Genomic DNA, 224,589 nt, shown 5'->3' on the forward strand with positions numbered 1-224,589 from the left:
ATTCGACGACGCGCCGATGCCGCACTCGATCTTCTTCACCAAGATCGGGCACGCCATCCACGGCACCGACTCGGTCGGACGATTGGGTACGCCCGCCTCACATGGCTGCGTGCGGCTGTCGCGCCAGAACGCTTCGACGCTCTACGCGCTGGTGCAGGAGCAGGGCGTGCTCAACACCACGGTGACGCTGACCGGGTCGGCGCAGGTGGCGCTGGCCCGCAACCCGCGCGGTCGCGCCAACAATGCGGTGGCCCGCGCCCAGCAGCCAGCTGAGGAGCAGTACGCGACCTCGGGCGATCCCGTGAATTTGACGCCGCCGATGCAGCCGGTCCGCCGCTACATGCCGCAGGACGACAACTACATCTATCCCGCCGACGGCAGCGACACCGGCGCGCGCTATCCGGCGCCGCGCCCGGTCACCCGCCCCTATGGCACGCAGGCCTACCAGCAGCTGCCGCAACCGCAGCCGACGTACGACCAGGGCTATGGCCAGCAGGGCTACTACTATCAGCAGCAGCAACAGCCCCGGCAGTATTATCAGCCGCGCGGCTATTACCAGCAGAACTGAATCTATCGTTTGAGATCGCCCCCGGGGTGGCGAGCGCGGCTTTGAGCTTGTCGACGGGCTCGCCGCTTCTGAGCAGCCGCCAGCCCCTCGGTCCAGCGCCCTCCTTGCGTCGCTGCGTTCATTTGCGCAAGTAGCGAATCAAAATCGTCGCCGCGCTGGGCGACGGCTGGCTTGGATATGGCCAGAGCGGCGAACAAGCGGGGGCGGCTCAATCGCGTCGCAGGCGTCAAACTGCAACTTTCGGAGCATACGGCGGCCGTTGCCCCTGTTGACCGCAGGAAATCGCGCCAACCTGGGCACGAAATGAGCAGCCGTGCGGCGCAGGAAAGCAACAGTCCCCAACCTTCAACGCCGCGGCGTTTGGGCCAAATTGACAACCTTGAGGTCGCCCGTATTGTCGTTCCGACTGTTTCTGGGAAATGACATGACACGCGAGCAGATTTCGGATTTCTGCGTTACGGCGCTAGCCAATATCCTGCGAATTTCGAAGGACCGCGTCGACACCGGCACGAAATTCAGCCGCCTCGGCCTCGATTCGGCGATGCTCGTCTATCTCATGATGGAGCTCGAGGAGAAGCTCGACCTCGAACTGTCGACGGATGACTTCTACGACCACCCTACGGTTGAGGCGCTGTCGCGATTTCTCGCCGACAAGCGCGCGCTCCGCTCCGCCGCCTGAGGGCGGCTGAAGCCGGCGCAATCCAGATGGACAATCTCCGCTCACTCGTCGCGCTGCTGGCGCGGCGCGCGGCGGAGCAGGCTGACGATCGCGCCTATGTCTTCGTCTCCGATCGCGCGACGGAGGAAGCAGTCCTCACCTTCCGTCAACTCCATGAGACCGCAACCGCCCTCGCCGCGCGCCTGAGCGCGTCCGCACGGCCCGGCGACCGCGCGATCCTGGTGTTTCCGCCAGGCATCGAATTCATGGTGGCGTTCTTCGGCTGCCTGATGGCGGGGATCATCGCCGTGCCGATGATGATGCCGCGGCGAAACAGCGCCCGCGATTCCAGCGCAGCGATTCTCGCCAATTGCACGCCGGAGCTCGCGCTGACGACCACCGCATTTGCAATGCGCGGTGACCTGGAGGCGCGCTTTGCGCAGGAGAATATCCGGTGGATCGAAGTCGACCTCACTGAAGCGGCCGGTGCGACGATCGATCTGCCGGAGCCAGCGCCCGACGACATCGCGTTCCTGCAATACACCTCCGGTTCGACCTCCGAGCCGAAGGGCGTCATGGTGAGCCACGCCAATCTGCTCGCCAATCTCGAGATGATCCGGATCGCGCTCGGCAACACCGGGCAATCGACCTATGTCAACTGGGTGCCGCTCTATCACGACATGGGGCTGATCCTGAACGCGCTGCAGGCCCTCTATGTCGGATCGACCTGCGTATTTATGGCGCCGAACGCGTTCATGCAGCGGCCGCTCGGCTGGCTGCGCGCGATCTCGCATTATCGTGCGGAGGTCGCCTGCGGGCCCAATTTCGGCTTTGACCTCTGCGTCAGCCGCTATCGCGCCGATCAGATGGAGGGCGTGGACCTGTCCTCGCTCCGGATCGCGCTCAATGGCGCCGAGCCGGTGCGCGCCGATACCATCGCGGGCTTCATCGAAACGTTTGCGCCGCACGGATTCGATCCCCGCGTGATGTATCCCGCCTATGGCATGGCAGAAGCGACGCTCCTGATCTCCGGCGGGACGCGCGGTGGCGGCCACGTCACACGCAGCGTCAGCCGCGCCGCGCTTCAAGCCCATGCGGCCGAGGCGCCGGCGGATCCCGGCGACGCGCAGCTCGTCGTCGGTTGCGGCCGCGCGCTTGTCGGCGAGCGGATCGCCATTGTCGACCCCGAGCAGCGCGGACGGCTTCCGGCCGACCGCGTCGGCGAAATCTGGGTGAGCGGCGCCAATGTCGCACGCGCCTACTGGTGCAGCGACGCGGCGACGCGCGAAGAGCTCAATGCGGAGATCGCGGATGAGGAAGGCCGGTGGCTGCGCACCGGCGACCTCGGCTTCCTCGATCATACCGGCGAATTGTTCGTCACCGGCCGGATCAAGGATCTCATCATCATCCGTGGCATCAACCATTATCCGCAGGACATCGAGCGCACCGTGCAGTCGCTGGACAACGCATTGCGCGAGAACTGCGGCGCCGCCTTTTCCGTGCCGGACGAACATGGCGAGGAAAGTCTCGTCATCGTCCAGGAGGTCGAACGCACTGCGCGCCATACGATCGACACGACCGAGATCAAGGGCCAGATCCGCGAGGCCATCGCCGACAGCCACGAGCTCTCCGCCCGACATGTCGCGCTGATCCGTCCCGGCGCGCTGCCAAAAACCACCAGCGGCAAGATCCAGCGCAAGCTTGCGCGCAGGCTCTGGCTCGACGGTGGATTCGAGGAGATCGGCTGAGCCAGCTCAGAAATCGATCGTCGCGCTCTCGCCATCGCGCAGGCTGGCGATAATGCCTCGCTCGATCCGGCGCGCGAGTTTCGGGCGATAGTGGATGAAGTCGGCAAAGTTGTCGCGATCGCGGGTCAGCGCGTTGTCGACGCGATAGCTGATGAAATTGCTGTGCGGGCGCCCCGCGATGACGGCTTTCAGCGCGGCATCACAGGCGACGCGCTCCAGCGCCACATCCGTGCCGGGCTTCGGCACGGTGGCCGCGAAAGTCGGCGGCACGATGATGACGATCGGCACGTCGGCCGGCAGCTTCCTGACGATCTCTACCAGCGCAGCGATCTCCGGGAATGTCGCCCGCGTCCCGGCGGATGCAGCCGGCGCCGGATCCCTGGGCCAGCCGACCTCCTTGAATTGGCCAGGCGGCCAGATGTCCTCATAGCTGACAAAGCCGTCCGGATTCATCCGCTGCCGCCAGCCGAGTCCAATGCTGAGCCGCTGAAAGGCCTGCTCGATCGCCTGCCAGGAGATCAGCCGCACCGCGTAGGTGACGACACTTCTGTCGTAGAGCCAATAGGGAAACGGAGCGCCCTCCTCCTTCGGCCGCGCATGGACGCACCAGCCGGGATCGGCCGCGAGCACCAGCGCGCCGACCTGCTTGTGATTGCGCAGGAAGAAATCGAGCACCGCGAGCTGCTCGCGCGGAGCCGAGCCGGTGGTGTAGAGCTGCACGAAGCGCAGGCCCGTCGCGCCGGACAATTCCGCCGGCGCGATCAGCTGCGCCGTCGAGTTGCCGAGGATGGCCGCGTTGAAATTCGGATCTCTGGCGCGGCTCGCGGCCGTGATCTGGGTGAGACGATTGTCGACGCCATTGATGCCGAGCAGGCCGAGCTTGCCGCTGTCATAGGGATCGACGACCACCATCAGCGCCAGCACCAGCACGGCCGCGCCGATCAGCGTACCCATGCAGGCTATGATGCCCCTCCCCCAGCCGGGATCGGTCTCAGAACTTGAAGTAGACGAATTCATGGAGATCCCGACCACCCATATGGAGCAGCAAAGCGAAAAGGCAGGTCCCGAGCACGCCCGCAAGCCAGGGACTCGGGCGGCGCGTGAAGAATGCGACGATGTCCTGACTGGCCGGCAACAGGAAGGCGAACAACGGCGCCACGATCAGCGGCCAAAGGTGCTGCCCGCGCGCGAGCGGCAGCGGCTGGGCGAGCCCGGCGAAAACATGCCAGGCGGCCTCGACCGAGCCGGCGCGAAAGATCACGCCGGTTGCCAGCACGAACAGCACGGTGAGAGCCCAGCCGAACCATGACGGGAAGTGCGGGCCATAGCGCCGCCACAACGAGCAGACCACCTGCGCAAGACCGTGCAGCACGCCCCAAAGGACAAAAGCCCAACTCGCGCCATGCCACAAGCCGCACAGCGCCATGGTGATCAGCATTGCGCCGAAGAACTGCACCGGCAGAAAGCGCCGCGGCAGGATGCGCAGATTGACCAGAGGGTAGAAGACATAGTCGCGCAGGAACAGCATCAGCGTGATATGCCAGCGCTGCCAGAAATCCTGGATGTTGGTCGAGCGCAGCGGCGCATTGAAATTGTAGGGCAGCTGCACCCCGAACAGCAGCCCAAGGCCGATCGCGATGTCGGAATAGCCGGAGAAGTCGAACAGGATCTGGAACGAGAAGCAGAAGGCGAGCCAGCCGTCGCCGCTCGCAAGCGGCCCAGCCGTCGCCTGCATGTAGATGGGATCAAGCAGGTGCGCGATGCTGTCGGCGATCACGATCTTCTGGAACAGGCCGAGCGCGATGAAGCAGATCGCGATGCAGAATTGACGCTGCCAGCCCGGCACATAGACCTGCCTGCCGAACTGATGCATCACCTCCGACCAGCGCGCCAGCGGCCCCGCGATCGCCTGCGGAAAGAAGGCGATGTAGAGCGCGTAGCGATCGATCGCGTAGAGCGGCGCCTTGCCGCGCCGGAGATCGACCAGATACATGATGTGATGGAAGGTGAAGAAGGAGATGCCGAGCGGCAACCCGATGTCGAGCGTCGGCAACGTGGCACCCAGCACATGCCCGAGATTGGCGAGGATGAAGTTGGCGTATTTGAACAGCGCGAGCACGCCGATATCAAGCAAGATGACGAGCGTCAGTAACGCCTTCCACTTCACCCGCGCATAGGCGACCGAGGCGAACCAGTTGATGAGGATCGACGCAATCAAGAGCGCGATGAAGGACGGACTGCCCCAGGCGTAGAAGGCCAGCGACAGCGCCACCTGCACGACGATGCGCAAGCGCGGATAGGGATCGAACAGGCGGTAGATCAGCAGTGCCGCCGGCAGGAACACCAGGAGGAAGGGATAGTCGTTGAACAGCATCGGTTCAGCGCTGCGCCGTCATCGCCGGATGCCGATCCTCAGCCCGTTTCCAGATCGGGCGCGGCATCGCCCGGCTGCTGCAGCATGCGCCGGGCGATCTTCTCCTCGCTCGGCACCTTGACATCCCAGGCGAGTCCGAGCGCCTCCAGCGCGCGGATGAAGATGAAGCCGGGATCGAACTCGAACCAGCGCAGGCCGAAGGCCGCCGAATACGGGAACGCGTGGTGGTTGTTGTGCCAGCCCTCGCCCCAGGCGAGCCAGGCCATCACGCCGAGATTGCGGCTGTTATCGTCACGGGTGACGAAGGGCTGCGCGCCAAACGTGTGCATGATGGAGTTGATGGCGGACATGGTCTGCTCGACCACGAACATGCGCACCACGCCGCCCCAGAGCAGGCCCGTCAACACGCCCCACAGGCTCATGGTGGCGAGGCCGCCGATCGCCGCCGGCAGCACCAGGCCGAGCGCGACCCAGCTGTAATAGTAGCTGTTGACGGCAACCAGGGTGCGGTTGGCCATCAGATCCGGCACGTAGTGGGCGACGTTGGGATAGTCGTGCGCGATCATCCAGGTCAAATGCGCGTGCAGGAAGCCGCGCAGGCGGCCCAGCACGCCGCCGCCATGCAGACGCGGCGAATGCAGATCGCCGTCGTGGTCGGACAATTCGTGGTGCCGCCGGTGCATCGCCGCCCAGGACAGCATCGGGCCGCGCCCGGCCATCGATCCCATCACGATCAGGATCGCGCTCACCGCGGTCGAGGTGGCGAAGGCGCGATGGGTGAACAGGCGGTGATAGCCGACGGTCAGCCCAAGCCCGGTGATCAGCCAGAAGCCGAACAACAGGCTGAGCTCAACGATGCCGATCGGACGATAGAAGAGGAGGCTCAGCGCAATCAGCGTACCGACAAAGGGCAAAACGTCGAAAATGATGAAATGCCGCCGCTGCATCTTGTGAAAATGCCGACTGCGAATGATGCGGTGATCGCGTTTCTGATGCACGGTCGGGATTCCAAGGCGAGGTCTATGAGTACATACCGGCAGAGCGGACGCAACCGCAAGCTGCGGCCCCAGGTTTCAACAGGCGCAAAAGGCTGTAAAACAGGCCGGACGCGCTCAGCCGCGTTCAAGCATTGTTGTTTCACTTGCCACCGGAACTGTGATGACGTCACGTACTACGACAATATTGACTTTGCTGTCACTTCTCATTTCGGGAAAGGCCATGGCTTTCGATCTCGAGGCGCATCGCGGCGGGCGGGCGCTGCTGCCGGAGAACACCCTGCCGGCCTTTGCCAATGCCCTCGCGATGGGCGTGGACACGCTGGAACTGGACGTCGGCGTCACCGCCGACGGCGAGGTCGTCGTGTCGCATGAGCGCGGGCTCAATCCCGATCTCGCGCGGGATGCGAATGGCGCCTATGTCACGGCGCCCGGCACGCCTTTCGTGAAACTGCGGTTCGCCGATGCCAGGGCCTACGACGTCGGCCAAATCCGGCCGGACAGCGCCTATGCGAAGCAATTTCCCGACCAGCGCGCCGTGCCGGGGACCCGCATTCCCACGCTGAAGGAGCTGTTCGCGCTGGTGCGCAAATCCGGCAACGAACGCGTGCGCTTCAATATCGAGACCAAGATCGATCCGGATCATCCGGATGAATCGCTTGGCCCACAGGCCTTCGTCGCAAAGCTGCTCGGGGTGATCGCAGACGAGAAATTTTCCGACCGCGTCATGATCCAGTCATTCGACTGGCGGACCCTGCTGCTGGTCCAGCAGCAGGCCCCGACAATTCCGACCGTGTACCTGACGCTCCAGCGCGGCTCGGCACCGACCGTCGTCCTCGACAAGGCCACCAGCTGGACGGCGGGTTACAGCCCGGCCGATCACGGCGGCTCGCTGCCGCGCACGATCAAGGCCGCGGGCGGCGCGGTGTGGTCGCCCTATTTCGGCGACGTGACCGCGGCGCTTGTCACTGAAGCCCAGACTCAGGGATTGCGCGTGGTGGTCTGGACCGTCAACAAGCCCGACGACATGGCGCGTATGATCGAGATCGGCGTCGACGGCATCATCTCCGACCGGCCCGACCTGTTGCGGCAGGTCGCCGGCGAGAAGGGAATTGCGCTGCCTGCGGGAACGCCGGTCGAGCCGTAAGTCCGAGCGTTACTGCTCGCCGTAGCGCAAGCGTCGATACAGCGCGCCCAGGATGTTGGAATAGTCGTCGGTCCAGACCCGCACCTTCTCGTCCGCGTCGGTCTCCTCCCATTGCTTGGAGGACGCCAGCTTGCCGACGTCATCAGCTTCGCGCGCGGAGATGACGACGTCGGTGGAGAAGATGTAGTCGGCGTCACGGCCCGAATCCTCGTCGTAGACCCAGCTCTTCAGATCGTTGGCATCGGCGATCCCGACCACGACGGGCTCGAGATCGAGGTGCCGGTTGGAGACGTGCATCACCACGGCGCCGTGCGGGGCGAGCTTGTCCTTGTAGATCTTCATCGCCTCCTCGGTCGCGAGATGGATCGGGATCGCATCCGACGAATAGGCATCGACGATGATGAGGTCGTAGACACCGTCGGGCTCCCTGGCGAAGGTGAGACGCGCATCCCCAATCACCGGCTTCAGGTTCGGCAGGCAGCTCGAGATGTAGCGGAAATTTTTGGGGTCACGCGCGGCATCGACCATGGACTGGTCGATCTCGAAAAATTTCCAGTCCTCGCCGGGCTCCGCGGCGCAGGCGAGCGTGCCCGATCCGACACCGATCGCCGCGACCTTCAACGGCGCGCCCTTGCGCTCGCGCATCGCGGTGACGGCCTGACCGATGCCGCCATCCTTATGATAATAGGTGATCGGCTCGGGCCGGCCGGTGACGGGCGTGCCGTCATTGTTGCGGAAGCGCTCGGCGCCGTGAATCGTGGTGCCGTGCATCAGCACGTGGAAATAGCCGCCCGGCGTCACCACGATCTTGTGCACGCCGAAGAAGCTGCGCACCGTGGTGACGCGGCCCTCGTCGGCCGGATAGATCCGCATCAGGGCCAGCGCCAGCGCGACTGTTGCAAAGATCTTCCAGCGATCCGCATTGAGCGCCAGCGCCAGAAGCGCTGCGAGCACGCCGACGGCGCCGGCGACCCAGACGCGGTGATCCTCGAACCAGGTCGAAAGATCCCCTGTCATGTACGTCGGTGCAACCAGCGCCGCCGCGAGAACGGCAAGCGCCAGCCAGTACCATCTCACGACGCCCGCAAGACGCTCGCTCGCCGACGGCCGGCAGAGCGCGGCGAGCGCGACCAGGATCGGATACTCGGCGATCCATGAGAAGGTGAATGGCGCAACGAGGCCTGCAAAGAGACCGCCGACCATGCCGCCGAACGACAGAGCGACATAGAATCCGGTGAGATATTTGGCTGCGGGCCGGGTCCGCGCCAGTTCGCCGTGGCAGGCCATGGCGATGACGAAGAAGCACAATTGATGGCCGCCGAGCGTGAGCAGCAAATTCTGCTCGCCGCCGAAGGCGAGCAAAAAGATGACGCCCGCGATCGCGACCGGCTGGAGCATCAGCATCCATTTGTGCGGCAACAGCGGCCGCGACTGGAACACTAGCACCCAGGTCAGCAGATATAGCGACAGTGGCAGCACCCACAGCAGCGGCGCCGCCGCGACGTCGGTCGAGATATGCGCGGTGACTGCGATGAGCAGCCCTGACGGCACCGCGGCGAGGAAGATCCAGCGCAGCCGCGTCGCCAGCGTCGGCGCCGGCGCGTTTGCGTCCTCGGTGCGCGCGTCGGCCACCGTGAGCTTCGGCGAGCGCAGCAACAGCACGCCACAGGCCGCAATCAGAAGAATTAAGACGCCATAGCCGCCGGTCCAGAGCCCGTTCTGCGTGTGGAGCGTGTACATCGGCTCCAGCAGGAACGGATAGGACAACAGCGCGAGGAAGCTGCCGATGTTGGAGGAGGCATAGAGGAAATAGGGATCGCGGCCATCAGGATGGCCGGTGCGGACGAACCAGGCCTGCAGCAGCGGGTTGTTGGCGGCAAGCGCGAAGAACGGCAGGCCGATCGACATCACGAACAGTCCGAGCAGCCAGAATGCGTAACCGGACGCTGGTGGCTCGCCATAAGCAGTGGCAATCCCGAGCGGCAGCGTGACGAAGGCCGCGATCAGCAGCACGAGATGCACAACCACCGGAACCACGCGATTCCTGATCTGCATGAGGAGATGCGCATAGGCGTAGCCCGCCAGCAGCAGCGACTGGAAGAACACCATCGCCACCGACCACACCGCCGGCGAGCCGCCGAGCCGCGGCAGCACCATTTTCGTGAACAGCGGCTGCACCGAGAACAGCAGCAGCGCGCTGACGAAGATCGCGGCGGTATAGACCGTCAGCAGCAGCCGGTTGCGCGACGTGGACGGCTGCTCCGTGGCGGCGGGTTGCACGATCGAATCCATGGAAGCTCCGGCTTACCCCCGGCGGCCGCCGGGCGCGCGCAATGGAGCACACCGCGCCTGAACGGGCAATAAATGGTCTCGTGATGTTGCATCAGGAAATGCCTGATATACAGCTGTTATTCCGGGCGCGGTCCTCTGGACCATCTGGAATGACCGTGGAACATTCTGAAATCAATCATGAGCGAAACCGACGTCGTCATCATCGGCGCTGGCCATAACGGCCTCACCTGCGCAGCCTATCTCGCGATGGCGGGCTTGCGCGTGCATGTGGTCGAACGCCGCAAGGTGGTCGGTGGGGCGGCGGTCACGGAGGAGTTTCATCCGGGCTTCCGCAATTCGGTCGCGGCCTACACCGTGAGCCTGCTCAACCCGAAGGTCGTCCGCGATCTGGGCCTTACCGAGCAGGGCCTGCGCGTCGTCGAACGGCGCGCCCAGAATTTTCTGCCCGCGCCTGACGGCAACTATCTCCTCACCGGCGAGGGGCGGACGAAGGCCTCCGTCGCGCGGCTCAGTGCGCGCGATGCCGATGCGCTCGACGGGTTTTCGCGCGAGCTCGAGGACATCGCCGACGTGCTGCGGCAGTTCGTGCTGCGGGCGCCGCCGAACCTGCTCGGCAGCTTTGGCATTGGCGCGATCCGCGAGGCCGCGAACGCGTTGAGTACGGCCAACATCCTGCGCGGCCTGACGCTGGAGCAAAGCCGCAGCCTGCTCGATCTCTTCACCCGTTCCGCCGGCGAGATGCTGGACGAGCGGTTCGAGCACGATCTGGTCAAGGCGCTGTTCGGCTTCGACGCCATCGTCGGCAATTATGCGAGCCCCTACGCCGCCGGCTCGGCCTATGTGATGCTGCATCATGCCTTTGGCGAGGTGAACGGCAAGAAGGGCGTCTGGGGCCACGCCATCGGCGGCATGGGCGCGATCACGCAGGCGATGGCGCGCGCTGCGCGCGGGCGCGGCGTCACGATCGACACCGATGCCGGCGTGCGCGAGGTGATCGTCGAGCGCGACCGCGCCGTCGGCGTGGTGCTGGAGAATGGAACGACGATCCGCGCCAGATATGTCGCGGCCAACGTCAATCCAAAGCTGCTCTATACCCGGCTGGTCGCGGCCGATGCCCTTCCGTCCGATTTCCTCGCCCGCATCCGTCACTGGAAGAACGGCTCCGGCACCTTCCGCATGAACGTGGCACTGGATCGCCTGCCCTCTTTCACCGCGTTGCGTGGCGATGGCGATCATCTCACCTCCGGCATCATCCTGGCGCCTGATCTCGGCTATATGGACCGCGCGTATCTCGATGCACGGGCGCAGGGCTGGAGCCGGCAGCCGATCGTCGAGATGCTGATCCCCTCGACGCTCGACGACACGCTCGCGCCCGCGGGACAACACGTCGCGAGCTTGTTCTGCCAGCACGTCGCGCCGGAGCTGCCGGACGGCAAGTCCTGGGACGACCACCGCGAGGAGGTCGCCGATCTCATGATCGCGACGGTGGACAGCTACGCGCCGGGCTTTGGAACAAGCGTGCTCGGGCGCCAGATCCTCTCCCCGCTCGATCTCGAACGGCAGTTCGGGCTCCTCGGCGGCGACATCTTCCACGGAGCACTGACCTTGAACCAGCTGTTCTCGGCGCGGCCGATGCTGGGCCATGCCGATTATCGCGGACCCCTGAAGGGCCTCTATCACTGCGGCTCCGGCGCCCATCCCGGCGGCGGCGTCACCGGCGCGCCAGGCCACAACGCGGCGCAGGCGATCTTGCGGGATCACCGCGGCCTGTTCGCAAACCGTGGATAAGTCTGTGGACGGGCTGTGGACAGGCCTGTTGGCAGAGCTGTGGTGAAGCCGCGGAAACCTGGCCGGGCGGCTTGGTACGGGCCGGGATCAAGCTGTGGAGAAGGGGTTGATAAGCCGCGTATAAGCCGGCGGGTCGCGACCTGATCCATGAGCGGACAACCTGTGGAGCTCCTACCGAAACGAGCTCAAAAACGACTTCACCCGCCAGGAGCAATTCCCCCCAGCGGGCGGTCGTCGAAAAAGCCATCTATGAAGAAAGCGGCCCCGCTGGGAAATCGGAGGCAGAAATTACTTCAAGGAGCTGCTAATCGAACCGAACTTGTCGTTCATGGTGGTGCCCAGGCTGTTAACCACGGTGATGATCGCCAGTGCGATACCGGCTGCGATCAGGCCGTATTCGATCGCAGTCGCACCGGATTCATCGGACCAGAACTTCGAAACCATGCGCTTCAAGATTCGCCTCCATTTCCATCTCAAGGTGTGTTGGTTGGGTCTAACATCCGGGAAAGTACGGTCCACAACCTACGGCGGGGTTAATCTGGGAACTGCAAGTTACGCGGAAAATTGTGACTAAAAGTTCCAAAAATTGAAGCGGACGGACCCCTAGAATGCAGCCTTCCCCTACCCATCGCGCCAATTTTTCGCTTCCCAACGAGGCTGCCGCCAGGCGTGTCGTCGACGTGCTCACGGAGGTCTTTTTCGAGGGCGATGCGGCGGTCGCCGCCTTCGAGCGGCCCGACGGACAATGGGACGTCACGCTGCATTTTGCCGAGGCGCCGGATCAGGAATTGCTCCGCGAACTCGTTGCAACTTCAGCAGGAAATGATATCGCCGCCACGCTTGTCTTCGACACGATCGAGGCCAAGGACTGGGTCAAGGCGAGCCTGGAGGATCTCGTCCCGGTGCCGGCCGGACGATTCGTCGTCCATGGCAGCCACGACCGCGACCGCGTGGCGCCAAACAAGCTCGCCATCGAGATCGAGGCGGCGCTCGCGTTCGGAACCGGCCATCACGGCACCACGCGTGGCTGTTTACTTCTGCTTGACCATGTCCTGAAACACGCACGGCCGAAGCGCGTACTCGACCTCGGCACCGGCACTGGCGTGTTGGGGATCGCGGCAGCCAAAGCGCTGCATCGCGCGGTGCTGGCCTCCGACATCGACCCGCCTTCCGTGCGGGTCGCGGCCGAGAACGCGGCCCTGAACGAAGCTGGTCAATACGTGCGGGTGATCCGGGCCACCGGCTTCGCTGCGCCGGACTTTGCCAAAAGCGGCCCGTTCGACCTGGTGCTGGCCAACATCCTTGCCAATCCGTTACGCCAACTGGCAGGTCCGATGGTCCGACATCTTGCGCCCCGCGCCCGTGTCATTCTCTCCGGCCTGCTGACCCACCAAGCCCCCGCCGTGATCGCCGCCTATCGCGCGCGCGGCCTCGTGCCGTTGCGGCATCTGCGGATCGAGGGGTGGAGCAGCTTGTTGCTGCGGAAGATGGGGTAAGCTGCGTCCGCGGAAGGAAGGCCGCTTTACTCCGCCGGCTTGTCGTCCCGGCGCATCGCGCGCTCATCCTGCAACACCCGCTTGGCGCGCCGCTCGGCGACGCGATCCATCATCTGGCTGATGAGGCCGCGCGGCTTCGGCGGTGTCGTTGCTGCGGGTGCGCGGCGCACCGGCGGCGAAATCTTCTCAAACGTGAACGCTGGCATCGTGTGTCCCCTCGCCGTTGAGATGAACCACTTGCTCGAATTTCCCTGTTATTCGGACGAAGCGCAACTGCTGCATCCTTTACTCCACTCAATTCGAATGGAACTATTTCAAGCACGGTCCATGCCAGATGCGACCTCAAATGCGTCTACATTGCGGACTGATCCTCATGATCCTAAACTGAGCCATGTTCGAAGCACACTTTCAGACGTTCGAGGAGCCCGAAGCCGGCGTCGCACTGGCGGCGCGGCTCGCCGCACTCCGTGAAGAGCTCGCCCGCCGCAAGCTGACCGGCTTCGTCATTCCGCGCGCCGATCAGCAGCAGAATGAGTATGTGGCCCCCTCCGAAGAGCGGCTCGCCTGGGTAACCGGCTTTACCGGCTCGGCCGGGCTCGCCGTGGTGCTGAGCCAGGAAGCTGCATTGTTCGTCGATGGCCGTTACACGATCCAGGCGGCCAAGCAGATCGACGCCAAGGCGTGGGCGGTGGAGTCGCTGATCGATCCGCCGCCGGAGAGCTGGGTCGCGGCGCATCTCAAATCCGGCGATCGCCTGGGATTTGATCCGTGGCTGCACACTTTTGCGGCAACCGAGCGTCTCTCGGCCGCCTGTGCGAAGGCCGGTGCCGAACTGGTGGCGGTCGACAGCAATCCGGTCGACGCGGTCTGGCAGGATCGGCCGCAGCCGCCCGTCGCGCCGGTCGCGATCCACGGCCTGCAATATGCCGGTGTCGCCGAGGCCGAGAAGCTGGCCCAGATCAAGAGCGAGATCGAGAAATTGGGGGCCGACGCGCTGGTGCTGTCGGATAGCCACGCGGTCGCCTGGACCTTCAACATCCGCGGCGCCGACGTCGCGCATACGCCGCTGCCGCTGTCCTACGCGCTGGTGCCCAAGGTCGGCCGGCCAACCGTCTTCATCGACCACCGCAAGCTCTCCAACCTCTCGCGCGACCATCTCGAGCAGTCGGCCGATGTGCGCGAGCCCGATGCGCTGACGCCGACGCTGATGGCGCTCGCCAAGAGCGGCGCTGCGATTGCGCTCGACAACGCCACCGCGGCCGACGCGCTGAGCCGGTTGATCTCGGGCGGCGGCGGCAAGCCGGTGCGCGGCAGCGATCCGATTGCGCTGCTGAAGGCCGTGAAGAACGCGACCGAGATCAAGGGGACGCAGACGGCGCACCGGCGCGACGCAATTGCACTGGCGCGTTTCCTCGCCTTCATCGATCGCGAGGCAGGAAGCGGCAAGCTCACCGAGATCGATGCGGTCGAGGCGCTGGAGACGTTCCGCCGCGACACCGGTGCGCTGAAGGACGTATCGTTCCCGACCATATCCGGCACCGGTCCGAACGGCGCCATCGTGCACTACCGCGTCACCCGCAAGAGCAACCGGCGGATCGCCCGCGGCGACCTGCTGCTGATCGATTCCGGCGCGCAGTATGAAGACGGCACCACCGACGTCACCCGCACCATGGCGGTGGGGGAGCCCACCGAGGAGATGCGCGACCGCTTCACCCGCGTGCTCCGCGGCCATATCGCGATCGCGCGTGCGGTGTTTCCCGACGGCACCACCGGCGCGCAGCTCGACACGCTGGCGCGGCAATATCTCTGGGCCGCCGGCGTCGATTTCGAGCACGGCACCGGCCACGGCGTCGGCAGCTATCTCAGTGTGCACGAAGGCCCGGCGCGGATCTCGAAGCTCGGCACCACGCCGCTGAAACGCGGCATGATCCTCTCCAACGAGCCCGGCTATTACAAGACCGACGGTTTTGGCATCCGCATCGAGAACCTTGAGCTGGTGGTCGCCGCCGACATCGAGGGTGCTGAGAAATCGATGAATGCGTTCGAGACGCTGACGCTGGCGCCGATCGACCGCCGGCTCATCGACGCGGCGATGCTGAGCAAGGAAGAGCTCGCCTGGCTCAATGCCTACCACGCGCGCGTCCGCGCCGAGGTGGGGCCGGCGCTGGACGAGGTGACGAAGGCGTGGCTCGATCAGGCCACGGTCGAGCTGACGTAGCGCCGCGCATAGCGCTACGCGATTTGCGCAACTCTCATCCTACGAGAAGTGTCATGCCCCGCGCAGGCGGGGCATCCAGTATTCCAGAGGCAGTAAACGCCTGCGGAAAAGCCGCGGGGTACTGGATTCCCCGCCTTCGCGGGGAATGACAGCGGAGGCCGGGGCGGTCATTCGCACCGTCGGCATAACCGTCCCGGAATCCGTATAGCGGCATTCCGAAACGCCGATATCCGTCTTGTGCAAGCACGCTACAGTCCGATTCGAAATTCGAAAGACGGACGCACATGCACGGCATGATCAGCAGACCGCCGGAGGCGGCGACGAAGAACATCGCGACGTCGCGCGTGGTGTTGCTGCTGCTGGTCGTCATGACCGGGATCGCGCCGATCTCGCTCTACATCCTGGTGCCGGCGCTGCCCGTGCTGGCGACGAATTTCGGCCGCGACATCTCGATCGCGCAGATGACGGTGTCGCTCTACATGGTCGGCATCGCGCTGTCGCAGCTGATCATGGGGCCGCTGTCGGATAGGTTCGGCCGCCGTCCGGTACTGCTTGGCGGCCTCGCGTTGATGGTCGCGGCCAGCGTCGCCTGCATCTTTGCCGAAACCCTGCCGCAGCTGATCGCAGCACGCTTCTTCCAGGCGCTCGGCGGCGCCTCGGGCATGGTGGTCAGCCGGGCCATCATCCGCGACATCTACGAGCGCGACCGTGTCGCCTCCATGATCAGCCTCGTGATCGCCGCCCTGATGATCGGCCAGATGGTCTCACCGCTCACCGGCGGCCTGATCGAGACCGCGTTTGGCTGGCGGGCGATCTTCTACGCCGTCACGATCGGCGCGCTTGCAGTCGCCGTCGGCATCGCCATCGCGTTGCCTGAGACGCGCCGCGACCGCGCGATCGGCAGTGGCGGCTTTCGCAGCGACGTCGGCACCCTGATCAAGAGCCGGGCCTTCATCGGCTATGTGATGTGCCAGGTGCTGGCGTCGCAGATCATCTTCACCTTCGCCGGCGGGGGCCCCTACATCGTCGTGACGCAGATGGGCCGGACCAGTGCCGAATACGGCGCGTGGTTCGCCACAACGGGATTTGCGTATCTGGTCGGCAACCTGCTTTGCGTGCGCTTTGCGCCGCGGCACTCGCTGGAGAAGCTGATCTGGTTCGGGCTCGGCCTGCAACTCTGCGGCAGCCTGTTGAACCTGCTCTGGAGCTTTACCGGCTGGAACGAGGCGCCGGCCTGGCTGTTCGGCACGCAGATGATCGTGATGGTCGGCAACGCCTTCGTGATGGCGAACTCCGCCGCCGGTGCGATCAGCATCCGTCCCGAAGCCGCCGGTACCGCGTCAGGCGCGATGGGCTTTCTCCAGCAAGGGATCGGCGCGCTGATGTCGCAATTCGGCGCCTATCTCGGCGGCCACTCCGCAACGACGCTGCCGCTGACCTCGGCCGTGCTCGCCGTCTCGCTGCTCTGCGCCTGCATGATGATCTTCGTCGTCCCCCGCCGCGAACTGATGGTGAGCGAGGAATTGATCGAGCAGGCGGAGGGGGAAGAGAGCGTGATGATGTGAGGCGCGGTACGCCCTCTCCTCGTCATTGCGAGCGAAGCGAAGCAATCCAGACTGTCACAGCAGATGCAGTCTGGATTGCTTCGTCGCAAGGGCTCCTCGCAATGACGAGGAGAGACCTCACTCTCCGATCAGCTTGAGCCACTCGTCCTCGGTCAGTACCTTGACGCCGTGCTTGTTAGCCTCTGCGAGCTTCGAGCCCGCGCCGGGGCCGGCGACGACGAGATCGGTCTTCTTCGACACCGAGCCCGAGACCTTGGCGCCCAATCGCTCCGCGGTCGCCTTGGCTTCGTCGCGCGTCATCTTCTCCAGGGAGCCGGTGAACACCACGGTCTTGCCGGCGACCGCGGAGTTGCTCTTCGGCCTCTCCGCGTCGACGATCTCGACCTCCTTGGTCAGCCGCTCGACAATGCCGCGATTGTGACTCTCGCCGAAATAATCGGCGATGCTCTTGATCACGGTGTGGCCGATCTGGTCGAGCGCATCCATCTCCGCCATCGCCTCCTCGTCGCCCTTGGCGACCTTGAGGCAGGCATCGTGAAAGGCCTCCCAGGAGCCGTAGCCGCGCGCGAGCGCCAAGGCGGTTGTCTCACCGACATGGCGCATGCCGAGCGCATAGACGAAGCGCTCCAGCGCGATCTTGCGCCGGCTCTCGATGGCACCGAACAGATTGCGGACCGAGGTCACGCCGTAGCCCTCGATCTCCTCGAGCTTGAGCTTCGCATTGCGCTTCTCCAGCGTGAAGATGTCGGAGGGCTCCTTCACCCATCCTTCATCGAAGAAATGCTGCAGCTGCTTCTCGCCGAGACCGTCGATGTCGAAGGCGCGCCGCGACACGAACAGCTTGAGATGCTCGATCTTCTGATAGGGGCAGGCAAACTCGCCGGTGCAGCGGGCGCGGGATTCCTCTTCGCCGGCGGCCGTCTCCCCGCGCACGACGTCGGTATGCAGCGGACACGGGCACTTCTTCGGGAAGTGGTATTCCCTGGCGCTCTTCGGGCGCTTGTCGAGGACGACGTCGACGATCTGCGGGATCACGTCGCCGGCGCGCTGGACTACGACGGTATCACCGATCCGGATGTCGCGCCCCTCGCGCAGCACCTCGCCCTTGTTGCCGATGCCCCTGATGTAGTCCTCGTTGTGCAGCGTGACGTTCTGCACGATCACGCCGCCGACGCCGACCGGCTCGAGCTTGCCGACCGGCGTGAACGAGCCGGTACGGCCGACTTGGATCTCGATGTCGCGCAGCACCGTCACGGCTCGTTCGGCCGGGAATTTGTGCGCGATGCCCCAACGCGGCGTGCGCGAGACGAAACCGAGCCGCTCCTGCCAATCGATGCGATCGACCTTGTAGACGACGCCGTCGATATCGTAGTCGAGCTCGGCGCGTTCTTCCTCGATGCTCTGATGGAACGCGATCAGTTCCTCGACCGAGTGGCATAGCTTGGTCAGCGGATTGGTCTTGAAGCCGCAGCGCTCGAACCAGTGGATCATGCCGCTCTGCGTGTCCTCGGGCATCGCGCTCATCTCGCCCCAGGCATAGGCGAAGAAGCCGAGCGGGCGCGATGCGGTGATGGTCGGATCCTTCTGCCGCAGGGAGCCCGCGGCCGAATTACGCGGGTTGGCGAAGATGGTATCGCCAGCCGCCTTCTGCCGCTCGTTGAGCGCGAGAAAGGCCTTCTTGGTCATGTAGACCTCGCCGCGGACCTCGCAGATATCGGGAATGTTGCGGCCCTTCAGCTTCTGCGGCACGTCTTCGAGCGTGCGGATGTTGGCCGTGACATCCTCGCCGATTGCGCCGTCGCCGCGCGTCGCCGCGGTGACGAGCTCGCCGCCCTCGTAGCGCAGCGACATCGACAGGCCGTCGATCTTCGGCTCGGCCGAGAAATTGACCTTGTCGTCGTCGAGCTTGAGGAAGCGCACGATGCGGCCGACGAAGTCGCGGACGTCCTCCTCGGCAAAGGCGTTGTCGAGCGAAAGCATGGGAACGGAATGCCGGACTTTCCTGAAGCGCCCGGATGGCGCCGCGCCGACCTTCTGTGAGGGCGAATCGCCACTGACGAATTCCGGAAAGCGTTTTTCGATCGCATCGAGGCGCTGGCGCAGGGCGTCATACTCTGCGTCGGTCACGGTCGGCGCGTCGTCCTGGTAGTAGCGCTCGTTGTGTCCCTCGATCTCGAGCGACAGCCGCATGTGCTCGACCTTGGCCTGCGCCTTGGTGAGGTCGGCGACGTCACGAAGCGTCTTGGATTTTGCTGCTCTTGCCATGGTGCTTGGATACGACGGAGCGGGCGGGAGGGTAAAGGCGGGCGGAGGTCTTGTTCCCCGGACGCAATGCAGCGCTTCTTCAGCGGTGCATTGCAGAGCCGGGGCCCACGGGGGCGGCATTCCGGGTCCCGGCTCGCGCTTCGCGCGTCCGGGACAAAAAAATCAGGCCGTCGCTGCCTTGAGCAGCCGGTCCGCGGCAGCCCTCGCCTCGGCCGTGATTTCGGCGCCGGCGAGCATGCGGGCGATTTCCTCGCGGCGGTGGTCGGCGGCGAGTGCGTTGACGCGGGTGGCGACGCGCTTGCCCTTGTCCAACGCATCCTTGGAAATCAGCAGATGCTGGTCGGCGCGCGCCGCAACCTGCGGGGCATGGGTCACGGCCATCACCTGAACCTTGCCGGCAAGCCGCGCCAGCCGTCCGCCGATGGCATCCGCGACCGCGCCGCCAACGCCGGTGTCGATCTCGTCGAACACCAGGGTCGGCGCCGAGCCGCGATCGGACAGCACGACCTTGAGCGCCAAGAGGAAGCGCGAGAGCTCGCCGCCGGAGGCGACCTTCATCATCGGCCCCGGCCTGGTGCCCGGATTGGTCTGCACCCAGAACTCGACCCGATCGAAGCCTTGCGGCCCCGGCGCGGCCTCGTCGGTGGCGACTTGCGTCATGAATTTCGCGCGTTCGAGCTTGAGCGGCGCGAGCTCGGCATTGACGGCCTTGTTGAGCTTCTCGGCCGATTTCTGCCGCGCTGCCGAGAGCTTTTTCGCAGCCGCCGCATAGCGTGCATCGGCCTCGATCGCGGCCTGCTCCAGCTTCTTCAAGCGCGAGGCGCCGGCATCGATCAGCACGACGTCGGCGGCGTATTTGGCGGCAAGTGCCGCCAGGCCATCGACCGGCGTCGAATATTTGCGCGAGGCGGCGCGCAGAGCGAACAACCGCTCCTCGATGCGTTCGAGCTCGGCCGGATCGAAGTCGGTCGCGGCAAGTGCGGCCTGGAGATGCTGGTCGGCCTCCTCCAGCGCGTTGATCGCGATGTCGATTGCCTTCACCGCGGGCTCGACCAGAGCCGGCGAATTGACACCGCGGCGTTCCAGCCGGCGCACGGCGGTCGAAAGGGCGGCAACCGGCGAATGATGGCCGCCGACGACCTCCTGCGCCTCGCGCAAATCGGAGGCGATTTTCTCGCCCTGCATCATGGTGGTGCGGCGCGAGGCGAGCGAGGTCTCCTCGCCGTCCTTCGGCGCGAGCCGCTTCAGCTCGTCGGAGGCGTGGCGCAGATAGTCGGCCTCGCGCGCGGCGCGCTCCATGCCGGCGCGGTGCTCTTCCAGCTCGGTGTTGGCGGTGCGGCGCGCGTCCCAGAGGGCTTCGACGGCCGCGACATCCTTTTCGAGGCCGGCAAAGGCATCAAGCAGGCGGCGATGGGTGGCGGCATCGACCAGCGCGCGCTCGTCATGCTGGCCGTGGATCTCGACCAGCGCGGCGCCGACCGCCTTCAGGGTCTGCACGCTGATCGCCTGATCGTTGATGAAAGCGCGGGTGCGGCCGTCGGCGAGCTGCACGCGGCGGAGAATCATCTCGCCGGTATCGTCGAGCCCGTTCTCGGCGAGGATTTTCGTCGAGGGATGATTCTTCGGGATATCGAAGACGGCCGTAACCTGCCCCTGCTCCGCGCCATGGCGCACGAGGCCGGCGTCGCCGCGGCCGCCGAGCGCCAGCGCAAAGGCATCGAGCAGGATGGATTTGCCCGCACCGGTCTCGCCGGTCAAAACCGCAAGTCCGGTGGCGAATTCGATATCGAGCCGTTCGATCAGGACGATGTCACGGATCGACAGACGCGCCAGCATGGAACCAGATTTCCTAGCCGAGACCTAGAGGCCTATCCCCTTGAAGGTCCGGCTGATCCAGGACCCCTGATTCTCGCTCGGCTCGAGACCGCCGGATTTTACAAGATTATAGGCGTCCTTGTACCATCGGCTGTCGGGAAAATTATGCCCGAGCACGGCGGCGGCGGTCTGGGCCTCGCCGACGATGCCGATCGACATGTATGCCTCGGTGAGGCGGTAGAGTGCCTCCTCGACGTGGCGCGTGGTCTGGTACTGCGTCACCACGGCCTTGTAGCGGTTGATCGCCGCCGTGTAGTCGCGCTTCTGCATGTAGTAGCGGCCGACATTCATTTCCTTGCCGGCGAGCTGATCGCGCGCGCCCTCGATCTTGGCCTTGGCGGAGGTCGCATATTCCGACGTCGGATATTTGCGCACCACCTCTTCCAGCGAGGCGATCGCCTTCTCGGTGCGGGCCTGGTCGCGGCTGATGTCCGGGATCTGATCGTAATGCGAGGCGGCAATCAGATACTGCGCATAAGCGGCGTCCGGGCTGCCGGGATGCAGGGTGACGTAGCGGGTGGCAGCGCCGATGCAGCTGTCATAGTCGCCGCCCTGGTAGGACGCGTAAGCCGACATCAGCAGCGATTTGCGCGCCCAGTCGGAATAGGGATGCTGGCGGTCGACCTCTTCGAACTTCTTGTTCGCCGCCTTCATGTCCTTCTTTTCGTTCATGAGGTACAAGCCCTCATTGTAGATCTTGTCGGCAGGCTCCTCGACGAAGGTATCGTCCTTGGCGGTGAACTTGTCCCAGAGCGAGCCGGTGCCGCAGCCGGCCAGCGGCAAGGCGAGCAGAAAGAGGGTCGCGGCCTGAAGCAGCCGACGAATCCCGGTCGGAGCTTTTGGAGAGGCCAAGAGATATCCGCGCGTCATACGCTGTGCCGACATGAATTTAAGACCTGACGCCCTGTGATGCGGTGCCCGCCAGCCCATGATCCCCGTCACGGGCGCGAAATGTGACCGTGGTGCCTGCCATGCGACCACGTCGGTGTAACCGAAAAACGATTGTTAACCTATCGGATAGGCAGGCATTCCGCCCGGATTAAGGCGAAAACGCCGCAATGCTAGCCGATCATGGTTACCAGGAGTTTCCCAGATAAAACGCCAGTCGCAGCAGGCTTCAGGACACGTCCGGCCCATAGGCCGCAGCGATCCGGCCGCCAACAATACCGCTGCCGACTTCAACCACAGGACGCGTGGTGCGGCGGGCCGCTTCGCCCTCGACCACCCGCCAGGCGGTACGGTCGGCGAGCAATGCGGTCAGGACGGCGTGGTTGAGCTTGTGACCGCCACGCACCGAGCGATAGGCGCCAAGCAGCGGCAGGCCGGCCAGCGCGAGATCGCCGATCACGTCCAGCACCTTGTGGCGGGCGCATTCGTCGGCGTAGCGCAGGCCCTCGGTGTTGAGCAGCCGCTCGTCGTCGAACACGACGGTATTTTCAAAGGAGGCGCCGAGCGCATAGCCCGCGCTCCAGAGCCGGGCAACATCACCCATCAGACCGAAGGTCCGGGCACGGCCGACTTCGCGGCGGAAGCGCTCGGGGCTCACGTCGAAGCCACAGCTCTGCCGGCCGATGACGGGATTGGTGAAGTCGATCTCCACCTCGGCGCGGAAGCCGTTGGCGTAGGGCCGAATCTCGCCGAAGGCGTCGCCGATCTTGACCGAGACCGGCTTCAAAACCTGGATGAACCGGCGCTGCGCCGGCTGGTTGACGATACCGGCCTGATCGATCGCCGCGATGAACGCAGCGGCGCTGCCGTCCATGATCGGCACCTCGGGACCGTCGACCTCTATGGTGGCGTTGTCGACACCCATGCCCCGCAGCGCAGCCAGCACGTGCTCCGCGGTAGAAACCAGCGGACCGCTGCGATCGCCGAGGACGGTCGCGAAGTCGGTCGCGATCACCTGCTCGGCGGTCGCCTGGATCTCGCGGTCACGTCCGTCGAGTCCGGTGCGGACAAAAATAAAGCCTGCATCGACAGGTGCAGGTCCGAGCGTAAGGGTGACTGGAAGACCGGAATGAACGCCGACGCCGGCCACACTGGCTTGTGCGCGAAGCGTTGTTTGCCGGCTAAATTTCATCAGGAACCGCCCCACTACGACCCATTGCGACTTATACTAAACCCGACTGATCGATCGAGATCGACCGTCCGAATCTCCGTATCCCCAAGTCACGCCGAACCATAGTCACTGCCTTAAACAGCGCCAACTCACGCTTTTTTACCGATTGTTACCCCAAACCAGCCGTATTCGCGCCAAGGCTTAACCAAATTGCGCCGGGGTTTGGGGCCGTTATCGGCAGCTTTACTGAAGCACCGAACCTGTAATTAATGATTTAAAATCAGTTGCTTGAACGCCCAATCCGGATATGCACGGGACCAAAGGAAAGGCCCCGGCAAGCTTCCCGCCGGGGCCTTTCTGCGTCTGCCTTATTGTAACAATCCTCAGGTCGCCTGCCGCCGCAGGAAGGCCGGGATATCAAGATGGTCGTCTCCCTGTGGCGCCGGCGCAACAGGCGCGGGGCGACCATGGGCGTCGAGACCCTGCGGCGCGGGCCGGCGGGCATATTCCGACACCGGTTCGCTGGCGGCGATCTGCTGCTGCACCGTTCGCTGCGCCTTGCGCTCGGGCAGCGCCGGCATGGCGGGACCGGCGGTGCGGGCGGCGATCGGGGCCTCGGTCTCCTCGTCGCGACGACCGAGGCCGACATTGGCAAGGCGCTGGAGCAGCGACAGGCGGGTCTTTTGCGGCGTCTCTTCCTCAACCTCGCCACGGGCCTGACGCAGCTCGGCCTGGGCCGGCATCGGCAGCTCGTCGAGGCGCGGCATCCGCGGCGCGCGCGCCGGGGCACGCTCGGCCTGCGGTGGGATGAAGGTTTCCGGCGTCATTGGCTCATGCATGGCCATCGGCGCCTGCTCGGGCTCCGGAAACAGCGTGGGCTTCTGCGCGATCGGGCGCACGGTGACGTCGCCATAGGTCTGCATCGGCGCGGGCGCCTGCGGGACTTCGGAAACGGCAGCCGCGATGGCCGCAAGCGCCGCACGTTCGACATTGGAACGCGGCGCGATCGGAGCAGCAGCGACCGGCGCGGTACCCGGGATCTGCGATTCCAGCTTCTGAGCGCGCTCGGCCATGCGCTGGTTGTCGGCGCGGAGACGCGCGGTCAGGTCGGCGAGACGGCTCTCGGCAGCGGCCGCCGGAGCCGCGGGAGCCTGCTGGACCTGAGGTGCCGCGTTCGCAACCGGAGCGCTGGTGCCCTGGGTGTTGCGGGCGATCGCAGCCTGCTCGATCCCGGTGGCGACGACCGAGACGCGGATCAGGCCGTCGAGCGCTTCGTCGAAGGTCGCGCCGACGATGATGTTGGCGTCCTGGTCGACTTCCTCGCGGATGCGGGTCGCGGCTTCGTCGACCTCGAACAGGGTGAGATCCTTGCCGCCGGTGATGGAGATGAGGAGGCCCTTGGCACCCTTCATCGAGCTGTCGTCGATCAGCGGGTTGGCGATCGCGGCCTCGGCGGCGGTCAGCGCGCGCTTGTCGCCGGAGGCTTCGCCGGTGCCCATCATCGCCTTGCCCATCTCACGCATGACGGCGCGGACGTCGGCGAAGTCGAGGTTGATCAGGCCTTCCTTGACCATCAAATCTGTGATGCAGGCCACGCCCGAGTAGAGCACCTGGTCGGCCATCGCGAAGGCGTCGGCAAACGTGGTCTTCTCGTTGGCAACCCGGAACAGGTTCTGGTTCGGAATGATCAGGAGCGTGTCGACAACCTTGTGAAGCTCGTTGATGCCGGCTTCAGCGGTGCGCATGCGGCGGCCGCCTTCGAAGTGGAATGGCTTGGTCACGACGCCGACCGTGAGGATGCCCATGTCGCGGGCGGTCTTGGCGATGACGGGAGCTGCGCCGGTGCCGGTGCCGCCGCCCATACCGGCGGTGACGAACACCATGTTGGCGCCCGAGAGATGGTCGCGCAGCTCGTCGATGACTTCTTCCGCGGCAGCAGCGCCGACGTTCGGCTGCGAGCCGGCGCCGAGGCCCTGCGTCACCGCGGTGCCCATCTGCACGATGCGCTGCGCCTTCGACATCGTCAGCGCCTGCGCGTCGGTATTGGCGACCACGAAGTCGACGCCCTGGAGGCCGGCCGTGATCATGTTGTTGACGGCGTTGCCACCGGCGCCGCCGACGCCGAACACGGTGATGCGGGGCTTCAGTTCGTGAATATCAGGAGCATTGATGCTGATGGTCATGTTTGCCTCTCGATCACGCGCGCGTGGGTTCGCCCCGGCCTGCGGCCGCGGGAGTTGGTGAAAATCGACAATTGAGGAAAGCGGTCATCAGAAGCCCTCGCGTAGCCATCGTCCGACCTTTCCGAAATAACCGCCTGTTCCTGTCCTGACCTGCTGCCGCGTTTGCCGCGGTTCGACATGTTCGTGGTGAACATATTGCGGGTAGACGAGAAGTCCGGCCGGCACCGCGAACGCGGCGTTCTTCGCCTCGTTGGGCAGCCGGCCAAAACCGAGCGGACGTCCGACCCGCACGGGCCGGCCGAGAATCTGGGTTCCGAGCTCGACGAGGCCGGTGAGCTGCGAGGCGCCGCCGGAGAGCACGACACGGCCCTTAGGCTCTGCCGCGAAGGGCGAATCCTTCAGCTTGTCCCGAACCATTTCGAAGACTTCCTCGGCACGATGCTTGACGATGGTGGCGATGGTGGCGCGCGAAACGATCTGCGGCAGATCCTGGTCGTCACCGGCTGTCGGTACAGACATCAGCTCACGCGAGTCCGATCCGCCGGTGATGACGGTGCCGTATAACGTCTTGATTCGCTCGGCATCGGCAATGGTCGCCGAGAGTCCGCGCGCGAGATCCATCGTGATGTGTTGCCCGCCGACCGCAAATCCGGCCGCGTGCACGAAACGTCCGCCGGAATAGACCGCGATGGTGGTGGTGCCCGCACCCATCTCGACCACGGCAGCGCCGAGATCGGCCTCGTCGTCGGTTAGCACCGACAGGCCGGCCACATAGGGGCTCGCCGCCATGGCTTCGACGTTGAGATGGCAGCGTTCCACCGCCAGCATCAGGTTCCTCGCCACGGTGGCGTCGCAAGTGACGACATTCATGTCGACGCCGAATTGATGCGCAACCATGCCGCGGGGATCGCGGATGCCTTTGACGCCATCGAGCGTGTAGCCGACCGGCAGCGCATGCAGCACGGTACGGCCCTCGCCGGTGGCGTGGCGCATGCCGGTGGAGGTGACGCGGCTGACATCGGCCGGCGTCACCGCGCCGCCGCGGATATCGGCTGCCGCCTCGACCAGCTGGCCCGCGAGACGACCGCCGGAGACTGACAGCAAAACGGACTCGACCCGGACCTTGGCCATTTTCTCCGCAAGCCCGACGGCCTGACGCACCGCCTGCTCGCATTCGGCGAGATCGACCACCGCGCCGGCCTTCATGCCGCGCGACTGGATCTGGCTGTAACCGATCAGTTCGACCGCGTGGGTCCGGCCGCCCAAGGCCTCGCTCGGCGCCGACGGCTTCAGCCGCGCGATCATGCAGGCGATCTTGCTGGTGCCAATGTCGAGGCAGGCGACGAGACCGCCGCGCTTGTGCGGCATCGGGCGCGTCTTCGGCGTCTGGGTGCGATCAAGACCGGTCATGCGGCGTCCCCGGCCTTCTTTTTCTTCTTGTCCTTGAACAGATCCTCGCGCGACTTTGCGGCGTCATCGGACAGCTGCACCACCAGACGGTCGGGCAGGCGCATGTCGATCGCGACGATATCCTTCGAGAACAGCCTGTCGTCCTTATCGAGCTTGGAGAGCGCAGCCAGTGCGTTGCCGACATCCTGCTCCGGAAGGCGAATGTCGAGGCCGTCCTTCAGCCTCAGGTTCCAGCGCCGCTCACCGACATAGATCGCGGCTTTCGTCACCGAGTTCACCTGCGGATAGCGGGCGAGCAGCGCGAGGAAGTCGCGGGCCTGCGTGTCGGCGCCCTTGCCGACCACGAGCGGCAGCGACAGGAACCGGCGCGAGACATAGGGTTCGAGTAGCGCGCCGTCATCGGCGATGACGGAAAGCCGGCCGGCATCCTGCCACAGCGCGAACGCCTTGCGCTCGGTGATCTCGATCATGAGCCGGCCCGGATAGAGCTTCAGCACGGTCGCGTCCGCAATCCAGGGATTGGCCTTGAGCTTATCGCGGACGTCATCGGCAGCGAGGAACAGCAGCGAAGAGCGGCCGCTGACGCCGCCGATCGCGAGGATCTCGTCCTGGCTGAGCTGCTTGCGGCCGTTGATCACGACCGAGGTGATGCGGAAGCCGGCTGAATTGGCCATGGCGTTGCGCGCGTCGCTGACCGCCGTGATGAAATCCTGGAGATGGCCGCCCTTGACGGTGCCGAGGCCGCAGCTGCCGATCAGCAGCAGCACGGTCAAGCTGATCCCGACCCGGCGCGGCAGATAGCGCTCGACCAGCGCGACCAGGCGCGGTGGCGGCTCGCGCTCGACGACAGCCTTGGCCTTGATCCTTTGCTTTGCAGCAGCGCGCGTCTGCTCAAGTCTTTCCTGGCGCTTGTCCTGGACCCACTCGCGCAGAAGCACGACCGCTCCGATAGCGGCCGCCTTCAGGTCAGCTTGGGGCCTCAGCGATCTCAAAAACGACCGGGTGAGGCTTCCTGCACCATCCATTGCACGAGCTCGTCAACAGTTTGCCCACGACACCGCGCGGGTCCTGGCGAATGTGACGTCTCGGTCTGCCGGGCCGGGTGAGGGTCTTCGGCAGAAGAAACCGCTCCCCTTCAAAGCGTTCGCCGGTCGGGGACAATCCGAAACAGCTCACGCACCGGCAGCCAAAACGCCATATGCGCCGCCAGCGTTAACCTTCGGACTTCCTGGTAAACAAAAGGTAAAGTTCGTTAACGGAGAATGCTTTTTGCCCAGCTCTGTGAGGCAGTTATGCCACGATATCCGGCATTTTACCGGTTTTAGGCACCAAACCGGCCGTTTTCGCCCTCTCAGCCGTTAACCAATCCTAACTATTTCCGCACCCGCCGCACCGCCAGCTCGATCAGGTCGCGGAGGAAGTCGACAAACGCGATGCCCTCGGCTTTCAGCGCCTTGGGGTAGAGCGAGGACTTGGTCAGCCCGGGCAGCGTGTTGGTTTCGAGATAGACCAGCCCCTTCTCCGAGACGATGAAGTCCGAGCGGGAATAGCCGGCGCAGGACATCGCACGATGCGCCAGCATCGCCTGGGTCTTGAGCGCGGCGGTGACCTCGGGGGTGAAGCGGCCCGGGCAGATTTCCTGGGTCGACTTCAAAAGATATTTTGCGGCGTAGTCGAAACTGCCCTCGCCCGGAATGATCTCGATCGGCGGCAGCGAGATGATCGAGCCATCGGTGCGCTCCAGCACGCCGCAGGTCGCCTCGACGCCGGCGATGTACGGCTCGATCACATATTCCTCGTGTTTCGCGGCATTGCGGACGGCGACGAGATCCTGCTTGGCGTTGACGAAGATGAGGCCATAGCTGGAGCCATCGCGCGCCGGCTTTGCAATCAGCCTTCCGTACTCGGCGAAGGCATCATCGATCTTCTCGAGTGCGATATTCTCGGGCGGCGTCACGCCACCGAGCGCGGCAAAGCGCTTGGCCGCGATCTTGTCGAAGGCGAGATGCGAGGAGGCCGAGCCGGAGCCTGTGAACGGCACGCCACGCGCCTCGCACATCACCTGCAATTCGCCGTTCTCGGCGCTGCCGCCATGGAGGCTGAGCACGAGGACGCGGTCTTCAGTCCTGGCCCTGTCGAGCGCCTGCGCCAGCGGAATGCCGCGCGTGCCAGGCTTGAACTCGTCCTCGAAGGGCCGGGAATGTTCGAGCAGCTGCTTGGTCTGCACGACGTGCACCTTGTCCTCGACGTCCCACCACCAGAGATCGGCCTCGGGCAGTGCCTGATGCAGCGCCTGGGCTGAAGCGACGGAAACCAGACGCTCGCGATTGGAGCCGCCAAAGAGGATCGTGGTGCGCATGTTCTCTTGTCGCCTGTTTGCCTCGTCGTTCAAGCGGAAACCCCGATCCGCTTGATTTCCCAGTGCAGCTCAATTCCGGAATTCGCCTTCACGCGTTCGCGCACCGTCTCGCCCAGCGTCTCGATGTCGTGCGCGGTGGCATCGCCCGTGTTGATCAGGAAATTGCAGTGCATCTCGGAGACCTGCGCGCCGCCGACGCGCAGGCCGCGGCAGCCTGCGGCATCGACCAGCTTCCAGGCGGAATGGCCGGGCGGATTCTTGAAGGTCGACCCGCCGGTCTTTTCGCGGATCGGCTGCGCCGTCTCGCGGTGGTTCTGCACCTCCGCCATTCGCGCGCGGATCGCATCGGTGTCCCTGATCTCGCCGCGAAAGCGGGCGGAGGTGAAGATGATGGAGGGGTCGACGCCGCTATTGCGGTAGACGAATTTCATGCCGGCGTTGGAGAATACTTGCTTCGTGCCGTCGCGCCCGACGCCGCGCGCCTCGATCAGCACGTCCCTGGTCTCGCCGCCATTGGCGCCCGCGTTCATGCGCAGCGCGCCGCCGATCGTGCCGGGAATGCCGGAATAGAATTCGAGCCCGCCGATATTGGCAGAAGCCGCGACCTCCGCGACGCGCTTGTCGAGCGCAGCCGCACCTGCGGTGACGACGTCACCGTTCGCAGTGGCCTCACCAAAAGCGCGCGGCGCCAGCCGGATCACCACGCCGGCAATGCCGCCATCGCGCACGATGAGGTTGGAGCCGACACCGACGACATAGACCGGCATATCCTTGGCGAGATGCGCGAGGAAATAACCGAGATCATCCTCGTCCGCCGGCGTGAACAGCACCTGCGCCGGTCCGCCGACGCGAAACCAGGTCAGCTCGGCTAGCGACTGGTTGGCCAGCAACCGCCCGCGAAGATCCGGCACCGCGGCTTTGAGATCGGGCGTGATGTCGGGGAAGCTCATGCAGCTTCCTCGAGTGAGTCGGGCAGGCTCTCTCCGTTCCCTCCCCCCTTGTGGGGGAGGATCAGGGAGAGGGGTAGCCCCAAGCGTCGGAGTGTGTGGCTACCCCTCTCCCCCGCCCTCCCCCACAAGGGGGGAGGGAGCGCAGTGTGCTCTGTAGTGAATAGCGAGATCAAAATCACCGCCCTATCCCAGCGCCTTCAGTTGATCGGGAAGTGCGTACGCCCATTGCGTGATGTTGCCGGCACCGAGACAGACGACGAGATCACCCGACTTCGCCACGCCTTTGACGATGTCCGCAAGCTCGGAGGCTGCCGGCAACGGGATCACCTCGCGGTGGCCATGCGCACGCAGGCTAGCTACGAAATGATCTCGGTCGATGCCGTCGATCGGCGTCTCGCCGGCGGCATAGACGTCGGCGACAACGACCGCATCGGCATCGTTGAAGCAGGTACAAAATTCCTCGAACAGCGATTGCAGGCGGGTGTAGCGATGCGGCTGCACCACGGCGATGATCTTGCCGTTGGTGGATTCCCGCGCCGCCTTCAGCACCGCGGCGATCTCGACCGGGTGATGGCCATAATCGTCGATCACGGTGATGCCGCTCCACTCGCCGGTCTTGGTGAAGCGGCGCTTGACGCCGCCGAATCCGGCAATCGCCTTGCGGATCGCGTCATCTGAAACGCCGAGCTCGCGCGCGACCGCGATCGCGGCCGTCGCGTTGGAGGCATTGTGACGGCCCGGCATCGGCAGCATGAGATCGGCGATCTCGTGCACAGCCCCAGTTTTGCGATCACGGAACGCGACCTTGAATTTTGATCCGCCCCCCATCGGCGTGAGATCGACAAACTGCACATCGGCCTGCGGATTCGCGCCGTAAGTGATGATGCGTCGGTCCTCGATCTTGCCGACGAGGGTCTGCACGACGGGATGATCGATGCACATCACGGCAAAGCCGTAGAACGGCAGGTTCTCGACGAAATGCCGGAAGGCATCCTGCACGGCCTCGAAGGTCTTGAAGTGATCGAGATGCTCAGGATCGACATTGGTGACAATGGCAACATCGGTCGGCAGCTTCAGGAACGTGCCGTCGCTCTCGTCGGCCTCTACCACCATCCAGTCGCCGGCGCCGAGACGCGCGTTGGAGCCATAGGCGTTGATGATGCCGCCGTTGATCACGGTCGGATCGAGCCCGCCGGCATCGAGCAGCGTTGCGACCATCGTGGTCGTGGTGGTCTTGCCGTGCGTGCCGGCAATCGCGACGCAGCTCTTCAGCCGCATCAGCTCGGCCAGCATCTCGGCGCGGCGCACCACGGGAATGCGCCGCTCACGCGCCGCCATCAGTTCCGGATTGTCGCGCTTGATCGCGGTGGAGACCACGACGACCTCGGCCCCGTCGACATTCTCGGCCTTATGGCCGACCGAAACTTTCGCGCCCTTCTTGCGCAAACGGTCGAGATTGTAATTGTCGGAGGCGTCAGAGCCCTGCACGGCATAGCCGAGATTGACCAGCACCTCGGCGATGCCGCTCATGCCGATCCCGCCGATCCCGACGAAGTGGATGGGTCCGATCTCGCGCGGCAGTCTCATGCTCTATCCCATGGTTCCGTCGTCATGCCCGGGCTTGTCCCGGGCGTCCACGAATCCCAAGCTACTTCATGCAAGACGTGGATGGCCGGGACAAGCCCGGCCATGACGGCAAAAATACGAAAATCGGTCCGTTTAGGCTCAGATTCCCGCGACTTTGACCACCAGATCGGCCAGCCGCTCGGTGGCGTCGAGCCGGCCCGCCCCCTTCGCCGCGGCCGCCATGGCGGCAAGGCGCGCCGGCTCGGCCGCGAAACCGGATATCTCGGCGGCGAGACGATCCGAGGTGAACTCGGTCTGCGGGATGCGAATGGCGCCGTCGACATTGGCCAGCACGCCGGCATTGGCGAACTGATCCTGGTCGATCGCGCCCGGCAGCGGCACCAGGATCGAGGGTCGGCCGATCGCGGCGAGCTCGGCGACCGTGCCGGCGCCGGAGCGCGACACCACCAGGTCGTTCGAGGCGAGCCGCGCCGGCAGATCCGTGAAGAACGGCGCGAGCTCGGCATTGATCTTGAGCTTGTCGTAGACCGCGCGCACGCGCGCCATGTCCTCGTCGCGGACCTGCTGGGTGAGGACGAGCCGGCCCCACAACGCGGGCTCGAGCCGCTCGATCGCGCCCGGCACGATGTCAGCCATGATCCGGGCGCCCTGGCTGCCGCCGACGACGAGCAGGCGCAGCGAGCCATTCACTTCCGGTGCGACATATGGCTCGGCCGCAGCGGCGAGAACCGTCGGCCGCATCGGCGTGCCAACCGTCGTGGTCTTGGCTGCCAGCGCTGGATCGCGATCGAGCACGCCCGGCAACGACGTCGCGATGGCGCGGACGCGGCTCGACAAGAAACGGTTGGCGCGGCCGAGCACCGCATTGGCCTCGTGGATGATGCCGGGCACGCCGGCGAATTTTGCCGCGATCAATGGCGGCAATGTCGGATAGCCACCGAAGCCGATGACGGCAGCGGGCTTCAATCGCTTGATCAGGCGGTAAGCGGACAGCGTGCCGGTGGCGAGCGTGATGCCGGCATAAGCCAGCTGGAGCGGATTGCGACTGCGCGCCGTCTCGCTCGCGACGACGTCGATCATGTCCTTGCTGAACAGCCCACTATAGCGCAGCGCGCGCTCATCCGTAACCAGGCGCACGCGAAAGCCGCGCCGGATCAGTTCGACGCCGAGCGCTTCGGCCGGAAACAGATGGCCGCCGGTGCCGCCCGCGGCGAGAAGAATCAAGGGGGAATTGTGCATGAATGCCCTTTTACAAGGCCTCCGCCGTCATTGCGAGCGAAGCGAAGCAATCCAGACTGTGCCCGTGGAGGGATTCTGGATTGCTTCGCTGCGCTCGCAAAGACGAAAAACTACGCGTAGCTGCGCATCGCCTCGGCATGGCCGCTGGCCTCGACCTCGGTGCGTGGGCGCAGCCGCGTCAGCGCCAGCATCATGCCGACGCCATAGGACAGCGATATGATCGAGGAGCCGCCATAGGAGATGAAGGGCAGCGTCATGCCCTTGGCAGGGATGAGCTGGAGGTTGACCGACATGTTGATCGCCGCCTGCACGCCGAACAGGATTGCAAGGCCGGAAGCCGCAAAGCGCGAGAACATGTCCTCATTGGCGTAGGCGCGCGACAGCGTACGAATGACGACGAAGGCGAACAGCGTCAGCATCGCCAGGCACAGGATGATGCCAAACTCTTCGGCGGCAACCGCGAACACGAAGTCGGTATGGCTGTCCGGCAGGCTGCGTTTTGCGATGCCCTCGCCCGGTCCGAGGCCAAACCAGCCACCGTTGTAGAAGGCCTCCATCGCAGTATCGACCTGGAAAGTGTCGCCGGAGGCCGGGTTCATGAAGCGCTTGATGCGGCCGGCAACGTGGGGAACAAAAAGGTATGCGCTGAACAGGCCGGCCGCGGCCGCGCCGGCAAGGCCGAACACCCAGATCATGCGCATGCCCGCGATGAAGAACAGCGAGCCCCACACCATCAGGATCAGCATGGTCTGGCCGAAGTCGGGCTCCATCACCAGCAGCGACACCAGCATCAGCAGCAGCACCAGCGCCATCGAGGTCGCCGGCATCTCCGGCCGCTTGGTCGATTCCGCGAACAGCCAGGCGGCGATGACGACGAACGACGGCTTTGCGATTTCGGAGGCCTGAATGTTGACGCCGAGCAGCGTGATCCAGCGCCGCGAGCCCTTGACCTCGGGGCCGATCGCGAGCGTCACCACGATCAGGATAATGCTGATCGTGAAGATGATCAGCGCGCTTCGCCGGATCGAGCGCGGCGACAGGAAGGAGACGCCGACCAGCACCATGAAGGACGGCGCCAGGAACATCACGTGGCGGCTGAAGAAGTGGAAGGGATCGAGCCCGATGCGGGTCGCGACCGGCGGGCTCGCCGCCAGCGACAGGATGACGCCGGTCAGCATCAGCACCAGGATCGCGCCGAGCAGCGGCTTGTCGACGGTCCACCACCACTCGGTAAAGGGGGTGCGTTCTTCACGGGAGAGCATGGGCGGCCGCTTTCGGACAGAGGTCGGCCCATTGGTCGCCGAGGTTGGTTACCGGGGGGTTAAGGGAATAGCTATCTTTCGAGATAGCATACGTCGGCCACCACAAATGCCCGTCATACCCCGCGAAGGCGGGGTATCCAGTAGGCCGTGGCGTCGCGGCCCAAGCACCGCCTCTGGGATACTGGGTCACCCGCCTTCGCGGGTGACGACAGCAGAGATTGTGCAGCAAGCGCGCCCTACACCACCGGCTTCACACCCGGCAGCGCCTGCACCAGCTCGCGGAACCTGGTGCCCCGGATTTCGAAATTGCGGTACTGGTCGAAGGAGGCGCAGGCCGGCGACAGCAGCACGACCGCGTCGGACAGGCCCGACGCTTCCGCATCGCGCGTGGCGTGCTCGACGGCAACGTCGAGTGTCTGGCTGATCTCGTGCGCGACCGAGCCGAGAGTGCCGGAAAACTCCTTCGCGGCCTCGCCGATCAGATAGGCCTTGCGGATGCGCGGGAAGAAGCCGGCGAGGCCGGTGATGCCGCCCGCCTTCGGCTTGCCGCCCGCGATCCAGAAGATGTCGGCAAAGGACGACAGCGCATGCGCGGTGGCGTCGGCGTTGGTGCCCTTGGAGTCGTTGACGAACAGCACATTGCCGCGGCGGCCGACCTGCTCCATGCGGTGCGCCAGGCCCGGAAAGCTGCGCAGGCCGTCCTGCAACACGTCCAGGCTGATGCCCATCGCAAGCGCGGCAGCCGCCGCGCAAGCCGCGTTCTGCGCATTGTGCAGGCCGCGCAGCGAACCGATGCCGCCGAGCTTTGCGATTTCGCTGCGCGCGCCGCCCGAGGTGCGCACGATGGTGCCATGCTCGACATGAATGCCGCTCGCCAGCGGATTCCTGATGGAGATGCGCACCACGTTCTTGCCGGCGCGGTCGAGCCGGTCGGCGATGTCGCGGCAATAGCCGTCATCGACGCCGATAATCGACGTGCCACCTGCCTGCACGCCGACGACGAGACGCTCCTTCACCGCGGCGTAATGCGCGATAGTGCCATGACGATCGATATGGTCCTCGCTGACATTGAGCAAAATGCCGACGGAGGGATCGAGCGAGGGCGTGAGGTCGATCTGGTAGGACGACATCTCGATGACGTGGACGCGACCCATGCGCGGCGGCTCCAGCGACAGGATCGCGGTGCCGATATTGCCGCCCATCTGGGTGTCGTAGCCGGCGACCTTGGTCAGATGCGCGATCAGCGCCGTCGTGGTCGACTTGCCGTTGGTGCCGGTGATGGCAACGAACGGCGCGTTCGGCGCGTGGCGGCGGCGCTCGCGGCAGAACAGCTCGATGTCGCCGATCACCTCGACGCCCGCCTCGCGCGCCTTCAGCACGCTCCAGTGCGGTACTGGGTGGGTCAGCGGCACGCCCGGCGCGAGCACGAGCGCTGCGAAATTGCCCCAGGAAACGTTGCGCAAATCTGCGGTGATGAACCCGGCCTGCGCCGCCTTGGCGACGTTCTCGGCGCTATCGTCGGCGGCGATCACCTCGGCGCCACCGGCCTTCAGCGCGTGGCAGGAGGCAAGCCCCGAGCCGCCAAGGCCGAACACCGCGACCGTCTTGCCGGCGAAGGATGTGACCGGGATCATCGTGGTACCGTCAGCGCAGCTTCAGCGTGGAGAGGCCGGCGAGCGCCAGCATCACCGAGATGATCCAGAAGCGGATCACGATCTGCGGCTCGGTCCAGCCGAGCTGCTCGAAATGGTGGTGGATCGGCGCCATCCGGAAGATGCGCTTGCCCGTGAGCTTGAACGACACCACCTGCACGATGACGGAGACCGCCTCCAGCACGAACAGGCCGCCGATCACCGCGAGCACGATTTCGTGCTTCACCGCGACCGCGATCGCCCCAAGCATGCCGCCGAGCGCGAGCGAGCCGGTGTCGCCCATGAAGATGGAGGCCGGCGGCGCGTTGAACCAGAGGAAGCCGAGGCCGGCGCCCAATAGCGCGCCGCAGAGCACCGCGAGCTCGCCGGTGCCCGCGACATATTTGATCTGGAGATAATCGGCGAACACCGCGTTGCCGGCGAGATAGGCGATCATCGCAAAGCTCGCGGTCGCGATCATCACGGGCACGATGGCGAGGCCGTCGAGACCGTCGGTGAGGTTCACCGCATTGCCGGCACCGACGATGACGAAGGCGCCGAACACGACGAAGAACCAGCCGAAATGCAGCACCGTGTCTTTCAGGAAGGGTATAGTCAGCGCGGTCGAGGCGGGATCGCGGTTCAGCCGCACCAGCGCATAGCAGGCGACCAGCGCGATCACCGCCTCGATCAGCAGGCGCAACTTGCCGCCGAATCCGCTCGTGGTCTGCTTGGTGACCTTGAGGTAGTCGTCATAGAAGCCGACGAAGCCGAAGCCGAGCGTCACCGCCAGCACGATCCAGACATAGGGATTGAGTGGGTTGGCCCACAGCACCGTGCCGACCGTGAGGCCGGACAGGATCATCAGCCCGCCCATGGTGGGCGTGCCCTTCTTGGCCAGATGCGATTGCGGACCGTCGGTGCGGATCGGCTGGCCCTTGCCCTGGCGGATGCGCAGATGATCGATGATCCAGGGCCCGAACAGGAACACGAACAGCGCGCCGGTGACCACGGCGCCGCCGGTGCGGAAGGTGATGTAGCGGAAGACGTTCAGAACGGTGCGCACTGCACCGAAGCCCGGAAATGTGTTGGAGAGCTCGATCAGCCAGTAAAACATTCAGACGGTCCTATGGCGCCTTTCGCACGCAGGCTTTTTCAGACGCAGATTTCGCCTCACGCGCATTCGCCGGTCTTCATTATCGGTCGGGCGACCTTTAAGAAACCTGCCGGCAAGAAACCTGCAGGCTCGGCGCCGCAAAACGGTGGGATTCGGGAACAGCGCCTTCCAAGCAGTTTACGCCTTTGCCTGCAAGGCGGCCACTAGGCCCGGCACAAACTTGTTGACCCAGAACATCTTCTTGCTGCCCTTGACAACCACGACATCGCCTGCCTTCAGCAGGCCCGCGACCTCGCCCGGCTTCAGCGTTGCGGGATCGTCGTACCAGCCGAGCCCCTTGCCGGCGGGAAGTGCGTCATAGAGGTGCCGCATCAGCGGCCCGACGCAATAGATGCCGTCAATGCCGTCGAGATGCGTGGCCAGCGCGGTGTGGTAGCTCGGTGCGTCGTCGCCCAGTTCCAGCATGTCGCCGAGCACCGCAATGCGGCGGCCGCCGGTGACGTTGCGCGCCTGCAGGCTTTGCAGCGCGGCGGCAATGCTCGCCGGATTGCCGTTAAAGCTGTCGTCGATCACGGTGACACCGCCGACTGCCTGCTCGACGCCGCGGCCGGTCATGATGCCGACGCGATCGAGCTTGATCGCGAGCGTCGCCACATCGAGATGCGCGGCATGAACCGAGGCGAGCGCGGCGAGCGCATTCTGCACGCGGTGCGGTGCACCCGGCGTGAGGCTGAAGGCGATCTCCTTCTTGCCGATCGCGGCCACGACCTGCCAGCTCTCGCCATGCGGGGCGTGTGCGACCTCGTGCACCTCGGCCTTGTCGCCGAAGCGCACCAGCCTGCCCTTCCAGTCGGGCGCCTTGATCCCGGCCGGCAGCACCAGCACGCCATGCTCCGGCAGGCCGAGCGCGATCGACAACTTCTCGCGGCGGATCGCGTCGAGCGAGCCGAGCTTTTCCAGATGCACCGGCTGGACGTTGACGACGAGCGCTACGGTCGGCCGCGTCAATTCGCTGAGTCGCGCGATCTCACCGGTCTGGTTCATGCCCATCTCGACGACCCAGAGGCTGGCATCGGGCCGGGCGTTGCACAGCGTCAGCGGCACGCCCCAGAAATTGTTGAAGCTCGAAGGGCTCGCATAGGCATTGGGATAGGCCGCGAGATACTCCTTGGTGCTGGTCTTGCCGGCGCTGCCGGTGAGCCCGATCACCGGCCGGTTGAAGCGCGCGCGCGCGGCGCGCGCGAGGCCCCAGAGGCCGTCGATCAGCGTGTCCTTCACGACGATCTGCGGAATACCAACACCCGCGATTTCATGCGGTACGATCATCGCGACCGCGCCCGACGCTTCCGCCTTGTCCGCGAACTCCCAGCCGTCGCGCGCGCTGGCGAAGGCCGAGATGAAGCCGCCGCTCGGCGTGCCGCTCAACGCCACGAACAAGCTGCCCGGCTTCACCAGGCGGCTGTCCTGGGTGACGAAGTCGATCGGCGTGTCCGGGAATGAGCCGGCCGCCCCAAGCGCACGCGCCACCTCGGCAAGCGTCCATAATGGCGCGCTCATGCCACCCTCGATGCTAGTGCGGCGGCAACCGCCTCGTGATCGCTGAACGGCAGGACCTCGCCGCCGACGATCTGCCCGGTCTCGTGGCCCTTGCCGGCGACCAGCAGTGCATCGCCATCTTCCAGTTCCTCGATCGCAGCGCGGATCGCGGCCGCGCGGTCGCCGATTTCGCGCGCGCCCTTTGCGGTGGCGAGGATCGCGGCGCGAATGGCTTCCGGTTTCTCGCTGCGCGGATTGTCGTCGGTGATGATGACGCGATCGGCATTCTCGGCCGCGATCTCGCCCATGATCGGACGCTTGCCGGCGTCGCGATCGCCGCCGGCGCCGAACACGACGATCAGCCTGCGCCTGGCGTAGGGACGCAGCGCCTGCAACGCCTTCGCCAGCGCATCGGGCTTGTGCGCGTAGTCGACGAAGATCGGCGCGCCGTTGCGTTCGCCGACGCGTTCGAGCCGGCCCTTGGCGCCTTCGAGATGTTCGAGGCTCGCAAAGACACCGGCCACATCGCTGCCTGTGCCGATGGCCAGACCGGCCGAGACCAGCGCGTTCTCGATCTGGAATTCGCCGACCAGCGGCAGCCGGACGGCATAGGCCCTGTCGCGATGTACGAGCGAAAGCTCTTGCGAGAAGCCTGAGACCTCGGCATTGACGAGGCGAATGCCCTCACCTGCCCCGTCGCCGTTGCGGCCCACCGCCATCACGCGCAGACCGCGCGTCCTCGCGGCGTCGATCGCTTCCGCCGAGCATTCATGATCGGCCGAGATCACCGCGGCGCCACCGGGCGGCACGAGCTCGCGAAACAGCCGGAGTTTTGCTGCGAGATAATGCGCCACGGTCGGATGATAATCCATGTGGTCGCGCGAGAGATTGGTGAAGCCTGCGGCGGAGACGCGCACGCCGTCGAGGCGATATTGATCGAGCCCGTGTGACGATGCTTCGAAGGCGAGATGCGTCACGCCCTCGCGCGCGATCTGATCGAGCTGCCGATGCAACGCGATCGGATCGGGCGTCGTCAGCGAACCGTAAACCGTGCGTTTGGGCGAGACGAGGCCGATGGTGCCGATGCTGGCCGAGGCATGGCCCAGCCGCTCCCAGATCTGGCGCGTGAACGCGGCAACCGAGGTCTTGCCGCTGGTTCCCGTCACCGCCGCGATGGTCGCAGGCTGCGTGGGGAAGAATTTTGCCGCGGCCAGCGCCAGCGCGCGGCGCGGATTGGCGGTTGCGATGAACGGCACCTTGCAGCCATCAGGCGCATGATCGCCGACCACGGCCACGGCGCCGGCCGCAATCGCAGCATCGATGAAGCGCGCGCCGTCGGTCTTGCTGCCGGCGAGCGCGAAGAAGAGATCGCCGGGCTTGACCACGCGGCTGTCGAGCGCAACGCCGCTCACATCAAGCGCCGCGACAGCGGGCTCGATCGCGGCATCGTTGCCCAAGACATCCTGACCCAAGAGTTCGCGCAGCTTCATGGTCATCCAGTCGACATGCCGTGCCGGAAAGCCGAATCTTCGGGAAAATCCCGACTCAGCAGCGGCAGTGGCCCACCCCGTTGATTACTGGGTTGCCCTGGATGCCGCAAGAATAAGGCGGTCGGACGGCGGCAAATCGAACCGAGGTTCGACCCCCAGGAGCGGCGCGATCCGCTCGATCACCTTGCCGCCCGTGGGCACCGCGTTAAAGCCCGAGGTGATGAAACCATGCGTTTCAGGCAACGCCTGCGGCTCGTCCAGCATGACGAGAATCTGATATTTCGGATCGTCGGACGGCATGATCGCGGTGAAGGAGTTGAGCACCCGCTTCTTGGCGTAGCGGCCATTGATGACCTTCTCGGAAGTGCCGGTCTTGCCGCCGACGTAATAGCCCTTCACGTCGGCGGACCTGGCGGTACCGATTTCGGCATTGAGCCGCATCAGATACCGCATCTTGTCGCTGGTCTCCTGCTTGATCACGCGCTTGGCCATCGCCCGCGCTTCGTCTTCGCTGCGTTTCATGAATGTCGGCGGAATCAAATAGCCGCCGTTCATCAGGGCGTTGATGCCCATCACCGCTTGGAGCGGCGCTACCGACAGGCCCTGACCGAACGCGATGGTGACAGTGTTCAGCTCACCCCAGTGGCGCGGCACCAGCGGAGCCGCGCTCTCCGGCAACTCGGTGCGCAGCCGCGTCAATTGTCCCATCTTGGCCAGAAACGCCTTGTGCGCCTCGACACCCTGGTTGAGCGCGATCCGCGCGGCGCCGATATTGGACGAGTAGGTGAACACTTCCTTCGTATTGATGAAACGTCCCAGGTTGTGACTGTCATGGATGGTGAACTTGCCGTAGTGCAGGTTTCCACGTGCGTCCCACGACGAGTTCAGGTTGATCTTGCCGGAGTCGAGCGCCATCGCCAGCGTGAAGGCCTTGAAGGTCGAGCCCATTTCGTAGACGCCGGTGGTCAGGCGATTGATGCGATCGGGATCGTGGGCTTCCTTCGGATTGTTGGGATCGAAGTCCGGCAGCGAGACCATTGCCACGATCTCGCCGGTCTTGACGTTGGAGATGATGCCGGAGGCCGCCTTGGCGTGGAACTTCTCCTTGGCCTTCGAAAGCTCGTCGCGCAGCGCGTGCTCGACGCGCAAATCGACCGACAGCTCGATCGGCTTTTGCAGCCGGTCGGTGGCAAAGCCCGCGCGGTGGAGATCGGCGAGCCCTTGATTGTCGAGCCACTTCTCCATGCCCGCGATGCCCTGGTTGTCGATGTTGACCAGACCAATGACGTGGGCGACCTCGTTGCCGGTCGGATAGACGCGCTTGTTCTCGCGCAGGAAGCCGATGCCGGGAAGGCCGAGCTTGTGGATGTCCTGCTGCTGCTTCGGCGTGATCTCGCGCTTGAGCCAGACGAAGCCTTTCCGCGACGACAGGCGCTCGCGCACTTCGGCCTCATCTAGGTCGGGCACCGTCGCGGTCAGAAGCTCGATCGCCTCGTCCTTGTCGATGATGCGGCGCGGCTCGCCGAACAGGCTGGCCGCCTTGACGTCGGTCGCCAGGATCGCGCCGTTGCGGTCGACGATGTCGGGCCGCGCGGTCGCAACCACTTCCTGCGAGGCGGCACGACGCGCACTGTGAGCGTCGGCACCGATCGCGAACATCACGAGCCGGCTGCCGATCAGGGCATAGACCAGGGCAAAGGCGAGCATTGCGAGGCCGACGCGCGCGCGCGCCTTCGCGGCGCGATCGACATTGCGCCCGTAGAGCAGGCTGCGGATCAGACGCTGCCGCCACGGCTCAGCTGGCCGCTCGGTGGATTTGGCCGGAACAGCGCTCATTGCTTGTCCTCGGGGTGAGGCACGGAGCCCGTCACCGTATCGGGATCGCTCGCAGCTTCGATGGTATTGAGCATGGCTCCGATCGGATCAGGCTCGCCCGGCCTGAACATCCGCGCTGGACGGTCCGGCAGGTTCTTCAGCGCATCATATTGCGTGCCGTTGACGGGCTTGAGCGGCAGATGCCGCTCGGAGAGGCCCTGCAGGCGCAGCGGAGCATCGAGCCTGGCCCATTCGGAGCGCAGTTGCGCGATCGCGTCGCGCTGCTCGCGGATCTCCGCGTGCAGCCGCAGCACCTTCTCGGTGCGGGCGGTGGAATCCATCTTGATCCGGTAGACATAGGCCGCCGCGAAGATCAGCGCGCCGATGACGAGAACGTGGATGAAGCGCATGTGCTAGCCGCCCCTCATCACGTCGGAGAGTTTGGGCCAGGACGATGGCTCGGTGTCGTCATGCGCCGGCGCCGATGTGCGCTCGGCGGCGCGCAGCTTGGCGGAGCGGGCGCGCGGATTATGCGCAACTTCCGCCTCGCCGGCGACCACGGGCCGCCGCGTCAGCAACTGGAAGCTCGGCGCGCCTTGCGCCACTTCCGGCAGATGGCGCGAGCCGCCGCCGGTCTTGGAGCGCAGGCTAAGGAAATTCTTGACGATGCGGTCTTCCAGCGAATGGAACGAGACCACGACCAGACGGCCGCCGGGCTTGAGCACGCGCTCGGCCGCCGCGAGCGCGGTCTGGAGCTCCTCGAGCTCTTCATTGACGAAGATGCGCAGCGCCTGGAATGTCCGCGTTGCCGGGTGAATGTCACCGGGCTTCGAGCGCACCACCCGGCCGACGAGATCGGCGAGCGCGCGCGTCGTGGTGAACGGCGTCTCCTGCCGATCAGCCACGATGGCGCGGGCGACACGGCGCGAATGCCGCTCCTCGCCGAAGAGATAGATGATGTCGGCGAGATCGCTTTCCGAGGCGCGCGCGACGACGTCGGCCGCCGTTGGTCCGACCTGCCCCATCCGCATGTCGAGCGGACCGTCGAGGCGGAACGAGAAGCCGCGACCGGCCTGGTCGAGCTGCATCGAGGACACCCCGACATCCATCACGACGCCGTCGACCGCATCGACGTCCTGCGCCGCGCACACCTCGGTGAGATTCGAGAAGCGGTCCTCGACCAGCGTCAGCCGGCCCGCGGCGCGCTCAACCAGCTCCGCGCCGCCGGCGATTGCCGTTTGGTCGCGGTCGATCGCGATGACGCGAGTTCCCGCAACATCCAGGATGGCGCGGCTGTAGCCACCGGCCCCGAAGGTGGCATCGACATAGATGCCGCCCTCGCGCGGCGCGAGATGCTCGATCGCCTCGCGGCCAAGCACGGGAATGTGCGGCGCGGCGCTCATGCGGCGCGCCTGCCGGGTGCGCAGGCGAACGGCCAAATGAACGGCCAACTGAAATCGGGGGCGAAGCAGCCCATCACGCCTCGAATAACTCCGCGTCGCGGCGGTTCCACGACCCAAACCCTCTCCAGCATGCTTGCCGGCATGCGCGCCGAGCCCGGTCGTCCCAGGCGGCAGACCCGGTGTTCCCAGCGGATTATGTCGGGCAGCCATGGGATTTCGAGCCAAAAACGCTTTTGGCCGCCTCCGGACGCGGGTCGGCTCTTCACCCCTCAGTAACGGCCCTTAGCGTTAAGAAAGCGTTGATCGGCTGGTTACAAGTCGAAAAGGTGGCTGAGCGGTGATGCCCTATCCACACACCCACCCGAAATGCAGCCGTTAACCGCACCGCGCGATTGCGCGGACCGGACAGTAAAGAAATAGTAAAGAGAAGGGCTTGGCCCACTCTCCTATCCGACTTGAGCTGTCTATGTCGTCCGGTCCGTCAACGCCGTCTGGAACTGATTCGAAGCGTCAGCGCGTTCTTCCGGTTCCCAAGGCCGCGGCGAACATGCGGACGTTCGAGCCGGATTCGTCGATCGTTTCCGACATCATCCCTTCGCCCAATCATGGCGAGCGCACCAAGGGGCGGCAGCCCGACATGATCGTGCTGCACTACACCGGCATGCCCGACGTCGAGGGCGCGCTGGCGCGGCTGTGCACGGCCGGCACCGAGGTGTCGGCCCATTACGTCGTGCTCGAAGACGGTCGCATTGTGCAATGCGTACCCGAAGCGCGGCGCGCCTGGCACGCCGGCGTCTCGTCCTGGGCGGGCGAGGACGACATCAACTCGTGCTCGATCGGGATCGAGATCATCAATCGCGGCCATGATTGGGGCTATCCGGAATATCCGCTGCGCCAGATCGCCGCCGTGATCGCGCTGTGCCGCGGAATCATGCTCCGCCGCAAGGTCGCGCCGCAACGGGTGCTCGGCCATTCCGACGTCGCGCCCGCGCGCAAGAAGGATCCCGGCGAAAAATTTCCCTGGCATTCGCTGGCCAATTCCGGCGTCGGTCACTGGGTGACGCCGGCGCCGATCGTGCGCGGCGAAACCCTGATGCTCGGCACCATCAGCGACGAGGTGCTGAGCCTGCAGCAGGCGCTGGCGCGCTACGGCTATGGCGTGCCGCTGACCGGCAAATACGACGCATCGACGATGGAAGTCATCACAGCATTCCAGCGCCACTTCCGCCCGGCGCGGCTGGATGGCGTTGCCGATCATTCGACCCTGTCGACGTTGCAGGCGCTGCTGGCGAGCCTGCCGGCGGATGGGGCGACAGTCGCGTCGAAATAGCAGACGTCTTCGAGAACGTGACCCCTTGCTCCGTCATGCCCGGGCTTGTCCCGGGCATCCACGTCTTTGTCTCCGCGCGCGAAGAACGTGGATGGCCGGGACAAGCCCGGCCATGACGGAAACTCAATCCATCTCCCGCACCCGCCGCGCATACAGCCGCCGCAACGGATCGAGCTGCGTCGCCTCCGCCGCGGCCGCGTAGGCCTCGCGCGCTTGGTCGTTGCGGCCGAGCCGCCGCAACAGATCGGCACGCACCGCCGGCAACATCTCATAGCCGTCCAGCCCGCCGCGCGCGGTGATCGCGTCGACGAGATCGAGCGCGCGCGCCGGACCGTCGACCATCGAGACCGCGGCAGCATGGTTGAGCTCGATCACCGGAGACGGGCTGATGCGCAGCAGCACCTCATAGAGGCCGGCGATCTGCGGCCAATCGGTCTCCTCAAAGCTCGGTGCGCGGGCATGCAGCGCGGCGATCGCCGCCTGCACCGCGTAAGGCTGCGGCCGGCCCGGCACGCGCAGCGCGTCATCGACGAGACGCAGGCCTTCCTCGATCTGCGCGCGATCCCAGAGCGAGCGGTCCTGCTCTTCCAGGAGAACGATATCTCCGGCCGCGGTCTCGCGACCGGCACGGCGCGCATCGTGGAGCAGCATCAGCGCCAGCAGTCCCTTGATCCCGGCGCGGTCCGGCATGAGCCGGTCGAGCAAGCGGCCGAGCCTGATCGCCTCGACCGCAAGGTCAGGCCGCATCAGATCCGCGCCGGAGGTCGCGACATAGCCTTCGGTGAAGACGAGATAGATCACGGCGAGCACGCCATTGAGCCGCGGCGTCAGCGCGGCGTGCTCCGGCACTTCGTAGGGAATGCCGGCGAGCCTGATCTTCTGCTTGGCGCGAACGAGGCGCTGCGCCATCGCCTCCTCGCTGATGAGGAAGGCACGAGCGACCTGGGCCATCGAAAGCCCGCAGACGGTGCGCAGCGTCAGCGCCACCTGAACTTCGGCGGCGAACGCCGGATGGCAGCAGGTGAAGATCAGCCGCAGCATGTCGTCGTCGAGCATCGCTGGCGGTTCGGCTGGCGTGTCTGCGTTGAGTTCGAGCTCGTGCACGAGTGCCTGCTGCTTGCCGCGAAAGACGGCCTGCCGCCGGACGCGGTCGATCGCCTTGTTGCGGCCGACATTGACCAGCCAGGCGCGCGGATTGTCAGGGGCCTCGCCCGCGGCCCAGCGCTCAAGGGCAACCGCAAAGGCGTCCTGGAGCGCGTCCTCAGCCAGATCGAAATCGCCGACGAGGCGGATCAGGGTAGCCAGCGCCCGCCCCGCCTCGTCGCGGAAGATCCTGTCGATGTCGGTGGACGAGATCACTTGTTGTAGATCATGACCGGCCTGACCTCGATCGATCCTTCCCTGGCTTCGGGAATCCGCGCGGCCAGCGCAATGGCGGTGTCGAGATCCTTGGCCTCGACCAGATAGTAGCCGCCGAGCTGCTCGCGGGTCTCTGCGAACGGACCGTCAGTCGTCAGGGTCTTGCCCTCGCGCACGCGCACGGTCGTCGCCGTCGTGCTCGGCTGGAGCCCGTCGCCGGCCTTGAAATGGCCGCTCTGGATGATGGACTGGGTGTAGGCGCCGTACTCCGCCGACACTTTCTGACGCTCGGTCGCGTCCATATTGATCAGTTTCTGTTCGTTCCGGTAGATCAGCAGCAGGTACTGCATGGCTTACTCCTGTTGTTCGGCTTGATCGCCGACATCCAGTCGAACGGGGCCAACTTCAAACGACATCCTCGGGATAATTATTCGATGCCGGCGGACGAGATCATTTGTAGATCATGACGGGCCTGACCTCGATCGACCCGTCCCTGGCTCCGGGAATCCGCGCAGCCATTGCAATCGCGGCGTCGAGATCCCTGGCCTCGACCAGATAATAGCCGCCGAGCTGCTCGCGCGTCTCGGCAAAGGGACCATCGGTCGCCAGGATCTTGCCCTCACGAACGCGAACGGTGGTCGCAGTCGAGGTCGGCTGGAGCCCGTCGCCAGCCTTGAAGTTGCCGCTCTGAACGATGGACTGGGTGTAGGCGGAATACTCCGCCAGCAGTTTCTGGTAGTCAGCGGGGCCCATCTTGCTCTGTTGAGCTTCGTTTCGGTAGATCAGCAGCAAATACTGCATCGCCTAACTCCTGTTGCTCGGCTGGAATGCCGACATCCAGTCGAACCGGGCGTACACCCCACGACATCTTCAGGATAAATTATTTACGCTGCGGCGTGCGCGGCGATCTCCGCTTGACGGAACCGTCACAAATGGCCCATGCGTACCCCGTCAGTCGGCCGGACGGCCGCTCCGGCAAGTGCCGAAAGGCCGCCGGGGAGGAAAGTCCGGGCTCCCTTGACATACGGTGCCGGATAACGTCCGGCGGGGGCAACCCTAGGGAAAGTGCCACAGAGAACGAACCGCCCGCCGACGCAGCGCAAGCTGCGCAGGCGGGTAAGGGTGAAAAGGTGCGGTAAGAGCGCACCGCGGGTCCGGCAACGGAGCCGGCATGGTAAACCCCACCGGGAGCAAAACCGAATAGGGACGGCGTAGCGGGCTGTTCGCGCAAGCGATAACGCCGCGGGGCGATGTCAGGCCCGCCGTCCGGGTAGGTTGCTCGAGGCCATGTGCAAACATGGTCCCAGAGGAATGGCCGTCACGTATCGTTTGCGCAAGCGGACGGTGCCCTACAGAACCCGGCTTACAGGCCGGCTGATATCTTGCGACGAGGGGTTCGATGTTAGCGCATCGGACCCCTCACCAATTTTCAATGGTCGTCATTCCGGGGCGTGCGCAGCACGAACCCGGAATCCATCAAGCGGCAGAGACGGTGGATGAATGGATTCCGGGCTCTCGCTTCGCGAGCCCCGGAATGACGGCGAGAGCTACGCCACAATCTCCCGCAACACACCCATCAGCGCCTCCGGCAATGTGACATTCGGTGCATGACTCGCATCGAGCTCGAAATAGCGCCAGCCCTCCTCGCTCTTCGTGCGTCTTGCGAATTGCCCGAACACATCGCCCGGCGGAATGCGCTTGCAGTAGATATAGCTGCGCGGCATCGCTGGCTCGCCGTGTTGAAGCTTCAGCTTGGTCTCGAAACATTTAAGCGGCATGTTGACGCGGCGCGCGTTGAGCCAGTCGAGATCGGTCTGCGGCGTGTCCGGCGGCGGCGGGTTTGGCGGGATGCGGTAGCCGTCGCCGGCGGCAGCAGCCTTGCGCATCGGTTCGCGCCCGGCCTCGTTGAGATCGAACAGCGACTGGCCATCGCGCGGCACGAAGGCGTCCAGATAGATCAATTGCTTCACGCGCTCTCTTGCGCGGTCGGCAACGCCCGTTGCAACCATGCCACCATAGCTGTGGCCAAGCAGCACGATATCGCCGAGATCCTCGAACGTGATGACGTTGAGGATGTCCTGGATATGCGTCTCAAGATCGATCGCGGGATTGGCGAGATGCGAACGCTCGCCGAGCCCGGTGTAGGTCGGCGCGATCAGACGATGGCCGGCCTGCGCCATCAGCGGATGCATCTTCGTCCAGGCCCACCCGCCGGACCACGCGCCATGACAGAGCAGGAAAGTCTTCGCGCGTTCAGTCATCGGCGTTTCCATCGTTCTTGTTGGATACGATGGAGTGTAACGGGCAGCCGCCCGATGTAAACGCCGCCGGGCGTCAAGCCGCGCGCGGCGCCTTGACGAGCACGGTCGCGAGCTGACCGGCTTCGCGCCGCAGCTTGCCCGCCTCAAAGCCGTGCATGCCGATCTGCCATTGCAAGCCCACGATGGCGCCCTTGGTCGGCTGCAGCAAAGCGAGCGAAGCAAACAGCGTCACCGGTAGCCACACCGCGAGTTGGAGCCAGACCGGTGGGGCATAAGCGGTCTCGACCGCGAGGATCGCCGGCACCACGAGATGACCGACCACGACCATCACCAGATAGGCCGGAAAGTCATCGGCGCGCTGGTGAAGCAGCTCCTCGCCGCAATGGTCGCACCTGTCCGCCACTTTCAGGAAGCGGCCGAACATATGCCCATCGCCGCAGTTCGGGCACTTGCCGCGAAAACCGCGCCACATCGCCTTTGCCAGAGAGACTGAACCGGTCGCCATGACGACACCTCTTCCATTTTGCTGATCCATACAATAATCTCTTGCATCCATACATTCAAAGGATACGAGCCTAAATTGCATGGATTGGACCCCTACAATCTCGGAGCTGAGCGGGCCGCGCTATCAGCGTATCGTCGACGCCATGGAGGCCGACATCGCCGCCGGCCGGCTGGTGCGCGGACAGCAACTGCCGACGCAGCGTGCGCTCGCAAAGGCGCTCGGGATCGACCTGACCACGGTGACACGCGCCTACACCGAGGCGCGGCGCCGCGGCATCATTGAGGCGCGCGTCGGCCAGGGATCGTTCGTGTCGGAGACCAGCGCACGCCGCGCGGTCGACCTGCCGCATCCGGTGGCGATCGACCTCTCGATGAACGTGCCGCCGCACCCCCTCGAAGCGCAGCTCGACGAGCGCATCATCGCTGGCCTCGAAGCCATTCGCGCGCAATCGGGGCTCACCGCATTCCTGAACTACCAGCCGCCCGGCGGCAGCGCGCATGAGCGCGAGGTCGCCGCGCGCTGGATGCGTACGCGCGTTCCGCATGCGCACGCCGACAAGCTCATGATCTTTCCCGGCGCGCAGACCATCCTGTTCAACCTGCTCGCCCATCTCGCGCGGCCGGGCGACGTCATCCTGACTGAGGCCCTCACCTTCCCCGGCATCAAGGCCGCAGCAGCACAGCTCGGCGTCAAGCTCGTCGGCGTCGCCATGGATGACGGCGGCGTGCTGCCCGATGCGCTGGCGAAGGCCTGCCGCACGCAGAGGCCGAAGGCCGTCTATCTCATTCCGACGCTGCACAATCCGACCACGGCGACGCTCTCTGCCGAGCGGCGCAGCGCGATCGCCAAGATCATCCGCGACGCCGATACGATGTTGATCGAGGACGACGCCTACGGGCTCCTCGATCGTTCGGCATCGCCGATCGCCAATCTCATTCCGGAGCGGACATATCTCGCGACCACACTGTCAAAATGCATCGCGCCGGCGCTACGCGTCGCTTATCTGCTCACGCCCGACAGCGGCGCGCAGCGTCAGATGCGCGGCCATCTCCAGGCGACCGTGCAGATGCCGGCACCGCTGATGGTCGCGCTGGCGACGCATTGGCTCGAAACCGGCGTCGCCGACCGCATCATCGCAGCGATCCGCAACGAGGCCGTCGGACGCCAGCAATTGGCACAGCGCGCGTTGAAGGGTTTTCAGTTCCAGGCGAAGCCCGCCGCACATCATTTGTGGCTGCACTTGCCGGAGGGGCGACCGGACGTCGCCGCGCATCTGCTGCGCAACGGGCTCGCGATCGTTGCCGGCGACGCCTTCACCGTCGGCGGCACGTCGCCGCATGCGGCGCGCGTTTCACTCGGCGCAGCGCGCAACAGATCGGAATTGTCCGAGGCGCTGCGCATCCTGGTCGGCGTGCTGCAGAAGCCCGCCGACATCAGGCAGATCGTCTAGCAAACCAGGGAATCACGTTTACGTAGGGTTCTGAAATTGACCTCCCGCGCCGCATCTGTGCTATGCGCCATGCGACCACGGCTTTGGGATCGCCGGTAGCGACAGGGATTCATTGGTGGAAACGCTCACTTACGCGCTGCTCCTGTTCGGCGCGCTAGCCGGCGGCTTCGTGTCGGGACTGGCCGGCTTCGGCACGGCGCTGATGGCGCTCGGCATCTGGCTCTACGTGCTGCCGCCCTCGCTCGCGGTGCCCCTGGTGCTGATCTGTTCGGTGATCGCGCAGACCTCGACGCTGCCCTCGATGTGGAAGAGCTTTGACCTGTCGCTGGTGTGGCCGTTCCTGATCGGCGGATTGATCGGCGTACCGCTCGGGACCATGCTGGTCGCCTCCGCCGATCCAAAAGTGTTCAAGCTCAGCGTCGGCGTGCTGCTGCTGATCTTCTCGAGCGCGCTGTACCTGAACAAGAAGCAATTCGCCATCGCCTTCGGCGGCCGCATCGCCGACGGCGCGATCGGATTTGCCGGCGGCATTTTGGGCGGGCTCGCCGGACTGTCCGGGCCGCTGCCGATCCTGTGGGCCAACATCCGCGGCTGGAACAAGCACGAGCGGCGCGGCATCTTCCAGCTCTTCAATTTCACGGTGCTTGCGACCGCGCTAGTGTTACAAACGGCTTCAGGCCTGGTCGCGTTCAAGGTGGTCTGGCTCGCGATGGTCGCATTCCCGGGCACGCTGATCGGCGCATGGGCCGGCGCGCGCGTCTATCACGCGCTGAGCGACAAGCATTTCGGCGATGTGGTGCTCGGCCTGCTGTTTCTGTCGGGCGCCACCCTCGTCTGGAACAGCATCAGCACGCTTTAGCTGCCTGGCAGCTCGGCAAATAAGCCGGAGCTGCAGGGATGAAGCATGCTGTCGTTACGCGGGCTCGCGTGCAAGCGGCACGACGGGCTCAGGGCTCGCCAGTTCTGCGGCTTTCTCCTTCGAAGGCACCAGCCGCTTCCTGAACTCGCGGCGCAACAACCAAAGGCTCTGGACCGCCTGCAGTGTTGTCGCCGCGTTCGACAGATACCAGACGTACTCGATCCGAAAGCCCGGCCGCGTCGACAGAAAGATCGCCGGCAGGGAATAGGTGAGGACGCGCGTCGCCGAGCTCCACAACACCGGCGTGGTGTTGCCGAGGCCCTGGAACATGCTGGAGCAGGTAAAGATCAAGCCCTGCGCCACCATATTCAGCGAGATCATCTTCAGAAACAGCAGCGCGACGCTCATCGTCTCCGGATCATTCGAGAAGCCGGCGAGCAGCAGTCCGGGCTTGAGCTGTACGAGGATCGTAAGCGTGATCATCACGACGGTCGCGATCAGCGCCGCCTTGACGAAGGTCTCCCGCACCCGCTCGTAATTGCCCGCGCCGAAATTCTGGCCGACAATGGGCCCTGCCGCGAGGGAGACGGCAAGGGCCGGCATCTGGATCAAGCCGACGACGCGCGTCCCGATGCCAAAGCCCGCCTGGGCCGCCGGACCGAGATCGCGTAGCACGTAATAGATTGCGGCCATGAAGATGAAGATCATCACGAACTCGCCGCCCGCAGGCAGGCCGACATTGAGGATCCTTCTCCATTGCCGCAACTGCGGACGCCATTGCGCGGCATGGAAGGCGACGTAGCGCTCCAGCCTGCGAAAATAGTAGAGCAGCATCAGCGCGCCGATGAAGACCGCGATCGTGCTTGCCAGGCCCGCTCCGGCGACACCGAGCGCGTATCCGGTGCCCCAGCCCGAGATCAGGACCGGCGCCAGCGCGATATTGATGATGACGGCAAGCACCTGCACCAGCATGCTCGGCCGCACGATGCCGGTGGCCCGCAGCGCGGCCGCCATCACCTGCGTGACGAATTGCAGCGCCAGCGCCGGCATGAACCAGAGAAAATAGGTGGTGCCGGCGTTGATGGTGGCGTCGTCGGCGGCAATCGCGCGCATATAGGGACGCGCCAGCGCAAAGCCGGCGAGCAGCGTCAACAGCCAGAACAGCACGGACAGGAAGACCGCCTGGTTGAACACGAGATTGGCGTCGTCGCGATCCTTGCGGCCCACGGCATGCGCGACCAGCGCAACCGTGCCGACGCCGAGCATCTGCATCAGCGCGTTGACGAGGAAGCCGGCGTTGCCAGCCGCGGCGACGCCGGCCACGGCCGCATCGCCGAGCCCGGAGACGAAGTACAGGTCGACCAGCTGGCAGATCATGATCGTGATCATGCCGACCACGATCGGCGGCGCCATGCTCACGATGTGGCTCACGATCGAGCCGCGCGTCAGGTCCTTCATCTCATTCCATCCTCGACGACGTGACGGCGGGGCCTTGGCCCTGCCGCCGCGCGTCATTCCGCTGCTGCGATGTGCCCGAGCTCCACCACCTGGCGCTCGAACAGGCTGCGATAGATTCCGCCAGGCTTGCCCGCGAGCATGGCATGCGTGCCCTGCTCGACGATCTCGCCGCGGTCGAACACCAGGATGCGATCGAGGCTGCGAACCGTCGACAGCCGGTGTGCGATCACGATCGAGGTGCGGCCTTTCATCAGCCGCTCCATCGCCTGCTGGATCAGCGCCTCCGATTCCGAATCGAGGCTCGACGTGGCCTCGTCCAGGATCAGCACCGGCGCATCGGCCAGGAAGGCGCGCGCCAGCGCCACGCGCTGCCGCTCGCCGCCCGACAGTTTCACGCCGCGCTCGCCGACCAGCGTGCCGTAGCCCTTCGGCAGGCGCAGGATGAAGTCGTGCGCATTCGCCAGCCGCGCCGCCTGCTCGATCGCCTCGAGGCTGGCACCGGGCCGGCCATAGGCGATGTTCTCGGCGAGCGAGCGGTGAAACAGGATCGGATCCTGCTGCACGATCGCGATCTGGCTGCGCAGCGATTGCTGCGTGGCCAGTGCGATGTCCTGCCCGTCGATCAGCACGCGACCGCCGGTGACGTCGTAGAGCCGCTGCACCAGCTTGACGAACGTCGTCTTGCCGGAGCCGGAGCGGCCGACGAGACCGACGCGCTCGCCGGCGCGGATCCTGACCGACAGCCCGTCATACAGCGGCGCGCGATGGCCGCCATAGTGGAACGTGACGTCGTCGAACACGATCTCGCCGCCTTCGATCGCGATCCGCCGCGCGTCGGCGGCATCGGCGATGCCGATCGGCTCGTCATGGATCGCCACCAGCTCCTCCATGTCGTTGACCGAGCGCTGGAGGTTGTTGATGTGCATGCCGACGTCACGCAGATAGGCGTGGATGACGTAATAGCTCGTCAGCACATAGGTGACGTCGCCGGGCGAGGCATGCCCGTACATCCACAGCAGCACCGCGCCGCCGATCACCGACCCCCGCAGGCATAGCAGCAGGGAGAGCTGCGCCATGGCGGTGTAGTTGTAGCGGAACCAGGTCCGCCGCACCCGCGCACGCCAGCGCTTGACGACGCGCCCAAGCCGCGCATCCTCGCGCGCCTCCGCGCCGAACGATTTCACCACCGCATTGCATGTCAGCGCATCCGCCAGCGTGCCGCCGACCTTGGTGTCCCAGGCATTGGATACACGCGCAGCCGGCGCGATGTAACGCGTCGAGAACAGCACCGTCATCGTGACATAGATGGCCGCACCAAGCGCGATCACCGCGCCGAGCGAGGCCCAGTGCACGCCGAGCAGGATCATCGATCCGATCAGCACCGCCAGCGACGGTAGCAGTGCCAGCAGGATCGTGTCGTTCAGCAAATCGAGCGCCCACATGCCGCGCGTGATCTTGCGCACGGTCGAGCCCGCGAAGGAGTTGGCGTGCCAGTCGGTCGAGAAGCGCTGCACGCGCAGAAATGCGTCCTGCGCCACGTCGGACATGATCTTCAGCGTGAACGGCACGATCACTTGCAGCCCGGTCAGGCGCAACACCATCGACACCGCGCCCAGCACCACGATGCCGCCCAGCGCCACCAGCGCGGCGTGGCGGGCGGCAGGATCCGACGGGCCACGCGTCAGCGCGTCGACCAGCTGTCCTGAAAACACCGGCATGAACAGGTCGGCGACGGTCGCCCCTAACAGACCGACGGCAATGGCAAGCGTGCGCCCCGGCTGATTCAGCCAGTGCCGGAACACGAAGGGCAGGACCACGCGGATAGCCGCGGGCTTTTTTGACAAAGCGGTCATGGCGTCATCCGGCCGCATTGCCGCGGGCCGGCTCCATCGATGGACGCAGGCCAGCCGCGAGGGCCGGGACGGCGTCACTTAAAGCTGAACTTGACTTGGGAAGCGGAGCGATCGGGGCGTCTGGTCGAAACCCTGGCCCAATCGAAGCTGGCGGAAGCGGCCTCTAGCAGGCCGAGAACGTACCGAGCCAGATCATCATCGAGCGCGGAAACGCGATCTGCGAATGCGACGAAATCATGCAAATCTCTCCCCGGTTCGAATGAATGAGGTGCGCTTTATAGATGCACGATTCGCAATTTGCAACGGGCCCTGCGCGAGATCACGCACGAGTGTTGCATTTTGGTGCGCAGCCGCTGCCGCCTCAATCTCCACTGTCATGCCCCGACTTGACCGGGGCTTCCATTACGCCGCGGCTTGTCGGCTCACTCACAGCTCTCTCGGAGTACTGGATCGCCCGGTCAAGCCGGGCGATGACAGCGAGGGCGTGGCGCGGCTAATGCGAGTCGCCGCCGGCACCGAACGGCGAGGCCGGCCTGTTCAACAGCGTGACCAGGACGCTGAGGCTCAGATAGAACAAGGTCAGAATCAGAAACGCATCGCCATAGCTCATCACCACGGCCTGGCGGTGCACGATCTGGCTGAGCTGCTTCATCGCCATCAGCGTCGAGTCCCCAAGCCCCTGAAACTTCTGCTGGAGCATGGTCAGGGTTTCGGTCGCGGTTGCGTTGCCCCAGGTCACGCGCTCCTGCAGACGCGTGATGTGCAGGTCGGCGCGATCGTTGAGCACGGTGTTGATGACGGCAAGCCCGACAGCACCGCCGAGATTGCGCATCAAGTTGAACAGGCCGCTCGCATTCTTCACCTTGTCGGGCGGCAGCGTGCCGAGCGCGATGTTGTTGGTCGGCACCATCGCGAACATCATGCCGATGCCGCGCAGGATCTGCGGGATCAAGAGCTCGTAGAAATCGTAGTCGCGCGTGATCCAGGTCATCTGGTAGGAGCCGATCGCGAACACGATCAGGCCGAACGCGATCATGTAGCGCATGTCGAGGCTCGCCATCAGCCGGCCGACCAGCGGCGCGACCAGGAACATGGTGATGCCCGAGACGAACATGGTCTCGCCGATCATCAGCGCGCTGTAGCCGCGCACCTCGGCGAGATAGCGCGGATAGATGTAGGTCAGGCCGTAGAGGCCGATGCCGATGCAGAATTGCAGCGTGGAGCCGACGGCGAAATTGCGGTTGGTGAAAGCACGCAGATTGACGATCGGCTCGGCCGCCGTGAAGACGCGCACGAAGAAGGCGATCGCCGAGACCGCGCCGATCCAGGCGCAGATCGCCACCGAGGTGTCCTGCAGCCATTCATATTGCGGGCCCTCTTCCAGCACGTATTCCAGCGTGCCGAGGAATCCGGCCATGAAGATCAGGCCCCACCAGTCGAAACGGTCGAGCAATTCGAAGTGCGGCTCGTCGAAATCGACCAGCGCCAGCACGCCGAGGGTGATGCCGATGCCGGGGACGACGTTGATGAAGAACAGCCAGTTCCACGACATCAGATCGGTGATGTAGCCGCCGACCGTCGGTCCGATCGTGGGAGCCAGGGTCGCAACAAGCCCGATGATGGGGCCGACGATGTGGAATTTCGACCGCGGGAACACGGTGTAGGCCGAGGCGAACACCGTCGGGATCATCCCGGCGCCGAGAAAGCCCTGCAGCGTGCGCCAGAGGATCATCTCCTCGATGGTCGTGGCAAAGCCGCAGAGCAGGCTCGAAATCGTGAAGCCGGCCGCCGAGATCGCAAACAGCAGCCGAGTGCCGAAAGCGCGCGACAGGAATCCCGACAGCGGGATCGCGATCACTTCGGCGATCAGATAGGCGGTCTGAACCCAGGAGACCTCGCTCGAGCTCGCCGACAGGCCGGCCTGGATTTCGCTCAAGGACGCCGAGACGATCTGGATGTCCAAGATCGACATGAACATCCCGAACACCATGATGATGAAGGCGATCATCCGCTTCGGCGCAATCCGCTCCGAATCGGCGGCCGCCATCATGGCAGGTGAAGCAGTGGTGGCGTTCGCCATGGTCTGACCTCGCAGCGCCGGGCCGCGCGCTTACTGCGGATGGACCATGGTTGGATCGTCGAGATCGATCTCGCTGTCGGCGTCGGCGGCACCCTTGTTGGTGTCGACCGTCGCGTAGACCGACATGCCGGCGCGGAGCAGGTTCTGCTTGGCAACCGCCTTCGGCACGCGGATGCGGACCGGCACGCGCTGCACGATCTTGGTGAAGTTGCCTGTGGCGTTGTCAGGCGGCAGCAGCGTGAACACCGAGCCGGAGCCCGCCGCGATGCTGTCGACGACGCCGGAGAACTTGCGCATGCCGTAGGCATCGACCTTGATCGTCACCGGCTGTCCGGGACGGATGCGCTTGAGCTGGGTTTCCTTGAAATTGGCGTCGATATAGACGTCGTCGAGCGGCACGACATTGCCGAGGCGCTGGCCGACGGCAACGAAGTCGCCGGCGCTGACGAGGCGGTTGGAGAAGATGCCGTCCACCGGCGCGCGCACCGCGGTGAAGGCGAGATCGCGCTCGGCCTTGGCGAGCGTGGTCTTGAGCTCGGCGAGCTGCGCCTGGGCTTCGGCCTGCTGCGCCTTGGCGACATCGACATTGCTCACCGCAACGTCGTAGGCGGCCTGAGCGGCCTTGACCGCGGCGGCGCCCTGGTCGCGACCGGCCTCCGAGGTTTCGAAGGTCGCGCGCGAGGCAAAGCCCTTGTTGCTCAGCGCCTGCTGGCGCTCATAGTCGAGATCGGCGCGCTTGAGGCCCGCCTCGGCAGAGACGAGCTGCGCCTTGGCCTGCGCGACCTGGCTGTCGAGCGCCGCGACCTGGCGGCCGATGCGGTCGATGGTGGCCTGCTGGGTCGCGATCCGGGTCGCAGCCGCGTCGACCGCGATCTTGTAGTCGCCGTCGTCGATGCGCAGCACGGTATCGCCGGCATGCACCAGCGTGTTGTCTCGGGCCAGGATCGAGGAGATATGGCCGGCCACGCGCGCGCCCAGCATGGTGTTGTTGGCGCGAACATAAGCGTCGTCGGTGGAAACGAAGAAGCGGCCGACCAGCGTGTAGTAGCCGGCATAGCTTGCCGCCGCGAGCGCCAGCACGAGGCCGATGCCCATCATGACGAATTTGCGCTTGCCGGATTTCGGCGCGGCAGCGGCGGGTGCGGTCGGAGCCGGCTTGTCGGTCACGGGCTTCTCCGGCGCCTCGCCGGTGCGGCGCTTGGTTTCTTCAGCCCCATGAGAGCGCAGCTGCTCGGCGAGCACTGCGGACGGCCCGGTCGCAGCTTCACCGTCCGCTGTCGTCGTCTCCACCGCTTCCTGGCGAAGGACGCGCGCAGCCTGGTCTCTCGATGTGGCCATAAAGGCCTCCCCAATAAAAACGCGGCCCGGGGCAGCCGTCGCACGGCCGCTGTCCCGCTCGCCCATCCCGAATATCATTGACCGAACGGTTCGGTCAATATACTTAATGTTCCCGAGCTGACCCTACTGGCCGAATCCTCTATTTGGATTTCATGGACCGAGCACCGACCCAAAACCTTTCGAGACGCTAAACCAATGGTTGCAGCAAACCGCGAACAATTGCACGCCCTCCCGGACGAGGACAGCTCCAAGCGGCGCCAGATCCTTGCCGGCGCCCGCAAGGTGTTCATGGATCTGGGCTTCGACGGGGCCAGCATGGGCGAGATCGCGCGCGCGGCCGGGGTCTCCAAGGGCACGCTCTACGTCTACTTCGCCGACAAGAGTGCGCTGTTCGAAGCGATCCTCGAGGAGGAAGCGCTCCAGCACGGCCAGGTCGTGTTCAATTTCGACCCCGCGCGCGACGCCGAGACCACGCTGAGGGATTTCGGCGCGGCCTATCTTCATCTGCTCTGCCGGCCCGGCGGCGGATCGGCGATCCGCACCGTGATGGCGATTGCCGAACGCATGCCCGACGTCGGCCGACGCTATTATTTCCGGGTGCTGGACAAGACCATCGGCCGGCTATCCGAATATCTCAAAGCCCATGTCGCCCCCGGCGATCTCGCGATCGATGATTGCGACCTTGCCGCCTCGCAGTTCATGGAACTGTGCAAGGCCTCACTCTTTCTGCCTTTCGTCTTCCAGGCCGCGCCGCCGCCGTCGGAACAGCGCATGATGGAAGTGATCGACAGCGCGACGCGGATGTTCCTGGCCGCGTACAAGGCGAAGTAGCGGCGGCAGGCCACGCGTTGCGCATGCGGTTCGCGCTGCATTATATTGAACGCCATGTCCCGTGATCTTCGCCCGCCGGTCGATATCCTCCATTATGAGATCGTCCAGGAACAGGCCTCAGCGCTTGGACGAATGGGCCGCACGCTCGAACAGGCCCTCGCGGAATTGCGCGCATTCGATGCCACGCACGCGCGCCCGGAGATACCGGCCTCGCTGCAGCCGGCCCGGCGCAAGCTGGTGATGGCCGCCGGCCAGGCGCTCTGGATGTTCGTGGTGCAACGTGAAGCGACCGGCCTGCGCGACAGCCGCCACATCATGCGGACCTACAACGTCCCGGCCGAGGTGCAGCTATGCATGGGGTTGGCGCCGTCGACGGATGTCGGAAAACGCAGGTCATGATCACCGCCGGTCGCCACCGCGCACTTGTGCAAGATGCCTGGAGCGAGCTGGCCGTCCGCACCGCGATTGCAGATATCGTTGCCGATGCCATCGCTGATTTCGATCCCGAGACGTTTTGGCCCGGTCACCCCGGCGACGACGGGGTGGGAGACGGCAACCCCAGCTTCTACTTTGGCGCGGCCGGGGTCATCTGGGCGCTCGATTATTTGCATCGTGTCGGCGCCAGCCCTGCCGCAAAGGACTTTCGTGCGGTCCTGCCAAAACTCCTCGAACGGACAACCGCAGGGTTTGAGAGGGTTTCGCCGGCCGGCTATGCCAAGCACGGCTCGCTGCTATTTGGCGACATGGGAGCCGCACTTCTCGCCATGCGCCTTGATCCCACGCCAGGCTTGGCCGATCTCGTCCATGCGCGCGCCGAAGCCAATACCGAACTCCCGATCCGTGAACTGATGTGGGGCATGCCCGGATCCATGCTGGCTGCGATCCACATGGCCGAGATGACACGGGAGCCGCGATGGCGTGGCCTGTTCGAAACGCAAGCGGCCCGGCTGTTGGATGATCTGGAGGAAACGCCGCAAGGGCGGCTCTGGACCCAGGATCTGTACGGCGCCAAGGACCGCTGGCTCGGGCCTGTGCATGGCTTCGCCGGCAACATCATCCCGTTGCTGCGTGGATGGGACTGGTTGACGCCGGCACAGCAGGCGCAATTGGCCGATGTTGTGCCGCAGACCTTGGCCGCGAATGCTTGGTCGTCCGAGCTCGGAACCAATTGGGGCGCGAGAAGCAAGCGCGAGACGCCACCGACTTTGTGTCAGCACTGCCACGGCGCCCCCGGCATGGTGACGACATTTGCCGACGCGCCGTTCGCGACGCCGGACTTTGACGTACTTCTGCTGGATGCCGGCCGGTTGGCCTGGACCGCCGGACCGCTGACCAAGGGTTCGAACCTGTGCCACGGCACCGGCGGGAACGGCTACGCATTCCTCAAGCTTTACCGCCGCACGAACGATCCGGTCTGGCTCGACCGTGCACGCCAATTCGCCATGACGGCCATTGTGCAATATCGCGGCGCCAAGACCGTCGTTGACCGCGGACGCTATTCGCTTTGGACCGGCGACGTCGGCCTGGCGATCTACCTCTGGGACTGTATCACCGCGGAGCCGCGCTTCCCGACAGTCGACGTGTTCTGACCCGAAGTGTGGTCGCTCGCGGTGCAGGGCTACGCCCCGGCGGGATCGATTGCACCTGCGGATGCGTGAGATAGCCGACGATGTCGGCGGGCATTCTGGAATGTGTCCGTCTAATCGTCCGAGAACTCGTCTTCCTCGTTGATCTTCTCGTGCTTGCTCTTGCGCGCACCGAGCGCGCCGGTCACGGAGGGATCGCGATTGCTCGCATACGGATTGCGCCGCTGCGCCCGCGCGGCGACCTCTTCGCCGGAGACTGCGGCCGGCTGGCAGATCAGGCGGCGGCTGGCGCGGCGCATCAGGTCGACGTGGATGTGATCGTAGTGATAGACGTTCGAGCCCGGCGCGAGCACGGTGGTGAAATGCGCGCACGCGCCGGATTGTACGTCGCGCAAGAATCCCTGCTCTTCCGGCATGCCGCGCCAGCCGTCCTTCACGCTGATGCGGCGGCCATCGGCGAGCACGAAGGCGGCGACGTCGAGCGCATTGCCGAAGGCGTGCTCGGAGATATGGGCGCTCGGGTTACCGTTCATGCCGCGGCAGGAATAGGCGGAGATCTGCTTGATCTCGACCACGCGGGCGCCGAACCAGCGCATCGCCGAAGGCTGCACGCTGTCGGCAAACCAGCGGTCGAGCTCGGAGACGATCGGACAGGCCAGCGTCGCCGGCGGCTTCACCGCGACCGGACCGACCGCGGTGACGGGATTGCCCTGCGCCGGACCGAGACGCGGCAGCGGCTGCTGTGCGGGGGCCTGCGAATAAGGCGCCGGACCGGGCTGCCGCGCCGGATAGCTCGGCGCATTCATGTAGCGCGCGGCACCCGCGGCGTCGGTGCCCTCGGGCGGCAGGTCGATCTCGTCTTCCTGCGGCGCCACGCCGGGCGCGCTGAGCGACACCGGGCCGGAGGACGCGCCATAGCCGGAGGGCTGGCGCACCGCGTTCTCGGGATAGTTCGACCGCTGCGGATAGCCAGCCGCCGGATAATTCGATTGCGGCTGCGTCACCGGCCAGCGCGGCTGGTTGCCGACATTGCCGGGCGGGCGCAGCTCCTCATCGGCGAAACCGTAGCTGCTCGCCCCCTCGCCGATGGCGGCGACCTTCAGCGGAAACTCGGCGCCGCACATGCCGGGGCCGGAGATCGGCTCGATCCGGACGATGTCGGCGCTCTCTTTCACGGCGCCCGATTTCAGGCACGCCGCTTCTGCCTCGGCCCGCCACGGTTCGCGTTCGGCCTGGAACAAGCCGCGTCCGCAACCCGCGAGCGAAACAAGGACGATGGAGCCGACGAGATACAAACGAACTCCGCGCGTCATGCGCGCACGTTCGGTGAATTTACTTAAAGACTCTTCAACGTGTCGATTTCAGCTTTCCTTTACCATGACGCGTCCGCGGCCGCAGGCGAACGACAACGAGGCTGACTTTTTTCGGCGGTGAGTTTTTGTTAACCATAATGATTGCGCGCGAGGCGGCGCGCAGAGGGAGCGAGCCCAAGCGGGATCTCAGGAGCAACGTCATGACGTTCGTCGGGAGACTGAGCGTTGTCACCGCGTACCTTGCCATGGCCTTTGTCGGCGCCATCGTGCTCGGCATGATCTAGCAGCGTCCACCGACCGCATCACGGGCCTGCCCGGCTGAAGCCAGATTGTCTGGCCGCCGGGCGTTTTGCGTTGCTCAGAAATTCGAACGGTTCGATCCGGTGATGCCACCAGTCTTGAAATCGCGCTGCAGATCAGCAGCGTTGCGCTGTCTCACCCAGGCAGCCGTTGTGAGGTCCATCACAGATGGGCGGAGGCATTGGGCATAGGGTCGAACCACATCCGGTCCACGACAGACTTCAGTCCATATCGGGACCACGCCATTTCGGAGGTTGTCATGAACAAGCTCACCATCGCCGCCACCGCCGTCTTCCTCGCATCAACTGCCGTCGCACATGCCGGCAATTCGCTCTCGTTCCAGATCGAAGGCCAGCGCATCCGCATCGAGACGCCGCGCAACTGCGCCTCGCTCGATTGCGTCACCATCGTGGCGCCGGGCCTGTCGAACAAGCCGATCAAGCTGAATGACATCAACCTCAACGGCTTTGGCGGCTCCAAGGACGATGACGACACCACGCCGTCGACGACGACCGCGCAGCCCGCGCCGGCTCCGGTGCAGCAGCAGCCCGTGGCGCCCGCGCCGATGCAGGCCACCGCGCCAGTCGCACCCGCTGCCGCTGCCCCCGCCACGACCGTTGCCACCGCGCCATCTGTCGACACGACCACGCAGCCTGCGCCGGGTGCCGCTCCTGCTCCGGTCGCCGCTGCTCCCGCTTATGCGCCGGCTCCGGCACCTGCTCCGGCTCCCGTCGCGCCCGTGCAGGCCGCGAACACGCCGCTCGGCGTGTGGGCGACCGAAGAGAACAAGGGCAACGTCCGCGTCGAGCAGTGCGGCACCAACCTCTGCGGCTATGCCGAGAAGAGCAATGAGCGGATCCTGATCAACATGAAGCCCGACGGCGCCAAGTGGAGCGGCCGCATCCACGATCCCGACTCCGGCCGCAACTACGACTCGACGATCGCGATGAAGGGTCCCAACGCGATGCGTGTGCAGGGCTGCGCCTTCGGCGGCATGTTCTGCGGCGGCCAGACCTGGAAGCGGGTGGGCTGACGCCGACGGCCTCGCCGCCGGCAAACGTTCTTGTTCCCAAGATGGCGCCACGTCCCTGACACCGGGACGTGGCGTTTGAACGTTCGCCCGTCCCGTGCAACAGACGTTCATCCGCCATTCAGCCAGTTCCGGCTGATATCGGCCGATCTCGCCTCTTGTTCTCACCGGGACCTCATTCGTGACTTTGATGGTGGCTTGGCGCCGCGTCGTGCTTGCTTTGCCGCTGCTGGCGCTGCCGCTGGCCGGCGCCGACAGGGCGTGCGCATCCGACGCAATCGAGCTCGCGCAAGCCCAGGCACAAGCGCAGCCGCAGGCACAACCGGCGCCTGCCCCCTCCCCCACGCCATCGGCCTCGCCTGCGCCGGCCGGCGATGCGCAGCCCGCCACTGTGGAGCCGATCGGCAACGTCGCGACGGTGACGGGGATCGCGACCGTGATCCGCGACAAGAACTCCTATCCGCTGAAGGTGCGCGACGACATTTATCTCAACGACGTCGTGCAGACGTCCTCGAACTCCTCGCTCGGCATCACCTTCAACGACGCAACCACGTTCAATCTCTCCGCCGGCTCAAAGATCACCATCGACAATTACGTCTATGAGGACGGCGGCAAGCAGAACTCGGCGATCTACGACATCGGCAAGGGCACGGTCGCCTTCGTCGCGGCGGCGGTGGCGAAGACCGGCGACATGAAGATCGCAACGCCGACTGCAACGCTCGGCATTCGCGGCACCACCGGCGTGGTCGACGTGCCTGAGAACGCGACCGCGAACACTGCGAATAACGTCAACATCAAACTCTATCCCGACGCCGACGGCCGGGTCGGCCATATCGATGTCAACGACCGCACCAGCGGCACGCGGCTCGGCGCGCTGACGCAAGCCGCGAGCGGCTTTGCGATCCGGCCGGGTGCGGCCGGCCGGGGCGGCATGCGCTTTGCCGCGGTGCCGATCACGATCCCACCGCAGCAGATCGCGCGCGACCGCGGCTTCGTCAGCCAGGTGCACGCGGCGCAGACCACCGGCCGCCAGATCGTCACCGAGCAGCGCGACTTCCGCCGCGCCAATCCGGCCGCGATCAGCCGCATTCCGCGACCGGCGCAGCCGCCGCAGCAACAGCAATTGCGTCCGAACACGGCGCCGAACCAGCAGCCGCAGCGGCCGAACGGCCAGCCCGGTCAGAACAACCGTCCGGGCACGCAACAGCCGCAGCGTCCGGGACAAGGCGGCGCGACCCAGCCGCGTCCCGGACAAGGCACGCAGCCCGGCGGCGCGCCGCAGACGCAGCCACAGCGCAGCGGACAATCTCCGCGAGCGCCCGGCGCGATCGCGCCCCGGCCGGGCACGACGCCACAGCCGCAAACGCCGCGCACCGGATTGCAGCCCGGCATGCAGCCGCAACAAGGCGCGGCACCGCGCCAGCCCGGCCTGCAGCAGCACCTGCCCGCCGCGCAACGCCCCGCAGCGCCGCGCAAGCCTGCGCAGGCACCGAAGGAAAAGAGGAAGCGGTGACCTTTCTTCCTTCTCCCCTTGTGGGAGAAGGTGGCGCGCAGCGCCGGATGAGGGGTTCTATCCGCGCACACGACTGGCAGAGACGCACGCGGAGAGAGACCCCTCACCCGGCTTTGCTTCGCAAAGCCACCCTCTCCCACAAGGGGCGAGGGTGCACCGTCAACGCCGGGCGAGCTGAAGAGAAGCGCTCACGCCTCGCCGCGCAGCCAGGCCCGCACCTTTTGCAGCAGGCCCTGACGCAGCTCATCGACGGAGGCAGCCTCGGCGGGCGTCAGGGTCTGCAAGGCCCCGTCGATATCGTCGGCCGCGAGCGTCGGCTCCGGCGCGGGTGACGATGCGAGGCCGGCCGCGGCGATCGCGATCGGGCCAACCTGGGTGAGGAAGGCGCGCTCGTATTCGCGCGACAGGCGCGCGAGCGCGTCGTCCAGCGTCAGCCAGTCGACGGCCTTGATGTCGTTCATGAGCTTGCGGACGGGACCGGCCCCGGCCTCCATCCGCCAGAAATGCACGATCTTGATGGGGCCGCCGGACTGGTAGGCGATCGTGCCCAGAAACTCTTGCACGACCACGTCGTGGCCGGTCTCCTCCAACACCTCGCGATGCGCGGCTTGCTTCGGCGTCTCGCCATCGTCGAGCTTGCCCTTGGGCAAAACCCATTCATTGCGCTTGCGTTGGCGCACAACCGCAATCAGCGGCGTGTCGCCACGCCGCAGCACAATACCACCCGCCGCCATCACCGGCGCCCGCGCCATCACAAGATCCGTGTCGATCGAATTGTCCCAGCGGACGATATAGGCGGCCGAGACGGCGGATTGAAGGCTAGTTTTTCCTTAGCAGCGCTTGACCGGCGCGGATGCGCGTCCCCTCAGTGATACCGTCGCAGAACGAAAAATCACCGGGCGCCAGGATGATGATGGTCGACCCGTGCTCGAACCAGCCGAGCTCCTCGCCCTTGGTCACACTGACGTCGCAGGGGAAGTTGACGGGACCGCGTGTCTGCGCATTCAGCACCATGTCGAGGAAATGCAAGCGGATGCTGGCGACCAGGATCGCGGCGACCGGCACCAGCGTCACGGCCTCGCCGGTCGACAAATGCGTGCGGATCACCGCGCGCTCGTTCTTGCAAAACAGCCGCTCGACCCGCTTCAGCGCGATCGGGTTGACGTTCCAGACGTCGCCATGGATCAGCGTGACGCGCTCGATATGCGCATCGAACGGTGCGTGGAAGCGGTGATACATGCTCGAGGTCAGCCGCAGCGTCACGAAGCTTCCGTTGCGGTGCTGCTCGACCAGCGCGGGATCGCCAAGCAGGTCGAGCAGCGAATAGGGCGCGCCCTTGACCTGGAACAGCTCGGTGTCGGCGATACGGCCATGGGCGCCGACAATGCCGTCCGAGGGACTGGCGACCACCGACGGATCCGGATCAAACGGCCGTAGGCCCGGCTTGAGCTCACGGGTGAAGCAGTCGTGCAGACTGCTGAAACGGTCTTTCTTCGCCTCCGACAGATCGAGGTCGGAGAACAGCTTCCACAGCGCGATGGAGCCGTCCCGCACCAGCGGGTTCTCGATCTTGGAGAACCACCCCATGAAGCGGGTCAAGCCTGCGCGGGGGATGCGGTTGGTCAACAGGAAGTTGAGGTCTTCCTGCTGGGTGAAAGAGGCGATGAGGGCTTTGACTGTCATGAATCTGTCAGCTCGCAGTATTAGCGCTTGTTGTCATGGAAACGACACTCCCGATTCTCTCATTTTCCGTGGCCGCCGCAGCGTCCGCTGCCGCCGCCTTCCCGAAGCTGAAGGCGCGGATCGAACTGTCCCGCGCCAAGCACCGCTCGCTCGCCGGGCACTCCAAGATGTCGCGCCGGGTGGCAAAGCTGCTGCCGTTCTACGAGTTCGAGGGTGACAAGTATTTCGGCTGCGACGGCGCGCCTGACAATGTGGTGATGCAGCGCAAGGAGGCCTTCTTCCGCCTCGCAGCTCTCTACGCCGATCGCTACCCCAAGGGCCGCGCGATGACGAAGGAAGCGGCCGAGACGATCTCCGACCTGCATTTCACTGAAACCTACCGCGTGCCGTTCCAGTTCTCGCGTCTCGTCCGCGAGCATCTCGGCACCTCGACCTTCATGGAATCGTCGAGCGGCGTTACCGTCACGGATGTCGACGGCAACACCTCCTACGACCTCACCGGGTCCTATGGCGTCAACATCTTCGGCAACGACTTCTACAAGGAATGCATCGAGGGCTCCGAGAAGCGGGCGCACGCGCTCGGCCCGGTGCTCGGCCCCTATCATCCCGTCATCCTCGAGAACGTGCAGCGGCTCTGCCGGATCTCGGGCCTCGACGAAGTCTCGTTCCACATGTCCGGCACCGAAGCGGTGATGCAGGCGGTGCGGCTCGCGCGCTACCATACCAGGCGCACGCATCTGGTTCGCTTCGCCGGCGCCTATCACGGCTGGTGGGGCGACGTGCAGCCCGGCGTCGGCAATCCGATCAATGCGCACGAGACCTACACCCTCGCCGAAATGTCGGAGAAGACGCTGCATGTGCTGCGCACGCGCAAGGACATCGCCTGCGTGCTGGTCAATCCGCTGCAGGGGCTGCATCCAAACGGCAACGCGCCCGGCGATTCCTCGCTGGTCGACAGTTCCCGCGGCGGCAATTTCGACCGCGCGGCCTACACCGAATGGCTGAAGCAGCTGCGCGAGGTCTGCACCGAGCGCGGCATCGTGCTGATCTTCGACGAGGTCTTCGTCGGCTTCCGTCTTGCCGCCGGCGGCGCCCAGGAATATTTTGGCGTCAAGGCCGACATGGTGACCTACGGCAAGAGCCTCGCCGGCGGCCTTCCGGTCGGCGTGGTCTGCGGCAGACGCGAGCTGATGCGCCGCTTCCGCGACGACCGTCCCGCCGACATCTGCTTCGCCCGCGGCACCTTCAACTCGCATCCCTATGTCATGACGGCGATGGACGAGTTTCTGAGCCGGCTCGCCAGCCCGAACTTCCGCGCCATCTATGACGGGCTGGACGCGACCTGGAACGGCCGCGCGCAAAAACTCAACCAGATGATGACCGACGCCAAGCTGCCGGTGCAGTTCGCAAACTTCTCGTCGATCTGGACGGTGAAATACACCACCCCGTCCCGCTACAACTGGATGCTGCAATATTACCTTCGCGCCGAAGGCCTGTCGCTGAGCTGGGTCGGTACCGGCCGGCTGATCTTCAGCCTGAACTACACCGATGCCGACTTCACTGAGGTCGCCGACCGCTTCGTCCGCGCCGCCGGGAAGATGAAGGCCGACGGCTTCTGGTGGCACGATGGCGCGCTCACCAACAAGAACATCAAGCGGCAGATCCTGAAAGAGATGCTGGCCAAGCGCTTCGGGCGCTGAGGCTAGTTCCTCCAACGCCGTCATGGCCGGGCTTGTCCCGGCCATCCACGCCCTTCTGCACGAAACTTCCAAGACGTGGATGCCCGGGACGAGCCCGGGCATGACGTAACCATCAGACATCGGAGTGGTGGTCAGTGTGCGCAGCGCGTTCAGGCGTGCTGCTCTTCGAGCGTGGGCTCGGAGATGAGGCCCAGCGTGTGCTCGGGGTTGAGGTGCAGGCCGGGGTCCATCAGTTCGCCGCGCATCAAGGCGAGCGGGGCGCTGCGATAGAGCATCAAATCGTGGAAGGGGTCGGTCAGGATCTTGGTCATCCAGACCAGGCCGGTCTCGACGTCGCGGATGAAGAACAGGTGCACGGTGCGGAACAGGAGACCGCCGCCGCCGATCACGAGCCAGATCTTGGCGACCTGCCGCATGAAATCGGTCGCGCTCGCCCAGGGGGTAAACAGGCCGAACAGCGTGGGGTCGACGAACAGCACTAGCGGGGATGCCGCCCAGATCGCCATCAGCACCACCTTGCGCTGAAGGTTGTAGCCGACCTTAATGTCTTCCTTGTACTCATGCGTCGCCTGGTTGATGTGGTCGTAATCATGCGGCTCGAAGAAGAAGTGACCGGCCTGGCGCGAGGTCATCGAGACCAGCCAGCCGACCAGCGCCGAGATCATGGGATCGACGAACAGCCAGAGATAGGCAAAGAGAAAGCTCAGCGCGCTGACGAAGTGCAGGCTCTGATTGATGCGGCTGTGGTGATAGTAGCGATGGTCGTCCCAGCGCTGGATCCGCAGCTGCTCGATATAATTCTTGATCATGCTCTCCCCCAAAATGCTTTCGGGTTCAGGATTTAAAGGGATTCGATGTAGGCCGTGTGACATCATGATTTTGTCATGTGACGATGCAGCGACGCGATGACGCACGCGAACGCGTGAGCGGCGGATCGCGCCGCCGCCCTGACGCAGCCTTGCTCAGGCTGCCTTGGCGACGTCGACCTTGCGGAAGCGCACCAGCGAGAAATGACCGAGCGGCGGAATCAGGCGGCGCTCGGCAAGCTCGATGCCCTTGGCGCCGGCAAGCCACTTGGCATAACGCGACCAGGCGAACTCGGCGGTGCGGAAGCCGAGCGGACGCACCACCGGCTGGAGCTTCTGCTCGATGAATCGGCGCATGCCGGTATCGGCGCTGACGCGGGTGAGGATGATCAGCTCGCCGCCCGGACGCAGCACGCGGGCGAATTCATCGAGCGCGACTTCCGGATTCGGCACTGCGGTGACGACATACTGCGCCATCACGACGTCGAAGGAATTGTCGGGGAATTCGAGCTTCTCGGCGTCCATCACCGCGAGGCCTTCGACGTTCTTCAGGTTGCCCTCGGTGACGCGCTGGCGTGCCTTGTCGAGCATCGCTTCCGAAATGTCGGTGCCGAAGATGCGCAAGTTCGGGGCATAAAGCGGCAGCGAAATGCCGGTGCCGACGCCGACCTCGAGCACGCGGCCGCCGATCTTGTTGGTGGCTGCGATCGCGGCCTGACGGCCCTTGGCGAACACGCCGCCGAACACGAGATCGTAGACCGGCGCCCAGCGATCATAGGCCTGCTCGACCGTGCCGCGGGTGAGGTCGAGCTGCTGGGTGCCGTCAAGGTTCATGATCTTAGCCATCGATGAGGTTCTCGCTGTGGGTCAAAATATGGATCAGCCGCGCACCGGCCGCCGCGCCATGCGAGGCGAGGCGCGCAGGATGCGGCTGGGCTGGAGTGAGGTGAGATTGCCGACGAACTGGCGCGCGCTGTTCTCCCAGGAACGCTCCAGCGCGAAGTTGCGGCAGGTCTCGCGCGACATGGTGAGTGCGCGCAAGCAGGCGGCGCGCAGATCGTTGTCGATCGCGCCGATCGGATGATCGGCGATGACGTCCTTCGGTCCCGTCACCGGAAACGCCGCAACCGGCGTGCCGCAGGCGAGCGCTTCGAGCTGCACCACGCCGAACGTGTCGGTGAGACTCGGGAACACGAAGACGTCGGCGGCGGCGAGATGCGCGGTCAGATCCGCGCCCTTCTTCTCACCGAGGAAGACGACATCAGGATATTTCTTCTCGAGCGCCGCCTTCTGCGGGCCGTCGCCGACGACGACCTTGGTGCCGGGCAGATCGAGCGCGAGGAACGCCTCGAGATTCTTCTCCACCGCAACGCGGCCCATGGTCATGAAGATCCGGCCCGGCAGGTCGAGCCTGGCCGGAGCGTCCGGATGAAACAGCTCGGTGTTGACGCCGCGCCCCCAGAAGCCGAGCCGCTTGAAGCCGCGCCCCGACAGCTCCTGCCGCAGCGACGGCGTCGCCACCATGGTCATGGCGGCGGCATCGTGGAAGTGGCGCAGCACGGCATAGCCGACGGCGTCCGGGATGCCGGTCCGCACCGAGACGTATTCCGGAAAACGCGTCGTGTAGGACGTGGTGAAGGCGAGACCGTTGCGGCGGCAATAGGCGCGCGCCGCCCAGCCGATCGGGCCTTCGGTTGCGATATGCAGCGCTTCGGGCGCGGCCTTCTCGATTCGCCGCGCGATCTCCTTGCCCGTCGGTAGCGCGATGCGCAGGCCCGGATAGGTCGGCAGCGGCCACGACCGGAAGCCGTCCGGCGTCAGGAAGTCGATCTCGACGTCGAGGGCCTTGGCGGCGGCCGCCAGCGAGGTCAGCGTCCGGACCACACCGTTGACCTGCGGATGCCAGGCGTCAGTCGCGATTAATACCCGCATGGGGAAATCCCGAGAGTTTGATGATTCTCGGCTTAGGACCATCAACCACGGATATTTCAGGCGTGTGACGTCACATAAGTGTCGGCGCGCTGTTTTGTTCGTTAACAGCCCGGCCGGGCCACGAAACTGTCATGAAACAATCCTTGCCGCGACGAAACCGTTTTCGGTTTTCCGTGCAAACGTCCCGAAACTTCTTGTCGTTAGTGATTGACGCAACGGAGCACCGAAACGGTGCCGGGGTGACCAAGAAACACCACGCAGACAGGGGCGACCAATGTTCAATCTGGACACGTTCAAGACGTTTTCGCGCGCCGTTGCCGTCAGTGCAGTGGCTGTGACCGCAATCGCATTTGCCGGCCCCGCCAAAGCCGCGCCCGTGCAGCTCTTCCCGTTCTTCCAGCCGCTGCCGACGATGACTGCGCCGCAGCCGCTTCAGCCGTACCAGCCCTATCAGGCGCCGACCTATCAGACCGCACCGTCCGAGGATCAGGACGCGGTCGAGACGCCGGCCCGCTTCCGCCGCCAGACCGTCAGCTACGCAACACGTGAAGCCCCGGGCACCATCATCATCGATACGCCCAACACCTATCTTTATTACGTGCTCGGCAACGGCCAGGCGATCCGCTACGGCATCGGCGTGGGCCGCGATGGTTTCACCTGGTCCGGCACGCAGTCGGTGACCAAGAAAGCCGAGTGGCCGGACTGGACGCCGCCGCCGGAAATGATTCAGCGCCAGCCCTATCTGCCGCGCCACATGGCCGGCGGCCCCGGCAACCCGCTCGGCGCCCGCGCCATGTATCTCGGCGGCACCGTCTACCGCATCCACGGCACCAACGCCCCCGACACGATCGGCAAGCACGTCTCCTCCGGCTGCATCCGCCTGACCAACGACGACGTCTCCGACCTCTACGCCCGCGTCAACGTCGGCACCAAGGTGATCGTGCTGCCGATGACCGAGCGGAGAGCGGAGCTTCGGTAGCGCCACGCGGTAAGCGACAGGACATTGTGACGCAAACGGCCCCGGAACTGACCGGGGCCGTTTTCGTTTGCAACGAGCACGCCTGGTCACCCCAAGTGGAGGCGCAGATGCAATCACGCCTGCAGACATCGCGCGACACATGGCTGCCCCCGATCGCCGCCGTGGGAGCATTGACGCTGCTCCTCTCCGCGTCCTCCTCGCTCGCGCAACAGCCGGCGAGCGATGATGCAGCCCAACAGGCTTTCAACAATTCCTGCCGCACCTGCCATTCGGTGAAGGAAGGCGACAATCGCCTCGGTCCCAACCTCAACAAGATCATCGGACGCAAGGCCGGTTCGCTGCCGAACTACAACTACTCTCCGTCGATGAAGGAAGCCGGCTTCGTCTGGGACCAGGACAAACTCGTCCGTTTCATGGTCAAGCCGGACGAGGTCGTCCCGGGCAACAAGATGCAGCCCTATGGCGGCGTCTCGCCTGACGAAGCGGCCAAGGTGGTTTCCTATCTGCAGTCGGCGTCGGACTCACGCTAAAGATCCGATCGGCGGGTCCGCCGCGGCCGCAACCGACAATTGCCTCGCCACGGTCAGCGTGATTTGTTGGGTCGACGAGGAATAATGGGATGAACAAGAGCACTCTCGAATACCGTGACAGTGTTGCCGAGCTTCGCGGCGTCTTGGTCGCTGATGGTTCACCTGCCGCGAAGCGCCCCGGCATAATCCTGTTCCCCGACGCGCGCGGCATCGGCACGCATGCGACTGCGCAGGCGGAACAATTGGCGAGGCTCGGCTTCGTCGTGCTCGTGGCCGATCTCTATGGCGGCGGCAAAACGGCGCCCGACGTGCCGCAGGCGATCGTACTCATGAATGCGTTGCGTGCCGACACCACGCGCTGGCGCGAACGCGCAGACGCCGCGCGTCTGGCGCTGATGCAGCAGACGACGGTCGATGCAGGAAAGCTCGCAGCCATCGGATATTGCTTCGGCGGCACGACGGCCCTCGAGCTGGCGCGGACCGGCGCCGATCTTGCAGCCGTCGTGAGCTTTCACGGCGGGCTCGCCAGCGAACGGCCCGAAGACGCGGCCAACATCAGGGGCTCGGTGCTGGTCTGTCACGGCGCGGCCGACGCACTGGTGTCGCCGACGCAGCTCGCGAGCTTCGAAGACATCATGAGCAGGACATCCGTGGACTGGCAGGTCCATGTCCATGGCGGCGCCGCACACGGCTTCACCAATCCCGAGCTCATAGACATGGCGCTTCCGAACCATGCCTATCACGAGGCCGCCGACCGGCGCTCCTGGGCTGCCATGCTCGGCCTGTTCGAGGACGTCTTTGGGATGAGGCTGCGCTAGACGATCCCGATGGACATCGACCGGATATGACAGCCGCTCCCGCCGCCGACCTCGCGATCAGACGGCGTCCGGCACTTACCCGACGGCGCCCCGCCGCCCCGAGATCAGTCTCAGCCACGCCGCCGCGTGAAACGCGCTCATCAGCAGATACATCGGCACCATCCCGCCGAGCATCGGGCCGTGCCCGGCGGCGCAGAGCATGTCCGCCGGACCACCGCCGAGAACCGCCGTCAGCAGGGCCATGACCGCGAAGGTCGGGGTAGCCGCAAGACCCAGCCATCTGGCGAGGTGGGATGCGGCCACCACCTCTCCGCCAGCACGGCCGGCGTCGGCAGCCGCGCCGGCGGGATGGGCCTCGGTCACTGCGCGCCCTTCTCGCGAAGCGCCTTTTCTCCGGCATCGGACACCTCGACCCACTTCTTGTCGGGCGCGCTACCGTCCTCGTAGCTGTCGTGCCAGTTCCACCATTTGTAGGTCGGCGTCTGCGGATAGCCGGCCGGCGAATCCTCCCAGACCTCCTGGCGGCCGAGCGGGGTGATGTCGAGGTAGTTCCAGGTGCCGCCCATCTGCTCGTCGCCGCGGCTCTTGATCAGATAGGTACGGAAGATCCGCCCGCCGTCGCGGTAGAACACGTTGGTCCCGTGCCATTCGCCGACACCGAAATCGGCATCAAAACTGTCGGTGATGGTGACCCACGGGATGTTCCAGCCCATCCGCGCCTTCAGCCGCGCGATATCCGGCTGCGGGGCGCGCGAGGCGAACACCAGCGTGGTGTCGCGGGCGTTCAAATGCGCGACATGGGCGACCTGGTCGGCCACCATGGAGCAGCCGCGGCAGGCATGGTCGGGCCAGCCGAACACGCCCGGCTCGAAGAAGGCCCGGTAGAGAATGAGCTGCTTTCGGCCCTGGAACAGATCGAGCAGACTGGCCTTGCCCGAAGGCGTCTCGAATGCGTAGGCTTTGTCGACTTCCATCCACGGCATGCGCCGGCGTTCGGCGGCGAGTGCGTCGCGGGCGCGGGTATGCGCCTTTTCCTTCACGAGCAGTTGCTGACGGGCTGCCTCCCAGTCCTGCGGCGACACCACTGGCGGTGTTTGCATGGCGGGCTGTCCGTTGGTTCCTGCTTTTTCTGCTGATGTCATCATGGCTCTCCAAACTTCTTGCTCACCGCACATTGTCGGCCGTCAACGATTTCTGGCACCGGACGGTTGCGTGGTGGGAGTAACAAGTGTGGCGGGATTTTCATGGAATCGCTGATCACGGCCGCCGCCCGCGCGCTCGAAGCCGGCGATCCGCTCGGCGCCCTGAATCGCGTCGCGCTGCGCAACGATGCGCCCTCGCTGGCGCTGCGCGGCATCGCGATGGCCCAGCTCGGCGATCTCGCGAAAGCCAAGATGCTGCTGCGCAGCGCTGCGCGCGCGTTCGGGCCGAGGGAGGCGGTCGCGCGCGCCAGATGCGTGGTGGCCGAGGCCGAGATCGCGCTCGTCTCGCGCGACCTGAGCTGGCCGGCGCCGTCGCTCGCAAGCGCGCGGGCGACGCTCGCAAGCCATGGCGATCTCGCCAATGCCGCCCATGCCGGCCATATCGAGGCCCGCCGTCTTCTCCTGCTCGGACGGGTCGACGAGGCCGAGCGCACGCTGGCCGAGATCGGCGTCTCCCCGCTTCCGCCCGCCTCTCTCGTCGTTCGCGAGCTCGTGGTTGCCGGCATCGCCATCAGGCGGTTGAAAACAAGAGAGGCGCGCGCAGCCCTCGACCGCGCCGGCAAGGCAGCGCGGCTGGCCAAAATCCCGGCGCTCGTCGCCGAGGTCGACGCAGCGAGCCTGATCCTGAGCACGCCAGCGGCGCGCCTGATCGCGCGCGGCAGCGAACACCCGCTGCTGCTCGGCGAGGTCGAGAGACTGGCGACCTCGGCAGCGCTGGTCGTCGACACCTTCCATCATGTCGTGCGCAGGCAAGGCACGGCCGTGTCGCTCGGAACGCGGCCCGTGCTGTTCGCGCTCGCCCGCCTGCTGGCGCAGGCATGGCCTGCGGATGTCTCGCGCGAGGCATTGATATCAGGCGCGTTCCAGGCCAGGCACGTCGACGAATCGCACCGCGCGCGACTGCGCGTCGAGATCGGGCGGCTGCGCACCCAGCTCAAGCCGCTGGCCGGGATCAGCGCGACCCGGCAGGGTTTTGAGCTGGCGCCGCGCAGGACGCGCGACGTCATCGTGCTGGCCCGGCCCGTCGAGGAGAAGCACGCCGCGGTCCTCGCCATTCTCGCCGACGGCGAGCCGTGGTCGAGCTCGGCGCTCGCGCTTGCGCTTGGCATGAGCGCGCGCACGGTGCAGCGCGCACTCGAAGAGCTGGCGCGATCGAACAAGGTGCAGTCGTTCGGACACGGCAGGGCGCGCCGCTGGATGACCCCGCCCGTCCCCGGATTCCCGACAGGCTTGTTACTCCCGGGACCGCTATTAAAGGCTTAGGTTGGTCGCATCACAGGGATCGAGCAGATGAAACGTTCCGCCGCAGAGATCGTCAAGGAGTACGGGCCGTTTCCGGGCGTCGAGGCCGTGCATGGCGTCACGTATGACGGCACCCATGTCTGGTTCGCATCGGGCGACAAATTGAATGGCCTCGATCCGGCCAACGGCAAGATCGCGCGCTCGCTCGATGTCGCCGCACATGCGGGCACGGCGTTCGACGGCCGCCACCTGTTCCAGATCGCGGAGGACCGCATCCAGAAGATCGACGCTGCGACAGGCAAGGTGCTCACCACGATCCCCGCGCCCGGCGGTGGTGGCGATTCCGGGTTGGCCTGGGCCGAAGGCTCGCTCTGGGTCGGTCAATATCGCGAGCGCAAGATCCATCAGATCGATCCGGACACCGGCACGGTGCTTCGCACCATCGAGAGCAAGCGCTTCGTGACCGGGGTCACCTGGGTCGACGGCGAGCTCTGGCATGGCACCTGGGAAGGTGAGGACAGCGACATCAGGCGGATCGACCCTGAAACGGGCAAGGTGCTCGAGCAGCTCGACCTGCCGGCCGGGACGATGGTTTCAGGATTGGAATCCGACGGCGGCGATCGCCTGTTCTGCGGCGGCGGCGCCGCCGGCAAGGTGAGAGCGGTCCGCCGTCCCAGGCGCAGTTAGCTGTGCACTGAGGGCCTGGATCGACGGAAACAGCCGTTAACCGATTTGCCGCAATTCCACCCCATCGGTGCGCTCTAGCGCCCTGCTCGCCTGCCCTGTAAAATCCCCGTCGGGGCGGCTTGGGGGATCGATGCGACTAACCTTGAACTTGAAGACTGTCCTGATCGCCGTTGTGGTGCTAGCTGCGTCGTTTTTCATCAGCCTGAAGGCGATGGACTTGCTGTCGCCGCGCGCGACCAATTCGGCGCCGCCGGTCGCGCAACTGCCGCCGCTGCCGCCAGTGTCCAAGAGCTCGATCGTGGTGGCGCCCGTGGCGATCGCGCTGTCGGCGATCCGGGACCAGGCCGAGAAGGCATCACCGCGCAACTTCGCCGGCAAGGCCGAAAATCCGATCTCGCAGATCCTGCAGGACGCCGATATCGGCTGGGCCGCCGTCCGCGGGCCGATGTCGGCGACCGGCGACAAGGACGTGCTGACGCTGTCGACGCCGATCAGCGGCAAGCTGAACGTGACGGGGTCGCTGTCGGCGAAGGCGACCGGCGCGCTCGGCGATGCACTGGGCAGCGTGCTCGGCGGTGACGCGGCAAAACGCATCGGCGCGGTCAACATCAAGAATTTGAACGCCAGCGCCGAGATCAAGGGCAATGTGGTCGTCACCTCGCGCCCGAAGCTCGCGGCCGCCTGGCACCTCGAGCCGAATTTGGGCGCACAGGTCAATCTCGGCGACACCAACCTCAACGTCGCCGGCGCCAAGGTCAACGTGCCCGCGCAGGTGAAGCCGCTGATCGACAAGACGGTCGGCGATCAGCTCAACGTCGTCTCGGAGCGCATCCGCAACGATCCCAGCCTGCGCGAGAACGCCAAGGTGCAATGGGCCAAGGCCTGCCGCTCGATCCCGCTGCAAGGTAGCGGTTCCTCGGCCGCGCTGCCGCCGCTCTGGCTCGAGATGAAGCCGACCCGCGCGATTGCAGCGCAGCCGCGCGTCGACGCGCAGAACGTGACGCTGCTGCTCGGCCTCGAGGCCGAGACGCGCGTGACGTCGACGCAGACCAAGCCGGACTGCCCGTTCCCCGACAAGATCTCGATCGTGCCGCCGACCGGCACCGGCGTGAACATCGGCGTTCCCATCGACGTGCCCTTCACCGAGATCAACAAGCTGATCGCAGCCCAGATGGTCGGCCACACCTATCCAGAGGACGGCTCCGGTCCGGTCGAGGTCACGGTGAAGAGCGTCAACGTCGTCCCCTCCGGCGAGCGGCTCCTGATCTCGCTGCTGGTGCGCGCCAAGGAGAAGAAGAGCTGGCTCGGGCTCGACGCCGAGGCGACCGTGCACATCTGGGGCCGGCCGATGCTCGACCAGGCGCAGCAGACGCTGCGGCTCGCCGACATCCAGCTCGCGGTGGAGTCCGAGGCGGCGTTCGGCCTGCTCGGCGCGGCGGCCCGCGCGGTGGTGCCTCAAATGCAGCAGGCGCTGGTGCAAAAAGCGACACTCGACCTGAAGCCGATCGCCGCCAACGCGCGCGAGAAGATCGCAGGCGTTATTGCCGACTTCCAGAAGAGCGAGGACGGCGTCAAGGTCGAGGCCAATATCAGCAGCCTCACGCTGGCCGATATCGCCTTCGATTCCAGGACGCTGCGCGTGGTCGCGGAAGCCGGCGGGACACTGAATGTGTATGTGACCAGGCTGTCGGGGATGTAGCGCGCCTTCGCGCACCTGCCCCCGCAGGGCGATCGCGTATGGCATTTTGCACAACCTGAGTGGCGCCTCGTCCTTCGAGACGACCGCTTCGCGGTCTCCTCAGGATGAGGCTTAAGCAACATCGGTGCTCGTCAAAACTACAGCCGCACACTCGGTCCTCATCCTGAGGGCCCGCCAACGGCGGGCGTCTCGAAGGATAGCCACAGGGGAATCACTCCCATGCGACTGCCCTGCCGCGCGCCGCTGGCATTCTCGTCGGAGGGTGCTAAGCTGTTTCTCGATAGCATCGTAGGGGACACGCGAGGACAACATGGAAGCCGGCCTGGTCACGCCTGCGCCGGCACTGGTGCGCTTTTCCGGCATTCAGAAGACCTATGATGGCGAGCATCTCGTGGTGAAGAACCTCGATCTCGACATCAGGAAGGGCGAGTTCATCACCCTGCTCGGCCCCTCGGGCTCGGGCAAGACGACCACGCTGATGATGCTGGCCGGCTTCGAGGTTCCGACCCAGGGCGAGATCTACCTGGCGGACCGGCCGATCAAGAACATGCCGCCGCACCAGCGCGACATCGGCATGGTGTTCCAGAACTATGCTCTGTTTCCGCACCTGACGATCGAGGAGAACGTCGCCTTTCCACTGTCCGTACGCAAGATCAATAAGGCGGAAACGCAAGCGCGCGTCAAAGCGGCGCTGCGCATGATCAAGATGGAAACGCTGGCGCAGCGGCGGCCCGGGCAACTGTCCGGCGGCCAGCAGCAGCGCGTGGCGCTGGCCCGCGCGCTGGTCTTCAACCCGCAGCTCGTGCTGATGGACGAGCCCCTGGGCGCGCTGGACAAGCGCCTGCGCGAGCAGATGCAGCTCGAAATCAAGCAACTGCACGAGACGATGGGCATCACCGTCGTCTACGTCACCCACGACCAGAGCGAAGCGCTCACCATGTCGGACCGCATCGCCGTGTTCAACGACGGCATCGTGCAGCAGATCGACAGGCCCGACGCGCTGTATGAGCATCCGGTCAACAGCTTCGTCGCCAACTTCGTCGGCGAGAGCAACGTGCTGGCCGGCACCGTGGAGACGATCGAGAAGGACTATTGCCGCGTCGCGCTGGCGGCCGGCGGCTCCGTCATGGCCCGTGCGGTCAACGTAGCAGGCGCAGGTGCTTCGACCTCGTTGTCGGTGCGGCCGGAGCGGATCGCCATTATCCCTGATGGCGCCTCCAGCGACGGACCGAACCGGCTGCCGGCCAAGGTGCAGAACACCATCTATCTCGGCGACCACGCGCTGGCCGTGCTCGATGTCTCAGGGAACGCCGAGTTCATGGTCAAGCTTCAGCCGGGGGCGCATGATAGCCTGCGGCATAGCAGCCTAAGACCTGGCGAAAACGTGTTCATCACCTTCCGTCCCGAGGACTGCCTCGCCCTCGATCCCGTCTGATCCCGATGCGAGTGGCACCTGCATCGATCAACCTCAACGCAACGCAGATGAAGAAGGAACAAGGACCATGCTGAAGCGCAAGATTGGCAAGATTGCTCTAGGTTTCGCCGCGGCGTTCAGCGCCAGCGCCGCGCTGGCCACAGTCGCGCAGGCGCGTGACCTCACCGTCGTGTCGTGGGGCGGCGCGTATCAGGATGCCCAGAAGAAGGTCTATTTCGAGCCGTTCAAGAAGGCGGCCGGTGTTGCCATGAACGATGAGTCCTGGGACGGCGGCGTCGGCGTGTTGCGCGCCAAGGTCCAGGGCGGCGCCGCCACCTGGGACCTCGTCCAGGTCGAGAGCGACGAGCTCGCGGTCGGCTGCGAGGAAGGGCTGTTCGAGAAGCTGGACTATTCCAAGATCGGCGGCGAGGCCGCTTACATACCACCGTCGGTCAATCCCTGCGGCGTCGGCGCCATCCTCTACGATTTCGTGCTCGGCTACGACAAGGACAAGCTGAAGGATGCGCCCAAGGGCTGGGCCGACTTCTTCGACACCAAGAAGATTCCGGGCAAGCGCGCCCTGCGTCAGGGCCCGAAGACCACGCTCGAGATCGCCCTCATGGCCGACGGCGTCGCACCGAAGGACGTCTACAAGGTGCTGGCGACCGACGAAGGCGTCGATCGCGCATTCAAGAAACTGGACACCATCAAGGGCGACCTCGTCTGGTGGAAGGCCGGCGCCCAGCCGCCGCAATTGCTCGCCTCCGGCGAGGTGGCGATGACCTCGGTCTACAACGGCCGCATCGACACCGCGAACAAGAACGAGAAGAAGAACTTCGGCATGGTGTGGGATGGCGCGCTCTTCACCCTCGACAGCTGGGTCATCCTGAAGGGCAGCCCGAACAAGGACGCCGCCTACAAGTTCCTGGACTTCGCCGGCAAGGCCGAGAACCAGTCCAAATTGTCGGAGAATATTGCCTACGGCACCTCGAACAAGGACGCCGCCGCGCTGATCCAGCCGGCCGTCCTGAAGGATCTGCCGACCGCGCCCGACAACATCAAGAACGCTGTCGAGATCAACGTCGCCTTCTGGCTCGAGAACATCGACCGCCTGACCGAGCGCTTCAACAAATGGGCCGCGAAATAACGCGCCGGCGAAACGGCGTGCGGCGCGCATTCAGAGCATCTTCGTTGCGGCCATCCTTCGAGACGCCCGCTTTAGGCGGGCTCCTCAGGATGAGGACGGAGTGTGCGGCGGCCATTTCGCAGGAACTGGTGTTGATGAGCCTCATCCTGAGGAGACCGCGAAGCGGTCGTCTCGAAGGACGAGGCGCGCGCTCAGACCGATCGAAGAGGCTCTCCACATGACGGCAACTTCCTTGACCGGCGCCAATGCGTTGACCGAGGTGCCACTCAAGCGCCGATTGCGGCGCGCAGAGCGGACACGCCAGGTCAAGGCATTGGCGCTGGTGCTGCCGCTTCTCGTCTTCCTGCTCTTCACCTTCGCGGGCCCGATCGCCGGCATGCTGTGGCGCGCGATCGATGACCGCGAGGTACGTCAGGCTCTGCCCCAAACCGTCGCGGCTCTCGCCAGCTGGGACGGCAAGGACCTGCCGGATGAAAAGGCCTACGCGGCGCTGGCCAGCGACATCCTGGCGGCGCGCGCCTCCGGCACCATTGCCATCGCAGCCAAGCGGCTCAATTACGCCCTGAACGGCTTTCGCACGATCCTGACCAGCACCGCACGCAATCTGAAGGCGGTGCCGGAGCCCGGCACGGCCAGGGAGACGCTGGGCAAGATCAACCCGGCCTGGCGTGAGCGCACCACCTGGACGACGATCAAGGATGCCGGTGGCCCGGTCACGGGCTTCTATCTTTTGGCGGCACTCGACCTGACGCGGAACGTGGACGGCGCGATCGTCGCGGCCCCGCCGGATCAGGCCATCTACCGCGATGTCTTCGGACGCACCTTCCTCATCAGTCTCGGTGTCACCGTACTCTGCCTGCTCCTCGGCTTCCCGGTCGCGTACCTGCTGGCGACGCTGCCGCCCGGCCGGTCGAACCTCTTGATGATCTTCGTGCTGCTGCCGTTCTGGACATCGCTTCTGGTGCGCACCTGCGCCTGGATCGTGCTGCTGCAGAGCAAAGGCGTCGTGAACGACAGCCTGCACTGGCTTGGCATCATCGACGAGCCGTTACGCCTGATCTACAACCGCTTCGGTGTCTGCATGGCCATGACCCACGTGCTGCTGCCGTTCATGATCCTGCCGCTGTACAGCAGCATGAAGGCGATCTCGCCGGCCTACATGCGTGCCGCCGCCTCGCTTGGCGCGCCGCCTCTCACCGCCTTCCTGCGGATCTACCTGCCGCAAACCCTGCCCGGCATCGGCGCGGGAAGCCTGCTCGTCTTCATCCTCGCGCTCGGCTACTACATCACGCCGGCCCTGGTCGGCGGCGCCGCCGATCAGATGATCAGCTACTTCATCGCGCTCTACACGACCGAGACCGCCAATTGGGGCCTTGCGTCGGCGCTGGGGGCGGTGCTGCTGCTGGCTACGATTCTGCTCGCTCTCGTCTACGGCAAGCTGGTGCAGGGCCAGCAGGTCACGGGAGGGATGAAGAATTGAGCGACAATGCTTCCCTCCGCACGCCCAGCCAGCGCATCGCGTGGACCGCGACCATCGTCATCTCGACGCTGGTGTTCATCTTCCTGATCGCACCGATTCTCGCAATCATGCCGCTGTCCGTCAGCTCGGGCTCGTACCTCACCTATCCGCTGCCCGGCCTCTCCTTGCGCTGGTACGACGACTTCATCAACTCGCCGCGCTGGATGAATTCGCTGAAGAACAGCATGATCATCGGCGTCGCTTCGACGCTTCTGTCCATGGTTCTCGGCACGCTGGCCGCATTGGGGCTCGCGCAGTGGAAAAGCCGGTTCAAGCCGCTGGCGCTGGCTTTCGTGCTGTCGCCGGTCGTCGTGCCCGGTGTCATCACCGCGGTCGGTCTCTATTTCTTTTTCGCGCCGATCGGACTGACCGGCAGCTATCTCGGCTTGATCCTGGCTCACACCGCGCTGGCGACGCCCTTCGTGGTGATCACGGTCGGCGCGACGCTGCAAAGCTTTGACACCAACCTCGCGCGCGCCGCCGCCTCGCTCGGCGCCTCGCCGCTTGAGGCGTTCCGCCGCGTGATCCTGCCGCTGATCCTGCCCGGCGTGGCGTCGGGCGCGCTGTTCGCCTTCGCGACCAGCTTCGACGAGGTGGTGATCGTGCTGTTCATGGCAGGGCCAGAGCAGCGCACCCTGCCGCGGGAGATGTTCAGCGGCATCCGCGAGAACATCAGCCCGACCATCACGGCAGCGGCGGTGATCCTGACGACAGTCTCGGTCATCCTCCTCGCCACCCTGGAAGGCCTGCGCCGGCGCAACGAACGGCTCAAGGGCAGCAGCGCCTGAGCGGGGCCGTCGGGGAGGTACGGTGGCGCCACACCTCCGGTAGAAAGATGTCTCGTCATTCCGGGGCGCGCGCAGCGCGAACCCGGAATCCATCGCGCCGCAGCGACGGTGGATGAATGGATTCCGGGCTCGCGCCATCGCGCGCCCCGGAATGACGGGGCGCCCTACTTATTTCTCACCCCTCTTCGCCCCTCCTCGGCTTTGCGACCGCGACCGTTTCTCGCTAGAACAGTCCCCGCAACAAAGCCCCAAACAACAATGCTGAGGGAGAAAACGACATGCAAAAACTCATCGCCGCCGTCGCGGCCAGCTTCGCTATCGCCGCGACCTGCGGCGCAGCGCAGGCGCAGATTTCCGACAACGTCGTCAAGCTCGGCGTGCTCACGGACATGTCGAGCCTTTATGCCGACGCGACCGGCAAGGGGTCGCTGGCCGCCGTCGAGATGGCCGTCGCCGATTACGGCGGCAAGGTCGCTGGCGTTCCGATCCAGATCGTTTCCGCCGACCATCAGAACAAGCCCGACGTCGGCGTCAATATCGCCCGCAACTGGTACGACAACGAGAAGGTGGACGCAGTCCTCGACGTGCCGACCTCTTCGGTCGCACTGCCGATCTCGGCGCTGACGCGCGAGAAGAACAAGATCAACATCAATTCCGGCGGCGGCTCATCGGACATCACCGGCACCGCTTGCTCGCCCAACACGGTGCACTGGACCTACGACACCTACGCGCTGTCGAACGTCGCCGGCAAGGCGATGGTCAAGCGCGGCGAGGACACCTGGTTCTTCATCACGGCAGACTACGCCTTCGGCATGGCGCTGCAGCGCGACGCCGCCAATGTCGTCAAGGAGAGCGGCGGCAAGGTGCTCGGCGAGGTCCGGCATCCGCTCAACTCGTCGGACTTCTCGTCCTTCCTGCTGCAGGCCCAGGCCTCGAAGGCCAAGGTGGTTGCGCTGGCGAACGCCGGCGGCGACACCACCAACGCGCTGAAGCAGGCGGCCGAGTTCGGCCTGACGCAAGGCGGGCAGAAGATGATCGCGCTGCTCATGGAGATCACCGACGTTCACTCGCTCGGCATCAAGGCGACACAAGGCCTGATCATCACCGATGCGTTCTACTGGGACACGAACGACGAAACCCGTGCCTTCTCCAAGCGCTTCAACGAGAAGGTCGGCCATATGCCGACCATGATTCAGGCCGGGCTCTATTCGGCGACCATGCACTATCTGAAGGCGATCGAGGCCATCAAGACCGATGAGGCGCCGAAGGTGATGGAGCAGATGCGCAAGACGCCGATCAACGACTTCTTCGCCAAGAACGGCAAAATCCGCATCGACGGCCGCATGGTCCACGACATGTATCTGTTCGAGGTGAAGAAGCCGGAAGAGTCCAAGGGCGAGTGGGATCTCTACAAGCTGATCGCCACCGTGCCCGGCGACGAAGCTTTCCGCCCGCTCGACAAGGGCGGCTGCCCGCTGGTGAAGTGAACTCGACAGCGCGCCCGGTGAAAACCGGGCGCGCTTCGTTTAGGAGGTCAGAAGCGCATTACTCCGAGTACTTGAACTCGGGCATCTTCTTCAGATCGTCCTTGCTGGCATTGAACACGGCGTGGTCCGGATACCACTTCGAGCCAGACGACGCCGTCGCAGTCTTGTCGGTGCCGGTCGCAGCGCCCGTGGTGGTGGTCGACTTGCTCATGGTGCCGGGTCCGCCTGGGCTCATGCCGGGCGCGCCTGGAGCCGTACCGCCGCCGGAATAGGCCACCGCCTCATTGGTGAATTTCAGCTTCTCGTACGGAACGGCGACCAGATGCTCGCCCATGCCGAGGAAGCCGCCGACGCCGATCACGGCGGTCTTGATCGCACCGCTCTTGTCCATCAGGAGGTCGTTGATCGAGCCGATGTTCTCGTTGGCGTCGTTGTAGATCCTCAGGCCGGCCATCTTCGATGCGCGCCAATCACCCGACGCGCTCGTGGTTGTGGTGGTCGCGGTAGATGCGTTTGGCGACTTGTCGGTGGTGGCCGTCGGGTTTTGTGCAACCGCAACGGTCGCAAGCAGTGCCGTGCCGGCAAGGCCGGCGGCGATTGATTTCATCAACATGGTTGTCCTCTCCTTCAGCAGAAACTTGTGCGGAGAGAACAAACACGATCAGCGGCAGTTCCTGTGCTGCGGCAATTTCGTTGCGCAGTCGCGCTGCGTTGCGAGGAAGGTTCCTGCGTCACGCAGAACGTTTGTGCGGTTCCCCGCCGACGATCTTGCGCCCTGGGATGTAGCTCGATCGCGGCGAGGAACGCGCCGACCTGCGTCGCTCAGGTCAGCTCTGGTAATCGATCAGCAGCGCCGAAAAATCCGAACTGCTCGACGAGCTCGTCGTGCCATTGGCACCGTAGGACGAGCTCGAGGACTGCGACTGCTGCAGGGCCTGGAGGAACTGCTCGAGGACCTTGGCCGTGCTGGACTCGGTCGAGCTGCTGCTCATCGAGTCCGTCGACGACGCGGAATCCGAAGCGCCGTCATCCGATGGCGGCGGACCGGGAGGCGGCCCGCCCGCGCCGCCGGGACCGCCATGGCCTTTTGCGAAGGCGGACTGAAACACGCCCTTCAGCTCGTCGGCCTGGCCCGACGTCAGCGTCCCGTTCGAGACCTCGCTGGAGATGAGATCGTCGACCTTCGATTTCAGGCCGTCGTTGGACGGCTTGGTGCCGCTGGACTGATCGCTGGAGCGGCTCTGCTGAAGCGCCGTGTCGATGTCCTGCAGGGCGGTCGTGAGCGCGGACTGGTCCGACGACGAGATCGTGCCGTCCGACACTTCCGATTGCAATTCCTGCTGCAGCTTCTGCAGCGGCGACTGGTAATGACCGGCGGAGGCCGCCGAAATCGAGGTCATGATGGCACCGTGGTTTTTGCGGGTTTCGTATCCAACTGCGCCACGGTATGGTTAACGGGCTTAACGAGACCTTGCCGTATGACGACCCGGTCGTTGCGGGGTGTTGCGGACATACATTTGGAAACAATCTGAAACAAAAATCTTCGCCTTTTGGCCCGAATCTTGGACAAACAAGGCTCATGGCCATTTCTTCTCCCAACATCCTGGTCGTCGAGGACGACCGCGAAACCCGGACGTTGATTGCGAAATATCTCCGCAACAACTCCTGCAACGTTACCGCTGTGAGCGACGGCCGCGAGATGTCGCGCGCCATGGCCGACCACCGCGTTGATCTCATCATTCTCGACGTCATGCTGCCGGGCGAGGACGGTCTCAGCCTGTGCCGCAAGGTGCGCGCGGAAGCACAGACGCCGATCATCATGCTGACCGCGCGCGGCGAGGACGTCGACCGCATCGTCGGCCTCGAGATGGGCGCGGACGATTATCTGCCGAAGCCGTTCAACCCGCGCGAGCTGCTCGCCCGCATCAACGCGGTGCTGCGGCGCCAGGCCTCCGCGCAGGCCGCGAGCTCGATCGAGGGCGCCTCCACGCTCGCCTTCGAAGGCTGGCGCATCGACCTGCGGCTGCGCGAGCTGCGCAATCCGGAAGGCGCGCGCGTCGCGGTGACCAGCGCCGAGTTCGACCTGCTCAGGACGTTCTGCGAGCGTCCCGGCCGTGTGCTCTCGCGCGACAGCCTGCTCGACCTCACGCAGGGCCGCAACACCGGCTCGTTCGAGCGCTCGATCGACGTGCTGGTCAGCCGCATCCGCCGCAAGATCGAGCCCAATCCGGCCGATCCCACCATCATCAAGACGGTGCGCTCCGGCGGTTACCTGTTTACGCCCAGAACGGAAGCGGTTACGACGCCCCTGAGCAACTGACGGGGCGTTAAGACGATGAGGCCGTTCGGGTTCTTCCACCTCAAGGGCATCGGCGGGCAGATCGCAGCACTGGTGCTGGCCTCGACCGTAGCGCTGCATCTCGTCGTCACCACCGCGTTCCTGATCAGCCGGCCCGACCGCCCGGACACGCCGCCGGACGGCGCACCCCAACTGGCGGATGCCGCGCTGCTGCTTGGCTCGGCCAAGCCGGACGACCGGCCGCGCCTGATCGCCGATCTCACGCGCGCCTTCCCGAAGCTCAACATCGAGACATCAGCACCAGGCACCGCGACGGTGATCGAGGACAGCGAAAGTCAGCACCTGCACGGGCTCCGCCGCCATCTCGGCCGCGGCTACAAGGTGGTGCAGCTCGCGCCCGAGGGCGGCGCCCACCGCATCGGCGTGCAATTGCCTGACGGCACCATGATCGCCGGCCATGTCGACGGCGGCCCGCGTCCGTGGTTCTGGGGCGCGCCGTGGCTGGTGACGCTGCTGACCGCCTTCATCTCCATCAGCGTGCTCGGCCTGTGGGCGGCGCGCGCGCTGGCGACGCCGTTGTCGTCCTTTGCCAAGGCGGCCGAGGATTTCAGCCTCGACGGCACCTCCGAGCCGCTGCCCGAACGTGGCCCGGAGGAGATCCGCCTGGTCGCCCGCGCGCTCAACCGCATGCATGAGCGGATCGGGCGGCTGATGTCGGATCGCACCCGGATGCTGGCTGCAATCAGCCACGATCTGCGCACCCCGATCACGCGGCTGCGCCTACGCGCCGAGTTCATCGAGGACGAGGGCAACCGCAAGCGCATGCTGATCGATCTCGACCAGATGCGCTCGATGCTGGAGAGCGTGCTGTCGCTGCTGCGCAACGACCGCAAGATCGAGGCGATCACGCTGGTCGACATCGCGAGCACATTGCAGCTGATCGCCGACCAGTTCGGCGACATGGGCCATGTCGTGCACTACGAAGGCCCGCTATCTGCGACCGCCGCGGCGCGTCCCGACGATCTGCATCGCGGCGTCACGAACCTGGTCGAGAACGCTGTGCGCTTCGGCGCCGAGGTGACGATCCGTCTCGATGTGTCAGGCACAAAGCTCATCATCGACGTCGAGGATGACGGCCCCGGCATTTCCGATGCGCGCAAGCAGGAGATGCTGGAGCCGTTCGTGCGCGGCGACGACGCGCGCACCATGGACGATTCCACCGGCTTCGGCCTCGGCCTGTCGATCGCGCGCGCGATCGCGCTCGCCCATGGCGGCGAGCTGTCGCTGCACGACCGCCCGCCGCACGGACTGATCGTGCGGATGCAGTTGCCGGTGTGGCAACAGCCGCGGCTGGCGGCGTAGCTTCAGGCTGCGAGCGGCGGGTGCTCGACTTCCATCTCGTCAAAGATCGCGATCGCCTCGAAGCGATAGCCGCAGGCGCTGCAATTCCAGAGATATGAGATGCGTCCCTCGCCCGGTTCGATCCAATCAGGTTGGGGAATCGGCGTGCCGCATTGCGCACAGGGATTTCGCCTGGGGATGTCGCCGATGTGTGCCTTCACCACGTTTGCTTTTGTCATGGCACCTCTCCCGATTTGCAGCGTTTTGATACTCGCTTTCGCGTCTGCGCGCGAATAGACAGGCTCGTTGTCACGAGCTGCGGTCTTCCACCCGAGGTGAACCCTTACGGCAGCATTGCGTCGTAACAGCGGCTCTGCGTCGCAAAAATCGTGATCGGCGGCGTTTCGCCACATCATCGCCGCGTTCAAGGGTCCTAACGGTTCCAGTGCAGGTCGCCCAGGAACCGCGGGGATATCTGATGAAAATTTTACACGTTGCCGCGCTCATCGCGGCCGGGCTGGTGTCACCGCAGGCCGCTTTCGCCGGCCAGGCCGAATATGCCGAGATGGTCGCCATGCATGCGCGCACCAACGGCGTGCCGGAGGCGCTGGTGCATCGCGTCATCATGCGCGAGAGCCGCTATCAGCCCGGCCTGGTCGGCCATGGCGGCACCATCGGGCTGATGCAGATCAAGCTCGCGACCGCCCGCGGCCTCGGCTACACCGGCGATGCCGCCGGCCTGCGCGACCCCAACACCAACCTCACCTATGCCGTAAAATACCTCGCCGGCGCCTATCACGCCGCCAACGGCGACCACGACCGGGCCGTGCGTTATTTCGCGGGCGGCTATTACTACGTTGCAAAGCAGCAGCGCCAACAAATGGTGCAGCACGTCCGCAACGCGCGGGCGCAGGCACTCAAGTAATCCCCTGTTCCAGGCCAAACGCGTTGACACCAGCCGTCACTGGCCTACATTAGCGCCGTTCCGAGGGGTGCTCCGAGGAGGAGCTGAGATACCGCTAAATGGGCAAAGCCTGCAAATCAGCAAGCCTGCCCAGGACCGCGGTGACCCTTTGAACCTGATCCGGGTCATGCCGGCGAAGGGACAGGGATGTTGCAGACGACCAAGCGACCGGATTCTCCGGTATCCATCATCGGAGCAGGCATAGCTGGGGCCTGGCAGGCGCTGTTGTTCGCGCAAGCCGGCCATGCCGTCACGCTACACGAGCGCAGTGACGCAGGAATGACGGATGCCACCAGCCATTGGGCCGGCGGCATGCTCGCGCCTTATTGCGAGGCCGAGGTCGCCGAGCCCATCATCAGCCGCTTAGGCCAGCGTTCGCTCGACATCTGGCGGCGCGAATTGCCGGATACGCCCTTCAACGGCTCGCTCGTCGTGGCGCATCCGCGCGAGCGCAACGACTTTGAGCGCTTTGCGCGGATGACCGAAGGCCACCGCCGGCTCGATGCAGCGGCCTTAGCCGAGCTCGAGCCGTCGCTGGAGGGCCGCTTTCGCGATGCGCTGTTCTTCCCGACCGAAGGCCATGTCGAGCCGCGCCGCGTGCTGCCGAAGCTGCACGCGCGCATCGTTGCCGCCGGCGGCACCATCAAGTTCGGAAGCGATATCACCGCCCAAGATCTGCAAGGCCTCGATGGCATCGTGATCGACTGCCGCGGCCTGACCGCGCGCGAGGAACAAGGCGAGCTGCGCGGCGTCAAGGGCGAGATGATTTTGATCGAGACCAGTGAGGTCAGGCTTTCGCGCCCGGTGCGGCTGATCCATCCGCGCTGGCCGCTTTACGTGATCCCGCGCGAGGACAATCTGTTCATGCTGGGTGCGACCTCGATCGAGGCCCAAGACACCGGCGTCAAAGACACCGGCGTCAGCGTCCGCTCGGCGCTGGAGCTGCTGGGCGCGGCCTATGCCGTGCATCCGGCCTTTGGCGAGGCCCGCATCGTCGAATTCGGCTCGGGCCTGCGCCCCGCGTATCCCGACAATCTGCCGCGCATCGGCGTGCGCGGCGGCAAGATCAGCGTCAACGGACTCTACCGCCACGGCTTCCTGCTCGCGCCGGCCCTCGCCGAGCTGACGCTCAGCTATGTCGAGCGCGGCCAGATCGACAATGAGGTGATGCAATGCGCGTGATCGTTAACGGCGAGCAGCGCGAGATCAATGCGGCAAGCGTGGACGCGTTGCTCAGCGAGCTCGACTACGAGGGCACGCATTTCGCCATCGCGCTCAACTACGATGTCGTGCCGAAAAGCCGCTGGGCCGAGACGGCGCTGAACGCGGGCGACGAGATCGAGATCATCACGCCGCGGCAGGGAGGGTGAAGTGATGTCACTCCATTTATCGCCTCGGCGCGCGCCACACATCCCGCCGTCATCGCCCGGCTTGACCGGGCGATCCAGTACGCCGCGCCGCCTCGTTTCCAGCCCCGCCGCCGCGGAGTACTGGATCCCCGCTTTCGCGGGGATGACAGCATCAATTGAGGAGACACCTCGGACATGGTGACCTTCTACGGCAAAACCTTCCCCTCCCGTCTCCTCATCGGCAGCGCGCTCTATCCTTCGCCCGCCATCATGCAGGACGCGATCCGCGCCTCCGGCTCGAGCATCGTCACGGTGTCGCTGCGGCGCGAATCCGCCGGCGGCAAGACCGGCGACGCGTTCTGGAAGCTGATCCGCGAGCTCGACGTCACCGTGCTGCCGAACACTGCCGGCTGCCGCAGTGTGCGCGAGGCCGTGACCACCGCAAAGCTCGCGCGCGAATTGTTCGGCACCAGCTGGATCAAGCTCGAGGTCATCGCCGACAACGACACGCTGCAGCCCGACGTCGTCGGCCTGGTCGAAGCCGCCACCATCCTGATCAAGGACGGCTTTGAGGTGTTCCCCTATTGCACCGAGGATCTCTCGGTCGCCAACCGCCTGGTCGATGCCGGCTGCAAGGTGGTGATGCCGTGGGCTGCCCCGATCGGCAGCGCGAAAGGCATCACCAACCGCGACGCACTCAAGCTGATGCGCGAGCGGCTGCCCGATATCACGCTGGTGGTCGATGCCGGCATCGGCGCGCCCTCGCACGCGGCCGAGGCGCTCGAGCTCGGCTACGACGCCGTGCTGCTCAACACGGCGATCGCAAAGGCCGCCGATCCCGTCGCCATGGCCAACGCCTTCCGCCTCGGCTGTGATGCCGGCCGCACCGCATTTGAAGCCGGGCTGATGAACGCCCGCGACTTCGCCTCCCCCTCCACCCCTGTCGTTGGGACCCCGTTCTGGCATGCCGTATCCTGATCGATTCTATCCCGTCGTCGACAGCCTCAAATGGGTCGAGCGCCTGACCAGGCTCGGCGTCGGCACCATTCAGCTGCGCGCGAAAGAGCTCAACGACGCCGACGCGCTCCAGATCGTCACCGATGCGCTGGCGATCACCAACGGCACGCAGGCCAGGCTTGTCGTGAACGACTATTGGCGCGCCGCGATCGTCGCCGGCGCAAAGTATCTGCATCTCGGCCAGGAGGATCTCGCCGACGCCGACCTCAAGGCGATCCGCGAGGCCGGCCTGTCGCTCGGCGTCTCCACGCATGACGAGGCGGAGCTTGAAGCCGCGCTCGCGGCAAAACCCGATTACGTCGCGCTCGGCCCGATCTTCTTCACCACGCTCAAATCGATGCGCTTCGCACCGCAGGGCATTCCGAAGATCACGGAATGGAAGAAGCGCTTAGGCCACATCCCGCTGGTCGCGATCGGCGGCATCAAGTTCGAGCACGCCGCGGAGATCTTTGCCGCAGGCGCGGATTCCATCGCCGTCGTCAGCGACGTCACCCAAAATGCCGACCCGGACGCCCGCGTGCGGCAGTGGCTCGGCCAGTCGAAGGAGGCTGCGTGATGGCCCCACTCTCACCACCCGTCATTGCGAGGAGCCCTTGCGACGAAGCAATCCAGACTGCTTCCACGGAAGCATTTCTGGATTGCTTCGCTGCGCTCGCAATGACGGAGCAAGAACTTACCGGCGTCGTCCCGCCGCACCCGAACACGAATTAAACCGGAGGCCCCCATGAACATACGCTCCAATCCCGACAAGACCGTTCCCGCCGTCACCACCGGCCCGCTGCCCTCGTCGCGAAAGATCTTCGCCTCGCCCGATGCCGCGCCCGACCTGCGCGTGCCGTTGCGCGAGATCATCCTGTCCGAAGGTGCCGGCGAGCCGAACCTGCCGGTGTACGACACCTCGGGCCCCTACACCGACCCAAGCGTCACCATCGACGTCAACGCCGGCCTCGCGCGCAACCGCAAGCAATGGGTGCTGGAGCGCGGCGGCGTCGAGGAATATGCGGGACGGCAGATCAAGCCGGAGGACAATGGCAGCGTCTCCACCGACAAGGCCGCGCGCGCCTTCGCCGCCTATCACCAGCCGCTGCGCGGTCTCGACGGCCACAAGATCACCCAGCTCGAATTCGCCCGCGCCGGCATCATCACCAAGGAGATGATCTACGTCGCCGCCCGCGAAAATCTCGGCCGCAAAGAGCAGCTGGAACGCGCGGAGGCTGCGCTCGCCGACGGCGAGAGCTTTGGCGCCTCCGTGCCCGCCTTCATCACGCCGGAGTTCGTGCGCAGCGAGATCGCACGCGGCCGCGCCATCATCCCCTCCAACATCAACCATTCAGAACTCGAGCCGATGATCATCGGCCGCAACTTCCTGACCAAGATCAACGCCAATATCGGCAACTCCGCGGTGACGTCTTCCGTCGAGGAAGAGGTCGAGAAGATGGTGTGGGCGATCCGCTGGGGCGCCGACACCGTGATGGACCTCTCGACGGGGCGCAACATCCACACCACCCGTGAGTGGATTCTGCGCAATTCGCCGGTGCCGATCGGCACCGTTCCGATTTATCAGGCGCTGGAGAAGTGCAACGGCGATCCGGTGCAGCTGACCTGGGAGCTCTACAAGGACACGCTGATCGAGCAGTGCGAGCAGGGCGTCGACTATTTCACCATCCACGCCGGCGTGCGCCTGCAATACATCCACCTCACCGCCAACCGCGTCACCGGCATCGTCTCGCGCGGCGGCTCGATCATGGCGAAGTGGTGCCTGGCGCATCACAAGGAAAGCTTCCTCTACACCCATTTCGACGAGATCTGCGACCTCATGCGCAAGTATGACGTCTCGTTCTCGCTCGGCGACGGCCTGCGTCCGGGCTCGATCGCCGACGCGAACGACCGCGCGCAGTTTGCCGAACTCGAGACGCTCGGCGAATTGACAAAGATCGCGTGGGACAAGGGCTGCCAGGTCATGATCGAAGGCCCCGGCCACGTGCCGATGCACAAGATCAAGATCAACATGGACAAGCAGCTCAAGGAATGTGGCGAAGCGCCGTTCTACACGCTTGGACCGCTGACCACCGACATCGCGCCGGGCTATGACCACATCACCTCAGGGATAGGTGCGGCCATGATCGGCTGGTTCGGCTGCGCCATGCTCTGCTACGTCACGCCGAAGGAGCATCTCGGCCTGCCCGATCGCAACGACGTCAAGGTCGGCGTCATCACCTACAAGATCGCCGCCCACGCCTCCGATCTCGCCAAGGGCCACCCGGCCGCACAGCTGCGCGACGACGCCCTCTCCCGCGCGAGATTCGATTTCCGCTGGAGCGACCAGTTCAACCTCGGCCTCGATCCTGATACCGCCAAGAACTTCCACGACGAGACCCTGCCGAAGGAAGCCCACAAGCTCGCCCATTTCTGCTCGATGTGCGGCCCAAAATTCTGCTCGATGAAGATCACCCAGGACGTGCGGGATTACGCGGCGACGCTGAACGATCCGAACTCGATCGGCATGTCGCTGAGCGGCACCGCCGAGGACGGCATGAAGCAGATGAGCGCGAAGTTCAAGGAGATGGGCTCAAGCGTGTATCTGGATGCGGAGAAGGTGAAGGAGAGCAATCGGGTGCTCTGAGTCATCCCTTTCAAGACACACACGTCCATAAGAAGCCGGGCTATTGCCCGGCTTCTTTTTATCCGCTGGACACCAACGACTCAACGCGACATATTCTATCTAAGGTAGATTATACTTTCCAACAGGACTTTTGTTTCAAGCACCTTGAGATTTGGAGCGAGACAATGGGAAACGATGGTGAAGGCTCATTGGTCGAACAATGGACACGAAGGCTCAAGAACCGCCCCTTAGTCGCCGCGATAACAATATTTGCGACGGTGGTTGCGGGAGTCGGCTCGTTCACCAATTCGATCAACGATTTTCTTGGTCTCTTCAGGGAGAGTCAAAAATCGCCGCCTGTAGTTCTGACTCTTCCATCACCGTTGCCTCAGCCGCCCAAACGGATTTCGTTTAACGAAGACTTTCAGTTGGGAGAGGTCGCCGCATATTCTTCGACACACGGCGTGTCCGTCCGCACGCAGTTTATCACACCTGACGCGGCGCAAATTGGCGCATCGGCGGACGGCCCAGTCAATTCGCTACAGCAACACACAAGAGGCGACCAGATGTCTCTGTACAGACAAGACTGCGATCGCTTGATCGTCACTATCAGGGATATCTCTTTTGAAATCAAAGGTGGATTGACTCTTGAGGAGGTGCAGAAGCTTGGCCGGGCGGGCGAGATGCTTGTCGACAGAAAGGTCGTTGGAAGCATTTCCGGAAAATGTGAAGAGTAGCAAGTATGGGCAAGTGAAGCGACATTCGGGATTGACGGTCGCGCCGAATATCGCCGATGGTCTCGCTGACTATGTCACTGCGGACGATTGATTTGCCAAGCTCCATCCGCACCCGCCTTCCCGACCAGCTCTGTCCCAACCTGCGCCTCGTCTTCGTCGGCACCGCCGCCAGCACGCGTTCGGCCGAGCTCGGGCACTATTACGCCCATCCCGGCAACCGCTTCTGGCGCGCGATCCATGAGGCCGGGATCACGCCGCGGCGCTATCAGCCGGGCGAGTTCGCCGCGCTGACCGAACTCGGGATCGGCTTCACCGACCTTTCCAAGTCGGGCGCTGGGATGGATCATCAGATCGCGGCTGAAGCAATCGACGTGCCGGGGTTCAGGACCAAGATCGACAAGTATCGGCCGCGGACGATTGCGTTCACGAGCAAGAAGGCGGCGAGCTTGTTTTATGGCAGGCCGTCGAGCGGGATTGCGCTCGGGCGGCAGCCGCGCGACGAGAGCCTGCCGGAGATATTTGTGTTGCCGTCGCCGTCCGGCGCTGCGTCCGGGCATTGGACGCTGGAGCCGTGGCGGGAGCTGGCGGAGTGGATCGCTGCGGAGGGTGGCTAATCAATAGCGCCCCAGACGCAGTGCCGTAGGGTGGGCAAAGGCGCCCCTGCGCCGTGCCCACCATCTCTCCACCAATCCGCTAGAACGGTGGGCACGGCTCGCGAACGGCGCGCCTTTGCCCACCCTACGAGACTGTCGGAATCCGCACCAGTCGTTCGTCCTCTGCACACCGACCTGATCAACACGGAGACCTCAATTGCCCCCCACCATCACCGCCTTCGCAAACTCACCCGACCGCGGCAGGGGACACGCGCGCGACATGCGGGTGCGCTGGGCACTCGAGGAGGTCGGCCAGCCCTACAACGTTCGTCTGGTGTCGTTCGAGGCCATGAAGCAGCCGGCGCATCTTGCGCTGCATCCGTTCGGGCAAATCCCGACCTTCGAGGACGGCGATCTCGCCCTGTTCGAGACCGGCGCGATCGTGCTCCATATCGCCGAGCATCATGACGGGCTGCTGCCGGCCGGGACGAACGCCAGGGCGCGCGCCATCGCGTGGATGTTTGCCGCGCTCAACACCCTGGAGCCGCCGATCGTCGAGCTTGGAATGGCGATGCTGTTTGAACGTGACAAGAGCTGGTATGACGAGCGCCTGACTGTCCTCAACCATCGCGTCCGTGTCCGGCTCGGCGAATTGTCGGTCCGACTCGGCGACGGCGACTGGCTCGACGGCGTGTTCAGCGCCGGCGATCTCCTGATGGTGACCGTGCTACGCAGGCTGAATGCCTCGCACATCCTCGGCGACTATCCGACCCTTTCGTCCTATGTCGCCCGCGGCGAAGCACGCCCGGCCTTCCGCCGCGCGTTCGAGGCGCAGCTGACGGTTTTCACAGCGGCGTCGAAGCACGCCCCCTAAAGATCGAAATTGGTTGGCAGCATGACCACGTCGCGAATGGTCATGCCGCGCGGCCGGGTCAGCATGAACATCACCACGTCAGCCACTTCGCTGGCCTCCAGCAGGCTGCCGGAGTCCCTCGCTTCATGCAGCTTCTCGGGCGGCCAGTCCGCGAGCAGTGAGGTGACGACCGGGCCGGGCGAGATCGAGCCGACGCGAATGCCGTGCTTGAAGACCTGGCGCCGCACCGTCTGGACAAAGCAGTTGATCGCCCATTTGGACGACGCATAAACCGGCTCCCATGGCGTCGGAAAATGCGCGGCAAGGGAACTCGTGACGATGATGTCGCCGGTCCGGCGCGCGATCATGTGCGGCAGCACGTCGTGCACATTCTTCATCACGACGTTGACATTCAGGTTCAGCATCCGGTCGATCGCCATCGTGTCGGCATCGACCAGATCGCCACCGACATAGGTGCCCGCATTCGCATGCAGGATGTCGAGCTGCCCTGCCGTCTCCAGAACGCGCGGCAGCAGCGTTGCGCAATCCCTGGGATCCAGCAGGTCGACAACCAGCGGGATCACGGCGTCGCCATGCTTGTTGCCAACCGCCTTCAGCGCGGCCTCGTCGCGATCGACCATCACCACCCGCGCGCCCGCGGCCAGCATTGCTTCAGTGCTCGCCAACCCGATGCCCGACGCGGCCCCGGTCACGGCGGCAACCTTGCCCGCCAATTCGCTTCCCATGAGATCACCATTCAGCCGATGGTCGGCAGTATAGCGATTCAAAGGCGAGTTGGCGAAGCGGATCGCCGGCTTCGTAGGGTGGGCAAAGGCGCCCTTGCGCCGTGCCCACCATCTCTCCACCAATCCGGCAGAGCGGTGGGCACGGCGCGCGAAGAGCGCGCCTTTGCCCACCCTACCGCACCGTCAGCCCTCACCCTGCATACGCCTTGTCCAGATCGGCAACCACGATCTTCTTCATCCCCATCATGGCCTGCATGACGCGGTTGGCCTTGGTCCGGTCGGGGTCGCCGAGATAGCGGCCAAGCGCTGTCGGAACCACCTGCCAGGAGAGCCCAAATTTATCCTTGAGCCAGCCGCATTTGGATTCCGCACCGCCGTCGGCGGTGAGGCGGCTCCAGAAATAGTCCACCTCGCCTTGCGTCTCCACGCTGATGAAGAACGACACCGCCTCGTTGAAGCGGTGCTGCGGCCCGCCGTTGAGCGCGTTGAAGCGCTGCCCTTCCAGCTCGAACACCGCCATGAAGTCGCTCACGGCCTCGACTTTGGCGTTGGGGAACACCGATTTGTAGAAGGCGACGGCCTCCGGAACGTTGTTGTCGAACCAAAGAAACGGCGTGATGGACGTCATGTGCGGATATCCTTCTGCGAAACCGGACGCGCACGCGCGCCGTCGCTCGAAGGACGAACGCGCGGCCGGTGATCCGACAGGCGGAACAGCACTTTTTTCGATCCCGAGAGGTTGCCTGGCCTCCGCCAAACCGTTGATGCCGGGCATCCTCCGATTAATCGACGTCGCGCGCGGATTATTGCAAGTCTCGTAGGGTGGGCAAAGCGGAAGCGTGCCCACCAACTTTCTCGCGTACCACTGACACCGATGGTGGGCACGGCGCTTGCGCGCCTTTGCCCACCCTACGGCACCCTTTGCGACCACGCTGGATCAGCCTCTCACGAAAGCGGCCGCAACAGCGGCTGATGATCCTTCAGCCGCGCATCGCATCCAGCCTCCCATGGAAACCGCCCGTCCTGATCCGGCCACACGATCTGGAGGCAGGGAAACGGCCGCGGCAGCTTTGCATAGAACCAGATCGCCGTGCCCAGATAGGCATCGTAGACCTCGAGCGGCACCTCGACGAAGCAGACCTTCCGATCGAGCGGAAGGTCGTCGCAGACGTCGCCGGCGACGTAGCGCTGTCCCGCAGCAGCGCGGTCGCGAACGGCGTTGATAACAGCGCAAGCGTCTGTTGGGTCGAGCCCGAACAAGACCAGTTCGGCGTGCGCGTAATTGAGGTAGAGACCGATCGAGAAAACATAAGCCGGGGCCTGCGCCTCGGCGGCGATGCCCATCAGATGACAGCCGTGTTCGCGGACGTTGCGGAACAGTATCTCGTCGGGAGCCCCGTCAGGCTCGGGCCATACGAAACTGTCGAGCATGCGCAGCTCTCGCGACGGGGTGAGGAAATCAGCATCAATGTACCAGCTTCCGGCCACAGTGCTACAGCGATTGCCTCTCCAAATTCCGCCCGCCGAACGGTTGGCATCCTCCGATCGATCGACGTCGCGTGCGGACTATTGCAAGGGCGTGATGGCGGCGATACGACTTGGAGCGGAAGAACGTGGGACGGAACAGCCGGGCCTCAACCGGCGCTCATCATGTCGAGGAAGCCACTGCTGTGAGCGACGATCTCTCCGGTGTCTGGGACGGCACTTACATCCAACCCGGCACGGGAATGGTCACGTTCACGGCGACGCTGGTCGAGGCCGGCGGCGCGATCGAAGGCCACGTCACCGAACCCTGCTCGAATCCGCGCTGCCCCTTACGCACCCACAGCGCCTCGGTCACGGGCCATCGCGCCGGCAGCGTCGTGTCCTTTGTCAAGCGCTACGAGCCGCCGGGTTACGGCTTCGACATTGTCCAGTACGACGGCATCATGAACGGAGAGGCGACCGAGATCGACGGTCGCTGGCGGCTGCCGGGCACATCAGGATCGTTCTTGATGATCCGCGCCAGCAAGCGCGCACAGGCGAACATCACCGGCACACGGGCGGACGAACCGGCCCGCGAATAAACGGAGCCACCATGTTGACCCTCTATTCCTACCCGCAACTGTTCGGCGTCGCCGACAACAACGGCTATGGGCTCAAGGTCTATGCCTTCCTGAAGCTCGCCGGCGTGCCGTTCGTGCACGAGCACGTGTTCGATGCCTCCACCGCACCGCGCGGGCAGCTGCCTTATGTCGTCGATGACGGCGAGACCATCGGCGACAGCGAGACGATCATCGCGCATGCGATCGCGAAGTATTATCTGACCATCGATGCCGCGCTGTCGCCTGCGCAGCGCCGCACCCATCATTTCGTCACGCGCATGCTGGATGACCTCTACTGGGTGATGTCCTATTCGCGCTGGAAGGACGAGCGTTATTTTCCCGCATTTCGCGACGGCTTCATCGCGCAGCATCCGCAGATCGATGCCGCCGGGTTCGCGAAGGCGAAGGCCTACAATGCGCAGCGCTATCACTACCAGGGCATCGGCCGCTACACGCCCGAACAGGCTTATGCGCGAGGGCTGGCTGACTTGCAGGTGCTGGCCGAGATCGTGCCCGCGAACGGCTTCGTGGATGGCGAGCGGCCGACCAGCTGCGATGCCGGCATCTACGGTTTCATCGCGAACATCTACTACTTTCCGATCCCGACGCCGCTGAAGGCGTTCGTCGATGCGCAGAACAACCTCGTCGCGCATTGCGAACGGGTTCATGCGATGGTGAGCGCGTAATCCGCAGGTCCTGTAGGGTGGGCAAAGCGAAGCGTGCCCACCAACTTTTTTCGCGTACCACTGACACCGATGGTGGGCACGGCGCTTGCGCGCCTTTGCCCACCCTACGGCACCGAGTCCTACGGCACCGTCTTCTACCGCATCGTAATCGCAAGCCCGCTCAGATCCGCGTTCGCCATCAGGCCGGTCTGGTAGCCCGACAGCTCCAGCACCGCGCCCTTCTGGTTGGTCAGCACGATGGCGCGGGCGCCGCGGCCGACGGCGAGGCCGGCACCGGCGGCGCCGTAGACGCCGGCGACATCGGAGGGACGGTTGATGTTGGAGACGCGGCCGCGCAGCACGGTCTTGGAGCCGCCGAACACGAGCCCGTAATCGAGCCCGCCGGTCGAGAGCGAATAGGAGCGGCCGCGGAAGTTCAGCACGCCGCTCCCGCCAGAACCGCCGATGAACCAGCCCGCCTTGTAGATCGTCAGCACCACGGTGCCGCCATCGGCCTGCGCCGCGGTCGAGAGGCCGGCCAGCGCGGCAATGGCGACGAGCGCGGCACGCAAGGTGGAAGCAATCTTCATGGGGCGTCTCCGGGGGCTATTTTTCAAGGGGAATGCGAATCAGATGCTGCAATCTATCCGATCGATCGCGGCGGCAACATGATGGCGGGAGCTTCTGCAAGTGCGGTGGCGACTGGACTCGCGGAAGGTCCGCATCCTCCGTCATTGCGAGCAGAGCGAAGCAATCCAGAATCTTTCCGCGGAGGCAGTCTGGATTGCTTCGCTGCGCTCGCAATGACGGGTGGATGGATTCCGGCCTCTCGGGCATGATCGCCACCATGCCATCCTGCCGGTGTTTTGCCCGACGGGTCAAGCGATATTTCTTCCTTCCCGAATTCCAATTCCGCCAATCATTTCTACTGTGCATGGGGTTGTTTTCGCGTTTCCTGTTGGAGCAGGCCCCGCATGCCGCTACGCTCCTCGCGAACGCCATCAATGTTACATCCGAGGTCCCCATGCCGATCCAGCATTTCGCGCCCCCGCCGCACGTCAAGGCGCCGCCGCTCTCGTTCGCGACCCGCGTCGGCGACCTGCTGTTCGTCTCCGGCATTCCCGGCTTCGACGCCAACGGTGCGCTGCCCGACGGCTTCGAGGCGCAGTTCGCCAATGTCGTCGTCAACATCAAGCGCGTGCTGAACGAGGCCGGCGTCACGATGCGCGACCTCGCCAAGGTCAACGTACTCTTGACCCGCGCCTCAGACGTTGCCGCGATGAATGCGCTCTATGCCGGCGCGTTCGGCCCGCCGCCTTTTCCTGCACGCACCACCTGCGTGGTGCAGGCCCTGCCCGATCCAAAGATGCTGATCGAGATCGAGGCGGTGGCCTCGCTGGCGAAGTGAGCCATGCTAAGCGCGTGTGTCTTGCCGGGCACTCGGCCGAACCAAGTGCACGACTCCATCTGACATATCCGTGAACGGCCGCTCCTCGGCTTGCAAAGGACCTGCTTTTACCGCACGAATTTTCAGGTCACACTTCCCCATCAGGAGATTTTGCATGCGTCGCGTTCTCGCCCTCTGTGCCGTTGCCGGCATCGCCACCTCCGTGTTTGCCGTGCCGGCCTCCGCGGCGGTCGGCTATTACGTGATCCGCTGGGACAACACCGGCATCTGCCAGGTCTGGAACGAAGACCTCCGCTACAAGCCGTTCCAGTGGGGCGCCTCGACCTACAAGGTCGTCAGCAAGCCGGTCCCGACCTTCACGGCCGCCTCCGAGCTCCAGATCAAGCTGCGCGCCGAGCGCCGCTGCACGCTCTGAGCCGATCCGCCAGTCCGCTCGCCCTGAAGGATCACGCGTTGAAGGCCGGTCACTGCAGCTGGTAAGAATTCGATCGGCGGACGACAAGGGCCGGGCAAGGATGCGATGCCAGCATCCTTGCCCGGTCGTTTTTTTTAACCCGGATTTTTGGAGCAGGCCGATGCGCGCACGGACGATGTTGCCAGCCGCTCTCACCGCATCGCTCCTGCTCGCCGCAACGGCGCAGGCGCAGGCTCCGCAATCCCTTCGCGTGATCTCGCCGATCTTCGGCCAGCTCGTCAGCTTCGCGATGCCGTCGACTTTCGCTGCCGTGTTCGAGGACACCAAAGGCGGCCACTACATCCGCGAAGCCGTGCTCAAGGGCGAGACGCCCGAGCGCTGGACGCAGATGATCACCGTCACCGGCGAGAAGGGCATGACGCTGACGCCAGGCGCATCGCCGCAGATCTTCGCAGGCACCATCGCAGGCGGGTTCAAGACGGCCTGTCCCGACAGCTTTGCCGCCAGGCCGCTGGGCGCCACCACGTTCGGCCGCTTCGAGGGCTTTGTTGCCGTGATCGGATGCGGCCGCATCGACAGCGGCCCGACGCGGCACAGCGAAACCGCGCTGCTGATCACGCTCAAGGGCGCGACCGACTATTACACCGTCCAATGGGCCGAGCGCGGCCCCGAAAGCGACGAGCCGCCGGTCAACGACGACCGCTGGGAAGCCCGCCTGCGCGATCTGGGCCCGATCGACCTCTGCCCGATCACGCCGGGCGAAGCCGCGCCCTATCCGAGCTGCGTCAACAAGAGCTGAGGCGCCCTCACGCGTCCTTGTGCGCGCCGGGATGAATCAAAACGTCGCGCGCGGTGGAAAGGTCGATGAAGGCCTGCGCGCTGCCGCCCTGGTCGGGATGTATGCCCTTGGCGGCGCGGCGATAGGCCTGGTTGATGTCGTCGCAGGTGAGCTGCACCGCGAGCGGCAGGCCCAGCATCTTGCGCGCGCGATCCTCGCTGGACAGTTTCTTCGGCGCCGCGTTGCGGCGGCCGAAGCGCGGCGCGGTCAGATCATGGACGACGTCGAGGATCACGCCTAGGCGGCGCCGGGCCGCCAGCGTGACACCACGATCGTCATTGTCCGCGGCCTGGCGCAGCACGGGCAGCGCCTGCTCGGCGGCCTGCCGCAGCGTGGCATCGCTGCTCATCCGCACGATCTCGGCCACCAGCCGCCCTACCTCGGCCCAGTCGGCGAATTCCGCCGACCGCAGGCGCTCGAGCGCCAATTTCCAGGATTCAAGTCGTTCCATCATGCGCGCAACGTTTAGCAATGGAAATCAGTATGCCAAGGCGGCCGTTTCCGACCCCTTAATTTCGAGTTAGCCTTTCATGAAACTTAGAAACGAATCCGGGAGGAAAATGTCATGGCATTGCTTGCAAACCACATCGCTGTCGTCACGGGCGCGGGTTCCGGCATCGGCCGGGCGATCGCCGCCGGCTATGCGCGCGAGGGTGCGCAGGTCGTGCTGCTCGACGTCAATGCCGAAACGGTCGCGGAGGCGGCCCAAGAGATCCGCAAGGCCGGCGGCAAGGCCGAGAGCTTTGCGCTCGACGTCACCAGGCGCGACGATTGCTTTGCGCTGGCAAAGACCGTCGCCGACAAGGTCGGGCAGGTCTCGATCCTCGTCAACAATGCCGGCATCACCCGCCGCAACCCCTTCACCGCGGAGACGGAGACCGTGGCGAAGGACTGGAACGACATCATCTCGCTCAACCTCAACGGCGTCTTCAACACAACGCAGGCCTTTCTCGCGCCGTTGCGCGCGAGCAAGGGCCGCATTGTCAATATCGGCTCGATCCAGTCTTTCGTGCATCTGCGCACGCCAAGCTCGGCGGCGTACACGACCTCGAAGCATGGCGTGCTCGGCTTCACCAAGGCGCTCGCGGTCGAGCTCGGCAAGGAGGGCGTGCGCGTCAACGCGATCGGGCCGGGCTTCATCGAGACCAATCTCAACGCCAATGTACGCGCCACCAATCCCGCGCTGGTGCAGGCCTTCGTCGATCACACTCCGCTGGCGCGCGCCGGCAAGCCCGAGGACATCGTCGGCCCCGCGATCTTCCTCGCCTCGGACCTGTCGTCCTACGTCACGGGAACAATCGTGATGGTGGACGGCGGATATCGCACAGTGTGAGAGGCGAGATCGGTCCGCATCGCTATGCATCTCGTGCCAATCGCGGCGGCGCGGCGGCATTCCCAAGGTCAATTCGTGCGATGGCGCGCGATTAACCTTTCATTAACCAAACCCGGCCACCGTAGATCTACGGCTTGGGGGTCGTTGTTCTCGATCCGCTTCCAACGATGGAAGCGGGCGTTGATCGGGGAGTATGTTGATGACCACTGTTCACGTCGCGGCGCCCGAGCAAGGCGCGCAATTCCTTGCACCCAACGAGATCGTTCCACTTTTGATCGGCGCGACCGTCGGCGAGGTCGAGCGTGAGCTCGTGCTTCAGACGCTCGCGCGCTGCGACGGCAACCGCACGCGCGCCTCGCGCGTGCTCGGCCTGTCGGTGCGCACGCTGCGCAATAAGATCAGGCTGTACGCGGCCTCCGGCATCGAGGTGCCGGCGTATCACGATTGACGCGTGGGGCCGTGCCCCGTCGGGCCGATTGATGTTAATCAAGCCCGGCATCATGCGCGGGCGGAATTGCTGCTGTCGTCAAACGCCGCTAAGTAACTTGCGTGCGCAGAAGGAGCAGCGGCGTGGCAGACGATCAGCGACGGCAGGGATCTCAGGGTCCGCGCGGACGGCAGGGCGAGCCGGGACGGCCGGGGCCGCAGGGTCATCCGGGCAAGCGGGGCCCCGACGGCGCACGCGGCAAGCCGGGACCGCAGGGCAAGCCGGGACCGGCCGGAAAGGCCGGAGCGCAGGGCAAGGCCGGTCTGCCGGGCAAGCCGGGCGAAGCCGGTGCGCGTGGCACAGCCGGACCGCAGGGCGCCGTGGGTCCGCAAGGCCCCGCCGGCCCTCAAGGCCCGCGCGGCGAGGCCGGTCCGCCCGGCCAATTGCCGTCGATCGAGCAGGTGCTGCCGTGGCTCGAGCAGTTGTTCGACGCCTGGGACGAGCGTCGCCGCCAGCGCGAGCAGGAGGCCGCGGAGCGCGCCGCGTTAGAGGCCGCCGTGCACGAGGCTGAAGATGCATCCTCCGACGACGACGCCGAGAGCGACGATGCCGAAGGCGACGCGCACAAGAAAAAGAAGAAAAAGAAGAAGCACGGCCACTAGGACCAGCAGGCGCCTACTTCGCCTGATCCTCACGCCGCGGCAGCATGCCCATGCGCTCGAATTGCCAGCGCATGGCGCGGTACCAGAGATAACCCACCGCTGCGCCGCAAACGGCCAGGATCACCACATTCGCGCTCGAGAACGAGCCGCTCCACCACATCATCCACGCGGTCCACAACAGCGTGAAAACGATGGCACCTGCTTTCAGTGGAAGAAGGCGGCGGCTCATGATCGTGCTCCGGGTTGTCAAAACCCCGGCGAACATCATCGCGCGTGATGGGCATCGCTTCCGTGAGCCAGATCACGGTCGTGCCCGGCGGAACCGCTAACCGAAGCGCAGCCGCGAACGTTCCTTCGCTTTCGTCGCCTCGACCTCGCGGTCGCGCGTCGGTGCATGGGTGTGCAGCGAAGTCAGCAGTTTTCGCGCAGCCTCCGAGACCTCGGCGACCGCGCGGTCGAATGCCGCCTCATTGGCCTGCGACGGCTTGTTGAAGCCGGAGAGCTTTCGCACGAACTGGAGCGCGCTGGCATGAATCTCGTCCTCGGTCGCGGGCGGCTCGAAATTGAACAGCGTCTTGATGTTGCGGCACATGCAGTCTCTCCCGTAGAAGCCCGATTTGATCCAAGGACGGATGGAGAAGCCGAAATTCTACATCGCATGCAGCCGCATGTCACAGGGGTCCGAATATTCCACTTGCGCGCCGCAACATCGAGGAAATGTTTTTCAGGGGGTGAGCAGCGGTCCGCTCTCGATCCCAGGCGGCCTGCTGATAAGATCGCGCGCAACGCGGCCACGAGCCATGAGCCGCACATGGGGAGACAAACATGAAAGTTTCTTGCGCGGCGCTGTCGGCCGTTGTGCTGTCCATCTCAACATCGGTATTCGCCGCCGACTATCCGGCGCCGAAACAAGGCGATTGGGTCGCCAGGGATTTCAAGTTCCACACCGGCGAAGTCATGCCGGAGCTGAAGCTGCATTACACCACTGTCGGTGAACCGACCGGACAACCGGTGCTGGTGCTGCACGGCACCGGCGGCTCGGGCGCGAGCATGCTGACACCCGCCTTCGCCGGCGAGATGTTCGGCGCCGGACAGCCGCTCGATGCGTCCAAATATTACATCATCATTCCCGACGCGATCGGCCACGGCAAATCGTCAAAGCCGTCCGACGGCATGAAGACGAGCTTCCCGAAATACAATTACGACGACATGGTCGAGGCGCAGCATCGCCTCGTAACCGAAGGCCTCGGCGTCAAGCATCTGCGGCTCGTGATCGGCAATTCCATGGGCGGAATGCAGACCTGGCTGTGGGGCGAGGCATATCCCAAGGACATGGACGCGCTGGTGCCGATGGCCTCGCAGCCGAGCGAAATGGCGTCGCGCAACTGGATGATGCGGCGGATCATGCTCGACACCATCCGCAACGATCCCGATTACAATGGCGGCAATTACGCCAGCCAGCCGCGCATGATGAAGTACGCCATCACGGCCTACGGCATCGCCAGCATCGGCGGCACACTCGCCTATCAGCAACAGGCGCCGACCGCGGCGAAGGCGGACAAGATCGTCGACGAACGGCTGGCGACGCCGATCACGGCGGATGCCAACGACTTCGTCTACCAGTGGGAGTCCTCGCACGACTACAATGCCGCCGAAAAGCTGGAGGGAATCGAGGCCTCGCTGTTGCTGGTCAATTCCGCCGACGACGAGCGCAACCCGCCAGAGACCGGCGTGACGGACGCTGCGATGAAGCGGGTCAAGAACGGCAAGCTGTATCTCATCCCCGCAACCACCGAGACGCGCGGCCACGGCACCACCGGCAACGCAAAATTCTACAGCGAGCAGGTTCGGCAACTGCTGCAAACCGCGCCGCAGCGCACGATGTAGGCATCGCCAGAGCTGCCCCGATATCGCAACGCATCATATGCGGCGCCTCGGCGCCGCATATTATTTGAGCATGCAATGAGCCGACGGCTCGGGCTTAATCGCGTCAACGATACGAATCGACACGCGATGAGGAGGATCGCATGCACAGGCTTGCGCTGTGCGTTTGGCTCGCCGCGATGACGAGCGCCGCGTTCGCGTTCGACAACGGCCAGTACGACAACGTTTCGCCCGACATCCGCGCCTGGTTCAAGAGTGTAATCGCGCCGAACGGCGTACCTTGCTGCGACATCTCCGATGGCCATCGCACCGACTACGACGTGCGCAAAGGCACGTATTGGGTGCCGATCGAGGGACAATGGATGGAGGTGCCCGAGCGCGCCATCATCCGCGATCGCGGCAATCCGGTCGGCCAGGCCGTGGTGTGGTACGTCCACCACCGCGGCACCATCATCATCAATTGCTTCGTGCCCGCCGACGCAGTTTAACGTCTTAAGATAGATATCGTTGGCGGACATGGCCCGATCGGGTAGTTTGACGCCGAACCGATCTGGAGGCATGCCGTTGACCGACCTTTGCGCCGAAGACCTCGCCACCATCTATGCGAAGCCGACCCCGCGCGTGATCGCAAAGGCGCGTCCCGCGATCGACGCGCATGCGAAGAAGTTCATCGAGATGTCGCCGTTCTGCGTGCTCGCGACATCAGGCACCGACGGCAGCGTCGACGCCTCGCCGCGCGGCGGCAGCATCGGATTCGTCCACGTCGCCGGCCCCAATCAACTACTGATGCCCGACCGTGCCGGCAACAACCGCATCGACAGTTTCCGCAACGTCGTCGAGGGCTCGGGCTTCGTGCATCTGCTGTTCTTCGTGCCGGGCATCGACGAGACGCTGCGCGTCGGCGGGCGCGGCGCGCTGTCGGCCGACCCGGATTTGCTCGCTTCGATGGTCGAGTTCGGCAAGCCGCCGCGCGCGGTGCTGAGCGTTGCTGTCAACGAAGTTTATTTCCACTGCGGCAAGGCGCTGATGCGCTCAAAGCTCTGGGCGCCGGAGAAGGTGCAGCGCTCGGTGATGCCGAGCATCAGCCAGGTCATCCACGACCAGACCAGCCTCGGCGAGCCGGAGAGCCAGGAGATCGTGGAAGAGCGCTACAAGACGCAGCTCTAGATCACAGCGTCGTCGCGGCCTTCGCCGGGACGACGCTGGAGTGCGCGGCTGCCGCCGGAGCTTAGTGTCCCTCGCCCTCGAGCCCGCCGACGTGCTTCTGGGTGTAGAGCTCGAGGCCGATGCGGCCGATCAGGTCGAGCTGGGTTTCGAGGAAGTCGATGTGATGCTCCTCGTCGCTCATCAGCTTCTCGAACAGGTCGCGCGTGACGTAGTCTTTGACGCTGTGGCAGTAGGTCGCCGCCTCCTGGTAGAGCGCCCGCGCGCTCATCTCGGCGGCGAGATCGCACTCGATGATCTCCTTGACGTTCTGACCGATGCGCAGGGGATCGAGCACCTGCATGTTCGGGAAGCCGTCGAAGAACAAAATCCGCTCAGTGAGCTTGTCGGCGTGCTCCATCTCCTCGATGGACTCCTTGCGCCAGACCTTGGCCATGTCGCGGAGACCCCAATTGTCGAGAAAGCGGTAGTGCAGCCAGTACTGGTTGATCGCAGTCAGTTCGTGACGCAGCGCCTTGTTGAGATAGTCGATAACTTTTGCGTCGCCCTGCATGGTTCACTCCAGCTCTTGCAGTCCAAATCGGCCCTAAACCGAGTTTAGAACGCTTCTAAATGAGTTTACGAACGAGGGCAACCGGCTACGGAGACGCAGCCGGGGAAAGCTCAGCCAAATTTGCGGAAGTTTTCAGCAGGCCGCGAGGGCGAACTGGGCAGGCTGGGCCGCCTCGTCATTGGCGGCCACGGTGTGGCTGTGCGGACAGCCGGAGCAGCACGACTTGGCACAGGGGCCGAGCGCTTCGTCGATAATGGTCTTGATGGTGCGGGCGCAGCGGCCGCATTCGGCGCTGCAGCCGAGGCATCCATAGATCTGCTTGGCATGACGCACGGCATCGTCGGACTCGGCGACGGCGGCGCGGATGTCGTCATCGCTCAGCACGTTACAGGAACAAACGATCATGGAAGCGGTAGGCCCTTCGGTGATGCGCCATCATCGATATTTAAGGAGCCGTCCGGATGCAAAAGGAAAAACCGGTATTTCAAGCTATTCCAAACTGGCCCGGAAACAGGCCTAGAACGGCTCTAAAATAGAGAGTTGCGCTGGATCAAGATGATGTCTGATCGGGCCTAATCGCTGCTCCCGCCTCCCCCACCATCGCTCCCGCCTCCGCAATCTCCACCCCCGCCGCTATCGCTCGTGGAGCAGCCTCCGCTGTCGGTTGAGCTTCCGGAACTGTCGCTGGAGAACCAGCTTCCGAGCGAGACGCCCTCATTCGTGGTATCCGAATAAGTATCGCTTCCGCCGTCGCCGCCTGCCCGGGCGCGCGGGCGTGGGGCGCGGCTCTGTAAATGGCTCATCAGGGCATAGCCGACCACGCCGACGGCCGCGACGGCGATCAGGGCATTGGTCAGGATGTTCATGTTCGCCTCCCAGGCATGAAATCGGCCATTTCTACCAATTGGTCGCACCCGGCCGATGCGCCGTTCATTGATCGTTCAAACGAAGTATGGAACTTTGGCCGCAAGAGTTCCGCATTCGCTGTGAAAGGTCGCCCAAATGAAGAAGTCGCTTATGGCGGTCGCTGCCGCCGCCACCTTGGTTTTGGCTGCAGGTATGCCGGCCCATGCACAGCGTGGTGTCGCTGCCGGTGTCGCCGCCGGGATCATCGGCGGCGCGATCGTCGGTGGCGCGCTAGCCTCTCCGTATTATTACGGACCCGGTCCCGGCTACGCGTATGGTCCGGGCTACGGCCCCGGCTACTATCCGCCCCGTTATTACGCACCGGGTCCCGGCTACGTCGCCGACGACTATTACGGCGATGGCTGTGTCTGGCAGAAGCAGCGCTTCTGGGACGGCTACGCCTGGCGCATCCGCCGCGTCCGAGTCTGTGGCTGAGGCGCGTTAGACCGGTTCGATTCAGTCGACCGGGTTGAGCCGGTTCACTACGGATGCGCCGTTCATCTCCGGGCCCGAAAAAGACCGCTTTTTCTCGTCACAGCTCTGTGTGCGTTTACCGTGGATTGACCATTTGCGCGCTTCCTAGCTGCAAGGCCAATTCCATCAGCGTGTGCGTGAACCTTTCAAACCCGGACGCTCCTAACGAGGTGCGTCCATCTCCCAGGAGAGCCAAGAGCATGAAGAAGACTATTGTTGCCGCCCTCACGGTTGCGACGGTCGCCGGTTCGCTGGTGACCGCCACTCCGTCCGCGCAGGCCCATGACGGCGTCGGTGTCGGCATCGCGGCCGGCCTGCTCGGCGGCGCGATCATCGGCGGCGCCATCGCGTCGAGCCGTCCCGCTTACGGCGGACCGGTGTACGTGGCCGAGCCCGGCCCGCCGCCCCCGCCCTGCTACTGGCAGCGCCAGCGCTATTGGGACGGCTATGGCTGGACCGTTCGTCCGGTTCGCGTCTGCTACTGATCTGATCGCAAGGCGCTCATGAGCGCCGCGATCGAAGCCCGGCCGCGACCATCGGCCGGGCTTTTTCTTTTTTGGCGGCTTTGTTAGCGCGCCGCCTGGATCGAACGCAGCACCTCTTCGCTCGGCCAGCAATCGACCTTGAGCCCGGCCGACTTCTGATAGACGCCGAGAGCTGCGCGCGTCTGCATGCCGGCCTTGCCGTCGATCTTGTCCTTGTAGAGCCCGGCGCGCGTCAGCCCGCGCTGCATCGTCTCGACGTCCTTGGTGCGCAATTGCTTCGACGCGGACCACGGCGTCGCGAACGGGAGCGGGCTCGTCATGCGGTCGCTCAGATGACCGACGAACAGCACATAGAGATCGGAGAAATTATATTCCTTGATGACGAAGTAGTTCTTCGTGGTCAGGAACGCCGGACCATAGATGCCCTCCGGCTGGAGCAGTGATGCCGGCTGCGCCTGCTCCGCCGCGCTGAGCCGCTCGCCGCGCACCGGCACAAAGCCTTCACGCAACCACTGGCCGATCGGCTTCGTCACCTCGGGCACGCCGGTGGTGCAGTCGACCTTCGCCGGCGCCTTCACCTCATAGGCCCAGCGCACACCGCCCTGCCAGCCCTTGTTGACGAGCTGCTGCGCAGCAGAGGCCAGCGCATCCGGCACCGAGTGCCAGATGTCGATGCGGCTGTCGCCGTCGAAATCGACGCCGTGCTTGTAATATTCGGACGGCAGGAACTGCGTGAGCCCGGTGGCGCCGGCCCAGGACGAGCGCATGTCCTTGCGCGTCACCACGCCCTCGCCGAGGATCTTCAGCGAGAGGATGAACTCGTTGCGATAGGTGTCCTTGCGCCGGCCGACATAGGCCTGCGTCGCCAGCACGCGAACGAGATCGTAGGGCAGCGTATAGCGGCCGTAGTCGGTCTCGCGGCCCCAGATCGCGAGCATGACGGTGGCCGGCACGCCGGAATTCTTCTCGATCTTCGTCAGCGCGGCATTGTATCTCTGCAGCAACCGCTGCCCCTCGCCCGCGAGATTCGCAATCGAGCCTTCCCTGACATAGTCCGCCGGCACCTGCACGAACTCGGCCTGCGACGGCGCGCCGGTCGCGGGCCGCCCGGGCAGGATCAGATCAGGCAGCTTGTAATCCGGCTCGAGCCCGCGCGTCTGTTGATCGAACGTCGCGCGCGAGACGCCGGCCTCTTGCGCTTCCGGCCAGAGCGAGGCGATGAATTGCGTGAAGGCTGCGTCGGCGGCGTGGGCGGACGACCAGCCACAGGTGATCACGATCACCGCAGCGATGAGCGTCCGCCGCATCATCACGCAGTCACCGCGTCAGCTTCTTGTACTTCACGCGGTGCGGAATGACGCTGTCCTGGCCGAGCCGGCGCATCTTGTCCTTTTCGTAATCCTGGAAGTTGCCTTCGAACCACTCGACATGGCTGTCGCCTTCGAAGGCCAGGATGTGGGTGGCGATGCGGTCGAGGAACCAGCGATCATGGCTGATGATGACGGCGCAGCCGGCGAAATCCTCCAGCGCCTCTTCGAGCGCGCGCAGCGTGTCGACGTCGAGGTCGTTGGTCGGTTCGTCGAGCAGCAGCACGTTGGCGCCGGACTTCAGCATCTTGGCGAGATGGACGCGGTTGCGCTCACCGCCGGAGAGCGCACCGACCTTCTTCTGCTGGTCGGCGCCCTTGAAGTTGAACGAGGAGCAATAGCCGCGCGAGTTCACTTCCTTCTTGCCGAGCAGGATCAGCTCGTTGCCGCCGGAGATCTCTTCCCACACGTTCTTGCTGCCATCGAGCGCGTCGCGCGACTGGTCGACATAACCGAGATGCACGGTCTCGCCGACCGTGATGGTGCCCTTGTCCGGCTGCTCCTGCTCGGTGATCATCTTGAACAACGTGGTCTTGCCGGCGCCGTTCGCCCCGATCACGCCGACGATGCCGCCGGGCGGCAGCTTGAAGGTGAGATCGTCGATCAGCAGGCGATCGCCATAGCCTTTGCTGAGGGCCTCGAAATCCACGACATTGGCGCCGAGCCGCTCGGCGACGGGAATGATGATCTGCGCGGTCTGGGTCTGCTTCTCGCTCGCCTGCTTGAGCAGATCCTCATAGCGCTGGTAGCGCGCCTTCGACTTGGCCTGACGTGCCTTCGGCGAAGAGGCCACCCACTCCTGCTCGCGTGCAATCGTCTTCTGGTGCGCGGCGTCCTCGCGGCCTTCCTGCTCGAGCCGCTTCTGCTTCTGCACCAGCCAGGACGAATAGTTGCCCTCGTAGGGAATGCCCTTGCCGCGATCGAGCTCGAGGATCCAGCTCGTGACGTTGTCGAGGAAGTAGCGATCGTGGGTGACGATCAGGATCGCGCCGGGATAGCTGCGCAGATGGCCTTCGAGCCACGACACCGACTCGGCGTCGAGATGGTTGGTCGGTTCGTCCAGCAACAACAGCTCGGGCTGGTCAAGCAACAGCTTGCACAGCGCGACGCGGCGGCGCTCACCGCCGGAGAGCTTCGTCACATCGGCATCGTCGGGCGGGCAGCGCAGCGCGTCCATCGCCTGGTCGACCTTGCTGTCGAGATCCCAGAGGCCCTGGGCCTCGATCTCGTCCTGCAGCTTGGTCATCTCGTCTGCGGTCTCCTCGGAATAATTCATCGCCAGCTCATTGTAGCGATCGAGGATGGCCTTCTGCTTGGCGACGCCCAGCATGACGTTCTCGCGCACGGAAAGCTTCGGATCGAGGTGCGGCTCCTGCTCGAGATAGCCGACGCGCGCGCCCTCGGCGACCCAGGCCTCGCCGGTGTACTCCTTGTCCAGGCCCGCCATGATCTTGAGCAGGGTCGACTTACCGGAGCCGTTGACGCCGAGAACGCCGATCTTGGCGTCCGGGTAAAAGCTCAGGCGGATATTGTCGAGCACCTTGCGGGTCGGGTAGCTCTTGGTCAGGCCGTCCATGAAGTAGACAAATTGGCGCGCCATCGGTCCCGTGAAACCTTCAATTTGAGGATATTTGCTTGCTGCCGATGTAGCGATCCCGCCCCCAAAGGGCAATGTTTTCCCTCCGTTCACCACGGATGAATACTGGGCAGATACCATCCGGAGCCCGATCCGGACAATTGAAACCATTTTTTAATAAAGCAGGCCAAAGCTCGGTTTCGCGCGGCAACAGCGCCACCCGCTCAGAATGAACGGGGAGCACAGCGAGGCCCATCATGGCTCTGATCGAGACCCATTCCCTTCCTGTTCCGGCACAAGCCGGCCGCACCTCTGCGCTCGTCTCGGAGATCAAGGGCTTCTGGAAGCGCTTCTTCGCCACGGCCTTCAACCCCTACAGGCCCGAACTGCACTACATGCGCGGCCCCGGCCCTGCCTGGCGCGCCAAGCACGGCATGGATGCGCCGATCCGGCTGAAGCCCCGCAAGGTCTGAGCCGCCGCTCTCTCTCGGATTTTGCCTACGGATTTTTGAAGACCCAGACTGCTTGCACGCAAGCATGATTGCGCGCAACCATGGCCCGGTTCCGACGGTGGCGCCCCTCCGACTGACGCGCCACCTCTCGCCATGGATGAACGCTGATGACGCGGCTGCGCTGTGCAATTCTCGACGACTATTTCAACCTCGCCCTCGACGTCGCCGACTGGGCGAAACTATCCGACCGCGTCGATGTCACCGTGTTCGGCCATCCCTTTGCCTCGGAGCAGGCCGCAGCCAGCGCGCTGGCCGATTTCGAGATCGTCTGCGCGATGCGTGAGCGCACCGCGTTCCCTAGGAGCCTGTTCGACAAGTTGCCGAGGCTGAAGCTGCTGCTTACCTCCGGAATGCGCAATGCCGCGATCGACATCGAGGCCGCGAAGGCGCGCGGCGTCGCCATCGGCGGCACGCAATATTCCCGCGATCCGACCGCGCCGCTCACCATGGGCCTGATCCTGGAACTGACCCGCGGCATCGGCCGCGAGAATGCGCGCATGCATGCGGGCGAGCCCTGGCAGACTTTTGCCGGCGTCGAGATCGAGGGCCTCACGCTCGGCATCGTCGGCCTCGGCAAGCTCGGCACCAAGATGGCCGGCATCGCCAAGACATTCGGCATGAACGTGATCGCCTGGAGCCCCAACCTCACGCCGGAGAAGTGCACGGCGGTTGGCGTCGGCTACGCCACCAAGGAGGAGCTGTTCGCCAAGGCCGATATCGTCACCATCCATGTGGTGCTGAGCGACCGCTCACGCGGCCTCGTCAGCCGCGCGGACCTCGCGCGGATGAAGCCGACCGCCTTCCTCGTCAACACTGCGCGCGGGCCGATCGTGGACGAGCAGGCACTGCTCGAAGCCTTGCAGCAACGGAAGATCGCGGGCGCCGGCATCGACGTGTTCTCGGTCGAGCCGCTGCCGGTCGACCATCCCTTCCGCAAGCTCGACAATCTCGTGCTGACGCCGCATCTCGGCTACGCGACCGAGGACGGCCTGCGTATCCATTACGGCCAGATGGTCGAGGCGATCGACGCCTTCACTGAGGGTAATGAGCTGCCGCGCAAGCTCGCCTGAAGCGACGCAGATCTCGAACGACGAAGGGCGTGCCGATGGCACGCCCTTCTCGATCTCAATTGTCGCTTAGCGCTTAGCGCACGGTGACCGGTGCGGGCAGCGGCGGCACCACCGTCGGCTGCGTGCCGGGGACCGGACCTGCCTGGGCGGCCATCGGAGCGGGACCGGGCGCAGGCGCGGCCGACGCAGTCGCGGTGCCCGGCGGCGGACTACCCTGCATCACCACCACGCGGGTCCCGACCTTGGCGCGGTCGAACAGATCCGAGACGTCCTCATTCAGCATGCCGATACAGCCGGAGGAGACGAACTTGCCGATCGTCGAAGGCTGGTTGGTGCCGTGGATGCGATAGACGGTCGAGCCAAGATACATGGCGCGGGCACCGAGAGGATTGCCTTCGCCGCCGGCCATGAAGCGCGGCAGATAGGGCTGGCGCTCGATCATTTCCACCGGCGGATGCCAATCCGGCCACTCGGCCTTGCGGGTGATCTTCTGCACGCCGGTCCAGGTGAAGCCGTCGCGGCCGACGCGGACGCCGTAGCGGATCGCACGGCCATTGCCGAGGACGTAATAGAGGTAGGTGTTCGGAGTATCGACCACGATGGTGCCAGCCGGCTCCTTGGTCTGGAACACGACTTCCTGGCGGCGCAGGTTCGCCGCCAGCTGCGCCGGTGCTGCGTCAGGCTGCTCCTCGGGCGGCAGTGACGCCACCGACATCGGCCGGCCACCGGCACCGGGCTGCGGCGACACCGCTCCGGTCGCGGCCGGGCCACCAACGGCTTCCGGCGGACGCATGTCATCACTGGCGGGCGCTTGGCCCGGACGGTCGGCATAGATCACCGCGGGCGGGCCGGCAGGGCGGCCGTAGCGGGGATCATCGGGTGACATCACCGGGCCCTGCGGCGGCGCGGCGGAATAGACGGGCGGAGCGCCAGCCGGACGGCCGTAACGCGGATCATCGGGCGACATCACCGGACCCTGCGGCGGGGCAGCCGAATAGACCGGGGGAGCGCCGGCAGGGCGGCCGTAGCGCGGATCGTCAGCCGGACCCGGCGGCGGCAGCGAGGCCTGCGGCATCGCGTCGTCGTCATCCTCCAGCGCGTCGAAATTCGGGGTGCGGTCGCCGGGCCGATATTCGGCCGGAGCGCCGTAGCTCGGCGCCTGCTGAACCGGATAGCTCTGGGCCTGTGCGAGCGAGGTTCCCGCCGCAGCGACTGTTGCGGCAGCGCATATCGTCAGAAAATGTTTGATCATCATCGCTCTTGTATAGCCCCCGGGCCCCGTCCGAGCCGTTAACGGCCAGATGACCGAAGATAGCGGCACATTCAAGACATAGCAGGCTGATTTGTGCCTGATTTCGCGATTTGTGATGCAATTGCACACAGTTGCTCCGTTGCATCACGGGGATGGAAATCGCATCGCGCCGTAGATTGCCGGAGTTATCAGCCCCGATTTTTACGGAACGGCGCGGAGACGTTGCGATATGGTCGAATTAGCCTGATTCGTCACCGATTTGAGCTCGGATCCAGCGTGGCGAACGCGGCAATCAGTATCGTCACCGCGTTCAGATGGCTCATGGGCCCTGGCCAGCCGCCGGGCGGAAATTCGTAACCCGTCAATGCTTCCCGGCTTTCGCTTCCTGCTTGCCGCGATCCTGCTGTCTGCCTCCATCCTGGTGTTCGGCCTGGGAGCCGCCTCACTGCTGCGGGCGAGCCACGAGCAGTATGTCAGCAACCCGTCCTGGCGGAGCGGCCCGCAGGAGCAGGTGTTCGCGCAAGCCTCCGAGCCGGTGCTCGCGGCGCTCCGCGTGGAGCCCGTCGCACCTGATGCCAACGAGGCGGCGCCCGCAATGCAGGACCAGGTCCCGAGCATTGGGCTGCCCGCGGTCGAGACCGGGCCCGAGCAGATGGCCGCAGTGACGCTCGAGGCCAAGGTCCAACCTGAGCCTCAGCCTGAGCCTCAGATCGCCGTCGCGTCGCCCGCAGAGCCGGCTGCGCCCGTCACCGACGTGCCAGCCCCCGAGCAAGCCAGGATCCAGGCTGCGGCTCCTGCGCCCGCCGACACACTCACCCTGGCCGACACGAGTGCTTCCATCACCACCACGACGCCGGCCCCGGCGATGGGCGCCACCGACGTGCCGCGAACCGCGACACCGGCGCTGGCATCGCGCGTGAGCGACATTGCAGCAGCCAGGGTGGCTGCGCTGAACGACCTCGCGCCGACGAAGTCCAAAGCCGGCAGCGCGACGCAAGCGAGCAAGCCGCGCGCGCACAAGCCGAAGAAGCGTCACCGCATCGTACGGCGTCCGCCGCCTCAGCAGTTACAACGATCACTCGATCCGTTCGGCCAGCAGCAGCAGCAGACGCTCGCCACGACCGCCACGCGCACGCGCTGACCTTAGGCCGGCCCTGTCGCGATCGGCGGGCCTTTCTCCTGGCCCCATTCCGACCACGAGCCGTCATAGAGTGCGGTGTCGGTAATCCCGAGGCGATAGAGCGCGAGCGTCAGCACGCCGGCCGACACGCCGGAGCCGCAGCTCGTCACGATCGGCGCATCGAGCTTGACACCGGCGCCGGTGAAGGCGGCGCGAAGCTCCTCGAGCGGCTTCATCGTGCCGGCCGCGGCATCGAACAGCTGATTGTAAGGCACGTTGCGCGCACCGGGGATGTGACCGGAGCGGATGCCCGCGCGCGGCTCGGGCGCGCGGCCTTCGAAGCGATCGGCGGCGCGGGCGTCGATCACCTGCTCGGCGCGGCTTTCGACATTGGCGATCAGCTGCTGCATGCTGCGCACGCGCTTCGGATCGTAGCTCGCCTTGAAGCTTGCAGGCTTCGGCTTCACCTCGCCGCTCTCGACCGGACGCCCCTCGGCGCGCCACTTCTTCAGGCCGCCATTGAGGATGCGCACATTGCTGTGGCCGAACGCCAAAAACATCCACCACGCGCGCGGCGCAGCGACCCAGCCGCCGGCATCGTAGAGCACGACGGTATCGGCATTGGAGATGCCGAGATTGCCGACATCGCGGCCGAACTGCTCGGCGCTCGGATACATGTGCGGCAGGGGGTTGGAATGGTCAGACACCGCATCGACGTCGAAGAACACCGCGCCCGGCAGATGCGCGGCGAGATAGTCATCCTTCGGCAGCGGCAGCACGCCCGGCAGCTTGAAGCTGGCGTCGAGCACTTTGACGTTGGCATCGTTGATGTGGGCGGCGAGCCATTCGGTGGAGACGAGGGGGTCGGTGGGGGTCATGCTAGGTCTTCCTTGCCATTCCGAAGTTGAAGCAATGCGCATCAAACTCCGCTGTCATCGTCCGGCTTGACCGGACGATCCAGTATTCCAGAGACGGTTGCGATTGAGCGGAGAAGCCGCGGCGTACTGGATTCCCCGCCTGCGCGGGGAATGACAGCAGAGATCGGAGCAGCAGCAGAGCACCCCTCACCCCTTCTTCTTCGGCTCCCACTGCTCGGTCGGGCCGCCTGCATCGCGCCAGGCCGCGTAGCCGCCGGCGATGTGGGCGACGGGCTTGAGGCCCATGTCCTTTGCGGTCTTGGCCGCGAGCGCGGAGCGCAGGCCGCCGGCGCAGTGGAACACGAATTTCTTGTCTTCCTGGAAGATCGGCTTCGCATACGGGCTCTGCGGATCGATCCAGAATTCGAGCATGCCGCGCGTACAGGAGAACGCGCCGGGGATACGGCCGTCGCGCTCGATCTCGCGGGGGTCGCGGATGTCGACAATGACGACGTCGCCGTTCTTGGATATCTCGATGGCGTCCCTGGCGGTGAGCGTCTCGATTTCGCTATTGGCCTCGTCGATCAGCGCCTGGATGCCGCGGGTGATGTTTTGGGGCATGTAGCTCTCCCTCTTGTCGGCCGCGCGTGCAGCTAGTGCGTCAATTCCTTCATCGCTCCCTCAAGTCCCTCGATCGTGATCGGGAACATGCGGTTGGCGAAGATGCGTTTGATGATGGTGGTCGATTCCGAATAGTCCCAGTGCTTCTGCGCAACCGGGTTGAGCCACACCGAATGCGGATAGGTACGGATGATGCGATCGAGCCAGACCGAGCCGGGCTCCTCGTTGACGTGCTCGACCGAGCCACCGGGCACCATGATCTCGTAAGGCGACATCGAGGCGTCGCCGACGAACACGACCTTGTAGTCGTGTGGATATTTATGCAGCACATCCCAGGTCGGCGTGCGATCGGTGAAGCGGCGCTTGTTCTGCTTCCACACGCCTTCATAGAGGCAGTTGTGGAAGTAGAAATACTCCATGTGCTTGAACTCGCTCTTCGCCGCCGAGAACAGCTCCTCGACCTGCTCGATATGCGAATCCATGGAGCCGCCGATGTCGAAGAACACCAGCAGCTTCACCGCATTGCGCCTTTCAGGGCGCATGTGGACGTCGAGATAGCCGTGATTGGCGGTCTCGCGGATGGTGGTGTCGAGATCGAGCTCATCCGGCGCACCGGTGCGCGCGAACTTGCGCAGGCGGCGCAGCGCCACCTTGATGTTGCGAATGCCGAGCTCGACATTACCGTCGAGGTCTTTGAACTCGCGCTTGTCCCACACCTTCACGGCACGGTTGTTGCGGTTCTTCTCCTGGCCGATACGAACGCCTTCAGGATTGTAACCATGCGCGCCGAACGGCGAAGTGCCGGCGGTGCCGATCCATTTCGAGCCGCCCTGGTGCCGGCCCTTCTGCTCCTCGAGCCGCTTCTTCAAGGTCTCCATGAGCTTGTCCCAGCCCATGGCCTCGATCTGCTTCTTCTCGTCCTCACTGAGGTATTTCTCGGCGAGCTTCTTCAGCCACTCCTGGGGGATCTCCGCCTTCTCCATGGCGTCGAGCAGGCTTTCCAGCCCCTTGAACACCGTGCCGAAGACACGGTCGAACTTGTCGAGGTTGCGCTCGTCCTTCACCAGCGAGGTGCGCGACAGATAATAGAAATTCTCGACCGAATAGTCCGACAGATCAGCGTCGAGCGCCTCCATCAACGTGAGGTATTCGCGCAGCGTCACGGGGACCTGCGCATCGCGCAGAGACGTAAAGAATTGCAGGAACATGGGTGACAGATTGCCCGTCGGGTGGCCGACGTCAAGGGGCGGAGACCGGCGCTGCACGCTGGACCGATGGGCTTTTTGCTCTAGAATTGACCGCCTCTCAGGGTTGTTTTGGGGACGTTTGCAATGGGTATTCTCGCAGCGCTCATCATTGGCGCGATCGCCGGCTGGCTTGCCGGCAAGATTGTCCACGGAGCGGGATTTGGGCTGATCGGCAACATCGTCGTCGGCATCATCGGCGCGCTGGTGGCGGGCTGGGTGCTGCCGCAGCTCGGCATCGCGCTGGCGACCGGCACGCTGGGCGCCATCATTGACGCCACGGTCGGTGCGGTGATTGTGCTCGTCATCCTTTCGCTGATAAAACGGGTCTGAAAGCCTGACCGAACCAGGAACGGCCGCCATGAGCGGCCGTTCCTTTTGTTGGACCACGGCAATGCCGGGGCCGACGACCAACAAGGACGCGCGATGAAATTTACCGGCACCAAGGACTATGTTGCGACCAATGATCTCAAGGTCGCCGTCAATGCCTCGATCGTGCTGGAGCGCCCGCTGCTGATCAAGGGCGAGCCCGGCACCGGCAAGACGGTGCTGGCCGAGGAAGTGGCGAAGGCGCTGAACGCGCCGCTTCTGACCTGGCACATCAAGTCCACCACCAAGGCGCAGCAGGGCCTCTACGAATACGACGCGGTGTCGCGCCTGCGCGACAGCCAGCTCGGCGACGCGCGTGTTTCGGACATCAAGAACTACATCAAGCGCGGCAAGCTGTGGGACGCCTTCGCGGCCGAGCAGCGCCCGGTGCTGCTGATCGACGAGATCGACAAGGCCGACATCGAATTTCCCAACGATCTGCTGCTCGAGCTCGACCGCATGGAATTCCATGTCTACGAGACCGGCGAGACGATCAAGGCGAAGCAGCGCCCGATCATGATGATCACCTCCAACAACGAGAAGGAGCTGCCGGACGCCTTCCTGCGCCGCTGCTTCTTCCACTACATCAAGTTCCCCGACGCCGACACGATGGGCCGCATCGTCGACGTCCACTTCCCCGGCATCAAGAAGCGCCTGGTCGAGGAAGCACTGCGCATCTTCTTCGAGGTCCGCGAGGTGCCCGGCCTGAAGAAGAAGCCGTCGACGTCGGAGCTGCTCGACTGGCTCAAGCTGCTGCTCAACGAGGACATGAGTGTCGAGCAGCTGCGCGAGCGCGATCCGCGCAAGCTGATTCCGCCGCTGCACGGCGCGCTGCTGAAGAACGAGCAGGACGTGCATCTGTTCGAGCGGCTGGCGTTCTTGAGCCGACGGGAAGTGTAGGGTCAGGCACTGTTTCTCCCGTCCACCTCAGGGTGACGGTGAGAAATTTGAGCTCGCCGCTCTCTCCATTCGTCATTGCGAGCGCAGCGAAGCAATCCAGAGTCTTTCCGCGGTGACAGTCTGGATTGCTTCGCTGCGCTCGCAATGACGGAGCAAGGTGCGGCATCGCGGTTTCCAACTCGCATCTCAATCGCAGACACACGCTCGCATCCTCGCGGCATATTCCGCCCGAGCTATGCTCTCTCCGTTACACCCTCATGAAAGAGGGCGCAGGGAAGGCCGGGTGCTGACCTCGCACCCACGGTCCGCTGTGCGCATGTAGCGCAAAAAGAACTGCACAGCGGCATACAGGTGAAGCCGAACACACGGCCTTCCCTGCGCAGTGGGTTGACGGCTTATGCCGTGCTCTCCCGGGAGCCGAATTCCTTCTGGCCTCCCTCGCCTCGCGAAAGTCGCCGACACCGCGCCGGTTGACGCCAATGCCGCATCCGCCAAGGCTTGACCGTAGCAACGACGGCCAGGACCACACGGTTTTGCCGTACGCACACAGCGCCGCTCGTCCGCACGAAGCCTCGGGTTCACGGAGAGCAATCCGCCCTGCCCTTGACCTCTCGTACACGACGCTGCCGCGTCCACCGCAACCCGGCCCGCGCTTCGAACGACTCGCGAACCGCCCCTCTTCGTGGGCCGGGCTGTTTCGATGTATGCCGCAATTCCGAATTTCGGTAAAGCGGAATATCTTTCCGGAAGCAGGTTGACAGGTTTTGCGGTGTTTTGCCCGCCGGGCAATGTGAGGTCCCGGAACGACAACGGAAAGTGCGGCGGCCATCCAAGCATTCCAGGAACTTTCGTTGCCAATCTGCAACGGTTCCCGGCAATCTAAGACTGGACAAAATGAACGCCCATTGCGGCCACGAACCCTGCTCACAACGCCGTGAGACAAGTCAGGGGAACGACGATGCGAGCACAACGCGTTTGGAACGTGAATGGAGCCGCCAGCATCGGGCAGCTTCAGTCCAGATTGGACGATTTGAACAAGCGCCTGAATCAGCTTGAAAGCCAGCATCCCGAGAGCTGGAAGGTCGAAGAGCTGAGATCGAGCGCACTCAGCCTGTCGCGGGAGATCGACGACATCCGCTGCGCCGAGGCGACGGCGGCCTTGCGGGAATTGCTGCGGAAGTAAGACCCCGGTCGGCGCGACGGATCCGTGATCGGCCGCGCGCCCGTCGCCATGGATCAAGGAACCAAGGCGCAGCCCCCGCCATTTCCATGAAGAGCATGGAGCAAAATCATGACCAGGCACCTGACACGAGCCCATCTTGCGCGCGGTGTGGCCGGCGCGGTTTCCACGCTGGTCCTGTGCGCGACGATGGCCTTCACCATCGCGTACCACTTCGCGTTGTGAAGGAGAGTTCACATGATGTCCGCCCCCGAGGAGCCGGTGAGGCTGCAAGGCTTTGGCGCTCGCGCCACTGGAGCGATCGGAGGCCACAATCTTCCGCGTCCGCGACGGCGCGCATTTGGCCGCGCGAGATCGCCGACCTTGCCTCGGAATGGGACATGACGCCGATGGCGAACGACAGGTCTCCAGGACTCGTCGCGCACCCACACTGGCCGGACGTCATTCGCGGCACGCGCTCGCGTCAAGGGATCACGGCGTTCCGCGAAACCCGACGAAACCATTGTTGCTCGCGAAATCGCGACCGCTCCGCTGGGAACGCCTGGAGGCAGCAGGGATTGATGCCTATCCAACCGAGACATGGAGACAACCATGACACGTATGAAACTTCTGAGTGCGGCCGCACTGGTGGCCACCGTTTTGCCGCTCGCGACCGCAAGCCCCAGCCTCGCCGCGGGACGCGGTCCGGGCTGGTGCACTCCGCCGAGCGGAGACGCTGTCGGCGCCGCCGGCCCGGCCATGAACGGCGGCCAGTTGATGGCTGGCGTCGGCCAATGCCGTCGCGTCGGCGGCTGGCATCAGACCAACACCTACGGCTATCGGGGGCCCGGTTACGGATATGATGAGCCCGGCTGGGGCGCACCGGCTTACGCTCCCTACGAGTACTGATGCCCTGATACCGCAAGGTCACAGCGGCGCGGTCTATCTTGACCGCGCCGTTTGCGTTGGATGAACACCTGGTAGAGCGCAGCGAATGTCCTGAAGCGGATTGGTTCGCGCGCGGCGCGGCGGAATCCTGCCGAAATCGCACCACGTGAGGGTGATCTTCAGGCAAATCTCGTTTCCAAGCCATGCCGCGCGCTCGAGCGCCCCTGCAAGGGCCAAATCGGCCGTGGACCCGCCTCGAAAATCGTTGCAAAAAGACGCTCCCGAGGCGCTGGCGGCCGGTCCGCCAAGCCTCTGGAAAACGTCGATTTTTGGAAGAATGGTCGGAGTGGCAGGATTCGAACCTGCGACCCCTGCGTCCCGAACGCAGTGCTCTACCGGGCTGAGCCACACTCCGACAAGAAGGCGGCTTATAGCGTCGGGTTTCACGCACCGCAAGCGGCCGAGCTGAGGAATTTTGTCCCTGTGAAAATGCGTCTTGAAACGTCGATTTTACCGGCCGGCCAAGCCGGCGCGCAAGCCGCCGCCCGGATTTTGGCCGCCGGCGGCCTGGTCGCGTTTCCGACCGAGACGGTCTACGGGCTCGGCGCGGACGCGGCGAACGCGACCGCGATCGCCCATCTCTACGCCGCCAAGGGGCGGCCGGCCTTCAATCCGCTGATCGCCCACGTCGCGGACCTCGCGGCTGCACGGCGCATCGGGAGGTTCGATGCGCGCGCCCTGAAGCTCGCCGAGGCGTTCTGGCCGGGGCCGCTGACGCTGGTGGTGCCGAAGACGGATGGTTGTCCGGTCGCCGATCTCGCCACTGCGGGCCTCGACACCGTCGCGATCCGCATTCCCGCCCACCCGGTGGCCGAAGCCATTTTACGCGCCTTTGGCGGGGCCGTGGTGGCGCCGTCGGCAAATATCTCCGGCCATGTCTCGCCGACGCTGGCCGCCCATGTCGAGAGTGACCTTGCGGGACGGATCGACCTGATCGTCGACGGTGGGCCGGTTGCGGTGGGCGTGGAATCGACCATTGTCGGCTGCTTCGAGGCGCCGATGCTACTGCGCCCCGGCGGGTTGTCACGCGACCGGATCGAGGCCGTCCTGGGCGCAGCCCTGGCGCGGCCGCCGGTGGAGGCCGGGAGCGACGACAGCCAGCCGCTGGCACCGGGCATGATGGCCTCGCATTACGCGCCGCGCGCGGCCGTGCGGCTCGATGCGCGCGAGGTGGCACCGGGCGAAGCGCTGCTGGCGTTCGGGCCGGCGCGCCTGCCCGGCGTTGACGCCGCGTCAGCAGTCATGAATTTGTCGCCCGCCGGCGATCTCGATGAAGCCGCCGCCAATCTGTTCGGCTATCTTCGCGCCCTCGATGCGAAGAGGCCGCGGGCGATTGCCGTGATGACGATCCCCGAAGACGATCTGGGCGAGGCGATCAACGACCGGCTGCGCCGGGCTGCCGTGGCGAGATAAGAGCGAAGCAAGAGACGAAACAATGAACATCGATAAATCGGCCACTCCTCCGCTTGCGCCCGAGCTGATCGAACAATTCCGCAAGATCGTCGGCGAGCGCCACGCGATCACCGATGCGGCCGACATCGAGGCCTACGTCACCGAGGAGCGCAACCTGTTCCACGGTCGTTCGCCGCTGGTGCTGCGGCCAGGCTCGACGGCGGAAGTGTCCGAAATCTGCAAGCTCGCCTCCGAGCATAAAATCGCGCTGGTGCCGCAGGGCGGCAACACCGGACTCGTCGGGGGACAGACGCCGCACAATGGCGAGGTCGTGGTGTCGCTGCGCCGGCTCGACAAGATCCGCGAAGTCGACACCGCCTCCAACACCATGACCTGCGAGGCCGGCGTGGTGCTGCAAATCGCGCAGCAGAGGGCATCCGACGTGGACCGGCTGTTTCCGCTGTCGCTGGGCGCGGAAGGAAGCTGCACCATCGGCGGCAATCTCTCGACCAATGCCGGCGGCACCGCCGCACTAGCCTATGGCGTGGCGCGCGAGATGGCGCTGGGGCTGGAAGTGGTGCTCGCCGATGGACGCGTGCTCAACGTGCTGTCGAAGCTGAAGAAGGACAACACCGGCTACAATCTGCACAACCTCTTCATCGGCGCGGAAGGCACGCTCGGCATCATCACGGCGGCGACATTAAAACTGTTTCCCAAGCCGCGGGCGGTCGAGACGGCCTATGTCGGGCTGAAATCGCCGGCGGCGGCGCTGAAGCTGCTGACAATCTCGCAGAGCGAGGCCGCCAATGCTTTGACGAGCTTCGAGCTGCTCTCGGAGATGGCGGTGGATTTCTCGGTCCGCCACGGCATCGACGTGCGCGATCCGCTTGCGGAGAAGCATCCCTGGTACGTGCTGATGGAATTGTCCTCTCCCGGCGACGACGCCCGCACGCCGCTGGAGACAATCCTCGCCCGCGCCATGGAGGAGGAAATCGTCGACGATGCCGTGATCGCGGCCAATCTCAGCCAGCGCAGCAACTTCTGGAAGTTGCGCGAGGAGATGTCGTCGGCGCAGAAGCCCGAGGGCGGCTCGATCAAGCACGACATCTCCGTTCCCGTCGCCGCCGTGCCCGCCTTCATCGAGGAGGCCAACGCCGCCGTGGTGAAGCTGATCCCCGGCGCGCGGCCGGTGCCGTTCGGCCATCTCGGCGACGGCAATCTGCACTACAATGTCAGCCAGCCGATCGGCGCCAACACCGCGGACTACCTGGCGTGCTGGCACGAGATGAACGCTGTTGTGTTCGAGATCGTGCTGCGGATGGGCGGCTCGATCTCGGCCGAGCACGGCATCGGCGTGCTCAAGCGCGACGAGCTGCCAGAGGTGAAGGACAAGACCGCGATCGAGCTGATGCGCGCAATCAAGGCGATGCTCGATCCGCACGGCATCATGAACCCGGGGAAAGTGCTGTGAGCGTGTCCGCCCTTACGATCGACGCCATCCAGGATGCCGATGTCGAGCCGGTGGTCGCGCTGTGGCAGCGCTGCGGCCTGACGCGGCCGTGGAACGATCCGCATGCCGATATCGCGCTGGCGCGGCGGCGCGACAACTCGACGATCCTGATCGGCCGCGATGGCGGCGCGATCGTTGCGACCGTCATGGTCGGCCATGATGGCCATCGCGGCTGGGTCTATTACGTCGCGGTCGACCCCGATGGCCGCAAGCGCGGTCATGGCCGCGTCATCATGGCGGCGGCTGAGGACTGGCTGCGGCAGGCCGGGATTGCCAAGCTCCAGCTCCTGGTCCGGCGCGAGAATGCGCAGGCGAATGCGTTCTATCAATCGCTCGGCTTCGAGGAATCGACCTCGGTGATGTTCCAGAAGTGGCTCGACGGCCGCGCGTCTACTTCATAAGGCTCAACCGAGATGCGGCCGCGAGAACAACTGCGCCCCCTCGCCCCGTTCTTACGGGGAGAGGGGTGGGGTGAGGGGCCTCTCTCCACACGTGAGATCGTCGACGGACCTGTACCCCCTCACCCGGATTGCTCCGGACGATGCTTCGCATCGCCGAGGCAATCCGACCTCTCCCCGCAGGCGGGGCGAGGTGAAGAAAACTGAGAGACAGCAATGACCATTTCCGACCGCGTCCGTATCAAGGACGTCCGCGTGCTCTCGGACGGCTGGACGCCCCTGAAGAACACCACGTTCGACTACCGGCGCGCCAATGGCGAGTGGCAGACGCAGCACCGGGAAACCTATGAGCGCGACAATGCCGCCGCCGTGCTGCCCTACAATCGCGCGCGGCGCAGCGTGATCCTGGTGCGCCAGTTCCGCCTGCCGGCGTTTATCCGCGGCTACGACGATCTCCTGATCGAGGCCGCCGCCGGCGTGCTGGACGACGCCTTGCCTGAGGTGCGCATCCGCGCCGAAGCCGAGGAGGAAACCGGCTATCGCCTGCACGACGTCCACAAGGTGTTCGAGGCCTTCATGAGCCCGGGCGCGGTGACCGAAAAATTGCATTTCTTCGTCGCCGAATATGAACCGGAAATGCGCGTCAGCGATGGCGGCGGCCTCGAGCACGAGGGCGAGGACATCGAGGTGCTGGAGCTTGGCATCGACGAGGCACTGGCGATGATCGCCAATGGGCGGATCATCGACGCCAAGGCGATCATGCTGCTGCAATACGCCGCGCTGCATATTTTCAGGTAGCCCTGCCGGGGCGGCAATTCTGGCCTGCACAGCCGTGGCGCCTGTTGAGCAAACCGCGGACTATCTCTAGTCTGGCCTCAACAAGAACCAGGAGAAGCGCCCATGTCTGCCCCGCGCGACGACGAATTCGGCTTTGCGCCCGACTATGATTCCCCCGTTCCATATATGCAGCGGACGCGCGACTATTACAACGCGATCGGCTACGTCACGCCGTATCGCTGGGCGCACTATACCGAGGCGCCGTTCCAGAAGCTGAAGAAGCCGCTCGCGCAATCGCGCGTCACCATCATCACGACCGCGGCGCCCTACGATCCGGCCAAAGGCGATCAGGGGCCGGGCGCGGCGTATAATGGCAGCGCGAAGTTTTACCAGGTCTATGACGGCGACATCTCAAAGCAGCACGATTTGCGCATCTCGCATATCGGCTACGACCGCAAGCACACCACGGCGACCGACAACGGCACCTGGTTTCCGCTGCCGCAGCTTTTGAAGGCCAGTGCCGCCGGCCGCATCGGCGAGGTGAGTCGGCGCTTCTTCGGCGCGCCGACCAATCGCAGCCATCGCGTCACGCTGGACACCGATGCGCCGGAGATTTTGGCGCGCTGCATTGCCGACAAGGTCGACGCCGCCGTGCTGGTGCCGAACTGCCCGGTCTGCCACCAGACCACCGCGCTGGTGGCGCGGCATCTCGAGGCAGGCGGCATTCCGACCGTGATCATGGGCTGCGCGAAGGACATCATCGAGCACGCCGCCGTGCCGCGCTTTTTGTTCTCGGACTTCCCGCTCGGCAATTCCGCCGGCAAGCCCCACGACGTGAGCTCGCAGGCGCAGACCCTGGAGCTGGCGCTCAAAGTACTGGAGACCGCGAGCGGGCCGCAGACCACGATGCAATCGCCGCTGCGCTGGAGTGAGGACGCCTCCTGGAAGCTCGACTACAACAACGTCGCGCAAATGAGCGCCGAAGAGCTGGCACGCCACCGCGCCGAATTCGACAAGCAGAAGGAGATCGCGCGCGGCAATCGCGCCGCCTGACGTCCTCCGATAAAAATAGAACAACGAGGGGAGAGAGACGTGACGCGACCGTTCGAGGGCGTGAAGATCCTGGACTTCACGCAAGTGCTGGCCGGCCCCTATGCGAGCTACCAGCTCGCGCTACTGGGCGCCGACGTCATCAAGGTCGAGCGGCGCGAGGGGGAGGACATGCGCCGCACGCCGCTCTCACGCGAATGGGCCGGGCGCGGGCTGGCGCCGGCCTTCCAGGCCATCAACGGCAACAAGCGCAGCCTGACGCTGGATCTGCAAAAGCCCGACGCCGTCGCGATCGTGAAGAAGCTCGCCGCGACCGTCGACGTCGTCATGGAAAACTTCCGCCCCGGCGTGATGGACAAGCTCGGCATCGGCTACGAGGCGCTCTCGGCGATCAATCCGAAGCTGATCTATTGCGCGGTGTCAGGTTTTGGCCAGACCGGCCCGGATCGCCTGCGGCCCGGCTATGACGGCAAGATGCAGGCGCTCTCGGGCATCATGGCGATCACGGGGCATCCGGAAACAGGGCCGACTCGCGCCGGCTTTGCGGTGTGCGACGTTCTCTCGGGCGCAACGGCCGCCTTTGGCGTATCGAGCGCGCTCTACCAGCGCGACCGCACCGGCAAGGGACAGCTCATCGACGTCTCCATGCTGGAGGCGACGATGGCGTTTCTCTCCGGGCAGATCGCGGACTGGTCGGTCGCCGGCCATCGCCAGCAGCTCTCGGGCAACCAGGCGGTGAGCCGCAAGACCACCGCCAATCTGTTCAAGGCGGGCGACGGTTACATCCTGCTCGCCGTCAACAACGAAAAACAATACCGCGCGCTCATATCTGCACTCGGCCGCGAGGACACGCTGTCCGATCCGCGTTTCGCCGACTGGTTTTCGCGCAACGAGAACGAGCCCGCGCTGCGTGCCATCATCGAGGAGGCGCTTGCCGCAAAGCCTGCGCGCGAATGGGAGACGATCCTGGAGGACGCCGGCGCGCCCTGCGCCAGCATCTGGAAGATCGAGGAGGTCATCGACCATCCGCAGATCAAGGCGCGCGGCGCAATCCAGGAGCTCGACACGCCCTATGGCCGCCTGCGCTTTGCCGGCAGCGGCTTCAAGCTCGCGCACGGCGGCGGCAGACTGGACCGGATGGCGCCGGAATTGGGTGCGGATACGGATTCGGTGCTGGGCGAATTGGGGTTCGATGCGGCGGAGATCGCGGCGTTACGGGCGCGGGAGATTGTGTAGAGGGGGACCGCCTAAAACAACGACCCCTGCCCCTCGTCGGAGGACGCAGCAGCAACCTTCCGCGCGATCTTCTTCGGCTTCGCGGCCTCGGCTTCCATCTCTTCCGCGCTGATCGGCAAGAGCAGCTGTTCGTCGTCATTGGCGACACGGTTGACGCGGGTGGAGACCGGGTGCCAGGCGAATTCGCCGCGGCGCGGGGCCGTCATCAGCGGCAGGATCGCATCGACCTCGTCACTGCTGCAATCGAGCCAGCGTTCGAAATCGCGCGGACTGATGGTGACAGGCACGCGGTCATGCAGCGCGGCCAGATCCTCGCCAGCCGCCGCCGTGACGATCGCCACCGTATCGAGCTCCTCGCCGTTCGGCCCGACCCAGGTCTCGAACACCGCGGCAAGACCGAGCGGCGCACCGTCGGCGTGATAGATGAAGAATGGCTGCTTGCGGCCGTCGATGGACTTCCATTCATAATAGCCGTCAGCCGGGATCAGCCCACGCCGCCGGCGAATCGCGCGTTTGAACGCGGGCTTCTCCAGCGCCGTCTCGGAGCGGGCGTTGATCAAGAGCGTAAACCCCTTGGGATCCCTGACCCAGCCCGGCAGCAGGCCCCAGCGCATCAGGCGGAAATGGCGCGCGCCATTCTCGATCAGGACGACCGGTACCGGTTGCGTCGGTGCGACATTGTACCGGGGCGGGAAATTCGGCTGCTCAATATAGCCGAACAGCTGCCGCAAAGCCGCGGGGGCCGAAGTTATGACGAAGCGTCCACACATCTTAGGGCGTCCATATAGGGTCCGTTCAGGTCCTTTTAACCCCGAACGTTAACACTGCGGCCGATGAGCTCAACGGCCTCCCAACCCGCGACGCGCGCACAGACGGGCCCTGAAGCCGCGGCCTGGGCCGACCGGCTGCGCGTGGCCAACATCAACCCGCGGACCGGGCTTGCCACAGACTATCTCAACCATTTCAATGAAGCCGTGATGCTGCTCGAGATGGTCCCGGACATGCCGGAATGCGCGGAAGATTTTTTGACCTGGACGCCGCTGTCCTATGCCGAGCATTTCACCGCCTCGAACTTCAAGGCGCGTGATCTTGCGATCGAAGCCTATGAGAAGGCCGAGCCATCCGTGCGCGCCCAGTTCGACCACATCACCGACACCATGACCTCGATTCTATCAGCGGTCGGCTCGGCCATGCGCGAGGTCGAGAAGGACACGATCCGCGTCCGGCTCGCCGAGCAGGCCACCCTCTGGGTCAAGCCGCTGATCGCGGCCTGCGGCGGCATCATCAATGGCGGCGCGGAAGCCGACGTCGACACTATCATGGCGAATTGAGCCAAGTACCTGAAGACAAGTACCTGAAGACAAGTAGCTGAAGACAGGTAGCTGAAGAAATGGCCTCGGTCGCCCAGCCCACCCACCCCCAGATCGCGGTCAGTGCGGCCATCTTCCGCGACGGCAAGGTGCTACTGACCCGCCGCGCCCGCTCGCCCGCCAAGGGGTTCTATTCGCTGCCCGGCGGCCGGGTCGAATTCGGCGAATCGCTGCACCAGGCGCTGAGCCGCGAGGTCGACGAGGAAACCGGGCTGGAGATCGAGATCGTCAGCCTTGCCGGCTGGCGCGAGGTGCTGCCGGCCGCACCCCGTGCCGGCCATTATTTGATCATGTCATTTGCCGCCCGCTGGGTGGCCAGGGAACCTGCCCTGAACGACGAGCTCGACGATTACCGCTGGATTGCCCCGGACGCTTTGGGGAGCCTTGGCGACATCAAGCTGACCGGAGGGCTGGAGGAGATCATCCAGTCCGCCCACCGGCTGATCGGTCCCTGAGCGCCCCGCCTTGCGTCATCAGCCCTGAGGGGGCATACAGCCCGCCGATGTCGACGCGATTTCTGGCCATTTTTGTCCTGATTCTCGCCTGCGCTTCCGCGCCCGCCCGGGCCCAGGACGTGGCGGCGCCGTTCGACGCCGATTTGCAACGGCTGGCCGAGATCCTTGGTGGCCTACATTATCTGCGCGGCATCTGCGGCACCAACGAGGGCAACAAATGGCGCAGCGAGATGCAGGCGCTGATCGATGCCGAAACCCCCGCCGGCGAGCGCCGCACCCGCATGATCGCCGGCTTCAACCGCGGCTATAACGGCTTTCAGCAGACTTACCGGAGCTGCACGCCGGCGGCGACGGTGGCGATCCGCCGCTATATCGAGGAAGGCTCGAATATCTCGCGGAATCTCACGGCGCGTTACGCGAACTGAGTTCGCGGGAACCGTGTCATCGACTTTGTTCACAGCCGTTAACCGTTCCTAAAGATGTGGCCTAGCGGTCGTTAATGCGCGTGCTACACCACTTGCACCAGCGCATCGCCGTGGATCGCGCCCCAGCCCTGATTGAGATTCATGAGCCAGCCGATTTCCTACGCCCCCGCCCGCGCGCCGCTGCCCGATCACGAGCAGAAACAAGCCGCACTGAGCTATCTCAACGAGGCCTGGGCCGAAGCGCGCCATGATGGCGTCGACGGCGATTGCCTGGCGCAGGCGAGCCTGTTTGCGGCGCTTGCCGAGCTCGTCGGCACCTATGGCGAGGACGCGGTGGCGAAATTCGTCGAGGGTTTTCCTGCCCGCATCCGCAACGGCGAATTTTCGGTCTGCCTCGCAAGGCAGTAAAGACCGCCAGCAACGCCCTGCCACACGAGCGCGCCCTCCCTTACGGCTCGATCTTGAGCGTCGCTCTCATGTTGGGATGGTAGCGACAGTAATAATCGACGGTTCCTGCCTTCTTCAGAACTGACGTCGCCGACTTCCCCGGCGGCAGCGTGACGTCGAAATCACCGTTTTTCGCGGTGGCGGTGTGGGCGAAGACGTCCTTGTTGATCCATGCGATGGTGTCGCCAACCTTCGCCGACACCTTAGCCGGTGAGATCACGAGATTCTCCATCGTGATCTCTATCGTCGCGGCGCGCGCCGGAACGACCATCGCCGCGAAGACAAGCGCCACAGCGATCGAAGACAGCCGTCCCGACATCAACGCAAGCTCCCTATTTCAGCTCGGCCGCGACGTGCTCGGCATGCTGCTGATGGCCCTGAAAGATCTTCAGGCCGGTCTGCAACAGGCTCTTCAGCTCGGCATTGCTCGCGGACGGAATGAGCTGGGTCTCCAGCGCACCATTGACCGTCTTGTGATAGGCGACCTCGTTCGCGACATAGGCCTTGTCGAACGCAGCGCCGTCGAGCTTGTCGAGCTCGGCCAGCTTGTCGCTCGCCTGCTTCGACAGCGCCTTGCTAGTGTCGTTATCCTCCGGCGTGACGTTCAGCTTCTTGACCAGCGCGAGCGCCTGCTTGTTGACCGCCTCGTGGTCGCGCAGCATGTCCTCGGCAAACGCCTTGACGTCCTTGTTCCTGGCTTTTTTCTCCGCCTGCTTGGCAGCGTTGATGTCGATCACGCCGGCGGTGTAGGCGATGTGAGCGATCTGCGGATCGGTGAGCTTGTCGGCAGCGCTCGCGCCTTGCAGCAGCACGGGGCTGGACAACAGAATGGCTGCGGCGATCGCCGCGCTCCAACGAACGAACATGGTTTGACACTCCTGTGCTGCCGGACGTTTTTCCGGCGTTGCTTCACAGGAATTGGATGGGAGTTTCGCGCAAACGTTCCCGAACAATTTTCAGCCGCCGATCCCGAGTCGCTTCAGCACTGACACGGTCAGGCGCTCGCAGCGCCAGCCGGCAAACGGGAACGCGTCCATCATCACCGGGCCGATCTCCTTCTCGACATTTTCGCGCAGCATGGTTCGGGCGCGGTGCAATCGCGTCTTCACCGTCTCGGGTTTGACGCCGAGCAGATCGGCGGTCTCCTCGATGTTCATGCCCTCCATGACGCGTGCGACGAACACCATGCGGAAGACGTCCGGCAACTCGTCGATGGCGCGTTCGACGACGCGCTGGATTTCACGTTGGGCCATGGTCCTTTCCGGATCGCCTGCGGGAGAAACGGGAAATTTGATGATCTGCGCCTCGAGCGCGGCTTCGGGCACCGAACCGAGCTCGACGTGCGGCCTGGCGCTGCGCGCCCGTCCAAGCGCCTCGTTGATGGCGATGCGGGACAGCCAGGTCGACAGTCCGGACTCGCCCCTGAAGCCGTCGAGATGGGTGAAGGCGCGGACATAGGTTTCCTGCACCACATCCTCGGCTTCGCTGTCGTTGCGCAGGATGCCGCGCGCGAGCCGGTAAAGCCTGCGGTTGTTGGCCTGCATGATCTCGCGGAGCGCGGCCTCGTCACGGCCCCGCGCGCGGTCGATCAGCTCGGCTTCCGATGATGTAGCGCCGGCGGATAGGCCGGCTGCAGTGCGTTGCATGGCGGTCACCTGCTCGTTTCCGTTAGTTCCAGACATTGGATGCAGGCCGGCAGAGAAGGTTCCCAATTTTCTTACCCTGGAGGGCAAGATTCGCCGCCTAATCCGTCTCGATCGGCAGCGCCGCATCCCTTGCCCACTCGCCCATTGAGGCATCGTAGAGCGTCAGCTTGTCGTAGCCGAGCTGCGTCAGCAGAAACAGGTCGATCGTCGCCGAGATGCCGCCGCCGCAATACAGGATCACGTTCTTGTCGCGCGTGACGCCCTGGGCGGCGAATTTCGCCTCGGCATCGGCGAGCGTCGTCAGGGTCTTGTCAGCATTCACGAGCGTTGCAGCCGACACGTTGACGCTGCCCGGCACGCGGCCGGGCCGGCCGTAGCGGCTCGGCTCAAGACCTTTATGAAACTGCGGCCCGAGTGCGTTGACGGTGACGGCCGAGGGATCGCCGATACGCGCCTTCACGGTCGTCTTGTCGACGAAGAATCCGGCGCGCGGCGCGGCCTTGAAGATCGTCGCCGGATAGCCCTTCGGTGCGCCTGTCACGACAGGCCGCCCCTCTTGCTTCCATTTGTCGAAGCCGCCGTCGAGCACCTGTGCGTCGACGCCGAGCGAGCGCAGCATCCACCAGAACCGCGTCGACCACATCACGGTGCCGATGCTGTAGAGCACGATGGTCTTGCTTGCATCCGCGCCGTGCCGACCGAAGGCGGCTTCGAGCTGGGCCACGCCCAGCATCATGAAGAATTGCTCCGCGGAGATGTCGGAAAACTCCCCCTGCAGATCGAGGAAATCAGCGCCCGGGATGTGGCCGGCCGCGAACGTCTTGTCGCCGGGAACGGCGCGATACGGCACGTCGCTGCCGGGTGGGACAGGCTCGTTGTAGGTCGTGCAGTCGTAGAGGCGGAGGTTCGGATCGCAGAGAATGACGGCGAGCTGCTCGGTGGTGATGAGGGCGTTTGGCTGGGACATTGTGTGCTCTCCCAATTTGAGCTTGCGCTTCGAGGCACACTGTCATTGCCCGCGAAAGCGGGCAATCCAGTATTCCAGAGGCTGCAGTCGTATCAGCCAACTCTCGCCACGGCGTACTGGATGCCCCGGTCAAGCCGTGGCATGACAGCGGAGCGAGAAGCCCCTACTGCTTCAGCGTCTCCAGGAATCGCACCGGCTCGCCCTGCGAGGCCGTCACCAGCTCGCCCTGCCACATCACGCGGCGGCCGCGGATGAAGGTGCCGACGGGCCAACCCGTGACGCGGACGCCATCATAGGGTGTCCAGCCGGCCTTGGATGCCACCCATTTGTTGGTGATGGTCTCGTTGCGCTTTAGATCGACAATCGTGAAGTCGGCATCGTAACCGGCGGCGATGCGGCCCTTGCAGGCCATGTTGTAGAGGCGCGCGGGACCGGCGCTGGTGAGATCGACGAACCTTGCGAGCGACAGCCGGCCGGCGTTGACATGGTCGAGCATCAGCGGCACCAGCGTCTGCACGCCGGTCATGCCGGAGGGCGACGCCGGATAGGTCTTCTGCTTCTCTTCCAGCGTATGCGGGGCGTGGTCGGAGCCGAGCACGTCGATGATGCCCTGCTCGATGCCGCGCCAGATGCCGGCGCGGTGATCGGCGCCGCGCACCGGCGGGTTCATCTGCGCCAGCGTGCCGAGCCGCTCGTAGCATTCGGGTGCAACCAGCGTGAGATGATGCGGCGTCGCCTCGCAGGAGGCGACATCCTTGTGGTCGCGCAAATATTCGATCTCTTCCTTGGTCGAGATGTGCAGCACGTGGATGCGTTTGCCGGTCTCGTGCGCGAGCTTGACGAGGCGCTGCGTCGCCATCAGCGCCGCGGTCTCGTCGCGCCAGACCGGATGCGAACGCGGATCGCCCTCGATGCGGAGCGCCTTGCGATCGTTGAGGCGATACTCGTCCTCGGCATGGAACGCCGCGCGGCGGCGGATCACCTGAAAGATGCGGCGCAGGCTCTCGTCGTCCTCCACCAGCAGCGCGCCGGTCGAGGAGCCGATGAACACTTTCACGCCGGCACAGCCGGGCGCGCGCTCGAGCACAGGCAGATCCTGCACGTTCTCGCGGGTGCCGCCGATGAAGAAGGCGAAATCGCAATGCATGCGGTGATGGGCGCGCTTCACCTTGTCGCTGAAAGTCGCCTCCGTCACAGTGAGCGGCGAGGTGTTCGGCATCTCGAACACGGCGGTGACGCCGCCCATCACGGCGCTGCGCGAGCCGGTCTCGAGGTCTTCCTTCTGCTCCAGCCCGGGCTCGCGGAAATGCACCTGCGTGTCCATCACGCCGGGCAGGATGTGCAGGCCCTTGCAGTCGATCACCTCGGCGGCGGAGCCTTGCGACAGCGGGCCAAGCTCGGCGATGCGACCGCCTGCGATGCCGATATCGCGAACAGCCTCGCCGTTCTGGTTGACGACGGTGCCGCCCTTGAGGATCACATCGAAACGCTGGGTCATGGCTGGAGACCTCTCTCATCCCCAAGCGCAGGGCTCGAGGTCTTGTCGTTTATGCCTTGCGGGCTTACGTTCCGGAGCACCATGTCGCAAGAGATTTTCGCATGAAATCAGCGTTTCTTCCGGACCGGGGCGTGATCAAGGTCGCGGGCGAGGATGCGCGCAACTTCCTCAACGGCCTCATCACGACCGATATCGACAAGCTCAAGCCGGGCCTGGGGCGATTCGGCGCGCTGCTGACGCCGCAGGGCAAGATCATCGTGGACTTCCTGATCACGGAAGTCCCCGCCGGCCATGGCGGCGGGTTCCTGATCGACTGCCCGAAACCGCTGGCCGACGGCCTCGCCACCAAGCTGAAATTCTACAAGCTGCGCGCCAAGGTGACGGTGGACAACCTCTCCGACGATCTCGGCGTGCTCGCGGCCTGGGACGGCCAGCTGGCGGCTCAGCCTGATCTCGCCTTTGCCGATCCACGCAACGAGCATCTCGGCACTCGCATCCTGATCCCCGAGGATCTCAAGCAGAAACTCTCAGACCTGATCGGCGCCGAGCTGGTCGATGCCGCCGACTACGAGGCGCATCGCATCGCACTCGGCGTGCCGCGCGGCGGGCTCGATTTCATGTACAGCGATGCGTTCCCGCACGAGACCAATATGGACCGCCTCGCCGGTGTCGATTTCGACAAGGGCTGCTATGTCGGCCAGGAGGTCGTCTCGCGCATGCAGCATCGCGGCACCGCGCGCACCCGCAGCGTGAAGGTACTGCTCGAGGGCTCCTCGCCCGAGGCTGGTGTCAGTGTCATGGCCGGCGACAAGTCCGTCGGCACCATGGGCTCGTCGGCGCAAGGCAAGGGCATTGCGCTGGTGCGCATCGACCGCGTTGCGGACGCGCTCGATGCCGGGCAGCCGCTGACCGCTGGCGGCCTCGCGTTGAAGCTGGCAGAACCTGATGTCGTCCGCATTCCCGCAAAGCAGCCCACCGCATGAGCCGTGCTCCCCGCCTGCATCCCGACGGAAAGACCCGCTGCCCATGGCCCGGCGAAGATCCGCTCTATGTCGCCTATCACGACATCGAATGGGGCGTGCCCGAGTATGACGACCGCGCGCTCTATGAAAAGCTGATCCTCGACGGCTTTCAGGCCGGCCTCTCCTGGATCACGATTTTGCGCAAGCGCGACAATTTCCGCAAAGCGTTCGACGATTTCAAGCCGGAGAAGATCGCGCGCTACAACGACAAGAAGGTGCACGCGTTGATGAACGACGTCGGCATCGTGCGCAACCGCGCCAAGATCGACGGCGCGATCCTCAGCGCAAAATCCTATCTCGACATCATGGAGAAGGGTCCCGGCTTTTCGAAGCTGTTGTGGAATTTCATGGACGGCCGGCCCAAGGTCAACAATTTCAAGACCACGGCAAGCGTGCCGGCCTCGACACCTTTGTCGGTGCAGGTCTCCAAGGAGTTGTCCTCGCGCGGCTTCAAGTTCGTCGGGCCGACCATCGTCTATGCCTTCATGGAGGCGACCGGCATGGTCAACGACCATCTCGTCGACTGCCACTGCCACGCGACCTGCAGCAAGATGCAGCGCAAGCCGCGCCTCAAGGCCAAATGACGGCCGGGAAGACTTCACGCGACGTGGCTTCCCGCGCCTGGCAGCGCATGCTGTCGGGCCGGCGGCTCGATCTGCTCGATCCCTCTCCGCTCGATGTCGAGATCGGCGACATCGCGCATGGGCTCGCGCGCGTCGCCCGCTGGAACGGGCAGACCATTGGCGCACATATCTTCTCGGTGGCGCAGCACACGCTGCTGGTGGAAACCGTGCTGCGGCACGAGATGCCGGGCGTCGATCAGCGCATGCGCCTCGCCGCGCTGCTGCACGACGCGCCCGAGTACGTGATCGGCGACATGATCTCGCCGTTCAAGGCGGTGCTCGACGGCCATTACAAGGCCGTGGAGAAGCGCCTGCTCGGTGCCATCCACATCCGCTTCGGCCTGCCGCCCGTTCTCGCGGACGAGATCACGCTGGCGATCAAGGCCGCCGATCGCGGCGCGGCCTATCTGGAGGCGACCGAGCTCGCCGGCTTCAGCGAGAGCGAGGCGAAGCGCCTGTTCGGGAGGGATCCGGGCCTCTCCGACAACGTCCGACGCGACTACCTGACGCCTTGGACGGCGGCGCGGGCCGAGAAGCAGTTTCTGGAGCGGTTTGGCGCCGTGTTTGCGTAGGTGCTGTCATGGGTCGATGGCGCTACTAATTCCGTCGTCGTCCCGGCGAAGGCCGGGACCCATAACCCAAGGGAGAAGTTGCGGTGCGAAACTGACAACCACGAGTCTTCGCAAAACCCGATCTTGTGGTTATGGGTCCCGGATCTGCACTCCGCTTCGCTGCGTTTGTCCGGGACGACGGTGAGGCTTTGCCCACTCTACGGTCGCGGCTATAATCAAGAAAAAGGTCCCCCCATGATCCACGTCTGTTCCCTCGCCGCACTTCCCGAAACCGTCCGCCGCACCGGGGCCAGCCATGTGCTGACGGTGATGGCCAATGTCGAGCAGGTGGCGCGGCCGGTGTCGGTGCTCCCTGCCAACCATCTCAAGGTGTCGATGGACGACATCACCGAGGAGATGGACGGTTTCGTCGCGCCCTCGGAGACGCATGTCGAGCAGGTGCTGAATTTCGTTCGCGGCTGGGACCGCAGCGCACCGCTGGTGGTGCATTGCTATGCCGGCATCAGCCGCTCCACCGCAAGCGCGTTCGCCACGGCGTGCGCGCTCAATCCGAATCGCGACGAGATCGAGATCGCCAAGAAAATCCGCGCGGCCTCCCCGATCGCCTCGCCGAACCGGCGCATCGTCAGCTTGGCCGACCGCGCACTGGGGCGCAACGGCCGCATGTTGCGCGCGCTCGACGAGATGGGCCCGGGCGCCATGATGGTCGAGGGCCACCCCTTCGTGATCGAGCTCGAATGACATCAGCGATCGTCACCGAATGAGCGATAAGCTGCTGACGCCGATCGAGATCGGCCTGACCGCTGCGATCGTCGCGATCGAGGAGCATGAGCCGCTGGTGCTGACCGCGCGCGGCGGCGACGGCTTGACCGGACTGCCGTTCGGTCCGTTCGATGCGCCGAGCCATCGCACCTTCGAGATCGGCCTGCGCGCCTGGGTCGAGGAACAGGCGGGCTTGCGGCTGGGCTATGTCGAGCAGCTCTACACCTTTGGCGATCGCGGCCGCCATGCGGAAGCCGGCGACACCGGCGCGCATATGGTGTCGATCGGCTATCTCGCGCTGACGCGCGCCGCCGAAGGCACTGCGAACGCGGCGAGCTTCGAGCCCTGGTATCGTTTCTTCCCCTGGGAAGACTGGCGCGAGGCGCCGCCTGCGATCATTGCCCGCGACATCATCCCGGCGCTGACCGCATGGGCCGAGGAAGAAACGCCGGAAACCACACGCGCGCTGCCGCGAAAAGATCGCGTACGCTTCTATTTCGGCCTCGAGGGTGCTTCTTGGGACGAGGAGCGCGTGCTCGATCGCTATGAACTCCTGTACGAGGCAGGCTTGGTCGAGGAGGCGCGGCGCGACGGCCGGCCGGCGGCATTGGCGCGCAGGACGCTGCCCCCGCTCGGCACCTCCATGCGGTTCGACCACCGCAGAATCCTCGCCACGGGAATTGCGCGGCTGCGCGCGAAGTTGAAGTATCGTCCTGTGGTATTTGAACTTTTGCCCGCCGAGTTCACACTCACTGAGTTGCAGTATACGGTGGAGGCGATCTCCGGCCGGCACCTGCACAAGCAGAATTTCCGCCGTCTGGTTGAAACCGAAGCCCTGGTCGAACCGACCGGCGTGATGTCGACACAGACCGGCGGGAGACCGGCGGCGCTCTATCGCTTCCGCCGCGACGTGCTCCAGGAGCGGCCGGCGCCCGGCTTGCGCGTGCGCTCCCGGCGCTAGATCCAAGATTTGCGATCGGCCCCCGCCCGCCGATTGCCTGGAGGCCTTAATGTTCGACGCCCCGTTCGACGACCTTGCGATTCTCATTGCGATCGTCGCCTTCCTGATCGCGATCAAGGCCACCAGCCAGGCGACTGAACTGCGCCGGCGGATGAACTCGCTCGAGGCAATGCTGTACGCGCAACGGCAGGTGCAGCCGCCACCGCTGATGCCCACGCCGGCGCCCGAAGCGCCCGCGACAATTGCCGCGGAGCCACCGCCGCTCGCGCCCGAAACCGAGCTGGCGCCGCCGCCGGTCACCGAACAAGTTACGCCGCCACCGTTCGAGGCGAGCACCGACAATATCGCGCCCCCCGTGCCCGCCGCAGAACCGGGCTTCGAAGAACGGCTCGGCACCCGCTGGGTGGTGTGGATCGGCGGACTTGCGCTCGCACTCGGCGGCTTCTTCATGGTGCGCTATTCGATCGAGGCCGGCCTGGTCGGCCCCGGCGTGCGTGTGTTCCTCGGCGGCCTGTTCGCGCTCGCTTTGCTGGGCGCCGGCGAATGGACGCGGCGCAGGGAGAGCATCTCGACGATCGCGGCGTTGCCGATCGCCAACATCCCCGCGATCCTCACCGCGGCCGGAACCGCGGTCGCGTTCGCAACGGTGTATGCGGCCTACGCGCTCTATGACTTCCTGGTGCCCGCCACGGCCTTCGTGCTGCTCGGCCTCGTCGCGCTCGGCACGCTCGCGGCAGCACTGCTGCACGGGCCGGCGCTCGCGGGCCTCGGCGTGGTCGGCGCCTTCGCGACGCCGGTGCTCGTCTCCAGCGGCAAGCCGGACTATTGGGCGCTCTACATCTATCTGGCCATCGTCACCGCCGCGAGCTTTGGTCTCGCCCGTATCCGGCTGTGGCGCTGGCTCGCGGTCACCACCATCGTCTTCGCGGTACTCTGGATCTTCCCGGGACTGGAAGTGAGCGATTTGCAGGTCGCGCCGCATGCCTTCCATGTGATCGCCGGCTTCGTGCTCGCCGCGCTGCTCGTCGTCTGCGGCTTCATATTCGGCCCTACCATCGAGGACGGGCAGATCGAGCCGGTCTCGTCGAGCGCTCTCGGCGCCTATCTGTTCGGCGCGATGCTGATCGTGCTGTCGAGCGCGCATGCCGATCTCGCGCTGATCGCCTTCACGTTGCTCGTTGCGGCGACGCTCTTCGTCGCCTGGCGGGCAGAGGCTGCCGTCGGCGCGCTGGGTGCAGCCGCTGCGACCGTGTTCATCGTGTTCGCCGAATGGGCCGTGCGCGCCAATCCCGACATGTTGGTGCTGCCGGGCGGCCCCATGCCCGGCATCACGCCGACCGCCACCGACAGCGCAGTGACGCTGCACCTCGTGATGGCCGCGATCTTCGCCGCCGGCTTCGGCATCGCGGGCTTCTTCGCGCAGGGGCGCTCGAGCTCAGCGATCATTCCCGTAGTGTGGTCGGCGGCGGGTGTCGCCACGCCGATCGCGATCCTGGTCGCGCTCTATGCCCGCATCGCCCATCTCGACCGCTCGATCCCGTTTGCGATCCTCGCGGTGCTGCTCGCTGCTGCCTTCGCGGCGGCGACCGAAACGCTCACGCGCCGCGAGACCCGGCCGGGCGTTGCGATCTCCACTGCGCTGTTTGCGACCGGCACGCTCGGCGCACTGGCGCTGGCGCTGACCTTCGCGCTGGAGAAGGGCTGGCTCACCATCGCGCTGGCGCTGATGTCGCTCGGCACCGCCTGGATTGCGATGCCGCGACCGATCCCGTTCCTGCGCTGGCTCGCCGCCATCTTCGCCAGCATCGTCACCGCGCGCATCCTTTACGACCCCCGCATCGTCGGCGATGCCGTCGGCACCACGCCGATCTTCAACTGGCTGCTGTGGGGCTATGGCCTGCCGGCCGCCTCGTTCTGGGCTGCGAGCATCTTCCTGCGACGACGCGGTGACGACGCGCCGCTGCGCATGGTGGAGGCGGCCGCGATCCTGTTCACCGCGCTGCTCGCCTTCATGGAGGTTCGCCATCTCGCAACCAGCGGCGACATGATCGCAGCGCCGTCACTGCTCGAAGCAGGCCTCCAGGTCTGCGTGTCATTGGCCATGGCGATCGGGCTGGAGCGATTGCGGCTGCGCAGCCACAGCATCGTGCACAACGTCGGCGCGGTCGTGCTCACTGCAATCGCCGGCTTCATCAGCGTGTTCGGCTTGCTGTTCCTGGAGAACCCGCTGCTGTGGCGCATCGATGTCGGCGGCGCCGTGTTCAACCTGCTGCTGCTTTGCTACGCGCTGCCGGCGGTGCTGATGCTGCTGCTCGCCTATGCGGTCGCCGGTGCGCGCGGCAAAGTCTATGCGAACACCATCGCGGGTGCCGCCCTTGTGTTTGCGCTGTCGTACCTGACGCTGGAGATCCGCCGCTTCTATCACGGCCCGTTGCTCACCAGCGGCGAGACCACGGGGGCGGAGCAATACAGCTATTCGATCGGCTGGCTCGCCTTCGGCGTCGTGCTGCTCGGCATCGGCCTAACAGTGAACTCCGAGCGGGCGCGGCTGGCGTCGGCCGCCGTCATCGCGCTGACGATCCTGAAGGCCTTCGTGATCGACATGTCGACGCTGACCGGCGTCTACCGCGCGCTGTCGTTCATGTGCCTCGGCATCGTGCTGGTCGCGATCGGCTGGCTGTACCAGCGCATCCTGTTCCGGCGGCAGGCTCCGCCGGTTCAACAAACAGGCAGTTGAGGATCAGGCCGCGCGGACCGATTCAAGGAACTGCGCGACCTCGACCTTGAGGCGCGTACTGTCGGTCGCGAGCGATCTCGCCGCCGACAGCACCTGCGTCGAGGCCGAGCCGGTCTCGATCGCGCCGCGCTGCACGTCGGTGATGTTCATCGAGACTTCCTGTGTGCCGAGCGAGGCCTGCTGCACGTTACGCGAGATCTCCTGCGTGGCCGCGCCCTGCTCCTCGACCGCGGCGGCGATCGCGGAGGATACTTCCGACAACCGCTCGATGGTACCGCCGATCTCCTGGATCGCGCTGACCGATTCCTGCGTCGCCGCCTGGATGCCTGCGACCTGCGCCCCGATCTCGCCGGTCGCCTTCGCGGTCTGCTCCGCCAGCGCCTTGACCTCGGAGGCGACGACGGCGAAGCCGCGGCCGGCTTCGCCTGCGCGCGCCGCTTCGATGGTGGCGTTCAGCGCCAGCAGATTGGTCTGGCCCGCGATGGTGTTGATCAGCTCGACGACGTCACCGATGCGGGAAGCCGCCTGCGACAGCTCGTTGACGCGCGCATTGGTGCGCGCCGCCTGGTCGACCGCTTCCGCGGCCATGCGCGCCGAATCCTGCACGCGACGGCTGATCTCGGTGACGGAGGACGACAGCTCTTCCGAGGCTGACGCAACCGACTGCACGTTGGTCGATGCTTCCTCGGACGCCGCGGCGACCGCCGTCGCGAGCTCCTGACCGCGCTGCGCGGTATTGGTCAACGTCGTTGCGGACGCCTCGAGCTCGGTCGAGGCCGAAGAGACGGTACCGACGACTTCGCCGATCATGGCCTCGAACTTGCGGGTGATGGCATCGACGCGGCGGCCGCGTTCGATCTTGGCCTCGGCATCGCGCGCGGCCGCCTCGTCGGCGGCCCTCTTGGCGATCAGCGCTTCCTTGAAGATCTGGAGCGCATCCGCCATCGAACCGATCTCGGTCTTGTCGCCACGGTGCGGCACCTCTGCCGAGAGGTCGCCCTCGCCGAGCGACTGCATCGGTTTGATGATAGAGGCAATGCCGCGCGAGACGTCGCGGACGAGATAATAGGCCGCGCCGATCGCGACCACGACCGAAGCGATGATGATGCCGACCAGCACGCGGAAGATCGTGGCGTAGCTGTCGGCCGCCTGCTTGGTCTCCAATTCGGCGCCGCGGTTGTTGAGCTCGATGTCCTTCGTCAACAACGGATCGGCGGCCTGGGCCATCTTCGCGACCTTGGTCTGCAGCAGCTCGTTGGCGTCGGCCGGGAACTTGCCGGGGCTCTTGCGCGATAGCGCCATCACGTCCTGCACACCGTTCAGATACTCGCCCCAAGCCGTCGTCCATTGTCCGTAGATGGAGCGCTCCTCGGCGGTCGTGATGAGCGCCTCGTAGGTCTTGCGGGTCTGCTCGATGCGTTCGCGCAGCGAGGCGAGGCGCTTTTCGGCCGCTTCCTTGCCCTCGGCGGTGTCCTGCATCAGGTGCAGACGGAGCGCGACGCGCAGCTCATTGACATCAGCGCGGATCGAGCCCAGCGCACGGACGCTCGGCAGCCAGCTTTGCGCGATCTCGACGGTGTGGGAATTGATGTTCTGCATGGTGCCGATCGCCACGACGCCGACGCCGGCGAGCGAGAGCACGAGGACCGACAACACGGTCAGAAGCTTGAAGACGATCGACAACTTCGACATCACGACAATCCCGATGATACGTAAACGCACAAGTCGCCCGCGCCGCGACCGTCGCGGCGGACGGGGCGGTGGTCATTCCAACGATGCTGGCTGGTTCTTATCCGGTAGGATTGCGCTCATAGTTGCAAACAGGCGTTAACAAGAACCTAGGGGAACCACTGATTTGCCGATTTCCGACACTTAGCCCGACTGCAATCATTTGTTGCGGCCGCACCGATACCCCGTCACGCCACACCCCCGCACCGGTGCAATACAGCATTGGGATGTGACGACCTGCGCCGTCAGGCCGCCCGCACCGAATCCAGGAAGCGCGCGACCTCGCTCTTCAGCCGGCTGCTCTCCTGCGACAGCGATTGCGCCGCCGAATGGACCTGGGCCGACGCAGCCCCGGTCTCGCCCGCGCCGCGCTGGACTTCGCCGATATTGGCCGATACGTCCGAGGTACCCTGCGCGGCATGCTGGATGTTGCGAGAGATCTCCTGCGTGGCGGCGCCCTGCTCCTCGACAGCGGCGGCAATGGTCGAGGAGATTTCCGACATCCGCGCGATGGTGTCGCCGATCTCCTTGATCGCGCTGACGGAGTCCTCCGTCGCGGTCTGGATCGCGCCGATGTGCTGGCCGATTTCGCCGGTTGCTTTCGCGGTCTGCTCGGCCAGCGCCTTCACCTCGCTCGCCACCACGGCAAACCCCCGGCCCGCCTCACCGGCGCGCGCCGCCTCGATCGTGGCGTTGAGAGCCAGCAGATTGGTCTGGCCGGCAATAGTGTTGATCAGATCGACCACGTCACCAATGCGCCCCGCGGCCTTGGTCAACTCGCCGACCCGCGCATTGGTGCGCTGCGCCTGCTCGACAGCGACGTCGGCGACGCGCGCCGATTCCTGCACCTGACGGCTGATCTCGGAGATCGACGACGTCATCTCCTCGCTCGCTGACGACACCGACTGCACATTCGCGGACGCTTCCTCCGAGGCCGATGCTACCGAGGTGGCAAGCCCGTTGGAGCGCTCTGCCGCGCGCGTCAGCGTATTGGAAGAGGCTTCGAGCTCGGTTGCCGCCGATGAGACGGTCTCGATGATCTCGCCGACTGCGCCTTCGAAATCATCGGCGAGCCGCTTCATGTCCGCCTTGCGCTGCGCTCGCCGTCGCGTGTCGGCTTCCGCCTGCTCGGCGCGCAGCCGCTCGGCTTCCGTCATGTTGGTTCGGAACACCTCGACCGCACCGGCCATCTCGCCGATCTCGTCCTGGCGTCCGACGCCGGGTACGGCAACCGAGAGTTCGCCGCGCGCAAGCCGCGTCATCGCGTCGACCATGCCGGACAATGTCTTCGAGATCGAGCGTCCGAGCAGGAAGCCGACCACGGTCAGCACCGCAACGGTGACGAGGAACGCGATCATCATCCACATGCGCACTGCGTCGCGGGTCGCCGCTTCGGCGACGTCGGCCTGCTTGTCGAGGCGCTCGACCGTGGCTCGCACCTCCCGCATCCCGGGCTCGAGCTCGCGGAACGTCTGCATCATGCTGGCATCCAGGGCCGCACTCTGCTGCGCGGTCTCGGCCCAGGCCGCGAACTCGGACAGGTATTTCTGGAGCTTGGCCGTGACGTCGTTCATCACCGTCGTCGGGACTGCGACGACCTCAATCGCCTTGGAGAATTCAACGGCGGCCTTCTTCACCTCGGCAATGTATTTTGGGTCGCGCCGCAACATGAAGTCCTTCTCGTGCCGGCGCATCATCAGCATCCAGCTCGTCGTCCTGGGATCGTCGATCTCCTTCAGCTTCGCCTCGATGTCATGCACCGCGGCGCGTAGCGAACCGGACAGGCCGAGCGTCTCGTTCAACCCGAGCCTGGTTTCGGCAGCGACCAGCGCGTTGAAATCCGCAGTGTAGCGCTTGAAGCCCTCCTGGGCCTGCTTCGTCTTCTCGGACAGAGCGCCCATACCGCCTGCCGACATCAGCCGTTCGACCTCGTCGAAATCGCGGTTGATCGGGCCGATCAGCTCGGCATGTGACTTGGCATAGCTCTCGTTGCGGCGCTGCTGAAAATTCTTCTCGTTGCGGCGAGCCTCCAGCATCTCGATCGAGAGCTGCTTGTTGAGGTCGGCGATCGCGCGGGCGCGGTTGGCAATTTCGCGGGAGGCGTCCTGGGAGAGGCTGCCGATTTCATAGATCGCACCGAAGGCGACGAGACCGACGAGGCCGAAGAGTCCGATCGCCATCACCTTATGGGTCAGGCGGATGGAAAGGCCGCTCATGAATGTGCTCCAAAGCGCTATGACGTAATAGAGAAGGGCGACTCAACGCCCGGAATATTGCGGGTATCATGCCTGCGTCGCTTTTCCGGAAGGTTAACCCTGCATCTCATTCGTCGCAGCGCCGCAACATGCGCGCGAGCAAACGCCACGCAATTGCGCGCGGCGGTTGCTAGCTTGAGTCTGTTGAGATGGCGCCGTCAGGCTGCGCGAACGGTGCCCAGGAACTTGCTGACCTCGACCTTGAGACGGGTGCTGTCGCCGGACAGCATCTGCGCAGCCGATAGCACCTGTGACGACGCCGAGCCCGTCTCGCTCGCCCCACGCTGTACTTCGGTGATATTGGACGACACCTGCTGGGTACCCTGAGCCGCCTGCGCCACGTTGCGGGAAATCTCCTGCGTGGCTGCGCCCTGCTCCTCGACGGCCGCGGCAATGGTCGAGGAAATCTCGGACAGTCTTTCGATGGTGTCGCTGATGTCCTTGATGGCACTAACCGATTGCTCGGTCGCGGCCTGGATGCCGGCGATCTGCTGCCCGATCTCGCCGGTCGCTTTCGCCGTCTGCTCGGCCAGTGCCTTGACCTCGGAGGCGACCACGGCAAAGCCGCGTCCGGCTTCACCGGCGCGCGCCGCCTCGATCGTGGCGTTGAGCGCCAGGAGATTGGTCTGGCCCGCAATCGTGTTGATCAACTCGACCACGTCGCCGATCCGCGCGGCCGCCTTGGACAACTCGCCGACGCGCTCGGTCGTGTTGCGGGCCTGACCTACGGCCTCGCTCGCCACGCGCGCGGATTCCTGCACCTGACGGCTGATCTCGGTGATCGAGGACGATAGTTCCTCGGTCGCCGACGCGACCGACTGCACATTAGTGGAGGCTTCCTCCGAGGCCGCCGCAACGACGGTGGTGAGCTGTTGCGTGCGCTCCGCGGTCGAGGTCAGCGTCGTGGCGGACGCTTCGAGCTCGGTCGAAGCCGACGATACAGTGCCGACAATTTCGCCGACGGCGCCTTCGAAGCTGTCAGCGAGCCTGCGCATCTCCAGCTTGCGCTGCTCGGTCGCGATCTGATCCTGCCGCATCTTGGCTTCCGCTTCCGCGCGCGCCTTCTGCTCGGACACGATCTTGAATTTCTCGACGGCGCCGGCGACCTCGCCGACCTCGTCCTTGCGGCCAAGTCCCGGCAGCACGACAGAGAAGTCGCCGTCGGCGAGCTTTTCCATCGCAACCGTCAGTGCCCGCATGGGACGCGCGATGCTGAAGACCGAGAAGATGCACGCAGCGATCAGGAGCAGCGCGACCAGCACGCCCGTGATGAACGACGTCCGCGCGACGGACGCGGCTTCCGCTTCTGCTTCCGCGCGAGTTTCGGTGGCCCTCTGCTTGGCAAAATTGGTGATCTGGTCGGCCAGCACGGAGATCTCTTCGTTGATCGGCGCCAGCGTTTCCCTACGGACGCGGTCGACGTCGGCGGTCAGCTTGGCGAATTGCGCCGCCGCTTCGCCGTCCTTCTTCCCGTCGATCGCGAGCTGCTGGTTGCGGATCGATTCGATCTGCTGCTGTCCTTGGCCGAACCGGCCGACCAGCATCGTCAGGCGATCAATCCGGTTGCGATTTTCGGGCGAGCGCGAGAGCTTGGCCATCTCGCCTGCGAATTTGAGGGCGGACGTCTGGCGATCGTTGAAATAGGTGACGGCCTTCTGCATCTCGGCCGGCGAGCTCGACGTCAGGATGTCGCGAATTCCAATCTGCATCCCGCGCACCGAGGCCTTCGCCTCGGCGGCATTTTGCGCGATCGTCTGCTGTCCGGATGCTTCATTGCCGAGCTTCCGGACCTCGGCACCTCCGCTCATCTGGAGGACGATCATCAGCGCCACAAGGCCGATGGTCAGCACCGAGGTGACGGCGAGCTTGGTGCCAATTCGCAGGTTCTGAATGAACATCATTGCAATATCCCCGGGGTGCGCATTGCCGCAGCGAAGCGTGTAAACAGTCAGGAAGGCTAACCGGCAGGTTGCTCATTAACGTTAAGCGCGGGCGCTCGCCGCGTGGGTAGAAGTACGGAAATACTGCTCAAGTTACCGAATCTGCACAGCTTTCACGTGCAAGCAATTGCCATTTCGCGGAATCGCAGAGGCCGCGTTCGTTAACGTCCGCCCGCATTTGCGCGCGTGTCGGCGCGGCACAAGGCCTCGCCGACCAGGCTGATACGGAACACCGGCTCCTTGTTCTCGTCGAGCAGCTCCATGCTCCACTTTGCATTCGGCTTCAGATTTCGCGAGATGCTGCCGAGCAGATTGGCACAGACCTCGGTCATCTCGGTCCAGGCGGCGGTGGAATCCTCGAACTCGTACGGCTGATCGGCGGCGCCGGAATAACGTCCGGTGCTGATGCGGAAGAAATACAGCGACATTTTTTTGAACCCTTGGTTAGGGCCGCGCCCCGGCCGTCACGCAGGCTGGGGCGCCAGTCGCTACCAAGGCATAAAAACCGCGGGCCGTATGACTACGGCGCGGCGGCTTCGTATCCGATGCATTCGTCAAAGGCGGGTGAATTGCGCTCGCAGTTTCGCGCTAGAGGTCACTCGGTCGAGCGCCGCAGTTCCAGCGGACCTTCGTTCTTCGAATCCGACTTGGGCTCGGACTTCACCGGCTCGATCCGGCTGCTCTCGACCCGCGGAGTCTCGACGCGCGCAGCGACCTCGGTGCTCGATGTGTTGACCGAACCGGTCTGCTCCGGTGCACGCAGCGAGCGCGGCCGCGCGACGGCGCGCGCCATCAGCATCTGGTTGCCGCCCTGGTGGTGGAAGTCGCAATAGGCAAAGCCCATGCCCGAGACCGAGCCGCGGAAGCTGCGGTCGTCGGTCTTTTCGAGGTTGAAGCAAGGCTCGAACGGAATGCCCTTGATCGAGGCGCAAACGTTCTGGCCGCGGATCTGGAGCGTGTTGCCGGGCAGGCGGAGATGCTTGACCGGGCCAGAGCCCGAAAACTGCACCGCGCCGGCGGCGCCGAGATCGTCGAGGATACGGCCTGCACCGCGGGTGCCGTCGAAACAGGTGAAGGCGAACACCTTGCCGGCGACGAAGCGGCGCGCCTCATCTGCATTCATACTCCCGGCCAAGGCGATGGCCGGCGCAAACGTCACGACTGCCGTGACAGCCCCCAACACAATACGCGCAAGCATGCTCAACTCCGAACTAACCCCCGCAGCGGGCGATGCCTTATCTCTTTACCCGCTGCTTACCATACTAACCATGGCGACATTGAAGCAGCTTGGTTGGTAAAGTCTGAACGTCGTTAGACAATTTTTACCACGATGCGACCGCGGACCTGGCCGGCGAGGATTTTCGCGCCCCATTCCGGAACTTCGGCAAACGGAATTTCCGTAGTGATTTCAGACAGTTTCGACCGATCCAGATCGGAGGCGAGGCGCTGCCAGGCGGCTTTTCGAGGGTCGATCGGGCACATCACGGAATCGATGCCGAGAAGGCACACTCCGCGCAAAATGAAGGGTGCGACAGAAGACGGCAGGTCCATGCCGGCGGCAAGTCCGCAGGCGGCGATGGCGCCGCCGTACCTGGTCATCGACAGAAGATTCGCGAGCGTGGTCGAACCGACGCTATCGACGCCACCCGCCCAGCGCTCCTTGGCCAGGGGCTTTGGCGGTGCCGACAATTCATTGCGGTCGATCACCTCGGCGGCGCCGAGGCTTTTCAGGTAATCGGCCTCCGAGGCACGGCCGGTCGAGGCGATGACGTGGTAGCCGAGCCAGGACAGCACGGCGATCGCGACCGAGCCGACACCGCCGGCCGCGCCGGTGACCACCACCGGACCGCTCTTGGGCGAGACGCCGTGCTTCTCCAGCGCGAGCACGGAGAGCATCGCGGTGAAGCCTGCGGTGCCGATCGCCATGGCGTCGCGGGCAGAGAGGCCCTGCGGCAGAGCGACCAGCCAGTCGCCCTTCACCCGCGCCTTCTCGGCGTAGGCGCCGAGATGAGTCTCGCCCATGCCCCAGCCGGTGCAGACGACCTTGTCGCCCGCCTTCCATTGCGGATGCGATGAGGCTTCGACGGTGCCGGCAAAGTCTATGCCGGCGATCATCGGGAAGCGGCGCACAACCGGCGCCTTGCCCGTCAGCGCGAGGCCGTCCTTGTAGTTCAGCGTCGACCATTCCACGCGGACGGTGACGTCGCCGTCCATCAGCTCGGCTTCGTCGAACTGGGTAAGTGCGGCAGTGGTGCCCTTGTCGGCCTTGTCGATCCGGATCGCCTTGAAAGTGGCCACAGCAAACTCCCTGACTTGTTTGACCGGGATGTTTAGCCGATCAGGCGGGCTGTGCAACCGCTCGTGCGACCGGCTTCTCCACGATCGGAAGATTGATCAGTGCCGAGAGTACGCCGAACAGGATCGAGAGCCACCAGATCGGCGTGTAGGAACCGAACCGCTCGAACACGATGCCACCGAGCCAGACGCCGAGGAAGCCGCCGACCTGATGGCTGACAAACGCAAAGCCATAGAGCGTGGCGAGCCAGCGCGTGCCGAACATCAGCGCCACCAGCGCCGAGGTCGGCGGCACCGTCGACAGCCAGGTCAGGCCGGAGACCGCGCCGAACGCGATCGCCGAGAACGGCGTGATCGGGAACGAGATGAAGGCGAGCGTCGCGAGTGCACGGGTGAAATAGATCGCCGAGAGGATGTAGCGCTTCGGCAGTGAATTCTGGAGATAGCCGACGCTGAGCGAGCCCATGATGTTGAACAGGCCGATCGCCGCGATCACCCAGCCGCCGGTTTGCGTCGAGATGCCGCGGTCGACCAGGAATGCCGGCAGATGCACGGTGATGAAGGCGAGCTGGAAGCCGCAGGTGAAGAAGCCGAGCACCAGCAGCACGTAAGAGCGATGGCCGAAGGCCTCCACGAGCGCCTTGGTAATGGTTTGCTCATCCGCAGGCGCCGCATTGGCCGTAGCTGCGACCGGCGGCGTCGAGATCGCCAGCGCCAGCGGGATGATCAGCAGCATCAGGAAGCCGAACACGGTGAGCGCCTGCTGCCAGCCGAAATTGTCGATCAACGCGACACCAATGGGCGCGAACAGGAACTGGCCGAGCGAGCCCGCCGCAGTGCCGGCGCCGAGCGCAAGGCCGCGCTTCTCGGCCGGCAGCAGCTTTGTGAAGGCCGACAGCACCAGGTTGAACGAGCAGCCGGCGAGACCGAAGCCGACCATCACGCCCGCGCCGATGTTGAGCGACATCGGCGTCGAGGAATAACGCATCAGCAGAAGGCCGCCGGCATAGAGCAGAGCGCCGACGCACATCACCCGGAATAGGCCGAAGCGATCGCCAATTGCGCCTGCGAGCGGCTGGCCCAATCCCCACAGCAAATTCTGGAAGGCTATGGCGAGGCCGAACACGTCGCGGCCCCAGGCGAATTCATGGCTCATCGGCTGCACGAAGAAGCCCAGCGCCGAGCGCGGTCCGAAGCCGAGCATGCCGATCGCACAGCCGCACAGGATGATGACGGCCGGGGTACGCCAGTTGGAGGAGCGCGAGGTCGAACCGAGCTCGCGGGCTTGTGTCGACATGGTCTTCCTCCTCGGCCATTGGCGGATCTGCAAATCGGCAGCCGCGGGTCTGGCGTTTAATGCAAATGCATGAAAACCCCAAGCCAAAAATGATTGCGTTCCACGAGGGGCTGGTTCGGGAGCATTGCGTTTCATCGCGACCTTGCCGGGCGCAACGAGACTGGACTTAACGAGAATGTGTGCGGCGAGACCTAGCGGTTCCCAGATGAGCGTGCTATCTAAGATCTACTCAGATTGAGTATATGTAAACTTTGGCGAAACTCACCGGCCCTCTCGGCCGGATTTCTCAGGCTCTATATATACTCCTAATGAGTATAATTGACATGCACGGGAGGCTTCGATGCCGATCACTGGAATTTACGGCCCCGACGATTTCGCCAATCGGCCGCAAGGCCAAGCCATCTCCGCCCGGCTCGCGCCGGCACGAACTGGCCCCACGCTGCCGCGGCCCTCTCTGGAATGGACGAGCGAGATCGAACGCGCCACCGCGCCGATCTACGAACGCGTCAAGCATGTGATCCCACCGATCGAATGGCCGTTGATGGCGCCGACGATTCACGCGATCAATGAACTGAAGCGGGCGCGCAACGCGGTGATCCTCGCCCACAACTACCAGACGCCGGAGATCTTTCATGGCGTCGCCGACATCGGCGGCGATTCGCTTCAGCTCGCCGTCGAGGCCACCAAGGTGAAGGCCGATGTCATCGTCCAATGCGGCGTGCACTTCATGGCGGAGACATCAAAGCTGCTCAATCCGGACAAGACGGTGCTGATCCCGGACTCCCGCGCCGGCTGTTCGCTCGCCGCCAGCATCACCGGCGCCGACGTGCGGCTGCTCCGCGAGAGATTTCCCGGCGTGCCCGTCGTCGCCTATGTCAACACCTCCGCCGAGGTGAAGGCCGAGGTCGATATCTGCTGCACCTCGTCGAACGCCGTACAGGTGGTGGAGAGCCTCAACGCGCCAAGCGTGATCTTCCTGCCCGACCGTTATCTCGCGACCTATGTCGCCTCGAAGACCGACGTGAAGATCATCGCCTGGAAGGGCGCGTGTGAAGTGCATGAACGCTTCACCGGCGACGAGCTGCGCGCCCTCCGCGACGCCGATCCGTCCGTGCAGATCATCGCCCATCCCGAATGCCCGCCGGACGTGCTGGCAGAGGCCGACTTTACCGGCTCGACCGCACACATGATCAATTGGGTGCGCGCAAGGCGCCCGAAGCGGCTGGTGATGATCACGGAATGCTCGATGGCCGACAATATCCGCGCCGAGCTGCCCGATGTGGAAATGCTGCGCCCCTGCAATCTCTGCCCGCACATGAAGCGCATCACGCTGTCCAACATCCTGGAGAGCCTGCTGACGCTCGGCGAGGAAGTCACGATCGATCCGGCGCTGGCCGTACGCGCCCGGCGGTCGGTCGAGCGGATGATCAATCTGAAGAATTGAAGGCGTGACATGACAAACAATATCCACAACCTCACCCGCTCCACCGACGACGTGGTCATCGTCGGCGGCGGTCTCGCCGGTCTGTTCTGCGCGCTCAAGCTCGCGCCGCGGCCGGTGACGTTAATCTCGGCCGCGCCGCTTGGACAAGGTGCATCATCGGCATGGGCGCAAGGCGGCATCGCAGCTGCCGTGGCGGAAGGCGACAGCCCCGAAGCGCATGCGGCGGATACGATCGCGGTCGGCGGCGGCCTCGTCGATGAAGCGGTCGCGCTCAGCATCGCGCGCGAAGCCGCGCCGCGGATCCATGATCTGCTCGCCTACGGCGTGCCGTTCGATCGCGATCTCGAAGGCCGGCTCGCCGTGGGACGCGAAGCTGCGCATTCGGCGCGGCGAATCGTCCACGTCCGCGGCGACGCGGCCGGCGCGGCGATCATCGCGGCGCTGAGCGAGGCCGTGCGCCGCACGCCGTCGATCCGCCTGATCGAAGGCTTTGTCGCCGAAGGACTGCTCACCGAGGACGGCGCCGTCACCGGTCTTCAGTTGCGCGAGGCCGGCAATTTCGCAGCGAGGCCCACGATGATCGCCTCGCGCACGATCGTGCTGGCGACCGGCGGCATCGGCCATCTCTATGCCGTCACCACCAATCCGGCCGAGGCCCACGGATCGGGCCTTGCGATTGCCGCGCGTGCCGGCGCTGACATCGCCGATCCTGAGTTCGTGCAGTTCCACCCGACCGCCATCATGATCGGCCGCGATCCCGCGCCGCTTGCGACCGAGGCGCTGCGCGGTGAAGGCGCGACGCTGATCAACGGCCAGGGCGAGCGCTTTATGGCGGCACTCCATCCGCTCGCTGAGCTCGCCCCACGCGACATCGTGGCCCGCGGTGTGTTCGCCGAGATCGCAGGCGGTCGCGGCGCCTTCCTCGATGCGCGAGAAGCACTGGGCGAGCGCTTCGCCGACAAATTCCCGACCGTGCATGCGAGCTGCATCGCCGCCGGGATCGATCCGGCGACGCAAGCCATCCCGATCGCGCCGGCCGTGCACTATCACATGGGCGGCATTGCAGTCGACGCACGCGGCCGCAGCTCGATCGACGGGCTGTGGGCCGGCGGCGAGGTGTCGTCCACCGGTGCGCATGGCGCCAACCGGCTTGCCTCGAATTCGTTGCTCGAGGCCGTGGTCTATGCCGCACGCATTGCCGACGACATCACCGGTCACGCAATCCCTTCACCCGCCAGCCTCCCCGAGGCGCTGGTGACGCCGCGCGGCGGTGCGCCGGATGAGGCTCGAGTGAAGCAGTTGCGCACGACGATGAGCACGCATGTCGGTGTGATCCGCGAGCGCAACGGACTTGCGGACGCCGTGCGCAGTTTTGCTGCGCTCGAGCAAACGGCCACGAGCATCGCTGTCCGCAACATGGCGACAGCGGCCCTGCTCGTAGCCGCCGCAGCCTGGAGCCGTCGCGAGAGCCGCGGCGCGCATTTCCGCTCCGACCATCCTGCAGAAGTGCCCGCGCTGGCCCAGAGAACGATGACCACGCTCACCGCGGTGCGCGAGATCGCGGACGGCCTCACCGAGCATTCAACGCCGCGCATCGCGCAATCCATGATCGCCTGACGGAGTTAGTCATGATCGCCCCAACCTCCCTGCTCTATCCCGACGCGTTTCTCTCTCCGCTCGCCATCGACGCGGCCGTGCATCGCGCGCTCGACGAGGACCTTGGCCGCGCCGGCGACGTCACCTCGCTCGCGACGATCCCGGAGGCGACCAAGGCGCAGGCAATCCTCGTCGCGCGGCAATCCGGCGTCATCGCCGGTCTGCCGCTCGCGCTGGCGACGCTGCAAAAGCTCTCGCCCGACCTCGAGGTGCGCGCGCATGTCCGCGACGCCGCGCGCGTCGCTCGCGGCCAGCAGGTGCTGACGATCTCCGGCCCGGCCCGCGCCATTCTCACCGCAGAGCGGACCGCGCTAAATTTCGTCGGCCGGCTGTCGGGCATAGCGACGCTCACGGCCGACTACGTCGCGCGCACCGAAGGTACCAAAATGCGCATCTGCTGCACGCGAAAGACTACGCCGGGATTGCGGGCGCTGGAGAAGTATGCGGTGCGCTGCGGCGGCGGCTTCAACCACCGCTTCGGGCTCGACGATGCGATCCTGATCAAGGACAATCACATTGCGGTCGCCGGCGGCATCCGTCCTGTGCTGGAGCGCGCCCGCGCGCATGCCGGCCATCTCGTCAAGATCGAGATCGAGGTCGATACGCTGGCGCAATTGCGCGAGGTGCTCAACGCCGGTCTTGCCGACGCCGTGCTGCTCGACAACATGGATCTTGCGACGCTGCGCGAGGCGGTGCGGATGACGGACGGTGGCCTGAAGCTGGAGGCATCCGGCGGCGTCACGCCGGACTCGATTCCCGCGATCGCGGCGACCGGCGTCGACTACGCGTCATCTGGCGCGCTGACGCATTCAGCGCCGAATTTCGACTGCGCACTGGATATCGAGACGTGAGGCGGTCTACTCCCTCTCCCCGTTCTTACGGGGAGAGGGTTGGGGTGAGGGGCCTCTCTCCACATGCGCGACCGTCGAGAGACCTGCACCCCCTCACCCGGATCGCAGGAGCGATCCGACCTCTCCCCGCAAGCGGGGCGAGGTAAGAAAGGCTACCTTCGCTCGCTCACACCCATCTCGGCGGAGCTCTTGGCTTCCTGGGCGAGCTCGGCCGAGAGTGCCGCGGTCTGTGCCGGGGTACCCCAGCTCGGCTCCTCGCTGCCGTCGCCCCAATTGCGCGGCCGATAGAAGGTGTGCACGCCAAACTTGTACATCTTCTTCATCTCGGCGACCCAGGACGGACGCACCCAATAGGCGTGGTAATGCGTCGACTTGCCGACTTCGGGCAGCCAGATCTGGCCGTCGAGCATCGCCTTGGAAATCTTCCTGGCGCGCTCCCACATCTCGGGCTCGCGGATCACGTCGGGATTGTTATCGCAGGCAAATGTGAACTGGCAGGCGAAGTGCCGGTACTTGTTCTGGTAGACCACGCCGCACACAGTGTCCGGATATTTGCCGGAGAACACGCGGTTCATAACCACTTGAGCGACCGCGATCTGGCCGCGCACGGCTTCGCCGCGGGATTCGAAATAGACGGCTTCGGCGAGACACTTTTCCGATTTCGCGCGTGACTTCTCGTCAAGCGCGAGCCGCTCCGCCGGCGACTTGGCGCGCTGGTTGTCCGCGTTGACTTCGCCCTTCGGCGCGACGCTCTCGCCGCTCTCGATCGCGTTTGCGACGTCCTCGTTCGGCGGCGATAGCGAGGCCAGCTTCATATCGGGGTCGGGCATCACGATCAGCGGCTCGGCGCCGGGCTGCCAGCTCTCGATGCTCTCGACATTGCCGCCGAGCGAGGAGCTGCCGAAAAACAGATTCGAGGTCTTCACGCTGAAGGGATCGCGCGGCGGGGTAGCGACCGTCGCCTGCTTCAACGCGGCGAGCGGCTGCGCCGCAAAGGACAGCGCGTTGTCGCCGGCCTTCGGTGGATTGGCATATTGCGGCAAGGGCGGCGCGCGCATCGCCTCCTGGAGCTCGGGATCGAGCGCGGCAGCGGACTCCGGCGACATCGCTTGCGGCAACGCGGCCGGCAACTGAACCGTCTTGGCGCCAATCACCGAGCTGTTGGAGGTCGCGGGATCTTGCTCAGCAGGTACGGCGGACGGTACGACCGCCTCCGGAGTCGCAGCAGGTGTCACGGTGGCGAGGCGATCACCCTTCAGGGCGCGATCGACCTTGGGGAAATCGGAGGCCTGGTAACGCGGCGGCGCCTGCAGCACCGGATTGCGCGTGATGGTGCCGGTGACGTCGCGACCATCGAGGCTCGCGAGGCGAACCATTGCGCTCTGTGGAACCGACGTTCCGATCGGGCGCGAGAAACTGTAAGTGGCGAGCTGAATCGATGAGGCTGCAGAGAACACCTGCTTCTGCCAGCGCTCGGCGACGCCGGGCTGACGCGCCAGCAGAGATGCAATGTCTTGATAGCCGGTCTCTCTCGGCATCAATGCGAAGATGCAGAGACCGATTCCGAAGGATGCGAACCGCGCACCCTTCGGATGGTTACGCAACACTGACATCGATACGCTCACGCTACGCTTACACTAGAAAGATCGAGCCGCAGTACATCCGTGCAATTCGATCTTTATCGTGAGTATCTAATTTAGGTTGCCGGGGCGTTAATCGACGTTGCGCGACCGACACACTCAAGCAATGTCAGGCGTTTTCGCGGGGCGATTGCGTGCGTGGTAAATGCGGGCCCACTTGAAGCGGTAAACATCCGGTCAACGCGAATGGTGAAGGAACTCTTGCGTGTGCGTATCATTACGGGACGCGCGGTCCCGTTGTTGCCAGGAGCCTTTCCAGACCACCGCTGTCATGCCCGCGAAGGCGGGCATCCAGTACGCCGCGGCCTCTCCGCTCAATCACGATTGCCTCGGTGTACTGGATCGCCCGCCTTCTTCGCGGGCGATGACAGCGAGTGTGTGATGTGAATTGCTTGCTATGCTCGCAATGACGAGTGGATGGAGTATGGCCTTAAATGAAAGAGGCGGGGTTTGGCCCCGCCTCTTTCGCATCTCATATTCAGTCTTCGACTTACGCCTGGCTCGCAACCGCCTTGCCAAGCGCAGCCTGCGCGGCGGCAAGCCGCGCGATCGGCACGCGGTAGGGCGAGCAGGAGACGTAGTCGAGGCCGATATTGTGGCAGAAGGCGACGGAGGCGGGATCGCCGCCGTGCTCGCCGCAAATACCGACCTTGAGCTTCGGACGCGTCTTGCGGCCGCGCGCGACGCCGATCTTGACGAGCTCACCGACGCCTTCCTGGTCGAGGGCGACGAAGGGGTCGACCGCGAGGATGCCCTTGCTCACGTAGGGACCGAGGAAGCTCGCCGCGTCGTCACGGCTGATGCCGTAGGTCGTCTGCGTCAGGTCGTTGGTGCCGAACGAGAAGAACTCGGCACTCTCCGCGATCTCGCCGGCAAGCAGGCAGGCGCGCGGAAGCTCGATCATGGTGCCGACCTGGTAGGTGAGCTTGGTGTTGGTGTCGCGCATCACGGCTTTCGCGGTGGAGTCGATGCGGGCCTTGACGAGATCGAGCTCCATCTTGGTGGCGATCAGCGGCACCATCACCTCGAGGCCGACGGCCTTGCCGGTACGCTTCTCGGCTTCGACCGCCGCTTCGAAGATCGCGCGGGCCTGCATCTCGGCGATCTCGGGGTAGGCGATCGCGATACGGCAGCCGCGGAAGCCGAGCATCGGATTGAACTCCGACAGCTCGCGCGCGCGATCGGCCAGACGCCGCGGGTCGGTGTTCATGGCACGCGCCACTTCCTCGACCTCGGCATGGGTGTGCGGCAAGAATTCATGGAGGGGAGGATCCAAAAGCCGGATCGTGACGGGCAGGCCGTTCATGATCTCGAACAGCTCGACGAAGTCTGCGCGCTGCATCGGCAACAGTTTTGCAAGTGCGGCACGGCGCGACTGCTCGTCCTCGGAGAGAATCATCTCGCGCACCGTGCGGATGCGCGTCTCCTCGAAGAACATGTGCTCGGTGCGGCAGAGGCCGATGCCTTCGGCGCCGAACTTGATCGCAGTGCGGGCGTCCTCCGGCGTATCGCCATTGACGCGGACGCCGATCTTGCGGACCTGGTCGGCCCATTTCATCAGCGTGCCGAACTCGCCGGAGAGCTCCGGCTCGATCATCGGCATGCGGCCGGCCAGCACCTGGCCGAGCGAGCCGTCGATTGTGATGACGTCGCCGGCCTTAAAGGTGCGCGAACCGATGCTCATGGTGCCGCGGCCGTAATCGACGCGGATGGTGCCGCAGCCGGAGACGCAGGGCTTGCCCATGCCGCGCGCGACCACGGCGGCGTGCGAGGTCATGCCGCCACGGGTGGTCAAGATGCCTTCGGCGGCGTGCATGCCGTGGATGTCCTCGGGGCTGGTCTCGATACGGACCAGAACGACCTTGCGTCCGTCGCCCTGGAGCTTGGCCGCTTCATCCGACGAGAACACTATCTCGCCGGAGGCCGCACCGGGCGACGCCGGCAGGCCGGTCGCAATCACGTCGCGCTTGGCGTTGGGATCGATGGTCGGATGCAGGAGCTGGTCGAGCGAGGCGGGATCGATCCGCATCACAGCTTCCTTCTTGGTGATCAGGCCTTCATTGGCGAGCTCGACCGCGATGCGCAGCGCCGCCTTCGCGGTGCGCTTGCCGCCGCGGGTCTGCAGCATCCACAGCTTGCCCTGCTCGACCGTGAACTCCATGTCCTGCATGTCGCGGTAGTGCTTTTCGAGCAGCGTATAGATCCGCGTCAGCTCCTTGAAGGCCTCCGGCATCGCCGCTTCCATCGACGCCTTGTCGGAGCCTGATTCCTTACGTGCCTCTTCGGTGATGTCCTGCGGCGTGCGGATGCCCGCCACCACGTCCTCGCCCTGCGCGTTGATCAGGAACTCGCCGTAGAGCTTGCTCTCGCCGGTCGAGGGGTTGCGGGTGAACGCAACGCCGGTCGCCGAGGTCTCGCCCATGTTGCCGAACACCATGGCCTGCACGTTGACCGCGGTGCCCCAGGATTCCGGAATGTCGTGCAGCTTGCGGTAAGTCACCGCGCGCGCATTCATCCAGGATGAAAATACCGCGCCGAGCGCGCCCCAGAGCTGGTCATGCGGATCCTGCGGGAAATCCTTGCCGGTTTCGCGCGCGACCGCGTCCTTGTACTTGCCGACCAGATCGACCCAGTCATCTGCGGTGAGGTCGGTGTCGAGTGTATAGCCCTGGCCGTCCTTGAAGGTGTCGAGGATCTCCTCGAAGTGATGATGCTCGAAGCCGAGCACCACGTCGGAATACATGGTGATGAAGCGGCGATAGCTGTCATAGGCAAAACGACGATCGCCCGAGAGCTCCGACAGCGCTTCCACAGTCTCGTCGTTGAGGCCGAGATTGAGCACGGTGTCCATCATGCCCGGCATCGAGGCACGTGCGCCGGAGCGTACGGAGACAAGCAGCGGGTTCTTGATGTCACCGAACACCTTGCCGGTCAGCTTGCCGACATGGTCCAGCGCCTTCTCAACCTGCGACTGCAGCTCCTTCGGATAGGATTTGCCGTGGGCGTAGAAATAGGTGCAGACCGAGGCCGGGATGGTGAAGCCCGGAGGCACCGGCAGACCGAGATTGGCCATCTCGGCGAGGTTGGCGCCCTTGCCGCCGAGCAGATCGCGCATCTCCGAGCGGCCCTCGGCCTTGCCGTCGCCGAACGTGTAGACCCACTTGCCGGCCTTGACCGCAGCCGGCGCCGCCTTGGCGGCAGCCTTCGGCGCGGCCGGCTTGGTCACAGCCTTCGCAGCGGGCTTCGCCGCCGGCTTGGCTGCGGCCTTTGCCTGGGCCTTGGCGACCGGCTTCGGGGCCGTCTTCGGCAGCGCCTTTCGGGCCGCTGGAACGGTCTTCACCTTGGTGGAAGGCTTTGATTTCGCTGGGAGTTTCTTAGGCTTCGAGGCGGCTTTGGCCATAGCTTGCACACAACCTGCGAGAGGAATGGGAAATCGCGCGCCTTACACCACTTTGGGCAGGCCCGCGCAAGTCGAAGAGTTCCGGAAAATGAAGGCCTAGAGATGGAGCCACTTCAACAATCCGAGCCCAATCGCACCGTTGATGATGAGAAAGATCGCGACGATCAGGTTGAGAAGGCGCGGCATGATCAAAATGAGCACACCCGCGATCAGCGACAGGATCGGCGAGATGTGGGCGATGGTGAGATGCATGAAGAGTGTTCCTGTGGCGTGAGGCGAATCGCGGGCGGATCATACCGGATCGGGTTCCGCGGGAAGAGACGCGCGAGGCCGCAACGGGTTCCCCGCTTCGCGAAAACTGCCTGAAATTGCCGCGTATGCGGCAGGCCTTTTCCGGAACATCACGCGCGCCGCAGCATTGGCAACCAGTCGCGCCACTGGCGCCGGCTGAAATCAATTCGAAGGAGTTGCCCATGCGGAACAGGATTCTCGCCCTCGCAGCGCTTGGCGTCGCGCTCGGCTCGCCGATCGCGGCGTCCGCGCAATCCAGTGTCACCGTTGGCCGCGCGCCCGCCGTGGTCGACAGCGGCCCGACCATCCCGGTCGAACAGCGGCCGGCCTTCCGCGATTATGTCGTCGAACAACGTGTGCCGGCCTTCAGCATTCCCGATCGCGTGGTGGTCGGTGCCACCTTACCTGACACCGGCGTTACCTATTATGACGTACCGCAACGTTTCGGCGCGACGACGTATCGCTACACCGTCGTGAACGGCGAGACCGTGCTGGTCGAGCCGCGCTCGCGGCGCATCGTCGAGGTGCTGGACTAGCGCAGTTCAACTCGATGTCCGGCGCGTCACATCAATCAGGCTGACGCGCATCGCGTAGGCGGACATCAGGCCCCGCCCGGTCTTCCCCCCGCCGGGTGGGGCTTTTTCTCTCGTATCCCGGGCAAGCGAAGCGCGACCTGGGACCAAGAAGCTACGAGCAGACGGCAGGCATGGGCCCCGGCTCTGCAGCGCACCGCCAAGAAGCGCTGCGCTGCGTCCGGGGCACGAGAGCCTAATCCTGGATCCTCGAGAAATCCGCCACCGCGCGCGTGGCGCTACGGATCTCGTTCAGCAGCTTCAGGCGGTTCTCGCGCACCTTGGCATCGTCGTCATTGACGCGGACCTTGTCGAAGAACGCATCGACCGGCGGACGCAGCTTTGCCATCGCACTCATCGCGGCGGCAAAGTCTTCCTTGGCGACAGCAGCACTGGCCTCCGCCTTCACTTCGCCGATCGCCCTGGCCAGCGCCTTCTCTTCGGCAAGGCTGTAGAGCGCAGCTTCCGGCGCGCCGTCGAACGTGCGCTTGTCCTTCTTCTCCTCGATGCCAAGGATGTTGCTGGCGCGCTTGATGCCGGCGAGCAGATTCTTGCCGTCGTCGCTCTCGAGGAATTTGCCGAGCGCCTCGACGCGCCGGACGATCATCAGGAGATCGTCCTGACCGCCGAGCGCGAACACGGCATCGACGAGATCGTGACGCGCACCCTGCTCGCGAAGCTGGACTTTCAGGCGGTCGGCGAAGAAGGCGAGGAGATCGCTCGGGAGCTTCTGCGCATCCGTAGGGTTCACCGACAAGCCGGCGAGTGCGGACGCAGCCACCTTCATCAGCGACAGCCGAAGCGCGTTCTCGGCAATCAGCCTGATCACGCCCAGCGCCGCGCGACGCAGCGCATACGGATCCTTCGATCCCGTCGGCTTCTCGTCGATCGCCCAGAAGCCAACAAGCGTGTCGATCTTGTCGGCAAGCGCCACCGCGACGCTGACCGGATCGGTCGGCACGCGATCCCCGGGCCCTTGCGGCTTGTAATGTTCCTCGCACGCGGCCGCGACGGAAGCATCTTCGCCCTGGGCCAGCGCATAATACTTGCCCATCAAGCCCTGCACCTCAGGGAATTCGCCGACGACCTCGGTCAGCAAATCCGCCTTCGCCAGATGTGCAGCACGCGTCGCCTTGGCAACATCGGCGCCGATCAAGCGCGCGATCTCGGCGGCCAACCGCTCGATCCGCTTGATGCGATCCGCCTGCGTGCCGAGCTTCTCGTGAAACACGATCTGCTCGAACTTCGGCAGCCGGTCCTCGAGCTTCGTCTTCAGGTCGGTCTCATAAAAGAACTTCGCATCCGACAGACGCGGACGGATCACGCGCTCGTTGCCGGCGACGATGGTCTTGCCGCCGTCGGTCGCCTCGATATTGGCGGTGAGGACGAACTTGTTGGTCAGCTTCCCGGTCTTGGGATCCTTGACCACAAAACACTTCTGGTTGTTGCGGATGGTGGCGCGGATCACCTCGTCCGGGATCGCGAGATACTCTGCCTCGAACGATCCCATCATCACGACCGGCCATTCGACGAGGCCCGAGACCTCGTCCAGCAGCACCTGGTCCTCGACCAGCTCGAAGCCCTGCGCGAAAGTCAGCTCCTTGGCGTCGGCAAAGATGATGTCCTTGCGCGCCTGCGGATCGAGAATGACTTTTGCAGCCTTCAGCTTCGCTTCGTAGTCCTCGAACCGGCGCACATTGATCGCCGCCGGCGCCATGAAGCGATGGCCGTAGGTGGTCTGGCCGGTCTCGATGCCGTCGACCGAGAATTTCACGACATCCGGCTCTTCCGTCTCGGGCCCAAAGGTCGCGATGATTGAATGCAGCGGACGCACCCAACTCAGCGAGCCGGGCTTGCCCGAGCGCGCGCCCCAGCGCATCGATTTCGGCCAGGGGAAGGTGCGGATGATGACGGGCAGGATTTCCGCGAGCACGTCGATCGCGTCGCGCCCGGCCTTCTCGATCAGCGCGATGTAAAAATCGCCCTTGGGGTCGCGCTGGATCTTGGCCTCGTCCAGCGACTTCAAACCCGTCGCTTTCAGAAAGCCCTGCACGGCCGCATCGGCCCCACCGACTTTCGGTCCGCGGCGTTCGGTCTTCAGATCGGGCTGACGCGCGGGGATGCCGTGCACGGTGAGCGCGAGGCGGCGCGGCGTCGCGAACGCCTTTGCGCCCTCGTAGACGAGGCCTTCGGCGACGAGCTTGTCGGTGACGAGGCGGCGCAGATCGTCGGCCGCCTTGGCCTGCATGCGCGCGGGGATTTCTTCCGAGAACAGTTCAAGCAAAAGATCGGGCATCAGGCCGCTCCGCCCGCTTCAGTGTGGATCCAGGCCTCGCCGCAGGCCTTGGCCAGCTCGCGCACGCGAAGAATGTAGCTCTGCCGCTCGGTGACGGAGATCACGCCACGCGCGTCGAGCAGGTTGAAGACATGGCTCGCCTTGATGCACTGGTCATAGGCCGGCAGCGCCATCAGGTGCGCCTCGCGCTTGCCGGACTCAGAGTTTTTTTGCCAGCCTGCGTCGAGATATTTCCGGCAGGCCGCTTCCGCCATCTTGAACTGCTCGAACAGCATCGCGGTGTCGGCGACTTCGAAATTGTGCTTCGAATATTCCCGCTCGGCCTGCAGGAAGACGTCGCCATAGGTGACCTTGGCATCGCCTTCGCGGCCGTTGAAGTTGAGGTCGTAGACGCGGTCGACGCCCTGCACATACATCGCGAGGCGCTCGAGCCCGTAGGTGAGCTCGCCCGCGACCGGCGCGCATTCAAAACCCGCAACCTGCTGGAAATAGGTGAATTGGCTGACCTCCATGCCGTCGCACCAGCACTCCCAACCGAGGCCCCAGGCGCCCAGCGTCGGGCTCTCCCAATCGTCCTCGACGAAGCGGATGTCGTGCACGGCGGAATCGATGCCGATCGCTGCGAGCGACTTCAGGTACAGCTCCTGAAGGTTCGGCGGCGACGGCTTCATGATCACCTGGAACTGGTAGTAGTGCTGCATCCGGTTCGGATTCTCGCCATAGCGGCCGTCCTTGGGCCGGCGCGAGGGCTGCACATAGGCCGCGTTCCAGGGCTTTGGGCCGAGCGCGCGCAAAGTGGTCGCCGGATGGAAGGTGCCCGCGCCCATCTCCATGTCGTAGGGCTGCAGGATGACGCAGCCCTGCTCGGCCCAGAACCGCTGAAGCGCGAGGATAAAGCCCTGGAACGAGCGTTCCGGGCGCATATGGGCGGGCAATGAGGCGTCCATCGTCAGATCAGGCTCTCGCGGGGGTTTTGAATCGCGCGGGACCGTATCGACGGCGGGGGTGGGAATCAAGGTAAAGGGGGCGGAAACTGCTGTCATTCCGGGGCGATGCGCAGGGTTCGCCCTTCGGGCGCCCCGGAGTGACGGCGTATGAAAATGACGGCGGCTAACCCGGCCGGTAGGCTCCGGTCACGGGGTCACGCTTCAGCGTCTGGATATTCCCCATATGGGCGGCCTCGGCGACGCGCGACAGGCGCATCTCCTCCAGCTCCTGGTTGATCCGGACAGCGGTCTTGTAGGCCCAGCGGACCACGGCAAGCCCGCCCAGGACGCCCGCGAAAGCGACGAACGGCGGCATCGGTCGTTCCTTGTTCACAATGCTCAGCCCCCACGCACATTCTTGCGCAGACCGGGCTGCGCCGCAATTGGCTCAGCCCGGACCAAATGGCGCGGCAGAGCTCGGCCTAGAACCCGAATTTCGCCCAGATCGCGCGGGTCTCAATCGCAGAGATCAGCTCGTCCGGCAGCCCGGCCATTGATTCCATGGCTGAAAGCTGGCCCGCGCCGGGCGATTTCCGCCCCAACAGGCCCGACAGCAAGCCGCTCGGCTGCGCGATCACAGGGGTGAGAACCTTCTCGCCGTAGCGGGCACGAAGAGTTGAGCGGAGATCGCCGATGCCGTCGGCCAGTCCCAGCGCGATCGAGCTCTCGCCGGCCCAGTATTCGCCGGTGAACAGGGTGTCGTCGGCGCCCTTGAGCCGCGCGCCACGGCTTTCCCTCACCAGCGCGATGAAGATCTGGTGGATCTCGCGCTGGAGCGCCTTCAGCTTGGCGACGTCGTCGGGATTTTCGGGCAGGAACGGATCGAGCATCGCCTTGTGCGCGCCGGCCGTGTAAAGGCGCCGCTCAATGCCGAGCCGCCTGATCGCCTCCTGGAAACCAAAACTGCCGCCGACCACGCCGATCGAGCCGAGGATCGAGGATGGATCGCAAAAAATCTCGTCGCCGGCGCAAGCTATCATGTAGCCGCCGGAAGCCGCGACGTCCTCGACGAACACCAAAACCTTCAGCTTCTTCTCCGCAGCAAGCTGCTTGATGCGCAGGTAGATCTGGCGTGACTGCACCGGCGAGCCGCCGGGCGAGTTGATCACCAGCGCCACCGCCTTGGCGTTGCGGACCGAAAACGCCCGCTCCAGCACCCGCGCGAGGCCCGCCAGCGTCATGCCCGGACGCAGCGGCGTCACCGCGCCGATGACTCCGGACAGCCGCACCACCGGCACCACCGCCGTGCCCGGGCGGAAGCGCGCCGGCAGATATTGCATGAGCTTATCGGCCAGGCCGGAATTTTCGCGATCGTTCAATTGTTCGGCCATGCCGTTACCTCTGGTTAATCATTTCTTATCACGCGACTGTCATTGAAGTTGCCTGGAACGTGTTTTGCAGTTTGCCCGTTGGCAAGCTGCAATGAAGCAGCGGAGGAAACGTCATGAAGATCTATCTGCTGTTGATGCTGATCGGTGCTCTTTTCACGGCGATTCGCTTTACGGCCCCGCAGGACCAGCAGTCGGAATCGCTTCCCCAGTAAGCCGTCACGGCTCCGCCAGCGGCAAGACCGCTCTCCCCTCCAGAATATTCCTCACCTCTTTTTTAGGCACGCGTGACTCATTGTTAAGCATGAGGCCCGGCAGTAATCGCAGCGGGGCCCGGCCGCTTTTGACCGCGCGGACCAGCACACGGATTGCAGGCCTTCCCGCTTCGCCATGAACCGGCAGGATCGACACGCTGCCGAAGCCGCGTGACAGCGCTGCCAGAACGTCCGCGATTCCGTCCGCACGCCAGATCAGGGTCAGCACGCCGTTCGATCGAAGGATGCGCCGCGCTGCATGCACCCACGCATTTAGCGTCTCCCCGGTCGCGACATGCGCGGTGTGGCGCGCCTGGTCCGGCGAGCCGCGGTGCCGGGTGGAATCGTTGAAGGGCGGGTTCATCAACACGCAGTCGGCGCTGTCGGGCATGAGCCCATGTGCCGCAAAAGCCTGCGCATCGGCCGTGACGTCGAGCACAATCACCTCCGCGGCAATCGCATTCGCGGCCGCATTGGCGCGCGCGAGCCCGGCCAGTTCCGGATCGATCTCGACGAGGCAAAGATCGACCCCGGCCACGCGCCGCGCCAGTGCCAGCCCGGCCGTCCCGACGCCGGCGCCGAGATCGACCACACGATCGCCAGCGCGGGCCTCGGTCGCAGCTGCGAGCAATATGGCATCGTGTCCGGCGCGATGGCCGGATCGCTTCTGCCTCAACAGCAGCTGCCCGCCGAGAAAGGCGTCCTCGGTGAGATCTGTGACGACGTCAATCATCGCCGCGCAGTTCGTGGCTGAGCCCCGCCTCGGTCAGCAGTTGCCGGGCCTCGATAGCGTCGTCCTCATGGACCAGTATCCGCCGAGGCAGGACGCCGAGCGAGCCCTCGATGATGCTCATGTTCTGGTCCAGCACCAGATGATGGATGTTGGCGCCGTCGAGCAGCGCGCCGATCGCCGACACCAGCACGATATCGTTGGTCCGAACCAGTTCACGCAAACGAGCCTCCTGCCTGAAAGGGGTGAGCGGCGAATGTCAATGGTTCCACAGGCCTTGCCGCATCCCCGTCCAGTTTCTATTGTCTTTCCATCAGAATAGCCCCTCCGGGGCAAATATTGGAGACCGGCGTGGCCGTCATCGTACCTTTCGAAACTCCCGGCGCGTCGATCGAAGAGCTGGTTGCCCTTGTCGCCTCTGATATGGAGCGCGTCAACGCCACGATCCTGTCACGGACCGGCTCGGACGTGACGATGATCCCGGAGGTCGCTAACCATCTGATCTCCTCCGGCGGCAAGCGCCTGCGGCCGATGCTGACGCTCGCCATGGCCAATCTGGCCGGCTACGCCGGCGACGGCCACATCAAGCTGGCTGCCTCTGTCGAGTTCATGCACACCGCGACGCTCCTCCACGACGACGTCGTCGACGAGAGCGAGATGCGTCGCGGCAAGCTCTCCGCGCGCATGCTCTGGGGTAATGAGGCCAGCGTGCTGGTCGGCGACTTCCTGCTCGGCCAGGCCTTCCGCATGATGGTCGAGGTCGGCTCGCTGCGCGCGCTCGACATCCTGTCAGCGGCTGCCGCCACCATCGCCGAGGGCGAGGTCATGCAGCTCGCCGCCGCCAAGAACACCGCGACCACCGAGGACGAATATCTCGCCGTGATCCGCGGCAAGACCGCCGAGCTGTTCGCAGCCGCCTGCGAGGTCGGCCCTGTGATCGCCAACCGCCCGAAGGCCGAGCAGACCGCCTGCCGTTCGGTCGGCATGAATCTCGGCATCGCCTTCCAGCTCGTCGACGACGTGCTCGACTATGGCGGCAAGAGTGCAAAACTCGGCAAGAACACCGGCGACGACTTTCGCGAGGGCAAGATCACACTACCCGTCGTGCTGGCCTTCCGCCGCGGCAACGACACTGAGCGCGCCTTCTGGATCAAGGCGCTCGAGCGCGGCGAGATCGGCGACAGCGATCTCGACCACGCGATCGGGTTGATGAACAAGCACCGCGCGCTCGAGGACACGCTCGTCCGCGCCCAGCATTACGGCGCCATGGCGGTCGATGCGCTGGCGCTGTTCCCGTCCTCGCCGATGAAGAGCGCGCTGGAGCAGGTGGTGGCGTTCTGTCTGGCACGGTCGCATTAAGCGCGACGGTCCGCCTCTCTTTCAATTTCGTCATTGCGAGCGCAGCGAAGCAATCCAGTCTGCCTCCGCGGACAGACTCTGGATTGCTTCGCTGCGCTCGCAATGACGGAGTATGGCGCACGGCCATCGCTCGCCAACGCGCACTTCAAATCGCAGCGATAGCTCAACAGCTACAGCTTCGCAGTCTCCTCGGCTCCGTCCGCCAGATCTGCCACTGCCCGCAGTGACTTGCATTTTGCAAGCTACTCACCTACCTTCCCGTGATGCAGCCAAAGTCCCCCTCGATCCTGGAATGCCCGGTCGGCCGCGCCGTGGAGACGGTTGGCGAGTGGTGGAGCATCCTGATCTTGCGGGATGCGTTTCAGGGCTCGACGCGGTTTGACGAGTTCGAGCGCAATCTCGGCATCGCGCCGAACATCCTGTCGCGGCGTCTCGCCCATCTCACCAAGACCGGCATGTTCGTCCGCCGCCGCTATCACGAGCGGCCGCCACGTTACGAATATCTGCTGACGGACAAGGCGCGGGATTTCTTCCCCGTGATCGCCACACTGCTCGCCTGGGGCAACAAGCATCTCGCGCCGAAAGGGGAATCCATCCTGCTGGCCAATCGGGACGATCGTCGTCCGCTCGATCCGGTCGTGGTCGATGCCGCCGGCATGCAGCCAATCACGCCCGCCAATGCGGTGGTGATCGCAGGCCCCAGCGCGAGCCGCCTGATGCGGCGGCGGCTCACTACGCTCAAAGCCATGAACCCGGCCGTCGCGCCGGCTGGAGACTGACATGCGTCGTATCGTCGTGACGGGAATGGGCGCGGTGTCGCCGCTCGGCTGTGGTGTCGAATTGTCCTGGCGTCGGCTGCTCGCCGGTCAAAGCGGGTTGCGCCCGCTGCCCCAATGGTCGCAGGCGCTGCCCGCGCGCATTGCCGGTCTCGTGCCCGACAAGGCCGACGATGCCGATGGCGGTTTCGATCCGGCGCAGGCCGCCGCGCCAAAAGATCAGCGCAAGATGGACCGCTTCATCCTGTTTGCGCTGCTCGCCACTGCAGAGGCGGTCGCGCAGGCCAAATGGGCGCCGCAGGATGCAGCGTCACTGGAGCGGACCGCGACCATCATCGCTTCCGGCGTCGGCGGCTTCCCTGCGATGGCGGAGGCGGTGCGCATCACCGAGCAGCGCGGCCCGCGCCGTCTGTCACCATTTACGATCCCCTCGTTTCTCGCCAATCTCGCCGCCGGTCACGTCTCGATCAGATACGGCTACAAGGGCGCGCTGGGCACGCCGGTCACGGCGTGTGCCGCCGGCGTACAGGCGATCGGCGATGCCGCGCGGATGATCCGCGCAGGCGAGGCCGATGTCGCGATCTGCGGCGGCGCCGAGGCCTGCATCGATATCGTCAGCCTCGGCGGCTTTGCAGCAGCACGCGCGCTGTCGAGCTCCTTCAACGACGAGCCCGCGCGCGCCTCGCGCCCGTTCGATCGCGACCGCGACGGTTTTGTCATGGGCGAAGGCGCCGGCATTCTGGTGATCGAGGAACTGGAACATGCGCTCGCGCGCGGCGCCACGCCGGTCGCCGAAATTCTCGGATATGGCACCACCGCGGATGCCTATCACATGACGTCGGGCCCACCCGACGGCGATGGCGCCCGCCGTGCCATGGAGATCGCACTGCGGCAGGCGAACCTTGCGCCCGCCGATCTGCAGCATCTCAACGCACATGCGACCTCGACGCCGGCCGGCGACGAAGGCGAGCTCGGCGCGATCGCTGCGCTGTTCGGCCGCAACAACGCCATCGCGGTGAGCGCGACCAAATCGGCCACCGGCCATCTGCTCGGTGCCGCCGGCGGCCTGGAGGCGATTTTCACCGTGCTTGCCTTGCGTGACCAGATCGCGCCACCGACACTCAATTTCGAAACCCCCGACGCAAACGCCGATGGTATCGACATTGTTGCAGGCCGCGCGCGGCCGATGCCGATGCTCAACGCCATCTCCAACGGCTTTGGCTTCGGCGGCGTGAATGCCAGCGCGATCTTCCGCCGCATGGTCTAACGACAGGCCTTGCAATCGCGGCACGCTGCGCTACGAAAATGGAATGATTGAAACGAATTTCTGGCTGTTCCTCGCCGCCGCCCTCGTCATTGCCGCCATTCCTGGCCCCGGCATCTTCTACGTCGCAGCACGAACCCTGTCGGAAGGGCGCGCGAGCGGCTTTGCCTCGACCGCCGGCACGGCGCTGGGCGGCCTGGTTCACGTGGTCGCCGGCGGCCTCGGCATCTCCGCGATCATCCTGGCCAGCGCCGAGCTTTTTGCCATCGTGAAATTCATCGGCGCGCTGTATCTGGTCTGGCTCGGCATCAAGACGTTTCGCAGCGCCGGCCGGGCTCTGTCGCTCGCGAGCGAGCCTGTCGGCGACAAGCGCGCGTTCCGCGACGGCGTGCTGGTCGAGGCGTTGAATCCGAAGACCGCGGCGTTCTTCCTCGCCTTCATTCCGCAATTCCTCGATCCCGCAGGAGCGAGCCCCCCACTGCAATTCGTCGCGCTCGGCGCCATCTCGGTGACACTGAACACGCTCGCCGATGTCGTCGTGGTGCTGATGGCGTCCGCGACGCGTACACAGCTGATCGGACGGCCGCGTCTGATGCGCCGCCTCACCCAAGGCTCCGGCGTCTTCATTGCCGGCCTCGGCCTGTCGCTCGCGCTGGCGCGGCGTCCGGTGAACGGGTAGCCCGCGATGCTCGCCCCGCAAAGTCGCACCTACGAGTCCCACGGCCTGCGGCTGCATTATGCGGACTGGGGCAACGAGGACGCACCGCCACTCATCCTGGTCCATGGCGGCCGCGATCATTGCCGCAGCTGGGACGCCATCGCACGCTCGCTGCAACCGCATTTTCATGTGATCGCGCCCGACCTGCGTGGCCACGGCGATTCCGACTGGACCAAGGGGGGCAGCTACGCGCTGACCGAGTATGTCTACGATCTCGCCCAGCTTGTCCGTCACACCGCAGCGCCTCAAGTGACCCTCATCGGCCATTCGATGGGCGGCATGGTGAGCCTGATCTTTTCAGGCTCATTCCCCGAGCAAGTCACCAAGCTCGTCGTTCTCGACGGCGTGACGATGCTGCCCGATTCACCCAAGCCGCCGACGCATGAGCGCATCGGCAAATGGGTCGGACAGCTCGACAGGCTGCACCACCGCACCCCGCGCCGCTATGCGACCCTTGAGGACGCGGCCGCGCAGATGGTGCTTCACAACAAGCGGCTGTCCCGCGACCTCGCGCTTCACCTGGCAACACATGGCGCACGGCAGAACGAGGATGGCACCTATAGCTGGAAGTTCGACCCGTACCAGCGCGCCTCCGCGCCGCACCGGCTCTGGCCGGACGACCACGTCGCGCTGTGGTCGCGCATCGCCTGCCCCACGCTGTTGCTGAATGCCGGCGAAAGCTTTCTCGCCGGCGCCAGGGCCGCAGGCCTGGAGCGCTATTTCCAGCAGGCGCGCATCGAGATCATCGCCGGCGCCGGGCACTGGCTGCAGCATGACAAGCCGGAGGAGGTGCTGGGTGAGATCCGGCAATTTCTTGGGCTCGGCGAGCTATCGTAGGGTGGGGCAAAGCGAAGCGTGCCCACCATGCATCCAGATCGTACGATAGAAGTGGTGGGCACGCTGCGCTTTGCCCCCCCCTACGACACTTTCGCCTTAGCTCAACGTCCCCGCATGCACCCACCAGCCGGGGTGATCCCTGCGGATCTTCTCGGCGGCGGCATGCGCCTCAGCCGGCGCGCCATAGATCGCAAAGCAGGTCGCGCCCGAACCGGACATTCGCGCAAGCTTGACGCCGGCGGAGTCGCGCAGCGCCTCCAGCACGTCGCCGATCACCGGCTCGATGCGCAGCGCAGGCGCTTCGAGATCGTTGGGGACGGTCTCGAGAACATCGACCCAGTCGGCGATGGAGGCGCCCTCGTCGGGCCAAGCCGTGGCGTCGAGAACGGAGGTCGCGCCGACCAGCAGTTCGCCGTTGCGCAGGCCCAACTCCTGGAACACGTCCTTTGTCGCAACCGGCACGCGCGGATTGACCATCACGCAGGGCATGCTCGGCAACGCCAGCGGCAGCAACTGCTCACCGACGCCGGTCATGTCGCAGGCGCGCGAGAACAGGCACACCGGCACGTCGGCGCCGGTCGCAAGTGCGACCTCTTGCAGGCGGGCATCATCGAGCGGCAAATTGTTGAGGCGCGCGAGCAGGCGCAGCGCCGCCGCCGCATCGGCCGAACCGCCGCCGATCCCGGCTGCAACCGGCAAGACCTTGTCGAGCGCGAAGGCGCCGAGCTTCAAGTTCGGCACTGCGTCGGCCAACAGTTTTGCGGCCTTGAACACGAGATTGTCTGATGTCTCGCCGCAGGCCGCGGCAAGCGGCCCCGTGGTCGCAAGCCTGAGCCCGCCACCCGGCTCCAGCGTGAGCCGGTCGGCACAATCGGCAAACGCAACCACGCTCTCGAGGTCATGATAGCCGTCAGCACGACGGCCCACCACACGAAGGCTCAGATTGACCTTCGCGCGCCCTTCTTCAACCAACGCCGGCATCGGCGATACGCCCCCAGTTGCTTATTTTGCTTTGCGCATGATCTGGTCGGAAAACCGCTGCACACTTTTCCGGATCATGCGCAGCCTCAACCGCCCTTGCCGTCGTCTTTCTTCTTGTCCGCCTGCGCGGCCGAAGAGTTCGAATTCTCATCCGTCATGCCATTGGCGATCTTGGCCTCGATCTTCGGCAGATCGTCCGGCTCGGGCTTGAGATCGCGAGCATGCGCCCACTGGAATTTTGCCTCCAGCGTGCGGCCGACGCGCCAATAGGCGTCGCCGAGATGGTCGTTGATGGTGGGATCCTCGGGCTTGAGGTCGATCGCGCGCTCGAGGTTCTTCACCGCCTCTTCGTAGTTGCCGATGCGGTAATAGGCCCAGCCGAGGGAATCGACGATGTAGCCGTCGTCGGGCCGCTGCTCGACGGCACGCTTGATCATCTTCATGCCTTCGTCGAGGTTCACGCCCTGGTCGATCCAGGAATAGCCGAGATAGTTGAGGACATGCGGCTGATCGGGCTGCAGCTCGAGCGCCTTCTTCATGTCGGCTTCGGCCTTGCCCCACTCCTTGGTGCGTTCCTCGCAAATGCCGCGATAGTAGTACCAGACGCTGTTGGCCTTGTCGTTGCCGGCCGGCAGCGCGTCGATGCCGCGCGAATAGGTCGCGCCGCAGTCGCCGAACTTCTTGCGGCCGCGCTCGATATTGCCGAGCGCCATAACGGCCTCAATATCCTTGGAGTCCTCGGCGGTCACACCCTTGAGGATCTTGATCGCCTCGTCGGTGCGGTCGGCCGAATCCAGATCGATGGCGAGCTGGATCTGCGCGTTACGCCTCAAGGGCGAGCTCGACGGGACCCGCTCATAGATCTTGATCGCCATCTGCGGCCGCTTCACCGATTCATAGAGGTCGGCGAGCGAGAGCAGGGCCAGCGGATGACTGGGCTGGAGATAGAGTGCGAGCTGGAGATAGACCAGCGCGAGATCTTCGCCGCCGCGACGAGTCAACGTGGCGCCGATGCCGTAGAGCGCCTCGGCAGCACCAGCCTGCGCGGAATCGACCAGCGACGGCATCTTCTTGCCGGCCTTGGTCTCGCGCAGGCCTTCCACGATCAGCGGATGGCGGGCGAGCTTCTTGTCGAATGCTTCATAGATCGCGGTCGCCGAGGCCGCGTCCTTGTTGCGCGACAGCCAGCGCGCATAGGCCTCGCTGACGCGCAGCATGGAATCGTCGAGTTTGTAGGCGCGCTCGAAGCGGGCGCCTGCGTCCTTCTCCTTGCCGGCGTTCTCGAGAATCATGCCGGCGTGCAGGTCCTTGAACAGCGGATACCATTCCGGGCCCGCCAGCTTATCGATGGTCGCGACCGCGCCCTTGGCATCGCCCGCACCATAGGCGGCCCAGCCGGACAACAGCGTTGCGACGAGATCGGTGATCGGCCCGCGAACCGACTGGTTGATGTTGCTCTGCGCGCTCGGATACTTCTTCAGCTTCAAATCATGCACGCCGACCACGAGGCGCGCGACGCGATTGGTCTTGTCGATGGCCAGGATGCGCTCGGCGAGCTTCACCGCTTCCTCGATGTCGCCATCGCCGAGCGAGGAAATGAAAGCGCGGTCCAGCAGCTCGTTGTTTTTGGGGTCGGTCCGCAGCGCGGAGCGGTAGAAGGCGGCGGCCGAGGTCGCGTCGCGCTCGACGCTGGCGTGACGGGCGGCGAGATAGCTGCCGGCGGTGGTGAGCGACTTCAGATCGTTTCGGGTCGGAAACTGCGCCGCCGTGTCGGCCGGATGATCCGGCGTCTGCGCCAGCACCCCGCCTGGGACCGCCACGATCGCAGAGCCGGCAAGGGCGATGGCAGCAGCAGTCCAGCGGTTGAAACGATTTGAAAACATCAGGGCTCGCCTTGAGTTTGTAGTGCCTGGGTTTGAAGCAAATGGCCGTCTCGCACGCGAACGCCGCCGGCGACACGGGACCCGGAACCGTCTGGGCCGGACAATGCCGCTTTTGGCGCTTCACCGCAAGGATTCGGGCCGGGCGATCCCTTCCGCACGCCCCAAATCGGCCAAGTGACGGTCAAGAGCGCCCCAAGACGCTGTCACTATGGCCTTATCGTGGCCGGGGGCACCCGTGGTGCTCCCGTTCTCACGCGAACGTGCGTTACATCACCCTTCGGACCTATTTGGTCGCCTGGCGCACCGTTACATCGCCTCGTAGTTCGGACCGCCGCCTCCCTCCGGAGGAACCCAGGTGATGTTGCCGTTGGGGTCCTTCACGTCGCAGGTTTTGCAGTGGACGCAGTTCTGGGCGTTGATCTGGAAGCGCGGGCCCGAACCTTCCTCGATCCACTCATAGACGCCGGCCGGGCAATAGCGATTCGACGGACCGGCGAACACGTCGTGCTCGGAAGTCTTCTGCAGGTTCATGTCGGCCACCAGGAGGTGGACCGGCTGATCCTCCTCGTGATTGGTGTTGGACAGGAACACCGAGGACAGCTTGTCGAAGGAGATCTTGCCGTCCGGCTTCGGATAGTTCTTCGGCGCGTGTTGCTTGGCCGGATCGAGCGTCGCGCGATCGGGCTTGGCATGGGACTGCGTGCCGAACAGCGAGGTGCCGAACAGCGTGTTGAACCACATGTCGAAGCCGCCGAGCGCGACGCCAAGCACGGTGCCGAACTTCGACCACAGTGGCTTGACGTTGCGGACCAGGAACAGATCCTTTCCGACCGACGAGGACCGCCACGCGTTCTCGTAGTCGACGATCTCGTCGTTGGCGCGATCGGCCGCGAGCGCAGCTGCAACATGCTCAGCGGCAAGCATGCCGGTGCCCATCGCATTGTGCACGCCCTTGATGCGCGGCACGTTGACGAAGCCGGCCGCACAGCCGACCAGCGCGCCGCCGGGGAAAGTCAGCTTTGGCACCGACTGGTAGCCGCCTTCGGTGATGGCACGCGCACCATAGGCAAGGCGCTTGGCACCTTCGAAGGTGCCGCGGATCGACGGATGAGTCTTGAAGCGCTGGAACTCGTCGAACGGCGATAGATACGGATCGTCGTAGTTCAGATGCACGACGAAGCCGACCGCGACGAGATTATCGTCGTAGTGATAGAGGAACGACCCGCCGCCGGTCTTGAGGTCGAGTGGCCAGCCGAACGAATGCTGGATCATGCCCTTCTGGTGCTTGGCGGGATCGATCTGCCAGACTTCCTTGAGGCCGATGCCGAACTTCGCCGGCTCGCTGTTGGAATCGAGCGCGAATTTTGCGATCAGCTGCTTGGTCAGGCTGCCGCGCGCGCCTTCGGCGAACAGCGTGTACTTGCCGAGCAACTCCATGCCGCGGGTGAAGGAGTCTTTCGGCTTGCCGTCGCGGCCGATGCCCATGTCGCCAGTGGCGATGCCCCTCACCGCGCCCTGTTCGTCATAGAGCACTTCGGCGGCGGCAAAGCCCGGGTAGATCTCGACGCCGAGCGCCTCGGCCTTGCGCGCCAGCCAGCGGCAGACATTGCCGAGCGAGCCGATATAGCAGTGATGGTTGTCCATCAGCGGCGGCATCATGAAGTTCGGCAGCTTGATCGCGCCTCCGGCCGTCATCCAGTAGAAGCGGTCGTCCTTCACCTGGGTCTTCAGCGGGCAGTCGGAATCCTCGCGCCAGTCCGGCATCAGCTTGTCGAGCCCGGCCGGATCGATCACGGCGCCGGAGAGAATGTGCGCACCGACCTCGGAGCCCTTCTCCACCACCACGACGTTGAGATCGGCATTGATCTGCTTCAGCCGGATCGCCGCAGCCAGGCCCGAGGGGCCGGCGCCGACGATGACGACGTCGAATTCCATGGATTCCCGCGGGGGAAGTTCTTCGGTGCTCATCTGATCTCAGCCCTTGAGACGGTTCCTCGTCATTTGCGCTCCCTTGTTTCCGATTTTTCCGGGTAGGACAACCACGGAAATGCGTTCCGTTGGGATGCAAGGCGCCTTAAGATGAACTAATAGTCTGACTTTCCAAATGATCCCCGAGCCCGCACCCACCGTCCGAGAGCTTCTCGCCTTCTATCTGGAGGCCGGTGTCGATTGTGCGCTCGCCGAGGAACCGGTCGACCGCCTGGCGGAATTGGACGCCCCGCCTCCGGCCCTGCGCGCGGCACCGGTCGAAGCACCGCGGCCTGTCGCCGCGCCTGCGGTGATGCGCGGCGAGGCCGCACCGGCGCCCGACGTCGCTATCGCCTCGGCCCGCGAGGCCGCGCGCACTGCGCCAACACTCGAGGCGCTGCGAGAGCTCATGCAAAACTTCGAGGGCTGCGCGCTCAAGCACACTGCGACGCGGCTGGTGTTCGCCGACGGCAATCCGCAGGCGCGCATCATGTTCGTCGGCGAGGCGCCGGGCCGCGACGAGGATATCGAGGGACTTCCGTTTGTGGGACGCAGCGGCAAGCTGCTCGACCTCATGATCGGCGCGATCGGGCTCAACCGCACCACGGCCTACATCACCAACGTCATTCCCTGGCGGCCACCCGGCAACCGTACGCCGACGCCGCAGGAGACGCAGATCTGCCTGCCCTTCATCCAGCGTCATATCGAGCTGGTGAACCCAGATGTGCTGGTGACACTCGGCAATCCCTCGACGCAGACGCTGCTCTCGACCCGCGAGGGCATCATGCGGACGCGCGGCCGCTGGTTCGACTACGACACGGGTAGCCGCACCATCCGCGCGCTGCCGACCTTTCACCCGGCCTACCTCTTGCGCTCGCCGTCCTACAAGCGGCTTGCCTGGCAGGATCTGCGCGCGATCGCGAAGTTGCTGGCGGGCGCGTGAGGGACGGGACACTCCCTCTCCGTCATTGCGAGAGCCTTACGTCCCCTTCGGCCGCACGATGGCCCAGCCGATCCGCAGCAACTGCTGGCGGCCGGTCACCAGCCATTCGAAGGCGCGTGGCACTTCCGGCACGATGCCGGGAAAGCGCGCGAGGATTTCGGGCGGCGGAGTGCCGGCAGTATCTGAGGCGCGCCAGACCACGACGCCGCCGGTCTCGCTGAATTTTGCCTGTGACATCCAGGGCGTACGCACGGGCGCGCCTTCGATGAACAGATGCGGCCGGCCGGAGTGCATCGCAATCAAGCTCGCAAGCTCGGTTTCACCTGCGACCGCGCGCAGGCGATGGTTGGTGCGGCGGGCAAAGCTGTCGTCGAAGAAGTCCGAGATCGCGCGCGCCGGCATCGATGTCGCGATCTCACCGGTGCCGCTCCAGGGCAGGAACAGCACGGCCAGCACGACGCCGGCCGCGGGCGCCACGATGGCCGCTATCCACACCGTGCGCAGCATCCGGGCGCGGCGCATCGCAATGAGATCGCCGGCCACGACTACCATGGCGAGGCCCGACATGACCAGCACCACGCCGGCACCGCCGACGACGGCATCGAGCCCGAACAGGCCGGAGATCAGGACCGCACCGAGCGCGGGCGCCAGCGCGAAGAAATGGACGAAGTTGCGCGCGAGCGGCTCGACGGGTGGCCGGTAGATGATCGGCGCCTCCTCGGTCTTGCCGGCGAACAGGGGTGAGTTGAGGAAGGTCAGCACAGGGACCGCCGCTGCGCCGAGCACGAGCCCGCCGAGCAGCCAGGCGGCGTGGATCGCGCGGGCGCCGAGGTCGGCAATTTGCGGCAGGGCCGGCAGCACAAGGGTCTCGGCGCGCATCAGCCAGACCGCATAGGGCAGCGCCAGCACGGCGACGACGACGAGCGCGAACAGCGGATCGAGCGCGCGCAATGTCCGGCGGCCTGCGGCGGTCGAGAGCGCGAAGACGACGAGCAATGCGAGCAGGAAGATCGCGGCCGGCGTGGTCAGCAGGAGCAGGCCGGCCTCGATCGACCAGGCGAACCAGGCATTGCCGCGGCGCTGGCCGATGATCTGCCAGGAATGCAGCAGCAACAGCGCCCAGATCGGCCGCGCGAGAACCAGGGAACCGAAGTCGAGCGCGGACGAGGAGAAAGCCAGCACCGTCATGGTCAGGAGCACAGCGAGCACCGCCTGCTGCGTGCCGACCACGGCGCGCGCCAGATGATAGAGCGTGATGAAGGTCGCGATCTCGCAGAGCTCGGCCAGGACGTAAACGCCGAACATATGTCCGCCGACGGCGCGATAGGCGATATCGGCGAGCCAGACCGACAGCGGCGGGCCGAGATCAGTGCCGACCTGGTACTCGCGGCCGAAGGCCAGCAGGGTCGCGAGGCTGCCGGGCGGAGTGCGATAGAACAAGAGCGCCACCAGCAGCCACATCGCGGCCTGCAACAGCACGGCGATCCAGACGATCAGCCGCGGCCGGGCGCGAATGAGCTCGATGACCAGGGAGGTAAACCGCATGCAACGCCCGCAAGATGCAGCCAACCCGTCCAGCCGGCCCTATTCGCTCACGCCTGTTTTGATAAAGGGCGCTGCGCGTCGTGGCAACGACAGTCTACGCTAGAGGCCTGCCGAAGCATCGATTTCAACTGTGGTCTCAACCTGCACCTCGACCTCGGTGACCGCAAACAGATCCCGCACCGGCTCGACGGTCCAGGGCATGTGCTTGGCGCGGGCGGCGGCGACCGGGGCGAAGAAGCTGCGGTGGTGCGCGGTGGGGCCGAGACGGTCGAGCGCGTCGAGATGCTCGGGGACGGCGTAGCCCTTGTGCTGCTCGAAACCGTAGCCCGGGCAGTCCTGCGCCAGCGCGCACATCAGCCGGTCGCGCGTCACCTTGGCGACGATCGAGGCGGCCGCAATCGACAGCACGATGCCGTCGCCGCCGATCACCGCCTCGCAGTCGCATGCGGTATCGAGCCGGTCGCGGCCGTCGACGAAGACGTGCTTCGGCGTCTCCGGCAGCGCAATCACCGCGCGCTTCAACGCCCAGAGCGAGGCGCGCAGGATGTTGTCGCGGTCGATGCGGAAGCGCGAGGCGACCGCGACCGAGACCTGGGCGGTGGCACAGATCTTGTCGAAAAGCTTCTCGCGCTCCTCCGCCGTCAGCCGCTTGGAATCGTCGATGCCGCGCGGAATGCGGTCGGGGTCGAGAATCACCGCAGCCGCCACCACGGGGCCGGCGAGCGGCCCGCGACCGGCCTCGTCGCAGCCAGCCACCGGCCAGATGCCGCGCTTGATCAGCGCGCGCTCACGACGGAAGCTCGCTTTCGCTGGCGCGGCATTCCTGGCAGCGTCGTTCTTTGACGCCTCTTTGGCTGGTGTCTTGGTGGACTTGTCCCGAATCATGGCCGGGATCGTGCGCAAGCGATCCGGCCTGCGCAACAGGGAACCCCAACAATTCCCGTTATTCAGACAGGTTGTTGCTCCGCGCCTCAGAACAGGCTGAGCTGCTCGCCGTTCTGCTTTGGCCGGGCAAAATGATCCGTGGTCAGTTTCGCGCGGCGCTTGTTCAGCCCGAGCCGGTCGCAGGCGATCTCGAAGCGACGGCCGATGGTCCAGGCCATCGGGCCGGTGCCCTTCATCCGCTCGCCCCATTTGGCGTCGTAGTCGCGGCCGCCGCGCATGTCGCGGATCAGCGTGAAGACGTGGCGATAGCGGTCCGGATAGTTCGCCATCAGCCATTCGCGGAAGAGATCGCGGACCTCGAGCGGCAGCCGCAGCAGCACGTAGGAGGCTTCCTTGACGCCGGCGTGCGCCGCGGCATCGAGAATGCGCTCGATCTCGGAATCGTTCAGCGCGGGGATCACGGGCGCGACCATCACCGTGGTCGGAATGCCGGCGTCCGAGAGCTGCTTCAGCGCCTCAAGCCGCTTCGGCGGCGTCGAGGCGCGCGGCTCCATGGTGCGCGCGAGTTTTGGGTCCAGTGACGTCACCGATATCGCGACCTTGGCGAGGTTGCGCTTGGCCATGCGGGCGAGAATGTCGATGTCGCGTGTGACCAGCGCCGACTTGGTGACGATGCCGACGGGATGGCCGGCGCGCTCCAGCACCTCGAGAATGCCGCGCATGATTTTGCGCTCGCGCTCGATCGGCTGATAGGGATCGGTGTTGGTGCCGATCGCGATCATCCGCGGCTCGTAGCCGGCGGCCGCGAGCTCCTTCTCGAGCAGCGCCGGCGCCTCGGGCTTCACGAACAGCTTTGACTCGAAGTCGAGGCCCGGCGACAGGCCGAGATAGGCATGCGTCGGCCGCGCGAAGCAATAGACGCAGCCATGCTCGCAGCCGCGGTAGGGATTGATCGACCGATCGAAGCCGATGTCGGGGGAATCGTTGCGGGTAATCACCTTGCGCGAGGTGTCGACACCGACGGTGGTCTTGAACGGCGGCAGCTCTTCCAGGCTCTGCCAGCCGTCGTCGAAGGCGACGCGTGCCTCGGCCTCGTAGCGGCCGCTGGCGTTGGAGTGTGCGCCCCGCCCTCGCCTCCGCACGCGGTCGATGGCGACGCCAAGCTCGGGGAAATCAGAAGGCGCACCCGCCGGCTCGGAGGGCGCCGTGACCGGCGGGTGCTTGAGAGCAGAAGAAGAAGCTGGACTCATGAAGCCAAGATAGCACGCCACAGGAACAAATCAAGAACACAAATGAAAAACGCGAAAACAACCCCATGCACAGTAGAGCTGCCCAAACCTCGCGCGCTGACTATTGGCCTCACGCAACAACGCGTGACCTCGATCCCGCTTGATGCGGCTGAAGGATCGATCTTGCCGGAACTCGGTTGGTGACGGTCCCGGGTGAAAGTCGGCAGGAACATGACAAATCAACGACAATCGGCCGCGGCGAGCAGCGACCTCGATCTCCTCGATCGCTACTGGCGCGCCGCGAACTACCTCTCGGTCGGGCAGATTTATCTGCTCGACAATCCGCTGCTTCGCGAGCCGTTGCGGCCCGAGCACATCAAGCCGCGCCTGCTCGGCCATTGGGGCACGACGCCGGGGCTGAACTTCATCTACGCCCACCTCAACCGCGTCATCCGCGCGCAGGACCTCGACATGATCTATGTCTGCGGTCCCGGTCATGGCGGCCCGGGCATGGTCGCCAACACCTATCTGGAAGGCAGCTACAGCGAGATCTATCCAGACATCCCGCGCGATGCGGACGGATTGCGAAAACTTTTCAGGCAGTTCTCCTTCCCCGGCGGCATTCCGAGCCACGCCGCGCCGGAAACGCCGGGCTCGATCCACGAAGGTGGCGAGCTCGGCTATGCGCTGGTGCACGCCTATGGCGCGGCATTCGACAACCCCGACCTCATCGTCGCCTGCGTCGTCGGCGACGGCGAAGCCGAGACCGGCCCGCTTGCCGCGTCCTGGCACTCCAACAAGTTCCTGAATCCCGCCCATGACGGCGCGGTGCTGCCGATCCTGCATCTCAACGGCTACAAGATCGCGAACCCGACCGTGCTCGGCCGGATGCCCGACAGCGAGATCCGCGATCTCTTCCGCGGATTCGGCCACGAGCCGCTGTTCGTCGAGGGCGATGATCCCAAGCTGATGCACCGGGCCATGGCGGATGCGCTCGACGTCGCGCTCGCCAGCATCCGTTCTATCCAGCAGCACGCGCGCAACGGGCGCACAAGCGTCGAACGGCCGCGCTGGCCGACGATCGTGCTGCGCAGCCCGAAGGGCTGGACAGGCCCGAAGGAGGTCGACGGCAAGAAGGTCGAAGGATTTTGGCGTGCGCATCAGGTGCCCGTTGCTAGCTGTCGCGAGAACCCTGCGCATTTGAAGATTCTCGATGACTGGATGCGCAGCTACCAGCCGGAAAAGCTGTTCGACGCCAGCGGCGCGCTCATTCCCGAGCTTCAGTCGCTGGCGCCCGAAGGTAACAGGCGCATGGGCGCCAATCCGCACGCCAATGGCGGGCTGCTGAAGAAGGAGCTGAAGCTGCCGGACTTCCGCAGTTTTGGCGTCGACGTGCCGCAGCCCGGCGGCGTCACGGGAGAAGCGACGCGTGAGCTTGGCAAGTTTTTGCGCGACGTCATCCGCCTCAACGCGCAAGAGCGCAACTTCCGCCTCATGGGTCCGGACGAGACCGCATCAAACCGTCTCGATGCCGTGTTCGACGCCACCGAACGGGTCTGGATGGAGCCGGTCGAATCCTACGACGTGCATCTCGCGCAGGACGGCCGCGTGATGGAGGTGCTGAGCGAGCATCTCTGCCAAGGCTGGCTCGAGGGCTACCTGCTCACCGGACGCCACGGCTTCTTCTCCTGCTATGAGGCCTTCATCCATATCGTGGATTCCATGTTCAACCAGCACGCCAAATGGCTGAAGGTGACGCGGCATCTGCCGTGGCGGCGTCCGATCGCCTCGCTCAATTATCTTCTGACCTCGCATGTCTGGCGGCAGGACCATAACGGCTTCAGCCATCAGGATCCCGGCTTCGTCGACCTCGTCGCCAACAAGAAGGCCGACATCGTCCGCATCTATTTCCCGCCGGACGCCAACACCCTGCTGTGGATCGCCGACCACTGCCTGCGCACTTACAATCGCATCAACGTGATTGTCGCCGGCAAGCAGCCGGCGCCGCAATGGCTCTCGATGCAGGATGCCGCTAACCATTGCGACGCCGGCATTGGCATCTGGACGTGGGCCGGCAACGAGTACGCGGTTGGCGAGCCCGATGTGGTGATGGCCTGCGCCGGTGACGTGCCGACCTTGGAGACGCTCGCGGCCGTCGACCTCCTGCGCAAGGCGCTGCCGGACATCAAGATCCGTGTCGTCAACGTCGTCGACCTGATGACGCTGCAACCGAAAGAGCAGCATCCGCATGGGCTGTCCGATCGCGACTTCGACAGCCTGTTCACGCACGACAAGCCTGTCATCTTCGCCTATCACGGCTATCCTTATCTGATCCACCGGCTGACCTATAACCGCACCAACCATGACGGCCTACATGTGCGCGGTTTTGCCGAGGAAGGCACCACGACGACGCCGTTCGACATGGTCGTGCTCAACGGGCTCGACCGCTACCACCTCGCGATCGAGGCGATCGAGCGTGTGCCGGGACTTGCGACCAAGGCTGCGCAGGTGAAGCAACAGTTCCGCGACAAGTTGATCGAGCATTCGCGTTACGTGCGCGAGCACGGCGAGGACATGCCGGAGATCCGCGATTGGGTCTGGCCGGGCAAGTCGGGCTGACATCATGGCGGCCTCCAACGCGGTCCTCGTCCTCAACGCAGGCTCGTCGAGCATCAAGTTCGGCCTGTTCGAGATCTCGGGCAGCGAACCCGCCATGCTCTGCAAGGGCCTGCTCGACGAGCACGAGGCCAAGCCCAGGCTGGTGGCAAAGAGCCCATCGGGCGAGACGCTGTTCGAGACGCAGAGGGAGACCTCGGACGCGGATGGTGGCCATCTGTTCGCCGATGTGCTCGGCTTCATCGAGGACCGTTTTGGCCAAGGCCGCCTGCGCGCCGTGGGTCACCGGATCGTCCATGGCGGTCCGGATTATTCCGGCCCGATCTCGCTGACGGACGACGTCTATGCGAAGCTGGAAGCACTCACACCGTTAGCGCCGCTGCATCAGCCCCGTTGCCTGGCGCCGGTCCGCGCCGTCAGGGCGTTCCGTCCTGCACTGACGCAGATCGCCTGCTTCGACACCGCCTTCCATCACGGCCTGACGCCGCCAGCGAGCCGCTTCGCCATTCCGAGACGCTACGAGGCACAGGGCCTCCGGCGCTACGGCTTTCACGGCCTCTCATTCGAATATGTCGCGGGGCGACTCGCCGTGATCGCGCCCGAGCTTGCAGCCAGACGCACCGTCATCGCCCATCTCGGCAATGGCGCGAGCCTCTGCGCCTTGCGCGACGGCCGCAGCGTCGACACCACGATGGGGCTGACGCCGCTCGACGGCCTGGCCATGGGCACGCGCTGCGGCACCATCGATCCCGGCGTGCTGCTCTACCTGTTGCAGCACGACACGATGACAGTCGAGGATTTGCAGCACCTGCTCTATCACGAGTCCGGCCTGCTCGGCGTTTCCGGCATCTCCGCGGATATGCGGACGCTGCTGGCGAGCGGCGAGGCTTCGGCGCGCGAGGCGGTCGATCTCTTCGCCTTCCGTGCGGCACAGGAGGTGACGGTGATGGCGAACACGCTTGAAGGACTGGAGTGCCTCGTTTTCACCGGCGGCATCGGCGAGCACGCCAAGCAAATCCGCAGCGCCATTGGCGAGCGGCTCGCCTGGCTCGGTGTGCGTATCGATGCCGCGGCGAATGATGCCGCGCGCGAGCGCATCAATGCCGACGACAGCGCCGTGGATGTGCTCGTCATCCCGACCAACGAGGAACTGACGATCGCACGGCACTGCGCCGCGGTGCTGCAGCGGGGCTGCCTCCCTTGAGAAAGCATGGGAGGTTGTGGCCATCCTTCGAGACGCCCGCTTGGCGGGCTCCTCAGGATGAGGTCGAGTATGTGGCACCAACAGGTTTTAATCGATGGACAGTCGTCCGATAGCCAAGAGTCTTTTCGGCACTTGCACCAAAACACGCATGCCGGTTAGCCTCATCCTGAGGAGCGCGCCCTTGCGCGCGTCTCGAAGGATGGGGCGGGCACGATGACAGAAGGCGCATACCTCTACATTCTCAAATGTGCCGATGGCAGCTACTACATCGGGACGACGCGAACCGAGCTTGAGCTCCGGATTGCGCAGCACAACGCCGGCACGTTCGCCGGCTACACAAGGTCGCGCAGACCCGTGACCCTCGTCTTCTCGCAATGGTTCGACAGGGTGACCGACGCGATCGAATGCGAACGCAAACTCAAGAAATGGAGTCGCGCCAAGAAGGAAGCTTTCATGCGCGGCGACTTTGCTGAGCTCCATGAATTGGCGAAGCGCGGACCTCATCATCCTTCGAGACGCCCGCCTATTGCGGGCTCCTCAGGATGAGGGCTGAACTTGCGGCTTTCAGCTCAATGAACCCCGGTATAGATCTGGAAACACCCGATTGCGACCTCGATCACGATCAGCACCACCACCGCGATCTCGAGTCGCAGCGAGCGCTGGGTGTCGATGATGTCGGTCAGCGCATCGGCGGTCTCCGCGACCACCGTGAGCTTGCGCTCGAGCGTGTCGAGACGCTCCTTCAGCTCGTACTCGTCTTCGAGACGCGCATAGAGCCGGTCGAGCTGCGGCTTTTCCCAGAGCGCATCGGGTTTTTCGGCAACCGCGACGCGGCCGGCGACGCGCTGCTGGACCAGCAGCGCGTTGCCGATGAGCTGCAGGATGCCCTTGCGCGGCCGCGACGTACGGCCTTTCTCGGCGAGCTCGCGTGCAAAAGGCTCGATGACGTCGAAGACCGCAGCGACGCGACGCTCGTCGCGCGCCAGCGACGTGCTCTTGGCGAGCGCGTCCGCGATCAGCAGCAGCCGCTCGTCGGAAAATTTCGAGAGGCAGATCGGCCCGCCGGGCTGGATCGCCTCGGCGTTTTCGTCGTGACAGAGCTGCGCCTGCGCGGTCTCCTCCTCATAGGGGCTGAATTCGCCGGTCACGCGCGACTTGAGACTGTCGATGAGGACCTTCTCCTCCGATGGCAACAGCCCGATCAGCACCACGACGCCGTAGCGGAAGATCACGGCCAGGCCGCCATGGACCCGGAAGGCAGCCGGCGTCGAGGATACCAGCGTGCCGATCTCGAGCCCCGACGGATTGATGCGTTCGCCCAGCATCACGGCGCGGATCCGCAAGGTCGGCGCGGCCTCCGGCTTCGGCAATGGCGGCGTCGCGCCAATGGGAAGTTGATCGGCGTTCATTGGACACATCTCGCTTTGCGCAATGGCGATTGCACGTTTTTCCCGTCCGCACGGGAACAGCGCCGTTTCCCGGACGATATCGGCGGAGAAAAGCCTCGTTTGAAGATCACGAGACCGAAAATCGCCGAAACATTCGGCAATTTGACCACCCGTGCACGACATATTCGGCCGGGACGGGCGCACGCCGGTTTACCATTGCACGCCGAACGGCTTGCGAAAAGTTGCACTCGGCAGCGCAGCATGTTTATGACAACATCATAACGCGTTGCGCTTCTCCCGAATTGCGGACATCGAAGTCTCAATCATGCTGAGCGTCATCATTCCGACCGAAGGCGTCGAGCAGACCGCGGTCGCAACACTGGCCGCGCTGGTCCCCGGTGCCGCGGCAGGCATCATCAAGGAAGTCCTGCTGGTCGACGGCACAAGCAACGGCGTCATCGAGCGCGTTGCCGACGTCGCCGGCTGCCGCTTCGTCGGCTGCGAGGGATCTTCGCAAGGCGCAGCACTGGCCGCCGGCGCGCTCCAGGCCCGTTCGCCCTGGCTGATGTTCCTCCCTGCCGGCGCGGTGCTGGACACCGGCTGGATCGAGGAGACCACCCAATTCATCCAGGCCGTCGCGGCCAGTGGCCGGGATCGTGCGGCCGTGTTCCGCTACGCCCGTTCGCCTTACGCCGATACCGGCTTCCGCGACGTCCTGTGGTCCGTCGCTCGCAAGGTGGTCGGCCCCCTCGGCGATCAGGGGCTTTTGATCGCGCGAGATCATTACGACCGGATCGGCGGCTATCCGCCCCAGGCCCGCCGGTCCGAGGCGCGGCTACTGCGGCGGCTCGGCCGCTCCTCCCGGACAATGTTGCGCAGCCGGATCGTCATGGTCGCTTGAGGCACCCGATACTTGCCAAAGTCAATTAATTATTTGACAATGGCAATTATTGAGGTGTCCCATGCCAATTAACGGTACCGACGACCAGACCGCAGCGGTTCGCGCCTTCAACCGCTTCTATACCCGCAAGCTCGGCGTGCTCGACCAGCACCTGGGAGATAGCCCGTTCTCGCTCAGCGAGGCTCGCGTGCTCTATGAGCTCGCGCATCGCGACGACCTCGCGGCAAAAGAGATCGGAAACGAGCTCGGCCTTGACGCCGGCTACCTCAGCCGCATCGTCCAGAGCTTTGACGAAAAGGGGCTGATCACGCGGAAGCCCCTGCCGGCAGATCGCCGGCAATACCAGCTCTGCCTCACCGCCAAGGGCCGCCAGAGCTTCGCCAAGCTGAACCTGAGCTCGCAAAACGAGGTTGCCGCAATGCTGGCGCAGCTTTCGGCCGGCGATGCAACGCGGCTAACGCAGGCGATGGCGACCATTCAGGCCGTGCTGGAGCAACGTCAAAGCCAGCCCGCTTCCGTCGTGCTGCGCAGCCACCGCGTCGGTGACATGGGCTGGGTCATCTCCAAGCAAGCCGCCGCTTATGCCGCGGACTACAACTGGGACATCAGCTACGAGGCGCTGGTCGCCGAGATCTGCGCTCAGTTCATCAAGAATTACGACGCCGCGCGCGAGCATTGCTGGATCGCGGAAGTCGATGGCGAGCCGGTCGGCTCGATCTTTCTGGTCAAGGCCACGGACGAGATCGCCAAGCTCCGCCTGTTGCAGGTGGAGAAGAAAGCCCGTGGGCTCGGCGTCGGCCGTGCGCTTGTGGAGCAATGCATCCAGGGCGCGCGCGAGCGGGGCTACAGCCGGATGACGCTGTGGACGCAAAGCATTCTGGTCGCCGCACGCAGCATCTATCAGAGCACCGGCTTCAAGCTCGTGAAAGCAGAGAAGCACCATAGCTTCGGTGCCGATCTGGTCGGCGAGACCTGGGAACGGGATCTGTAGCTGCGCGATGCGCATGAATGCGCCCAGGGCAGCGACGCCGGCGGACACAGGCTCACCCGGGTGAGGGGTATCTCTCCACAAGCATTGATGCTTGCCGATAGAACCCCTCATCCGGCGCACCTTCTCCCACAAGGGGAGAAGGAAGTGGTCCGCGCTCACACCGTTGCGCCCTGCGCCTTTGGCCTGCGCAGGTGCTCGTCCAGCCGCGGCATGATCTCGACGAAATTGCAGGGGCGCGTGCGGTAGTCGAGTTGAGCAGCGAGGATGCCGTCCCAGCCGTCGCGGCAGGCGCCGGGCGAGCCGGGCAGGCAGAAGATGTAGGTTGCGCCCGCAACGCCCGCGGTGGCGCGGCTCTGGATCGTCGACGCGCCGATCTTGGCGTGGCTCAGCATGTGAAAGGCGATCGAGAAACCATCCATGCGCTTCTCGAGCAGCGGCTCGATCGCCTCCGGCGTGACGTCGCGCCCGGTAAAACCTGTGCCGCCGGTGGTGATGACGACGTCGACGCCGGCGTCTGCGACCCAGCGCCGGATCACGGCGCGGATGGCCTCGACGTCATCGGTGACGATCTCGCGCGCGGCGAGATGATGGCCGGCGGCCGTGAGACGGTCGACAAGCGTCTGGCCGGACTTGTCGTCGGCGAGCGCGCGCGTGTCGGAGACGGTGAGCACCGCGATGTTGAGCGGGATGAACTGTTTGGTTTCGTCGATGGAGGCCATTGCTCATTCCTCTCGTGTCCCGGACGCGCTGCGGCGTGAAACGCTGCTGCGCAGAGCCGGGACCCATTTTGAGACTTGAGTAACCGGCAATTTGGGCCCCGGCTCTGCAGCGCACCGCTGAAAAAAGCGCTGCGCTGCGTCCGGGGCACGGGCACCTGTGCCTACGGCCCGCCGCCGCCGAACGTGTTGCAGGCCTGCAGCGTGCCCTGCTGATAGCCGGTCATGAACCACTGCTTGCGCTGCGCGGCCGAGCCGTGGGTGAAGGAATCAGGCACGACGCGCCCGGTGGCCTGACGCTGCAGCGTATCGTCGCCGATCGCGCTCGCCGTGGTCAGCGCGGCGTCGATGTCGCCGGATTCGAGGAAGTTCGGGCGCTTCTTCGCCTCGCGATTGACCCAGACGCCGGACAGACAATCGGCCTGCAATTCGACCTTTACCTGGAGCGCATTGGCCTCGGCCTTGCTGCCGGCCTGCTGCTGCAGTCGCGTCACCTTCGGGATGATGCCGAGCAGGTTCTGGATGTGATGGCCGGCTTCATGCGCGATGATATAGGCGGTGGTGAAATTGCACGCGGACTTGCCGGAGCAGCCGCGGAAGCGTGTCTCGACCTCTCGGAAGAAACCGGTGTCGAGGAAGATGGTGCGGTCCGGCGGGCAGTAGAACGGACCCATCGCCGACTCCGCCCGGCCGCAACGGCCGCCATTGGTGGCGTTGCGGAAGAGCACGACCTTCGGGCCGGTGTAGGACTGGCCGCTGGCCTGGAAGATCTCGCTCCAGCGATCGTCGATCTCGCCGAGGATGCCGGAGATCATGCTGCCCATCTCGTCGGTCGGCGCGCCGCGCTTGGCCTGACTCGAGGGACGGTCGCTCTGGTAGCTCGGCGCCTGGCCGCCACCGGTGAGGATCTCGGCGCCGCCGATCAGGATGCGCGGATCGATGCCGAAGGCATAGCCGACCAGGCCAAGCACGATGATGGTGCCGATGCCGAGGCCGCCACCGCCCATCGGCAGGCCGAATCCGCCTCCTCCACCGCCGCCAAATCCTCCACCACCATCGTCGCGACGATCCTCGACGTCGTCGCTGCGGCGGAAATCATCGTAGCGCATGGCGGGCTTCCCTCAGGTCGGCGATTGCAGGGCGTGGGCACGCGGGAAACGCGAAACCCTCACCGCGCCACAGACGTAGAATTTCCATTGCGTTAATCAATATCCCGCTCGGCAATTATTGCCTAGTGCGACAGCGTACGACGCCAGCAATATTTTCCGAGGGCCAAGCATTTTTTTCCGAGAGAAATTTGGAGTCTTTTGCAGCTTCAGCCACTCCCGCAACGCGAAGAAACGCGAAACACACTGCAAAACACGGCAAATATCCGCAACGACTCGCGCGCGACGCGCGATGCGGGGTCTGCTCACGAAAGCGGCGGGTTAAGTCGATTTTTACTTTGCCGCTTCATTGTAACGGTCAGTCGGTTGTTTGGTCCCGCGTCGCCGACAGCGTCGCCTGAGTCAGAGTTCTTGAGTCATGGTAGTGTCGCGTCGCGGGGCGTCTGCAAGGGCGCCCCGCACAAATTTTGAGTCCGCCTCGCACAGCATCGTCCTCGGCGATTGCGTCGCCGAGATGTCGAAGCTTCAGGCTGGTTCGGTCGACCTCGTGTTCGCCGATCCGCCCTACAATCTGCAGCTCAAGGGCGATCTCAAGCGCCCCGACGAATCCCATGTCGATGCCGTCAATGACGACTGGGACAAGTTCGATTCATTCTCCGCCTATGACGATTTCACCCGCGCCTGGCTGCTGGCCGCGCGCCGCGCGATGAAGCCGTCGGCGACGATCTGGGTGATCGGCTCCTATCACAACATCTTCCGCGTCGGCGCGATCATGCAGGACCTCGGCTTCTGGCTCCTGAACGACATCGTCTGGCGCAAGACCAACCCGATGCCGAATTTCCGCGGCCGCCGCTTCACCAATGCGCACGAGACCATGATCTGGGCCGCGCGCGATGAGAAGGCCAAGGGCTATACCTTCAACTACGAAACACTGAAGGCCGCCAACGAGGACGTCCAGGCACGTTCCGACTGGCTGATCCCGCTCTGCACCGGCGAGGAGCGCCTCAAGGGCGCCGACGGCAAGAAGGTGCATCCGACGCAGAAGCCGGAAGGCCTGCTCGCGCGCGTGCTGCTGTCGTCGTCGAAGCCCGGCGATCTCGTGATCGATCCCTTCAACGGCACCGGCACCACCGGCGCCGTCGCCAAGCGCCTCGGCCGCTCCTATATCGGCTTCGAGCGCGACAAGACCTACGCCAAGGCGGCTGCCGCGCGGATCGCCGCGGTCGAGCCGCTGCCGGAAGAGAGCCTCGCCCCGTTCATGACCGCGCGCGAAGCGCCGCGCGTGGCGTTCTCCGAGCTGATCGAGCGCGGCATGATCATGCCCGGCACAAAACTGTTCGACGCCAAGAAGAAGCTTGGCGCGCTGGTCCGTGCCGACGGCGCCATCATGTTCGGCGACAAGGTCGGCTCGATCCACCGCATGGGCGCGGTGGCGCAGGGCGCGCAGGCCTGCAACGGCTGGACCTTCTGGCACGTCGAGACCAAGAAGGGTCTCAAGCTGATCGACGAGCTCCGCGCCGAGATCCGCGCCGGCATGGCGGCGGAATAGCCGCTCCTTTGGTCATTCCGGGGCTCGCGAAGCGAGAACCCGGAATCCATCGAACCACGTCACAAGCCGCCTGATGGATTCCGGGCTCGCGCCAAGAGGCGCGCCCCGGAATGACCGCCGCGGGTTGTCGGGGCGACCGTGGTCTCTACGACGGCGATCCGTCTTTGTTACGCCGGCCGGTCTGCGCGGCGCGCAGATACCGCACGGCAATCTCGCCGGTTGCATCCCCTGACGGGATTCAGGCATGAGAGGGTCGCCGCGCGGCAATGATGCTGCGTCCACTCTCGGCCGCCAACACTTGCACCACCCCTTGGGAGACGCCCGATGCTCAAATTCTATTTCAACGGATCGCCGAACCCGACCAAGGTCGCGCTGTTCCTCGAAGAGGCTGGCCTGGCCTACGAGCCCGTGAAGATCGACACCCGCACGGGCGAGCAGTTCACGCCGGACTATCTGAAGATCAATCCGAACGCCAAGGTGCCGGCGGTCGACGACAACGGCACGATCGTGTTCGACTCCAACGCCATCCTGCTCTATCTCGCCGAGAAGACCGGAAAATTCCTGCCCGCGAACCGCGCCGAATTGCTGTCCTGGCTGATGTTCGTGGCCACCGGCGTCGGGCCGTATTCGGGTCAGGCCGTGCACTTCAAGCATTTTGCGCCGAAGGACCAGAACCACGACTACGCCCACAACCGCTACCAGTACGAGACCGATCGCCACTACAGGATTCTCGACGGCCACCTCAAAGGCCGCCGCTATATGGTCGGCGACGATTATTCGATCGTCGACATGGCGCTGTGGGGCTGGGCGCGGATGGTGCCGTTCAAGCTCGGCGACGACGCCTTTGCGCGCTACCCGAACGTGAAGCGACTGATCGACGAGATCGCGGCGCGCCCGGCGGCGGCGCGCGCGATCGCGCTGAAGGACAAGTTCACCTTCAAGGCCGAGATGGACGACGAGGCCCGCCGCAACATGTTCGGGCACATGACGACGAAAGTGGCCTGATCAGATCTTGCCACGATCAAGGGCCACGCGCATGCGCGTGGCCCTTTGCTTTCAGGCGGCGTGGACCGAGCCCAGGAACCTGGCGACTTCCTGCTTCAGCCGGTTGCTGTCGGCCGACAGCGAGCGCGCCGCCGAGAGCACCTGCGAGGACGCCGAGCCGGTGTCGGAGGCGCCGCGCTGGACATCGCCGATATTGGTCGAGACGCGCTGGGTGCCGTGCGCGGCCTGCTGGACGTTGCGGGAGATCTCTTGCGTGGCCGCGCCCTGCTGTTCCACGGCGGCGGCAACCGTCGAGGAGATTTCCGACAGCCGCTCGATCGTGCCGCTGATCTCCCTGATGGAGCCGGCCGATTCTTCCGTCGCGGCCTGGATGCCGGAGACCTGCTGGGCGATCTCGCCGGTGGCTTTTGCGGTCTGCTCGGCCAGCGCCTTGACCTCGGAAGCGACCACGGCAAAGCCGCGGCCGGCTTCGCCCGCGCGCGCCGCCTCGATGGTGGCATTCAGCGCCAGCAGATTGGTCTGGCCGGCAATGGTGCTGATCAGCTCGACCACGTCGCCAATGCGGGCCGCCGCCTTGGAGAGCTCGCTGACGCGGGCGTTGGTCCTGGTCGCCTGCCCGACCGCCTCGCTAGCGATGCGGGCGGATTCCTGGACCTGACGCGCGATCTCGGAAACCGAGGAGGACAGCTCTTCGGTGGCGGACGCGACGGCCTGGACGTTGGCGCTGGCTTCCTGCGAGGCGGAGGCGACTTCCGTCGACAGATCCTGGGCGCGGGTCGCGGTCGCGGTCAGCGTGCCGGCGGAGGCCTCGAGCTCGCTCGAGGCCGACGACACGGTATCGACGATCTCGCCGACGGCCTGCTCGAACCGGTCGGCGAGCCGGACCATGTCCTTCTTGCGATCCTCGGCCTGCCGCGCCTCGGTCTCGGTCTGCTCGTGGCGCATGCGCTCGGTGTCGATCATGTTGTCCTTGAACACCTGGATCGCCTTGGCCATGTCGCCGATCTCGTCGGCCTTGCCGCGCGAGGGGATCTCGACCTCGATATCGCCGCCGGCGAGCAGGCCCATCGCCCGCGTCATCGCGGTCAGCGGCCCGACGATGCTGCGGGCGATCAGGACGGCGACGATCAAGCCAAGGAGAGTGGCAATACCGCCCGCGATCGCCTGCACGGATGTCGTGCCGTCGATCACGGCTTCGGCCTGGCTGCGCGAGTCCTTGTAGTCCTTCTTGAGGGCGGTCTCGGCGACCTTGAGCTTGGCGATGCTGTCGACGATGAGGGGCGCGAGGCTCTTGTGGTAGATCTCGTCGGCCTGGAGCATCGCGGCCGACGTGGTCTCGAATGCGGATTTGTAGATTCCGAGCGAGGACTTCACCGGCGCGAGCGTGGCGCGCAATTCGCTCGCCTGCGGGCTCTTTTCGAGCGCGGCGAGCCGTTGCGAAGCCCTGTCCACATTGGTTCTGAAATTGGCGGGCCCCTTGGTGTCGCGCAGCGCCAGGAAGCGCCAGTTTGCGATCTGAACGAGCAGCAGCCGGGATTCGAGGTCTGCGACGAGCGAGGCGGTGTCCTCGTCGACGGCCGCGCGCGCCACGTCGACCAGCTTGTTCATCTTGACGGTCAGCTCGTCGCCGCTCGGCAGCAGCGTCGCCTTGCCGGTCCGCGCCTCGTTGACGGCGTCGCCGAGATTGTCGCGCAGGCTTTTCATCTTCGCGATATCGGCGATCAGATCGTTGTAGAGCTTGCGCCGCTCCCCGGAGGCCGTGCCCTTGGCGCCGACCTGAAGCAACTCGGTCGCCGCGGTCTCCCGCTCGGACGCCTCCCGCATCGCGGTCTCATTGGCGTCGTAGATGTAGCGCAGATTGGCGCGCTGGATCGCCTGGAGATGGGTCGATATCTCCAGCACCCGCGCCGTGCTGTCCGAAAATGCCGAGGCCTTTGCGACCTGGTCCTGCACCGACCGCAAATTCCAGATGGCCACCACCGCCATCACGAGACCAACCACGACCAGCGCCATGAAGCCGGCATAGAGACGGCCCCTGATCCGCAAACGAAAGCTCGGCATTCCCAGTGTCCACCCGGAAGCATGTGAATTCAGGCGGACGCACAACTCCGGCGATCGTCACGGCCACCCCAGCAGCCGCGCGTCACCTCATGGGCGACTCACGCTGCACCGCGACACAATGCGGGACACTTCTTAATTGAACCTTCTAATTTTTCGCGCATCTCGCCAAAGCCCCGCACAAAACCTGCTGATATTAGCGGCATCTGCGCAAGGTTTTGGCGCACGGCCCGCAAGCGTATGCAGATCGTTGCAAAGGGCGCGGCGACGGACGTTTGTCAGGCCGTCGCCTGCTACAATCAGCTCGCGGTCCTCGCACCCGTTTGCGGGAATGGGCCCAACGCCTTCTCGGTCAGGACCGAGTCACAGTACTCGCGGATTTCCTTGATCTTGCCGCCCTCGAGCCGAAAGACCAGGCAATAGTCGTTGTCGTAGCGCACGCCCTCGGGCGTGACATTGTCGCCCTTGGCCTCCACCACGACAAGGTCGCCGTCGGCGATGAAGCGCTCGGCGACCGTGCGCGTCCGGTCGCGCAGGCGGGTCCGCACATAGCCGTGCAAATCATTCATGATCGCATCCTTGCCAGAGAAGGTGCGCGACCAGGAATACTGGCCGGTGACGATCCATTTGGCGTCGTCGGTAAGGCTTGCGGCGAATAGCGCGCGGTCACGCACCGCCGGATCGGGGTTGGCGGCGGCGGCGAAAATATCCTGCATCAGTTTCTTGTTGGCGCTCGCGCTCATGGCGGCATCTCCGTTTGGTGACAACAGGGAGAGCATCGCTGCCCGACGGCAATTCTTCAAATCGATAGTGAATATGATATCTATTCACCTCATGAATTTGAATTCGCTCGACCTCAATCTATTGACCGCGCTCGACGCGCTGCTGCGCGAGGCCAATGTCAGCCGGGCAGCCATGCGCATCGGCCTGTCGCAGCCGGCCACCAGCCACGCGCTGCAACGCCTGCGCGATATCTTTGGCGACCCGCTGCTGGTGCGCACCGGCGCGCGGATGGAGCTGACGCCGCGAGCACAAGCGCTGCGCGCGCCGCTTGTGCAGGCGCTGGACCAGGTGCGCGGGCTGTTCGTGCCGGATGAATTCGACGCGGCGCGCAGCGAGCGGCCATTCCGCCTGATGATGCCGGACCTCGCGGTCGAGCTGCTGATGCCGCCCCTGATGGAGAAGGTGACGCGCCTTGCGCCCAACGTCCGCATCGACGTCGTGCCGTGGCGGGGTCCGGCGATCTTCCACGCCGAGTTCGCCCGCACCATCGATCTCGTGATCTCGATCGGCAACGCCTTCAAGGGTTTTCACCGCCAATTGCTCTACACCGACAGCGACGCGCTGGCGGTGCGCCGCGGCCATCCCATGGCCGCAAAGCTGAAGCGGCGCGAGAAGTTCCTCGCCGCACGCCACGTCGGCGTGATCATCCGCGGCAACAGCGAGGATCTGATCGACACCTGGCTCCGCACCAAGCGCATCGAGCGGCACATCTCGCTGGTGGTGTCGGGCTATCTCGAAGCGCTGCACGTGGCGGCCCGCACCGACCTCGTCGCCTTCGTGCCGCGCCGGCTGATCGCGGCGCTGTCAAAACAGCTCGCTCTCGTCACGGTGACGCCGCCGCTCGATCCCGGGATCGACGAGCAGTTCATGTTCTATCCGACGCGGGCGCAGATGGATCCGGGCTCGATCTGGCTGCGGCGGCTGATGCTGGAGACCGGACGGGAGTTGGAGAGACACAAGCGATAAGCACCACAGCGGCGTCGCAGGGCGCTCGACTTGAAACGGGGCCCCTGTGCCTTTAATGAGCCAGCCACAGGAACCGAAGGGGATCGAGAGCATGCTGGACCCGCACCAACCACTTGGATGGTTGATCCGTCTTCCGTTCAGGCTGGTTTCGCCGTCTTCCGTCATGCGGGTGCTCACCGGACCGAACCGAGGCCTGAAATGGGTCGCCGGAGCCGGCAACCAGAGTTGCTGGCTCGGAACATATGAACGCGATCATGCCAAGGCGATCGCGGCCCGGGTGAAACCAGGCATGACGGTTTTTGATGTCGGCGCACACGCCGGATATTACACCTTGATGCTATCCAGGCGCGTTGGACCGCAAGGCCGTGTTCTTGCGTTCGAAGCAAACCCCGCCAACGCGACAAAGCTCCGCAAACATCTGGATATCAACAACATCAAGAATGCCGAAGTGATCGAGGCTGCGGTCACCGACAGGGCGGGAGAGACCTTTTTTCACACCAACGAGAGTGCCAGCGAATACGGTTACATGGGGAAGATTTCAGGATCGGGCACGCCGGTCAGGACGGTCCGCCTCGACGACTTTCCGACCCCGGACCTGATCAAGATGGACATCGAGGGCGCCGAGACGCTGGCTCTCACGGGTGCGACGCGGCTCTTGTCCGAGCACAAGAGCACGATCTTCCTCGCCCTGCACGACGGCGCCTTCGAACAGGCGCCGTCCATTTTGAAACAGCATGGCTATCGGATCGAGCCGGCCGGAGAGCGTGAACTATGGGCCACTCCGACCTAGCCTCGTAAGGCCGGTCAGCCGCGCTGCTATCGCCGAGCCTGCGACCCTCGAGACCTCACGCCTTCTGCGCGTCCATCACCTTGCGCACGGCGGGGCGGTCCGACATGCGCTTGAAATGATCGGCGATCTTCGGCGTGGCGTTGATGTCGACGCTGTCGCCCTCAAGCCAGTGCGAGAGCGTGTGGAGGTAGGGATCGCAGATCGTGAACTGGTCGCCCATCACCCAGGGGCCTTTGAACATCTTCTGCTCGATCAAGGCGAAGCAGGCTCCCATGGTCTTCGGGACCATCGCCTTCATGTCGGCGAACGAGCTCTCCTGCGTCGCCCAGCGCGCGCCGCGCACCTTGTGGGCATGGTTGATGTGCGCGGTCGAGCAGAGATAGGAGTTGAACGACTGCACCTGGGCAAAGTCGAAGGGATCGTCGAGCGGTGCGAGCTTCGCCTTGGGGAAGGTCTGCGCGATGTAGGCCAGCATCGCAGGCGTCTCGGTGAGGACGCCGCGATCGGTCACCAGCGCCGGCACGCGGCCCTTCGGGTTGATCGCGAGATAATCCGGGCTGTTCTGCTGATTATCCTTGAAGCTCAGCCGTTCAGCCGTGTAGTCGGCGCCGGCCTCCTCCAGGGTCATGTAGGTGGCGAGCGCGCAGGTGCCGGTGGCGTAGTAGAGCTTGAGCATGTCGGACCTCATGGGAGATTTGGAAACTAGCGGCTGTCGTCCCTCAGGTCTATAGCACGACATTCTCTTCGCAGTTGCCCACATCCGCCCGCCTGTGCCAAGACGCCCGCACCTGGAGGGGTTTGTCATGACGGTACTCATCGCCGGTGGCGGCATCGGCGGGCTGACGCTTGCGCTCAGCCTGCACGGAATCGGCGTTCCCGTGAAAGTGTTCGAGAGCGTCGCGGAACTGAAGCCGCTTGGCGTCGGCATCAACGTGCTGCCGCATGCGGTGCGCGAGCTGATCGAGCTCGGGCTGATGGACAAGCTCGATGCCAGCGGCGTGCGCACTCGCGAGCTCGCTTATTTCTCCAAGCACGGCAAGCCGATCTGGAGCGAACCGCGCGGGCTGGAAGCCGGCTACAAATGGCCGCAGTTCTCGATCCATCGCGGTACCCTCCAGCAACTCCTGCTCGACACCGCAATCGCGCGGCTCGGCCGCGACAACATTTTGACCAGCCATCATCTGGCCGGCTGGACCGAGACGGCCGCCAACGGCGTCCGCGCCGAGTTCATCGACAGAGCTACCGGCAAACCGGCCGGGACTTATGAAGGGGCCATCATGATCGCCGCCGACGGGATCCATTCCGCCGCGCGAGAAAAGCTCTATCCGCATGAAGGCGCGCCGATCTGGAACGGCCGCATTCTCTGGCGCGGCGTGACGCCATCAAAGGCCTTCTTGACCGGCCGCACCATGATCATGGCCGGCCACGAGATCCTGAAATTCGTCTGCTATCCGATCTCGAAAGAACCGGATGCGGCGGGCAATCATCTGATCAACTGGGTCGCCGAGCGCCATATGCCGCCGACCTATCAGTGGCGGCGCGAAGACTATAACCGCACCGCGCGGCTGGAAGAGTTCTTGCCATGGTTCGAAAGCTGGCAGTTCGACTGGCTCGACGTGCCCGGCTTGATTAAAAACTGCCCGCACGCCTACGAATATCCGCTGGTGGATCGCGATCCCGTGTCGCAATGGACTTTCGGCAAGGTCACGCTGATGGGCGATGCCGCACACCCGATGTACCCGATCGGCTCGAACGGCGCCTCGCAGGCGATCCTCGATGCCCGCACCATCACCCGCGAGATTTTGGCCCATGGCCCGACGCAAGCCGCGCTGCTCGCCTATGAAGCCGAGCGGCGGCCTGCGACCACCGACCTCGTGCTGCTCAACCGCAAGAATGGCCCCGAGCAGGTGATGCAGCTCGTCGAGGAACGCGCGCCGGATGGCTACAAGGTTGTCACGGACGTGCTGTCGCAAAAGGAGCTGGAAGACATCGCCGCGAACTACAAGCGCGTTGCGGGCTTCCAGGTCGAGGCGCTGAACGCGAAGCCGCCGATCGTGAGCGGAGACGCGCGGGCGACGATATGAATTTTCGCACGAAGCGAGATGCGCATTGATGCGCCCTCGCCCCTTGTGGGAGAGGGCCGCGACGCCGGTGGACGCGGACTCACTTGGGCGAGGGGTATCTCTCCGCGCGTTCACTTCACACAATAGAATTCGCGGATAGATACCCCTCATCCGGCGCTTTGCGCCACCTTCTCCCACAAGGGGAGAAGGGGTATCGCATGCCGTCAGACTATTTTTCCGACCACCCTCGCCGCCTCCAGCAACCGTTCGCTCGCGCTCGCCGTCGCCAGCACCGTGCCATCCTCCGCCATCAGCTTGGCCTCGACGAACGCTATCGTCTTGCCGAGCTGCGTCACCGTTGCCTCGGCAATGATCGGCCCGGGCTTTGCGGGACTCAGAAAATTCACGGTCATGCTGATCGTGGTGGTGTAGAGCCGACCTTCGCTCATCACGAGGACCGCCGGGCCCATGGTGTCGTCGAGCATGGCGGAGAGCAGGCCGCCCTGGATGAAGCCGGCAGGATTGCAGAACTCAGGCTTGCCCTCGAAGCCGAGCTTGATCCATCCGTCCGCTGGACGGGCATCGAGCAGCCGCCATCCCAACAGCTCGGCGCAGGGCGGCCTCTTGAAGTTGTCGAGCGCGGTCTTGACCATGCGAACCTCCGTGAGCGTCAAGACCTAGCGTAGACCTGCTGACACCCTCATGGCAGCAGGCGCGCCGCCTGAGCCTCAGTCCAGCGCGTGCGCAATCACCTTGCGCATGACGTTGGGCAGCGCCTCGTCGGCCAGCGTCGCGATCGGAACCCAGCGCATGCCTTCGGGCGCGCGCGTGCGAGCCTCTGCCTTCGCGGTGTAGACCACGAGCTCCAGCGGGAAATGCGTGAAGACGTGGGTGACCACGCCGACCTTGCGCTGCCAGCGCGACAGCCCCTTCAAGCCCGGCGCCTGCTGTTTTGCCGTCGCGTCCTCCTGTCCGGCGCGCCAGTCGGAACCCGGCACCTCGGTCATGCCGCCGAGCAGGCCCTTTTCAGGTCGGCTGCGGACGAGCAGATCATCACCGCGCGTGACGACGAAGGCGGCACCACGCCGCAGCGTTCCGCTCTTCTTCGGCGCCTTGCGCGGAAACCTCTCCTGCGTTCCAAGCGCACGCGCCGTGCAATCCTCATTCAACGGGCACAGCGAGCAGGCCGGCTTTTTCGGCGTGCAGATCGAGGCGCCGAGATCCATCAGCGCCTGCGCACTATCGCCGGCGCGGGAGTTGGCCAGCAGCGTCGCTGCCAGTTGCTGGATCAGCGGCTTCGCCTGCGGCAGCTCCTCCTCGACCGCAAACAGGCGTGACACCACCCGCTCGATATTGCCGTCGACCGGCATGGTGTGGCGATCGAACGCGATCGCGGCAATCGCAGCCGAGGTGTAGGGCCCGATTCCCGGCAGAGTTCGCAGCCCCTCCTCGGTGTCTGGAAAGGCGCCGCCATGCTCGCGCGTGACCGCCACCGCACAGGCATAGAGATTGCGTGCGCGCGAATAATAGCCAAGCCCGGCCCACATCCGCAGCACATCATCCTGCGAGGCGTTTCCCAATGCCGTGACGTCAGGCCAGCGCGCGACGAACTTCTCGAAATAGGGCCCGACCGCCTTCACCGTGGTCTGCTGGAGCATGATTTCCGACAGCCAGATGCGGTAGGGATCCGAGGTCTCGCCGGGCGCGGCGCGCCAGGGCAGCCTGCGGCGGTGGCGGTCGTACCAGGCGAGCAGCGCGACCGGGCGCGACACGGTCTCCGGCTGTCTGGGTTCCGATTTCGCCTTCAGGGCGGATTTGGGGCTCATGTCCTTACTGTAACGACAATGCACCGGCCTCTCCACGTCATGCCCGCGCTCGTCGCAGGCATCCACGTCTTTCTTCGCTGCGAGGAGTTCTGCGGCTCGCGCACCGAGGTGCTATAAGGCCGCATGTCCAAATTCCCTCCCAAACCCGGCCCCATCAGCGCCAAGCCGCTCGGGATCCTGCTCAACGACGTCTTTGCCGAGGCCTATGCCAAGCAGGGTTTTGCGGCGCGCGAGCTGGTGACGAGGTGGGCGCAGATCGCCGGACCTGAGATCGCCGCCCATGCCGAGCCGCTCAAGATGCAATGGCCGCGGCCGGTCGAGGGCCAGCCGCAGGAGGCCGCGACGCTGGTGCTGCGGGTCGAGGGCCCGATGGCGCTGGAGATCCAGCACTCGGCCGACGTGATCCTGGAGCGGGTCAACCGCTTCTTCGGCTGGAGCGCGGTCGGCAAGCTCGCCTTCCGCCAGGCCCCCCTGTCGCGCCCACGGCGCCCGGTGCGGCCCGCCCCGCCGGACCCCAAGGCCGTCGCCAAGGTGGCGGAGAGCCTGGGGGATATCGAAGACGAAGAATTGAAGACGGCGCTGGCGCGGCTCGGGGCCGCCATCAAGCGAAATTGAGCCCCATTTCGCGGCCAATCTGGACCCCTCCCTGCTGCTCGCCATTGCCTCAAACCACGTTTCAAGCTAGCGACAGGCCGCCCGGGAACCTTCTTATGAGCCTTAGGGCGCGAGACCATGCCAATTCGGGAGCCGACCTTGATCATCACCCGCCGCGCCTTCACCACGATGCTGTCGCTGACCGGGCTTGCCGCGCTCGCCGGGCTCTCGCCGCTGCGGTTGATCTCTGAAGCCATGATCCCTGAAGCAATGGCTCAGGCCGCCGGCGATGTCGCCAAGCCCGTGTCGCTGCCCGATATGGCGCTCGGCCCGAAGGATGCCCCCGTCACCATCACCGAATACGCCTCGATGACCTGCCCGCATTGCGCGGCCTTCAACGAGCAGGTGTTCCCCAAGATCAAGTCGGAATACATCGACACCGGCAAGATCCGTTACATCTTCCGCGAGTTCCCGCTCGACATCAAAGCCGCCGCCGGCTCGATGCTGTCGCGCTGCATTGCCAATGGCGACGCGCCGAAATATTTCGCCGTCACCGACATGCTGTTCCGCCAGCAGAACGACTGGGTGACGAAGAACACCACGGAGACGCTGACGCGGATCGGCAAGCAGGCCGGCCTCACCCAGCAGCAGGTGGAAGCCTGCCTGAAGGACCAGGCGCTGCTCGACAAGATCGCCGCCGACCAGAAATATGCCAGCGACGTTCTGAAGGTCGATTCGACGCCGACGTTCTTCATCAACGGCGAGAAGATCAAGGGCGAGACCTCGTTCGAGGAATTCGCCAAGAAGATCAATCCGCTGCTGAAGAGCTGATTCGCTCGTCAAGATCCTGATTCGCATCTCAAAAGCCGTATCTTCCCGGCATAAATCCCTTGGGAAAAGCGGCTTTCGCAGGTTGCCCTCGCGGCACACCGCGGCCATTGTCCGCCGCATGAGGCGCCCCGCGCGACTCGCCCAGACAGCGACATTGCCTTCCATGCTATTGTCCGGGCAGGGGGATTCGCGCCTGCCAACAGAGATGCGTGCTTATGAAGATCACCCGCCTGCGCCTACACGGATTCAAGTCCTTCGTTGAGCCCACGGACTTCGTCATCGAGCCCGGCCTGACCGGCGTGGTCGGACCGAATGGCTGCGGCAAGTCGAATCTCGTCGAGGCGCTGCGCTGGGCGATGGGCGAGACCTCGTACAAGTCGCTGCGCGCCGCCGACATGGACGCGGTGATCTTCGCCGGCTCCGGCAACCGTCCCGCGCGCAACCACGCCGAAGTGACGATGACGATCGACAATGCCGATCGCACCGCGCCGGCGGCGATGAACGACAGCCAGCTGCTCGAAATCTCCCGCCGCATCGAGCGCGAGGCCGGCTCGGTCTATCGGATCAACGGCCGCGACGTCCGCGCCCGCGACGTGCAGATCCTGTTTGCGGATGCCGCCACCGGCGCGCGTTCGCCGGCCCTCGTCCACCAGGGCAAGATCGGCGAAATCATTCAGGCCAAGCCCGAGCAGCGCCGCCGCGTGCTGGAAGACGCCGCCGGCGTCGCCGGCCTGCACGCCCGCCGCCACGAGGCCGAGCTGCGGCTGAAGGCGGCCGAAACCAACCTCACCCGCGTCGAGGACGTGATCGGTCAGCTCGCCGGCCAGATGGACGGCCTGAAGAAGCAGGCCCGCCAGGCCGTGCGCTATCGCGAAGTCGCGGCCAAGGTCCGCAAGGCCGAAGCCACGCTGTTCCATCTGCGCTGGATCGGCGCTCACGCCGACGTCAACGAATCCGGCCACACCCACGATCTCGCCGTGCGCGAGATGGCCGAGCGCACCCAGCACCAGGCCGAAGCCGCCCGCATTCAGGCGATCCGTGCCGCCGAAATGCCGGCGCTGCGCGATGCCGAAGCCCGCGCCGCGGCGGGCCTCCAGCGCCTGACCAATGCCCGCGAGCTGCTCGATCGCGAGGAAGAGCGTGCCAAGGAGCGCGTCGCCGAGCTCGAGCGCCGCCTCGCCCAGTTCGAGGGCGACATCTCCCGCGCCCAGCAGCAGACCATGGATGCCGAGATCGCGCTGCAGCGGCTCGACACCGAAGATGCCGAGCTGAAGGAAGAGATCAAGTCGCGCGTCGAGAAGCGCTCCGGCGTCGACGAGCGCGTCGGCGAAGCCGAGGCCGTGCTGACCGAAACCGAGCAGCAGTTCGCCGAGCTCACCACCGCGCTCGCCGACCTCACCGCCAAGCGCAACCAGTTAGAGGCCAACGTCCGCACCCACCGCGACAAGCTCGCCCGTCTCGACCAGGAGATCGCGAATGTCGCCGCCGAAGAGCAGAAGCTTGCCGCCGAAACCGGCGGCTTCGGCGATCTCGACGAGCTGACCGCAACGGTCGAAACCGCCGAGCAGACGCTGGCCGCTTCGGAAGCCGCCGCGCAAGCGAGCGAAGCCGCACATGTCGCCGCTCGCCAGACGCTGGAATCCTCGCGCTCGCCGCTCAATGAGGCCGACAAGCGCGTGCAGCGGCTGGATACCGAGGCGCGCACGATCTCGAAAATCGTCAACGGCGAAACCAAGAATCTGTGGCCGCCGATCATCGACGGCATCACTGTCGACAAGGGCTTTGAAAAGGCGATCGGCGCCGCGCTCGGCGACGATCTCGATGCGCCGGTCGATCCCTCGGCGCCGATGCGCTGGACCAATGCCGGCGTCACCGACGGCGATCCGGAGCTGCCCGAAGGCGTCACCCCGCTCGCCAACCACGTTCAGGCGCCGGCCGAGCTGACGCGCCGCCTGGCGCAGATCGGCGTGGTGCCGCGCGAGCGCGGCGCCGAGCTGGTGTCGCAGCTCAAGACCGGCCAGCGGCTGGTCTCGCCCGAAGGCGACGTCTGGCGCTGGGACGGCTTTGTCGCCGCCGCTCACGCCCCGACCGGCGCTGCGCGGCGCCTTGCCGAGCGCGCCCGCCTCGTCGATATCGAGAACGAGCTGGAGCAGGCTCGCATCGACGCGCAGATCAAGCGTCAGGCGCTGGAGAACGCCGAGTCCGAGCTGCAGATGGCGGCCAGTACCGAAGGTGCCAGCCGCGGGGCCTGGCGTGCCGCGCAGCGCGAGCTGAACGTCGCGCGCGAGCGCCACGCCGCAGCCGAGCGCGAGATCAGCCGCCACGCCGCGCGCAAGGCGACGCTGTCGGAAGCGCACAGCCGTCTCGCCGCGGACCGCGCCGAGGCCGAAGCCGCGTACGAATACGCCGAGGCCGGCATCAGTGAGCTGCCGTCGAGTGAGGACACCGAGACCCGTCTCGCCGCCGTCCGCAGCGACATCGAAGGCCAACGCCGCATGGCCGCGCAGGTCCGCGCCGAGGCGCAGGCACTGGCGCGCGAGGCCGAGCTGGCCGACCGCCGCGTCCAGGCGATCCTCGCCGAGCGCACCGAATGGCAGAACCGCAAGGAGAGCGCGGCCTCCCATATCGACACCATCCAGACCCGCATCACCGAGGTCTCGATCGAGCGCAGCGATCTCGAAAACGCGCCCGCCGTGTTCGCCGAGAAGCGCAGCGCGCTGATCACCGAGATCGAATATGCGGAGAACGACCGCCGCCTGGCCGCCGATGCGCTCGCCGCCGCGGAGACCGCGATGGCCGAGACCGATCGCGTCGCCAAGCTGACGCTCGAAGCGCTCTCCAGCTCGCGCGAGGCCACCGCCCGCGCCGAGGAGCGCATGGAAGGTTCGAGGCGCCGGCTCGAGGACATCGAGCGCGAGATCCGCGATATGCTCGAAGTGGAGCCCCATGCCGTCGCCGGCCTCGCCGAGCTCGAGCCCGGCGCCGAGCTGCCGCCGCTGCACGACATCGAGGAAGATCTCGAAAAGATGCGCCGCGATCGCGAGCGCCTGGGCGCCGTGAACCTGCGCGCCGAGGAAGAGCTGCGCGAGGTCGAGACCCAGCACACGGGTCTCGTCACCGAGCGCGACGACCTGGTCGAAGCCATCAAGCGGCTGCGCCAGGGCATCCAGAGCCTCAACAAGGAAGCACGCGAGCGCCTCCTGACCTCGTTCGAGGTCGTCAACAACCACTTCAAGCGCCTGTTCGTCGAGCTGTTCGGCGGCGGCGAAGCCGCGCTGCACCTGATCGAGAGCGACGACCCGCTGGAAGCCGGTCTCGAAATCATCGCCAAGCCGCCGGGCAAGAAGCCGCAGACGCTGTCGCTGCTCTCGGGCGGCGAGCAGGCGCTGACCGCGATGGCGCTGATCTTCGCGGTGTTCCTGACCAACCCCTCGCCGATCTGCGTGCTCGACGAAGTCGACGCACCGCTCGACGACCACAACGTCGAACGGTACTGCAACCTGCTGCACGAGATGACCGCCTCGACCGACACGCGCTTCGTCATCATCACGCACAATCCGATCACGATGGCACGGATGAACCGCCTGTTCGGCGTCACCATGGCCGAGCGCGGCGTCTCCCAGCTCGTCTCGGTGAACCTGCAAGAGGCCGTGGACATTCTCGACCAGAACGTGGCGTGAGGCTGCGCGCGTTCCAAACCCATTGACGTCATCATCCGCCTTGTGCGCAATTGCGCACCGGGGCGGATGCTCCAGTACGCCGCGGCTTCTCGGCTGACGGCACTCTCTCGGATTACTGGATGCCCCGCCTGCGCGGGGCATGACGGATGATGATCTCACCCACCTTCCCCGCCGAACTCAAAGCCGCCCTCGACGCCAGGCTGCAGGGCTTTTCCCGCACCGACGCTGCGCAGCGGTCGCAGAAGATCTCGACCACCTATCGCGCCGGCGGCGGCTCCGGCACGATCAAGTCCGAGGCCGATGCGCTCGCCTATGCGCTCGCGCGCATGCCGGCGACCTACGCTGCCGTCGCGGCAAGCCTGAGCGCGCTCATCGAGATCGCGCCGGACCTCGCTCCCGAGACATTACTCGACGTCGGCGCAGGCCCGGGCACCGCGAGTTGGGCGGCCGCCGAGGCCTTTTCGTCGTTGCAGGATTATACGCTGCTCGACGCCAACGCCACGCTGAGCCGGCTCGCGCTCGAGCTGGCGCGCGACAGCGCGCGCCTCTCGGAGAGCCGCTATCTGCCGGGCGATGGCGCCACCAACCTCGCCGAGGTCTCGCAAGCCGATCTCGTCGTCGCGAGCTACGTCATCGGCGAGCTCGGCGAGAGCGACCAGCGCAAGCTTGCCGAGACAATGTGGGCCAAAGCACGCTACGCGCTGGTCGTGATCGAGCCCGGCACCCCCGCCGGCTATGCCCGCATCCTCGCGCTGCGCCAGCAACTGACCGCGGCCGGCGCCTTCGTCGCCGCGCCCTGCCCGCACGAAAAGCCCTGCCCGCTCATCGCGCCCGACTGGTGCCATTTCAACCAGCGCCTGCCGCGCTCGCAAGCCCACCGCCAGATCAAGGGCGCCGACGTGCCGTTCGAGGACGAACGCTTCATCTACGTCGCCCTGACCCGCGCGCCGCCGGCGGCCCGCGCCGCGCGCGTGCTGGCGCCACCGGATGTCGGCAAGGCCGAGATCACGGCCAAGCTCTGCACGGAGGACGGTGTCGCACTCGCCAAGGTGCCGCGGCGGGACAAGGCTGCTTATGCAGGCGCCCGCCGCTGGCGCTGGGGTGGTGCCGTTCTGTCCGAAAGTTAACCCCGTTCGGCGCTTTTCCCTTGAACGCGGATGGTTCCCGATCCGACCAAGTCTTACCTTCCTCCGCGCGGGGCTCTCCCCTAGCCTCATTTTGGTTTACGCTGCCCGCCTCAATTCCCTTCAGGAGTTTTCCATGTCGACCGGCTGGATCGTTCTCGGCGTCATCGTCGTCCTCGTGCTGTTCGCCTTCAGCGCCTACAACCGGCTGGTGGCGCTCGGCCAGCGCGTCGGCCAGGCCTTTGCCGATGTCGACGTGCAGCTCAAGCAGCGTCACGATCTGGTCCCGAACCTGGTCGAGACGGTGAAGGGCTATGCCTCGCATGAGCGCGGCACGCTCGACGACGTCATCAAGGCGCGCAATTCGGCGATGTCGGCGCAGGGGCCGGCGCAGGTGTCCGCCGCCGAGAACCAGCTCTCCGGCGCGCTCGGCCGGCTGATCGCGCTCTCCGAGGCGTATCCCGACCTCAAGGCCAACACCAATTTCCAGCAGCTCGCCAGCGAGCTCTCCGATCTCGAGAACAAGATCGCGGCGAGCCGCCGCTTCTTCAACAACGCGGTCCAGGAATACAACACCGGCATCCAGCAGATGCCCGCCGCTCTGTTCGCCGGCATGTTCGGCTTCACCAAGAAGGACTTCTTCGATCTCGGCGCCAGCCGCACCGAGGTCGAGGCGGCGCCTCAGGTGAAGTTCTGATCTGAGCCGACAGGCCGGCAGGGCAACGCGTCATGGCCGCGTATGGTCTCTACACGCACATCGCCTCGAACAAGTTTCGTTCGATGCTGCTGCTCGCCGGCCTGTTCGCGCTGGTCTATGTGCTGGTCTATGCCGGCGCGCTGGTCGCCGAGGTCGTCATCAACGGCGATGGAACCGTCGCCTATTATCTGAACCGCGCCTTCGCCGACCTGCTCAAGGCCGCGCCCTTTGCGACGATCGCGGCGGTTGCCTGGATTGTCATCGCCTACTTCTTTCACCAGTCGATGATCGACGCGGTGACCGGCGGCCATGACGTCACCCGGCAGGAGGAGCCGCGGCTCTACAATCTGCTCGAAAATCTCTGCATCTCGCGCGGCATCGCCATGCCGAAGCTGAAGATCATGGAGAGCCCGGCGCTGAATGCGTTCGCGACCGGCCTCAATCCGCGGCAATATGCTGTTACCGTCACCACGGGTCTGCTGAAGGCGCTGAACGACCAGGAGATCGAGGCGGTGCTGGGCCACGAGCTCACCCACATCAAGAACGGCGACGTGCAGCTGATGGTGGTCGCCGTGATCATTGCCGGCGTGGTCGGCTTCTTCGGCGAATTGTTCTTCCGGCTGTTCACGAATCTGAGCTGGAGCTCCGGCGGCTCGTGGTCGTCGGGTTCCTCCTCGTCGTCGCGGTCGTCCTCGTCGTCGAGCGACAGCAAGAGCTCCGGCGGCGGCGCAATCGTGGTCATCATCATCGCGGTCGTGCTGATCGTGGTGGCCTGGCTGGTGTCGCAGGTGGTGAAGCTCGCACTGTCGCGCTCGCGCGAATATCTGGCCGACGCCGGCTCGGTCGAGCTGACGAAAAACCCTGACGCCATGATCTCGGCGCTGCGCAAGATCGAGAACCGCGGCGAGCTGCCGGGTGCGACCTCGGCGGTGATGGAGCTGTGCCTCGACAATCCGCGCGAGGGCTTTGCCGATTTGTTCGCGACCCACCCGTCGGTGCAGTCTCGGGTCGATGCGCTGGTGAAATTTGCCGGCGGCCACGATCCCGGTCCGCTGCCGCCGCCCGCCGACGAGACGGAAGAGCCGGAGGCGCAAGCCGACCGGCAAGACGCCCCGCCGCCGCTGCCGCAAGGCCCCTGGAACGATGCAGGCAGCCGGACCAGTCCGCCGCCCGTGCCTGCGCCTGGCCCCTCCGGAACCGCAGCCGGCAATCCGATCGGGAATCCCATGGGTCCTTGGGGCCGTCATTGAACACATGATTTGCCGCAACTTGCGGCGGGTTTCACAGCGATTGGGAAAAACCTCGGGAATTGCCGCAACGGCGGCCTGCGGATTTGAATTCTCCCTTGTTTCTGCCATGTTCGCGCCCAACAGCAGACTTGGGACATCCTTGGGACATCGATTTGGGGCCCGGCCGATTGCGACCTCGCGATCGGGGGCGCGCGTTAGGGGACAGCAATGGCAAAGCCGGCAGTGGTTGTGGTGGGCGCGGACAAGGGCGGGGTTGGCAAGACCACGGTGTCGCGCACCTTGCTCGATTATTTTTCCGCCAACAACGTGCCGACCCGCGCCTTCGACACGGAATCCCCGCGCGGCACGCTGAAGCGCTTCCACCCCGACATCACCGAAATCGTCGACATGACGACGACGGCCGATCAGATGAAGATCTTCGATACGCTCAATGCGACCAGCCCATCGGTCACCGTGATCGACGTTCGCGCCGGCCTGCTCTCGCCGGCTCTGGCCTCGCTGCGCGATATCGGTTTCCTCGACGCCGCCAAGGCCGGCCAGATCACCTTCGCGGTGTTCCACATCCTGGGACCCTCGATCGCCTCGCTGGACGAGATCGCCGAAACGGCCGGTTTCATGACCGGCGCCAAGTATTTCCTAGTGAAGAACTTCATCAACGACACCCAGTTCTTCCAGTGGGACCAGTCGACCTACAATTCCTACTTCCACCGCATCAAGGATGCGACCGAGCTGACCATCCCCAAGCTCAACGAAATGGCCTATGAGCAGGTCGAGGTCTCCTCTGTCCCGTTCCTGAAATTTGTCGCCAACAAGGGCATCAACGACGATGCCGCGAACTATTCGTTCGTGCTGCGCGGTTATGTCCGGCACTGGCTGGCGAACGTCTGGAGCGAGTTCGACCGGATCCGCCTGACCGACATCGTCGGCTCCAAGCCGGGCGGCCGCAGCAGCGAAAAATAGTTGCAGAGTATGGGTGGATACGGCTGGATTGGGCGGTGAGTTCGCTCAGATAATAGCTCGTGATGCCCGCGACGCCCCTTTACATCATCTGCTCGCCCCGCCCGCAGGTCGGCAAGACCTTGCTGGCGCGGCTGCTCGCCGAATTCTTGCTGCTCAAGAACGGCAATGTCGCGGCCTTCGACGTCAATCTGAAGGAGCCGTCGCTGCTCGATTACCTGCCGAAGGTGACCGAGACCGCCGACGTGATCGACACTTACGGCAAGATGCAGCTGATGGACCGCGTCATCGTCGATGACGGGCTCGCCAAGGTCATCGACCTCGGCTTCCACGCCTTCGACGAATTCTTCAAGATGGCCGACGAGATCGGCCTGCTCAAGGAAGCGGCGCGCCGGCATGTCGCACCACAGATCCTGTTCGTCGCCGACACCGACCGCGTCTCCGCCCGCGCCCATGAGATGCTGCGCCTGCAGATCCCGCGGATGAACCTGATCACCGTCGACAACGAGTTCATCCTCCGCGGCGAGCTGCCGCCCGCGATGGCCGGCGGCCGGCTATTCCGGCTGCCGGCGCTGCCCGGCTTCCTCAAGACCTATATCGACCGGCTGAACTTCTCCTTCACCGGCTATTTGCGCCAGGAGAAGGACTCCTCGACCGAGCTGCACCAGTGGACCCGGCGCAATTACCTCGCCTTCCGCGAGCTCGAGCTCAGCCTGATCCTGCAGCGATCTTAGGTTACAAATTATACCCGGATAATATTGACTGCCGGCCGCGTTGGGCTTAGTGAGGCGATTATCAACGTCCCCTTCATCCAGAGCGCAGCCGTGAGCATCGACCGGAAAGCAGCCATCGCCGCCTACAAGGAGCGGAAGGCCATTGCGGGCATCTACGTGATCCGCTGTGCGGCTTCGGGCGAGGCCTGGGTCGGCCAGGCCCCAAACCTGGAGACGATCCGGAACCGCATCTGGTTCTCACTGCGCCAGGGCGGCCACCCCTGCCGGAGCCTCCAGGCCGCCTGGAACGCGCACGGTGAGGCCGGCCTGACGTTCGACGAATGCGAGCGTCTGGAGGACGAAGAGACCGCCTATGTCAGGGACGCACTGCTGAAGGAGCGCGGGACGCACTGGCGGGCCGAGCTGAAGGCGGAGGCGATCTGACGATCGCAGCGATCGCTCAGTGCCCCTCGAACGTCATCAGCGTGCGCACCGGAACGTCCATGGCGCGGAGCTTGGCGGCGCCGCCGAGCTCGGGCAGGTCGATGATGAAGCAGGCGGCGACGACGTTGGCGCCGATCTGGCGCAGCAGCTTCACCGCGCCTTCCGCGGTGCCGCCGGTGGCGATGAGGTCGTCGACGAGGATGACGCGCTCGCCGGGCGAGATGGCGTCGACATGCATCTCCATCTCGTCGATGCCGTATTCCAGCGAGTACGCGATCCGCACGGTGGTGTGCGGCAGCTTGCCCTTCTTGCGGATCGGCACGAAGCCGGCCGAGAGCTGATGCGCAACCGCGCCGCCGATGATGAAGCCGCGCGCCTCCATGCCGGCGACCTTGTCGATCTTGTTGCCCGCCCAGGGGTTGACGAGCTCGTCGACCGCACGGCGGAAGGCCCGCGCATCCGCGAGCAAGGTCGTGATGTCGCGGAACATGATCCCCGGCTTGGGGTAGTCGGGAATGGTGCGGACGCTCGCCTTCAGATCGTGGTCAAAGGTCATTGGTGCCTCTCAATTGACCGGCGCATCCAGCCGGAACGCATTCTCGACAATACGCAATCCCACCTCGTTGCTGAGCGACATCAGCGATTCCGGGTGGAATTGCACGCCGGCGACCGGCAAGGTCTTGTGCTCCAGCGCCATGGCGACGCCGTCCTCGGTGCTGGCGGTGACGCTCAGAACGTCCGGCATGCTGTCGCGCTCGACGAAGAGCGAATGATAGCGGCCGATCACGATCTCATTCGGCAGATTGCGCATCAAGCGCCCGCCGCGCACCTGCACACGCGAGGGCCGGCCATGCGCGGGATGGGTGAGCTGGCCGAGCTCGCCGCCGAAATATTCGCCGATCGCCTGGACGCCAAGGCAGACGCCGAACACCGGCAGCTTGTCTTCCAGCGCCGCTGCGATCGTCTTCTTGATCCCGAAATCCTCGGGTCGGCCCGGGCCGGGCGACAGCACCAGCAAATCCCACCTCTTCTGCTTGAGCATGTCGAGCGCATGCACATAGCGGACCACGGTGACGCTGGCGCCGACCTGGCGGAAATAATCGGCGAGCATGTGCACGAAGCTGTCGTCGTGGTCGATCAGCAGCACGCGCTTGCCCGAACCGGTGGCGTCGGGCGCAAACGCCGACAGCGGCTTCGGCGGATCGCCGCGTAGCGCCTGGAAAAGGGCTGCGGCCTTGACCTGGCATTCGCGGTCTTCCGCGGCCGGATCAGAATCGAAAAGACAGGTGGCGCCGACGCGGACCTCGGCGAGACCATCCTTCATGCGGATGGTGCGGATGGTGAGACCGGTGTTGATGCTGCCGTCGAAATTCACCGCGCCGATCGCGCCGGCATACCAACGCCGCGGCGAACGCTCGTGATCCTCGACGAACTGCATCGCCCATAGCTTTGGCGCACCGGTCACGGTGACAGCCCAGGCATGGGTGAGGAAGGCGTCGAGCGCATCGAATCCGGGACGCAGCATGCCCTCGACATGATCGACGGTGTGGAACAGCTTTGAGTACGTCTCGATCTGCCGGCGCGCCAAGACCTTGATCGTGCCGGGGACACAGACGCGCGCCTTGTCGTTGCGATCGACATCGGTGCACATGTTGAGCTCGAACTCGTCCTTCTCCGAGTTCAGGAGCTGGCGGATCTGCTCGGCATCGCCGATCGCATCGGTGCCGCGCGCGATGGTGCCGGAAATCGGGCAGGTCTCGACGCGGCGGCCGTCGGAGCGCACGAACATTTCCGGCGAGGCCGACACCAGAAATTCTCCGTCGCCGAGATTCATCAGCGCGCCGTAGGGCGACGGGTTGATGACGCAGAGGCGCTGGAACACTTCCGCCGGCGAGCGGTCGCAGGGCTCGGCGAAGAGCTGGCCCGGCACCGCCTCGAACAGATCGCCGCGCGCAAAGGCAGCGCGGGCCGTTTCCACCGTGGCCTGATATTCGCCGGGCGCGTGATCGGCAAAACCCTGGCGCGGCGTCTTCTGATACGGGCTCTCGGCAGTCTCGTGCGGCAGGCCCTCGGTGGATTTGCCCTTCCACGCAAAATCGTAACTGATCACGACGCCGCGGCCAGTGGCGCGGTCATAGGCAAGCAGACGATCCGGGACGTAGAGCACGATGTCGCGCTGGTCTTTTTCGCGCGCGCGCTTCTGGACGAGGTCCTCGATCTGGAAGACGAGATCGTAGGCGAAGGCGCCGAACAGGCCGAGCAGCCCGTCGTCATTGGCGGAGAAGGCGGCGACGAGGTCGCGCACCAGTGACATCACGCTGGCGCGACGCGTGCGCTGGTCCTCCTCGATCGGCGCATCGCCGCGGATGATGTGGCCGGCGAGGTGCGATTGCGTCTTCTCGGAGATCACCACGCAGGGCTCGCGCGGGACGTCAGCGAGGAAGGCGATCAGCACCTGGCCGCGCTCGTTGAGCGCTTCCAGCTTGAAATTGACGCCAACGGTCTCGAGCTTGAGCGGCGGATCGGAGAAGCCGAGGTCAAAGCTCTCGTAGCGGCCGGGCACGGTCGTGCCCGACGACAGCACCACGCCGCGGCGGCGGTCGAGCAGGCTGACGAGATCGTCGAGCCGGTTGGCGCCGCCGGTAAACTGCTCCGCCACGCGCGTGATCGCGAGACCTGCGCGGGTCACATAGTCGCTTCTGGCCGGGAGGGCAAAGACGGTCCTGTTCATGGGGTCCTCTTACGAAACTTGCCGAGGGAACGCCACACAGGACAAACGATCAGGCCGCCGCGCTGTGCTGGCGACCTTCGACGATTCTGGGAAAAGAAATCGCACCGGCCACCTCTTAGGAGGTGCGCCACCAACGACGGGATGGGCGGGCTGCGGTGCTCATGCGCCGATACTCACCATGGCGCGGGGACGGCGTCAAGGGTGGGGCCGGAGCGGCAGCCCGGATGGAGGTGCAACGCAATCCGGGATTCGCACCGCGATGAGAGCGCCCCGGATTACGCTGCGCTCCGTCCGGGCTACAACTCAGAGGCCGCACCGCTTCCAAAGGGCTGCCATTTCAGCCTCGCTGGCGAACTCGCCGCGTTCGGCTTGCTCAAGGCCTTCAACAATCGCGGCCCGATGCTCAGCCGGGACCTTGAAGACCTCTCGCTCGTGGCCCCTTTCCTCTTCGGATCGGTCTGGCACCGCCCTTACCCCAGATGCCTCTTGAAAAACTCCGTCGCCCGTCCCCAGGCGAGCTCGGCGGCTTCGCGGTCGTGCACGGCCTGGCGCTGCTCGTTGACGAAGGCGTGCTCGGCGTCATAGCGGAACAGCTCCAGCGACTTGCCGGCGGCCTTCATGGCCTTCTCGAAGCCGTTGACCAACTCCGGCGTGCACCAATCGTCCTTGTTGGCGAAATGGGCCTGCAGCGGGATCTTGACGTCGGCGGGCTTGGCCGCCTGCTCCGGCGGGATGCCGTAGAACACGACGCCGGCGGCGAGCTCCGGCACATGCACCGAGCCAATAATGGTGACGGCGCCGCCGAGGCAGAAGCCTGTTAGCCCGACCTTGACGCCGTTGCGCGACAGATATTGCGTAGCGCCGCGCACCGTCTGCGTGGTGGCGTCCATGAAGTCGAGCGAGTTCATCTCTTTGCCGGCCGCGTCAGTGTCGTGATACGGTACGACCTTGCCCTTGTAGAGATCGGGCGCCAGCGCATCGAAGCCCGCGAGCGCAAAGCGGTCGCACAGGCCCTTGATCTGGTCCGACAGTCCCCACCATTCCTGGATCACCACCACGCCCGGCGCATTGCCGCGCGCGGCATTGGCGAGATAGCCCGATGCGTCCTTGCCGTCCGGGCGCTTGAAGGTGATCGCGGTTCCCATGGTGTCCTCCGACGAGTTTCTGGGGGAATGTTGGGGTATTTTGGCCGCTGGAAGCGCGATAGGCAATCGCGCCAAACAACACACGCTCGTGTCCAACAAAAAGGCCCCCTTTTCGGGGGCCTTTTCATTCTCGTCTCGCGTGCGCGGCTCAGTGCGAGTCGGCCCAGACCTTCTTCTTGGTGAAGTACATCAGGAACGCGAAGATGATCAGGAACACGAACACCTGGAGGCCGAGGCGCTTGCGCGCTTCCATGTGCGGCTCGGCGGTCCACATCAGGAACGTGGTGACGTCCTTGGCATACTGCGCAACCGTCGCCGGCGAGCCGTCGTCATAGGTCACCTGGCCGTCGCTGAGCGGCTTCGGCATCTTGATGGCGTGGCCCGGGAAGTACTTGTTGTAGTAGGAGCCTTCCGGGATGGTCACGCCTTCCGGCGCCTTGTCCTCGAAGCCCTGGAGCACCGCCGCGACATAGTCCGGACCCTGCTCCTGGTACTGGCTGAAGAAGTCGATGATGAACATCGGGAAGCCGCGGCCATAGGAGCGCGCCTTGGTGATCAGCGACAGATCGGGCGGCGCTGCGCCGCCGTTCGCCGCGCGGGCTGCCTGCTCGTTCGGGAACGGCGAGGGAAAGTAGTCGGCCGGCCGGCCCGGACGCTCGAACATTTCGCCCTGGTCGTTCGGACCGTCCTTGATCTTGTAGTCGGAGGCAAACGCCGCCGCCTGCGCCACCGAATAGCCAGGGCCACCGGCTTCCGCGAGGTTGCGGAAGGCGATGTAGGATAGGCCGTGACAGTTGGAGCAGACCTCCTTGTAAACCTTCAGGCCGCGCTGGAGCGCACCGCGGTCATAGGTGCCAAAAGGGCCCGCGAACGACCACTTGTTGCCCGGCGGCTTGGTGCCGCCTTCCTCTGCGCGGACATCCTGCAAGGTGCCGACGAACAGCGCGCCGGCAGCGACAAGCGCGACCATGATAGAGGCCACGGCCTTGCCGCTCTTGGCGAGGATCGCCTCCGAGATTGAGTTCGGCACCGGCCGCGGCGTCTCGATGCGCGCGAGCAGCGGCAGCACGATCAGGAAGTAGGCAAAGTAGCAGACCGTCAGGACCCGGCCGGCGATCACGTAGATGCCTTCCGGCGGCTGCGCGCCGAGATAGCCGAGCAGGATGCAGACCACAACGAAGATCCAGAAGAACTGCTTGGCCAGCGGACGGTACTTCGACGACCGGGTCTTGGCGGCATCGAGCCAGGGCAGGAAGCACAGGATGATGATCGCCGAGAACATCGCGATCACGCCCGCGAGCTTGTTCGGGATCGAGCGCAGGATCGCGTAGAACGGCAGGTAATACCATTCCGGCACGATGTGCGGCGGCGTCACGCCCGGGTTCGCCGGAATGTAGTTGTCGGCGTCGCCGAGATAATTCGGCATGTAGAAGATGAACCAGGCGTAGAGCAGCAGGAAGCAGGCAACGCCGAAGCCGTCCTTGATGGTCGCATGCGGCGTGAACGGCACGGTGTCCTTTTCCGTCTTCGGCTCGACACCGTCAGGATTGTTCTGGCCGGCCACGTGCAGCGCCCAGACGTGGAGCACGACGACGCCTGCGATCAGGAACGGCAGCAGGTAGTGCAGCGAGAAGAAGCGGTTCAGCGTCGGGTTGCCGACCGAATAGCCGCCCCACAGCAGCGTCACGATGCTCTCGCCGACATATGGAATGGCGGAGAACAGGTTGGTGATGACGGTGGCGCCCCAGAAGCTCATCTGGCCCCACGGCAGCACGTAGCCCATGAAGCCTGTCGCCATCATCAGGAGGTAGATGATGACGCCGAGGATCCAGAGCACCTCACGCGGCTCCTTGTAGGAGCCGTAATAGATGCCACGGAACATATGGACGTAGACCGCGACAAAGAACATCGATGCGCCGACCGCGTGCATGTTGCGGAGCAGCCAGCCGTAATTGACGTCACGGACGATCAGCTCGACCGACTTGAAGGCGAAATCGGCGTGCGGCGTGTAGTGCATCGCCAGGATCACGCCGGTCAGGATCTGCACCCCGAGCATGAAGGAGAGGATGGCGCCGAAGGTCCACCAGTAGTTCAGGTTGCGCGGGGTGGGATAGACGACGAAGGAGGAATGGACGAGACCCAGGATCGGCAGGCGCCGCTCGATCCATTGCAGGGCCGGATTGCTCGGCTGGTAGTCGGATGGTCCGCTCATGATGCGATCCTGAGGAAATAATACGACAAGACGGTTCGAGGCTTCGGACGCGGGTCCGAAGCTCAGCCGATCTGGATTTTGGTGTCGGAAACGAACTGGTACGGCGGCACCGGCAGGTTCGCAGGCGCGGGCCCCTGGCGGATGCGGCCGGACGAATCGTACTGCGAACCATGGCAGGGGCAGAAGAACCCGTCGTAATTGCCTTCATGAGCGATCGGAATGCAGCCGAGATGGGTGCAGATGCCGATCACGACCAGCCACTGGTCATGGCCGGACTTGACCCGGGCCTCGTCGGACTGCGGGTCGGGCAGGCTCGCCACGGGAACGGCGCGCGCCTCGTCGATCTGCTTCTTGGTGCGGTGGCTGATGTAGATCGGCTTGCCGCGCCAGAACACCTTGATGTCCTGCCCCTCGGCGACCGGGCTCAGATCGACCTCGATCGGCGCACCGGCGGCGATGGTCGAGGCGTCCGGATTCATTTGGGAGATAAAGGGCCAGAGCGCGGCCGCGCCCCCTACTGCTGCAGCTGCCCCCGTTGCAACGAATAAGAAATCACGGCGTGTCGGATGGTCCGCCGAAGACGCTGTCGTCACGATTCCAACCCTTTCTTCTTATGCTGCCGACGGAACCGCTCCGGGAGCCCCCAAGGTCCCCGGAACAGCCTGCCGGCGCCCGCGGCCCCCCGCGGCGGCAGAACTTGGCTAGTCCCCACCAAAACAAGGCGAAAACAGCAGTCCAGAATCGTTCTATTGGCACCCTTGCAGGACGAGCGCAAGCCCGCTAACCGCGCAGGAGCGTGCAATGCACGAATTCCGCGGCTGGCGATGTTTTATTGAAACATTTCCGACCCACAACCGACCGACCGCTGCTCATGCAGATCGCACTTTTCCAACCCGACATCCCCCAGAACACCGGCACGATTCTGCGCCTGTGCGCCTGTCTGGGCATCGCCGCCCACATCATCGAGCCGGCCGGCTTCCCGGTCTCCGACCGGCATTTCCGCCGGGCGGGAATGGACTACCTCGACCATGTCAGCATCGTCAGGCACGATTCCTGGTCGAAATTCGAGGAGTGGCGCGTGGGCCAAGGCAACCGCCTGCTGCTGTTCACCACCAAAGGTGCCACCGACTACCGCGATTTCCGTTACCAGACGTCTGACATCCTGCTATTCGGGCGCGAGAGCGCCGGTGTCACCGATGCGGTGGTCGAGGCCGCGGACGCGCGGCTGGTGATCCCGATCACGCCCGGGCTGCGGTCGCTCAATGTCGCCATGAGCGCGGCGATGGCCGCCGGCGAAGCGCTGCGGCAGGTCCGGAACCCGTTCGATTGATATGACAAGGAGAGACCAGTGAGTTACGCGGTCAAGGAAATCTTCCTGACCCTGCAAGGCGAAGGCGCCCATGCCGGGCGCGCGTCCGTGTTCTGCCGTTTTGCCGGCTGCAACCTCTGGAGCGGCCGCGAGGCCGACCGCGGCGAGGCCACATGTCAGTTCTGCGACACGGATTTCGTCGGCACCGACGGCACGCTCGGCGGCCGTTACGGCTCGGCCATGGAACTCGCCGACACCATCGCGGCGCAATGGACCGGAGCGGCCTCCAACCGCTACGTGGTGCTGACCGGCGGCGAGCCCTTGCTCCAGGTCGATGACGCCCTGGTCGCGGCGCTCCATGCCCGCGGCTTCGAGATCGGCGTCGAGACCAACGGCACGGTCGCTCCGCCGGAGGGACTCGACTGGATCTGCGTCAGCCCCAAGGGCGGCAGCGAGCTGCTGCTGCGCCAGGGGCACGAGCTGAAGCTGGTCTATCCGCAGGCCCTCGCCGCACCCGAGAGTTTCGAGAGCCTCGCCTTCGAGCGCTTCTCGCTGCAGCCGATGGACGGGCCCGAAATCGCAGAGAACACCGCGCGCGCGATCGACTATTGCCTGCGCCATCCGCAATGGCGGCTGAGCGTGCAGACGCATAAATCGCTCGGCATCAGATAGGATGGGTTGACGGACAGATGTGGGAATTGACGAAATCGTTCCGCTTCGAGGCGGCGCATTCGCTGCCGGGAACGACCTTTGGTGCGGCGAGCGAAGAGATCCACGGCCACTCCTTCCGCGCCGAGGTGACGGTGCGCGGCACGCCCGACCCTGCGACCGGCATGGTGGTCGATCTCGGCCTGCTCCAGCGCGCCATCGAGGAGGTGCGGCTAACGCTCGACCACAAGTTCCTCAACAAGATCGAGGCGCTCGGCACCCCGACGCTGGAAAATCTCTCGCGCTTCGTCTGGGAGCGGCTCGCGCCGATCGGCAAGCTCACCCGCGTCAGCATCCATCGCGACAGTTGCAACGAGAGTTGCACCTATTACGGTCCGCAGGCGTGAGAGACGGCAGGTTCGTTCGGGAATAGCATATGGACGCATCGACAATCGAAGACCGCAAGGCCCGCGCCCGCAGCTGGTTCGAGCATCTGCGCGACGATATCTGCGCGAGCTTCGAGCGGCTCGAGGACGACGCGCCGCAAAACCTCTATCCCGGCGAGGCCGGCCGCTTTGCGCGCACGCCCTGGCAGCGCACCGATCACAGCGGGGCGGCCGGCGGCGGCGGCGTGATGTCGGTGATGTCGGGCCGCCTGTTCGAGAAGGTCGGCGTGCATTGCTCGACCGTGCATGGCGAGTTCGCGCCCGAGTTTCGCGCGCAGATTCCGGGCGCGGCTGAAGACCCGCGCTTCTGGGCCTCCGGCATCTCGCTGATCGCGCACATGCGCAATCCGCACGTACCGGCGGTGCACATGAACACGCGCTTCGTCGTCACCACCAAGGCGTGGTTCGGCGGCGGCGCCGATCTCACGCCGGTGCTCGATCGCCGGCGCACGCAGGAGGACGCGGACACAATCGCCTTCCACGCCGCGATGAAGCAGGCCTGCGACCAGCCCAGCGGCGTTGCCGATTACGACAAGTACAAGAAGTGGTGCGACGAGTATTTTTATCTGCCGCACCGGAAAGAGGCGCGCGGCGTCGGCGGCATCTTCTACGACTGGCACGACAGCGGCGACTGGGATGCCGACCTCGCCTTCACGCAAGGCGTCGGCCGCGCGTTCCTCAAGATCTATCCCGACATCGTCAGGCGCAATTTCGCTAGCACCTGGACCACCGAGGATCGCGAGGAGCAATTGATCCGCCGCGGACGCTATGTCGAATTCAACCTGCTCTACGACCGCGGCACCATCTTCGGACTCAAGACCGGCGGCAATGTGGATTCGATCCTGTCGTCGCTGCCGCCGGAGGTGAAATGGCCATGACGACGATCAAGCCCGCAATCAAGCCGCTGCCCCGCGCCATGCTGATCGACATGGACGACACCATCCTGTCGGCCTATGGCCGGCCCGAGATCGCCTGGAACACGATCGCGGAAGAATTCGCCGACGAGCTCGCGCCGCTGCCGCCGCGAGAGGTCGCGACGGCCGTGCTGGCCTATGCGCGGCAGTTCTGGTCGAACGCGGAAGCGGCGTGGCGGATGAAGCTCGGCGAGGCGCGGCGGCTCACGGTGCGCGGCGGCTTCGCCGCGCTCGCCGCTAACGGCCATCGCGCCCTCTCCGACGATCTTGCCGCGCGCCTCGCCGACCGCTTCACCACCTATCGCGAGGAAGCGATCTTCGTTTTCCCGGGCGCGCATGATGCGATCGACGCGTTGAAGGCGCACGGCGTCAAGCTCGCGCTGGTCACCAACGGCGCCGCCGACATGCAGCGCGCCAAGGTCGAGCGCTTCGAGCTGACCCATCGCTTCGATCACATCCAGATCGAGGGCGAGCACGGCTTCGGCAAGCCGGAGGAGCGCGCCTATCTGCACGCGATGGAGGCGCTCGGCGTCGCCGCCGAGGACACCTGGATGATCGGCGACAATCTGGAATGGGAGGTCGTGACGCCGCAGCGGCTCGGCATCTATGCGATCTGGATCGACGTGCACGGCGACGGTCTGCCCGCAGGCTCGACCGTCAGGCCCGACCGCATCATCCGCTCGCTGACCGAGCTGGTGCCGGGCTGAAATCTCGAAAACAACCCCATGCACAGTAGGACGTGGCTCGCGAACTCAACAGCTTGCCGCCAAACAGAACATGACTGCTGATTTTACGAAATCAGTTGACGCGTCGGGCAAAACAGGCGCATGATGCCACCATCGCCGCGCCTGGGACGGAATAATCCTGAAGCGAATATCGAGCGATCTCCCACGCGAACTCTGCCATCGACGTTTCGCAGTCCACGCAAGCCGGCGCACTTCACGGGTCCATAGCCCGTGATCGGCGTGTCATCACGGCTTGCTAGGCTCCGCTCCCGTCGATCAACCCGAAAGGACCATTCATGGAACTGAAAACCGGCGACGTCGTAATGCTGAAATCCGGCGGCCAGCCGCTGACCGTCGCAGAGGTGAAGGGCGACGACATCGTCTGCCTCTGGATGGGCTCGGAGGGCGATCTGTTCCGCGAGACGCTGCCGCTGGCCACGCTCGAGCGCCTGGAAATCGACGACGAGGACGACGAAGACGAGGAAGAAGACGACGAGGACGACGAGTAGCCGCGCCTAGGACCGCATCCTCGTTAGATCGGAGCGCTTCGCTCCCGCCCCGATGTCCGCTTCTCCGCCAACAACGGCGCGGTAGCGGACATCGCTGGATATCGCGGAAGGGCATCTGCTGATATGGCCTGCTATTCGATCACCTCGTCGGCGCGAGCGATCAGCACCGCTGGAATTTCGAGCCCGAGCGCCTTTGAGGTCTTGAGATTTATGACCATCTCAAACTTTACAGGTTGTTCAACCGGGATGTCGGCGGGCTTTGCGCCCCCGATAATTTTTGCCACGTAGCCGGCCGACCGGCGGTACATATCCGGAAAGCTCGGACCGTACGATAGCAGCCCTCCCTCTCTGACGAAGGCAGCGCCATACCAAATCGATGCCAATCGATAGCGTCCTGCCAACTCGATCAGTCGCTTGCGATTATAGTTCAGGAAGGGAGATGCCATCGTTACAAGCGCATCCGCGCCTTGTTCCTTCGCGTGCGCGAATGCACCGTCAAATTCGCGGGGATCAGCGGCCTGTACAATCAGTGGTTCAAGCTTGAGTGCACGCGCAGTCGCCTGTACTTCAGCCACTCCGGCCTGCCCTACCTTCGGGTCGTGCAGCACCATGATCCTTGTAGCTGCTGGTACAGCCTCCTTCAGCACTTCCACCCGTTTGGCTTCCAAATCTGTGCCAGACATCGCCAAGCCGGTGACATTGCCGCCCGGTCGGCTGAGGCTCTGAACGACTCCCGTCCCAATCGGATCACTGATGATTGCAAATACGATGGGCGTCTTGGTTCCAGTGGCCATGAGCGCAAGTGTCGCCTCTGAGCCGGCAGTGATGATGACGTCGAGATCGCGCTGTCCGAGAGCTGCTGCCAGCTCTTTGACGCGGTTTGGATCGCCTTCGCCCCACAGGTAATCAACCTCAATCGTTCTGCCCTCTACAAGGCCATTCTCGAGCAGACCTTGTTTGAACCCTGCGATCTGCCGAGGATCGAAGGCGCCCGGGCTCCCAACACCTAAGTATGCGACGCGGGCGAGATGATCGTTCTTTGATTGAGCGCACGCCGGTAAAGGCAACGCTGCGGCGCCAAGGCCGGCTACGAAATCGCGTCGTCTCATGTTAACCCCGCGGAATAAAGGCCTCGCGAAACGCCTATCGCAGCCCAGGTGCTGGGGCAACCATCCATGGCTCTCAGCTCAGGCGCTGACAGGGTCCGATGTCCGAATGGGTTAAAATGCGAAATACTCGACCTGCGCAAATCTAGTCCGCCATGCCTCACTCAGCGGACCTCGACGAGGTGCGCCGCTACGTCGCTGATGGGCCAGAAGCGGACTAACGGTGCCATGCACAGTCTATTGCTGCGATGTGCTTTCAAGCAGCCGGTCGCGAACCTCCTCCGATACAAAGCGCTCCACCCGCTGCCATGCCTCGTCGTTGTCGCCGCGGAACTGGAAGTATTTCCTAAACAGGATGCGCTGGGATTTTGTATCGATAGCAACGGTCTGCGCAAACTGCACCAGCGTGCTCATCTTATGAAAGCCGCCGATGATCAGGATCTGTGCGCCGTCCTGTGACGCCGCGCGCAGCCGATCGCGCAACGTCGGTCCATCGGTCGGACAATTTGAAGCGCAGGAGGACGGCACAAGCTCAAAACGGTGGTCCGCCGTGACATCGTCCCGCAGCGCGGTCATGAAGGCCTGCAATCGCTTTTCATGCACGGCCGTCTGATCGGTTGGCTCGTTCGACGTGTCTTTATATTTGAAATCGTCGACGGAGACAGCCAGGGCGTGGCCGGGGGTCTCGGCGGATGCTTCCGAGATGAGGCTGGATCCCAGGAACAGAGCGGCTGCGGAAACAGCGTGCAGGATTGAGCTGCGGCGCATAGCGATGCTCCTCCGCCGAATCCATCTTAGCAGATCGTTTCTTTCCGTCTCCTGTCGAAGAAATTAATCCTTGGTAACGCTACGCGGCCGTCCATGGCAGCG

At 64.9% G+C, this 224,589-nt stretch carries 214 protein-coding genes, 1 tRNA gene, 1 other RNA gene, 1 pseudogene and 1 riboswitch (1 of these 218 cut by a window edge); of the genes and pseudogenes, 111 read left to right on the forward strand and 106 right to left on the reverse strand.

Translation table 11 applies throughout. The features are described 5' to 3' along the window. The 3 genes from ABID59_RS11545 to ABID59_RS11555 all read left to right on the forward strand — a co-directional run. Window positions 1-568 carry the 3' portion of a L,D-transpeptidase gene (locus ABID59_RS11545; protein ID WP_354083457.1) on the forward strand. Its footprint begins 224 nt before the window's first position, so 568 of the gene's 792 nt are visible here — the last part of the coding sequence; its start codon lies off the left edge, out of view; it ends in the stop codon at window positions 566-568. Between the two features lie 424 nt (window positions 569-992). After that, window positions 993-1,247 carry an acyl carrier protein gene (locus tag ABID59_RS11550; protein WP_148754112.1) on the forward strand — a complete coding sequence of 85 codons (255 nt, stop codon included), beginning with the start codon at window positions 993-995 and terminating at the stop codon, window positions 1,245-1,247. Between the two features lie 26 nt (window positions 1,248-1,273). Continuing rightward, window positions 1,274-2,974: a fatty acyl-AMP ligase gene (locus ABID59_RS11555; RefSeq protein WP_354083458.1), complete on the forward strand. Its 1,701-nt coding sequence runs from the start codon at window positions 1,274-1,276 to the stop codon at window positions 2,972-2,974. Window positions 2,975-2,980: 6 nt separating this feature from the next. Here the strand turns inward: ABID59_RS11555 and ABID59_RS11560 are convergent, their stop codons facing one another. The 3 genes from ABID59_RS11560 to ABID59_RS11570 are packed head-to-tail and all read right to left on the reverse strand — an operon-like array spanning window position 2,981 to window position 6,346. Beyond that, a complete protein-coding gene (locus ABID59_RS11560) occupies window positions 2,981-3,928 on the reverse strand; it encodes a hypothetical protein (protein ID WP_354083459.1) in 948 nt (315 codons plus the stop codon). 37 nt (window positions 3,929-3,965) lie between these two features. Further along, window positions 3,966-5,348: an MBOAT family O-acyltransferase gene (locus ABID59_RS11565; RefSeq protein WP_354083460.1), complete on the reverse strand. Its 1,383-nt coding sequence runs from the start codon at window positions 5,346-5,348 to the stop codon at window positions 3,966-3,968. A 38-nt stretch (window positions 5,349-5,386) separates the two neighbouring features. Beyond that, window positions 5,387-6,346, reverse strand: a complete 960-nt coding sequence (locus ABID59_RS11570; protein WP_354083461.1) for an acyl-CoA desaturase — start codon at window positions 6,344-6,346, stop codon at window positions 5,387-5,389. A gap of 160 nt (window positions 6,347-6,506) precedes the next feature. On the opposite strand from ABID59_RS11570, the gene ABID59_RS11575 reads away from it, so the two are divergent. Next, window positions 6,507-7,490, forward strand: coding sequence for a glycerophosphodiester phosphodiesterase (locus tag ABID59_RS11575; protein ID WP_354083462.1), 984 nt, complete (start codon window positions 6,507-6,509; stop codon window positions 7,488-7,490). A 9-nt stretch (window positions 7,491-7,499) separates the two neighbouring features. Here ABID59_RS11575 and ABID59_RS11580 read toward each other — a convergent pair whose 3' ends face one another. Further along, window positions 7,500-9,782 (reverse strand): spermidine synthase, encoded by a 2,283-nt coding sequence (locus ABID59_RS11580; protein WP_354083463.1) that lies wholly within the window; start codon window positions 9,780-9,782, stop codon window positions 7,500-7,502. A 177-nt stretch (window positions 9,783-9,959) separates the two neighbouring features. On the opposite strand from ABID59_RS11580, the gene ABID59_RS11585 reads away from it, so the two are divergent. Further along, on the forward strand, window positions 9,960-11,570 hold the full coding sequence (locus ABID59_RS11585; RefSeq protein ID WP_354083464.1) for a phytoene desaturase family protein: 1,611 nt from the start codon (window positions 9,960-9,962) through the stop codon (window positions 11,568-11,570). A gap of 288 nt (window positions 11,571-11,858) precedes the next feature. Here the strand turns inward: ABID59_RS11585 and ABID59_RS11590 are convergent, their stop codons facing one another. Continuing rightward, the gene (locus ABID59_RS11590; RefSeq protein WP_148754203.1) at window positions 11,859-12,014 is read right to left on the reverse strand and encodes a Flp family type IVb pilin; all 156 of its coding nucleotides are present in this window, start codon (window positions 12,012-12,014) and stop codon (window positions 11,859-11,861) included. 164 nt (window positions 12,015-12,178) lie between these two features. Between ABID59_RS11590 and ABID59_RS11595 the strand changes: the two genes are divergently transcribed. Next, entirely contained in the window at window positions 12,179-13,066 is an 888-nt protein-coding gene (locus ABID59_RS11595; protein ID WP_354083465.1) for a 50S ribosomal protein L11 methyltransferase, read from the forward strand. A 26-nt stretch (window positions 13,067-13,092) separates the two neighbouring features. Here the strand turns inward: ABID59_RS11595 and ABID59_RS11600 are convergent, their stop codons facing one another. Then, window positions 13,093-13,272 (reverse strand): hypothetical protein, encoded by a 180-nt coding sequence (locus tag ABID59_RS11600; RefSeq protein ID WP_354083466.1) that lies wholly within the window; start codon window positions 13,270-13,272, stop codon window positions 13,093-13,095. Window positions 13,273-13,457: 185 nt separating this feature from the next. Here ABID59_RS11600 and ABID59_RS11605 point away from each other — a divergent pair, with 185 nt between their 5' ends. Continuing rightward, window positions 13,458-15,284 (forward strand): aminopeptidase P family protein, encoded by a 1,827-nt coding sequence (locus tag ABID59_RS11605; protein ID WP_354083467.1) that lies wholly within the window; start codon window positions 13,458-13,460, stop codon window positions 15,282-15,284. A 284-nt stretch (window positions 15,285-15,568) separates the two neighbouring features. Further along, window positions 15,569-16,849 carry a multidrug effflux MFS transporter gene (locus ABID59_RS11610; protein WP_148754102.1) on the forward strand — a complete coding sequence of 427 codons (1,281 nt, stop codon included), beginning with the start codon at window positions 15,569-15,571 and terminating at the stop codon, window positions 16,847-16,849. Window positions 16,850-16,966: 117 nt separating this feature from the next. Here the strand turns inward: ABID59_RS11610 and ligA are convergent, their stop codons facing one another. The 19 genes from ligA to rsmH all read right to left on the reverse strand — a co-directional run bounded on the left by ligA (window position 16,967) and on the right by rsmH (window position 43,030). After that, on the reverse strand, window positions 16,967-19,114 hold the full coding sequence (gene ligA / locus ABID59_RS11615) for an NAD-dependent DNA ligase LigA (protein ID WP_354083468.1): 2,148 nt from the start codon (window positions 19,112-19,114) through the stop codon (window positions 16,967-16,969). Between the two features lie 162 nt (window positions 19,115-19,276). Then, entirely contained in the window at window positions 19,277-20,950 is a 1,674-nt protein-coding gene (gene recN, locus ABID59_RS11620) for a DNA repair protein RecN (RefSeq protein WP_148754100.1), read from the reverse strand. A gap of 24 nt (window positions 20,951-20,974) precedes the next feature. Next, window positions 20,975-21,874 (reverse strand): outer membrane protein assembly factor BamD, encoded by a 900-nt coding sequence (locus ABID59_RS11625; protein WP_354083469.1) that lies wholly within the window; start codon window positions 21,872-21,874, stop codon window positions 20,975-20,977. Between the two features lie 232 nt (window positions 21,875-22,106). Continuing rightward, the gene (lpxC, locus tag ABID59_RS11630) at window positions 22,107-23,069 is read right to left on the reverse strand and encodes a UDP-3-O-acyl-N-acetylglucosamine deacetylase (RefSeq protein WP_354083470.1); all 963 of its coding nucleotides are present in this window, start codon (window positions 23,067-23,069) and stop codon (window positions 22,107-22,109) included. A gap of 362 nt (window positions 23,070-23,431) precedes the next feature. Further along, a complete protein-coding gene (ftsZ, locus tag ABID59_RS11635) occupies window positions 23,432-25,231 on the reverse strand; it encodes a cell division protein FtsZ (protein WP_354034271.1) in 1,800 nt (599 codons plus the stop codon). An 87-nt stretch (window positions 25,232-25,318) separates the two neighbouring features. Further along, on the reverse strand, window positions 25,319-26,641 hold the full coding sequence (ftsA, locus tag ABID59_RS11640; RefSeq protein ID WP_354034272.1) for a cell division protein FtsA: 1,323 nt from the start codon (window positions 26,639-26,641) through the stop codon (window positions 25,319-25,321). Beyond that, window positions 26,638-27,666, reverse strand: a complete 1,029-nt coding sequence (locus tag ABID59_RS11645; RefSeq protein WP_354083471.1) for a cell division protein FtsQ/DivIB — start codon at window positions 27,664-27,666, stop codon at window positions 26,638-26,640. The genes ftsA and ABID59_RS11645 overlap by 4 nt, the downstream gene beginning before the upstream one ends. A 347-nt stretch (window positions 27,667-28,013) precedes the next feature. Continuing rightward, window positions 28,014-29,000 (reverse strand): D-alanine--D-alanine ligase family protein, encoded by a 987-nt coding sequence (locus ABID59_RS11650; RefSeq protein ID WP_354083472.1) that lies wholly within the window; start codon window positions 28,998-29,000, stop codon window positions 28,014-28,016. A gap of 29 nt (window positions 29,001-29,029) precedes the next feature. After that, window positions 29,030-29,950 (reverse strand): UDP-N-acetylmuramate dehydrogenase, encoded by a 921-nt coding sequence (murB, locus tag ABID59_RS11655; protein ID WP_354083473.1) that lies wholly within the window; start codon window positions 29,948-29,950, stop codon window positions 29,030-29,032. 183 nt (window positions 29,951-30,133) lie between these two features. Further along, a complete protein-coding gene (gene murC / locus ABID59_RS11660) occupies window positions 30,134-31,537 on the reverse strand; it encodes a UDP-N-acetylmuramate--L-alanine ligase (RefSeq protein ID WP_354083474.1) in 1,404 nt (467 codons plus the stop codon). 138 nt (window positions 31,538-31,675) lie between these two features. Then, a complete protein-coding gene (gene murG, locus ABID59_RS11665) occupies window positions 31,676-32,776 on the reverse strand; it encodes an undecaprenyldiphospho-muramoylpentapeptide beta-N-acetylglucosaminyltransferase (RefSeq protein WP_354083475.1) in 1,101 nt (366 codons plus the stop codon). Window positions 32,777-32,886: 110 nt separating this feature from the next. Then, window positions 32,887-34,038, reverse strand: a complete 1,152-nt coding sequence (gene ftsW / locus ABID59_RS11670) for a putative lipid II flippase FtsW (protein ID WP_148754090.1) — start codon at window positions 34,036-34,038, stop codon at window positions 32,887-32,889. Window positions 34,039-34,274: 236 nt separating this feature from the next. Next, window positions 34,275-35,672, reverse strand: coding sequence for a UDP-N-acetylmuramoyl-L-alanine--D-glutamate ligase (gene murD, locus ABID59_RS11675; protein WP_354083476.1), 1,398 nt, complete (start codon window positions 35,670-35,672; stop codon window positions 34,275-34,277). Between the two features lie 10 nt (window positions 35,673-35,682). After that, window positions 35,683-36,786, reverse strand: a complete 1,104-nt coding sequence (mraY, locus tag ABID59_RS11680; RefSeq protein WP_148754087.1) for a phospho-N-acetylmuramoyl-pentapeptide-transferase — start codon at window positions 36,784-36,786, stop codon at window positions 35,683-35,685. Between the two features lie 177 nt (window positions 36,787-36,963). After that, complete coding sequence (locus tag ABID59_RS11685) at window positions 36,964-38,343, reverse strand: UDP-N-acetylmuramoyl-tripeptide--D-alanyl-D-alanine ligase (protein ID WP_354083477.1); 1,380 nt, start codon at window positions 38,341-38,343, stop codon at window positions 36,964-36,966. Then, on the reverse strand, window positions 38,340-39,812 hold the full coding sequence (locus ABID59_RS11690) for a UDP-N-acetylmuramoyl-L-alanyl-D-glutamate--2,6-diaminopimelate ligase (protein ID WP_354083478.1): 1,473 nt from the start codon (window positions 39,810-39,812) through the stop codon (window positions 38,340-38,342). The genes ABID59_RS11685 and ABID59_RS11690 overlap by 4 nt, the downstream gene beginning before the upstream one ends. Window positions 39,813-39,896: 84 nt before the next feature. Then, complete coding sequence (locus ABID59_RS11695; protein ID WP_354083479.1) at window positions 39,897-41,648, reverse strand: peptidoglycan D,D-transpeptidase FtsI family protein; 1,752 nt, start codon at window positions 41,646-41,648, stop codon at window positions 39,897-39,899. After that, complete coding sequence (ftsL, locus tag ABID59_RS11700; protein WP_354083480.1) at window positions 41,645-42,037, reverse strand: cell division protein FtsL; 393 nt, start codon at window positions 42,035-42,037, stop codon at window positions 41,645-41,647. Before ftsL ends, ABID59_RS11695 begins: the two co-directional genes overlap by 4 nt. A gap of 3 nt (window positions 42,038-42,040) precedes the next feature. Further along, a complete protein-coding gene (gene rsmH / locus ABID59_RS11705; RefSeq protein WP_354083481.1) occupies window positions 42,041-43,030 on the reverse strand; it encodes a 16S rRNA (cytosine(1402)-N(4))-methyltransferase RsmH in 990 nt (329 codons plus the stop codon). A gap of 547 nt (window positions 43,031-43,577) precedes the next feature. On the opposite strand from rsmH, the gene ABID59_RS11710 reads away from it, so the two are divergent. Further along, a complete protein-coding gene (locus tag ABID59_RS11710) occupies window positions 43,578-44,360 on the forward strand; it encodes an N-acetylmuramoyl-L-alanine amidase (protein WP_354083482.1) in 783 nt (260 codons plus the stop codon). 123 nt (window positions 44,361-44,483) lie between these two features. On the opposite strand, the gene ABID59_RS11715 is transcribed toward ABID59_RS11710, so the two are convergent. From ABID59_RS11715 to ABID59_RS11725, 3 genes are all read right to left on the reverse strand, one after another. Further along, entirely contained in the window at window positions 44,484-45,719 is a 1,236-nt protein-coding gene (locus tag ABID59_RS11715) for an RNA polymerase sigma factor (RefSeq protein ID WP_148754081.1), read from the reverse strand. After that, on the reverse strand, window positions 45,716-46,069 hold the full coding sequence (locus tag ABID59_RS11720; RefSeq protein WP_148754080.1) for a YciI family protein: 354 nt from the start codon (window positions 46,067-46,069) through the stop codon (window positions 45,716-45,718). Before ABID59_RS11720 ends, ABID59_RS11715 begins: the two co-directional genes overlap by 4 nt. A gap of 100 nt (window positions 46,070-46,169) precedes the next feature. After that, entirely contained in the window at window positions 46,170-46,520 is a 351-nt protein-coding gene (locus ABID59_RS11725; RefSeq protein WP_148754079.1) for a YciI family protein, read from the reverse strand. A 150-nt stretch (window positions 46,521-46,670) separates the two neighbouring features. On the opposite strand from ABID59_RS11725, the gene rnpB reads away from it, so the two are divergent. After that, window positions 46,671-47,101, forward strand: an RNA gene (rnpB, locus tag ABID59_RS11730) — RNase P RNA component class A. Between the two features lie 165 nt (window positions 47,102-47,266). Here rnpB and ABID59_RS11735 read toward each other — a convergent pair. Then, the gene (locus ABID59_RS11735) at window positions 47,267-47,980 is read right to left on the reverse strand and encodes an alpha/beta fold hydrolase (protein WP_354083483.1); all 714 of its coding nucleotides are present in this window, start codon (window positions 47,978-47,980) and stop codon (window positions 47,267-47,269) included. A 73-nt stretch (window positions 47,981-48,053) separates the two neighbouring features. Next, window positions 48,054-48,515: a DUF983 domain-containing protein gene (locus ABID59_RS11740; RefSeq protein ID WP_502916793.1), complete on the reverse strand. Its 462-nt coding sequence runs from the start codon at window positions 48,513-48,515 to the stop codon at window positions 48,054-48,056. Between the two features lie 49 nt (window positions 48,516-48,564). Between ABID59_RS11740 and ABID59_RS11745 the strand changes: the two genes are divergently transcribed. Together ABID59_RS11745 and ABID59_RS11750 are read left to right on the forward strand one after the other, a co-directional pair. Next, a complete protein-coding gene (locus ABID59_RS11745; protein WP_354083485.1) occupies window positions 48,565-49,935 on the forward strand; it encodes an aminotransferase-like domain-containing protein in 1,371 nt (456 codons plus the stop codon). A 115-nt stretch (window positions 49,936-50,050) separates the two neighbouring features. Further along, entirely contained in the window at window positions 50,051-50,794 is a 744-nt protein-coding gene (locus tag ABID59_RS11750) for a sulfite exporter TauE/SafE family protein (RefSeq protein WP_148754075.1), read from the forward strand. A 54-nt stretch (window positions 50,795-50,848) separates the two neighbouring features. On the opposite strand, the gene ABID59_RS11755 is transcribed toward ABID59_RS11750, so the two are convergent. The 4 genes from ABID59_RS11755 to ABID59_RS11770 form a co-directional block, all read right to left on the reverse strand. Beyond that, entirely contained in the window at window positions 50,849-52,252 is a 1,404-nt protein-coding gene (locus ABID59_RS11755; protein WP_354083486.1) for an MATE family efflux transporter, read from the reverse strand. 53 nt (window positions 52,253-52,305) lie between these two features. Beyond that, a complete protein-coding gene (locus tag ABID59_RS11760; protein ID WP_354083487.1) occupies window positions 52,306-54,105 on the reverse strand; it encodes an ABC transporter ATP-binding protein in 1,800 nt (599 codons plus the stop codon). A gap of 493 nt (window positions 54,106-54,598) precedes the next feature. Beyond that, window positions 54,599-56,185: a DHA2 family efflux MFS transporter permease subunit gene (locus tag ABID59_RS11765; RefSeq protein ID WP_148754072.1), complete on the reverse strand. Its 1,587-nt coding sequence runs from the start codon at window positions 56,183-56,185 to the stop codon at window positions 54,599-54,601. 30 nt (window positions 56,186-56,215) lie between these two features. Beyond that, entirely contained in the window at window positions 56,216-57,523 is a 1,308-nt protein-coding gene (locus tag ABID59_RS11770; protein WP_148754071.1) for an HlyD family secretion protein, read from the reverse strand. Between the two features lie 195 nt (window positions 57,524-57,718). On the opposite strand from ABID59_RS11770, the gene ABID59_RS11775 reads away from it, so the two are divergent. From ABID59_RS11775 to ABID59_RS11785, 3 genes are read left to right on the forward strand one after another with little or no spacing between them, the layout of a single operon-like run. After that, window positions 57,719-58,354, forward strand: a complete 636-nt coding sequence (locus tag ABID59_RS11775) for a TetR/AcrR family transcriptional regulator (protein WP_354034297.1) — start codon at window positions 57,719-57,721, stop codon at window positions 58,352-58,354. Window positions 58,355-58,408: 54 nt separating this feature from the next. Continuing rightward, on the forward strand, window positions 58,409-58,753 hold the full coding sequence (locus ABID59_RS11780) for a DUF6665 family protein (RefSeq protein ID WP_354083613.1): 345 nt from the start codon (window positions 58,409-58,411) through the stop codon (window positions 58,751-58,753). Further along, window positions 58,750-59,943: a lanthionine synthetase C family protein gene (locus ABID59_RS11785; protein ID WP_354083488.1), complete on the forward strand. Its 1,194-nt coding sequence runs from the start codon at window positions 58,750-58,752 to the stop codon at window positions 59,941-59,943. The genes ABID59_RS11780 and ABID59_RS11785 overlap by 4 nt, the downstream gene beginning before the upstream one ends. A 110-nt stretch (window positions 59,944-60,053) precedes the next feature. On the opposite strand, the gene ABID59_RS11790 is transcribed toward ABID59_RS11785, so the two are convergent. Further along, window positions 60,054-61,253 carry an extensin-like domain-containing protein gene (locus tag ABID59_RS11790; RefSeq protein WP_354083489.1) on the reverse strand — a complete coding sequence of 400 codons (1,200 nt, stop codon included), beginning with the start codon at window positions 61,251-61,253 and terminating at the stop codon, window positions 60,054-60,056. Between the two features lie 559 nt (window positions 61,254-61,812). On the opposite strand from ABID59_RS11790, the gene ABID59_RS11795 reads away from it, so the two are divergent. Together ABID59_RS11795 and ABID59_RS11800 are read left to right on the forward strand one after the other, a co-directional pair. Beyond that, window positions 61,813-62,586 carry a DUF2147 domain-containing protein gene (locus ABID59_RS11795; RefSeq protein ID WP_354083490.1) on the forward strand — a complete coding sequence of 258 codons (774 nt, stop codon included), beginning with the start codon at window positions 61,813-61,815 and terminating at the stop codon, window positions 62,584-62,586. Between the two features lie 187 nt (window positions 62,587-62,773). Continuing rightward, window positions 62,774-64,096: a FecR domain-containing protein gene (locus ABID59_RS11800; protein WP_354083614.1), complete on the forward strand. Its 1,323-nt coding sequence runs from the start codon at window positions 62,774-62,776 to the stop codon at window positions 64,094-64,096. Window positions 64,097-64,284: 188 nt separating this feature from the next. On the opposite strand, the gene ABID59_RS11805 is transcribed toward ABID59_RS11800, so the two are convergent. Both ABID59_RS11805 and asd read right to left on the reverse strand, forming a co-directional pair. Further along, the gene (locus ABID59_RS11805; RefSeq protein WP_354083492.1) at window positions 64,285-64,848 is read right to left on the reverse strand and encodes an NUDIX hydrolase; all 564 of its coding nucleotides are present in this window, start codon (window positions 64,846-64,848) and stop codon (window positions 64,285-64,287) included. A gap of 67 nt (window positions 64,849-64,915) precedes the next feature. Then, on the reverse strand, window positions 64,916-65,779 hold the full coding sequence (gene asd / locus ABID59_RS11810; protein WP_148750528.1) for an archaetidylserine decarboxylase: 864 nt from the start codon (window positions 65,777-65,779) through the stop codon (window positions 64,916-64,918). 35 nt (window positions 65,780-65,814) lie between these two features. On the opposite strand from asd, the gene ABID59_RS11815 reads away from it, so the two are divergent. Further along, window positions 65,815-67,479: an aminotransferase class III-fold pyridoxal phosphate-dependent enzyme gene (locus ABID59_RS11815; protein WP_354083493.1), complete on the forward strand. Its 1,665-nt coding sequence runs from the start codon at window positions 65,815-65,817 to the stop codon at window positions 67,477-67,479. 149 nt (window positions 67,480-67,628) lie between these two features. Here ABID59_RS11815 and ABID59_RS11820 read toward each other — a convergent pair whose 3' ends face one another. From ABID59_RS11820 to ABID59_RS11830, 3 genes are all read right to left on the reverse strand, one after another. After that, window positions 67,629-68,288, reverse strand: a complete 660-nt coding sequence (locus ABID59_RS11820; RefSeq protein ID WP_354083495.1) for a hypothetical protein — start codon at window positions 68,286-68,288, stop codon at window positions 67,629-67,631. 153 nt (window positions 68,289-68,441) lie between these two features. Next, entirely contained in the window at window positions 68,442-69,131 is a 690-nt protein-coding gene (locus ABID59_RS11825) for a class I SAM-dependent methyltransferase (protein ID WP_148750531.1), read from the reverse strand. Between the two features lie 33 nt (window positions 69,132-69,164). Next, window positions 69,165-70,217, reverse strand: a complete 1,053-nt coding sequence (locus ABID59_RS11830; protein ID WP_354083496.1) for a glycosyltransferase family 4 protein — start codon at window positions 70,215-70,217, stop codon at window positions 69,165-69,167. 274 nt (window positions 70,218-70,491) lie between these two features. On the opposite strand from ABID59_RS11830, the pseudogene ABID59_RS11835 reads away from it, so the two are divergent. From ABID59_RS11835 to ABID59_RS11845, 3 genes and pseudogenes are all read left to right on the forward strand, one after another. Then, window positions 70,492-71,209: pseudogene (locus ABID59_RS11835) on the forward strand (L,D-transpeptidase). Between the two features lie 94 nt (window positions 71,210-71,303). Beyond that, entirely contained in the window at window positions 71,304-71,726 is a 423-nt protein-coding gene (locus ABID59_RS11840; protein WP_354034305.1) for a c-type cytochrome, read from the forward strand. An 89-nt stretch (window positions 71,727-71,815) separates the two neighbouring features. Then, complete coding sequence (locus tag ABID59_RS11845) at window positions 71,816-72,544, forward strand: dienelactone hydrolase family protein (RefSeq protein WP_354083497.1); 729 nt, start codon at window positions 71,816-71,818, stop codon at window positions 72,542-72,544. A gap of 75 nt (window positions 72,545-72,619) precedes the next feature. Here the strand turns inward: ABID59_RS11845 and ABID59_RS11850 are convergent, their stop codons facing one another. Then, window positions 72,620-72,907, reverse strand: coding sequence for a hypothetical protein (locus tag ABID59_RS11850; RefSeq protein ID WP_354083498.1), 288 nt, complete (start codon window positions 72,905-72,907; stop codon window positions 72,620-72,622). Continuing rightward, complete coding sequence (locus ABID59_RS11855; RefSeq protein WP_502916794.1) at window positions 72,904-73,689, reverse strand: DUF899 domain-containing protein; 786 nt, start codon at window positions 73,687-73,689, stop codon at window positions 72,904-72,906. The genes ABID59_RS11850 and ABID59_RS11855 overlap by 4 nt, the downstream gene beginning before the upstream one ends. A gap of 99 nt (window positions 73,690-73,788) precedes the next feature. Between ABID59_RS11855 and ABID59_RS11860 the strand changes: the two genes are divergently transcribed. The 8 genes from ABID59_RS11860 to ABID59_RS11895 all read left to right on the forward strand — a co-directional run bounded on the left by ABID59_RS11860 (window position 73,789) and on the right by ABID59_RS11895 (window position 83,729). Then, window positions 73,789-75,009: a helix-turn-helix domain-containing protein gene (locus ABID59_RS11860; protein WP_354083499.1), complete on the forward strand. Its 1,221-nt coding sequence runs from the start codon at window positions 73,789-73,791 to the stop codon at window positions 75,007-75,009. A 27-nt stretch (window positions 75,010-75,036) separates the two neighbouring features. Then, window positions 75,037-75,675 carry a Vgb family protein gene (locus ABID59_RS11865; protein WP_354083500.1) on the forward strand — a complete coding sequence of 213 codons (639 nt, stop codon included), beginning with the start codon at window positions 75,037-75,039 and terminating at the stop codon, window positions 75,673-75,675. Between the two features lie 130 nt (window positions 75,676-75,805). Next, window positions 75,806-77,374, forward strand: coding sequence for a DUF4403 family protein (locus ABID59_RS11870; RefSeq protein WP_148750539.1), 1,569 nt, complete (start codon window positions 75,806-75,808; stop codon window positions 77,372-77,374). Window positions 77,375-77,684: 310 nt separating this feature from the next. Next, a complete protein-coding gene (locus ABID59_RS11875; protein WP_354083501.1) occupies window positions 77,685-78,809 on the forward strand; it encodes an ABC transporter ATP-binding protein in 1,125 nt (374 codons plus the stop codon). Between the two features lie 67 nt (window positions 78,810-78,876). Further along, a complete protein-coding gene (locus ABID59_RS11880) occupies window positions 78,877-79,935 on the forward strand; it encodes an ABC transporter substrate-binding protein (protein ID WP_148750541.1) in 1,059 nt (352 codons plus the stop codon). A gap of 217 nt (window positions 79,936-80,152) precedes the next feature. Beyond that, entirely contained in the window at window positions 80,153-81,415 is a 1,263-nt protein-coding gene (locus tag ABID59_RS11885; RefSeq protein ID WP_354083502.1) for an ABC transporter permease, read from the forward strand. Next, a complete protein-coding gene (locus ABID59_RS11890) occupies window positions 81,412-82,242 on the forward strand; it encodes an ABC transporter permease (RefSeq protein WP_354034315.1) in 831 nt (276 codons plus the stop codon). The genes ABID59_RS11885 and ABID59_RS11890 overlap by 4 nt, the downstream gene beginning before the upstream one ends. Window positions 82,243-82,520: 278 nt before the next feature. Then, on the forward strand, window positions 82,521-83,729 hold the full coding sequence (locus tag ABID59_RS11895) for an ABC transporter substrate-binding protein (RefSeq protein ID WP_354083503.1): 1,209 nt from the start codon (window positions 82,521-82,523) through the stop codon (window positions 83,727-83,729). 58 nt (window positions 83,730-83,787) lie between these two features. Here the strand turns inward: ABID59_RS11895 and ABID59_RS11900 are convergent, their stop codons facing one another. Together ABID59_RS11900 and ABID59_RS11905 are read right to left on the reverse strand one after the other, a co-directional pair. Next, window positions 83,788-84,342 carry a PRC-barrel domain-containing protein gene (locus tag ABID59_RS11900; protein ID WP_354083504.1) on the reverse strand — a complete coding sequence of 185 codons (555 nt, stop codon included), beginning with the start codon at window positions 84,340-84,342 and terminating at the stop codon, window positions 83,788-83,790. A 214-nt stretch (window positions 84,343-84,556) separates the two neighbouring features. After that, a complete protein-coding gene (locus ABID59_RS11905) occupies window positions 84,557-85,129 on the reverse strand; it encodes a hypothetical protein (protein ID WP_354083505.1) in 573 nt (190 codons plus the stop codon). 179 nt (window positions 85,130-85,308) lie between these two features. On the opposite strand from ABID59_RS11905, the gene ABID59_RS11910 reads away from it, so the two are divergent. Both ABID59_RS11910 and ABID59_RS11915 read left to right on the forward strand, forming a co-directional pair. After that, window positions 85,309-86,049 carry a response regulator gene (locus ABID59_RS11910; RefSeq protein WP_148750558.1) on the forward strand — a complete coding sequence of 247 codons (741 nt, stop codon included), beginning with the start codon at window positions 85,309-85,311 and terminating at the stop codon, window positions 86,047-86,049. Window positions 86,050-86,064: 15 nt separating this feature from the next. Beyond that, window positions 86,065-87,390, forward strand: coding sequence for an ATP-binding protein (locus ABID59_RS11915; RefSeq protein ID WP_354083506.1), 1,326 nt, complete (start codon window positions 86,065-86,067; stop codon window positions 87,388-87,390). A gap of 2 nt (window positions 87,391-87,392) precedes the next feature. Here ABID59_RS11915 and ABID59_RS11920 read toward each other — a convergent pair whose 3' ends face one another. Beyond that, on the reverse strand, window positions 87,393-87,608 hold the full coding sequence (locus ABID59_RS11920) for a hypothetical protein (RefSeq protein ID WP_187434762.1): 216 nt from the start codon (window positions 87,606-87,608) through the stop codon (window positions 87,393-87,395). A 239-nt stretch (window positions 87,609-87,847) separates the two neighbouring features. On the opposite strand from ABID59_RS11920, the gene ABID59_RS11925 reads away from it, so the two are divergent. The 9 genes from ABID59_RS11925 (at window position 87,848) to ABID59_RS11965 (ending at window position 95,505) form a co-directional block, all read left to right on the forward strand. Beyond that, on the forward strand, window positions 87,848-88,294 hold the full coding sequence (locus tag ABID59_RS11925) for a transglycosylase SLT domain-containing protein (RefSeq protein WP_502916450.1): 447 nt from the start codon (window positions 87,848-87,850) through the stop codon (window positions 88,292-88,294). 53 nt (window positions 88,295-88,347) lie between these two features. Further along, a riboswitch (TPP riboswitch) is annotated at window positions 88,348-88,493 on the forward strand. Continuing rightward, window positions 88,481-89,515, forward strand: a complete 1,035-nt coding sequence (locus ABID59_RS11930) for an FAD-dependent oxidoreductase (RefSeq protein ID WP_354083507.1) — start codon at window positions 88,481-88,483, stop codon at window positions 89,513-89,515. (Overlaps the previous riboswitch by 13 nt.) Further along, the gene (gene thiS / locus ABID59_RS11935; protein ID WP_148750562.1) at window positions 89,506-89,703 is read left to right on the forward strand and encodes a sulfur carrier protein ThiS; all 198 of its coding nucleotides are present in this window, start codon (window positions 89,506-89,508) and stop codon (window positions 89,701-89,703) included. The genes ABID59_RS11930 and thiS overlap by 10 nt, the downstream gene beginning before the upstream one ends. Window positions 89,704-89,877: 174 nt before the next feature. After that, window positions 89,878-90,660 (forward strand): thiazole synthase, encoded by a 783-nt coding sequence (locus tag ABID59_RS11940; protein WP_354083508.1) that lies wholly within the window; start codon window positions 89,878-89,880, stop codon window positions 90,658-90,660. Next, a complete protein-coding gene (locus ABID59_RS11945; protein ID WP_354083509.1) occupies window positions 90,647-91,255 on the forward strand; it encodes a thiamine phosphate synthase in 609 nt (202 codons plus the stop codon). Before ABID59_RS11940 ends, ABID59_RS11945 begins: the two co-directional genes overlap by 14 nt. A gap of 168 nt (window positions 91,256-91,423) precedes the next feature. Then, window positions 91,424-93,322 carry a phosphomethylpyrimidine synthase ThiC gene (thiC, locus tag ABID59_RS11950; protein ID WP_354083510.1) on the forward strand — a complete coding sequence of 633 codons (1,899 nt, stop codon included), beginning with the start codon at window positions 91,424-91,426 and terminating at the stop codon, window positions 93,320-93,322. Between the two features lie 164 nt (window positions 93,323-93,486). Beyond that, window positions 93,487-94,038 (forward strand): hypothetical protein, encoded by a 552-nt coding sequence (locus ABID59_RS11955; protein ID WP_354037320.1) that lies wholly within the window; start codon window positions 93,487-93,489, stop codon window positions 94,036-94,038. A 71-nt stretch (window positions 94,039-94,109) separates the two neighbouring features. Continuing rightward, the gene (locus ABID59_RS11960; protein WP_187434787.1) at window positions 94,110-94,652 is read left to right on the forward strand and encodes a mismatch-specific DNA-glycosylase; all 543 of its coding nucleotides are present in this window, start codon (window positions 94,110-94,112) and stop codon (window positions 94,650-94,652) included. Between the two features lie 196 nt (window positions 94,653-94,848). Continuing rightward, window positions 94,849-95,505: a glutathione S-transferase family protein gene (locus tag ABID59_RS11965; RefSeq protein ID WP_354083511.1), complete on the forward strand. Its 657-nt coding sequence runs from the start codon at window positions 94,849-94,851 to the stop codon at window positions 95,503-95,505. On the opposite strand, the gene ABID59_RS11970 is transcribed toward ABID59_RS11965, so the two are convergent. The 3 genes from ABID59_RS11970 to ABID59_RS11980 all read right to left on the reverse strand — a co-directional run bounded on the left by ABID59_RS11970 (window position 95,502) and on the right by ABID59_RS11980 (window position 97,661). Continuing rightward, window positions 95,502-96,230 (reverse strand): SDR family oxidoreductase, encoded by a 729-nt coding sequence (locus ABID59_RS11970; protein WP_354083512.1) that lies wholly within the window; start codon window positions 96,228-96,230, stop codon window positions 95,502-95,504. The genes ABID59_RS11965 and ABID59_RS11970 overlap by 4 nt on opposite strands. A 190-nt stretch (window positions 96,231-96,420) precedes the next feature. Further along, complete coding sequence (locus tag ABID59_RS11975) at window positions 96,421-96,858, reverse strand: VOC family protein (protein ID WP_354083616.1); 438 nt, start codon at window positions 96,856-96,858, stop codon at window positions 96,421-96,423. A gap of 317 nt (window positions 96,859-97,175) precedes the next feature. Next, window positions 97,176-97,661, reverse strand: coding sequence for a DUF4262 domain-containing protein (locus tag ABID59_RS11980; protein ID WP_148750572.1), 486 nt, complete (start codon window positions 97,659-97,661; stop codon window positions 97,176-97,178). A gap of 182 nt (window positions 97,662-97,843) precedes the next feature. Here ABID59_RS11980 and ABID59_RS11985 point away from each other — a divergent pair, with 182 nt between their 5' ends. Together ABID59_RS11985 and ABID59_RS11990 are read left to right on the forward strand one after the other, a co-directional pair. Further along, window positions 97,844-98,296 carry a hypothetical protein gene (locus ABID59_RS11985; RefSeq protein WP_246229770.1) on the forward strand — a complete coding sequence of 151 codons (453 nt, stop codon included), beginning with the start codon at window positions 97,844-97,846 and terminating at the stop codon, window positions 98,294-98,296. Between the two features lie 11 nt (window positions 98,297-98,307). Beyond that, on the forward strand, window positions 98,308-99,000 hold the full coding sequence (locus tag ABID59_RS11990; protein ID WP_354083513.1) for a glutathione S-transferase family protein: 693 nt from the start codon (window positions 98,308-98,310) through the stop codon (window positions 98,998-99,000). Between the two features lie 134 nt (window positions 99,001-99,134). On the opposite strand, the gene ABID59_RS11995 is transcribed toward ABID59_RS11990, so the two are convergent. After that, on the reverse strand, window positions 99,135-99,569 hold the full coding sequence (locus ABID59_RS11995; protein ID WP_148750574.1) for a hypothetical protein: 435 nt from the start codon (window positions 99,567-99,569) through the stop codon (window positions 99,135-99,137). A gap of 434 nt (window positions 99,570-100,003) precedes the next feature. Between ABID59_RS11995 and ABID59_RS12000 the strand changes: the two genes are divergently transcribed. The 3 genes from ABID59_RS12000 (at window position 100,004) to ABID59_RS12010 (ending at window position 101,601) form a co-directional block, all read left to right on the forward strand. Continuing rightward, a complete protein-coding gene (locus tag ABID59_RS12000; RefSeq protein ID WP_354083514.1) occupies window positions 100,004-100,387 on the forward strand; it encodes a RidA family protein in 384 nt (127 codons plus the stop codon). A gap of 154 nt (window positions 100,388-100,541) precedes the next feature. Then, window positions 100,542-100,802 (forward strand): hypothetical protein, encoded by a 261-nt coding sequence (locus ABID59_RS12005; protein WP_187434763.1) that lies wholly within the window; start codon window positions 100,542-100,544, stop codon window positions 100,800-100,802. Window positions 100,803-100,977: 175 nt separating this feature from the next. Further along, window positions 100,978-101,601: a hypothetical protein gene (locus ABID59_RS12010; protein WP_354083617.1), complete on the forward strand. Its 624-nt coding sequence runs from the start codon at window positions 100,978-100,980 to the stop codon at window positions 101,599-101,601. A 7-nt stretch (window positions 101,602-101,608) separates the two neighbouring features. Here ABID59_RS12010 and ABID59_RS12015 read toward each other — a convergent pair whose 3' ends face one another. After that, complete coding sequence (locus ABID59_RS12015) at window positions 101,609-102,094, reverse strand: J domain-containing protein (protein ID WP_354083515.1); 486 nt, start codon at window positions 102,092-102,094, stop codon at window positions 101,609-101,611. 111 nt (window positions 102,095-102,205) lie between these two features. On the opposite strand from ABID59_RS12015, the gene ABID59_RS12020 reads away from it, so the two are divergent. The 3 genes from ABID59_RS12020 to ABID59_RS12030 all read left to right on the forward strand — a co-directional run bounded on the left by ABID59_RS12020 (window position 102,206) and on the right by ABID59_RS12030 (window position 104,062). Beyond that, window positions 102,206-102,973, forward strand: a complete 768-nt coding sequence (locus ABID59_RS12020) for an SDR family NAD(P)-dependent oxidoreductase (protein ID WP_148750578.1) — start codon at window positions 102,206-102,208, stop codon at window positions 102,971-102,973. 199 nt (window positions 102,974-103,172) lie between these two features. Then, the gene (locus ABID59_RS12025) at window positions 103,173-103,421 is read left to right on the forward strand and encodes a helix-turn-helix domain-containing protein (RefSeq protein ID WP_148750579.1); all 249 of its coding nucleotides are present in this window, start codon (window positions 103,173-103,175) and stop codon (window positions 103,419-103,421) included. Between the two features lie 122 nt (window positions 103,422-103,543). Beyond that, a complete protein-coding gene (locus ABID59_RS12030; protein WP_148750580.1) occupies window positions 103,544-104,062 on the forward strand; it encodes a collagen-like domain-containing protein in 519 nt (172 codons plus the stop codon). Between the two features lie 13 nt (window positions 104,063-104,075). Here ABID59_RS12030 and ABID59_RS12035 read toward each other — a convergent pair whose 3' ends face one another. Both ABID59_RS12035 and ABID59_RS12040 read right to left on the reverse strand, forming a co-directional pair. Then, window positions 104,076-104,291, reverse strand: a complete 216-nt coding sequence (locus ABID59_RS12035) for a hypothetical protein (protein ID WP_354083516.1) — start codon at window positions 104,289-104,291, stop codon at window positions 104,076-104,078. Between the two features lie 96 nt (window positions 104,292-104,387). After that, window positions 104,388-104,654 carry a DUF2277 domain-containing protein gene (locus tag ABID59_RS12040; protein WP_354083517.1) on the reverse strand — a complete coding sequence of 89 codons (267 nt, stop codon included), beginning with the start codon at window positions 104,652-104,654 and terminating at the stop codon, window positions 104,388-104,390. Window positions 104,655-104,887: 233 nt separating this feature from the next. Here ABID59_RS12040 and ABID59_RS12045 point away from each other — a divergent pair, with 233 nt between their 5' ends. From ABID59_RS12045 to ABID59_RS12055, 3 genes are all read left to right on the forward strand, one after another. Next, on the forward strand, window positions 104,888-105,949 hold the full coding sequence (locus ABID59_RS12045; RefSeq protein WP_354083518.1) for an alpha/beta fold hydrolase: 1,062 nt from the start codon (window positions 104,888-104,890) through the stop codon (window positions 105,947-105,949). A 140-nt stretch (window positions 105,950-106,089) separates the two neighbouring features. Continuing rightward, on the forward strand, window positions 106,090-106,434 hold the full coding sequence (locus ABID59_RS12050) for a hypothetical protein (protein ID WP_148750584.1): 345 nt from the start codon (window positions 106,090-106,092) through the stop codon (window positions 106,432-106,434). Window positions 106,435-106,510: 76 nt separating this feature from the next. After that, a complete protein-coding gene (locus tag ABID59_RS12055; RefSeq protein WP_354083519.1) occupies window positions 106,511-107,113 on the forward strand; it encodes an MSMEG_1061 family FMN-dependent PPOX-type flavoprotein in 603 nt (200 codons plus the stop codon). Between the two features lie 61 nt (window positions 107,114-107,174). Here ABID59_RS12055 and bfr read toward each other — a convergent pair whose 3' ends face one another. The 3 genes from bfr to ABID59_RS12070 all read right to left on the reverse strand — a co-directional run bounded on the left by bfr (window position 107,175) and on the right by ABID59_RS12070 (window position 108,529). After that, entirely contained in the window at window positions 107,175-107,663 is a 489-nt protein-coding gene (bfr, locus tag ABID59_RS12060) for a bacterioferritin (RefSeq protein WP_148750586.1), read from the reverse strand. Between the two features lie 132 nt (window positions 107,664-107,795). Continuing rightward, on the reverse strand, window positions 107,796-108,068 hold the full coding sequence (locus tag ABID59_RS12065) for a (2Fe-2S)-binding protein (RefSeq protein WP_148750587.1): 273 nt from the start codon (window positions 108,066-108,068) through the stop codon (window positions 107,796-107,798). Between the two features lie 167 nt (window positions 108,069-108,235). Further along, window positions 108,236-108,529, reverse strand: coding sequence for a hypothetical protein (locus ABID59_RS12070; protein WP_148750588.1), 294 nt, complete (start codon window positions 108,527-108,529; stop codon window positions 108,236-108,238). A 136-nt stretch (window positions 108,530-108,665) separates the two neighbouring features. Between ABID59_RS12070 and ABID59_RS12075 the strand changes: the two genes are divergently transcribed. Together ABID59_RS12075 and ABID59_RS12080 are read left to right on the forward strand one after the other, a co-directional pair. Then, window positions 108,666-109,004, forward strand: coding sequence for a hypothetical protein (locus tag ABID59_RS12075; protein WP_354037304.1), 339 nt, complete (start codon window positions 108,666-108,668; stop codon window positions 109,002-109,004). Between the two features lie 239 nt (window positions 109,005-109,243). Next, a complete protein-coding gene (locus ABID59_RS12080; protein ID WP_148750590.1) occupies window positions 109,244-109,528 on the forward strand; it encodes a hypothetical protein in 285 nt (94 codons plus the stop codon). Window positions 109,529-109,611: 83 nt separating this feature from the next. Here the strand turns inward: ABID59_RS12080 and ABID59_RS12085 are convergent, their stop codons facing one another. From ABID59_RS12085 to ABID59_RS12095, 3 genes are read right to left on the reverse strand one after another with little or no spacing between them, the layout of a single operon-like run. Then, window positions 109,612-110,838 (reverse strand): lytic murein transglycosylase, encoded by a 1,227-nt coding sequence (locus ABID59_RS12085; protein WP_354083520.1) that lies wholly within the window; start codon window positions 110,836-110,838, stop codon window positions 109,612-109,614. 7 nt (window positions 110,839-110,845) lie between these two features. Next, window positions 110,846-112,495, reverse strand: a complete 1,650-nt coding sequence (gene ettA, locus ABID59_RS12090) for an energy-dependent translational throttle protein EttA (protein ID WP_354037302.1) — start codon at window positions 112,493-112,495, stop codon at window positions 110,846-110,848. Between the two features lie 16 nt (window positions 112,496-112,511). Then, a complete protein-coding gene (locus tag ABID59_RS12095; protein ID WP_354083521.1) occupies window positions 112,512-112,730 on the reverse strand; it encodes a hypothetical protein in 219 nt (72 codons plus the stop codon). Here ABID59_RS12095 and ABID59_RS12100 point away from each other — a divergent pair. Beyond that, window positions 112,729-112,944 carry a hypothetical protein gene (locus ABID59_RS12100; RefSeq protein ID WP_148750594.1) on the forward strand — a complete coding sequence of 72 codons (216 nt, stop codon included), beginning with the start codon at window positions 112,729-112,731 and terminating at the stop codon, window positions 112,942-112,944. The genes ABID59_RS12095 and ABID59_RS12100 overlap by 2 nt on opposite strands. Window positions 112,945-113,090: 146 nt before the next feature. Then, window positions 113,091-114,053: a D-2-hydroxyacid dehydrogenase family protein gene (locus ABID59_RS12105; RefSeq protein ID WP_354083522.1), complete on the forward strand. Its 963-nt coding sequence runs from the start codon at window positions 113,091-113,093 to the stop codon at window positions 114,051-114,053. A gap of 73 nt (window positions 114,054-114,126) precedes the next feature. On the opposite strand, the gene ABID59_RS12110 is transcribed toward ABID59_RS12105, so the two are convergent. Next, on the reverse strand, window positions 114,127-115,305 hold the full coding sequence (locus ABID59_RS12110; RefSeq protein ID WP_354083618.1) for a L,D-transpeptidase family protein: 1,179 nt from the start codon (window positions 115,303-115,305) through the stop codon (window positions 114,127-114,129). Between the two features lie 364 nt (window positions 115,306-115,669). On the opposite strand from ABID59_RS12110, the gene ABID59_RS12115 reads away from it, so the two are divergent. Next, on the forward strand, window positions 115,670-116,446 hold the full coding sequence (locus tag ABID59_RS12115) for a hypothetical protein (protein ID WP_354083523.1): 777 nt from the start codon (window positions 115,670-115,672) through the stop codon (window positions 116,444-116,446). A 2-nt stretch (window positions 116,447-116,448) separates the two neighbouring features. On the opposite strand, the gene sseA is transcribed toward ABID59_RS12115, so the two are convergent. From sseA to ABID59_RS12130, 3 genes are all read right to left on the reverse strand, one after another. Then, a complete protein-coding gene (sseA, locus tag ABID59_RS12120; RefSeq protein WP_354083524.1) occupies window positions 116,449-117,303 on the reverse strand; it encodes a 3-mercaptopyruvate sulfurtransferase in 855 nt (284 codons plus the stop codon). A gap of 186 nt (window positions 117,304-117,489) precedes the next feature. Next, window positions 117,490-117,903: a rhodanese-like domain-containing protein gene (locus ABID59_RS12125; protein ID WP_148750600.1), complete on the reverse strand. Its 414-nt coding sequence runs from the start codon at window positions 117,901-117,903 to the stop codon at window positions 117,490-117,492. A gap of 32 nt (window positions 117,904-117,935) precedes the next feature. Continuing rightward, on the reverse strand, window positions 117,936-119,111 hold the full coding sequence (locus ABID59_RS12130; RefSeq protein WP_148750601.1) for a vWA domain-containing protein: 1,176 nt from the start codon (window positions 119,109-119,111) through the stop codon (window positions 117,936-117,938). Between the two features lie 123 nt (window positions 119,112-119,234). Here ABID59_RS12130 and ABID59_RS12135 point away from each other — a divergent pair, with 123 nt between their 5' ends. From ABID59_RS12135 to ABID59_RS12150, 4 genes are all read left to right on the forward strand, one after another. Then, window positions 119,235-119,480 carry a GlsB/YeaQ/YmgE family stress response membrane protein gene (locus ABID59_RS12135; RefSeq protein ID WP_148750602.1) on the forward strand — a complete coding sequence of 82 codons (246 nt, stop codon included), beginning with the start codon at window positions 119,235-119,237 and terminating at the stop codon, window positions 119,478-119,480. A gap of 93 nt (window positions 119,481-119,573) precedes the next feature. After that, complete coding sequence (locus ABID59_RS12140; protein ID WP_354083525.1) at window positions 119,574-120,416, forward strand: AAA family ATPase; 843 nt, start codon at window positions 119,574-119,576, stop codon at window positions 120,414-120,416. A gap of 1,030 nt (window positions 120,417-121,446) precedes the next feature. After that, window positions 121,447-121,599: a hypothetical protein gene (locus tag ABID59_RS12145; protein ID WP_246229774.1), complete on the forward strand. Its 153-nt coding sequence runs from the start codon at window positions 121,447-121,449 to the stop codon at window positions 121,597-121,599. A 588-nt stretch (window positions 121,600-122,187) separates the two neighbouring features. Continuing rightward, window positions 122,188-122,484 carry a hypothetical protein gene (locus ABID59_RS12150; RefSeq protein WP_354083526.1) on the forward strand — a complete coding sequence of 99 codons (297 nt, stop codon included), beginning with the start codon at window positions 122,188-122,190 and terminating at the stop codon, window positions 122,482-122,484. A 317-nt stretch (window positions 122,485-122,801) separates the two neighbouring features. Here ABID59_RS12150 and ABID59_RS12155 read toward each other — a convergent pair. Then, a tRNA-Pro gene (locus ABID59_RS12155) sits at window positions 122,802-122,878 on the reverse strand. A gap of 74 nt (window positions 122,879-122,952) precedes the next feature. On the opposite strand from ABID59_RS12155, the gene ABID59_RS12160 reads away from it, so the two are divergent. From ABID59_RS12160 to ABID59_RS12185, 6 genes are all read left to right on the forward strand, one after another. After that, window positions 122,953-123,936, forward strand: coding sequence for an L-threonylcarbamoyladenylate synthase (locus ABID59_RS12160; RefSeq protein ID WP_354083619.1), 984 nt, complete (start codon window positions 122,953-122,955; stop codon window positions 123,934-123,936). Between the two features lie 22 nt (window positions 123,937-123,958). Continuing rightward, complete coding sequence (locus ABID59_RS12165; RefSeq protein ID WP_354083527.1) at window positions 123,959-125,386, forward strand: FAD-binding oxidoreductase; 1,428 nt, start codon at window positions 123,959-123,961, stop codon at window positions 125,384-125,386. 2 nt (window positions 125,387-125,388) lie between these two features. After that, a complete protein-coding gene (locus ABID59_RS12170; RefSeq protein WP_354083528.1) occupies window positions 125,389-125,826 on the forward strand; it encodes a GNAT family acetyltransferase in 438 nt (145 codons plus the stop codon). Window positions 125,827-126,039: 213 nt separating this feature from the next. Further along, window positions 126,040-126,621, forward strand: a complete 582-nt coding sequence (locus tag ABID59_RS12175) for an NUDIX hydrolase (protein WP_148752151.1) — start codon at window positions 126,040-126,042, stop codon at window positions 126,619-126,621. Window positions 126,622-126,723: 102 nt separating this feature from the next. Beyond that, window positions 126,724-127,653 (forward strand): glycine reductase, encoded by a 930-nt coding sequence (locus ABID59_RS12180; RefSeq protein ID WP_354083529.1) that lies wholly within the window; start codon window positions 126,724-126,726, stop codon window positions 127,651-127,653. A 39-nt stretch (window positions 127,654-127,692) separates the two neighbouring features. After that, complete coding sequence (locus ABID59_RS12185; RefSeq protein ID WP_354083530.1) at window positions 127,693-128,886, forward strand: CaiB/BaiF CoA transferase family protein; 1,194 nt, start codon at window positions 127,693-127,695, stop codon at window positions 128,884-128,886. Between the two features lie 11 nt (window positions 128,887-128,897). Here ABID59_RS12185 and ABID59_RS12190 read toward each other — a convergent pair whose 3' ends face one another. After that, window positions 128,898-129,656 carry an SOS response-associated peptidase gene (locus ABID59_RS12190; protein ID WP_354083531.1) on the reverse strand — a complete coding sequence of 253 codons (759 nt, stop codon included), beginning with the start codon at window positions 129,654-129,656 and terminating at the stop codon, window positions 128,898-128,900. A gap of 63 nt (window positions 129,657-129,719) precedes the next feature. On the opposite strand from ABID59_RS12190, the gene ABID59_RS12195 reads away from it, so the two are divergent. The 4 genes from ABID59_RS12195 (at window position 129,720) to ABID59_RS12210 (ending at window position 131,544) form a co-directional block, all read left to right on the forward strand. Next, on the forward strand, window positions 129,720-130,217 hold the full coding sequence (locus ABID59_RS12195; RefSeq protein ID WP_148752144.1) for a hypothetical protein: 498 nt from the start codon (window positions 129,720-129,722) through the stop codon (window positions 130,215-130,217). A gap of 59 nt (window positions 130,218-130,276) precedes the next feature. Next, on the forward strand, window positions 130,277-130,711 hold the full coding sequence (locus tag ABID59_RS12200; RefSeq protein ID WP_354083532.1) for an NUDIX hydrolase: 435 nt from the start codon (window positions 130,277-130,279) through the stop codon (window positions 130,709-130,711). 47 nt (window positions 130,712-130,758) lie between these two features. After that, window positions 130,759-131,136 (forward strand): TIGR02301 family protein, encoded by a 378-nt coding sequence (locus tag ABID59_RS12205; protein WP_148752141.1) that lies wholly within the window; start codon window positions 130,759-130,761, stop codon window positions 131,134-131,136. Window positions 131,137-131,277: 141 nt separating this feature from the next. Then, window positions 131,278-131,544 (forward strand): hypothetical protein, encoded by a 267-nt coding sequence (locus tag ABID59_RS12210; protein ID WP_092227477.1) that lies wholly within the window; start codon window positions 131,278-131,280, stop codon window positions 131,542-131,544. A 40-nt stretch (window positions 131,545-131,584) separates the two neighbouring features. Here the strand turns inward: ABID59_RS12210 and ABID59_RS12215 are convergent, their stop codons facing one another. The 5 genes from ABID59_RS12215 to ABID59_RS12235 form a co-directional block, all read right to left on the reverse strand. Further along, window positions 131,585-131,902, reverse strand: coding sequence for a cupredoxin domain-containing protein (locus ABID59_RS12215; RefSeq protein WP_187434952.1), 318 nt, complete (start codon window positions 131,900-131,902; stop codon window positions 131,585-131,587). Window positions 131,903-131,915: 13 nt separating this feature from the next. Beyond that, on the reverse strand, window positions 131,916-132,449 hold the full coding sequence (locus ABID59_RS12220) for a DUF4142 domain-containing protein (RefSeq protein WP_148752139.1): 534 nt from the start codon (window positions 132,447-132,449) through the stop codon (window positions 131,916-131,918). 90 nt (window positions 132,450-132,539) lie between these two features. Then, the gene (locus ABID59_RS12225) at window positions 132,540-133,229 is read right to left on the reverse strand and encodes an RNA polymerase sigma factor (protein ID WP_354083534.1); all 690 of its coding nucleotides are present in this window, start codon (window positions 133,227-133,229) and stop codon (window positions 132,540-132,542) included. Window positions 133,230-133,326: 97 nt separating this feature from the next. Beyond that, window positions 133,327-134,196, reverse strand: a complete 870-nt coding sequence (locus ABID59_RS12230; RefSeq protein ID WP_354083535.1) for a sulfurtransferase — start codon at window positions 134,194-134,196, stop codon at window positions 133,327-133,329. Between the two features lie 163 nt (window positions 134,197-134,359). Then, window positions 134,360-135,694: a dihydroorotase gene (locus tag ABID59_RS12235; protein WP_354083536.1), complete on the reverse strand. Its 1,335-nt coding sequence runs from the start codon at window positions 135,692-135,694 to the stop codon at window positions 134,360-134,362. 101 nt (window positions 135,695-135,795) lie between these two features. Between ABID59_RS12235 and ygfZ the strand changes: the two genes are divergently transcribed. The 6 genes from ygfZ (at window position 135,796) to ABID59_RS12265 (ending at window position 142,371) form a co-directional block, all read left to right on the forward strand. Continuing rightward, window positions 135,796-136,677 (forward strand): CAF17-like 4Fe-4S cluster assembly/insertion protein YgfZ, encoded by an 882-nt coding sequence (gene ygfZ, locus ABID59_RS12240; RefSeq protein ID WP_354083537.1) that lies wholly within the window; start codon window positions 135,796-135,798, stop codon window positions 136,675-136,677. Continuing rightward, window positions 136,674-137,300 (forward strand): DNA-3-methyladenine glycosylase I, encoded by a 627-nt coding sequence (locus ABID59_RS12245; RefSeq protein WP_354033603.1) that lies wholly within the window; start codon window positions 136,674-136,676, stop codon window positions 137,298-137,300. The genes ygfZ and ABID59_RS12245 overlap by 4 nt, the downstream gene beginning before the upstream one ends. Continuing rightward, window positions 137,297-137,911 carry a YfbR-like 5'-deoxynucleotidase gene (locus ABID59_RS12250; RefSeq protein ID WP_354083538.1) on the forward strand — a complete coding sequence of 205 codons (615 nt, stop codon included), beginning with the start codon at window positions 137,297-137,299 and terminating at the stop codon, window positions 137,909-137,911. The genes ABID59_RS12245 and ABID59_RS12250 overlap by 4 nt, the downstream gene beginning before the upstream one ends. Before the next feature lie 234 nt (window positions 137,912-138,145). Then, window positions 138,146-138,652 carry a tyrosine phosphatase family protein gene (locus ABID59_RS12255; protein ID WP_148750000.1) on the forward strand — a complete coding sequence of 169 codons (507 nt, stop codon included), beginning with the start codon at window positions 138,146-138,148 and terminating at the stop codon, window positions 138,650-138,652. 19 nt (window positions 138,653-138,671) lie between these two features. Continuing rightward, window positions 138,672-139,634, forward strand: coding sequence for an NUDIX hydrolase (locus ABID59_RS12260; protein WP_148750001.1), 963 nt, complete (start codon window positions 138,672-138,674; stop codon window positions 139,632-139,634). A gap of 49 nt (window positions 139,635-139,683) precedes the next feature. Next, window positions 139,684-142,371, forward strand: coding sequence for a DUF2339 domain-containing protein (locus tag ABID59_RS12265; RefSeq protein ID WP_354083539.1), 2,688 nt, complete (start codon window positions 139,684-139,686; stop codon window positions 142,369-142,371). Window positions 142,372-142,374: 3 nt separating this feature from the next. On the opposite strand, the gene ABID59_RS12270 is transcribed toward ABID59_RS12265, so the two are convergent. From ABID59_RS12270 to ABID59_RS12300, 7 genes are all read right to left on the reverse strand, one after another. Continuing rightward, entirely contained in the window at window positions 142,375-144,063 is a 1,689-nt protein-coding gene (locus ABID59_RS12270; RefSeq protein ID WP_354083540.1) for a methyl-accepting chemotaxis protein, read from the reverse strand. Window positions 144,064-144,344: 281 nt separating this feature from the next. Further along, the gene (locus tag ABID59_RS12275; RefSeq protein ID WP_148750004.1) at window positions 144,345-146,315 is read right to left on the reverse strand and encodes a methyl-accepting chemotaxis protein; all 1,971 of its coding nucleotides are present in this window, start codon (window positions 146,313-146,315) and stop codon (window positions 144,345-144,347) included. 197 nt (window positions 146,316-146,512) lie between these two features. Next, entirely contained in the window at window positions 146,513-148,255 is a 1,743-nt protein-coding gene (locus ABID59_RS12280; RefSeq protein WP_354033611.1) for a methyl-accepting chemotaxis protein, read from the reverse strand. Between the two features lie 200 nt (window positions 148,256-148,455). Continuing rightward, window positions 148,456-148,722, reverse strand: a complete 267-nt coding sequence (locus tag ABID59_RS12285; protein ID WP_148750006.1) for a DUF6894 family protein — start codon at window positions 148,720-148,722, stop codon at window positions 148,456-148,458. A 167-nt stretch (window positions 148,723-148,889) separates the two neighbouring features. Continuing rightward, window positions 148,890-149,492 (reverse strand): hypothetical protein, encoded by a 603-nt coding sequence (locus tag ABID59_RS12290; RefSeq protein ID WP_148750007.1) that lies wholly within the window; start codon window positions 149,490-149,492, stop codon window positions 148,890-148,892. Between the two features lie 113 nt (window positions 149,493-149,605). Continuing rightward, window positions 149,606-150,592 (reverse strand): acrylyl-CoA reductase (NADPH), encoded by a 987-nt coding sequence (acuI, locus tag ABID59_RS12295; RefSeq protein WP_354083541.1) that lies wholly within the window; start codon window positions 150,590-150,592, stop codon window positions 149,606-149,608. A 40-nt stretch (window positions 150,593-150,632) separates the two neighbouring features. Then, window positions 150,633-151,886: an MFS transporter gene (locus ABID59_RS12300; RefSeq protein ID WP_354083542.1), complete on the reverse strand. Its 1,254-nt coding sequence runs from the start codon at window positions 151,884-151,886 to the stop codon at window positions 150,633-150,635. 340 nt (window positions 151,887-152,226) lie between these two features. On the opposite strand from ABID59_RS12300, the gene nadA reads away from it, so the two are divergent. From nadA to nadC, 3 genes are read left to right on the forward strand one after another with little or no spacing between them, the layout of a single operon-like run. After that, a complete protein-coding gene (gene nadA, locus ABID59_RS12305; RefSeq protein WP_354083543.1) occupies window positions 152,227-153,330 on the forward strand; it encodes a quinolinate synthase NadA in 1,104 nt (367 codons plus the stop codon). Window positions 153,331-153,339: 9 nt separating this feature from the next. Further along, entirely contained in the window at window positions 153,340-154,947 is a 1,608-nt protein-coding gene (locus ABID59_RS12310) for an L-aspartate oxidase (RefSeq protein ID WP_354083544.1), read from the forward strand. 11 nt (window positions 154,948-154,958) lie between these two features. Next, on the forward strand, window positions 154,959-155,837 hold the full coding sequence (gene nadC, locus ABID59_RS12315; protein WP_354033618.1) for a carboxylating nicotinate-nucleotide diphosphorylase: 879 nt from the start codon (window positions 154,959-154,961) through the stop codon (window positions 155,835-155,837). A 152-nt stretch (window positions 155,838-155,989) separates the two neighbouring features. Here the strand turns inward: nadC and ABID59_RS12320 are convergent, their stop codons facing one another. The 3 genes from ABID59_RS12320 to ABID59_RS12330 form a co-directional block, all read right to left on the reverse strand. Further along, window positions 155,990-157,450 (reverse strand): cell wall hydrolase, encoded by a 1,461-nt coding sequence (locus ABID59_RS12320; RefSeq protein ID WP_354083545.1) that lies wholly within the window; start codon window positions 157,448-157,450, stop codon window positions 155,990-155,992. 517 nt (window positions 157,451-157,967) lie between these two features. Next, the gene (gene ppdK, locus ABID59_RS12325) at window positions 157,968-160,877 is read right to left on the reverse strand and encodes a pyruvate, phosphate dikinase (protein ID WP_354083546.1); all 2,910 of its coding nucleotides are present in this window, start codon (window positions 160,875-160,877) and stop codon (window positions 157,968-157,970) included. 96 nt (window positions 160,878-160,973) lie between these two features. Continuing rightward, window positions 160,974-161,129 carry a DUF3096 domain-containing protein gene (locus ABID59_RS12330; protein ID WP_084291949.1) on the reverse strand — a complete coding sequence of 52 codons (156 nt, stop codon included), beginning with the start codon at window positions 161,127-161,129 and terminating at the stop codon, window positions 160,974-160,976. Window positions 161,130-161,350: 221 nt separating this feature from the next. On the opposite strand from ABID59_RS12330, the gene ABID59_RS12335 reads away from it, so the two are divergent. After that, window positions 161,351-161,704 (forward strand): DUF1236 domain-containing protein, encoded by a 354-nt coding sequence (locus tag ABID59_RS12335; RefSeq protein WP_148750018.1) that lies wholly within the window; start codon window positions 161,351-161,353, stop codon window positions 161,702-161,704. Between the two features lie 232 nt (window positions 161,705-161,936). On the opposite strand, the gene glyS is transcribed toward ABID59_RS12335, so the two are convergent. The 6 genes from glyS to ABID59_RS12365 all read right to left on the reverse strand — a co-directional run bounded on the left by glyS (window position 161,937) and on the right by ABID59_RS12365 (window position 167,557). Further along, entirely contained in the window at window positions 161,937-164,036 is a 2,100-nt protein-coding gene (gene glyS / locus ABID59_RS12340; RefSeq protein WP_354083547.1) for a glycine--tRNA ligase subunit beta, read from the reverse strand. Then, window positions 164,036-164,983 (reverse strand): glycine--tRNA ligase subunit alpha, encoded by a 948-nt coding sequence (locus tag ABID59_RS12345; protein ID WP_028153882.1) that lies wholly within the window; start codon window positions 164,981-164,983, stop codon window positions 164,036-164,038. The genes glyS and ABID59_RS12345 overlap by 1 nt, the downstream gene beginning before the upstream one ends. A 163-nt stretch (window positions 164,984-165,146) precedes the next feature. After that, complete coding sequence (locus ABID59_RS12350) at window positions 165,147-165,338, reverse strand: hypothetical protein (protein ID WP_008131462.1); 192 nt, start codon at window positions 165,336-165,338, stop codon at window positions 165,147-165,149. A gap of 106 nt (window positions 165,339-165,444) precedes the next feature. After that, a complete protein-coding gene (locus ABID59_RS12355) occupies window positions 165,445-166,353 on the reverse strand; it encodes a S49 family peptidase (protein WP_148750023.1) in 909 nt (302 codons plus the stop codon). 216 nt (window positions 166,354-166,569) lie between these two features. Then, window positions 166,570-167,337, reverse strand: a complete 768-nt coding sequence (locus ABID59_RS12360) for a tRNA1(Val) (adenine(37)-N6)-methyltransferase (RefSeq protein ID WP_354083548.1) — start codon at window positions 167,335-167,337, stop codon at window positions 166,570-166,572. After that, entirely contained in the window at window positions 167,330-167,557 is a 228-nt protein-coding gene (locus ABID59_RS12365) for a putative signal transducing protein (RefSeq protein WP_027529147.1), read from the reverse strand. The genes ABID59_RS12360 and ABID59_RS12365 overlap by 8 nt, the downstream gene beginning before the upstream one ends. Window positions 167,558-167,685: 128 nt before the next feature. Between ABID59_RS12365 and ABID59_RS12370 the strand changes: the two genes are divergently transcribed. The 5 genes from ABID59_RS12370 (at window position 167,686) to ABID59_RS12390 (ending at window position 172,288) form a co-directional block, all read left to right on the forward strand. Continuing rightward, entirely contained in the window at window positions 167,686-168,693 is a 1,008-nt protein-coding gene (locus tag ABID59_RS12370; RefSeq protein ID WP_354083549.1) for a polyprenyl synthetase family protein, read from the forward strand. Window positions 168,694-168,956: 263 nt separating this feature from the next. Further along, window positions 168,957-169,472 carry a winged helix-turn-helix transcriptional regulator gene (locus ABID59_RS12375; protein WP_354083550.1) on the forward strand — a complete coding sequence of 172 codons (516 nt, stop codon included), beginning with the start codon at window positions 168,957-168,959 and terminating at the stop codon, window positions 169,470-169,472. Window position 169,473: 1 nt separating this feature from the next. Beyond that, the gene (gene fabF / locus ABID59_RS12380; RefSeq protein WP_354083551.1) at window positions 169,474-170,736 is read left to right on the forward strand and encodes a beta-ketoacyl-ACP synthase II; all 1,263 of its coding nucleotides are present in this window, start codon (window positions 169,474-169,476) and stop codon (window positions 170,734-170,736) included. Window positions 170,737-170,779: 43 nt separating this feature from the next. Then, window positions 170,780-171,412 carry a LysE family translocator gene (locus ABID59_RS12385; RefSeq protein WP_354083552.1) on the forward strand — a complete coding sequence of 211 codons (633 nt, stop codon included), beginning with the start codon at window positions 170,780-170,782 and terminating at the stop codon, window positions 171,410-171,412. A 6-nt stretch (window positions 171,413-171,418) separates the two neighbouring features. Beyond that, a complete protein-coding gene (locus ABID59_RS12390; protein ID WP_354083553.1) occupies window positions 171,419-172,288 on the forward strand; it encodes an alpha/beta fold hydrolase in 870 nt (289 codons plus the stop codon). Window positions 172,289-172,384: 96 nt separating this feature from the next. Here the strand turns inward: ABID59_RS12390 and ABID59_RS12395 are convergent, their stop codons facing one another. The 3 genes from ABID59_RS12395 to ABID59_RS12405 form a co-directional block, all read right to left on the reverse strand. Continuing rightward, window positions 172,385-173,269: a 4-(cytidine 5'-diphospho)-2-C-methyl-D-erythritol kinase gene (locus ABID59_RS12395; protein ID WP_148750034.1), complete on the reverse strand. Its 885-nt coding sequence runs from the start codon at window positions 173,267-173,269 to the stop codon at window positions 172,385-172,387. 86 nt (window positions 173,270-173,355) lie between these two features. Continuing rightward, window positions 173,356-175,152, reverse strand: coding sequence for a tetratricopeptide repeat protein (locus tag ABID59_RS12400; RefSeq protein WP_354033632.1), 1,797 nt, complete (start codon window positions 175,150-175,152; stop codon window positions 173,356-173,358). A 306-nt stretch (window positions 175,153-175,458) separates the two neighbouring features. Then, window positions 175,459-177,120, reverse strand: a complete 1,662-nt coding sequence (locus ABID59_RS12405) for an electron transfer flavoprotein-ubiquinone oxidoreductase (RefSeq protein ID WP_354083554.1) — start codon at window positions 177,118-177,120, stop codon at window positions 175,459-175,461. A 136-nt stretch (window positions 177,121-177,256) separates the two neighbouring features. On the opposite strand from ABID59_RS12405, the gene ABID59_RS12410 reads away from it, so the two are divergent. Further along, complete coding sequence (locus tag ABID59_RS12410) at window positions 177,257-178,063, forward strand: uracil-DNA glycosylase (protein ID WP_354083555.1); 807 nt, start codon at window positions 177,257-177,259, stop codon at window positions 178,061-178,063. 36 nt (window positions 178,064-178,099) lie between these two features. Here ABID59_RS12410 and ABID59_RS12415 read toward each other — a convergent pair whose 3' ends face one another. From ABID59_RS12415 to ABID59_RS12425, 3 genes are all read right to left on the reverse strand, one after another. Then, window positions 178,100-179,608: a glycosyltransferase family 39 protein gene (locus ABID59_RS12415; RefSeq protein ID WP_354083556.1), complete on the reverse strand. Its 1,509-nt coding sequence runs from the start codon at window positions 179,606-179,608 to the stop codon at window positions 178,100-178,102. Window positions 179,609-179,707: 99 nt separating this feature from the next. Continuing rightward, a complete protein-coding gene (gene rnhB, locus ABID59_RS12420) occupies window positions 179,708-180,493 on the reverse strand; it encodes a ribonuclease HII (RefSeq protein ID WP_148750044.1) in 786 nt (261 codons plus the stop codon). 86 nt (window positions 180,494-180,579) lie between these two features. Continuing rightward, window positions 180,580-181,743: a PA0069 family radical SAM protein gene (locus ABID59_RS12425; RefSeq protein ID WP_354083557.1), complete on the reverse strand. Its 1,164-nt coding sequence runs from the start codon at window positions 181,741-181,743 to the stop codon at window positions 180,580-180,582. A gap of 210 nt (window positions 181,744-181,953) precedes the next feature. On the opposite strand from ABID59_RS12425, the gene ABID59_RS12430 reads away from it, so the two are divergent. The 3 genes from ABID59_RS12430 (at window position 181,954) to ABID59_RS12440 (ending at window position 186,088) form a co-directional block, all read left to right on the forward strand. Continuing rightward, window positions 181,954-184,341 carry a phosphoketolase family protein gene (locus ABID59_RS12430; protein WP_354083558.1) on the forward strand — a complete coding sequence of 796 codons (2,388 nt, stop codon included), beginning with the start codon at window positions 181,954-181,956 and terminating at the stop codon, window positions 184,339-184,341. A gap of 4 nt (window positions 184,342-184,345) precedes the next feature. Then, window positions 184,346-185,542 (forward strand): acetate/propionate family kinase, encoded by a 1,197-nt coding sequence (locus ABID59_RS12435; RefSeq protein ID WP_354083559.1) that lies wholly within the window; start codon window positions 184,346-184,348, stop codon window positions 185,540-185,542. 213 nt (window positions 185,543-185,755) lie between these two features. After that, entirely contained in the window at window positions 185,756-186,088 is a 333-nt protein-coding gene (locus ABID59_RS12440; protein WP_354033643.1) for a GIY-YIG nuclease family protein, read from the forward strand. A 23-nt stretch (window positions 186,089-186,111) separates the two neighbouring features. Here the strand turns inward: ABID59_RS12440 and ABID59_RS12445 are convergent, their stop codons facing one another. After that, a complete protein-coding gene (locus tag ABID59_RS12445) occupies window positions 186,112-186,951 on the reverse strand; it encodes an RMD1 family protein (protein WP_354033644.1) in 840 nt (279 codons plus the stop codon). A gap of 304 nt (window positions 186,952-187,255) precedes the next feature. Between ABID59_RS12445 and ABID59_RS12450 the strand changes: the two genes are divergently transcribed. Together ABID59_RS12450 and ABID59_RS12455 are read left to right on the forward strand one after the other, a co-directional pair. Next, a complete protein-coding gene (locus tag ABID59_RS12450) occupies window positions 187,256-187,831 on the forward strand; it encodes a glycosyltransferase family protein (protein WP_148750056.1) in 576 nt (191 codons plus the stop codon). A gap of 61 nt (window positions 187,832-187,892) precedes the next feature. Further along, the gene (locus ABID59_RS12455) at window positions 187,893-188,822 is read left to right on the forward strand and encodes a bifunctional helix-turn-helix transcriptional regulator/GNAT family N-acetyltransferase (RefSeq protein WP_354083560.1); all 930 of its coding nucleotides are present in this window, start codon (window positions 187,893-187,895) and stop codon (window positions 188,820-188,822) included. Between the two features lie 155 nt (window positions 188,823-188,977). Here ABID59_RS12455 and moaB read toward each other — a convergent pair whose 3' ends face one another. Next, window positions 188,978-189,541 (reverse strand): molybdenum cofactor biosynthesis protein B, encoded by a 564-nt coding sequence (moaB, locus tag ABID59_RS12460; RefSeq protein WP_354033646.1) that lies wholly within the window; start codon window positions 189,539-189,541, stop codon window positions 188,978-188,980. 161 nt (window positions 189,542-189,702) lie between these two features. After that, a complete protein-coding gene (gene ypfJ / locus ABID59_RS12465) occupies window positions 189,703-190,647 on the reverse strand; it encodes a KPN_02809 family neutral zinc metallopeptidase (protein WP_354033647.1) in 945 nt (314 codons plus the stop codon). Window positions 190,648-191,062: 415 nt separating this feature from the next. Between ypfJ and ABID59_RS12470 the strand changes: the two genes are divergently transcribed. Beyond that, the gene (locus ABID59_RS12470; protein WP_354033648.1) at window positions 191,063-192,193 is read left to right on the forward strand and encodes a site-specific DNA-methyltransferase; all 1,131 of its coding nucleotides are present in this window, start codon (window positions 191,063-191,065) and stop codon (window positions 192,191-192,193) included. A gap of 324 nt (window positions 192,194-192,517) precedes the next feature. Continuing rightward, complete coding sequence (locus ABID59_RS12475) at window positions 192,518-193,198, forward strand: glutathione S-transferase family protein (RefSeq protein WP_354083561.1); 681 nt, start codon at window positions 192,518-192,520, stop codon at window positions 193,196-193,198. A 51-nt stretch (window positions 193,199-193,249) separates the two neighbouring features. Here ABID59_RS12475 and ABID59_RS12480 read toward each other — a convergent pair whose 3' ends face one another. After that, window positions 193,250-195,259 (reverse strand): methyl-accepting chemotaxis protein, encoded by a 2,010-nt coding sequence (locus ABID59_RS12480; RefSeq protein ID WP_354083562.1) that lies wholly within the window; start codon window positions 195,257-195,259, stop codon window positions 193,250-193,252. Window positions 195,260-195,555: 296 nt separating this feature from the next. Then, on the reverse strand, window positions 195,556-195,999 hold the full coding sequence (locus ABID59_RS12485) for a nuclear transport factor 2 family protein (protein ID WP_354083563.1): 444 nt from the start codon (window positions 195,997-195,999) through the stop codon (window positions 195,556-195,558). Between the two features lie 91 nt (window positions 196,000-196,090). Here ABID59_RS12485 and ABID59_RS12490 point away from each other — a divergent pair, with 91 nt between their 5' ends. Then, window positions 196,091-197,005, forward strand: a complete 915-nt coding sequence (locus tag ABID59_RS12490; protein ID WP_354083564.1) for a LysR family transcriptional regulator — start codon at window positions 196,091-196,093, stop codon at window positions 197,003-197,005. Between the two features lie 91 nt (window positions 197,006-197,096). Beyond that, window positions 197,097-197,795, forward strand: a complete 699-nt coding sequence (locus ABID59_RS12495; protein WP_354083565.1) for an FkbM family methyltransferase — start codon at window positions 197,097-197,099, stop codon at window positions 197,793-197,795. 55 nt (window positions 197,796-197,850) lie between these two features. Here ABID59_RS12495 and ABID59_RS12500 read toward each other — a convergent pair whose 3' ends face one another. Next, window positions 197,851-198,471: a glutathione S-transferase family protein gene (locus ABID59_RS12500; protein ID WP_354033654.1), complete on the reverse strand. Its 621-nt coding sequence runs from the start codon at window positions 198,469-198,471 to the stop codon at window positions 197,851-197,853. A 127-nt stretch (window positions 198,472-198,598) separates the two neighbouring features. Between ABID59_RS12500 and ABID59_RS12505 the strand changes: the two genes are divergently transcribed. After that, complete coding sequence (locus ABID59_RS12505) at window positions 198,599-199,879, forward strand: flavin-dependent oxidoreductase (RefSeq protein WP_354083566.1); 1,281 nt, start codon at window positions 198,599-198,601, stop codon at window positions 199,877-199,879. Between the two features lie 203 nt (window positions 199,880-200,082). Here the strand turns inward: ABID59_RS12505 and ABID59_RS12510 are convergent, their stop codons facing one another. Beyond that, window positions 200,083-200,511 carry a PaaI family thioesterase gene (locus tag ABID59_RS12510; RefSeq protein WP_148750077.1) on the reverse strand — a complete coding sequence of 143 codons (429 nt, stop codon included), beginning with the start codon at window positions 200,509-200,511 and terminating at the stop codon, window positions 200,083-200,085. Between the two features lie 75 nt (window positions 200,512-200,586). Beyond that, window positions 200,587-201,684: an A/G-specific adenine glycosylase gene (gene mutY, locus ABID59_RS12515; protein ID WP_354033656.1), complete on the reverse strand. Its 1,098-nt coding sequence runs from the start codon at window positions 201,682-201,684 to the stop codon at window positions 200,587-200,589. Between the two features lie 123 nt (window positions 201,685-201,807). On the opposite strand from mutY, the gene ABID59_RS12520 reads away from it, so the two are divergent. The 9 genes from ABID59_RS12520 to ABID59_RS12560 all read left to right on the forward strand — a co-directional run bounded on the left by ABID59_RS12520 (window position 201,808) and on the right by ABID59_RS12560 (window position 211,974). Next, window positions 201,808-202,299, forward strand: coding sequence for a DUF721 domain-containing protein (locus ABID59_RS12520; RefSeq protein WP_354033658.1), 492 nt, complete (start codon window positions 201,808-201,810; stop codon window positions 202,297-202,299). A gap of 138 nt (window positions 202,300-202,437) precedes the next feature. Continuing rightward, window positions 202,438-203,109 carry a DsbA family protein gene (locus tag ABID59_RS12525; RefSeq protein ID WP_148750082.1) on the forward strand — a complete coding sequence of 224 codons (672 nt, stop codon included), beginning with the start codon at window positions 202,438-202,440 and terminating at the stop codon, window positions 203,107-203,109. Between the two features lie 215 nt (window positions 203,110-203,324). Then, window positions 203,325-206,789, forward strand: coding sequence for a chromosome segregation protein SMC (gene smc / locus ABID59_RS12530; RefSeq protein ID WP_354083567.1), 3,465 nt, complete (start codon window positions 203,325-203,327; stop codon window positions 206,787-206,789). A gap of 146 nt (window positions 206,790-206,935) precedes the next feature. After that, window positions 206,936-207,916, forward strand: a complete 981-nt coding sequence (locus ABID59_RS12535) for a small ribosomal subunit Rsm22 family protein (protein ID WP_354083568.1) — start codon at window positions 206,936-206,938, stop codon at window positions 207,914-207,916. Between the two features lie 133 nt (window positions 207,917-208,049). Beyond that, complete coding sequence (locus ABID59_RS12540; RefSeq protein WP_354083569.1) at window positions 208,050-208,610, forward strand: LemA family protein; 561 nt, start codon at window positions 208,050-208,052, stop codon at window positions 208,608-208,610. Between the two features lie 32 nt (window positions 208,611-208,642). Then, window positions 208,643-209,860 carry a M48 family metallopeptidase gene (locus tag ABID59_RS12545; protein ID WP_354083570.1) on the forward strand — a complete coding sequence of 406 codons (1,218 nt, stop codon included), beginning with the start codon at window positions 208,643-208,645 and terminating at the stop codon, window positions 209,858-209,860. Window positions 209,861-210,067: 207 nt separating this feature from the next. Next, the gene (locus ABID59_RS12550; RefSeq protein ID WP_148750091.1) at window positions 210,068-210,820 is read left to right on the forward strand and encodes a P-loop NTPase family protein; all 753 of its coding nucleotides are present in this window, start codon (window positions 210,068-210,070) and stop codon (window positions 210,818-210,820) included. A 62-nt stretch (window positions 210,821-210,882) separates the two neighbouring features. Further along, entirely contained in the window at window positions 210,883-211,551 is a 669-nt protein-coding gene (locus ABID59_RS12555; RefSeq protein ID WP_187434715.1) for a P-loop NTPase family protein, read from the forward strand. 90 nt (window positions 211,552-211,641) lie between these two features. Beyond that, complete coding sequence (locus ABID59_RS12560; RefSeq protein WP_354083571.1) at window positions 211,642-211,974, forward strand: GIY-YIG nuclease family protein; 333 nt, start codon at window positions 211,642-211,644, stop codon at window positions 211,972-211,974. Window positions 211,975-211,990: 16 nt separating this feature from the next. On the opposite strand, the gene ABID59_RS12565 is transcribed toward ABID59_RS12560, so the two are convergent. The 5 genes from ABID59_RS12565 to petA all read right to left on the reverse strand — a co-directional run bounded on the left by ABID59_RS12565 (window position 211,991) and on the right by petA (window position 218,655). Further along, window positions 211,991-212,530, reverse strand: a complete 540-nt coding sequence (locus ABID59_RS12565; RefSeq protein ID WP_027529190.1) for an adenine phosphoribosyltransferase — start codon at window positions 212,528-212,530, stop codon at window positions 211,991-211,993. Between the two features lie 9 nt (window positions 212,531-212,539). Then, window positions 212,540-214,705 (reverse strand): anthranilate synthase component I, encoded by a 2,166-nt coding sequence (locus tag ABID59_RS12570; RefSeq protein WP_354083572.1) that lies wholly within the window; start codon window positions 214,703-214,705, stop codon window positions 212,540-212,542. Between the two features lie 470 nt (window positions 214,706-215,175). Beyond that, window positions 215,176-215,850, reverse strand: a complete 675-nt coding sequence (locus ABID59_RS12575) for a dienelactone hydrolase family protein (protein WP_354083573.1) — start codon at window positions 215,848-215,850, stop codon at window positions 215,176-215,178. Window positions 215,851-215,998: 148 nt separating this feature from the next. Next, the gene (fbcH, locus tag ABID59_RS12580; protein ID WP_354083574.1) at window positions 215,999-218,062 is read right to left on the reverse strand and encodes a cytochrome b/c1; all 2,064 of its coding nucleotides are present in this window, start codon (window positions 218,060-218,062) and stop codon (window positions 215,999-216,001) included. Between the two features lie 62 nt (window positions 218,063-218,124). After that, window positions 218,125-218,655, reverse strand: coding sequence for a ubiquinol-cytochrome c reductase iron-sulfur subunit (petA, locus tag ABID59_RS12585; protein WP_148750101.1), 531 nt, complete (start codon window positions 218,653-218,655; stop codon window positions 218,125-218,127). Window positions 218,656-218,933: 278 nt separating this feature from the next. On the opposite strand from petA, the gene ABID59_RS12590 reads away from it, so the two are divergent. The 6 genes from ABID59_RS12590 (at window position 218,934) to ABID59_RS12615 (ending at window position 222,613) form a co-directional block, all read left to right on the forward strand. Further along, entirely contained in the window at window positions 218,934-219,392 is a 459-nt protein-coding gene (locus ABID59_RS12590) for a tRNA (cytidine(34)-2'-O)-methyltransferase (RefSeq protein ID WP_354083575.1), read from the forward strand. 18 nt (window positions 219,393-219,410) lie between these two features. Beyond that, on the forward strand, window positions 219,411-220,043 hold the full coding sequence (queE, locus tag ABID59_RS12595) for a 7-carboxy-7-deazaguanine synthase (RefSeq protein ID WP_148750106.1): 633 nt from the start codon (window positions 219,411-219,413) through the stop codon (window positions 220,041-220,043). A 17-nt stretch (window positions 220,044-220,060) separates the two neighbouring features. Next, a complete protein-coding gene (locus tag ABID59_RS12600) occupies window positions 220,061-220,426 on the forward strand; it encodes a 6-pyruvoyl trahydropterin synthase family protein (protein ID WP_354083576.1) in 366 nt (121 codons plus the stop codon). A gap of 29 nt (window positions 220,427-220,455) precedes the next feature. After that, window positions 220,456-221,343 (forward strand): oxygen-dependent coproporphyrinogen oxidase, encoded by an 888-nt coding sequence (gene hemF / locus ABID59_RS12605; protein WP_354083577.1) that lies wholly within the window; start codon window positions 220,456-220,458, stop codon window positions 221,341-221,343. After that, the gene (locus ABID59_RS12610; protein WP_502916795.1) at window positions 221,340-222,086 is read left to right on the forward strand and encodes an HAD family hydrolase; all 747 of its coding nucleotides are present in this window, start codon (window positions 221,340-221,342) and stop codon (window positions 222,084-222,086) included. Before hemF ends, ABID59_RS12610 begins: the two co-directional genes overlap by 4 nt. Before the next feature lie 314 nt (window positions 222,087-222,400). Then, window positions 222,401-222,613: a YodC family protein gene (locus ABID59_RS12615; protein WP_354033672.1), complete on the forward strand. Its 213-nt coding sequence runs from the start codon at window positions 222,401-222,403 to the stop codon at window positions 222,611-222,613. 131 nt (window positions 222,614-222,744) lie between these two features. On the opposite strand, the gene ABID59_RS12620 is transcribed toward ABID59_RS12615, so the two are convergent. Both ABID59_RS12620 and ABID59_RS12625 read right to left on the reverse strand, forming a co-directional pair. Then, window positions 222,745-223,722 (reverse strand): ABC transporter substrate-binding protein, encoded by a 978-nt coding sequence (locus ABID59_RS12620; RefSeq protein ID WP_354083579.1) that lies wholly within the window; start codon window positions 223,720-223,722, stop codon window positions 222,745-222,747. Between the two features lie 234 nt (window positions 223,723-223,956). Continuing rightward, window positions 223,957-224,487: a DUF2380 domain-containing protein gene (locus ABID59_RS12625; RefSeq protein ID WP_354083580.1), complete on the reverse strand. Its 531-nt coding sequence runs from the start codon at window positions 224,485-224,487 to the stop codon at window positions 223,957-223,959. Window positions 224,488-224,589 lie beyond the last annotated feature (102 nt).

This window comes from Bradyrhizobium sp. S3.3.6, assembly GCF_040546905.1.
In the GTDB taxonomy this organism is placed as follows: domain Bacteria; phylum Pseudomonadota; class Alphaproteobacteria; order Rhizobiales; family Xanthobacteraceae; genus Bradyrhizobium; species Bradyrhizobium cytisi.

Excerpts from the sequence above, each read along its gene's own strand:
- ABID59_RS11550 (WP_148754112.1), top strand. The coding sequence starts at position 993 with ATGACACGCGAGCAGATTTCGGATTTCTGCGTTACGGCGCTAGCCAAT.
- ABID59_RS11555 (WP_354083458.1), top strand. The coding sequence starts at position 1,274 with ATGGACAATCTCCGCTCACTCGTCGCGCTGCTGGCGCGGCGCGCGGCG.
- ABID59_RS11560 (WP_354083459.1), bottom strand. The coding sequence starts at position 3,928 with ATGGGTACGCTGATCGGCGCGGCCGTGCTGGTGCTGGCGCTGATGGTG.
- ABID59_RS11565 (WP_354083460.1), bottom strand. The coding sequence starts at position 5,348 with ATGCTGTTCAACGACTATCCCTTCCTCCTGGTGTTCCTGCCGGCGGCA.
- ABID59_RS11575 (WP_354083462.1), top strand. The coding sequence starts at position 6,507 with ATGACGTCACGTACTACGACAATATTGACTTTGCTGTCACTTCTCATT.
- ABID59_RS11580 (WP_354083463.1), bottom strand. The coding sequence starts at position 9,782 with ATGGATTCGATCGTGCAACCCGCCGCCACGGAGCAGCCGTCCACGTCG.
- ABID59_RS11585 (WP_354083464.1), top strand. The coding sequence starts at position 9,960 with ATGAGCGAAACCGACGTCGTCATCATCGGCGCTGGCCATAACGGCCTC.
- ABID59_RS11590 (WP_148754203.1), bottom strand. The coding sequence starts at position 12,014 with ATGGTTTCGAAGTTCTGGTCCGATGAATCCGGTGCGACTGCGATCGAA.
- ABID59_RS11595 (WP_354083465.1), top strand. The coding sequence starts at position 12,179 with ATGCAGCCTTCCCCTACCCATCGCGCCAATTTTTCGCTTCCCAACGAG.
- ABID59_RS11600 (WP_354083466.1), bottom strand. The coding sequence starts at position 13,272 with ATGCCAGCGTTCACGTTTGAGAAGATTTCGCCGCCGGTGCGCCGCGCA.
- ABID59_RS11605 (WP_354083467.1), top strand. The coding sequence starts at position 13,458 with ATGTTCGAAGCACACTTTCAGACGTTCGAGGAGCCCGAAGCCGGCGTC.
- ABID59_RS11610 (WP_148754102.1), top strand. The coding sequence starts at position 15,569 with ATGCACGGCATGATCAGCAGACCGCCGGAGGCGGCGACGAAGAACATC.
- ligA (WP_354083468.1), bottom strand. The coding sequence starts at position 19,114 with ATGGCAAGAGCAGCAAAATCCAAGACGCTTCGTGACGTCGCCGACCTC.
- recN (WP_148754100.1), bottom strand. The coding sequence starts at position 20,950 with ATGCTGGCGCGTCTGTCGATCCGTGACATCGTCCTGATCGAACGGCTC.
- ABID59_RS11625 (WP_354083469.1), bottom strand. The coding sequence starts at position 21,874 with ATGTCGGCACAGCGTATGACGCGCGGATATCTCTTGGCCTCTCCAAAA.
- lpxC (WP_354083470.1), bottom strand. The coding sequence starts at position 23,069 with ATGAAATTTAGCCGGCAAACAACGCTTCGCGCACAAGCCAGTGTGGCC.
- ftsZ (WP_354034271.1), bottom strand. The coding sequence starts at position 25,231 with ATGACCATCAGCATCAATGCTCCTGATATTCACGAACTGAAGCCCCGC.
- ftsA (WP_354034272.1), bottom strand. The coding sequence starts at position 26,641 with ATGACCGGTCTTGATCGCACCCAGACGCCGAAGACGCGCCCGATGCCG.
- ABID59_RS11645 (WP_354083471.1), bottom strand. The coding sequence starts at position 27,666 with ATGGATGGTGCAGGAAGCCTCACCCGGTCGTTTTTGAGATCGCTGAGG.
- ABID59_RS11650 (WP_354083472.1), bottom strand. The coding sequence starts at position 29,000 with ATGCGCACCACGATCCTCTTTGGCGGCTCCAATCGCGAGCGTCTGGTT.
- murB (WP_354083473.1), bottom strand. The coding sequence starts at position 29,950 with ATGAGCTTCCCCGACATCACGCCCGATCTCAAAGCCGCGGTGCCGGAT.
- murC (WP_354083474.1), bottom strand. The coding sequence starts at position 31,537 with ATGAGACTGCCGCGCGAGATCGGACCCATCCACTTCGTCGGGATCGGC.
- murG (WP_354083475.1), bottom strand. The coding sequence starts at position 32,776 with ATGCACAATTCCCCCTTGATTCTTCTCGCCGCGGGCGGCACCGGCGGC.
- ftsW (WP_148754090.1), bottom strand. The coding sequence starts at position 34,038 with ATGCTCTCCCGTGAAGAACGCACCCCCTTTACCGAGTGGTGGTGGACC.
- murD (WP_354083476.1), bottom strand. The coding sequence starts at position 35,672 with ATGATCCCGGTCACATCCTTCGCCGGCAAGACGGTCGCGGTGTTCGGC.
- mraY (WP_148754087.1), bottom strand. The coding sequence starts at position 36,786 with ATGTTTTACTGGCTGATCGAGCTCTCCAACACATTTCCGGGCTTCGGT.
- ABID59_RS11685 (WP_354083477.1), bottom strand. The coding sequence starts at position 38,343 with ATGAGCGCGCCATTATGGACGCTTGCCGAGGTGGCGCGTGCGCTTGGG.
- ABID59_RS11690 (WP_354083478.1), bottom strand. The coding sequence starts at position 39,812 with ATGAAGCTGCGCGAACTCTTGGGTCAGGATGTCTTGGGCAACGATGCC.
- ABID59_RS11695 (WP_354083479.1), bottom strand. The coding sequence starts at position 41,648 with ATGAGCGCTGTTCCGGCCAAATCCACCGAGCGGCCAGCTGAGCCGTGG.
- ftsL (WP_354083480.1), bottom strand. The coding sequence starts at position 42,037 with ATGCGCTTCATCCACGTTCTCGTCATCGGCGCGCTGATCTTCGCGGCG.
- rsmH (WP_354083481.1), bottom strand. The coding sequence starts at position 43,030 with ATGAGCGCCGCGCCGCACATTCCCGTGCTTGGCCGCGAGGCGATCGAG.
- ABID59_RS11710 (WP_354083482.1), top strand. The coding sequence starts at position 43,578 with ATGCGGACGTTCGAGCCGGATTCGTCGATCGTTTCCGACATCATCCCT.
- ABID59_RS11720 (WP_148754080.1), bottom strand. The coding sequence starts at position 46,069 with ATGCAGTACCTGCTGCTGATCTACCGGAACGAACAGAAACTGATCAAT.
- ABID59_RS11725 (WP_148754079.1), bottom strand. The coding sequence starts at position 46,520 with ATGCAGTATTTGCTGCTGATCTACCGAAACGAAGCTCAACAGAGCAAG.
- ABID59_RS11735 (WP_354083483.1), bottom strand. The coding sequence starts at position 47,980 with ATGACTGAACGCGCGAAGACTTTCCTGCTCTGTCATGGCGCGTGGTCC.
- ABID59_RS11740 (WP_502916793.1), bottom strand. The coding sequence starts at position 48,515 with ATGGATCAGCAAAATGGAAGAGGTGTCGTCATGGCGACCGGTTCAGTC.
- ABID59_RS11745 (WP_354083485.1), top strand. The coding sequence starts at position 48,565 with ATGGATTGGACCCCTACAATCTCGGAGCTGAGCGGGCCGCGCTATCAG.
- ABID59_RS11755 (WP_354083486.1), bottom strand. The coding sequence starts at position 52,252 with ATGAAGGACCTGACGCGCGGCTCGATCGTGAGCCACATCGTGAGCATG.
- ABID59_RS11760 (WP_354083487.1), bottom strand. The coding sequence starts at position 54,105 with ATGACCGCTTTGTCAAAAAAGCCCGCGGCTATCCGCGTGGTCCTGCCC.
- ABID59_RS11765 (WP_148754072.1), bottom strand. The coding sequence starts at position 56,185 with ATGGCGAACGCCACCACTGCTTCACCTGCCATGATGGCGGCCGCCGAT.
- ABID59_RS11770 (WP_148754071.1), bottom strand. The coding sequence starts at position 57,523 with ATGGCCACATCGAGAGACCAGGCTGCGCGCGTCCTTCGCCAGGAAGCG.
- ABID59_RS11775 (WP_354034297.1), top strand. The coding sequence starts at position 57,719 with ATGGTTGCAGCAAACCGCGAACAATTGCACGCCCTCCCGGACGAGGAC.
- ABID59_RS11780 (WP_354083613.1), top strand. The coding sequence starts at position 58,409 with ATGTCCCGTGATCTTCGCCCGCCGGTCGATATCCTCCATTATGAGATC.
- ABID59_RS11785 (WP_354083488.1), top strand. The coding sequence starts at position 58,750 with ATGATCACCGCCGGTCGCCACCGCGCACTTGTGCAAGATGCCTGGAGC.
- ABID59_RS11790 (WP_354083489.1), bottom strand. The coding sequence starts at position 61,253 with ATGACGCGCGGAGTTCGTTTGTATCTCGTCGGCTCCATCGTCCTTGTT.
- ABID59_RS11795 (WP_354083490.1), top strand. The coding sequence starts at position 61,813 with ATGAACAAGCTCACCATCGCCGCCACCGCCGTCTTCCTCGCATCAACT.
- ABID59_RS11800 (WP_354083614.1), top strand. The coding sequence starts at position 62,774 with ATGGTGGCTTGGCGCCGCGTCGTGCTTGCTTTGCCGCTGCTGGCGCTG.
- ABID59_RS11805 (WP_354083492.1), bottom strand. The coding sequence starts at position 64,848 with ATGGCGCGGGCGCCGGTGATGGCGGCGGGTGGTATTGTGCTGCGGCGT.
- asd (WP_148750528.1), bottom strand. The coding sequence starts at position 65,779 with ATGACAGTCAAAGCCCTCATCGCCTCTTTCACCCAGCAGGAAGACCTC.
- ABID59_RS11815 (WP_354083493.1), top strand. The coding sequence starts at position 65,815 with ATGGAAACGACACTCCCGATTCTCTCATTTTCCGTGGCCGCCGCAGCG.
- ABID59_RS11820 (WP_354083495.1), bottom strand. The coding sequence starts at position 68,288 with ATGATCAAGAATTATATCGAGCAGCTGCGGATCCAGCGCTGGGACGAC.
- ABID59_RS11825 (WP_148750531.1), bottom strand. The coding sequence starts at position 69,131 with ATGGCTAAGATCATGAACCTTGACGGCACCCAGCAGCTCGACCTCACC.
- ABID59_RS11830 (WP_354083496.1), bottom strand. The coding sequence starts at position 70,217 with ATGCGGGTATTAATCGCGACTGACGCCTGGCATCCGCAGGTCAACGGT.
- ABID59_RS11840 (WP_354034305.1), top strand. The coding sequence starts at position 71,304 with ATGCAATCACGCCTGCAGACATCGCGCGACACATGGCTGCCCCCGATC.
- ABID59_RS11845 (WP_354083497.1), top strand. The coding sequence starts at position 71,816 with ATGAACAAGAGCACTCTCGAATACCGTGACAGTGTTGCCGAGCTTCGC.
- ABID59_RS11855 (WP_502916794.1), bottom strand. The coding sequence starts at position 73,689 with ATGATGACATCAGCAGAAAAAGCAGGAACCAACGGACAGCCCGCCATG.
- ABID59_RS11860 (WP_354083499.1), top strand. The coding sequence starts at position 73,789 with ATGGAATCGCTGATCACGGCCGCCGCCCGCGCGCTCGAAGCCGGCGAT.
- ABID59_RS11865 (WP_354083500.1), top strand. The coding sequence starts at position 75,037 with ATGAAACGTTCCGCCGCAGAGATCGTCAAGGAGTACGGGCCGTTTCCG.
- ABID59_RS11870 (WP_148750539.1), top strand. The coding sequence starts at position 75,806 with ATGCGACTAACCTTGAACTTGAAGACTGTCCTGATCGCCGTTGTGGTG.
- ABID59_RS11875 (WP_354083501.1), top strand. The coding sequence starts at position 77,685 with ATGGAAGCCGGCCTGGTCACGCCTGCGCCGGCACTGGTGCGCTTTTCC.
- ABID59_RS11880 (WP_148750541.1), top strand. The coding sequence starts at position 78,877 with ATGCTGAAGCGCAAGATTGGCAAGATTGCTCTAGGTTTCGCCGCGGCG.
- ABID59_RS11885 (WP_354083502.1), top strand. The coding sequence starts at position 80,153 with ATGACGGCAACTTCCTTGACCGGCGCCAATGCGTTGACCGAGGTGCCA.
- ABID59_RS11895 (WP_354083503.1), top strand. The coding sequence starts at position 82,521 with ATGCAAAAACTCATCGCCGCCGTCGCGGCCAGCTTCGCTATCGCCGCG.
- ABID59_RS11900 (WP_354083504.1), bottom strand. The coding sequence starts at position 84,342 with ATGTTGATGAAATCAATCGCCGCCGGCCTTGCCGGCACGGCACTGCTT.
- ABID59_RS11905 (WP_354083505.1), bottom strand. The coding sequence starts at position 85,129 with ATGACCTCGATTTCGGCGGCCTCCGCCGGTCATTACCAGTCGCCGCTG.
- ABID59_RS11910 (WP_148750558.1), top strand. The coding sequence starts at position 85,309 with ATGGCCATTTCTTCTCCCAACATCCTGGTCGTCGAGGACGACCGCGAA.
- ABID59_RS11915 (WP_354083506.1), top strand. The coding sequence starts at position 86,065 with ATGAGGCCGTTCGGGTTCTTCCACCTCAAGGGCATCGGCGGGCAGATC.
- ABID59_RS11920 (WP_187434762.1), bottom strand. The coding sequence starts at position 87,608 with ATGACAAAAGCAAACGTGGTGAAGGCACACATCGGCGACATCCCCAGG.
- ABID59_RS11925 (WP_502916450.1), top strand. The coding sequence starts at position 87,848 with ATGAAAATTTTACACGTTGCCGCGCTCATCGCGGCCGGGCTGGTGTCA.
- ABID59_RS11930 (WP_354083507.1), top strand. The coding sequence starts at position 88,481 with ATGTTGCAGACGACCAAGCGACCGGATTCTCCGGTATCCATCATCGGA.
- thiS (WP_148750562.1), top strand. The coding sequence starts at position 89,506 with ATGCGCGTGATCGTTAACGGCGAGCAGCGCGAGATCAATGCGGCAAGC.
- ABID59_RS11940 (WP_354083508.1), top strand. The coding sequence starts at position 89,878 with ATGGTGACCTTCTACGGCAAAACCTTCCCCTCCCGTCTCCTCATCGGC.
- ABID59_RS11945 (WP_354083509.1), top strand. The coding sequence starts at position 90,647 with ATGCCGTATCCTGATCGATTCTATCCCGTCGTCGACAGCCTCAAATGG.
- thiC (WP_354083510.1), top strand. The coding sequence starts at position 91,424 with ATGAACATACGCTCCAATCCCGACAAGACCGTTCCCGCCGTCACCACC.
- ABID59_RS11955 (WP_354037320.1), top strand. The coding sequence starts at position 93,487 with ATGGGAAACGATGGTGAAGGCTCATTGGTCGAACAATGGACACGAAGG.
- ABID59_RS11960 (WP_187434787.1), top strand. The coding sequence starts at position 94,110 with ATGTCACTGCGGACGATTGATTTGCCAAGCTCCATCCGCACCCGCCTT.
- ABID59_RS11970 (WP_354083512.1), bottom strand. The coding sequence starts at position 96,230 with ATGGGAAGCGAATTGGCGGGCAAGGTTGCCGCCGTGACCGGGGCCGCG.
- ABID59_RS11975 (WP_354083616.1), bottom strand. The coding sequence starts at position 96,858 with ATGACGTCCATCACGCCGTTTCTTTGGTTCGACAACAACGTTCCGGAG.
- ABID59_RS11980 (WP_148750572.1), bottom strand. The coding sequence starts at position 97,661 with ATGCTCGACAGTTTCGTATGGCCCGAGCCTGACGGGGCTCCCGACGAG.
- ABID59_RS11990 (WP_354083513.1), top strand. The coding sequence starts at position 98,308 with ATGTTGACCCTCTATTCCTACCCGCAACTGTTCGGCGTCGCCGACAAC.
- ABID59_RS11995 (WP_148750574.1), bottom strand. The coding sequence starts at position 99,569 with ATGAAGATTGCTTCCACCTTGCGTGCCGCGCTCGTCGCCATTGCCGCG.
- ABID59_RS12000 (WP_354083514.1), top strand. The coding sequence starts at position 100,004 with ATGCCGATCCAGCATTTCGCGCCCCCGCCGCACGTCAAGGCGCCGCCG.
- ABID59_RS12005 (WP_187434763.1), top strand. The coding sequence starts at position 100,542 with ATGCGTCGCGTTCTCGCCCTCTGTGCCGTTGCCGGCATCGCCACCTCC.
- ABID59_RS12010 (WP_354083617.1), top strand. The coding sequence starts at position 100,978 with ATGTTGCCAGCCGCTCTCACCGCATCGCTCCTGCTCGCCGCAACGGCG.
- ABID59_RS12015 (WP_354083515.1), bottom strand. The coding sequence starts at position 102,094 with ATGATGGAACGACTTGAATCCTGGAAATTGGCGCTCGAGCGCCTGCGG.
- ABID59_RS12020 (WP_148750578.1), top strand. The coding sequence starts at position 102,206 with ATGGCATTGCTTGCAAACCACATCGCTGTCGTCACGGGCGCGGGTTCC.
- ABID59_RS12025 (WP_148750579.1), top strand. The coding sequence starts at position 103,173 with ATGACCACTGTTCACGTCGCGGCGCCCGAGCAAGGCGCGCAATTCCTT.
- ABID59_RS12035 (WP_354083516.1), bottom strand. The coding sequence starts at position 104,291 with ATGAGCCGCCGCCTTCTTCCACTGAAAGCAGGTGCCATCGTTTTCACG.
- ABID59_RS12040 (WP_354083517.1), bottom strand. The coding sequence starts at position 104,654 with ATGTGCCGCAACATCAAGACGCTGTTCAATTTCGAGCCGCCCGCGACC.
- ABID59_RS12045 (WP_354083518.1), top strand. The coding sequence starts at position 104,888 with ATGAAAGTTTCTTGCGCGGCGCTGTCGGCCGTTGTGCTGTCCATCTCA.
- ABID59_RS12050 (WP_148750584.1), top strand. The coding sequence starts at position 106,090 with ATGCACAGGCTTGCGCTGTGCGTTTGGCTCGCCGCGATGACGAGCGCC.
- bfr (WP_148750586.1), bottom strand. The coding sequence starts at position 107,663 with ATGCAGGGCGACGCAAAAGTTATCGACTATCTCAACAAGGCGCTGCGT.
- ABID59_RS12065 (WP_148750587.1), bottom strand. The coding sequence starts at position 108,068 with ATGATCGTTTGTTCCTGTAACGTGCTGAGCGATGACGACATCCGCGCC.
- ABID59_RS12070 (WP_148750588.1), bottom strand. The coding sequence starts at position 108,529 with ATGAACATCCTGACCAATGCCCTGATCGCCGTCGCGGCCGTCGGCGTG.
- ABID59_RS12075 (WP_354037304.1), top strand. The coding sequence starts at position 108,666 with ATGAAGAAGTCGCTTATGGCGGTCGCTGCCGCCGCCACCTTGGTTTTG.
- ABID59_RS12080 (WP_148750590.1), top strand. The coding sequence starts at position 109,244 with ATGAAGAAGACTATTGTTGCCGCCCTCACGGTTGCGACGGTCGCCGGT.
- ABID59_RS12085 (WP_354083520.1), bottom strand. The coding sequence starts at position 110,838 with ATGATGCGGCGGACGCTCATCGCTGCGGTGATCGTGATCACCTGTGGC.
- ettA (WP_354037302.1), bottom strand. The coding sequence starts at position 112,495 with ATGGCGCGCCAATTTGTCTACTTCATGGACGGCCTGACCAAGAGCTAC.
- ABID59_RS12100 (WP_148750594.1), top strand. The coding sequence starts at position 112,729 with ATGGCTCTGATCGAGACCCATTCCCTTCCTGTTCCGGCACAAGCCGGC.
- ABID59_RS12095 (WP_354083521.1), bottom strand. The coding sequence starts at position 112,730 with ATGATGGGCCTCGCTGTGCTCCCCGTTCATTCTGAGCGGGTGGCGCTG.
- ABID59_RS12105 (WP_354083522.1), top strand. The coding sequence starts at position 113,091 with ATGACGCGGCTGCGCTGTGCAATTCTCGACGACTATTTCAACCTCGCC.
- ABID59_RS12110 (WP_354083618.1), bottom strand. The coding sequence starts at position 115,305 with ATGATCAAACATTTTCTGACGATATGCGCTGCCGCAACAGTCGCTGCG.
- ABID59_RS12115 (WP_354083523.1), top strand. The coding sequence starts at position 115,670 with ATGCTTCCCGGCTTTCGCTTCCTGCTTGCCGCGATCCTGCTGTCTGCC.
- sseA (WP_354083524.1), bottom strand. The coding sequence starts at position 117,303 with ATGACCCCCACCGACCCCCTCGTCTCCACCGAATGGCTCGCCGCCCAC.
- ABID59_RS12125 (WP_148750600.1), bottom strand. The coding sequence starts at position 117,903 with ATGCCCCAAAACATCACCCGCGGCATCCAGGCGCTGATCGACGAGGCC.
- ABID59_RS12130 (WP_148750601.1), bottom strand. The coding sequence starts at position 119,111 with ATGTTCCTGCAATTCTTTACGTCTCTGCGCGATGCGCAGGTCCCCGTG.
- ABID59_RS12135 (WP_148750602.1), top strand. The coding sequence starts at position 119,235 with ATGGGTATTCTCGCAGCGCTCATCATTGGCGCGATCGCCGGCTGGCTT.
- ABID59_RS12140 (WP_354083525.1), top strand. The coding sequence starts at position 119,574 with ATGAAATTTACCGGCACCAAGGACTATGTTGCGACCAATGATCTCAAG.
- ABID59_RS12150 (WP_354083526.1), top strand. The coding sequence starts at position 122,188 with ATGACACGTATGAAACTTCTGAGTGCGGCCGCACTGGTGGCCACCGTT.
- ABID59_RS12160 (WP_354083619.1), top strand. The coding sequence starts at position 122,953 with ATGCGTCTTGAAACGTCGATTTTACCGGCCGGCCAAGCCGGCGCGCAA.
- ABID59_RS12165 (WP_354083527.1), top strand. The coding sequence starts at position 123,959 with ATGAACATCGATAAATCGGCCACTCCTCCGCTTGCGCCCGAGCTGATC.
- ABID59_RS12175 (WP_148752151.1), top strand. The coding sequence starts at position 126,040 with ATGACCATTTCCGACCGCGTCCGTATCAAGGACGTCCGCGTGCTCTCG.
- ABID59_RS12180 (WP_354083529.1), top strand. The coding sequence starts at position 126,724 with ATGTCTGCCCCGCGCGACGACGAATTCGGCTTTGCGCCCGACTATGAT.
- ABID59_RS12190 (WP_354083531.1), bottom strand. The coding sequence starts at position 129,656 with ATGTGTGGACGCTTCGTCATAACTTCGGCCCCCGCGGCTTTGCGGCAG.
- ABID59_RS12195 (WP_148752144.1), top strand. The coding sequence starts at position 129,720 with ATGAGCTCAACGGCCTCCCAACCCGCGACGCGCGCACAGACGGGCCCT.
- ABID59_RS12200 (WP_354083532.1), top strand. The coding sequence starts at position 130,277 with ATGGCCTCGGTCGCCCAGCCCACCCACCCCCAGATCGCGGTCAGTGCG.
- ABID59_RS12205 (WP_148752141.1), top strand. The coding sequence starts at position 130,759 with ATGTCGACGCGATTTCTGGCCATTTTTGTCCTGATTCTCGCCTGCGCT.
- ABID59_RS12210 (WP_092227477.1), top strand. The coding sequence starts at position 131,278 with ATGAGCCAGCCGATTTCCTACGCCCCCGCCCGCGCGCCGCTGCCCGAT.
- ABID59_RS12215 (WP_187434952.1), bottom strand. The coding sequence starts at position 131,902 with ATGTCGGGACGGCTGTCTTCGATCGCTGTGGCGCTTGTCTTCGCGGCG.
- ABID59_RS12220 (WP_148752139.1), bottom strand. The coding sequence starts at position 132,449 with ATGTTCGTTCGTTGGAGCGCGGCGATCGCCGCAGCCATTCTGTTGTCC.
- ABID59_RS12225 (WP_354083534.1), bottom strand. The coding sequence starts at position 133,229 with ATGCAACGCACTGCAGCCGGCCTATCCGCCGGCGCTACATCATCGGAA.
- ABID59_RS12230 (WP_354083535.1), bottom strand. The coding sequence starts at position 134,196 with ATGTCCCAGCCAAACGCCCTCATCACCACCGAGCAGCTCGCCGTCATT.
- ABID59_RS12235 (WP_354083536.1), bottom strand. The coding sequence starts at position 135,694 with ATGACCCAGCGTTTCGATGTGATCCTCAAGGGCGGCACCGTCGTCAAC.
- ygfZ (WP_354083537.1), top strand. The coding sequence starts at position 135,796 with ATGAAATCAGCGTTTCTTCCGGACCGGGGCGTGATCAAGGTCGCGGGC.
- ABID59_RS12245 (WP_354033603.1), top strand. The coding sequence starts at position 136,674 with ATGAGCCGTGCTCCCCGCCTGCATCCCGACGGAAAGACCCGCTGCCCA.
- ABID59_RS12250 (WP_354083538.1), top strand. The coding sequence starts at position 137,297 with ATGACGGCCGGGAAGACTTCACGCGACGTGGCTTCCCGCGCCTGGCAG.
- ABID59_RS12255 (WP_148750000.1), top strand. The coding sequence starts at position 138,146 with ATGATCCACGTCTGTTCCCTCGCCGCACTTCCCGAAACCGTCCGCCGC.
- ABID59_RS12260 (WP_148750001.1), top strand. The coding sequence starts at position 138,672 with ATGAGCGATAAGCTGCTGACGCCGATCGAGATCGGCCTGACCGCTGCG.
- ABID59_RS12265 (WP_354083539.1), top strand. The coding sequence starts at position 139,684 with ATGTTCGACGCCCCGTTCGACGACCTTGCGATTCTCATTGCGATCGTC.
- ABID59_RS12270 (WP_354083540.1), bottom strand. The coding sequence starts at position 144,063 with ATGTCGAAGTTGTCGATCGTCTTCAAGCTTCTGACCGTGTTGTCGGTC.
- ABID59_RS12275 (WP_148750004.1), bottom strand. The coding sequence starts at position 146,315 with ATGAGCGGCCTTTCCATCCGCCTGACCCATAAGGTGATGGCGATCGGA.
- ABID59_RS12280 (WP_354033611.1), bottom strand. The coding sequence starts at position 148,255 with ATGATGTTCATTCAGAACCTGCGAATTGGCACCAAGCTCGCCGTCACC.
- ABID59_RS12285 (WP_148750006.1), bottom strand. The coding sequence starts at position 148,722 with ATGTCGCTGTATTTCTTCCGCATCAGCACCGGACGTTATTCCGGCGCC.
- ABID59_RS12290 (WP_148750007.1), bottom strand. The coding sequence starts at position 149,492 with ATGCTTGCGCGTATTGTGTTGGGGGCTGTCACGGCAGTCGTGACGTTT.
- ABID59_RS12300 (WP_354083542.1), bottom strand. The coding sequence starts at position 151,886 with ATGTCGACACAAGCCCGCGAGCTCGGTTCGACCTCGCGCTCCTCCAAC.
- nadA (WP_354083543.1), top strand. The coding sequence starts at position 152,227 with ATGCCGATCACTGGAATTTACGGCCCCGACGATTTCGCCAATCGGCCG.
- ABID59_RS12310 (WP_354083544.1), top strand. The coding sequence starts at position 153,340 with ATGACAAACAATATCCACAACCTCACCCGCTCCACCGACGACGTGGTC.
- nadC (WP_354033618.1), top strand. The coding sequence starts at position 154,959 with ATGATCGCCCCAACCTCCCTGCTCTATCCCGACGCGTTTCTCTCTCCG.
- ABID59_RS12320 (WP_354083545.1), bottom strand. The coding sequence starts at position 157,450 with ATGTCAGTGTTGCGTAACCATCCGAAGGGTGCGCGGTTCGCATCCTTC.
- ppdK (WP_354083546.1), bottom strand. The coding sequence starts at position 160,877 with ATGGCCAAAGCCGCCTCGAAGCCTAAGAAACTCCCAGCGAAATCAAAG.
- ABID59_RS12330 (WP_084291949.1), bottom strand. The coding sequence starts at position 161,129 with ATGCATCTCACCATCGCCCACATCTCGCCGATCCTGTCGCTGATCGCG.
- ABID59_RS12335 (WP_148750018.1), top strand. The coding sequence starts at position 161,351 with ATGCGGAACAGGATTCTCGCCCTCGCAGCGCTTGGCGTCGCGCTCGGC.
- glyS (WP_354083547.1), bottom strand. The coding sequence starts at position 164,036 with ATGCCCGATCTTTTGCTTGAACTGTTCTCGGAAGAAATCCCCGCGCGC.
- ABID59_RS12345 (WP_028153882.1), bottom strand. The coding sequence starts at position 164,983 with ATGGACGCCTCATTGCCCGCCCATATGCGCCCGGAACGCTCGTTCCAG.
- ABID59_RS12350 (WP_008131462.1), bottom strand. The coding sequence starts at position 165,338 with ATGCCGCCGTTCGTCGCTTTCGCGGGCGTCCTGGGCGGGCTTGCCGTG.
- ABID59_RS12355 (WP_148750023.1), bottom strand. The coding sequence starts at position 166,353 with ATGGCCGAACAATTGAACGATCGCGAAAATTCCGGCCTGGCCGATAAG.
- ABID59_RS12360 (WP_354083548.1), bottom strand. The coding sequence starts at position 167,337 with ATGATTGACGTCGTCACAGATCTCACCGAGGACGCCTTTCTCGGCGGG.
- ABID59_RS12375 (WP_354083550.1), top strand. The coding sequence starts at position 168,957 with ATGCAGCCAAAGTCCCCCTCGATCCTGGAATGCCCGGTCGGCCGCGCC.
- fabF (WP_354083551.1), top strand. The coding sequence starts at position 169,474 with ATGCGTCGTATCGTCGTGACGGGAATGGGCGCGGTGTCGCCGCTCGGC.
- ABID59_RS12385 (WP_354083552.1), top strand. The coding sequence starts at position 170,780 with ATGATTGAAACGAATTTCTGGCTGTTCCTCGCCGCCGCCCTCGTCATT.
- ABID59_RS12390 (WP_354083553.1), top strand. The coding sequence starts at position 171,419 with ATGCTCGCCCCGCAAAGTCGCACCTACGAGTCCCACGGCCTGCGGCTG.
- ABID59_RS12395 (WP_148750034.1), bottom strand. The coding sequence starts at position 173,269 with ATGCCGGCGTTGGTTGAAGAAGGGCGCGCGAAGGTCAATCTGAGCCTT.
- ABID59_RS12400 (WP_354033632.1), bottom strand. The coding sequence starts at position 175,152 with ATGTTTTCAAATCGTTTCAACCGCTGGACTGCTGCTGCCATCGCCCTT.
- ABID59_RS12405 (WP_354083554.1), bottom strand. The coding sequence starts at position 177,120 with ATGAGCACCGAAGAACTTCCCCCGCGGGAATCCATGGAATTCGACGTC.
- ABID59_RS12410 (WP_354083555.1), top strand. The coding sequence starts at position 177,257 with ATGATCCCCGAGCCCGCACCCACCGTCCGAGAGCTTCTCGCCTTCTAT.
- ABID59_RS12415 (WP_354083556.1), bottom strand. The coding sequence starts at position 179,608 with ATGCGGTTTACCTCCCTGGTCATCGAGCTCATTCGCGCCCGGCCGCGG.
- rnhB (WP_148750044.1), bottom strand. The coding sequence starts at position 180,493 with ATGATTCGGGACAAGTCCACCAAGACACCAGCCAAAGAGGCGTCAAAG.
- ABID59_RS12425 (WP_354083557.1), bottom strand. The coding sequence starts at position 181,743 with ATGAGTCCAGCTTCTTCTTCTGCTCTCAAGCACCCGCCGGTCACGGCG.
- ABID59_RS12430 (WP_354083558.1), top strand. The coding sequence starts at position 181,954 with ATGACAAATCAACGACAATCGGCCGCGGCGAGCAGCGACCTCGATCTC.
- ABID59_RS12435 (WP_354083559.1), top strand. The coding sequence starts at position 184,346 with ATGGCGGCCTCCAACGCGGTCCTCGTCCTCAACGCAGGCTCGTCGAGC.
- ABID59_RS12440 (WP_354033643.1), top strand. The coding sequence starts at position 185,756 with ATGACAGAAGGCGCATACCTCTACATTCTCAAATGTGCCGATGGCAGC.
- ABID59_RS12445 (WP_354033644.1), bottom strand. The coding sequence starts at position 186,951 with ATGAACGCCGATCAACTTCCCATTGGCGCGACGCCGCCATTGCCGAAG.
- ABID59_RS12450 (WP_148750056.1), top strand. The coding sequence starts at position 187,256 with ATGCTGAGCGTCATCATTCCGACCGAAGGCGTCGAGCAGACCGCGGTC.
- ABID59_RS12455 (WP_354083560.1), top strand. The coding sequence starts at position 187,893 with ATGCCAATTAACGGTACCGACGACCAGACCGCAGCGGTTCGCGCCTTC.
- moaB (WP_354033646.1), bottom strand. The coding sequence starts at position 189,541 with ATGGCCTCCATCGACGAAACCAAACAGTTCATCCCGCTCAACATCGCG.
- ypfJ (WP_354033647.1), bottom strand. The coding sequence starts at position 190,647 with ATGCGCTACGATGATTTCCGCCGCAGCGACGACGTCGAGGATCGTCGC.
- ABID59_RS12470 (WP_354033648.1), top strand. The coding sequence starts at position 191,063 with ATGGTAGTGTCGCGTCGCGGGGCGTCTGCAAGGGCGCCCCGCACAAAT.
- ABID59_RS12475 (WP_354083561.1), top strand. The coding sequence starts at position 192,518 with ATGCTCAAATTCTATTTCAACGGATCGCCGAACCCGACCAAGGTCGCG.
- ABID59_RS12480 (WP_354083562.1), bottom strand. The coding sequence starts at position 195,259 with ATGCCGAGCTTTCGTTTGCGGATCAGGGGCCGTCTCTATGCCGGCTTC.
- ABID59_RS12485 (WP_354083563.1), bottom strand. The coding sequence starts at position 195,999 with ATGAGCGCGAGCGCCAACAAGAAACTGATGCAGGATATTTTCGCCGCC.
- ABID59_RS12490 (WP_354083564.1), top strand. The coding sequence starts at position 196,091 with ATGAATTTGAATTCGCTCGACCTCAATCTATTGACCGCGCTCGACGCG.
- ABID59_RS12495 (WP_354083565.1), top strand. The coding sequence starts at position 197,097 with ATGCTGGACCCGCACCAACCACTTGGATGGTTGATCCGTCTTCCGTTC.
- ABID59_RS12500 (WP_354033654.1), bottom strand. The coding sequence starts at position 198,471 with ATGCTCAAGCTCTACTACGCCACCGGCACCTGCGCGCTCGCCACCTAC.
- ABID59_RS12505 (WP_354083566.1), top strand. The coding sequence starts at position 198,599 with ATGACGGTACTCATCGCCGGTGGCGGCATCGGCGGGCTGACGCTTGCG.
- ABID59_RS12510 (WP_148750077.1), bottom strand. The coding sequence starts at position 200,511 with ATGGTCAAGACCGCGCTCGACAACTTCAAGAGGCCGCCCTGCGCCGAG.
- mutY (WP_354033656.1), bottom strand. The coding sequence starts at position 201,684 with ATGAGCCCCAAATCCGCCCTGAAGGCGAAATCGGAACCCAGACAGCCG.
- ABID59_RS12520 (WP_354033658.1), top strand. The coding sequence starts at position 201,808 with ATGTCCAAATTCCCTCCCAAACCCGGCCCCATCAGCGCCAAGCCGCTC.
- smc (WP_354083567.1), top strand. The coding sequence starts at position 203,325 with ATGAAGATCACCCGCCTGCGCCTACACGGATTCAAGTCCTTCGTTGAG.
- ABID59_RS12535 (WP_354083568.1), top strand. The coding sequence starts at position 206,936 with ATGATGATCTCACCCACCTTCCCCGCCGAACTCAAAGCCGCCCTCGAC.
- ABID59_RS12540 (WP_354083569.1), top strand. The coding sequence starts at position 208,050 with ATGTCGACCGGCTGGATCGTTCTCGGCGTCATCGTCGTCCTCGTGCTG.
- ABID59_RS12545 (WP_354083570.1), top strand. The coding sequence starts at position 208,643 with ATGGCCGCGTATGGTCTCTACACGCACATCGCCTCGAACAAGTTTCGT.
- ABID59_RS12550 (WP_148750091.1), top strand. The coding sequence starts at position 210,068 with ATGGCAAAGCCGGCAGTGGTTGTGGTGGGCGCGGACAAGGGCGGGGTT.
- ABID59_RS12555 (WP_187434715.1), top strand. The coding sequence starts at position 210,883 with ATGCCCGCGACGCCCCTTTACATCATCTGCTCGCCCCGCCCGCAGGTC.
- ABID59_RS12565 (WP_027529190.1), bottom strand. The coding sequence starts at position 212,530 with ATGACCTTTGACCACGATCTGAAGGCGAGCGTCCGCACCATTCCCGAC.
- ABID59_RS12570 (WP_354083572.1), bottom strand. The coding sequence starts at position 214,705 with ATGAACAGGACCGTCTTTGCCCTCCCGGCCAGAAGCGACTATGTGACC.
- ABID59_RS12575 (WP_354083573.1), bottom strand. The coding sequence starts at position 215,850 with ATGGGAACCGCGATCACCTTCAAGCGCCCGGACGGCAAGGACGCATCG.
- fbcH (WP_354083574.1), bottom strand. The coding sequence starts at position 218,062 with ATGAGCGGACCATCCGACTACCAGCCGAGCAATCCGGCCCTGCAATGG.
- ABID59_RS12590 (WP_354083575.1), top strand. The coding sequence starts at position 218,934 with ATGCAGATCGCACTTTTCCAACCCGACATCCCCCAGAACACCGGCACG.
- ABID59_RS12600 (WP_354083576.1), top strand. The coding sequence starts at position 220,061 with ATGTGGGAATTGACGAAATCGTTCCGCTTCGAGGCGGCGCATTCGCTG.
- hemF (WP_354083577.1), top strand. The coding sequence starts at position 220,456 with ATGGACGCATCGACAATCGAAGACCGCAAGGCCCGCGCCCGCAGCTGG.
- ABID59_RS12610 (WP_502916795.1), top strand. The coding sequence starts at position 221,340 with ATGACGACGATCAAGCCCGCAATCAAGCCGCTGCCCCGCGCCATGCTG.
- ABID59_RS12615 (WP_354033672.1), top strand. The coding sequence starts at position 222,401 with ATGGAACTGAAAACCGGCGACGTCGTAATGCTGAAATCCGGCGGCCAG.
- ABID59_RS12620 (WP_354083579.1), bottom strand. The coding sequence starts at position 223,722 with ATGAGACGACGCGATTTCGTAGCCGGCCTTGGCGCCGCAGCGTTGCCT.
- ABID59_RS12625 (WP_354083580.1), bottom strand. The coding sequence starts at position 224,487 with ATGCGCCGCAGCTCAATCCTGCACGCTGTTTCCGCAGCCGCTCTGTTC.